General features: G+C 67.4%; 134 protein-coding genes, 4 tRNA genes, 1 other RNA gene, 2 pseudogenes and 1 riboswitch (1 of these 142 cut by a window edge). Of the genes and pseudogenes, 49 read left to right on the top strand and 92 right to left on the bottom strand.

Annotated features, from left to right (window positions below):
• Positions 1 to 187 precede the first annotated feature (187 nt).
• The gene (gene acnB, locus EER27_RS06755) at positions 188 to 2,788 is read right to left on the bottom strand and encodes a bifunctional aconitate hydratase 2/2-methylisocitrate dehydratase (protein ID WP_123087235.1); all 2,601 of its coding nucleotides are present in this window, start codon (positions 2,786 to 2,788) and stop codon (positions 188 to 190) included.
• A 706-nt stretch (positions 2,789 to 3,494) separates the two neighbouring features.
• Between acnB and acnA the strand changes: the two genes are divergently transcribed.
• Complete coding sequence (gene acnA, locus EER27_RS06750) at positions 3,495 to 6,257, top strand: aconitate hydratase AcnA (protein ID WP_123087234.1); 2,763 nt, start codon at positions 3,495 to 3,497, stop codon at positions 6,255 to 6,257.
• Between the two features lie 61 nt (positions 6,258 to 6,318).
• On the opposite strand, the gene EER27_RS06745 is transcribed toward acnA, so the two are convergent.
• Positions 6,319 to 6,759 (bottom strand): Cif family virulence factor, encoded by a 441-nt coding sequence (locus tag EER27_RS06745; protein ID WP_148040971.1) that lies wholly within the window; start codon positions 6,757 to 6,759, stop codon positions 6,319 to 6,321.
• 179 nt (positions 6,760 to 6,938) lie between these two features.
• Here EER27_RS06745 and EER27_RS06740 point away from each other — a divergent pair, with 179 nt between their 5' ends.
• The 3 genes from EER27_RS06740 (at position 6,939) to EER27_RS06730 (ending at position 10,704) form a co-directional block, all read left to right on the top strand.
• On the top strand, positions 6,939 to 8,621 hold the full coding sequence (locus EER27_RS06740) for a long-chain fatty acid--CoA ligase (RefSeq protein ID WP_123087232.1): 1,683 nt from the start codon (positions 6,939 to 6,941) through the stop codon (positions 8,619 to 8,621).
• A gap of 158 nt (positions 8,622 to 8,779) precedes the next feature.
• On the top strand, positions 8,780 to 9,649 hold the full coding sequence (locus EER27_RS06735) for a metal-dependent hydrolase (protein ID WP_190285677.1): 870 nt from the start codon (positions 8,780 to 8,782) through the stop codon (positions 9,647 to 9,649).
• A 185-nt stretch (positions 9,650 to 9,834) separates the two neighbouring features.
• A complete protein-coding gene (locus EER27_RS06730; protein WP_123087230.1) occupies positions 9,835 to 10,704 on the top strand; it encodes a crotonase/enoyl-CoA hydratase family protein in 870 nt (289 codons plus the stop codon).
• A gap of 17 nt (positions 10,705 to 10,721) precedes the next feature.
• On the opposite strand, the gene EER27_RS06725 is transcribed toward EER27_RS06730, so the two are convergent.
• The 16 genes and pseudogenes from EER27_RS06725 to EER27_RS06655 form a co-directional block, all read right to left on the bottom strand.
• A complete protein-coding gene (locus EER27_RS06725) occupies positions 10,722 to 12,929 on the bottom strand; it encodes an ATP-binding protein (RefSeq protein ID WP_123087229.1) in 2,208 nt (735 codons plus the stop codon).
• Between the two features lie 4 nt (positions 12,930 to 12,933).
• Positions 12,934 to 14,001 (bottom strand): annotated as a pseudogene (locus EER27_RS06720) (HD domain-containing phosphohydrolase); the annotation flags it as partial.
• A gap of 129 nt (positions 14,002 to 14,130) precedes the next feature.
• Positions 14,131 to 15,663, bottom strand: coding sequence for a lysine--tRNA ligase (lysS, locus tag EER27_RS06715; protein WP_123087227.1), 1,533 nt, complete (start codon positions 15,661 to 15,663; stop codon positions 14,131 to 14,133).
• Positions 15,664 to 15,793: 130 nt separating this feature from the next.
• Positions 15,794 to 16,922 (bottom strand): peptide chain release factor 2 gene (gene prfB / locus EER27_RS06710; protein WP_123087226.1). Its coding sequence is split into 2 segments (ribosomal slippage): positions 15,794 to 16,846 and positions 16,848 to 16,922, totalling 1,128 coding nucleotides; the frame shifts between segments, so codons are not numbered across the junction.
• Between the two features lie 442 nt (positions 16,923 to 17,364).
• Positions 17,365 to 20,331: a VIT domain-containing protein gene (locus tag EER27_RS06705; protein WP_223807202.1), complete on the bottom strand. Its 2,967-nt coding sequence runs from the start codon at positions 20,329 to 20,331 to the stop codon at positions 17,365 to 17,367.
• A gap of 364 nt (positions 20,332 to 20,695) precedes the next feature.
• Positions 20,696 to 21,622, bottom strand: a complete 927-nt coding sequence (locus tag EER27_RS06700; protein WP_123087225.1) for a hypothetical protein — start codon at positions 21,620 to 21,622, stop codon at positions 20,696 to 20,698.
• Between the two features lie 120 nt (positions 21,623 to 21,742).
• The gene (locus tag EER27_RS16910; RefSeq protein ID WP_148040970.1) at positions 21,743 to 22,135 is read right to left on the bottom strand and encodes a DUF7674 family protein; all 393 of its coding nucleotides are present in this window, start codon (positions 22,133 to 22,135) and stop codon (positions 21,743 to 21,745) included.
• Positions 22,136 to 22,148: 13 nt separating this feature from the next.
• A complete protein-coding gene (gene recJ / locus EER27_RS06695; RefSeq protein ID WP_123087224.1) occupies positions 22,149 to 23,870 on the bottom strand; it encodes a single-stranded-DNA-specific exonuclease RecJ in 1,722 nt (573 codons plus the stop codon).
• 7 nt (positions 23,871 to 23,877) lie between these two features.
• Positions 23,878 to 24,831, bottom strand: a complete 954-nt coding sequence (locus EER27_RS06690; RefSeq protein WP_123087223.1) for a phosphoglycerate mutase — start codon at positions 24,829 to 24,831, stop codon at positions 23,878 to 23,880.
• A 6-nt stretch (positions 24,832 to 24,837) separates the two neighbouring features.
• Positions 24,838 to 25,314 carry a transcription elongation factor GreA gene (gene greA, locus EER27_RS06685; RefSeq protein ID WP_123087222.1) on the bottom strand — a complete coding sequence of 159 codons (477 nt, stop codon included), beginning with the start codon at positions 25,312 to 25,314 and terminating at the stop codon, positions 24,838 to 24,840.
• A 163-nt stretch (positions 25,315 to 25,477) separates the two neighbouring features.
• Positions 25,478 to 28,729, bottom strand: a complete 3,252-nt coding sequence (gene carB, locus EER27_RS06680; RefSeq protein ID WP_123087221.1) for a carbamoyl-phosphate synthase large subunit — start codon at positions 28,727 to 28,729, stop codon at positions 25,478 to 25,480.
• 2 nt (positions 28,730 to 28,731) lie between these two features.
• Entirely contained in the window at positions 28,732 to 29,136 is a 405-nt protein-coding gene (locus tag EER27_RS06675) for a four helix bundle protein (protein ID WP_123087220.1), read from the bottom strand.
• The gene (carA, locus tag EER27_RS06670; protein WP_123087219.1) at positions 29,133 to 30,287 is read right to left on the bottom strand and encodes a glutamine-hydrolyzing carbamoyl-phosphate synthase small subunit; all 1,155 of its coding nucleotides are present in this window, start codon (positions 30,285 to 30,287) and stop codon (positions 29,133 to 29,135) included. The genes EER27_RS06675 and carA overlap by 4 nt, the downstream gene beginning before the upstream one ends.
• A 273-nt stretch (positions 30,288 to 30,560) precedes the next feature.
• Positions 30,561 to 31,283 (bottom strand): 4-hydroxy-tetrahydrodipicolinate reductase, encoded by a 723-nt coding sequence (gene dapB, locus EER27_RS06665; RefSeq protein WP_123087218.1) that lies wholly within the window; start codon positions 31,281 to 31,283, stop codon positions 30,561 to 30,563.
• 88 nt (positions 31,284 to 31,371) lie between these two features.
• Positions 31,372 to 31,740, bottom strand: coding sequence for a hypothetical protein (locus EER27_RS06660; RefSeq protein WP_123087217.1), 369 nt, complete (start codon positions 31,738 to 31,740; stop codon positions 31,372 to 31,374).
• A gap of 18 nt (positions 31,741 to 31,758) precedes the next feature.
• On the bottom strand, positions 31,759 to 33,246 hold the full coding sequence (locus EER27_RS06655) for a DUF3857 domain-containing transglutaminase family protein (protein ID WP_123087216.1): 1,488 nt from the start codon (positions 33,244 to 33,246) through the stop codon (positions 31,759 to 31,761).
• A 101-nt stretch (positions 33,247 to 33,347) separates the two neighbouring features.
• Between EER27_RS06655 and EER27_RS06650 the strand changes: the two genes are divergently transcribed.
• Positions 33,348 to 34,094 (top strand): glutathione S-transferase N-terminal domain-containing protein, encoded by a 747-nt coding sequence (locus EER27_RS06650; protein ID WP_123087215.1) that lies wholly within the window; start codon positions 33,348 to 33,350, stop codon positions 34,092 to 34,094.
• Positions 34,095 to 34,155: 61 nt separating this feature from the next.
• Here EER27_RS06650 and dnaJ read toward each other — a convergent pair whose 3' ends face one another.
• The 4 genes from dnaJ to hrcA all read right to left on the bottom strand — a co-directional run bounded on the left by dnaJ (position 34,156) and on the right by hrcA (position 39,570).
• On the bottom strand, positions 34,156 to 35,292 hold the full coding sequence (gene dnaJ, locus EER27_RS06645; protein ID WP_123087214.1) for a molecular chaperone DnaJ: 1,137 nt from the start codon (positions 35,290 to 35,292) through the stop codon (positions 34,156 to 34,158).
• Positions 35,293 to 35,782: 490 nt separating this feature from the next.
• A complete protein-coding gene (dnaK, locus tag EER27_RS06640) occupies positions 35,783 to 37,699 on the bottom strand; it encodes a molecular chaperone DnaK (RefSeq protein WP_123087213.1) in 1,917 nt (638 codons plus the stop codon).
• 122 nt (positions 37,700 to 37,821) lie between these two features.
• Positions 37,822 to 38,337 carry a nucleotide exchange factor GrpE gene (gene grpE, locus EER27_RS06635; RefSeq protein WP_123087212.1) on the bottom strand — a complete coding sequence of 172 codons (516 nt, stop codon included), beginning with the start codon at positions 38,335 to 38,337 and terminating at the stop codon, positions 37,822 to 37,824.
• Between the two features lie 159 nt (positions 38,338 to 38,496).
• The gene (hrcA, locus tag EER27_RS06630) at positions 38,497 to 39,570 is read right to left on the bottom strand and encodes a heat-inducible transcriptional repressor HrcA (RefSeq protein ID WP_123087211.1); all 1,074 of its coding nucleotides are present in this window, start codon (positions 39,568 to 39,570) and stop codon (positions 38,497 to 38,499) included.
• Positions 39,571 to 39,753: 183 nt separating this feature from the next.
• On the opposite strand from hrcA, the gene recN reads away from it, so the two are divergent.
• Positions 39,754 to 41,433 (top strand): DNA repair protein RecN, encoded by a 1,680-nt coding sequence (gene recN / locus EER27_RS06625; protein ID WP_123087210.1) that lies wholly within the window; start codon positions 39,754 to 39,756, stop codon positions 41,431 to 41,433.
• A gap of 139 nt (positions 41,434 to 41,572) precedes the next feature.
• Here the strand turns inward: recN and fur are convergent, their stop codons facing one another.
• A complete protein-coding gene (fur, locus tag EER27_RS06620) occupies positions 41,573 to 41,974 on the bottom strand; it encodes a ferric iron uptake transcriptional regulator (RefSeq protein ID WP_123087209.1) in 402 nt (133 codons plus the stop codon).
• 178 nt (positions 41,975 to 42,152) lie between these two features.
• Between fur and EER27_RS06615 the strand changes: the two genes are divergently transcribed.
• Positions 42,153 to 42,551, top strand: coding sequence for an outer membrane protein assembly factor BamE (locus EER27_RS06615; protein ID WP_123087208.1), 399 nt, complete (start codon positions 42,153 to 42,155; stop codon positions 42,549 to 42,551).
• Between the two features lie 103 nt (positions 42,552 to 42,654).
• Here the strand turns inward: EER27_RS06615 and EER27_RS06610 are convergent, their stop codons facing one another.
• Both EER27_RS06610 and EER27_RS06605 read right to left on the bottom strand, forming a co-directional pair.
• Positions 42,655 to 42,930, bottom strand: coding sequence for an RnfH family protein (locus tag EER27_RS06610; RefSeq protein ID WP_123087207.1), 276 nt, complete (start codon positions 42,928 to 42,930; stop codon positions 42,655 to 42,657).
• An 8-nt stretch (positions 42,931 to 42,938) separates the two neighbouring features.
• Positions 42,939 to 43,373 carry a type II toxin-antitoxin system RatA family toxin gene (locus EER27_RS06605; RefSeq protein WP_123087206.1) on the bottom strand — a complete coding sequence of 145 codons (435 nt, stop codon included), beginning with the start codon at positions 43,371 to 43,373 and terminating at the stop codon, positions 42,939 to 42,941.
• A 41-nt stretch (positions 43,374 to 43,414) separates the two neighbouring features.
• Here EER27_RS06605 and smpB point away from each other — a divergent pair, with 41 nt between their 5' ends.
• Positions 43,415 to 43,939 (top strand): SsrA-binding protein SmpB, encoded by a 525-nt coding sequence (smpB, locus tag EER27_RS06600; protein ID WP_123087205.1) that lies wholly within the window; start codon positions 43,415 to 43,417, stop codon positions 43,937 to 43,939.
• A gap of 62 nt (positions 43,940 to 44,001) precedes the next feature.
• Here smpB and EER27_RS06595 read toward each other — a convergent pair whose 3' ends face one another.
• Positions 44,002 to 46,176: a CHASE domain-containing protein gene (locus EER27_RS06595; protein WP_190285676.1), complete on the bottom strand. Its 2,175-nt coding sequence runs from the start codon at positions 46,174 to 46,176 to the stop codon at positions 44,002 to 44,004.
• Between the two features lie 116 nt (positions 46,177 to 46,292).
• On the opposite strand from EER27_RS06595, the gene ssrA reads away from it, so the two are divergent.
• Positions 46,293 to 46,646: a transfer-messenger RNA gene (gene ssrA, locus EER27_RS06590) on the top strand.
• Positions 46,647 to 46,794: 148 nt separating this feature from the next.
• Entirely contained in the window at positions 46,795 to 47,016 is a 222-nt protein-coding gene (locus EER27_RS06585; RefSeq protein WP_317843121.1) for an Arm DNA-binding domain-containing protein, read from the top strand.
• Between the two features lie 48 nt (positions 47,017 to 47,064).
• On the opposite strand, the gene EER27_RS17290 is transcribed toward EER27_RS06585, so the two are convergent.
• From EER27_RS17290 to EER27_RS06465, 25 genes are all read right to left on the bottom strand, one after another.
• Complete coding sequence (locus EER27_RS17290; RefSeq protein ID WP_123087202.1) at positions 47,065 to 47,307, bottom strand: hypothetical protein; 243 nt, start codon at positions 47,305 to 47,307, stop codon at positions 47,065 to 47,067.
• A gap of 39 nt (positions 47,308 to 47,346) precedes the next feature.
• Complete coding sequence (locus tag EER27_RS17565; RefSeq protein ID WP_123087201.1) at positions 47,347 to 47,784, bottom strand: SRPBCC family protein; 438 nt, start codon at positions 47,782 to 47,784, stop codon at positions 47,347 to 47,349.
• 218 nt (positions 47,785 to 48,002) lie between these two features.
• Complete coding sequence (locus EER27_RS16905) at positions 48,003 to 48,257, bottom strand: hypothetical protein (RefSeq protein ID WP_148040969.1); 255 nt, start codon at positions 48,255 to 48,257, stop codon at positions 48,003 to 48,005.
• A 686-nt stretch (positions 48,258 to 48,943) separates the two neighbouring features.
• On the bottom strand, positions 48,944 to 49,372 hold the full coding sequence (locus EER27_RS06565) for a hypothetical protein (protein WP_148040968.1): 429 nt from the start codon (positions 49,370 to 49,372) through the stop codon (positions 48,944 to 48,946).
• On the bottom strand, positions 49,362 to 49,721 hold the full coding sequence (locus tag EER27_RS17560) for a type II secretion system protein GspG (protein ID WP_190285675.1): 360 nt from the start codon (positions 49,719 to 49,721) through the stop codon (positions 49,362 to 49,364). The genes EER27_RS06565 and EER27_RS17560 overlap by 11 nt, the downstream gene beginning before the upstream one ends.
• 93 nt (positions 49,722 to 49,814) lie before the next feature.
• Positions 49,815 to 50,372 (bottom strand): DUF2059 domain-containing protein, encoded by a 558-nt coding sequence (locus tag EER27_RS06555; protein WP_148040967.1) that lies wholly within the window; start codon positions 50,370 to 50,372, stop codon positions 49,815 to 49,817.
• A gap of 47 nt (positions 50,373 to 50,419) precedes the next feature.
• Positions 50,420 to 50,866, bottom strand: a complete 447-nt coding sequence (locus tag EER27_RS06550) for a hypothetical protein (protein WP_148040966.1) — start codon at positions 50,864 to 50,866, stop codon at positions 50,420 to 50,422.
• A gap of 64 nt (positions 50,867 to 50,930) precedes the next feature.
• Entirely contained in the window at positions 50,931 to 51,458 is a 528-nt protein-coding gene (locus EER27_RS16900; RefSeq protein WP_148040965.1) for a hypothetical protein, read from the bottom strand.
• Between the two features lie 648 nt (positions 51,459 to 52,106).
• Positions 52,107 to 52,505, bottom strand: coding sequence for an Imm10 family immunity protein (locus tag EER27_RS06545; RefSeq protein WP_123087195.1), 399 nt, complete (start codon positions 52,503 to 52,505; stop codon positions 52,107 to 52,109).
• A 76-nt stretch (positions 52,506 to 52,581) separates the two neighbouring features.
• The gene (locus EER27_RS06540) at positions 52,582 to 52,824 is read right to left on the bottom strand and encodes a hypothetical protein (RefSeq protein WP_123087194.1); all 243 of its coding nucleotides are present in this window, start codon (positions 52,822 to 52,824) and stop codon (positions 52,582 to 52,584) included.
• Positions 52,825 to 53,098: 274 nt separating this feature from the next.
• Positions 53,099 to 55,732 (bottom strand): efflux RND transporter permease subunit, encoded by a 2,634-nt coding sequence (locus tag EER27_RS06535; RefSeq protein WP_123087193.1) that lies wholly within the window; start codon positions 55,730 to 55,732, stop codon positions 53,099 to 53,101.
• Positions 55,707 to 56,546 (bottom strand): outer membrane lipoprotein-sorting protein, encoded by an 840-nt coding sequence (locus EER27_RS06530; RefSeq protein ID WP_123087192.1) that lies wholly within the window; start codon positions 56,544 to 56,546, stop codon positions 55,707 to 55,709. The genes EER27_RS06535 and EER27_RS06530 overlap by 26 nt, the downstream gene beginning before the upstream one ends.
• A 43-nt stretch (positions 56,547 to 56,589) precedes the next feature.
• Positions 56,590 to 57,852, bottom strand: coding sequence for a DUF1302 family protein (locus tag EER27_RS06525; RefSeq protein WP_148040964.1), 1,263 nt, complete (start codon positions 57,850 to 57,852; stop codon positions 56,590 to 56,592).
• Positions 57,840 to 58,613: an SDR family NAD(P)-dependent oxidoreductase gene (locus EER27_RS06520; RefSeq protein WP_123087190.1), complete on the bottom strand. Its 774-nt coding sequence runs from the start codon at positions 58,611 to 58,613 to the stop codon at positions 57,840 to 57,842. Before EER27_RS06520 ends, EER27_RS06525 begins: the two co-directional genes overlap by 13 nt.
• Positions 58,610 to 59,410 carry a 3-oxoacyl-ACP reductase FabG gene (gene fabG / locus EER27_RS06515; protein ID WP_123087189.1) on the bottom strand — a complete coding sequence of 267 codons (801 nt, stop codon included), beginning with the start codon at positions 59,408 to 59,410 and terminating at the stop codon, positions 58,610 to 58,612. Before fabG ends, EER27_RS06520 begins: the two co-directional genes overlap by 4 nt.
• A gap of 11 nt (positions 59,411 to 59,421) precedes the next feature.
• Positions 59,422 to 62,325 carry an aminotransferase class III-fold pyridoxal phosphate-dependent enzyme gene (locus tag EER27_RS06510; RefSeq protein ID WP_223807201.1) on the bottom strand — a complete coding sequence of 968 codons (2,904 nt, stop codon included), beginning with the start codon at positions 62,323 to 62,325 and terminating at the stop codon, positions 59,422 to 59,424.
• 14 nt (positions 62,326 to 62,339) lie between these two features.
• Positions 62,340 to 63,632, bottom strand: a complete 1,293-nt coding sequence (locus tag EER27_RS06505; RefSeq protein WP_123087187.1) for a beta-ketoacyl synthase N-terminal-like domain-containing protein — start codon at positions 63,630 to 63,632, stop codon at positions 62,340 to 62,342.
• On the bottom strand, positions 63,622 to 64,929 hold the full coding sequence (locus EER27_RS06500) for a beta-ketoacyl-[acyl-carrier-protein] synthase family protein (RefSeq protein WP_123087186.1): 1,308 nt from the start codon (positions 64,927 to 64,929) through the stop codon (positions 63,622 to 63,624). Before EER27_RS06500 ends, EER27_RS06505 begins: the two co-directional genes overlap by 11 nt.
• Positions 64,926 to 66,056 (bottom strand): beta-ketoacyl-[acyl-carrier-protein] synthase family protein, encoded by a 1,131-nt coding sequence (locus tag EER27_RS06495; RefSeq protein ID WP_148040963.1) that lies wholly within the window; start codon positions 66,054 to 66,056, stop codon positions 64,926 to 64,928. Before EER27_RS06495 ends, EER27_RS06500 begins: the two co-directional genes overlap by 4 nt.
• Positions 66,056 to 67,369: a beta-ketoacyl-[acyl-carrier-protein] synthase family protein gene (locus EER27_RS06490; protein WP_123087184.1), complete on the bottom strand. Its 1,314-nt coding sequence runs from the start codon at positions 67,367 to 67,369 to the stop codon at positions 66,056 to 66,058. Before EER27_RS06490 ends, EER27_RS06495 begins: the two co-directional genes overlap by 1 nt.
• Positions 67,370 to 67,469: 100 nt before the next feature.
• Positions 67,470 to 68,045 carry a phosphopantetheine-binding protein gene (locus EER27_RS06485; protein ID WP_123087183.1) on the bottom strand — a complete coding sequence of 192 codons (576 nt, stop codon included), beginning with the start codon at positions 68,043 to 68,045 and terminating at the stop codon, positions 67,470 to 67,472.
• 406 nt (positions 68,046 to 68,451) lie between these two features.
• The gene (locus EER27_RS06480; protein WP_190285683.1) at positions 68,452 to 69,129 is read right to left on the bottom strand and encodes a M15 family metallopeptidase; all 678 of its coding nucleotides are present in this window, start codon (positions 69,127 to 69,129) and stop codon (positions 68,452 to 68,454) included.
• A gap of 85 nt (positions 69,130 to 69,214) precedes the next feature.
• A complete protein-coding gene (locus tag EER27_RS06475) occupies positions 69,215 to 70,795 on the bottom strand; it encodes a serine hydrolase (protein WP_123087181.1) in 1,581 nt (526 codons plus the stop codon).
• Positions 70,796 to 71,081: 286 nt separating this feature from the next.
• Positions 71,082 to 74,048 carry a TonB-dependent receptor gene (locus tag EER27_RS06470; protein WP_123087180.1) on the bottom strand — a complete coding sequence of 989 codons (2,967 nt, stop codon included), beginning with the start codon at positions 74,046 to 74,048 and terminating at the stop codon, positions 71,082 to 71,084.
• An 83-nt stretch (positions 74,049 to 74,131) separates the two neighbouring features.
• The gene (locus tag EER27_RS06465) at positions 74,132 to 75,547 is read right to left on the bottom strand and encodes a transglutaminase-like domain-containing protein (protein WP_425480820.1); all 1,416 of its coding nucleotides are present in this window, start codon (positions 75,545 to 75,547) and stop codon (positions 74,132 to 74,134) included.
• A gap of 343 nt (positions 75,548 to 75,890) precedes the next feature.
• Between EER27_RS06465 and EER27_RS06460 the strand changes: the two genes are divergently transcribed.
• The 10 genes and pseudogenes from EER27_RS06460 (at position 75,891) to EER27_RS06415 (ending at position 90,191) form a co-directional block, all read left to right on the top strand.
• Positions 75,891 to 77,300, top strand: coding sequence for a C40 family peptidase (locus tag EER27_RS06460; protein WP_123087179.1), 1,410 nt, complete (start codon positions 75,891 to 75,893; stop codon positions 77,298 to 77,300).
• A 21-nt stretch (positions 77,301 to 77,321) separates the two neighbouring features.
• The gene (locus tag EER27_RS06455; protein ID WP_123087178.1) at positions 77,322 to 78,419 is read left to right on the top strand and encodes a dipeptide epimerase; all 1,098 of its coding nucleotides are present in this window, start codon (positions 77,322 to 77,324) and stop codon (positions 78,417 to 78,419) included.
• A gap of 7 nt (positions 78,420 to 78,426) precedes the next feature.
• Complete coding sequence (locus EER27_RS06450; RefSeq protein ID WP_123087177.1) at positions 78,427 to 79,281, top strand: MurR/RpiR family transcriptional regulator; 855 nt, start codon at positions 78,427 to 78,429, stop codon at positions 79,279 to 79,281.
• 69 nt (positions 79,282 to 79,350) lie between these two features.
• The gene (locus EER27_RS06445; protein ID WP_425480816.1) at positions 79,351 to 80,166 is read left to right on the top strand and encodes a L,D-transpeptidase family protein; all 816 of its coding nucleotides are present in this window, start codon (positions 79,351 to 79,353) and stop codon (positions 80,164 to 80,166) included.
• 36 nt (positions 80,167 to 80,202) lie between these two features.
• A complete protein-coding gene (locus EER27_RS06440; protein ID WP_123087175.1) occupies positions 80,203 to 81,480 on the top strand; it encodes a dicarboxylate/amino acid:cation symporter in 1,278 nt (425 codons plus the stop codon).
• Positions 81,481 to 81,513: 33 nt separating this feature from the next.
• Complete coding sequence (locus EER27_RS06435) at positions 81,514 to 83,661, top strand: TonB-dependent receptor family protein (RefSeq protein ID WP_223807200.1); 2,148 nt, start codon at positions 81,514 to 81,516, stop codon at positions 83,659 to 83,661.
• Between the two features lie 318 nt (positions 83,662 to 83,979).
• Entirely contained in the window at positions 83,980 to 84,651 is a 672-nt protein-coding gene (gene lexA, locus EER27_RS06430; RefSeq protein ID WP_123087174.1) for a transcriptional repressor LexA, read from the top strand.
• Positions 84,651 to 85,391 (top strand): annotated as a pseudogene (locus EER27_RS06425) (hypothetical protein); the annotation flags it as partial. The gene lexA and the pseudogene EER27_RS06425, both read left to right, overlap by 1 nt.
• A 241-nt stretch (positions 85,392 to 85,632) precedes the next feature.
• Positions 85,633 to 87,039, top strand: a complete 1,407-nt coding sequence (locus tag EER27_RS17280) for a Y-family DNA polymerase (protein WP_223807199.1) — start codon at positions 85,633 to 85,635, stop codon at positions 87,037 to 87,039.
• Positions 87,036 to 90,191: an error-prone DNA polymerase gene (locus EER27_RS06415; RefSeq protein WP_223807198.1), complete on the top strand. Its 3,156-nt coding sequence runs from the start codon at positions 87,036 to 87,038 to the stop codon at positions 90,189 to 90,191. Before EER27_RS17280 ends, EER27_RS06415 begins: the two co-directional genes overlap by 4 nt.
• 224 nt (positions 90,192 to 90,415) lie before the next feature.
• On the opposite strand, the gene EER27_RS06410 is transcribed toward EER27_RS06415, so the two are convergent.
• The 8 genes from EER27_RS06410 to ppsR form a co-directional block, all read right to left on the bottom strand.
• Positions 90,416 to 90,718, bottom strand: coding sequence for a HigA family addiction module antitoxin (locus EER27_RS06410; protein ID WP_123087171.1), 303 nt, complete (start codon positions 90,716 to 90,718; stop codon positions 90,416 to 90,418).
• A gap of 14 nt (positions 90,719 to 90,732) precedes the next feature.
• A complete protein-coding gene (locus EER27_RS06405) occupies positions 90,733 to 91,011 on the bottom strand; it encodes a type II toxin-antitoxin system RelE/ParE family toxin (RefSeq protein WP_123087170.1) in 279 nt (92 codons plus the stop codon).
• Between the two features lie 340 nt (positions 91,012 to 91,351).
• Positions 91,352 to 91,427: transfer RNA gene (locus EER27_RS06400), tRNA-Glu, on the bottom strand.
• A 62-nt stretch (positions 91,428 to 91,489) separates the two neighbouring features.
• Positions 91,490 to 91,565: transfer RNA gene (locus EER27_RS06395), tRNA-Ala, on the bottom strand.
• A 61-nt stretch (positions 91,566 to 91,626) separates the two neighbouring features.
• Positions 91,627 to 91,702 (bottom strand) — tRNA-Glu (locus EER27_RS06390).
• Positions 91,703 to 91,739: 37 nt separating this feature from the next.
• Positions 91,740 to 91,815 (bottom strand) — tRNA-Ala (locus tag EER27_RS06385).
• A gap of 47 nt (positions 91,816 to 91,862) precedes the next feature.
• Positions 91,863 to 92,357, bottom strand: a complete 495-nt coding sequence (locus EER27_RS06380; RefSeq protein WP_123087169.1) for a DUF1249 domain-containing protein — start codon at positions 92,355 to 92,357, stop codon at positions 91,863 to 91,865.
• A gap of 177 nt (positions 92,358 to 92,534) precedes the next feature.
• Complete coding sequence (ppsR, locus tag EER27_RS06375; RefSeq protein ID WP_123087168.1) at positions 92,535 to 93,356, bottom strand: posphoenolpyruvate synthetase regulatory kinase/phosphorylase PpsR; 822 nt, start codon at positions 93,354 to 93,356, stop codon at positions 92,535 to 92,537.
• A 141-nt stretch (positions 93,357 to 93,497) separates the two neighbouring features.
• Here ppsR and ppsA point away from each other — a divergent pair, with 141 nt between their 5' ends.
• The gene (gene ppsA, locus EER27_RS06370; RefSeq protein ID WP_123087167.1) at positions 93,498 to 95,876 is read left to right on the top strand and encodes a phosphoenolpyruvate synthase; all 2,379 of its coding nucleotides are present in this window, start codon (positions 93,498 to 93,500) and stop codon (positions 95,874 to 95,876) included.
• Between the two features lie 5 nt (positions 95,877 to 95,881).
• Entirely contained in the window at positions 95,882 to 96,796 is a 915-nt protein-coding gene (locus EER27_RS06365) for a mechanosensitive ion channel family protein (RefSeq protein WP_123087166.1), read from the top strand.
• A gap of 157 nt (positions 96,797 to 96,953) precedes the next feature.
• Here EER27_RS06365 and orn read toward each other — a convergent pair whose 3' ends face one another.
• The gene (orn, locus tag EER27_RS06360) at positions 96,954 to 97,520 is read right to left on the bottom strand and encodes an oligoribonuclease (protein ID WP_123087165.1); all 567 of its coding nucleotides are present in this window, start codon (positions 97,518 to 97,520) and stop codon (positions 96,954 to 96,956) included.
• Positions 97,521 to 97,680: 160 nt separating this feature from the next.
• Here orn and EER27_RS06355 point away from each other — a divergent pair, with 160 nt between their 5' ends.
• The 4 genes from EER27_RS06355 to EER27_RS06340 all read left to right on the top strand — a co-directional run bounded on the left by EER27_RS06355 (position 97,681) and on the right by EER27_RS06340 (position 102,627).
• On the top strand, positions 97,681 to 98,130 hold the full coding sequence (locus EER27_RS06355; RefSeq protein WP_123087164.1) for a DUF2721 domain-containing protein: 450 nt from the start codon (positions 97,681 to 97,683) through the stop codon (positions 98,128 to 98,130).
• A gap of 266 nt (positions 98,131 to 98,396) precedes the next feature.
• Positions 98,397 to 99,122 (top strand): hypothetical protein, encoded by a 726-nt coding sequence (locus EER27_RS06350; RefSeq protein WP_148040962.1) that lies wholly within the window; start codon positions 98,397 to 98,399, stop codon positions 99,120 to 99,122.
• 92 nt (positions 99,123 to 99,214) lie between these two features.
• Positions 99,215 to 100,429, top strand: a complete 1,215-nt coding sequence (locus EER27_RS06345) for a hypothetical protein (RefSeq protein WP_123087162.1) — start codon at positions 99,215 to 99,217, stop codon at positions 100,427 to 100,429.
• On the top strand, positions 100,426 to 102,627 hold the full coding sequence (locus EER27_RS06340; protein ID WP_123087161.1) for a P-loop NTPase family protein: 2,202 nt from the start codon (positions 100,426 to 100,428) through the stop codon (positions 102,625 to 102,627). The genes EER27_RS06345 and EER27_RS06340 overlap by 4 nt, the downstream gene beginning before the upstream one ends.
• A gap of 72 nt (positions 102,628 to 102,699) precedes the next feature.
• Here the strand turns inward: EER27_RS06340 and tadA are convergent, their stop codons facing one another.
• The 5 genes from tadA to folD form a co-directional block, all read right to left on the bottom strand.
• Positions 102,700 to 103,188: a tRNA adenosine(34) deaminase TadA gene (gene tadA / locus EER27_RS06335; RefSeq protein ID WP_123087160.1), complete on the bottom strand. Its 489-nt coding sequence runs from the start codon at positions 103,186 to 103,188 to the stop codon at positions 102,700 to 102,702.
• Positions 103,185 to 103,685, bottom strand: a complete 501-nt coding sequence (locus EER27_RS06330; RefSeq protein ID WP_123087159.1) for a hypothetical protein — start codon at positions 103,683 to 103,685, stop codon at positions 103,185 to 103,187. The genes tadA and EER27_RS06330 overlap by 4 nt, the downstream gene beginning before the upstream one ends.
• Before the next feature lie 37 nt (positions 103,686 to 103,722).
• Positions 103,723 to 105,306 carry a glutamine-hydrolyzing GMP synthase gene (gene guaA / locus EER27_RS06325; RefSeq protein ID WP_123087158.1) on the bottom strand — a complete coding sequence of 528 codons (1,584 nt, stop codon included), beginning with the start codon at positions 105,304 to 105,306 and terminating at the stop codon, positions 103,723 to 103,725.
• 113 nt (positions 105,307 to 105,419) lie between these two features.
• Positions 105,420 to 106,877 (bottom strand): IMP dehydrogenase, encoded by a 1,458-nt coding sequence (gene guaB / locus EER27_RS06320; RefSeq protein WP_123087157.1) that lies wholly within the window; start codon positions 106,875 to 106,877, stop codon positions 105,420 to 105,422.
• A 309-nt stretch (positions 106,878 to 107,186) separates the two neighbouring features.
• Positions 107,187 to 108,062 (bottom strand): bifunctional methylenetetrahydrofolate dehydrogenase/methenyltetrahydrofolate cyclohydrolase FolD, encoded by an 876-nt coding sequence (folD, locus tag EER27_RS06315; RefSeq protein ID WP_123087156.1) that lies wholly within the window; start codon positions 108,060 to 108,062, stop codon positions 107,187 to 107,189.
• A gap of 249 nt (positions 108,063 to 108,311) precedes the next feature.
• Here folD and EER27_RS06310 point away from each other — a divergent pair, with 249 nt between their 5' ends.
• Together EER27_RS06310 and EER27_RS06305 are read left to right on the top strand one after the other, a co-directional pair.
• Positions 108,312 to 108,626, top strand: a complete 315-nt coding sequence (locus tag EER27_RS06310) for a DUF1244 domain-containing protein (RefSeq protein ID WP_123087155.1) — start codon at positions 108,312 to 108,314, stop codon at positions 108,624 to 108,626.
• 3 nt (positions 108,627 to 108,629) lie between these two features.
• Positions 108,630 to 109,412, top strand: coding sequence for an alpha/beta hydrolase (locus tag EER27_RS06305; protein ID WP_223807197.1), 783 nt, complete (start codon positions 108,630 to 108,632; stop codon positions 109,410 to 109,412).
• Positions 109,413 to 109,491: 79 nt separating this feature from the next.
• Here the strand turns inward: EER27_RS06305 and moeB are convergent, their stop codons facing one another.
• The 10 genes from moeB to ndk all read right to left on the bottom strand — a co-directional run bounded on the left by moeB (position 109,492) and on the right by ndk (position 119,547).
• A complete protein-coding gene (moeB, locus tag EER27_RS06300) occupies positions 109,492 to 110,634 on the bottom strand; it encodes a molybdopterin-synthase adenylyltransferase MoeB (protein WP_223807196.1) in 1,143 nt (380 codons plus the stop codon).
• A gap of 75 nt (positions 110,635 to 110,709) precedes the next feature.
• The gene (locus tag EER27_RS06295; protein WP_123087153.1) at positions 110,710 to 111,933 is read right to left on the bottom strand and encodes a molybdopterin molybdotransferase MoeA; all 1,224 of its coding nucleotides are present in this window, start codon (positions 111,931 to 111,933) and stop codon (positions 110,710 to 110,712) included.
• Positions 111,926 to 112,534 (bottom strand): molybdenum cofactor guanylyltransferase, encoded by a 609-nt coding sequence (gene mobA, locus EER27_RS06290; RefSeq protein ID WP_223807195.1) that lies wholly within the window; start codon positions 112,532 to 112,534, stop codon positions 111,926 to 111,928. The genes EER27_RS06295 and mobA overlap by 8 nt, the downstream gene beginning before the upstream one ends.
• Before the next feature lie 188 nt (positions 112,535 to 112,722).
• Complete coding sequence (der, locus tag EER27_RS06285; protein ID WP_123087152.1) at positions 112,723 to 114,123, bottom strand: ribosome biogenesis GTPase Der; 1,401 nt, start codon at positions 114,121 to 114,123, stop codon at positions 112,723 to 112,725.
• 135 nt (positions 114,124 to 114,258) lie between these two features.
• Entirely contained in the window at positions 114,259 to 115,419 is a 1,161-nt protein-coding gene (gene bamB / locus EER27_RS06280) for an outer membrane protein assembly factor BamB (RefSeq protein ID WP_223807209.1), read from the bottom strand.
• A gap of 62 nt (positions 115,420 to 115,481) precedes the next feature.
• Positions 115,482 to 116,111: a YfgM family protein gene (locus tag EER27_RS06275; protein ID WP_123087150.1), complete on the bottom strand. Its 630-nt coding sequence runs from the start codon at positions 116,109 to 116,111 to the stop codon at positions 115,482 to 115,484.
• Positions 116,112 to 116,215: 104 nt separating this feature from the next.
• On the bottom strand, positions 116,216 to 117,031 hold the full coding sequence (locus EER27_RS06270; RefSeq protein ID WP_123087149.1) for a helix-turn-helix domain-containing protein: 816 nt from the start codon (positions 117,029 to 117,031) through the stop codon (positions 116,216 to 116,218).
• Positions 117,028 to 117,867: a type IV pilus biogenesis/stability protein PilW gene (gene pilW, locus EER27_RS06265; RefSeq protein WP_123087148.1), complete on the bottom strand. Its 840-nt coding sequence runs from the start codon at positions 117,865 to 117,867 to the stop codon at positions 117,028 to 117,030. Before pilW ends, EER27_RS06270 begins: the two co-directional genes overlap by 4 nt.
• Entirely contained in the window at positions 117,854 to 119,107 is a 1,254-nt protein-coding gene (rlmN, locus tag EER27_RS06260) for a dual-specificity RNA methyltransferase RlmN (protein ID WP_123087147.1), read from the bottom strand. Before rlmN ends, pilW begins: the two co-directional genes overlap by 14 nt.
• A gap of 14 nt (positions 119,108 to 119,121) precedes the next feature.
• Positions 119,122 to 119,547, bottom strand: coding sequence for a nucleoside-diphosphate kinase (ndk, locus tag EER27_RS06255; RefSeq protein WP_123087146.1), 426 nt, complete (start codon positions 119,545 to 119,547; stop codon positions 119,122 to 119,124).
• A gap of 223 nt (positions 119,548 to 119,770) precedes the next feature.
• Here ndk and EER27_RS06250 point away from each other — a divergent pair, with 223 nt between their 5' ends.
• The 3 genes from EER27_RS06250 (at position 119,771) to EER27_RS06240 (ending at position 124,215) form a co-directional block, all read left to right on the top strand.
• The gene (locus EER27_RS06250) at positions 119,771 to 120,388 is read left to right on the top strand and encodes a TetR/AcrR family transcriptional regulator (RefSeq protein WP_123087145.1); all 618 of its coding nucleotides are present in this window, start codon (positions 119,771 to 119,773) and stop codon (positions 120,386 to 120,388) included.
• A gap of 109 nt (positions 120,389 to 120,497) precedes the next feature.
• Positions 120,498 to 122,873 carry a 3-hydroxyacyl-CoA dehydrogenase/enoyl-CoA hydratase family protein gene (locus EER27_RS06245; RefSeq protein WP_123087144.1) on the top strand — a complete coding sequence of 792 codons (2,376 nt, stop codon included), beginning with the start codon at positions 120,498 to 120,500 and terminating at the stop codon, positions 122,871 to 122,873.
• 133 nt (positions 122,874 to 123,006) lie between these two features.
• The gene (locus EER27_RS06240; RefSeq protein WP_123087143.1) at positions 123,007 to 124,215 is read left to right on the top strand and encodes an acetyl-CoA C-acyltransferase; all 1,209 of its coding nucleotides are present in this window, start codon (positions 123,007 to 123,009) and stop codon (positions 124,213 to 124,215) included.
• Between the two features lie 111 nt (positions 124,216 to 124,326).
• Here the strand turns inward: EER27_RS06240 and EER27_RS06235 are convergent, their stop codons facing one another.
• Positions 124,327 to 124,668: a tRNA-binding protein gene (locus EER27_RS06235; protein ID WP_123087142.1), complete on the bottom strand. Its 342-nt coding sequence runs from the start codon at positions 124,666 to 124,668 to the stop codon at positions 124,327 to 124,329.
• Entirely contained in the window at positions 124,665 to 125,966 is a 1,302-nt protein-coding gene (locus EER27_RS06230; protein ID WP_123087141.1) for an NAD(P)/FAD-dependent oxidoreductase, read from the bottom strand. The genes EER27_RS06235 and EER27_RS06230 overlap by 4 nt, the downstream gene beginning before the upstream one ends.
• A gap of 52 nt (positions 125,967 to 126,018) precedes the next feature.
• On the opposite strand from EER27_RS06230, the gene EER27_RS06225 reads away from it, so the two are divergent.
• A complete protein-coding gene (locus tag EER27_RS06225) occupies positions 126,019 to 126,273 on the top strand; it encodes a hypothetical protein (RefSeq protein ID WP_148040961.1) in 255 nt (84 codons plus the stop codon).
• Positions 126,274 to 126,779: 506 nt separating this feature from the next.
• Here EER27_RS06225 and galU read toward each other — a convergent pair.
• The 8 genes from galU to cmk form a co-directional block, all read right to left on the bottom strand.
• The gene (gene galU / locus EER27_RS06220; protein ID WP_123087139.1) at positions 126,780 to 127,706 is read right to left on the bottom strand and encodes a UTP--glucose-1-phosphate uridylyltransferase GalU; all 927 of its coding nucleotides are present in this window, start codon (positions 127,704 to 127,706) and stop codon (positions 126,780 to 126,782) included.
• Positions 127,706 to 129,619 carry a polysaccharide biosynthesis protein gene (locus EER27_RS06215; protein WP_123087138.1) on the bottom strand — a complete coding sequence of 638 codons (1,914 nt, stop codon included), beginning with the start codon at positions 129,617 to 129,619 and terminating at the stop codon, positions 127,706 to 127,708. Before EER27_RS06215 ends, galU begins: the two co-directional genes overlap by 1 nt.
• Complete coding sequence (locus tag EER27_RS06210; protein WP_123087137.1) at positions 129,616 to 130,662, bottom strand: MraY family glycosyltransferase; 1,047 nt, start codon at positions 130,660 to 130,662, stop codon at positions 129,616 to 129,618. Before EER27_RS06210 ends, EER27_RS06215 begins: the two co-directional genes overlap by 4 nt.
• 4 nt (positions 130,663 to 130,666) lie before the next feature.
• On the bottom strand, positions 130,667 to 131,845 hold the full coding sequence (gene lapB / locus EER27_RS06205; RefSeq protein ID WP_123087136.1) for a lipopolysaccharide assembly protein LapB: 1,179 nt from the start codon (positions 131,843 to 131,845) through the stop codon (positions 130,667 to 130,669).
• A 5-nt stretch (positions 131,846 to 131,850) separates the two neighbouring features.
• A complete protein-coding gene (locus EER27_RS06200) occupies positions 131,851 to 132,117 on the bottom strand; it encodes a lipopolysaccharide assembly protein LapA domain-containing protein (protein ID WP_123087135.1) in 267 nt (88 codons plus the stop codon).
• Between the two features lie 104 nt (positions 132,118 to 132,221).
• Complete coding sequence (locus EER27_RS06195; protein ID WP_123087134.1) at positions 132,222 to 132,524, bottom strand: integration host factor subunit beta; 303 nt, start codon at positions 132,522 to 132,524, stop codon at positions 132,222 to 132,224.
• Between the two features lie 108 nt (positions 132,525 to 132,632).
• Entirely contained in the window at positions 132,633 to 134,321 is a 1,689-nt protein-coding gene (gene rpsA, locus EER27_RS06190) for a 30S ribosomal protein S1 (protein ID WP_123087133.1), read from the bottom strand.
• Positions 134,322 to 134,578: 257 nt separating this feature from the next.
• Positions 134,579 to 135,265, bottom strand: a complete 687-nt coding sequence (gene cmk, locus EER27_RS06185; RefSeq protein WP_123087132.1) for a (d)CMP kinase — start codon at positions 135,263 to 135,265, stop codon at positions 134,579 to 134,581.
• Between the two features lie 158 nt (positions 135,266 to 135,423).
• Here cmk and ykgO point away from each other — a divergent pair, with 158 nt between their 5' ends.
• The 9 genes from ykgO to EER27_RS06140 all read left to right on the top strand — a co-directional run bounded on the left by ykgO (position 135,424) and on the right by EER27_RS06140 (position 143,671).
• Positions 135,424 to 135,549, top strand: coding sequence for a type B 50S ribosomal protein L36 (gene ykgO, locus EER27_RS06180; protein ID WP_010342887.1), 126 nt, complete (start codon positions 135,424 to 135,426; stop codon positions 135,547 to 135,549).
• 205 nt (positions 135,550 to 135,754) lie between these two features.
• Positions 135,755 to 136,084, top strand: coding sequence for a hypothetical protein (locus EER27_RS06175; protein WP_123087131.1), 330 nt, complete (start codon positions 135,755 to 135,757; stop codon positions 136,082 to 136,084).
• A 122-nt stretch (positions 136,085 to 136,206) separates the two neighbouring features.
• Positions 136,207 to 137,238 (top strand): agmatine deiminase family protein, encoded by a 1,032-nt coding sequence (locus tag EER27_RS06170; RefSeq protein WP_123087130.1) that lies wholly within the window; start codon positions 136,207 to 136,209, stop codon positions 137,236 to 137,238.
• Positions 137,239 to 137,417: 179 nt separating this feature from the next.
• Positions 137,418 to 138,308: a carbon-nitrogen hydrolase gene (locus EER27_RS06165; protein ID WP_123087129.1), complete on the top strand. Its 891-nt coding sequence runs from the start codon at positions 137,418 to 137,420 to the stop codon at positions 138,306 to 138,308.
• A gap of 373 nt (positions 138,309 to 138,681) precedes the next feature.
• Entirely contained in the window at positions 138,682 to 139,299 is a 618-nt protein-coding gene (locus tag EER27_RS06160) for a TetR/AcrR family transcriptional regulator (protein ID WP_123087128.1), read from the top strand.
• 90 nt (positions 139,300 to 139,389) lie between these two features.
• Entirely contained in the window at positions 139,390 to 140,265 is an 876-nt protein-coding gene (locus tag EER27_RS06155; RefSeq protein ID WP_223807193.1) for an alpha/beta hydrolase, read from the top strand.
• A 195-nt stretch (positions 140,266 to 140,460) separates the two neighbouring features.
• Complete coding sequence (locus EER27_RS06150) at positions 140,461 to 141,717, top strand: TraB/GumN family protein (protein ID WP_123087126.1); 1,257 nt, start codon at positions 140,461 to 140,463, stop codon at positions 141,715 to 141,717.
• 82 nt (positions 141,718 to 141,799) lie between these two features.
• Positions 141,800 to 142,486: a DUF2461 domain-containing protein gene (locus tag EER27_RS06145; RefSeq protein WP_123087125.1), complete on the top strand. Its 687-nt coding sequence runs from the start codon at positions 141,800 to 141,802 to the stop codon at positions 142,484 to 142,486.
• Positions 142,487 to 143,671 carry an MFS transporter gene (locus EER27_RS06140; protein ID WP_123087124.1) on the top strand — a complete coding sequence of 395 codons (1,185 nt, stop codon included), beginning with the start codon at positions 142,487 to 142,489 and terminating at the stop codon, positions 143,669 to 143,671.
• A gap of 50 nt (positions 143,672 to 143,721) precedes the next feature.
• On the opposite strand, the gene metE is transcribed toward EER27_RS06140, so the two are convergent.
• Positions 143,722 to 146,013 carry a 5-methyltetrahydropteroyltriglutamate--homocysteine S-methyltransferase gene (gene metE, locus EER27_RS06135; RefSeq protein ID WP_123087123.1) on the bottom strand — a complete coding sequence of 764 codons (2,292 nt, stop codon included), beginning with the start codon at positions 146,011 to 146,013 and terminating at the stop codon, positions 143,722 to 143,724.
• Positions 146,014 to 146,227: 214 nt separating this feature from the next.
• A riboswitch (cobalamin riboswitch) is annotated at positions 146,228 to 146,461 on the bottom strand.
• A 97-nt stretch (positions 146,462 to 146,558) separates the two neighbouring features.
• On the opposite strand from metE, the gene EER27_RS17645 reads away from it, so the two are divergent.
• Entirely contained in the window at positions 146,559 to 147,557 is a 999-nt protein-coding gene (locus tag EER27_RS17645; RefSeq protein WP_123087122.1) for a DUF4785 domain-containing protein, read from the top strand.
• Between the two features lie 153 nt (positions 147,558 to 147,710).
• The gene (locus EER27_RS06125; RefSeq protein ID WP_123087121.1) at positions 147,711 to 148,253 is read left to right on the top strand and encodes a DUF2939 domain-containing protein; all 543 of its coding nucleotides are present in this window, start codon (positions 147,711 to 147,713) and stop codon (positions 148,251 to 148,253) included.
• A 10-nt stretch (positions 148,254 to 148,263) separates the two neighbouring features.
• On the opposite strand, the gene EER27_RS06120 is transcribed toward EER27_RS06125, so the two are convergent.
• The 3 genes from EER27_RS06120 to EER27_RS06110 form a co-directional block, all read right to left on the bottom strand.
• Positions 148,264 to 148,962, bottom strand: coding sequence for a glutathione S-transferase N-terminal domain-containing protein (locus EER27_RS06120; RefSeq protein WP_123087289.1), 699 nt, complete (start codon positions 148,960 to 148,962; stop codon positions 148,264 to 148,266).
• Positions 148,963 to 149,039: 77 nt separating this feature from the next.
• A complete protein-coding gene (locus EER27_RS06115; protein ID WP_148040960.1) occupies positions 149,040 to 149,642 on the bottom strand; it encodes a hypothetical protein in 603 nt (200 codons plus the stop codon).
• 249 nt (positions 149,643 to 149,891) lie between these two features.
• Positions 149,892 to 150,800, bottom strand: coding sequence for a 5'-nucleotidase (locus EER27_RS06110; protein ID WP_123087288.1), 909 nt, complete (start codon positions 150,798 to 150,800; stop codon positions 149,892 to 149,894).
• A gap of 93 nt (positions 150,801 to 150,893) precedes the next feature.
• On the opposite strand from EER27_RS06110, the gene EER27_RS06105 reads away from it, so the two are divergent.
• On the top strand, positions 150,894 to 151,601 hold the full coding sequence (locus tag EER27_RS06105; protein ID WP_148040959.1) for a hypothetical protein: 708 nt from the start codon (positions 150,894 to 150,896) through the stop codon (positions 151,599 to 151,601).
• Between the two features lie 59 nt (positions 151,602 to 151,660).
• Positions 151,661 to 152,293 carry a hypothetical protein gene (locus EER27_RS06100; RefSeq protein ID WP_123087118.1) on the top strand — a complete coding sequence of 211 codons (633 nt, stop codon included), beginning with the start codon at positions 151,661 to 151,663 and terminating at the stop codon, positions 152,291 to 152,293.
• Positions 152,294 to 152,368: 75 nt separating this feature from the next.
• On the opposite strand, the gene EER27_RS06095 is transcribed toward EER27_RS06100, so the two are convergent.
• The 3 genes from EER27_RS06095 to EER27_RS06085 all read right to left on the bottom strand — a co-directional run bounded on the left by EER27_RS06095 (position 152,369) and on the right by EER27_RS06085 (position 159,775).
• Complete coding sequence (locus EER27_RS06095) at positions 152,369 to 153,142, bottom strand: NAD kinase (protein WP_123087117.1); 774 nt, start codon at positions 153,140 to 153,142, stop codon at positions 152,369 to 152,371.
• A 115-nt stretch (positions 153,143 to 153,257) separates the two neighbouring features.
• Positions 153,258 to 158,345, bottom strand: coding sequence for an NAD-glutamate dehydrogenase (locus EER27_RS06090; protein WP_123087116.1), 5,088 nt, complete (start codon positions 158,343 to 158,345; stop codon positions 153,258 to 153,260).
• 251 nt (positions 158,346 to 158,596) lie between these two features.
• Positions 158,597 to 159,775: an acyl-CoA dehydrogenase family protein gene (locus EER27_RS06085; protein ID WP_317843122.1), complete on the bottom strand. Its 1,179-nt coding sequence runs from the start codon at positions 159,773 to 159,775 to the stop codon at positions 158,597 to 158,599.
• A gap of 288 nt (positions 159,776 to 160,063) precedes the next feature.
• Between EER27_RS06085 and htpG the strand changes: the two genes are divergently transcribed.
• From htpG to metH, 4 genes are all read left to right on the top strand, one after another.
• Positions 160,064 to 161,977: a molecular chaperone HtpG gene (gene htpG, locus EER27_RS06080; protein WP_123087115.1), complete on the top strand. Its 1,914-nt coding sequence runs from the start codon at positions 160,064 to 160,066 to the stop codon at positions 161,975 to 161,977.
• A 267-nt stretch (positions 161,978 to 162,244) separates the two neighbouring features.
• A complete protein-coding gene (locus EER27_RS06075) occupies positions 162,245 to 163,204 on the top strand; it encodes an ArsR/SmtB family transcription factor (protein WP_123087114.1) in 960 nt (319 codons plus the stop codon).
• The gene (locus EER27_RS06070) at positions 163,201 to 164,322 is read left to right on the top strand and encodes a homocysteine S-methyltransferase family protein (protein WP_123087113.1); all 1,122 of its coding nucleotides are present in this window, start codon (positions 163,201 to 163,203) and stop codon (positions 164,320 to 164,322) included. Before EER27_RS06075 ends, EER27_RS06070 begins: the two co-directional genes overlap by 4 nt.
• 82 nt (positions 164,323 to 164,404) lie before the next feature.
• Positions 164,405 to 164,486, top strand: partial view of a methionine synthase gene (gene metH, locus EER27_RS06065; RefSeq protein WP_123087112.1) — the beginning only. Its footprint extends 2,603 nt past the window's final position; 82 of the gene's 2,685 nt are visible here — the first part of the coding sequence; it begins with the start codon at positions 164,405 to 164,407; the stop codon falls past the right edge of the window.

Below are 164,486 nucleotides of genomic sequence, written 5' to 3'. Positions count from 1 at the left end.
GCAGATCGGCGCCGCCATGCGCAAGCTGTTGCACCTGATCTTTGGCGTGGTGAAATCCGGCCGGCCGTTCGATCCAAACTACTTGCCCGGCAGTTGACGGCCAAGACGGTATCTACGAGATATGGGCGCCGCCCCATACGAAAAACCCCGGCATCGCCGGGGTTGTTCGTTGTCGCGGGTCGCAGGCTCAGCCAGCGGTTACCTTGTCGGCCACATCGCGGTATTCGGCGATCTGGTCGAAGTTCATGTAGCGGTAGATCGCCTCGCCATTGGCATCGAGCACGCCCATGTCGGCCATGTACTCGGCCTTGGTCGGAATGCGACCCAGGCGCGAGCAGATCGCCGCCAGCTCGGCCGAGCCGAGGTAGACGTTGGAGTTGCGACCCAGGCGGTTGGGGAAGTTGCGGGTGCTGGTGGAGAACACCGTCGCGCCCTCCTTCACCTGCGCCTGGTTGCCCATGCACAACGAGCAGCCCGGCATTTCCATGCGGGCACCGGCGGTGCCGAAGGTGCCGTAGTGGCCTTCCTTTGTCAGCTCGGCCGCGTCCATCTTGGTCGGCGGGGCGACCCACAGCTTGGTCGGGATGTCGCGCTTGCCTTCCAGCAGCTTGGACGCCGCGCGGAAATGGCCGATGTTGGTCATGCACGAGCCGATGAACACCTCGTCGATCACCGCACCGGAGACCTCCGACAGCGTCTTGACGTCGTCGGGGTCGTTCGGGCAGGCCAGGATCGGCTCGTGCACGTCGGCCAGGTCGATCTCGATGATCGCGGCGTACTCGGCATCGGCGTCGGCCTTGAGCAGCTGCGGGTCGGCCAGCCAGGCTTCCATCCCCTTGATGCGACGGGCCAGCGAGCGCGGGTCGGCGTAGCCCTCGGCGATCATCCACTTCAACAGCGTGATGTTGCTGTTGATGTACTCGATGATCGGCTCTTTGTTGAGGTGCACGGTGCAGCCGGCGGCGGAGCGCTCGGCGGAGGCATCGGACAGCTCGAACGCCTGCTCGACCTTCAGGTTCGGCAGGCCCTCGATCTCGAGGATGCGGCCGGAGAAGATGTTCTTCTTGCCCTGCTTGGCAACGGTGAGGAGGTCCTGCTTGATCGCATACAACGGGATGGCGTTGACCAGGTCACGCAGGGTGACGCCCGGCTGGAGCTCGCCCTTGAAGCGCACCAGCACCGACTCGGGCATGTCCAGCGGCATCACGCCGGTGGCCGCGGCGAACGCGACCAGGCCCGAACCGGCCGGGAACGAAATGCCCACCGGGAAGCGCGTGTGCGAGTCGCCGCCGGTGCCAACGGTGTCGGGCAGCAGCATGCGATTGAGCCAGCTGTGGATCACGCCGTCGCCCGGGCGCAGCGAGATGCCGCCACGGTTGCTGATGAAGGCCGGCAGTTCGTGGTGGGTCTTGACGTCGACCGGCTTGGGATAGGCCGCCGTGTGGCAGAACGACTGCATCACCAGGTCGGCGCTGAAGCCCAGGCAGGCCAGGTCTTTCAGCTCGTCGCGGGTCATCGGGCCGGTGGTGTCCTGCGAACCCACCGAGGTCATGCGCGGCTCGCAGTACGTGCCCGGGCGAATACCCGCCCGCACGCCCTCGACCTCGGGCAGGCCGCACGCACGGCCGACCATCTTCTGCGCCAGGGTGTAACCCTTGCCGGTGTCGGCCGGGTTCTGCGGCAGGCGGAACAAGGTGGAGACCGGCAGGCCGAGCGCCTCACGCGCCTTGGCCGTCAGGCCGCGACCGATGATCAGCGGAATGCGGCCACCGGCGCGCACTTCGTCGAACAGCACGTCGGACTTGACCTGGAATCGCGCGATGACCGCGCCGTCCTTCAGCGCCACGCCCTCGTACGGGCGCAGCTCGATCACGTCGCCCATGTTCATCTGCGACACGTCGAGCTCGATCGGCAGCGCGCCGGCGTCTTCCATCGTGTTGTAGAAGATGGGCGCGATCTTGGTGCCCAGGCACACGCCGCCGAAGCGCTTGTTCGGGATGAAGGGGATGTCCTCGCCGGTGAACCACAGCACCGAGTTGGTGGCGGACTTGCGGCTGGAGCCGGTGCCGACCACGTCGCCGACATAAGCCACCAGGTGGCCCTTGTCCTTCAGCGATTCGATGAACTTGATCGGGCCGCGCTTGCCGTCTTCCTCCGGCTCGATGCCGTCGCGACGGTTCTTGAGCATGGCCAGCGCGTGCAGCGGGATGTCCGGACGCGTGGTGGCGTCGGGTGCCGGCGACAGGTCGTCGGTGTTGGTTTCGCCGGTCACCTTGAACACGGTGATGGTCAGGCTTTCCGGCACTTCCGGACGGCCGGTGAACCATTCCGCGTCGGCCCAGCTCTGCAGCACGGCCTGGGCGTGGGCGTTGCCCTTGTCGGCCTTGTCCTTGACGTCGTGGAACGCGTCGAAGATCAGCAGGGTGTTCTTGAGCGCCTCGCCGGCGATCGCGCCGAGCTGAGCGTCATCGAGCAGTTCGACCAGCGGCAGGATGTTGTAGCCGCCCAGCATGGTGCCCAGCAGTTCGGTGGCGCGCTCGCGGCTGATCAGCGCGCAGCTCTCGCTTCCGTAGGCGATCGCGGCCAGGTACGAGGCCTTGACCTTGGCGGCATCGTCGACGCCAGCCGGCACGCGGTGAGTGATCAGGTCCAGCAGGAAGGATTCCTCGCCAGCCGGCGGAGCCTTGAGCAGCTCGATGACGTCGGCGGTCTGCTGCGCGGTCAACGGCAGCGGCGGAATGCCCAGCGCGGCGCGCTCGGCAACGTGTTGGCGATAGCTGGAAAGCATGCAGGGATCCCGTCGAAATGAAGCGGTGACACCGGACCTGCGCCCGGCGGCCACAAGAATCGCGGCGGGCGGGCGGGTTGGCGGGGATGGGAACGGGCCGAAAGGCCATTCCACAACCGCGTATTTTGCCTGCAAGCGACCTCCCGGGCAACGATGGCGGACCGCGGCAGCCAAGCGAGGCAAGGCTTTCATCGGCCGTTGCCGCCGCAGATGCAGCGCCGAAGCCTCCGCGGTTCCGCTCTCCCGGCTGAACACCGAGGGCGGGACCGGGCCGTCTGCGTGGGCCCAGGGCTCGGCGTCCTGGATTGCACTTCTTCGTATGGCCCGAACACCCGACGGGAGCGCCCGGTGGGAGCGCCCGCTGGAAACGCCTGATCGGAGCCGCTGGCTGCGACGCATCGTCGCGGCGCTTGCCAACAATTTCGCCCCGGGATGTCGCCGTGGAATTCTCTGCAGGAATGTCGCTCAGGAGCGCGTCCTGGCAGCGTCCATTTCGACATGTCGCTCCCGAGCGCCTTGGAACGCAGTGTCTTCGACCTTGGTCTTGTCCACACGCCGAGACAACCCAAATTGGCGATACTGGCCGCCGACCCGTCCGCGACTTTCAGAACCCGGTCTACCCCCGTCGCGCCGACCTTCGCGCGGTTCGCGCCAGCCACTGCGCCCCACGACGGGGCCTCGCCAGCAGCACAGGAGCCCCTACCCCATGTCCGACTCCTTCTCCACCCGCCGCCAGCTCGACGTCAACGGCCGCTCGTTCACGTACTTCAGCCTGCCGGCGCTGGGCGAGCGCTTCGATATCTCCAAGCTTCCCTATTCGATGAAGATCCTGCTGGAGAACCTGCTGCGCCACGAGGACGACGGCATGACCGTCGGCAGGCACCACATCGAAGCGATCGCGCAGTGGGACGCGGGCGCCGAGCCCGACACCGAGATCGCCTTCATGCCCGCGCGCGTGGTGCTGCAGGACTTCACCGGCGTGCCGTGCGTGGTCGACCTGGCGGCGATGCGCGATGCGGTGGCCCGGCTAGGCGGCAACGCCAGCCAGATCAATCCGTTGATCCCGTCGGAACTGGTGATCGACCATTCGGTGCAGGTCGACGTGTTCGGGCGCGCCGACGCGCTGGACCTCAACGGCAAGATCGAGTTTGAACGCAATCTCGAACGCTACAGCTTCCTGCGCTGGGGCCAGAAGGCCCTGCGCAACTTCAAGGTGGTTCCGCCCAACACCGGCATCGTCCATCAGGTGAATCTCGAGAACCTGGCCCGGGTGGTCTGCGAGCGCGAGGTGGAGGGCGAACTGCTGGCGTTCCCGGACACCGTGTTCGGCACCGACAGCCATACCACCATGATCAATGGCATCGGCGTGCTCGGCTGGGGCGTCGGCGGCATCGAGGCCGAAGCGGCGATGCTGGGCCAACCCTCGTCGATGCTCATTCCCCAGGTGGTCGGCTTCAAGCTCACCGGGCGGCTGCCCGAAGGCGCCACCGCCACCGACCTGGTGTTGACCGTCACCCAGATGCTGCGCAGCCACGGTGTCGTCGGGAAGTTCGTGGAGTTCTTCGGCGAGGGCCTCCAGCACCTGCCGCTGGCCGACCGCGCCACCATCGGCAACATGGCGCCCGAGTACGGCGCCACCTGCGGCATCTTCCCGATCGACGCCGAAGCGCTGACCTACCTGCGCCTGTCCGGCCGCAGCGAAGAGCAGATCGCACTGGTGGAGGCCTATGCCCGGGCGCAGGGGCTGTGGCACGAGCCCGGCCAGGCCGAGGCGCGCTACTCGGCCACCCTGCAGCTGGACATGAGCGAGGTGAAACCGTCGCTGGCCGGCCCCAAGCGCCCGCAGGACCGCGTGCTGCTGAGTGACATGAAAGCCAACTTCGCCGCCAACGTCGGCGGCATGACCAGCGGCCGCACCGCACGCGTGGGCAACGCGGTGTCCGACTTCAAGGAGGAAGGCGGCGCGCAGCCACAGGCCGAACACCTGGCCGCCAAGCCGATCTCCAGGATCCGAATCCACGACCAGGACGCCGAGCTGTGCGACGGCTCGGTGGTGATCGCAGCCATCACCTCCTGCACCAACACGTCCAACCCGGCGGTGATGCTCGGCGCCGGGCTGTTGGCCCGCAATGCCGCCGCACGTGGCCTCAAGGCCGCGCCGTGGGTCAAGACCTCGCTCGGACCGGGCTCGCTGGTGGTCACCGACTACCTCAAGAAGGCCGGCGTGATGGACGACCTGGAGAAGCTCGGGTTCTTCGTGGTCGGTTACGGCTGCACCACCTGCATCGGCAACTCCGGCCCGTTGCCTGACGCGGTGTCCAAAGGCATCGCCGCCAACGACCTGGCGGTGGCCGCGGTGTTGTCGGGCAACCGCAACTTCGAAGGCCGCATCCACGCCGAGGTCAAGATGAACTACCTCGCCTCGCCACCGCTCGTGGTGGCCTACGCGATCGCCGGCACGGTCGACATCGACCTGACCCGCGACCCGCTGGGCAAGGACCCGGAGGGCAACGAGGTGTACCTGCGCGACATCTGGCCGACCAACAAGGAGATCGGCGACGTCATCGCCGCGACCGTCGGACCGGAGCTTTTCGCACAGAACTACGCCGACGTGTTCAAGGGCGACACGCGCTGGAACACCATCGCCTCGCCCGACGGCGAGTCGTTCGCGTGGGATGCCACCTCGACCTACATCAAGAACCCGCCCTACTTCGACGGCATGACGATGACGGTCGGATCGATCGACGACGTCCTGGGCGCGCGCGTGATGGGCGTGTTCGGCGATTCGATCACCACCGACCACATCTCGCCGGCGGGCAACATCAAGAAGGATTCGCCGGCTGGCCGCTTCCTGCAGGCGCGCGGCGTGCAACCTGCGGACTTCAACAGCTACGGCTCGCGCCGCGGCAACGACGACGTGATGGTGCGCGGCACCTTCGCCAACATCCGCATCCGCAACCTGATGCTGGGCGGCGAAGAAGGCGGCAACACGCTGTACTTCAGCCCCGGCCTGGCGCCGGAGCGGCTGGCAATCTACGACGCCGCCATGAAGTACAAGGCCGACGGCATCCCGCTGGTGGTGTTTGCCGGCAAGGAATACGGCACCGGCTCATCGCGTGACTGGGCCGCCAAGGGCACCAACCTGCTGGGCGTCAAGGCGGTGGTGGCGGAAAGTTTCGAGCGCATTCACCGCTCCAACCTGGTCGGCATGGGCGTGCTGCCCCTGCAGTTCAAGGACGGCGAGAGTGCACGCAGCCATGGCCTGGACGGCTCGGAGTCCATCGACGTGACCGGCCTGAAGGACGGCGCGTCGAAGATCGCCACGATCGTCGCGCGCAAGCCCGACGGCACCGAGCATCGCTTCGATGTCCAGGTGCTGCTGCTGACGCCAAAGGAAGTGGAGTACTTCCGCCATGGCGGCATCCTCCACTACGTCCTTCGCCAACTGGCGGCCAGGCCGGCCGCCTGACAACGGCATGCGGAACGACCGGCCCTCGCGCGAGGCGCGGGGGCGGCCGCTGACCTCCACCTCACAGCACCGGCGTCCACTGCGCGCGGTAGAGGCGCCATTCGCCGGACTCCTCGCGCCAGCCGGTCTCGACGTCGTACGCGCCACCGGATCCCGACAGCAGTTCGCCACCACGCACGACGGCCGGAAAGCGGACGACGGCGTTGGCGCCTTTCAGTTCGATGTCGAGCGGCCCCAGGTTGGCGCCCACGTCGCCGTGGCGCAGGAACATCGCCGCGGCGAGGCGGCGGGCACCCTGGCGGTCCAGGCCTTCCGGGCCGATGAAGTCCGCGGCCAGAACGTCTTCCACCGCGTCACTGTCGCGTGCTTCGATCGCGGTCTGCAGCTCCTGGACGGCCGCCCGCAGCCGCTGCTCGGCCGGTTCGCGACGGCACGCCACAAGCGCCAGCGACGCCAACAGGACCACCATCGCAACCCGCACTTTCCCGAACTTCGCGGCCATGTGCACGTCCGGTGCCATCGCGCGGCGACGTTGCCGCTACCGTCACCCTAGCCGTGGACGCCGCGCGGCGCGAGCGCCTTGCCAGTCCCTAGTGCCTATGCTCCAATCGTGAACGAACACCGTACGGCCGCGCATACTGACAACGCCGGGGTGCAACGCGACACAGAGGGGAATCGTCGATGAGTTTCGAACGTCCTTGGCTGAGCCAGTATCCCGACGGCGTTCCCGCCCAGATCGACATGGACGAATTCCCGTCCGTCGTCTCGGTGCTCGAAAACGCGATCAGCAAGTACCGTGATCGGCCGGCGTTCTCGAACCTGGGCAAGGTCCTGACCTATGGCGAGGTCGACAAGCTCAGCATCCAGTTCGCCGCCTACCTGCTGGGCGAGTTGAAGCTCAAGAAGGGCGATCGCGTCGCGATCATGCTGCCCAACTGCCTGCAGTATCCCATCGCGACCTTCGGCGTCCTGCGAGCGGGCCTGACGGTGGTCAACACCAATCCGATGTACACCGCCCGCGAACTCAAGCACCAACTGGAAGACTCCGGCGCCAGCGCGATCCTGGTGCTCGACAACTTCGCCGGCACCGTGCAGGAAGTCGTTGCGGGCACGGCGATCAAGCAGGTGATCACCACCGGCCTTGGCGACATGCTCGGCTTCCCGAAGGGGCCCATCGTCAACTTCGTGCTCAAGCACGTGAAAAAGATGGTGCCCGACTACGACATCCCGGGCGCCATCCGCTTCCGCGACACGCTCACCCTGGGCCAGATGCACAGCCTGCCGGCGGTCGACATCAGCCAGGCAGACATCGCGTTCCTGCAGTACACCGGCGGCACCACCGGCGTGGCAAAGGGCGCGATGCTCACCCATCGCAACCTCGTGGCAAACATGCAGCAGGCCGCCGCGTGGATCGGCACCAACGCCAAGATGGGCCAGGAAGTCATCATCACGGCGCTGCCGCTGTACCACATCTTCGCGTTGACGGCCAACGGACTGGTCTTCATGAAGTTCGGCGGCCTCAACCACATGATCACCAACCCGCGCGACATGCCGGCGTTCGTGAAAGAACTCAAGAAGACACCGTTCACCGCGATCACCGGCGTCAACACGCTGTTCAACGGTCTGCTCAACACGCCTGGCTTCGACCAGGTCGATTTCTCGCGACTGCACCTCACCCTCGGTGGCGGCATGGCAGTGCAGCGTTCGGTCGCCGACCGCTGGAAGGAGGTCACCGGCGTGACCCTGGTCGAGGCCTACGGCCTGACCGAGACCTCGCCCGCGGCCTGCATCAACCCGATGGACATCCCGGCCTACAACGGCTCGATCGGCCTGCCGATCCCGTCCACCGACGCCTGCGTCAAGGACGACCAGGGCAACGAGCTGCCCATGGGTGAGGTTGGCGAGTTGTGCATCCGCGGCCCGCAGGTCATGAAGGGCTACTGGGAGCGCCCCGAGGAAACCGCCAACGTCATCGACGCCGACGGCTGGCTGCACACCGGCGACATGGCCAAGATGGACGAGAAGGGCTTCTTCTACATCGTCGATCGCAAGAAGGACATGATCCTGGTCTCGGGCTTCAACGTGTACCCGAACGAGATCGAAGACGTGATCGCGATGATGCCCGGCGTGCTCGAGGTGGCCGCGGTCGGCGTGGTCGACGAAAAATCCGGCGAAGCGGTCAAGGTCGTGATCGTCAAGAAGGACCCTGCATTGACTGCCGAAGACGTCAAGGCGCACGCCCGGGCCAACCTCACCGCCTACAAGCACCCGCGTTACGTCGAGTTCCGTACCGAGCTGCCCAAGACCAACGTGGGCAAGATCCTGCGCCGCGAGCTGCGCGACCCGCCGCCCGCCGCAGCCTGACCGGGTGCCGGCAGCCGCCGGCCCGAGCACTCCGAAAACCCCTCTTTCGAGGGGTTTTTTCGTTGCGGCCCGATTTGAGGAGTAGCATCCAGGCATGCCGCATGGTCGGTGGGGCACGGCCTACGGCGCACGGAAGCTTCCCTGAAGAGGGTCTTCGCATGGCCAGTCAAAGCCACACCTTCGTGGGCCCGCCGATCGAGGCGCGCCGTTTCCTCTCCCACTTCTCCGCCAGCACGCCACGCCACTGGTGCGGCGGCAACGCGATGCTCACCCACTTCCTCAATTCCTACACCCTGCTGGTGCCGGGCAACGAGGGGTACTACATCCGCACCCTCAAGCGCGTCATGCCCAGTCTGTCGGACCCGGCGATGCGCACGATGGTGGCGCAGTTCCTGTTGCAGGAAGGCCAGCACGGCGCCGGTCACCACCGGTGCTGGCGAATGCTCGAGTCGCAGGGCTACCGGATCAGCGGATTCCAGCGACGCGTGGACGGGTTCCTGTACAAGGTCCTGGAACCGATCACCCCGCTCCGCCTGCGGGTGGCGATGGTGGCGTGCGTCGAGCACGTCAATGCCTACCTGGGCCACGAGTTCCTCGCCCAGGACCTGTTGCGCGATGCCGACCCGGACCTGCGCGCGCTGTTCGAATGGCACTTCGCCGAGGAGATCGAGCACAAGCATGTCGTGTTCGATGTGCTGCACGTGCGCGGCGGCGGCTATCTGTTGAGGGTGTTTGCCACCTTGCTGGTGCTGCCGCTGTTCTACCTCCTGATGGGCCTGGGCGCGGCGATGCTGTTGCAGCAGGACAAGCTGCTGTGGAGACGGTCCACCTGGACCCAGCTGCGCCAACACCTGTTTTCGAAGGACCACATGGCGCGGCGGACCTTGGGGTACCTGTTCGATTACCTGCGGCCCGGCTTCCATCCCTGGCAGCTCGACGACCGGGAGCTGGCGCGGATGGTGATCGATCGGTACTCGACTCCCGAGGCGCCCGTGCTGGAGCCGTTACCGCGCTCGCAAGCCGCATAAACGCCACCCGAAGGCAGGCCCGGACCCGGACGACATGTCCGGGTACCGTGCCGTGCGCGGCGCCCCCCCTGCCGATGATCTTGCCTTTCGCATCGCGTCCGGGGGTGTAGCATCGAATCGTGGGCTCCATCGCGCCGCCCGCGCCCACCACAGTCTGCGGGCGACATCTCGCCGAGGACTGCAGGATGAACACCATCGAGAAGCTGCTCCGCACCCAAACCTATCCCACGCTTCAGGTCGAGTCCGACCCCGCGGGATCCTGTCACTGGATGTACATGCACGCCGACTCGCAACGTGGCGTGAGGGCATGTTTCCGGACCGAGTTGATGGACGACATGTGGAGCTTCCTGTCGTCGATCACTCTGCGCGACGAACAGCGGACCTTCGGTCGCCTGCGCCACGTGGTCCTGGCCTCGATGGCTCCGGCGTTCAACCTGGGTGGTGATCTGCAACTGTTCGCGCAGCTGATCCGCGACAACCGCCGCGAGCATCTGCTTGGTTATGCGCGCCGCTGCATCGATGGCGTGCACCACCTGCACACCGGGCTGGGCGGTGACGTGCGCACGATTGCCCTGGTGCAGGGCGACGCGCTGGGTGGCGGGCTCGAACTCGCGCTGTCGTGCCACCACATCGTTGCCGAAAAAGGTGTCGACATGGGACTGCCGGAGGTGCTGTTCGGGCTGTTCCCGGGCATGGGCGCGTACTCGTTCCTGTGCAAGCGCGTCAGCCCGCAGCTGGCCGAGAAGATCATCCTGGAAGGGCGGATCTACACCAGCGACGAGCTGTACGAGCTCGGCGTGGTGGACGTCCTGGCCCCGCGCGGTGAAGGCGAAGCGGCCGTACAGCAGTTGATCCGCGACCAGCAGCGGGCACCGCAGGCGCACCTAGCGATGAACCTGGCGCGCGGAATCGGCCAACCCGTCAGCCGCGAGGAACTGATGGCCATCACCGAGCTGTGGGTCGATGCCGCGCTTCGCCTTGGCGACAAGTCGCTGAAGATGATGGAACGCATCGTTCGGGCGCAGACGCGCCGCGCTGGCATGCAGGCAGCCTGATCGGAGACGGCCGACTCTTAGGGGGGACTCTCGCCATCGCGCGCGCCGTGCTTACGCTCGCGCGCTTCCAGCATCAACTTGCCCTGCGCCATCAGCTGGTTCAAACCAGCCAGCCGTTGGCGCCATTCCCTCGCGACCTGCCAATCCGGCAGGCGCATCATCTCGCCGCTGGCCGTCGCAACCTTTACCAGTCCCAGGTTACTGGCCACGCCCTTGAGCGCATGCGCCTGTTCGCGCACGAGCTCCCATTGCGTGCCGGAACCGGCTTCCTCCAGCGCCCCCAGGCAGGCATTGGCATCGCGCAGGCACTGGACGATGAACTCCCGCTCGAAACTCTCGCCCATGCCGAGCGAGGCCAGTTCGTCGAGCACGCCCGGATCGAAACCGTCGTCCCCGCCCGGTCCATTGCTGCGCAGCGTGGACAACGGCGCCTGCGGCGCATCCGCGCGTTCGCCCACACCCGCTGCGATTTCGGCCAGTGCGTCGAGCAGCCGTCCGGTCGACACCGGCTTGGCCAGGAACGCGCGCGCCCCGGCCTGTTCGCATGCTCGGATCGACTCGGGCGTGACGTCCGCGCTGAGCACCAGCACCGGGGTCCGCCTGCCACCGCCGGCTTCCATCACACGCAACTGCTTCAGCAGATCCAGGCCACTGATGCCGGGCATGTGCAGGTCAACCAGCACCGCGTCGTAGTCCGTGGTTTCCAGTGCGGCCAGCACCTGCTCGCCGCCCTCGACGGTGATCACGCGATGCCCCGCCTTCTGCAGCTGACGCTGGACGACCATGCGGTTGGCGGCATGGTCGTCGGCCACCAGGACCTGCAGGCTGCGCACGCGTGCGCGGTGGCGCAGGAACGGGTCGGCAAAGGCGATCACGTTCTCGGGATGTTCGTCCGACGCGCTGACCGGCTCGAGATGGGCAGGCGCGGGCTGGGCAACTGGCGCCGGCGCCGCTGCCGGCACGACCACGGCGCGGTCGAAAGGCAGTTCCACCCAGAACCGGCTGCCACGGCGTTCGGCGCTCTCGAAACCGATGCTGCCGCCCATCGCTTCGGTCAGGCCCTTGGCGATGGTGGTGCCCAACCCGGTACCGCCGTAGCGACGCGCCAAGCCGGCGTCGGCCTGTTCGAATGCCTCGAACAGGCGGCCGCGGACTTCCAGCGGAATGCCGATGCCGGTGTCGGTGACGGTGAAGCGCAGCCGGACCTGCGGGCCTTCGCCCGCCGTCAGGGTCACTTCCAGCCCCACCCTGCCCTGGTCGGTGAACTTGACCGCGTTGCCGGCCAGGTTGATGAGCACCTGCCGAAGGTGCACGACATCGCCGAGCACCGTTTCGGGCACGTCGGGCGCAACGATGGCTTCGTACTGCAGCTGCTTGGAGCGTGCCTGGGGCAGCAGGATCATGCCGACGCCGTCCACCAGCTCGCGCGGCGAGAACTCCACCAGGTTGAGCTTGAGCTTGCCGGCTTCGATGGCGGAGATGTCCAGCACGTCCTCGACCAGCGCCAGCAGGCTGCGGGTGGATGCCTGGATGGTGTTGACGCATTCGCGCTGCTCGGCGTCCAGCCGGGTGGTCGCCAGCACCTCGGTCATGCCGGCCAGCCCGTTCAGCGGGGTGCGGAACTCGTGGCTCATGTTGGCCAGGAACCGGCTCTTGGCCTGATTGGCGCGCCGAGCCTCCGAGGTGGCGTTGGTCAACGCGCGCAAGAGGCCCGACAGGTAGGACGGAATTGCCACCAGGCCCAGCAGTAGCCCGATGCCCAGGCTCCGGTGGGCGGCCCAGTACGGCGTCACCGCCAGCACGATGCCGAAGCACAACGCGGCCATCGCCATCGCCCCGAGCAGGTATCGCACGCCAAAGCGCAGGCCGTTGCCGATGGTGACCCACATCAGGATCACGTACACCCAGGCCATGGGCTCGCCCATCCGGGCCATCGCCAGGCCGATCAGGACGTAGTCGGACAGCATGCCCATCACGCGCCGCGGGTGCGAGGTGCCCGGGAACGCCAGCAGCCAGCCGATCAACCCCGCGCCAGCGAGGAACGCCAGGCCCACCAGGCCCAGCACGTAGAAGTACTCGCTGTCGGGCAGTTGTTCGTTCTTGCCGCGTACCAGCAGGTAGACCAGCACGACGGAAATCACGGCGATGCGGATCAGCGCCTGGGCATGCTCGCTGTCCGGTCGGTTGGACAACCGCTGATTGATCCAGCTCCACGCCGTGACCATGGGGCTACTCCACACCCGGCCGCACGAAACTTGCCGAGTAACGATTGCATATTTCATCCAGCTGCGGGCGGGAGCGCAACAGCGCATCCACGCAGCGGGGGTCGAACAAGTGGCCGCGCTGTGAGCGCAGGTAGGCCAGCGCGTCGTCCACGTCCCACGCTTCCTTGTACGGGCGAGGCGACAGGAGTGCGTCGAACACGTCGGCCACGGCCACGATGCGGGCTTCCAGCGGAATCTCCTCGCCCACCAGGCCATCGGGATAGCCGCTGCCGTCGTAGCGCTCGTGATGGCGCAGGGCGATCAGCGCACCCATCTGGATGAAGCGGTTCTGGCTGCCTCCCAGCAGCTCGTGACCGATCCGGGGGTGGCGGCGCATCACCGCCGTCTCGCTGTCGGTGAGCTGGCCGGGCTTGAGCAGCACGGAGTCCGGGATGGCGATCTTGCCGATGTCATGCAGCGGCGCCGCCAGCTCGATCATCCGGACATCGTCCTCGAACATGCCCAACTGCTCGGCGATCAGTCCCGCGATGTGGGCCATGCGTTCGAGGTAGGCACTGGTACCGGCGTCGCGGTACTCGATGGCGCGGGCCAGGCGCGACAGCGTCTCGCGCTCGCGCTCCTCGACCTCGTGCATGGTCGCCAGCAGTCGCTGCTCAAGCGACAGCGCCCGCTGCTTGATGTTTTCTGCCTGCTGGCGCAACAGCAACAGGTTGCGGCAGCGCGCGCGCAGTTCGCGCGGGCGCACCGGCTTGACCAGGAAGTCGATCACGCCCGCGTCCAGCGCCGCCTGCCGTACGGGCTCGTCGCCGACGACGGTCACCAGGATGATCGGGATGTCGCGGTGCAACGGCATCCGGCGGAAGCGCCGGGCGAACTCGAGCCCGTCGATGCCGGGCATCCGGTAGTCCAGAAGCAGCAGGTCGGGCTGGTTGGACTCGCACCACTCCAGCGCGACAGCGGGGTCACCGAAGTCGTGCACGCGGAGTTCGGAGGCGATGTCTTCGATGATGTGGCGCAGCATCGTGCGCGCTGAAGCTTGATCATCGACGATCACGACATCCATGCGCAGCTCCCGAGAAACAATGCGCCGCGACCCGTCGCGGCCATGCACGCAGCATAGCGTCTGTGGGCGCCAGTAACAGCTGTCCCGAAATCCTGTGCTGCTGTCAGAAATCCCCGCCTTTTGACGTTGTTACCTGCTTCAGCCCGCTTCCGGCCGCATGTAGGGGAACAGCAGCACGTCGCGGATCGAGGCCGAGCCGGTCATCATCATCACCAGCCGGTCGATGCCGATGCCCAGACCGCCGGTCGGCGCCAGGCCCACTTCGAGCGCGCGGATGTAATCGGCATCGAAGTGCATGGCCTCGTCATCGCCCCCTTCCTTGGCGTGGACCTGCGCCTGGAAACGCGCAGCCTGGTCCTCGGGATCGTTCAGCTCGGAGAAGCCGTTGGCCAGCTCCTTGCCGCCGATGAACAGCTCGAAGCGGTCGGTGATTTCCGGATCGCGGTCGGCGGCACGCGCCAGCGGGCTGACCTCGACCGGATGGTCGGTGATGAAGGTCGGCTGCACCAGGGTGTGCTCGACGGTCTTCTCGAAGATCTCCAGCAGCAGCTTGCCCCAGCCGTAACCGGCCTTGATCGGGAGCTTCAGACGGGCGCAATGGGCGCGCATCGCGTCCAGGTCGCGCAGTTCCTCGCGACGGATCTCCGGGTTGTGCTCCAGCACCGCGTCGGTCATCGACCAGCGACGGAACGCCGGCCCCAGATCGATCGTGTTGCCGTCCCAGTCCACCGTCGTGGTGCCCAGCACTTCGCTGGCGATGTCGCGGATCACGCCTTCGGTCAGGTCCATGATCTCGTTGTAGGTGGCGTAGGCCTCGTACAGCTCGAGCATCGTGAACTCGGGGTTGTGCCGGGTCGACACGCCCTCGTTGCGGAAGTTGCGGTTGATCTCGTAGACGCGCTCCATGCCGCCCACGACCAGGCGCTTGAGGTACAGCTCCGGCGCGACGCGCAGGTACAGCTCCAGATCGAGCGCGTTGTGGTGGGTGGCGAAGGGCTTGGCCGCGGCGCCACCGGGGATGTAATGCATCATCGGCGTCTCGACTTCGAGGAAGCGCCGCGCATCCAGCCACGCGCGCATCGCGCGGATGATCTTGCTGCGCTTGACGAACACCTCGCGCGCATCGGGCGACACGATCAGGTCGACGTAACGCTGGCGGTATCGCTGCTCGACGTCGGCCAGGCCGTGGAACTTGTCCGGCAGCGGACGCAGCGACTTGGTCAGCAGGCGCAGGCTGTCGGCGCGCACCGACAGTTCGCCGGTCTTGGTACGGGTCAGCAGGCCCTGGGCGCCAACGATATCGCCCACGTCCCATCCCTTGAACGCGTCGTAGGTTTCGCCCAGCGCGTTGGACTGCAGGAACAGCTGCACGCGGCCGGACTCGTCCTGGATCTGCACGAAGCTGGCCTTGCCCATCACGCGCTTGAGCAGGATGCGGCCGGCCACGGCGACGCGCTGCGCGTCCGCATCCAGCGCTTCCTGGGTCCAGCGGTCGGCGTCGGCGTACTGCGACTGCAGGTCGCCGGCGTAGTGCTCGCGGCGGAAATCGTTCGGGAACGCGATTCCCTGCCCGCGCAGGGCCGTGAGTTTGGCGCGACGTTCGGCGATCAGCCGGTTCTCGTCGTGCTGGGACTCGTCGGCGGGCGTGGGGGCGAGGGTCTGGTCGGTCATGGCGTCTGCGTTGCGAATGGGGGGCGTGGGGCGGGCCGGGAGCTGCGTCCTCCGCGATCGCCCTCCCACGGGGAAGGGTGACCACGGCGCGAGCCACGGCCACGGAGGGCGTCAGGCTGGCGGGTGAAACTTATACCGCGTCGAGGCGTTTGGAGCCGACCTCGAGGCCGGATTTCAGGCTGGCCTCGACGAATTCGTCGAGATCGCCGTCGAGGACCTTCTGCGTGTCGCTGCGCTCGATGCCGGTGCGCAGGTCCTTGATGCGGCTCTGGTCGAGCACGTAGTTGCGGATCTGGCTGCCCCAGCCGATATCGGACTTGGTGGCCTCGACCGCGTCACGCTCGGCGTTGCGCTTCTGGATCTCGAGCTCGTACAGCTTCGCGGCCAGCATCTTCATCGCGGTGTCGCGGTTCTGGTGCTGGCTTCGGCCGGTCTGGCAGGCCACGACAATGCCGCTGGGCACATGCGTGATGCGCACAGCCGATTCGGTCTTGTTGACGTGCTGGCCACCGGCGCCGGACGAACGGTAGACGTCGGTCCTGAGGTCGGCCGGGTTGATGGTGATGTCGATGTTGTCGTCGACTTCCGGTGACACGAACACCGACGTGAAGCTGGTGTGGCGGCGGTTGTCCGAGTCGAACGGCGACTTGCGCACCAGTCGGTGCACGCCGGTTTCGGTCTTCAGCCAGCCGTAGGCGAAGTCGCCCTCGACACGGAACGTTGCCGACTTGATGCCGGCAACGTCGCCGCCGCTGACTTCCATCAGTTCGGTCTTCCAGCCGCGCGATTCCGCCCAGCGCAGGTACATGCGCAGCAGGATCTCGGCCCAGTCCTGGGCCTCGGTGCCACCGGCACCGGCCTGGATGTCGACGAACGCGCAGGCCGCGTCCATCTTTCCGGAGAACATGCGCTGGAACTCGAGCTTCTCGACATCGCGCGAGTAGTTGTCGAGGTCGTCCACGACGGCCTGGGCGGTGGACTCGTCGTCCTCCATCTCGGCCAGTTCGAGCAGTTCTTCACCGCCGACCAGGCCTTCCTTCAGGGTGCGGATGCCCAGCACCACCTTCTCGAGCGCGGAGCGCTCGCGGCCCAGCGCCTGGGCGCGTTCGGCGTTGTTCCAGATATCGGGGCTCTCGAGCTCCCGGTTCACTTCTTCGAGACGTTCGACCTTGGCGTCGTAGTCAAAGATACCCCCTGAGCGCATCCAGCCGACCCTTGAGGTCGGCGATGCGCTGGCGGACGGGATTGAGTTCGATCATGTCCGATGAGTCTGGTGCGAATGGAAGTCGGCGATTCTAGCAGCCGGGGCCGCGTGGTATCCGCCCTGCATGAGAATGCCGACGGCAAGTACGGCCGCGACGGCATCGCTTTCCCGCATCAAGGTGCCTGCGGCGGCGGGGAGCTGCCCGTCGGGGGCCTTCGAATGCTCTCGCTGGTGCCAATCCGCTGCAGCAACCAGCGCCCTGCCCCGCCATCCGGCCCGCCGCCCGTTGGCCCGGGCGGCGGCGCTGACCGCGGTTTTTTCGCGCCCCGGACACCGGCTCGGGTGCGGCCATTGGTCCCGGCGTGCGCGGATGCGAGGTCTGCTGGCTGCCAACCGACACTGCCGGCCGGCAAACGACCGGGGCGCTGCGCCACATCGCGCCCGCACCCCGGCCAACCCATCTGTTCCGCCGAGCCCGTCCCGCCGCGCCGGATCGTTCAGCGCACCTCGAACTCGCCGACCACCACCGTCTCGCTGGCTTCCTTGAGTCGCAGCGTGACCTTGCGCTCGCTCGCCTTGGCGGTGCCGAAGCCGGTGATGAAGTGCAGCTGCAGCGAGGTGGCGCCGGTGACGAGTTGCTGGCGGTCGCCGTAGAAGTTCGCCTCGACCTTGTACGTGCCGGGCTTGGCATCGCGCAGCAGGAACTCCTCGGGGCCGTAGCCGCCGGTGAAGTCGTTGGACAGCCGGCCGCCCTGGTAGCTGCGGGGATTGCTGAAGTAGGTCTTCTCGCCGTTGGGATCGGTCACCCAAAGGTCCATGTCGCTGTTGTCGCTGTCCCAGGCCAGTACCACGCGCAGGTCCACCGGCAGGTTGCGCAGCAGGCGTGGGTCGATGGCGCTGGTGTCGAGCGGACGCGGGCTGTTGGCGATGATGGCGTTGAGCTCGCCCAGCGCGATCATGCCCACGCCGTTGAATCGATCGTCCCACTCGCGCGCCACCACCTCGTACAGATTGCCGATCGCCGCCTGGTGCGAGCCGACGGCGGCCTGGGCCAGACCGAGGTCGCGCCAGCTCTGCGGTTCTTCCTCCGACAGACGCAACACGCGCTGGAACATGGGCAGCGCAATCCCTGGCTGGTCCGCCTGCATCAGCCGGTAGCCGAGCACGCGCAGCAGGTGCCGGTTCTCGAGGTTCATCTCGGCCAGGTTGGACAGCACGCGCAGGGCGAGCTCGCGCTGGCCGCGTTCGAAGAGGATGTCGGCAACGTCGAGATAGAACGCCGGGCTGTCGGCGTGGCTGTCGCGCTCGTCGAGGTAGATCGCGTACACGTCGGCGGCGGCGGCATCACGCAGGCGGCGGGCGAACGGCGAATCGGGTTGCCAGGGCTGGATGGCGATGGCGATGCCCTCGCCGGCCTCACCGCCGTCCTCGCCTTCGCTCTCGGCGTTGGCCATGTCGGCCTCGCTGATGCGGCTACCGGTGACTTCGATCCGGTCCAACGAAACGCCCGTGTTGCCGGCCTGCGGTGCCACGGCGCGCGCCGTCACCGAGGGCGACGCGGGCGACGGCGTAGGCGGTGGCGGCGCCGCAGTCGTCATCGCGGCCGCCTCGGCATACGCCACCGGGGCAGGCTCGTCGGACTCGGTCTGCTTGGGTTGGCCCTTCGGCCAGCTCGTGCGCCACCACGTCAGCTTCTCGGCGAGCTCGGCGGCCACCTCGTCCAGACGAGTCTGCCGCGATTCCTTGCGCTCCTGGCCGCGTTGCGCCTGCAGCCGAGCGACCTCAACGCGGTACTCGGCCGGTGGGACGATGTCGTGCTGGGCGTAGTCGGCAAGCTCCTCCAGCACGATCAGCGACGTCTCGGCCGTGACCACGCCGAACTCGGAACCGATCCGCTGGATGCGCGCGCGGTGCAGCTCCGGCTCGGCGGCGAGCTCGCGCAGTGAGTAGCCGGCCCACAACGTGGCAACCAGGGCGCTGTCGGGCGCACTCGCGGTGACCGGCACTTCCACCACCCGCTCGGGGGACGCCTGGTCCGTCGGTCCACCGTCCTGCACGCGTAGGCGCAGCGTCGCGCTGGCGGCGTTGAGGCGTCCGGCGATGCGCAGTACGCCCGATTCGGGGAAATGCGACGCGACCACCAGGCCATCCGTCCCGAGGCCCTCGATTGCCAACAGTCGCGACTCGTCCTTCAGCAAGGTGTTGGTTGCAGCCGCCACCGTGCCCGGCGAGACGACAATCCGGCGACCGCCACGCGCCTCGGCCCAGGCCGTCAGGCGCGCCACGTCGGCGTTGGCGCCATTGGAATCGAGCGCGTACAGCCGTTGGCGCGGCGCCAGCGCCGGCATCGCCTGGCCGGTGCCGTAGTTGGACAGTCCATCGCTGACCAGCAGGTACTCGTCGACATCGGTCTGCGGTTGCCACTGGGTCAGCGCGCTGGCGCCGTCGTACTGCGTTGAACGCAGGGCGGCGCGCAACGCCGACCAGTTGCCGCCGCTGACGGTGAACGGCTCCACCGGTCCGGTGACATCGCGCAGTCGCTGCAAGCGCACGCGGGCATTGCCCACCGCGGCGAAGTAGCGATCGAGCACGGCCAGTTCGGCGTCGATGTCACGGTTGCGCGCCGAGGCGGAGCTGTCCCACAACAGGCCGACGACCTTCGGCAGCGGGCGCGAGAAGGCGCCGGCGCCTTCGAACGGCACTTCGGCATGGAAGTAACGCTGGCCATCGACCGTCTGCACGAACACCTGCGGCCGCGGCGCCGCGGCGAACCGCAGCGCCAGCCCACTGCGCGCGATGCGACGTCCGTCCAGCCGCGCCAGGTAGCCGTCGCCATCGCGCGCGAACGCGATATCGCCGAATCCGTCGATCACGCGCGGCGCGGCCTCATCACCGCGGGCGATCACTCGCAGCGGAAACTCGCCGACGCCACGCGCGAACGCCAGCGGCAGCTCGAACCGCCAGCCGCTGCGGTCAGCATCGCGCTGCAGGGCCTGGTCGATGCTGATGCGAACGCGGCGTTCGCCGTGGGCGGGAATCGGATAGACGCGCAGCTTGAACTGGTTGCCGGCGGTCTGTTCGAGCAGACCCGGGTCGACCCGACGGCGCGCGATCGATTCGAACACCTGCTGGCCCTTGGCCTTGCTTACCGGCACCGCCGGACGCATGCGGCCGTCGATGTCGAGCGCGAAGCCGCTGACGGTCTGCCCGGCCTGCAGCGGAAACTGCAGTTCGCCTTCCAGCTGGCGCCCGTTGGGATTGTGGAAACGCATCTCCACCGTGGTGCGCGCCAGGCCGCCATTGACCTCCGAGGTGACTTCGAGCGACGCCACGCGGATCGGTACTTCGGCCTCGGCGGCAACCAGCAACGGTGGCGCGATGAGGTTGCCCTGCGATTGCGCGGGTGCGGGTTGCCACGGCAGCACGGCGATCAGTGCGGCGGCGACGAGGAGTTGGAGTCTCACGCGAGAACCTCGGATCTGGATGGGCGACAGATGCCACAACGCATGGGCGACGCGGACGGGGTTGCCGCAACTCGATGGCGATGACGAAAGATGTGCTGCGAAGGCGCGACGGCGACGTTGAAACGGCAAACTCGAACCGCCGAGACCGGCGTTGGCGCAACAGTCAGCCGTCACCGCGTCGACACGTGTTGCGACAGGCATGCCTGCCATGCCTGCTTGCCACGCTGGCTGCGATGGCCTGCTGAGATCGCACCGCCTCGTCAGGCGTCGCGACGGTGCACCACAAGCTGCACGGCCAGGCACCCGCGCCAGTCGTCGGGCGCCAGGCGGAAGGCGATGTGGCCGCGCAGCGGCCTCGCCTACGCTACAGCTCGGTGTAGTCGCTGCAGTCCGGCCACGCTTGATCGGCCTGGTAGGCCCCATCGACGAAGCGCAGCACGCGCTGGAACGAGCAGGCTTCGTCGGTTTCGGTCACCAGGTCCTTCTTCTTCAGCGGGCCCATCGCCAGCGAATCGCCCTGGCGCGACACGCCGGCCGGGAAGCGGGTGGCGGTGCTGCGGTAACGCAGTACCGGCATGCCCTGCCCGTCCTGATCCAACCCCAGCACCACGCTGTAGTTGTATTCGTCGTGGCAGGCACCGGCCCGCTGCTGCATGTCTTGCTCGCCGAAGCAGGCCCGGATCATCGAATGACCATCGGCGGCCACGCTCAGCACCGGATCGATCTGGATGCCGTCGTCTTGGTGATAGATGCGGCTCAGGGTCAAGGTGGACGCGCTGGCGCCACCGCCGGAGTACCCGGTCTGCTGCGAAACGATGGCGCCCACCAGCACGTTCTGCAGCGCGGCCTGATCCGGATCGCGCGGGGGCTTCGGTGCGCCGATGCCCGACGCCATGCGAATGATGAACGGCCATGGCCGCACCATGGCCCCATCGGCATCGGCCAACGCGATGAAGCGGCTGCGCGGCTGCGCTTCACCGCGAACCTGCTGCTCGACTTCCAGCGTCGCCTCACCGTCGTCGGCACCGCGCGTGGTGCGCAGGCACCACTGCCCATCGGCCGTGCAGTAACGCGGCGAGGCATCACGCTCGGTCCCGTCCGCCGTCGGGCCCGTCGCGGCCGCTGCCGGCTCGAGCCGTTCGATCAGCGGCTCCAGCCGGTTGCCGGCGCGGTCCTGCGCCACGTCGGCGGCAACCACGCCGTCCGGGGAAGCGCCCGCCGCAGCGACCAGCCACGGGAGGGCCAGCGCAACGGCCAGGCAAATGCGGGATGTAACGGTGATGGCGGACATCGGTTTCGGCTTCCTGCGCACTGCGGCGCGTCCTTGCGTGGCCGCCGATGATAGCCCGGCGTCGTGGCCGTACCGCGTCGAGTGGAGTGTCGGCTCCAGTCAGCGCCGCGCGCCGTCCGATCAGGCTTCGGGAGCCCCCCACATGTCTTCGTACAGCGAGCGGACCGGGGCCGCAATAAAGTCCCAAGCCCAGCGCTTTTGTTCGTTGCTCGCGTTCCACATAAGTGGTTCCGCGTAGTACACATCCACTAGCTGACGGATTGCTTCCGGACCTCGCAGATACCAGTCTGCGATGAACGCAGTATGCGCGGACACGCTGGCTGAGTCCTTCGCGAAGATTGCTTCCGTAGTTCGGTCTGCGAACGATTCAAGGCATGCATAGGGGTTTTCATAGGGGCTTTCATAGCCGCGCTCTCGCACCCAGATGTCCGTGGCTTCCGCTTCGTTTGGAAAACGAGCACGGACGGCTTTGATCGGCTGCCATTCGTCACGATCGTCGACATTTGGTTCCATGGCTAGCTGCCTCTTAGACCGACTCCCGGTAGACGATGTTGAGCTGGATCGCGTCCCCGCCCCGGTAGTCGTCCGGCTCAAGTTTGAACACCACGAGGATGCGTCCGGCTGGTGGCACCCCATCCCAGCTGTTGAAGTGGATGGCGTTAAGGGGCTCCGCCCTCCCTTCCATTCGCAGCACCAGCTTCAGATGCTTCTCGCCCAGCACGCGAAAGCTCAGAACGTCGAAGGTGGCCTCATGAGCCGGCTCGGGAAACCCCTGGCCCCACGGTCCGGCATCGCGCAGCAGCTCGGCGTTGACGCGGCTGAACTCCTCGGCGCCCAGCTCGCCGTCGCTGGCGACATCGGCCTGCAGCAGCTCGGAGGTCAGCACGGTGCTGGCGTGGGCGGCGAACGCGCGCTCGAACTGCTCCAGTGCGTCGCGCTGGAGGGTCATGCCGGCCGCCATCGCGTGGCCACCGAATCGCTCGATCAACCCGGGGTGCTGCGCGGAAACAGCCGCCAGCGCATCGCGGATGTGGAAGCCCGGAATCGATCGCGCCGAGCCGCGCAGGCTCGCGCTGCCGGGCTCGGACGGCGCGAACGCCACCACCGGTCGGTGCAGGCGCTCCTTGATCTTGGACGCGACCAGCCCGACCACGCCGGGGTGCCATTGCGCGTCGAACAGGCAGATGGCGTCGGGCACGACGCCCTCATCGAGCGCAACACGTGCGAGCGCGGCATCGGCCTCGTCGGTCATCTGCTGCTGCACCGCGCGACGCTCGCCGTTGATCTGGTCCAGTGCCGTGGCAATCTGGCGCGCCTGTCCGCGGTCGTCGGTCAGCAGGCACTCGATGCCCACGGCCATGTCTTCCAGCCGGCCGGCGGCGTTGAGGCGCGGCGCCAGGGCGTAGCCGATGTCGCTGGCGGTGAGCCGCGACTCGTCGCGCTGGGCCACCTCGATCAGGGCACGCAGGCCGACACTGCCCTGCCCCGCGCGCAGCCGTCGCAGGCCCGCACCAACGAGCGCGCGGTTGTTGGCGTCCAGCGGCACCAGGTCGGCCACCGTGCCCACCGCGACCAGATCGAGCAGCACGCCCAGGTCCGGACCGTTGTCGGCCAGGCGTCCCTGCTCGCGCAGCTTGCGACGCAATGCGAGCAGCACGTAGAACATCACGCCCACGCCGGCGAGCACTTTGCTGGGGAAGCCGCAGCCGGGCTGGTTGGGGTCGACGATCGCATCGGCCGGCGGCAAGGTCTCGCCGGGCAGATGGTGGTCGGTGACCAGCACCTTCCAGCCACGCTCCCTGGCCGCGTGGATGCCGGCGTGGCAGGCGATGCCGTGATCCACGGTGACCAGCAGGTCCGGCTGGAGCGCGGCCAGTTCCTCAACCAGCCCCGGCGACAGGCCGTAACCGTGGATCATCCGGTTGGGCACGGCGTGGGAGACGCGCCGCGCGCCCAGCATGCGCAGGCCGCGCACGCCGACGGCGCAGGCCGTCGCGCCATCGCAGTCGAAATCGCCGACCACCAGGATGTGCCGGTCGTTGGCGATCGCCTCGGCCAGCAGGTCGGTGGCCAGGTTCAGGCCGAGCAATGTGTCCGGTGGCAGCAGGTTGGCAAGCCGCGGCTGCGCCTGGTCGATCGACGTGGCGCCGCGCGCGGCATACACGCGCTGCAGCAGCGGCGGGAGTTGCGGTGGCCACTGCCCGCCCTCGACGGGTTGGCGACGACGCAGCCGGGAGGCCGGCCTCATGGACGGCTCACGCCGGCAAAGCCCGCAACGCGCGACGCCAGAAGCGCCAGCGCTGACCGTGTTCGAGATCGAAGCGGCGGCCGCCGAAATCCAGGCTCACCCGCTGCAGGCGTCCGGCCGCGAGGTCGGTGAGCAGCGGCGCGCACCAGGCCGCATCGAGCACGGCCAGGTCGCGCAGGTGGCGCAGGTCGAACAGACGATCGCCCTCGCCGGCTTCACTCAGTGGTGCCCATGCCGGTGGCAGCGACTGCGCTTGCTTGCCCGCCAGCGATGCGAACGACTGCACGCCTTCGTCGTCACTGGCGATCGCATCGAACGGGCTACGCACGTGATCGGGCAACCGGCCGCTGCCCCAGAACCACAGCGAGTTGACCGGTGCCAGCCCGGCGGCGCTGCGCGCGGCGTTGTGCGGGTGGTTGTGAAGGACCACCTGCGCTTCGCTGAGCAGCGAACGGAAACGGCGCGCCTCGTTGCCGGCGTCGGCCTCCAGTCCGGGCAGGTGCTCGAACAGGTCTTCGCCCAGCGCCGCCTCGGGGGCGGTGAACACCGGCAGCTTTGCGCCCAGAGGCAGGCGCAGGTACCAGCGGTCGGGGCGCGGTGCGTCGATCAGGAAACCGGCGTCGCCGAACAGCGGCTTGAGCGCGGGCAGCAGCGCATCGGTGTCGGCGGCCGTCAGACCAAGCGCGCGGCCGTAGGCGAGCAGGCGCGCGCCGTTGATGTCGGGCCGCACGTAGGCGGGATCGGCACGCACCCAGGACGACATCGCGGCGTCGCCGACATCGAGCTGGCGACTTACCGCCGCGATTGGCCAGCCACGCGGCAGCACGTCGAACACGCGTGCCAGCGGTTCGCCATCGAACACCTGGCGGTCGGCCTTGCCCAGTCGCGCGGCCAGCGACTCGGGCAGGCGCTGCGCGCCGAAGCGCGCAGGCGCGGGCAACAGCAGCGTGACCGTGGCCATCGTCGGTCAGCCGTCGTAGGCGACGCTGACGATTTCGTACTCGCGGGTGCCGCCCGGGGCCTCGATGGTGACGCTGTCGCCCTCGTGCTTGCCGATCAGCGCGCGCGCGACCGGCGAGGAGATCGCGATCAGGCCCTGCTTGATGTCGGCTTCCAGGTCACCAACGATCTGGTAGCTGCGCTCTTCGTCGGTGTCGACGTCGGCCAGCTTCACCTGCGCGCCGAACACCACGCGCGAACCGGCGTTGAGCGCGGCCACGTCGATGATCTGCGCGTGCGAGAGATCGCCCTCGAGCTGCTTGATGCGGCCTTCGATGAAGCCCTGCTGCTCGCGCGCCGCGTGGTACTCGGCGTTCTCCTTGAGGTCGCCGTGGGCACGCGCCTCGGCGATCGCATGGATCACCGCCGGGCGCTTGACCGACTTGAGTTCATCGAGTTCCGCGCGCAAACGCTGCGCGCCCTTCATCGTGAGCGGTGCTCGCATTTCTATGGTTCCTTTCGCCGGCGATCCGCCGGCCCATGCCTGTTCGTTGGATGGATTGTGCCCGGAAGCCCGCCGATCGTCATGCCCGCGTGGTGCTCACGCGGGACATCGGTCGGAGGGCTCGGCGTCCGGCCACGACGGGCCGGACGCACGGGTGGCCGGCTTACGCGCCGGCCTTGATCTCGGCGTGCAGTTCCTGCAGCGACCAGACCGGGCCGGTGCCGCGGTAGTCGAGCGAGTGCACCAGCGCGCGCGCGCCCGACACGGTGGTCGAGTACGTGATGCGCTGCTGCAGCGCCTCGCGGCGGATCGAGAACGAGTCGGTGATCGCCTGGCGGCCTTCGGTGGTGTTGATGATGTAGACCAGCTCGCCGTTCTTGATCAGGTCGACCACGTGCGGACGGCCTTCGGTGACCTTGTTGATGGTCTCGCAGGCCAACCCTTCACCGCGCAGGAAGCTCGCCGTGCCGCTGGTGGCAACCAGCGTGTGGCCGCGCGCGATCAGGTCCTGGGCGACCGGCAGGACGCGCTGCTTGTCCGGGTCGCGCACCGAGATGAACACCTTGCCCGTGGCCGGCAGCGCCTTGATGCCACCGGCTTCCTGCGCACGTGCCATGGCCGCGCCGAAGTTGCGGCCCACGCCCATCACCTCGCCGGTGGAGCGCATCTCCGGCCCGAGGATCGGATCGACGCCCTGGAACTTGGCGAACGGGAAGATCGCTTCCTTCACCGAGTAGTAGTCCGGCACGATCTCCTTGGTGGCGCCTTGGGCGGCCAGCGTCTGGCCGACCATGCAGCGCGCGGCGATCTTCGCCAGCGGCATGCCGGTGGCCTTGGACACGAATGGCACGGTGCGCGAGGCGCGCGGGTTGACCTCGATCAGGAAGATCCGGTCGTTGCCGTTCTCGTCGGCCTGCACCGCGAACTGGGTGTTCATCAGGCCGACCACGTTCAGCGCCTTGGCCAGCTCGACGACCTGACGGCGCAGCTCGGCCTGGATGGCCGGCGACAGCGAGTACGGCGGCAGCGAGCAGGACGAGTCGCCCGAGTGCACGCCCGCTTCCTCGATGTGCTCCATGACGCCGCCGATCAGGACGTTGCCGTCCTTGTCGGCGATCACGTCCACGTCGACCTCGACAGCGTTGTCGAGGAAGCGGTCGAGCAGCACCGGAGAGTCGTTGGAGACCTTCACCGCATCGCGGATGTAGCGCGTGAGGTCGGCGTCGGAGTACACGATTTCCATCGCGCGGCCACCGAGCACGTAGCTCGGGCGCACCACCAGCGGGTAACCGATCTGCGAGGCCAGCAGCAACGCCTCCTCGGGATTGCGCGCGGTGCGGTTGAGCGGCTGGGCCAGGCCGAGCTTCTGCACGAGCTGCTGGAAGCGCTCGCGGTCCTCGGCCAGGTCGATCGAATCGGGCGAGGTGCCGACCACCGGCACGCCATTGGCTTCCAGCGCCTGGGCGAGCTTCAGCGGGGTCTGTCCGCCGTACTGCACGATGACGCCCTTGGGCTTTTCGAGATCGCAGATCTCCAGCACGTCTTCCAGCGTGAGCGGCTCGAAGTACAGGCGGTCGGAGGTGTCGTAGTCGGTCGACACGGTCTCCGGGTTGCAGTTGACCATGATGGTTTCGTAGCCGTCCTCGCGCAGGGCGAGCGCGGCGTGCACGCAGCAGTAGTCGAACTCGATGCCCTGGCCGATACGGTTGGGGCCACCGCCGAGCACGATGATCTTGTCGCGGTCGGTCGGCTGCGCCTCGCACTCGTCCTCGTAGGTCGAGTACATGTAGGCGGTGGTGGTGGCGAACTCCGCGGCGCAGGAGTCGACGCGCTTGTACACCGGACGCACGCCGAACGCGCGACGCAGGGTGCGCACCGCGGTCTCGTCAGTGCCGGTCAGCTGCGCCAGGCGCGCATCGGAGAAGCCCATGCGCTTGAGCGCGCGCATGCGCGCGGCGTCGAGGCTGGCCAGGCCGGCCGCGGCGACGTCCTTCTCGGTGGCGATCAATTCTTCGATCTGATCCAGGAACCACGGATCAACGAACGACAGCGCGTGCACGTCTTCCACGCTCATGCCGGCGCGGAACGCGTCGCCGATGTGGAACATGCGCTCCGGGCCCGGCTCCTTGAGCTCGCGCTTGAGCGTGGCCAGGCCTTCTTCGCTGGTCAGGTCCAGGCCGGTCGGGTCCAGGCCCACCTTGCCCGTCTCCAGGCCGCGCAGCGCCTTGAGCAGCGACTCCTGGAAGGTGCGACCCATCGCCATCACCTCGCCCACCGACTTCATCTGGGTGGTCAGGCGCGCGTCGGCCTGCGGGAACTTCTCGAACGCGAAGCGCGGGATCTTGGTGACGACGTAGTCGATGCTGGGCTCGAACGACGCCGGCGTGGCGCCGCCGGTGATCTCGTTGCGCAGTTCGTCCAGCGTGTAGCCCACGGCAAGCTTGGCGGCGATCTTGGCGATCGGGAAGCCGGTGGCCTTGGACGCCAGCGCCGAGGAGCGCGACACGCGCGGGTTCATCTCGATCACCACCACGCGACCGTTCTGCGCGTTGATGCCGAACTGCACGTTCGAGCCGCCGGTGTCGACGCCGATCTTGCGCAGCACCGCGATGGAGGCATCGCGCAGGCGCTGGTATTCCTTGTCGGTGAGTGTCTGAGCGGGGGCGACGGTGACCGAGTCGCCGGTGTGCACGCCCATCGCGTCGAAGTTCTCGATCGAGCACACGATGATGCAGTTGTCCGCGGTGTCGCGGACCACTTCCATCTCGAATTCCTTCCAGCCCAGCACCGACTCCTCCACCAGCACCTCGGTGGTCGGCGAGAGTTCCAGGCCGCGGGTCACGATGTCGACCAGTTCCTCGCGGTTGTAGGCGATGCCGCCGCCGCTGCCGCCCAGCGTGAAGCTCGGGCGGATGATGGTGGGATAGCCCACGCGCGTCTGGATGTCGAGCGCCTGTTCAAGGGTCTTGGCGACTTCGGCCTTCGGGCACTCCAGGCCGATCTCCTTCATGGCCACGCGGAACAGCTCGCGGTCCTCGGCCATGCGGATGGCGTCGCGCGAGGCGCCGATCAGCTCGACGCCGTACTTCTCCAGCACGCCGTTGTCGGCCAGATCGAGTGCGCAGTTAAGAGCGGTCTGGCCGCCCATGGTCGGCAGCAGGGCGTCGGGGCGTTCCTTGGCGATGATCTTCTCGACCGTCTGCCAGTTGATCGGCTCGATGTAGACCGCGTCGGCCATGTCCGGGTCGGTCATGATCGTGGCCGGGTTCGAATTGACCAGCACCACGCGGTAACCCTCGTCGCGAAGCGCCTTGCAGGCCTGCGCGCCGGAGTAGTCGAACTCGCAGGCCTGGCCGATCACGATCGGGCCCGCGCCGATGATCAGTACGGTCTTGATGTCGGTGCGCTTTGGCATGTTCAGCTCCGGGATTCGGGATTGGGGACTCGGGACTCGGAATCGAGCCTGCGAATCAGGGCCTGATGGAGGCGTTGCAGCATCTGCCCCACCCGATCACTTAGTTCGATGGCTTCGTCTCGCGCGGTTGCGTTACCCAACGAGAGCGAGGCGGAAAGGAGTAGTTGTGTCTGCAGTTCGGCGCTAGAGCCCAGGGCCATGGACACGAACCGCGCGTAGTCTCGCGTGCTTGCACGCGCGTTGCCCTCGGCGATGTTGGAGGGAATCGACACCGCCGAACGTTGCAACTGCGAACTCAGGCCGTATCGCTCTTCGCGCGGGAATTCAGCAGTCAATTCGTAGACCGACTTCGCAAGCCGCATTGCCAACTGCCACACATCCAACTCGCGGAAGTGCGAAGCCGTCACTGGCGGCCACCCGAATCCCGAACCCCGAATCCCGGGTCCCGCATCGAGGCGACGAAGCGGTCGAACAGCGGTGCCACGTCGTGCGGGCCGGGGCTGGCCTCCGGGTGACCCTGGAAGCTGAAGGCCGGCGCGTCCGTCAGGGCGATGCCCTGGTTGCTGCCGTCGAACAGCGAGCGGTGGGTCACGCGCACGTTGGCCGGCAGCGTGGCTTCGTCGACCGCAAAGCCGTGGTTCTGGCTGGTGATCATCACCCGGCCGCTGTCGAGGTCCTGCACCGGATGGTTGGCGCCGTGGTGGCCGTGCCCCATCTTGAGCGTCTGCGCACCGACCGCCAGGGCCAGCAGCTGGTGGCCCAGGCAGATGCCGAAGGTCGGCACCCGGGCCGCGACGAACTCGCGGATCGCCGCAATGGCGTAGTCGCACGGCGCCGGGTCGCCCGGGCCGTTGGACAGGAACACGCCGTCGGGCTGGAGCGCCATGACGTCGGCAGCGCTGGTCTGCGCCGGCACCACGGTCACCCGGCAACCGCGTTCGGCCAGCATGCGCAGGATGTTGTGCTTGACGCCGAAGTCGTAGGCCACGACGTGGTGCCTGGCTTCAGCCTGCACGAAGGTGTTGCTGTCGAGGTCGAGCTGGCCGTCGCGCCACTCGTAGGACGCAGGCGTGGTGACGACCTTCGCCAGGTCCATGCCCTTCAGGCCCGGGAAGGCGCGTGCGGCTTCGAGGGCTTTGGCGACATCGACGTCGCCGGCCATCAGCGCGCCGTTCTGCGCCCCGCTCTCGCGCAGCAGGCGGGTCAGCTTGCGGGTGTCGATGTCGGCAATAGCCACCACGCCGCGTGCGGCCAGCCACTGCGGGAGCGCGACCTGGTTGCGCCAGTTGCTGGGACGACGCGGCACGTTGCGCACGATCAGGCCCGACGCCCAGACCCGCGACGCTTCGTCGTCCTGGTCGGTGCAGCCGGTGTTGCCCACGTGCGGGTAGGTCAGCGTCACCAGTTGGCGCGCGTACGACGGATCGGTGAGGACTTCCTGATAGCCGGTGATCGCGGTGTTGAAGACCACTTCGCCGACGGAAAGGCCGGGCGCGCCTACGGAAACGCCCTCGAACACGGTGCCGTCTTCGAGAGCGAGGATTGCGGGTTGATTCACTGGGGTCGCCTTGGCTGCCTAGGGGTACTGACCCCGTCCGTCGCGCAGGCGCCGGTAAAACCGGCTTGCAGCAAAACACGGACGCGGTGCGGGACCGGTCCGGCGGATGGGGTTCAGGCGAGCGGGAATTCTAGCGGCGCAGACCGGCCAGCGCCAGCGCCGGAATCGAATTCAGCCGATTCGGCGCACCGTGGGCGTCACATTCGGGAGGTAGGGCCACGCCCCGCCACGTCCTGGCGCCGGCACAGGACGATGCCCTGCCCCACGTCTCGTTCAGCCGAGCAGGTCGCGAACCCGGTACAACCCGGCAGGGCGCCCGTGGAGACGCGCGGCCACGTGCAGCGCGCCGCGGGCGAAGATGTCGCGGTTGCTGGCGCGATGCACCAGCTCGATGCGTTCGCCCAGCGCGGTGAACTGAACAAGGTGTTCGCCCACGATGTCGCCCGCGCGCACGGAGGCGTAGCGCGGCGTGGCGCCGCCATGTTCGGCACTGGCGCCCAATGCCAGTGCGGTGCCCGAGGGCGCGTCCAGCTTGTGCGCGTGATGGGATTCGACGATGTCGCAATCCCAGCCCGGCAACGCCGCGGCGGCGCGCTCGACCAGCTCGGTGAGCACGGCCACGCCCAGGCTGAAGTTCGCCGCCCACAGCAGCGCGATGTTCTGCGACGCCGCCTGCAACGCCGCGCGCTGATGCGCCTCGATGCCGGTGGTGCCCGACACCAGTGCCGTGCCGCGCTGGAGGCAGGTCGACAGGATGCCGTCGAAGCCCTCGGGCAGGCTGAAATCGATGGCGACGTCGAAGTCGGGCACGGCGGACAGTTCGGAACCGGCGAAGTACGGCACCCCGTCGATGACCCTCTGCGCGGGTTGCGAACGCGCGACAGCGGCGACAACGACGATGTCGTCGCGCTCACCGGCCAGGCGCAGCAAAGACTGGCCCATGCGTCCGGAGGCGCCGTGGACGAGGATGCGGACGGGGGAAGTCGGTTCGTTCATGCGCGCAGGCTAAACGCTGCGCGGTCGCGCGGACAAGCGCCAGACGAGAAGCGGAGCGCGGCATGCCCGCGCCCCGCTCCGCCGATGCTTACTGGTAGACCACCTGCGCCTTGAGGTTGGCCAGCACCTTGAGCATGAACGCCTTGTAGTCGCGGTTGTACTGCGCCGCGCAGATCGGGCCGGGCGTGCGGTCGTCGAGCACGCGCTTGACCTTGATGGCGTTGCCATCGAGCTCGTAGCTGGCCTTGTAGCTGAACGCCTCGCCGGACAGATCCACGCTCGGCGGCACCGCCAACACCTTCGCCGGTGCGGCGAACTCGACCACGTACTCTTCCTGGGCGAAACCGTTGGTGCAGGTGGTCTCGCCGTCACCCACCTCGTCGTTGCCCTGCGGGGCGAAGCGCGACACCGGCGCCTCGCTGGGGAACATCGGCTGCAGGGTGAGCGCGCCCGGCATCGACAACACCTGGCCGGCCTAGAAACGCAGCGAATACCGGTAGCGGTCGGTCAGCGCCGTCGCGTCCTCCATCTCGATGCTGCCGCTACCCTCGGCGCCCATGCGCTGGAAATAACGGTTGACGTACTGCGTCGCCTGGTCATGGCTCACACCGCGGAATCCTGCCCGCGCCGAAACGGCGTATATGCCCTCGAGTTCGACCTCGGACTCGCCTTCGATGGAGCCGTCGGCCGCCACCTTGAGACGCGTGCGCACGATCTGGCGATTGCTGCCGGGCGCCATCGCCGGCGTCCGCGTGCCATCCCGGTAGCCGTCCACGAGGAACACGGGCTTGCCGATGTCGCCCGGGGGCAGCATGCCGAACGGGATGCCCTTGGCGGTCGCGTCCAGGTAGAGGCTCCACTGCGGCAGGTAGTTGATGACGTGGTTCACCATCGACACCGCCGGCGTGCCCGGCAGGCGGAAGAGGCCACCGGAGTTGATCAGCGCCTGCGTGCTGCCGATGCCCCTGGCGGTCAGCAGCGCCTGCAGCAGCGTCGCGTGGTCCTTGCAGTCGCCCATCTTGTTGTCGAGGATGAAATCGACGTCATGCGGCACCACGGCGCCCAGGCCGATGCAGTTGCCGGCATAGGTGATGTTGGTCGACACCCACTCGTACAGCGCACGGGCAACCTCGCGCGGCTCGCTGCGCTGTCCGGCGATCTCGTCGGCGAGCTTCTGGATGCGCGGCGTCACCGCGGCCTTGGGCGTGGCACGCTCACCGTAGACGCGCGCGATGTCGGCGTAGCTGGCGAAGGTGGAATACACCAGGCCTGGCTGGTGCTCGAACTGGAACAGCTCGGCGGCATCGCCCGGCCGCACCGGCTGCTTGTTGCTGAAGCGCCAGTGGCTGATGCGGCGACCGCCGACCGTCTCGTCGCGGACCTTCTGCATGTCCCAGGCTTCGTGCTTCACCGGCAGTTCGGCCGGGGCATCGAAACTGACGTCGACCTGCCCGTAATAGACCTGGCGCGAAAACGACTCGACATCGGAGAACTGCCGGTCGAACATCGGCTGCGAACCGACCAGCCGGTACTTGAACACGGTGGTGTCGCCGACCTCCAGCTCCGGGAAAACCACGGTCATCGAGGTCCGGTCGGAGAACACCGGGCCGCCGTCACCGTGGCCGCCGTTGGTCTGCACCTGGTAGTTCGACTTGGGCACGACGACCCGCTTGCCGTCGGGCTTGAGGGTGTACGCCTCCAGCACTTCCACCTTCTGGATGCTGGTGCTGTAGCCGACCGACGAATTCTTGAGCAATTCCAGCGCGTCGGACTTGAGCACCTTGATCGCCTGTTCGCGCGTCTCGGTGTACGAGCCGTCGACATTGATCTTGAAGGCGACGTCGAAACGCTCGATCTGCATCGGCCGTTCGTCTTCCGTCTGAAGTTCCGGCGCCGCCATCAACGGTGCGCAGGCCATCCCGCACGCGGCCACCAGGACGCGCGCATTCCATCGGTTCAACATTCTTCTTCCCTTGCTTGCGGTGAGTACCGCCCCTGTCGCCGATTTTACTGCAGGCAATCAAAGGTGATATTGCGTGTCCAGCTTGATCGCGGAGTCCGGTCATGAGCCGCACCACCCTTCCCCTGCTCGTGGGTGAAGCGTTTTCGCCATGGACGCAGAAGGCGCGCTGGGCGCTCGACCATTGCGGGGTCGCGTTTACCTATTGCGAGTACACGCCGACGGTGAGCGAGCCCTGGCTGCGCTGGCGCATGCGGCAATGGTCGGGGCCGATGTCGGTGCCGGTGCTGCTGGCCGGCGCGCAGGCCCTGCGCGGTTCCTGGGACATCGCCCGGCATGCGGCCCTGCAGGCCGGCGATGGGCGCCTCGGCGACGTCGAAGCGATCTCGCCCTGGAACGAACTCAGTGAAACCGCGCTGGCCGAAGCCAGGACGCGCGTGGTGCGCTGCGTGCTGTCCGATCCGGCGGCACTCGACGAGTCGGCCGCTGCGGTGCTGCCGGCGCCGCTGCGCGGCCCGCTGCGTTTGGTCACTCGGGATGCCGCGCGACGACTGGCACGTCGACTCGATGGCAAGTACCAGCATCTGCTGGTGCCCGGGTCATTGCGGCGGGCGCTGGAGCACACCCGCGCCGGCTTGCGAGCGGCCGGATCGGACCATCTGCTCGGGCATTTCAGCTACGCCGACATCGCCATGGCCGTGGTGCTGGAGGCCGTGGCCCCGGCGGCGAAGATCGAACCTCCGCTCGGACCGGCGACGCGCCGCTGCTGGAGCGACGACGCCCTGGCCCGCGAATTCGCCGACCTGGTGCAGTGGCGCGACCGCCTGCTGGCGTCGCGCGCAGGAAAATAGGAGCCAACCTCGCTGGCGACCGCTGCAACGGGTCGGCAGCCAGCGGGCTCCTACATGGGCATCACGAGGTCATCCGGTCCCAGAAGCCCTTCACGCCATCGAGGAAGGTCGAGGACCGCGGCGAGTGCTTGCGCGCTTCTTCGCCGACGAAGGTGGCCTCGAACTTCTCGAGCAGATCGCGCTGCTCGGCGGTGAGATTGATCGGGGTCTCGACCACGACACGGCAGTACAGGTCGCCGGGCTTGCGGCTGCGCACCGACTTCACGCCCTTGTCGCGCAGGCGGAACAACTTGCCGCTCTGGGTCTCGAACGGGATGCGCAGTTCGACCTCGCCGCCCAGCGTGGGCACGCGGATGGTGTCGCCCAGCGCGGCCTGGGAGATGCGGATCGGCACGTCGCAATGCAGGTCATCGCCGTCGCGCTGGAAGATCTCGTGCTCGCGGACACGCACGTCGACGTAGAGGTCGCCCGATGGCGAACCGGCCGGACCGGCCTCGCCCTCGCCCGCAAGGCGGATGCGGTCGCCGTTGTCGACACCTGCCGGAATCTTGACCTGCAGGGTCTTGGTGCGTTCGATACGCCCCTGGCCGTGGCAATCGCCGCAGGGGCTGGCGATGGTCTGGCCGCGACCGCCGCAATGCGGGCAGGCCTGCTGCATCGAGAAGATGCCGCGCTGGAAACGCACCTGGCCACGGCCCTGGCAGGTATCGCACTTCTCGAGCTTGCCGTCGGCCGAGCCGCTGCCGCTGCAGGTATCGCACTCGTCGAGCGTCGGGATTTCGATCTGCTTCTCGACGCCGCCAACGGCTTCCTCGAGCGAGAGCTCCATCACGTAGCCGACATCGGCGCCGCGTCGCGGGGCGCGCTGCCCGCCGCCGCCGCCGCCGCCGAAGATGTTGCCGAAGATGTCACCGAAGATGTCACCCATGTCGGCATAACCGCCGCCCGGCCCACCACCACCGCCCATGCCGTGCTCGAAAGCGGCATGGCCGTGCTGGTCGTAGGCGCGACGCTTGGACGCGTCGGACAGGACTTCGTACGCCTCCTTGCACTCCTTGAACGCAGCCTCGGCATGGGCATCGCCGGGGTTCCGGTCAGGGTGGTGCTTCATCGCACAACGACGGTAGGCCTTCTTGAGGTCCTCGTCGGAGGCGTTGCGGGCAACGCCCAAGGTTTCGTAGTAGTCGCTTTTTGACATGGTCAGTGATCGGTTCGGCCTGCGGCCAGGTGAGTCGGTGGCTAGGCCATCTGGAATGGTCGGGGTGAAACAACGAAGGCCAGGCAATGCCGCGGTGCGGTGAGCTCACCGGTGGCGAGCTGCGATCGCCCCCCCCTGCAAACGGCAGGCCCGACGCCCACAAGGGCGCCGAGCCTGTCAGCAGTACGGGTGCGTTCGCCCCGCGCCGGCAGCGAGCCTCCGGTGCGGGTCGGGATATGCATTGCCCCCTTCCGCGAACCGTGGGCGGCACCTTCGGCGATATCCGAAGGCGCGCTCACCGTGGGACGACGAATCCGTACCGTCACCCCACAACAACGTCCATCAAGGGGAAAGCCAGCCGCGGCCGGGTGGAATCGGACGACCGGCGCGGCCGCATCTTGCCAGACTCGCGGATGGTGGTGCGCACGCATGCCGTTCCCCGCTGGGAGCAGGCCGGCCGAAGCCGGGCCTGCTACGTCACCTTGGACGATCAACCGTTCTTGTCGTCCTTGACCTCGGTGAACTCCGCGTCAACCACGTCGTCGGACTTGCCGGCGCCGCCCTGGCTGCCGGCGTCGGCACCGGGCTGCTGCGACTGGGCGGCGGCAAACAGGGCCTGCGCAGCCTCCTCGAGCACCTTCGACTTGGCCTCGATCTGGCCCTTGTCGTCGCCCTTCATCGCCGTTTCCAGGTCAGCGATCGCGGCCTCGGCCGCACCGATCGAGGCGCCCGGCAACTTCTCGCCGTGTTCCTTGATCGCGCTGCGGGCGGTGTGGATCAGGCCGTCGGCCTGGTTGCGCGCCTGCACCAGGTCGTGGAACTTCTGGTCTTCCTCGCGGTTGGCTTCCGCGTCGGCGACCATCTTGGCGATCTCCTCGTCGGACAGGCCCGAGCCGGCCTTGATCTCGACCTTCTGCTCCTTGCCGGTCTTCTTGTCCTTGGCCGTCACGTGGACGATGCCGTTGGCGTCGATGTCGAACGACACCTCCACCTGCGGCATGCCGCGCGGCGCGGGCTCGATGCCCGACAGGTCGAAACGTGCCAGCGACTTGTTGAAACGGGCCTGCTCGCGCTCGCCCTGCAGCACGTGCACGGTCACCGCGGACTGGTTGTCCTCGGCGGTCGAGAACGTCTGGCTGGCCTTGGTCGGCACCGTGGTGTTCTTCTCGATGATCTTGGTGAACACGCCACCCAGGGTTTCGATGCCCAGGCTCAGCGGGGTCACGTCCAGCAGCAGCACGTCCTTGACGTCACCGGCCAGCACGCCGCCCTGGATGGCAGCGCCGATGGCGACCGCCTCGTCCGGATTGACGTCCTTGCGCGGTTCCTTGCCGAAGAAATCGGCGACGGCCTGGCCGACCTTGGGCATGCGGGTCTGACCGCCGACCAGGATCACCTCGCTGATGTCGCTGGCACGCAGGCCGGCGTCGTTCAGCGCAATGCGGCACGGCTCGATCGTCTTGCGGACCAGGTCCTCGACCAGCGACTCGAGCTTGGCGCGGGTCAGCTTGATGTTGAGGTGCTTCGGCCCGGAGGCGTCGGCGGTCACGTACGGCAGGTTGACCTCGGTCTGCTGCGCGGACGAGAGCTCGATCTTCGCGCGCTCGGCGGCGTCCTTGAGGCGCTGCAGGGCCAGCGGATCCTTGCGCAGGTCCAGCCCGGAATCCTTCAGGAACTCCTCGACGAGGTAGTCGATGACGCGCTTGTCGAAGTCTTCGCCACCCAGGAAGGTGTCGCCGTTGGTGGACAGCACCTCGACCTGCATCTCGCCGTCGACCGAGGCGATCTCGATGATCGACACGTCGAACGTGCCGCCACCCAGGTCGTACACGGCCACCTTGCGGTCGCCGCCCTTCTTGTCCATGCCGTAGGCCAGCGCGGCGGCGGTCGGCTCGTTGATGATGCGCTTGACGTCCAGGCCCGCGATGCGGCCGGCGTCCTTGGTGGCCTGGCGCTGGCTGTCGTTGAAGTACGCAGGCACGGTGATGACGGCCTCGGTGACCGTCTCGCCCAGGTAGGCCTCGGCGGTTTTCTTCATCTTGGCCAGCACTTCAGCGGAAATCTGCTGGGGTGCCATCTTCTTGGCGTCGAGGGTCTGCACCCAGGCGTCGCCGTTGTCGTGGGCGACGATGCCGTACGGCACCAGGCCGAGGTCCTTCTGCACTTCGGCGTCGGTGAACTTGCGGCCGATCAGGCGCTTGACGGCATAGAAGGTGTTCTTGGGGTTGGTGACCGCCTGGCGCTTGGCCGAGGCGCCGACGAGGATCTCGCCGTCCTTGGTGTACGCCACGATCGACGGTGTGGTGCGGTCGCCCTCGACGTTCTCGATGACCTTGGCCTTGCCGCCTTCCATGATCGCGACGCAGGAATTGGTGGTGCCAAGGTCGATGCCGATGATCTTGCCCATGCTGGTGCTCCCTCTCGAATCTTGTCTGTGTGGCGGACGCGCCGCCGATGTGCGTGATTTGGGGCCGTCGGAAAGCAGTTCAAGCGCCGACCGACCGGCCGCGATGGCGTTGGAGACGCGATTCAGCCTTCGCTGCTGACCACCACCAGCGCCGGGCGCAGCAAACGGTCGTTGAGCAGCCACCCCTTCTGGAACACCTGCACGACGTGGCCCGGAGCGTGCTCGTCGCTGTGCACCATGCTCATGGCCTGGTGCTGCTCGGGGTTGAACGCCTGCCCGGTCGGGTTGACCGCGGTCAGGCCGTTGTCACCGGCCACTTTCAGCAGCTGCCGCAAGGTGAGCTCCATGCCGTCGCGCAGCGCGCCGGTTCCGTCGGAGGCGACGGCAAGTCCGGCTTCGAGGCTGTCGATGACGGGCAGCAACTCGCCCAGCAGGCGCTCGTTGGCGAACTTGCGGGCCATGTCGCGCTCGCGCTCCAGGCGGCGGCGCTGGTTCTCGAGGTCGGCGCGTTCGCGCAGCGAATCCTCGCGCAGCTTGGCCAGTTCGGCCTGGGCGGCCTCGAGGGCAACGGCCAGTTCGTTGGTGTCGTCGGTGTCGGCGGCCTGGTCAGCCGTGTCCTGGATCGGTTCGGTGGTCATTGAGCTTGCTCGGTCCTTGCGCAGTGGCGCGCGTGGGAAGGCAGGGTTACGGCGGGTGAAGTCCCCGCGACAGGCCCAGCTATGGGGCCACGGGACGGGGATTCAAGCGGGGTCGGCCCCAATTGCCAGGCCAGGCGGGACAATCCCGCCTTTGTTGGCTCAACAATCGTGCAGGCCCGGGTCGGCGACGGGGCCGCCGAAGGCATCGCCCAGCGCATCGGCGGCCGCCTGCACCACCGGGATGACGCGGTCGTAGGCCATGCGGGTCGGGCCAATCACGCCGAGCACGCCCAGCACGCGCCCGGCGGCGCCGTAGGACGCGGTGACCAGCGACACGCCTTCCAGCGGCGCCAGGCCGGTTTCCTCGCCGATGAAGATGCGTACACCCGGCGCCTGCACGGTGCGCTCGAGCAGCTGCAGTATCTCGCGCTTGCGGGCGAACGCCTCGAACAGCTCGCGCAGGCGGTCGACATCGGCCAGCTCCTGCACGCCCATCAGACGGGTCTGGCCGGCCAGCACCATGTCGTCGTGCCCCGGCAACAGCACCTGCTCGGCCAGCTCGATCGACTGGCTCAGCAGCACCTGCATCTCGGCCTGGGCATTGCGAAGCTCGGCCAGCAGCGTGGCGCGGATATCGGCGACGGCACGACCGGCGAAATGGGCGTTCAAGTAGTTGCCGACCCGTTCCAGCTCGCCGGGCTCGAACGGACGCCGGGTCTGGATGATGCGGTTCTGGACCTCGTTGTCGGCGAACACCAGGATCGCCAGCACCCGCTGGGTGTCGAGCGGCACGAACTCGATGCGCCGGAACGCGAACTGCTCGCGTCGCGGCACGCTGACCACGCCGACGAAGTGGGTCATCGCCGACAGCAGCTCCGACGCGCTGCCAAGCAGCGCCTGGGTGCCGCCTCCGGCCGGAAGCTCTCCGCGCAGGCGGGCGATCTCGCCGTCCGGCAGCGGGCGAACCTGCAGCAGGGAGTCGACGAACAACCGGTAGCCCTGCGCGGTGGGGATGCGACCGGCCGAGGCATGCGGCGCGCTGAGCAGGCCGACTTCCTCGAGGTCGGCGAGGATGCTGCGGATGGTGGCTGGGCTGACATCCAGCCCGGCATGCCGCGCCAGGGTTTGCGAACCGACCGGCTCGCCGCTATGGATGTAGCGGCCGATCAGCGTGCGCAGCAGTTGGCGCGCACGCGGGTCGAGGCTGGGGTCGGGGCTGCAATGGCGGTTCATGCCCGTCGATATAGGTCCGCACCGGCCCCGGCGCAAGCCGTCGGCGTTGCGGGCGGTCGCGCCACTGCGGTCGCATCCCTTGCGACAGCCATCCCGTATTCATCCCCGTCCGCCATCCCCACCCGCCCCCCATCGACCCGCCGGCTTGGCCTTGTCATCGACCACCGGCACAATCGGCACCGCATGCTTACCCATCTCTCCCTGAAGCATTTCGCCGTGGTCGACGCCGCCGAGCTCACGTTCGGGCCCGGCCTGACCGTCATCTCCGGTGAGACCGGCGCCGGCAAGTCCCTGCTGGTCGATGCGCTTGGCCTGCTGTCGGGCCTGCGCGCCGACAGCGGCGTGGTCCGCCATGGCGCGCAGCGCGCCGAGCTCTCGGCCGGGTTCAGCCTCGACGATGCGCCGCTCGCCCTGGAGTGGTTGCGCGGCAACGAACTCGACGAGGACGACGGCAATTGCCAACTGCGCCGGGTGATCCGTGCCGACGGCGGCTCGCGGGCCTGGATCAACGGCCGGCCGGCAACCATCGGGCAGTTATCGGAACTGGCCGGCCTGCTGGTCGAGATCCACGGCCAGCACGAACAACAGGCGCTGCTGTCGCGTCCCAGCCAGCTGGCGTTGCTGGATGCGTTCGGGCGCACCGACGGCGAACGCGCCGTCGTCGCCAGCGCCGCGCAGTCCTGGTCGGCGTTGCTCCGGGAGCGAGACGCGCTGGTCGCGCAAGGCGATGTCAGTGACCGGATCGGCTGGCTCGAACACCAGTTCAACGAGCTGGACCGCGAAAACCTCGAGGCCGACGCGATCGCGCAGTTGCTGGCCGATCACCGTCGCCATGCGCACGCCACCGGCCTGATCGCCGCTTGCGACGCGGCATTCGCGCGCCTGGGCGATGACGAAGGCCCGTCGTTGTCGCGCTCGATGCAGCAGGTGCGCGGCGATCTGCAGCGCGTCAGCGAGCACGAGCCGCGGCTGGTCGAGGTGGACACGCTGCTCGACAACGCCGCGATCCAGCTCGACGAGGCCGTGGCGCTGCTCGATCGCGTGCGCAGCGACCTGGACCTGGACCCCGCCGTGTTCGAACAACTGGAGCGCCGCCTGGGCCGTCTCCACGAGCTCGGCCGCAAGCACCGCGTCACACCCGAGCAACTGTCGGACACGCGCGCTTCCATCGCCAACGAGCTCGATCAGCTGCGCGGTGCCGACGAGCGCCTGCAGGTGCTGGATCTGGAAATCGCCTCGTTCGCCGGCGCCTGGCGCGACGCCGCCGCGCAGCTCACCGCGGCGCGCCACAAGGCGGCGACCTCGTTGTCGGCCAGCACCACCGCGCTGATCGACGAGCTCGGCATGGGCGGCGGCCGGTTCGAGATCGTGCTCGAACCCGTCGACGGCGATCGCCCGGACCCGCAGGGCGCCGAACGCGTGGAGTTCATGGTGGCCGCCAATCCGGGCCAGCCGGCACGGCCGTTGCGCAAGGTCGCGTCGGGCGGCGAACTGTCGCGCATCTCGCTGGCCATCGAGGTGGCCGCGATCGGCCTGGATGCGGTGCCGACGATGGTGTTCGACGAGGTCGACTCTGGCATCGGTGGCGGGGTGGCCGAGGTTGTCGGCCAGAAGCTGCGCGCGCTGGGTCGCGAGCGACAGGTGCTGTGCGTGACCCACCTGCCGCAGGTCGCGGCGCAGGGTCATGCGCACTACCGCGTCAGCAAGGCCAAGAGCGAGGGCCTGACGCAAAGCGCCGTGCAGGCGCTCGACACGGCGGCACGCGAGCAGGAGCTGGCGCGCATGCTGGGCGGCGTGGAGGTGGGCAAGGAAGCGATTGCCGCCGCGCGCGCCTTCCTGCACAAGGCCGCCGCCGAACCGTAATGCCACGGGGCGTCATCGCGGCGGTGTCGTCGCGTGTCGCTTCGCAATGGACACGGGCTCGGATGTCGACGCGACACCCGGCCCGGCATCGCCGCGTCGCCGAGGCGCGCGGCAGGCGCGCTCGGCAGGTGCTCCGGGCTCAGCGCTTGCGACGGACGTACAGGACCAGCGAGTGCGCCTCGATCTCGTAGCCGTGCTCGGCAGCGATGCGGCTCTGCAGCCGTTCGATCTCGTCGCTTTCGAACTCGATGATCTTGCCGGTGTCGATATCGACCATGTGATCGTGGTGCTCGCCACGGTCGAGCTCGTAGACCGACTGCCCGGCCTCGAAGTTGTGCTTGAGTACCAGGCCTGCGGCTTCGAACTGCGTCAGCACGCGATAGACCGTGGCCAGGCCGATGTCCTCACCCTGATCCAGCAGCAGGCGGTAGATGTCCTCGGCGGTCATGTGCCGCGGCTTGGCCTGCTCGAGCAGCTGCAGCACCCGCATGCGCGGATGGGTGACCTTGAGTCCGACATTGCGCAAATCCTGCGATTCCATCTCGGCTCCGTGGGCGATGTGTGGGTTCGGAATGAAGTTGGGCGGCCGGCTGTGGGCCCCTGGCAGCCGGCCGGCTCGACGGTGCATCCGACTCGCGAATGAACGCGAAGGGCTCCGGGGCGATTGGCTGCGGCTTCAGTGTATCATCGGTCCGATATCCGACTGCCGCGAAAACCAGATGCGAAAGCTCGTGCTCGTCCTCTCCGTCGCCCTGCTCACTGCCGGTTGCGGCGTGGTCTACCGTCAGCCGATCTACCAGGGCAACCTGCTCGAGAAGACTTCGGTCGACCAGTTGCAGGCGGGCATGGCCAAGCAGCAGGTGCTGTTGCTGCTCGGCACACCGTCCATCGCCGATCCGAACCACCCCAATCGGTGGGACTACACGTCCAGTCAGCGCACCGGTCGCCTGGCGCACACCGAGGTCAAGAACCTCACCCTGTACTTCGACGGTGACACCCTGAGCCGTTGGGAAGGCGACTACTTCCCCGAGCAGGACAAGGAAATCGCCGACAGCTCGGTGCGCCAGTTCGGTCGCAACCTGGCCAAGGACAAGACCAAGGGCCGCGGCGGCCGCTGAGCCGCTCCGGCTGCGGGCGCCCTACCCCCGTCAGCGAATTCTCCGCAGGGCCCCCACGCGCGGGCCCACGCAACGCCTCGCTCGCCCGATCGCCCAGCCGCGTTCAACGCGGACGCGTGCCCTGCTGCGCGCGCCGGCGGCGCGCCTGCTTGGGATCGATGGTCAACGGTCGCAGGAGTTCGATGCGATCGCCGTCGTGCAGCACCGTGGTGCGCGATGCACGCTCGCCGAACACCGCACAGGCATCATCGGCGGCTGCGAATCCAGGCCGTTCACTGGCCGCGCGATCGAGCGCATCGCCGACATTGCCGCCCTCGACAAGCTCGACCCACAGCGACTCGAAGCGCTGGGGCCAGGCCTTGATGAGTTCCACTTTCACCGCGGGCCTCAGGCGTCCTCGCCGCTGTCGGCGACGCGGACGAAGTCATCGACCATCCGGTCGGCCAGGCTCTGGAAGCCGATCGCCATCGCCGGTCCGAGCAGTTTGACGCTCGGCTCGAACTCCAGTGTCAGCGTGACCTTGCACGCCGACTCGTCGAGCGCGTGGAACTCCCACCGCCCGCCCAGGCTGCGGAACGGCCCATCGACCAGCTTCAGCGTGATGTGGTGCGGCGGCGCCAGCGTGTTCTCGGTGGTGAACCAGGTCCGCAGCGCACCCAGGCCCAGGTCCAGGCGCGCGACCATGCGTTGCTCGTTCGACTCCAGCACGTGCGCGGTATCGCACCAGTCAAACCGGCGGGGATAGGCGGCGACGTTGTTGACCAACGCGAACATGCGCGCGGCGGAGTGCTCGACAAGGGCGGATCGACGAATGCTTGGCATGGAGGTATCGCAGCGGGGCCATCATCGGGGACAATGGCGGAATGGCTAAGGGTATTCCGACAAAAAGCACGAGCGGCAAGTCCGGCAAGGATAAAGGAAAGGCCGGCGGCGGCACGATCGCGCTCAACAAGCGCGCGCGCCACGACTATCACCTCGAGGAGTGCTTCGAAGCCGGCCTCGCGCTGCAGGGCTGGGAGCTCAAGGCGATCCGAGCCGGGCGCGCCAACATCACCGAAAGCTACGCGATGATCCGCGAAGGCGAGATGTTCCTGTACGGCGCCCAGATCACCCCGCTGATCTCGGCATCCACCCACGTGGTCCCGGAAGAGCGCCGCGCCCGCAAGATGCTGATGCACCGCAACGAGATCGACAACCTGATCGGCCGCATCCAGCGCGACGGTTACACGGTGGTGCTCACGTCGATGTACTGGAAGGGCAACAAGGTCAAGGCCGAGATCGCGCTGGCCAAGGGCAAGCAGGCCCACGACAAGCGTCAGGCCAGCAAGGATCGCGATTGGGCGCGCGAGAAGCAGCGCGTGATGCGCAAGCACAACAAGGACTCGTAATCGCCGACGAGCCGCGCGCTAGGCGCGGCTCACACGCAGCTCCTGCCCGGCCGACGCGCCCATCAGCCTGTCGGCAGCACGAAATAGAACGCGGCCCCCTCGCCCACCTGCCCCACGGCGCGGATCGTGCCGCCGTGCCGCTCGACGATCCGCTTGACCGTCGCCAGGCCGATGCCGTGACCGGTGAACTCCTCTTCGCCGTGCAGGCGCTGGAATGGGCGGAACAGCTTGTCGACGAACACCTGGTCGAAGCCCGCGCCGTTGTCGCGCACGAAGAACTCCCACCCGCCAGCGACCTGCTGCCGGCCGAACTCGATGCGCGCGTCGGACCGCCCACGCGTGAACTTCCAGGCGTTGCCGAGCAGGTTGCCGAGCAGGTTCCTCAGCAGCACGGCGTCGCCATCCACTCCCATTCCCGGCGCAATGACGACCTGCGGCTGGTGCTGCGGATCGCCTGCACGAAGCTCGTCGACAACTTCCTCCGCGAGACGGCTCATGTCGATGGACACCGGCTTGACGTCGCTGCGCGACACCCGCGTCATCTGCAGCAGCGCGTCGATCAGCTCGCCCATGCGCGCCGCCGCACGTCGCACACGGCCAAGGTAGCCGCGCCCGTCCTCGTCGATCCGGTCGGCGTAGCGTTCGGCCAGCACCCGGCTGAAGCCGTCGATCGCGCGCAGCGGCGCCCGCAGGTCGTGTGACACGCTGTAGGCGAACGTTTCAAGCTCGTAATTGGCCAGGCTCAACTCGCGCGTGCGTAGCGCCACGCGCGCCTCCAGCGTGCGATTGAGCGAGTGCACGCGAGCCTCCGCACGCAATCGCTCGGTGACATCTTCGACCTGCACCAGACCGGCGATGTCCTGGCCAATGTTGCCTGGCAACGGTGCGTAGGTCAGATGCGCGTCCCGCGGCTCGCCCCCACCGCGATGCAGCCGGCGCGTGGTTCGATGCACGCCGTTCTCATCGGTTTCGCCGCTGACGTTGTCGCCATCGCCGTGCTCGAACAAGGTCTCGAAGGGAACCCCCACCAGCGCCGAGGGCGACACGGCGACGATCGCGCCCAATGCCTGGTTGGCCTCGACGATGCACCCGTCACCGTCGAGCAGGGCCTTGCCGATGGCCGAGTACTGCATCGCCGTGCGGAAGCGCAGCTCGCTGCGACGGTAGTCCTCCGTGAGTCGCGTGGCGATCGCGAGCGCGCGCGCCTCGGTGCGCGCAAGCACCCAGGCGATGGCATACATCAACAGCGCCGCGAACAGTCCCAAGGCAAGTGTGTTCTGCAGCGACCGCAGGCGCGGTGCGGCGCGATCGAGAGGTGGCGAGGCGAAATCCATCCGCCAGCGGCGCCCGTACATCTCGATGACCTCGTGATGGAAGAACGCCGGGGACTCGCTCCGTCGCGCCCCGCTCGTCTCGTACACGGGCATCGTCACGCCATCGGTGACGTCGGTGATGCGGAACACCGGGGCCTGGTGGATACCGCGCAAGGCCATCCGGACGAAGGGCGTCATCTGCACGGGCACGTACACCCACCCCTGCATCGATTCGCGCCGCGCCGCCACGGTCATCGGGAGGTCGCCGGCACGGTAGATCGGCACGTACAGCAGCAGCGCCGGGGGCGCTGAGGCAGCGTTCTGGACCAGGCCCACCGGCGCGGTGAGGCGCGCCGTCCCGGTTTCCATCGCCGCTTCCATGGCCGCGCGTCGTGCAGGCTCGGCGTACATGTCGTAGCCGATCACCGCGGCGTTCCCCGACGTTCGCGGCTCCAGGTAGAGGATGGGTCCGTACACGGGGCGAAGCCCGCGCGGCCAGACTTCCAGCATGCCGTAGCCGGAATCGCGCCAGTCCAACTGCACGCCGGCCAGGCGGGATTGCGGCACATATGCGGCGAAGCCCAGGCCGACCATTCCGGGAAAGCGCAGCTCGATCTGCATGTTGGTGGCGTAAGCACGCCATTGCGTCGGCGTTGGCCTTGCCAGCGAAGCAAACAGCGAGCCGCCGCCGCGAGCCACCAGTTCGCAATTGAGCATCCGCTGCTGCAGGCGGCCGGCGATATCCTGGCTGGAGACCACGAACTCCGCCTGCGCTGCGACCAGCTCGCGGTCATAGGCGTTTCGCCACAGCGCCAGTACCAGCATCACGGTGCCCACCAGCACGGCCAGCGCGAGCACATGGCCACGCCACGAGCCGCGGTCTCCGGCAGATGAAGTTGGGTCAATCGGCTCGTCAGGCGACATTGACGCAGGATACTCGCCACCGTGGCGATGCGGTGCCATGAACCGTCGCGCACGGCGGGCTTGAGTCCGCGCGATACGTCCCTATACTGGCGTGGTCAGCGAACAAGACGTTCCCCGGGGGTGCACTGGCTTCGACGGGGGTTGCAAAGTCGCTTGGCGCATGCCGAGGGGGTAGCTTTCCTCGTTAATCCAGCTGCAAAACTCTAGTTGCCAACGACGACAACTACGCTCTCGCCGCTTAAGGCGTAAGCCCCGAAACTGCTTGTGTCCGTGCTCGCAGCGTAGGGTCATCATCACGGAATCGCCGGGAGTGGCTGCCTGTCAGCATCCGGTTAACCCAAAGCAGGCTGGCCCCCGGATGCGCTTTGCGCACCGTGCTGTTCGGGGGCGAGATCCAACGGTGAGCTAAGCATGTAGTGCCGGGGATGGAGTGCCTTCGGACGGGGGTTCAATTCCCCCCACCTCCACCATTTACGCAGTACCGCAAACAGATCAGGCCGGAACCCGCAGGGGCTCCGGCCTTTTTTGTGTCCGATGCTGTGCCATGCCATCCGAGGCAACCGGGGGCATCGTTGGGGCAAAGGGCATATGCGCCAGCGAAGTTGGCCCCGAAAGGCCTTGACCGACGCAGCCATCCGCAAGGTAAAGCCCACCGACAAGCCCCAGCGCCTTCTCGATGGCGGCGGCTTGTACCCGGAAGTGTCCCCGGCTGGGGGCAAGTGGTGGCGTTTGAAGTACCGCCACCTCGGCAAGGAAAAGCGCCTGTCGCTGGGCACCTATCCCGATACCAGCCTGGCCGACGCGCGCGGCAAGCGAGGCATAACCGGCGCGGGCGCCTAACGCCTGGATTAAGCCGAGCCGCTAAGCGGCTTCGGCTTGAATGAATTGTTAGGGCTCATTGCTGCGCTGCTTGGCAATGTAGGGCAGCGCGAACAAGTACAGTCCCGTAAGCAGCATGACTGCGAGTGGTGGCAGTGGCGAGTAGGTAATCCAAGGCGACGGCTCTGCGCCCCCTGTCTGCGCCCGAGCAACAAAGTTGGCAATGACCGTCAAAGTGAAAACGATGGACAACCAGCGGTGGGTCAGTCGAACAAGTCTGTTCCAGTTCAATGGGATCTCCGATGAAGGCATGCCGCTAGTAGTTTAGGTGGCGCCGGTTTGAACGAATTGTCAGGCGTCGCATTTTAGACACTCATGACGTTGCTCCGCATAGATTTTTAGTGACTGCATAGTTCGAGGAAGCCCCTGACGAACTTGCTTGGCAACGTTTGGGCCGAACAGGAAGGCAAGGAGACCACTGAACCACACGCGATGAGTTACTTCAGAACCAGTCGCAATTGGAATGACCGTGTGCTCGAAGTGCATTCGGAACAGGGGGATGTACCCCTCTACTGTGAAAGATCGACCCTCGGTTCGCTCCGTGACAACCATTGGCACTCCCATTCCTTTTCTGGGCACTATCCGGCCCTTTGCTCCAACTGCGAATGACCCACCGAGTTGGGCCTTCTTCGTGTCTGGATCCCAAAGATGCCATTGATCGACCTCGCTCCAAATTTGGTCAATGACGACAGGCGGGACTGCGATTTGAACGCGTTCTTCGATGTGCATAAGTGCAAAGGAAATGGGTGGGGATGAGTTGAGACGCCTAACGCCTGAACTAGGCCGACCCGCAACGCACGAACCGGGACCAACGACACATTTGAACCAAGTAACAAGGCGGGTTCGGCTTGAATGAATTGTTAGCGGCATTCTGACGCCCAAGCCGCGCCCTGGATAACGTCGCCAGAAATAGGATGGCAGGCGTTAGAAGGGAGAATGCGAGGAGGTCATTGACCCACGGTGACAGCAGCGTCTGTGCGCTGACAAGACCGCAGACTGAACCAAAGAGGGCTGATTGAAGCGGATGTTTTAGTGGTGGCCAGCCCGCAAGCTTTGCAACTGAGAGCTTCCGGCTGTTCCACCCCGCCATCGCCATCGGCCACACCGAACACAATCCGGTTGCCCACTTGCATGGCGCCCTGCCCTGCCATGACTTGTTTGGCGGCAACAAGCAGATCCGCTACTCGCAGATCTCTGGACATTGCTCTCCAGTGCCGCCCGGGCCGGAATAACAAGGGCCGCCAGGGCCCGCATAACAGGCACCGCCCGGCCCCGAGTAGGCAGCGCCACCGGGGGCGTCATAAGCAGGGCCGCCCGGGCCGTCATACCTAGGCCCACCAGGGCCGTTGTAACGCGGACCGCCCGGACCGTCATAAACAGCGCCACCGGGGCCGTTGTACTCACGACCGCCAGGACCGGCATAGCAGGCACCACCCGGGCCGCGATAAGCAGGCCCGCCCGGGCCGTCGTAAGCAGCGCCTCCGGGGCCCGCGTAGCACGGGCCGCCAGGGCCTGAATAGCCTTTGCAGTTGCAAACATCTCTTGGTGCGGCTGACTTGGACGGTGCACCAACTGCACCAACGTGACCGAACAACATCAGAACAACAAGCAGCTTCAAAGACTTCATCGCGAACTCTCCATTTTCCGCCTAATGCTTAACGCCCGACATTATGCCGAGCCGCAAACGCGGCTTCGGCTTGAATGAACGACCACGATGCGCTCGCTTGCAACCTTGAGCCCGAGGCCCACAATCTTCACTAGCGCCCTGACGCCCGAGTTAAGCCGAGCCGCGAGGGGCTTCGGCTTGAACGAATGGTTAGGTCCCAACCAGATCACCCGGCACCACGAAAGATGAGCCGAACGTTACGCCAGAGAGCCCAATGAGCTGTCAGGCCATATTTGCGATCTTTGGCAGGTAGAAGTATGCGACTAGCAAGGTCATTACACAGAAGAAGGCCAAGAAATAGTTTACGGCAGCGATCATGGTGACCGCGAACGTCTTGCTCTCTCGCGCACGGCGCGAACGCCAGAAGTACAGTCCAGCCGCGATTGAGATTGCTGCGGCGAGACCGAGGGCTGCAGGTGCCGAGCCGAGCCAGGCTGCGTGCGTGGTCGCGATGGTTGGGACTACCGGCCCAAAGCTCGCCAGATGCGCTTGCGGATAGACGGCAAGGACGCGGGAGATGAGGCCAGCAGTCGTCCCAATTGCGACCAAGCTGCTGATGTATATCCAGACGCTAAGAACGATTCGTATCATGGGGCAAAACGCCTGAATTTGAACCGGGCCGCGAAACGGCTTCTTGTTGTTATCTGCCATCCGCAAGGCCCTTGTATGCGACATCCCTCGCATCTTGACGACCGCCTAAGCGACCATCCGATCCGAGAGTAAACAAGACAAAGCCACTGCCATTGTTTAGAGGACGATAGTAGAAGGACGCGTTCCATGGATCCAACAAATCAGCAGACCGGGCGTAGGGCCCCATCTTGCCAGGCACGGTCAACTCACGCAGGTCATTGGGAACGGTGCCAGTGTGCTCGCGAAATTGTTCGATCTTGGCGCCAAGAATTTCAAGTTGTGCACGGGCGCGATGACTGAGATGGTTTGGGCTGTCATGAATAGATCCAACTACGCGTAGCGAGACCCATGCGACGATGGCCGCGATCACAACGGAGATTGCGAGGATCCTTCTAATGACAGCTATCCCCAGAAATCGAGCCAGCCGCGAGCAGGCTTCGAGATGAACGAACTGCCAGCCTGATCACCCTTGGCAATGCCCTTCACGTTCAAGTTTTGCATACGCATCTCGATCAATCTGATACAGATGCGAGCAAACGAGTCCGGAAAAGTAGTCGTCAAACACATCCATTGCTTCACTTCTGTTTGGCAGGTTTACCAGGACGCAGTTGCCAGACATGTAACTTACGATGACCCTTTGCTCGTTGGCATCAAGCGCCCTGAAGAATGTCCCCGAATCGCGCATGAACTCACTGGTTTTCACCGCGGCACTGAACTTCTGACCAAGAGGCGAATCAATGAAGCTGATGCACCGATCAACATCAGACTCCGCGACCTGTTTTTGGTAAACATCCGAAAGCCTAGCTGCCAAGTCATCGAAGTTGACCTGGCTGACAATCGATCTCATCTTTTGCTTCGTCGAGTCGCTTTGTTGCTGGTTGCGCTCAATGAAGCCTTCCATGATTCTTCTTGAATTAACCACTTCGAGTGAATATTTTATCACGCGCGTGGATTTTTCGTGCATGGATTGCGCGGAGACAGTGGCGGAGATGAGCGCGAGAGCCATGAAGACGGTTGCCAAGTTAAGTCTATTCACGAAATTCTTTCCAATTCAGCCAAACGCCCGAATCAAGTCGAGCCGCGAAGCGGCTTTGGCTTGAATGAATTCTTAGAGGGCATCTGCGTGTGCCAGCGGTTAACTTCATGCAATTTACCGATATAGCTTCGCTCACCTGTGACGATGGCGGACTGAACGAAGAAATCAAAGCAAACGATACGACCGCGGGCGGTAGGAAGCAGGTCAGTGCGGATCTTTGCTGTGACCGTTGCCGCGGCAATGGCTTGCAATGGAATTTGATGAACGCTGAGGCGATGAGCAAGCCAGCTCGCGAGCTCACCGGCAACGTAGAGCTGAAGGTCTCCCGCGATGTCGTGGGACGCGGACCCGGAGAGTGCGTCGATTGAGAGCGTTCCATCCGGAAGCACTGCCAACACCTCAAGGTCGTCGCCCATGCGCCAGCCGACAAGCATCTGGCAAAGAGTGTTGGCGAGGTCTTGGATGATTTTGCGACGCACCGTCTGGGTCCACCAACGCCTGAACTATGCCGAGCCGCGAAGCGGCTTTGGCTTGATTGAATTGTCAACGGTCAGTTCTGCACTGTCCCAATATGGCCACGAGAGCTGGACGCAGCTTCGAAGCCGTTTCGGCATTGGATTGCGAGGCGGCCGTTGTCAACGCATTACCTGCTTCTGAAGTGGAGAAGGAGTTTGCCTGCTCCACCTCTGATGCAGTGAGCTCAATTGGTGAGTCTGTCTTTTTGCCATTTACGAACAAAACTTGCTGTAGCGTGACTTGGTTGTACTTGGCAGCAAATGGCGTCGAATAGAAGCGATCCGCGTCTGCAAGCTGCTTTTCGGACAGCTGTTGGCGAAGCAGCTCCTCGAACATTCCGGAGAGGGCGTAGTCATCCAGCTGGAGAACACACTCTCGATCCCAGCCGGGGTCGCTGGATGTCCCGTGAACTACAGCAAGTTTGGCGCTGCCAATTGCGACAAAGGAGAGCGCCCGAGCCGCCGGACCTGGCGTCGCAGCACTTGGTTGTTGCTCCCTCGCAATCGAAACGAAGGAGAGGAGCGATAATGCAAAAGCACACATGAGGCGATACATTTTAGTGACCCCTAACGCCCGACCTGAACCGAGCCACGATGCGGCTTCGACTTGAATGACTTGTTAGGCCTCGCTGCCAAGCCCTAGCCTATGGGGCAGCAGATCGAGGCCGGGGTACTTGTGGCTAACGCGACCCACTGCTGCCGCCGGGGTTACATCTCTTAGCCATCTCTACAAACCATGGGATTTCGCCGGGTAGATTGCTAAAGAGGCCACAGCATTGCGAAATCCAGAGCACTGCAGGGTACACAACGTCAATTTCCTTGTCTGCCGCCACGTCAAGCAGCAACTCCGCGCCGATCTGACCACAGCTCATCGGCGAAAGCGTTTCGGCGAGACATATGCGCCAAGCCGTACTCTCATGTTTCCATGTCGTGTTTAACTTCCTCCAGTCTTCCTGGGAGAACTTCCCAATCAACTCGCAAGCGAGGTCGTGTCCGTCAATCCAGCAAAGATCGCGCGGTCTCGAGTTCGGGGATCAGGTCGCGAACGCGTGAGATCTCAAGGAGCCAATCTGCACCATGCGGGCGCTCCCACGAGCCCCGAATGTCGCTTCTCAGGAGAATTTCGTGCAGATCGGAAAGCATGCCGCGCCCTAATGCCTGGAATTAGGCCGAGCCGCGAAACGGCTTCGGATTGAATAGGCTGTCAGACGTCCGCCAGCTCCAGACAACCGCTGCCTTCAAAGACGTGGCTCAGCGCCTCCTGCAGTGCGAGGTGCTCGGCCGGACCTAGCTGGAAGGAAATGGAAAGCCGCTCCATGCCGCCCAAGGCTTCTGACGCCTCCGCGTCGAACGTGACCTCGGCACCGTCAGGCTTGAGCAAGAAACGCGTAATACCGCCGTAGCCGGAATTTTCCTGGCTGCACCACTCTACGTGAAACGTGTCCATGCCGAGCTCAACGTCCTGCTCGTCGTGCTCGAATGCGCGTTGGAGCATCAGATAGTGCTGGGTATCAAATTCCTGGTCAGCAAATCCGACCAGGTAGCACTCGCCGTCGGGATCTTCGACCGCCACGCACTTTGCATCAAACGCGAATGAGCTCATTCCGACGCCTGACGTCCAGATGGATCCGCGCCGCGAAGCGGCTTCGGCTTGAACGAATTGTCGTGCCGCACCGGGATTACTTGGCAGCGGCGCCTTCGGCGGGCTCGCTGGGCTTCTCGGGAGCAGGCTTCGCTTCCTCGGCGCCAATCGGCTTCACCTCCGCATATTTCATGTTGTCAAAGTGCTTGGCCTCCTCCTCCCGCTCGGCCTGTGCCTGAGCGGAGTTCAAGTCGAGGTCATTGCCGCCGCCGCAGGCGGAAAGCGTCACAGCCAGAACGACAGCACCCAGGACTGCGAGCGAATTTGCCTTGACCGACATGAACCAAGCTCCTGTTGTGTGAGATTGCCAACCCAAGTTTGCGCAGCCTAAGGCAACGTTGGGGGCAACTTCCAATGTTTTGAAAGCCGGCGCGAACCGGGCGTCTCCGGCCGGTGCCAGGTAGCCCTACCCCACCTCGCAGTTCCGCAAACAGATCAGGCCGGAGCCCGCAGGGGCTCCGGCCTGATCTAAGGCCGCGCGGGATTCGGGTGGACTCACCCGAGCCCCACTACGACCGATTGGCTGCCCCGTCATCGGGACAGCCAGACCCGGATCACGCCGCCGAAGATTCCGCCAGCGGCATCGGGTCGCGCCGACGACGCAGGAAGACCGGCGCCAGCAGCGTGATCAGGAACAGCGACATCGCGCCGCTCAGCGACAGAGCCATCGCCACCAGTGCGCCCAGGTGCACGATCGGGGTGAACTCCGACAGCAGCAAGGTCAGGAACCCCAGCGAGAACACCAGCACGTTGAACACGATCGACTGGCCGCTGTGGCGAACGGCATGCAGCAACGCGTCGTCGAGCGACAGGCCGAGCTCGTCGCGCGCGATGCCGATGCGGTGCAGGAAATGCACCGAGTAGTCGACGATGCCGACGATCAGGAACGAAATGATGGCGGTGCCGATGTTGAGATCGATCCCGAACAGCGCCATGAAGCCGTAGTAGCAGACCATCGTCGCAGCCAGTGGCAGCGTCGCCAGCACGCCCTGCGGCACCGAGCGCAGCCACAGCACCAGCACCAGCGCCACCGCCGCCAGCGCCAGCAACGCGCTGTTGAGCTGGCCCTTGATGATCTCGTGCAGCACGCCGGTCCAGATCACCGGGCTGCCGCCGATCTTGACCTCGACGCCGGCCGGCTTGTTCTTGGCGAGCCACCCGTGCAGCGCGTCCAGCAGTGCCTGGTAATCCGACGCGCGGGTGGTGTTCATCGTGAACATCGTGACCGCACGCGAGAAGTCGCGGTTGAGCACGTTGGTCAGGTCCGAACCGCCGCCGTTCTCGTACATCAGCACCGATTGCGCGACCAGGTCGTCTCCCTTGACCTGCTCGACCGTGGTCACGCCGGTGTCGGGGTCCGTGCTGGACACCGGCTCACTCGCCGCCGGGAGGCGGTCGTAGGCTGGGTCCATGTCGTGCATGACCAGGTTCATGCGCTTGATGTAGCGCGCCAGCGAGTAGCTGTAGGTCACGTTGGGCTGGCTGGCGAGGAACCGGTCGAGCCCGTCGATGAAGCGCACCTGCTCCAGCGTGAGCACGCCGCCGGGCTGGCCGGTGGCCACCTCGATCCACCCGGGACTGGTGCCGGCGATATGGCGATTGACGAAATCGTCGGCCTTGCGGAACGGGTTGTCGGCCGCAAAGTAGCCCGAACCGGCGTCCTCGACGTGCACCCGCGTGGTCATGAAACCGGCGCCCGCGATCAGCAGCGCAAACGCGACGCCGAACGCGGCGCGGTGGGCCACCACCTTGCGAAACACCGATTCGAGCGCGGTGCCCAGCCACTCGTGGCGCGCGCGACTGCCACCCGATGTCGCCTTCGCCTGCGCGATCTCGACACGCTTGCGCAGGCTTCGGTCACCGAACAGGTTGATCCACGCCGGCACCAGTAGCAATGCGATCAGCTGTGCGAACGCGAGCCCGCAGGCCATGTACAGGCCGAAGGAGCGGATGCTGGAGATGTTGGTCGAGGTGGAGAGCAGGAAACCGGCGGTGGTGGTCACCGTGGTCAGCAGCACCGGCGAGACCATCACCTGCATGGTCCGACGCGCCGCTTCGCGGGCCGTTCCGCCCTGCGCGCGCTGGGTGTAGTACTCGCTCATCATGTGGATGGCGTCGGCGCCGCAGATGGTGATCAGGAACACCGGCAACACGCTGGTGATCAGGTCCAGCGGTGCGTGGTTGATCGCCATCAGGCCCAGCGTCCAGAGCGCGGCGATGATCACATTGGCCAACGGCAGGATCACGCCAAGCGGGCGCCGGAAGAACAGCACCAGGATCGCCGCGACCACCAGGATCACCAACGGGAACAGTGTTCCCATGTCCCGGTCGACGAGCTTCTTCTGCTCGGCGATGAAAATCGGTACGCCGGCGATGTGGGTGTCGTTGGCGGCGGCGAACGTCGGGTGCTCGCGGCGGTAGTCGTCGACGATCTTCTCGAACGCCTGGTAGGCGCGCAGCTGACCCTCGGCGTCCTCCTGCTTGATGTACAGCTCGACCACCACCAACGCCACCTTGGCATCGGCCGAGACCGCGCCATTGATCATCATGGCGTTGCCCATCACCTCCTCGCGGATCAACGCCGGATCGGTGGTCTTGTCGGCCAGTGCGGTACGCACCACCAGCACGCCATCACGCGCGACCATGTTTTCGGTCGCGGCCATGCCGGCCAGTTCCTTGATCGGGTTGATCCGACGCGGGAAAAAGTCGACGAAACTGCGTTCGGCAGCGGACAACGGCAGCTTCGCGGCAAGCGCCGGCAGTTTGTCGGCCTCCGCGAAATCATTCTGGGTCAGGCCGTCGGCAAGGATCGCGTCGATGGTCGTGCGCCACTGCGGTGCGGCGGCACCATAGCGGTCACGCAGAGCTTCGAGCTGCGCCTTGTCGGCATCGTTGACCAGCAGCATCCGTCGCGACGACGCGGTCATGTCGTAGACCGCGTCGAGCGTGTCGCGGTTGAACACGCCGTCCTTGTTGTGGATGGCGATCAATGCCGCGTCATACGTGCCGGTGAACTCGTCCTGCATCTCCAGCAGGGTCTTGCGTGCCGGGTGGCTATCGGGCAACAGGTAGGGGTTGCTGTCGGCGGTGAGCTTGGGCAACTGCAGCACGAAGAACACCGTCACCACCAGCAACGCGGCCAGTATCCAGGCCGCGTAGCGTTCAACGAACCGCAGGTAGGTCTGCATCGCCGACTCCGGTCTTGAGAATGGATTGCGCGAACAGCTTGTCGGCCAGGCCGACGTCGTAGCGCACGTTGCTGAACACCAGGCTGGAGCGCTTGTTGCTGACGCGGTCGTGCATGTCGCTCTGCATCACCGTCCAGATGCCACCGACCTGCTCGACGCGTGCCACGTCCATCTGCTTGAACAGGATTCCCTTGGCGTCGTAGTAGGTCTGCTTCAGGACCACGTTGGTCGCCTTGTCCACCCACACGACCGTCTTGTGATAACCGGTTCGCGCGATCACCTCGTCGTTGACCGGCGTGCGTTCCACGGTCCAGCAGGCACGACCGAGCACGGTCGCCTCGCCGGTGGTGCGCTGGCGGTAGTCGGTGACACGCAGCTTCTCCAGATCGATGTAGGAGAACTCGCTGCCCATGAAGCTGCCGCGCTTGTCGGCCGAGGCGATGCGACGCACCTGGCGAAACGCCGGCAGGTAGATCCACTGGTCGTCGCTGCGCCCGGCGCGCTCGTCGTAGGTGAAGCTCTGGAAGCCCACGCCGCGCACGTCGTTGGGCGTGGTGAAGTACAGCGTCAGTTTTTCGTCGGCGCCGTAGTCCTTCTGCAGGTAGCGCAGCTCGCGCACCCGGCGGCCGCCGCGTTCGTCGACCAGCACCAGCTTGACGTCGGAGTACACATCCCGGCCGTCGTTTCGGGCACGGACCGCGCGCATCAGGGTGTCGGCGTTGGGAGCGGCCGCCGGCGGCGCGGTGCCGGCCGCCGCGGCGACGCCGGCGCCGGCCAACAGCGCGGCGGTCAGCAGGGTCTTGCGGATGTTCATCGTGGTTCTCCTTGTCTTCGCATGGGGTCGCGGCGGGCCGCGTTCAGAACTGGCGACGCAGCTCCAGGCGCAGACGATCGCGCTCCCGGAACTGACCAAAGAAGCCGGTGTCGGCGCCGTCGAGCAGGTCGAGATTGGCTTCGACCTGCCAGTGATCGTTGAACTGGTAGGCACTGCGCCATTGCAGCCACGCACCGTCGCCGGCCTGCGGCATCACGGTGTAGGCAAGGCGATGGCTCATCCGTCCGGCATGGCTGCTGCCGGTCGCCGACAGGCTGAGAACGGCGGCGCGCTCGGTCGTGGCCATCGCGGCATCCCACGACGCGATGTGCCGGTCGCTGGCCTGCGCGGACAGCACCCAGTCGCGCCACTGGTAGTCGAGCCCCACCAGCAGGTTTGTCGTTGCCGCGCGACGCGGCGACGTGCCACCGAGATCGGACACGGGCGCGTCTGGCGACCAGGTGGCCTCGCCACGCGCAACCCAGCCGCCATCGAATGCATAGGCGAGCCCGGCGCCCACGGTGGCGTGGCGACGAAACTGCCCGCGTACCGCGGGCTGCACCGGGTCGTCCAGTTCGAGCGCGTAGACCGGATCGTCGTTGTAGCCGGTGTAGCCCAACAGACTGATGTCGAGCGCGCCTCGCGTGGTCGACAGCTGCACGCCGGCCTCGCCCGCCGTACCGTCGCGGCGCGGTCGTCGCGCGTCGCGCGTCACCAGGCCGGTCGCGGCGAATCGCGCATCGATGCCCAGATCGTAGGCAGATCCGGTCGCGGCGTAGTCGTGCGGCGTGAAGTACGGCTGCCACAGTGCTTCCACCGTCCAGTCGCCTGCGGTGCCCAGCGCTCGCACCATCGGCGTCGCGATGCGGTACTCACCCAGATCGGGCAAGACGAAGTCGCGCAGGTCGAGCGGATTGACCAGGTCGAACACGCGCAGGTTGTCGGCCCTGCCCCACACCACCTGCTGCAGCCCGGCCGAAACCTGCCAGCTGCCGATGTCCCGCGACAGGTACAGCTCGCGCCAGTCAGCATCGCTGCGGTACGCGTCGCAGGTGGCGTCGCTCCAGCGGTCGTCGCAGGCGGCGGCGTTGTAGCGATAGCGACCTTCGGCGCGCAGTTGCACCCCACCACCGAGCGAGGCCTGGTGGGCGATCTTTACGGTGACGCCGCGCTCGTAGGCATCGCCACCGCGCCCCTGCGAGACGACGCCGCTGACCGAGCCGTTGAAGGCGTGCACCGGGAGCGCCACGGACGAGGCTCCCGCGACCATGCCGGCAAGCAATGCCAGCCGCGTCACATGCCGCACGTCGCACCCCCATCGACCACGAACCCCTGGGCCGTGACGCCCGCCGCAGCGGCGGTCGCCAGGTAGGTCACCATCGCGGCGACTTCTTCCTCGCGAACGAAGCGTTTGAGCGGCACCTGGCGACGCGCATTGCGCAGCACCTGCTCTGGCGCACTGCCCAGGTGCTGCGCCTGGGTTGCCAGCTCGCGGCGCAGCATCGGCGTGTCCACCCAGCCCGGCAACACGGCGTTGACGGTGATGCCACGCGCCGCCAGGTCGAGGGCCAGCGCCTTCGTGTAGCCCAGCAGGCCATGTTTCGACGCGCAGTAGGCGGTATTGCGCACCTTGCCCACGCGGCCCAGTACCGAGGCGATGTTGATGATCCGCGCGCCGCCGCCCATCCGCTCCAGGCACGCAGCGGTGAGCTGAACCGGCGCGTCGAGATTGATCGTCATCACCTGTCGCCAGGTGGCGTCATCGTCCGGCTCGTTCTCCGGGGCGATGCCGGCGTTGTTGACCAGCACGTCGATGCCACCCAGTGACTGCAACATCGGTCGCAGCTGGGCAAGCCACGCGTCGCCGGCGAAATCGACGACCAGGATCGTGACATCGGCACCGCGTTCGCGGCACTCCTGCGCCAGGCAGGCCAAGGCATCGGCCTCACGATCGAGCAGCAGCAGGCGTTGCCCCGGTCCCGCGAAGCCACGCGCGATGGCAGCGCCGATGCCCATTGCCGCCCCGGTGACCACGACGGTGCGGGCGCTGTCGGCAGGCGCGTTCATGCCATCTTCAAGCCACCGTCGAGATGCAGGATCTCGCCGGTGACGTATTGGTTGCGAGGGCTTGCGAGGTACAGCACCGCGTCGGCGACCTCCTCCGGCGTGGCGTAACGCTTGAGCAGCAGGCGCGAGAGGATCTCCTCCTCACCGTGCTCGCGAACACGCGCGGACATCTCGGTCTCGATTACGCCCGGCGCCACGGCATTGACCAGCACGCCACGCGGCGCCAGCTCGACGGCCAATGCCTTGGTGAACGCCTCCAGCCCGCCCTTGGCCGCGGCGTAGTTGGCCTGGCCGCGCCCGGGCTTGCTGGCCGCCGACGAGGAGATGTTGACGATGCGCCCGTAGCGACGGCGCAGCATGGTCATCGCCACCGCGCGGGTCAGCCGGATCGGTGCCAGCAGGTTGGTGTCGATCACCTCCGTTAGTTCGGCATCGCTCATCGCCAGCAGCAGGTTGTCGCGGGTTACGCCGGCGTTGTTGACCAGGATGTCGAGGCGTTCGAAATCGTTGTCGAATGCCTGGGCGAGCTGCTCGACCCCACCTTCGGCGGCCAGATCGGCGCGGTAGCAACAGACGCGCCGGCCCAGTGCACGGATGTGGTCGGCGACCTCGGCGGCCAACACTTCGTCGGAGCGGTAGTGCAGCGCGATGTCGGCGCCCTCGGCAGCAAACCGCAGCGCGATCGCACGACCAATGCCGCGGCTCGCGCCGGTGACCAGGGCCACCTGCCCTGCGAGGACACCCGAGGGAACCTCGGACCGAGCAACCCGAGTTGCGTCATCGAATTGGGCGTTCATGGCATGGGTGTTCACAGTGAACTGCCTCGCTTGAATTCGGCGAGCCGGAAGCCGTGCAGCTTCGCGAGCGCGGCGATCTCCCGAACCTGCTGCGGCGTGATGGCGCCGTATGAGTAATGGCCGCGATGGCCGCTGAGACCGAGCACCGCGGTCTCGGCCATGCACGCGTAGATCTGTCCGGCGCCAAGGAAGGCGCGCGCGCCAGGATCGAGGCTTTCGCCGTTGGGCGTGGCGACGATGCCGCCCTGCAGGTAGGTCACGTCCGGGCGGGCGGCGAGCGAAGCGGCACGAACGTTGTGCGGCACGGCCACGTCGCACACGATCGCGTCGCGGCCGAACACGTCGGCTTCGAGGAACGGCTCGGGCGCGTTGGCCGCGCACAGCACCGCATGGGCATCGCGAACCACTTCCGGTCCCGGCGCGACGACCACGTACGGATCGTGACCGTGTCGGGCCACCAGCGATTCGTGCAACAGGCGACCGCGCTCGCGTGGCGGCGCGCCATCACGCAGCCACTGCCGGGCCAGCGGCTCGTCGAGCAGCCGCGCGACGATGCCCTGCGGCTGCGACGTCCCGGACAACAGCGACTGCCAGGCAGACTCGTAGACCGCGTACACCGTGCGCAGTACGCGTTGCCGCGAACCATCGCGCCCACTGCCGACCAGGGTCAGGCGACCGACGCGCTCGGCAAGCATCGCCGCGTACGTCGAGGCGATGTTGCCGGCGGCACCGACGATCGCCAGGTCGATTTCGTTCCAGTTGCGGCCCTGTTCGGCGAGCGCATGCTCCAGCGCCTCCAGCGACATCGCCACCGTCAATGCATTGCCCGAGGTCAGTCCCATCTCCGGCACCGACAACGCGGTGCAGTTGTTGGTCACGATGGACGTGTACATGCCGAGGCCGGCGATCTCGCAGCCGTCCTCCTGCGCGGCGCGGATGCGATCATCGACGTCGTCGCGGATCTCGTCGAGCTCGCCGCGCGACAGCCATCCGCCCATCTGCTCGGACGCCACGCACAGCGGGTACAGCATGAAGTCCACCGCCGGACCCAGTGGCGAGCGGATGCGCACCGGGGCGTACGGCGCGCTCTTCTTGACCGCCGCCATGTTCAACACGAAGCGACGCAACTCGTCATCGGCCATGCCAGCGAGCGCGGGTTCGACCTGCCGCAACCAGTCCGGGCTGATCAGGTGATTGACGAACGCGACCTTGCGCGCCGGTCGGATCGGATCGGCATGCCGAAGCTGCCCAGCCGCATCCTCGCCCGGCACCGCCACGGGCTCGCCGCCGAACGCCTGGATGTCGCGGCGCGGTGCCTCGCGCTGCGGCGAGCTCAATGGAAACACCAGGTGCAGCGTGTCCTCGGCCTGCAGGATGCGGCAGACGCGCTCGAGCGCGGCGACCAGTCGCGCGATGTCGGCGTCGTCGATGTGCAGCGAGGGTTCGAGGCGAAGCACGTTCGGCGCGCTGCCAGTCGGCGCCACGCGAATGCCTTCGCTGCGCAGCAGATAGCCCGACAGGAAGTAGCCCAGTGATTCGGCGTACGCGGTGGTGCGCAGGATCTGCGAGGAGGCGTTGTCGCGTGGGTGGAACTCGACACCGAGGAACAGCCCGCGCCCGCGCACTTCGCGGATGACATCCGGAAAGCGCGCACGCAGCACTTCCAACGCCTGGCGAAGCGCGTCCCCGCGCGCTTCGGCCTGCTGGTACAGCGCCCCGTCGTTGGCTTCAAGCGCATCGAGAACGGCCAACGCCACGCCGGCGGAGAAGTCGTCCTCGGCGAATGTCGAACTGTGAATCAGGCCGAAGTCCTTCTGGTAGCGATCGCTGCGAACCAGCAGCGCGGACAGCTTGGCGATTCCGCCGCCGAGCGCCTTCGACAGCGTGTAGTAGTCGCCGCGCAGACCCACCTGGGCCGACGCAAGAAAGCGCCCGCTCCGGCCCATGCCGCTCTGGATCTCATCGATGACCAATGGACAGTCGTGCAGGTTGCAGAAGCGCCGCACCGCACGTGCAAACTCGGGACTGACCTCGTGGATGCCACCCTCGCCCTGGATCGGCTCGATCAGGAAGGCCGCGTACTGCGGCAACGTGCGACGCACCAGCGCCACCTGGCCGTCGACGATGTCCAGATCGAACAGTTCGCTCTCTTCCTCGCTGGTGATCCGGTCGAGCGCGTCGGCATCGTTCATGGCCACGAAGCGGGTCTTCAGGCCCAGAAACTGGAACGCGCGGCGGAAGTTCTTGTTCCACGTCAGCTGCACGCTGCTGGCCAGCTTGCCGTGGAACGACTTCTCCAGCGCGACGAAAATCGGCCGCCGGGCGAGCTCCCGGCTGTTGTGGTTGATCAGCGCGACGATCAGGTCGTCAAAGCTGCGCACGTCGAAGACCCACTCGCGCATGTCGGTGGCTTCGTACAGATCGTGCGGAATCTCCACCTCGCCGCGGCGAATCGCCTCGCGCACCCGCTCGATGTTCAGCGTGATCGCATCCAGCAGGCGATCGAGCTTGAGCACGCGCTCGAGCTCGGCGTGCTTGATCGCCGCTTCGATGGCCTCCGCGCCGGTGTTGGCGAAGGTGGTCACGAAGTCGACGTCCGATCCGCTGTCGCGAACCACGATCCGGCTGAGTGCCTCGGCGAGCTCACCGGAGCGGCCGCGCAGCGAGAACTGCGCATGCACCGGCACCTGCGCGTCGAGCATCGCACGGGCAGCGTCGAGGATCTGCGGTGGGTTGTGGCCAAGCAGCACCGCGCCGTATCCGCCGAGGAAATCGAGTACCTCGCGCTCCTGGCCGTGCTCGTCGCAGTAGTAGAGGTGATTGCCGACAGCGCGCTGGTAGTTGATGTCCAGGCCAATGGCGCGCAGCACTTTCGCCATCTGCGGTTTCACATACCGTTCGTAACGTTCAGTCATCGGATTCGTCTGGTTCATGCCGCACGGCTGACCGTGACGGCGGAGGAAAAGCCGGAGTAGCCCTGCTGCATGCAGAGCACGTGATCGAAGCGCTGAGCGCGCGCCGGGCCGGTGACCCAGTCGACGCGGCCGTCGGAAACCACCGGGTCGACCAATCCGCGGATCGGCGGCAGCAGGTCGTGGCCCAGCACCTGTGCGGCCATCGCGACATCGGCCAGCGCACCGGCCGCAGGCACCACGCCGGTGCTGGCGCGCAACGACGACACCGCAGTGCCCGTCGGAAGGTGCCGGGCAAGTTGGTTGGCCTCGCGGCTATCCAGCGCGACGTGGCCGCGGCCGTCGGCCAGCACCGCGCTAGTGCCTGCCAGCGTGGGCAGGTGTGCGAGCAAGGCCGCGTGGCCAGTGCCCTCGTCTGCGTCCGACACGCGTTCGGGACGCGGGTTGCGTGCTGCGTGGCCGCGCGCCGAATGCAACACCGCGCGAACGCGACCGCCACGTGCGTGCACGTCGTCCGTGCGCTCCAGCAACAGCGCCACGGCGCCCTCGCCCAGCACGCTGCCGCGCGCGCCGGCATCGAAGCCGGCCAGCACCTCGGGGACCGCGTCGGCATCGCCGAGCAGGCCGCGTTGCCACAGCTCGGCCAGCGTGATCGGCTCGGCGTAGCTGCCGCAGGCAATGACCAGCGCGGCATCGCAGCGGTGATGGGTCAGCTCGAACAACGCACGGCGCAGTGCGGCGATGCCGGCGGCCTCGTTCTGCACGAACGCGCATCCCACGCCGCGACAACGGTAGGTCAGGCTGGTCAACGCGAGCGCGTTGTTGGCCAGGGCCTTGATCGAAATGAACGGGTCGGCGCCACGGCGGTACAACGCCTGGCGCGCCAGGACGCGGTAGTCGAGCTTGCCGCCGGGCTGGCGCGCGGCCTGCACTGAGGCACGCAGCGAGCCGATGTCCGGATGGCTGTAATCGCCCTGCCCCGAGAACAGGCCGCGGCGATCCTCGGGCAGGTCGTCCCAGGCGATCGCGGCATCGGCGATTGCCTGGCCGGCCGCGTGCACGGCCCAGTGGCTGGGATCGGTACCGTAGCGACGCAACTTGAACGGCACGGCGTCGCGCGACGCCGCGCGCGCGTCCTCGGGCACGGCGCCATACGCGACGATGCGCGAGGTTCGCAGCAACGGGTGCGCGAAGCGGCCGAGCGTCGGCGGCGACTGCTGCCAGTCCGACCACAGCGCCTCGTGGCCCAGCCCGGACGGCAGCACGGCGCCGATTCCGGTCAGGGCGATGGCGGGCATCTCAGGACGCATGGGAGACTCCTTCAGCCAGGGGGTGCGCGCGGACGGCGATCGTCGCGTTTAGTCCGCCGAAACCAAACGAATTGCTGATCGCGGCACGCACGGTCTGCGCGCGCGCCACGTTTCCGGGGACGTAGTCGAGGTCGCACTGCGCGTCGGGGTTCGTGAGGTTCAGCGTTGGCGGCACGCGGCCCTGCGCGACGGCGAGCACGGTGGCGATGCACTCGGGCGCGCCAGCGGCGGCAATGAGGTGGCCGATCATCGACTTGTTGGACGAAACCGCCAGGCGCCGGTAGTGCCCATTGGCCGCAAACACACGCTTGATGGCCAGCGTCTCGGCCGGATCGTTGAGCGGTGTCGATGTGCCGTGCGCGTTCACGTGATCGATCGCGCTGGGGGACATCGAGGCGTCGCGCAGCGCCCGCTGCATCGCGAGCGCCGCGCCATCGCCCTGCGGGTGCGGGGCCGTGATCCGGTAGGCATCTAGGGCGCTGCCGAAGCCGGCGATCTCGGCGTAGACGCGCGCGCCGCGACGGCGCGCTGTCGACTCGCTTTCCAGCACCAGCAGCGCCGCGCCCTCGGCCGCGACGAAGCCGGAGCGATCGCGGTCGAACGGCCGTGACAGCGCCTCGCCGAACTGATCCGACACCGACGGGGCGCCAAGCAGGTGCAGGCCCACCATGGTCGACAGGTTGAGCACCGAATCGGCGCCGCCGACGATCATCGCGTCGACTTCGCCCCGGCGGATCATGCGGAAGCCGTGGCCGATCGCGTGCGCCGCACCGGCGCAAGCGGTCGAGAAGTGCACCACCGGCCCTTGCACCTGGAGGTGGCGCGCGGCCAGCACGGCGAGGTGGTCGTTGCTGTTGATCAGCCCGCTATCGGGGTTGAGTTCGGCAGCGCGCCGGTAGAGGTTGCTCCAGCACGGTCCCTTCTCGCCGACCGCAAGCAGCATGTCCGCCGGGTCGCGTTCGGGAACGCCCGAGCCAATGGCGATGCCGATACGGCTGGGCGCGTGGGACCGCAGCACTTCGCCGGCGTCGGCGACGGCCTCGTCGAGCGCGGCCATGCCGAATCGGCTGCGTCGCTCCATCGGCGTTTCCCACCACGAACTGCCGCGGTGCGCGTCGGCGAACGCCTCCCACGCCACCGGCGCGGCGAAGCGCACCGGAAACCCGTCCAGTCCGGGCGGACTCCACGGGCGTACCGCGCTTCGCCCGGCACACAGGCCGTCCCACAGCGTGCGCCAACCCAGTCCCAGCCCGGTGACCGCACCCAGGCCGGTCACCACAACACGTTGCGCGTTCATGCCTGCTCCTTGCCGATCACGATCACGCCGCATTGCCCGTGCGGCGCCATCGCGATCACCAGCACCGTCGGCTGCGTCAGGACACGCCGTTGGGATTCGTTGTCGGCGTGGCACTCACCGCGTTGCAGTGCATGCAAGGCCAGGCTTGCGGCGAGCGTGGTGGCCGCGGGGCCAATGCGCCCGAAGCTGCGTTCGATATCCAGCCGAGGCGGCAGCGCGGTGGGCCAGCACGCGGTCAAGGCGGCATCCAACGCGCGGCGCTGGCAATCCCGCCACGGCGCGGAGTGCACGATCCACCCCACCTGTCCGGCGTGGCGCTCAGCCATCGACAGCGCTTGGGCGATCAAGGCAGGAAGCGGTCCGCCATCGCCATTCCACGGCAGCGACGCATACCCGCGGGCGTAGCCCAGCAGACGCGCTTCGTCGGCATCATCGCCGGCCGGCGATGCCAGCAGGCTCGCGCAGGCCTCGCCCGCGGCAAGCGTCATCCCGGGCTCGCTCCAGCGCTGGTACTGCAACGGCAGCATCGGATCGATCTTCGGCGACACCGCGCCGATCAGTGCATCCGTGCACTCCCCGTCGGCAACGGCGCAGGCGCCATCGACCAGCGCGTTGAGTCCGGCATCGGCGAACGGCGAGTACACCGCAAGGCTGCCAGTCATGCGCAGGGTGGCGGCGATGTGGGCCGCCGCCGAGCTGTTGAGCATGCTCAACCCAGAGAACGGCGGTGTCTCGCGCTGCAGGTGCGCGCCGATGGGCTCGCGGCCGCGATCGGCATGCCAGTTCTCCAGTGCCACCATGCCCGGGATCGGTTCGTCGACGGTGGGCAGCCCGAGGTACAGGCCGCGCTCGGATCCGCGCCCGTCACTCTCGTCGGCCAGGCTCGTCGCGGCGGTCGCGAGCATCATCCGCGCCTGCTTCTCCATCGTCCGGGCAAGCTTGCGATCGATGCCGAGTTCCGCGAGCTGCGGCTCGCCCGCATACAGCGCCCGCATGCCATCCACGACACCGGGCATCGCCTCGGGCGCGGGAGGCGATGCCAAAGCCGCCCACACCGCGTCGGCATGGTCGCCGAGCGCGGAGCGGATTGCCGGGTTGCGCAACGCCACACGTAGAACGCCAGCCATCACGCTGCCTCCAGGATCAATGCGACGTTCGATCCGCCGAAGCCGAACGAATTGCTGAGCACGTGGCGCAGTGGCGCGTCGCGTAAGGTGGTGACGACGTCGAGTCCGGCGGTGGAGGCGTCGGGCTGCTGGTAGTTGAGCGTCGGCAGCAACACCTGGTGCTGAAGCGACAGCACCGAGAGCACCGCTTCCACCGCGCCGCTATTGGCCAGCGAGTGTCCCAATGCCGATTTGTTGGCCGTGATCGGCAGCTGCGCGACGCGCTCGCCAAAGACCTGCTTCAATGCCATCGCCTCGCAGGCATCGTTGGCGGGCGTGGACGTGCCGTGGGCGCTGACGTGGTCGATATCGGCAGGCTGCAGACCGGCGTCGGTCAGCGCCATGCGGATGCAGCGCGCGTACTCGCTTCCGTCGTGGTCGCTGGAGGTGATCTTGTGCGCCTCCAGCAAGCCGGCGAACCCGCGCACCCGTGCCAGCACCGTGGCACCGCGCCGGGCCGCATGCGCCGCCGATTCGAGCACGAGGAACGCGCTGCCCTCGCCCATCACGAAACCGCAACGCTCGCGATCGAACGGACGACTGATGGCCGCACCCTGCAGGGCCGCGCCGTCGGCCAGCGCACCGATGCTGTTGAAGGCGACCAGTGGCACGAAGTTGCACGGCGTCTCGGTGGCACCGGCCAGGGCGACGTCGATCAGGCCAGCGCGGATCTGCTGCATCGCCGCCCCGATTGCCATTGCACCGGCCGCGCAGGCTTCGCCGTGAGCGCCGTGGTGTTCCTGCAGGCCGAAGCGATCGGCCAACGCCAGCGTCGCCAGATCCTGCTGCTTGTGGAAGTAGCCCTCGCCGCCGGCGTCACTCGACGCGAGGCCATCCAGGTACGCGTCGAAATCGATCACGTCGCCATCGACGTCCATCGATTGCACCAGCGTCGCCAGCGCGCGCTCGTCGAACAACTGCCGATTGCTGGCCAGAAAGACACCGCCCAGCAACTCGTGTGATCCCTTCGGGAGGCCCGCCTGTTGCCAGGCCATGGTCGCCGCGGCCAGAGCCAGGCGCGTCTGCTCGCCCCAGTCGGCGTCGGCGCCACCATTGAGCGCGTCGGCGTCGGCGAATACCGCGCCGTTGACGTAGGCGCAGGCGGGATTGTCGAAGCCCAGCGCCTTCAGCGCAGGGTGCTCGGTGACCAGACTGTGGCCGCCGGAAAGGCGGTCGAACAGCGCCTGCGCGCCAAGTCCGCCGGGGCTGACAACACCCAAGCCAGTGACGACGACGTCCTGCGGCGCAGCCGCAGCGTGCCCGTTGATTGACATTCCTGGAGTCCTTTCCAATGCGAGCCGCGACTGCGCGAGCTCGCCGATGGCGCCGACGCCCGCCTGCGCGAGGCGGTGCGTCGGATGCTTGACGCGGTGGTTACGCCACCAGCTTCTGGCTTTCCCAGCCCGCCGCCGCTTCCTGCATCGAGAGCGCCATCGCCTCGTCGCCGGCGAGCGGCTTGACGACGCTACCGCAGGCAGCACAGGCGGGCTTTCCGGACGGCGCAATCACGGCGTGCTCATGGCCGCAATCCGGGCACTGCGCCGGCAAGCAATCGAGCACGCCCTTGAGCAGGCCAGCCCAGTTCGAAATCGTGGCTCCGGCCATCACCTCGTGCGTACCGGCACCGGCATGGGCAAGCTTCGAGGAGTACGCGAAGAAGCTGTTCTGCAACGCGTACGCACCGATCTCGCTGAGCTTTCCGCCCACGTACAACGCTTGCGGATCGCCGCTTGCGGCGCCGTAGTGATCCAGGACGCTGCGCTGCGGCAGCACGATGCCGAGTGTGCGCTCGAGGTTGTAGCGCAGCTCCACGAAATCCAGCGACTCGGCGCCAAGATCGTTGCCGATCGCGTGATCGGCCGTCAGTTCCGACCTGTCGCAACCGAGCACGCCGCAAAGCGTGTCCATCACCAGATCGATCAATGCCGCGTGGCTGTAGGGGCTTTCCATGTCCAGATCCTCTGTTCCGTGAGTATGTGATTCGCGTTGGTCGCTGCTGCGCGCCGGCAGTGTCGGCACGCACTGTTACCGAAGCATGTAGCGATGACGTCTTCACTCGCGTTGCCTTGCAAGTGCGGACGTAGGCCAATGAACGCTCGATGCACCGATTACAGGACACGCAGAACGAAAAAGTTTTGTTGCGCGATGCCTGGATGCCGGCGTTCACCCACCGCCGTGCGCCTCCGCACGGAACGCGTGCAGGCAACGAGTGCGATGGAAGGGAATCGTACGAACGCTCAGGCGGAATTCAGCTGCCGTCGCGGCGGCGCAGTATTCGCGAGGCCAAAAATCGTCACAACCTGCGTAAACCTGCAGCTTGACCAAGAACCCCGCCGCGACGCATCGCGCGCGACGTTCAGCGCACCGGAACGTCGTAGTACCGGCCCGGCGAGGGTTCGGGTTGCAACGTGTAGTGCCACCATTCCAGCGGGTAGTTCCGAAAGCCTTCGCGCTGCATCGCCGCGCGCAACCGGTCGCGGTTGCCGCGCTGGAGTGCGGTGACATCCGCGGCATCGGTGTTCGCACGCGAATCGAAAAAATCGAAGGGCGTGCCCATGTCGAGCGGCGCACACGTCGCGCCGTCGCAACGCTCCAGTGTCAGGTCAACCGTCGCGCCGCGGCTGTGGCCGGACGTCGGTGCGATGTAGTCGCCGAGCAATTCGCGCTTGTCCAGGCGCGGGTAGTAGATGGGCTTGCTGGCCTGATCCTCGAGGTCGGCTGCCCAGCGGACGAAGTGCCGCACCGCGCGCATCGGGCGATAGCAGTCGAACACACGAAGGCGCAATCCCTGTGTGCGCAGGTCGCGTTCCACCCGCGCCAGGGCCTGTGCGGCGGGGCGAAGCAGCAGACAGCGCGGGGCGTGATAGCCGTCGATCGGCGCGCCAACGAAGTTGTCGCTTCCGGCATAGCGGATGTCCAGCTGCAGGCCCGGTGCCAACGACTGCGCGTCGACCAGTCCGACGGACTCGGCGTTGTCGGCCGAGCCGACGGCGCGACTGTCGTTGCGTTCGATCGTCGCCTGTTGGGCCGTCACGGACGGCGCGAGCGAGGTGGAGGCACAGCCACCGGGCAGAAACGCGAAGGCGGCGACCAGTAGCGCAATGGCACGTAGCGCGCCGCTACTTTTGCGGTTGCGCGCCGCTTTGGCAATCGCGTACGCGCGAAAGCGAGAGGTCTTCGTAGTCGTAGCTGAAATCGGCATCGGGATCGACCTTGGCCATCGCCAGCGTGGCAGGACCATCATGCGCGCCCGGCGTGAACTCCAGCCAGGCTTCGGCGTCCACACTGTCGTCGTGCCAGTCGACCAGAAGACGTTCGCCGACTCGCATCAGGCGTCCGTCGAGCATCGGTGACTTGTGCGCGCGAAAGCGCATCTCTCCGGCCTCGGGGCACACGGACACGTCGCCAAACCACGCGTCGCGGTACACACCGGCCAAGGTGGGAATCGCATCGGACGCCAACGGCCGGCGCGCCGAGGTATCGGGCGCACGGCTGGCGCCCGGGGCGGATCGCTCGCTTTCGACTCGTTGTGCGTAGTGCGCGACGGTGTGCACTGACTGCGGGGCCGTATAGCGCTTGAGCAACGCCTGGCCGAGCACGCTGCGCGCATCTTCCGCATCGGCGTTGATGAGGATCACGAAGCCGACGCCGCGCTGCGGCAGCAACGTCACCGACGAGTACATGCCCGATAGCGTTCCGGTGTGTGCGACCTTGAACGTGCCGTCTGCGTCGGAAAGCCGCCAACCGTAGCCGTAGGCCGTATAGCGACTGCCTTCCCAGTCGCGCTGCCTGCGCGAGACCGGGATGGGGATCTGCGCCGACCACACCGCGTTGCGCTGCGATGGCGACAGCCAGGGATGCGACGGGGCGTCGGGGCGCAGCCACGCGCGCATCCAGGCCAACATGTCGTCGAGGCTGCAGCGGATGCCGCCGGCGGCGTCCATCGTGGCTGCGGCGACGGTTGCCCCGTCACGTCGGATCACGGCATTGTGGCCGTCGCGGCGCGTGTGCGGTTGCGCGACATCGCCGATATCGCCGGGTGACCACGCACCCACCTGGCAACGCGTCAGCCCCAGGGGCGCAAACACCTCGCGGCGCACCAGGTCTTCGTAGGGAACGCCGCCGGCCGCGGCAGCGACCTCGCCGGCGACGATGTACATGAGATTGTCGTAGTCGTAGCGCGAGCGAAAGCTGTGCACGGGCTTGAGATGCGCTAGACCGGCGATGACGTCGGCGCGCGTGAAATGGTTGGGCTCGGGCCAGAGCATCAAGTCGCCGGCACCCGCGCGCAGTCCGCTGTTGTGGATCAACAGGTCACGCACTTGCATCTCGCGTGTCACCCAGGGGTCGGACACGCGGAAGTGCGGCAGGTGGCGAACCACCGGGTCGTCCCAGCGCAACTTGCCCGCGTCGACCAGGCGCGCAAGCGTGGCGGTGGTCATTGCCTTGCTGTTGGACGCGATCTTGAACAGCGTCTGGGTGGTGATCGGCGCACCCTCACCCGCCACCAGCTCACCGGACGTGCGCCGATAGACAACCTGTCCGTTTTCGATGATGCCCACGGCCAGGCCCGGCAGCCCGTAACGCGCAATCGTCTCATCGATTGCCGCATCGACATCGCTCATGTCGGTATCGGCCGCGATGGCCAGCGCGCTGGCAAGAAAGAGACCCAAGCCAATCCACACCCGCTGCAGGCCCATTCGCACTCCGCTGTCCAAAACACCCATCCCGCGCGGACAGACATGCCCGGCGCGACCGTCGCATCACTCGCGCAGCCACCACCCGGGCGATGACCTCAACGCGCGTTGCGATGATGACGCGGCCCGTGACAAGCCGCGATCGCCTTGCTTGCAAAACCAGCGAAGCTCCCTGGCGCGCAATACACGCCAGGGAGCCCGAACGCAGAGGCCTGTCACCCCCACGCCGCCCCCCGCCTTCCTTGCAGGGTTACTGGCAGCCCCGCACCCTTGGCTGCCGAAAACGTGATCAGAAGTCGACCGACACCGTGAACTGCGCGTACCGCGGCGACTGATAGTCGGTGCCTTGCAGGTACTCCGGATTGCGAAAGCCGATATCGGCTTCCAGCTCGTCGTCGACCTCGGTCACCCGCTCCTGGTTCAGCAGGTTGTACACGGCGAGCTTGACCCGCAATCGGGTGTCACCGAACGAGCGCAGGTAGCTGATGTTGGCCCCCACGTCGTAGGTCCAGCCGAGGTTTCCGCCCGCGCCACGTCCGTAGTGCTGGTACACGCGTTCCGATGGGTTGGTTGCCGTGCAGTTCGACACGCAGATGTAGTAGCTGTGGTAGTTGGTACCGTCGAACGGATTGCCCGCGCCAAACGCGTTGACCGGGCGGCCCGACTGGGCCGTCAACGTGGCACCGACCTGCCAATGCTCGGAGAACGCATAGCCTCCACGGAACTTGAACTGATGGCGCCGGTCGTTGGGCAGGTATCCGTAGCCACCGAAGTTGACCCACGGGTCGTCGAAGTTCTCGGTGCGGCCCGTATCGGAGAAATCCGTATCGGAATTGATCGGCCCTTCCGCGTTTCCCTTGTTGAAGGCCAGCGTGTACGAGGCGTTGAATGACCACGTGTCGTCCCACGCACGGTCCAGGGTGAGCTCCAAGGCCTTGTAGTCGCGCCGCGGCTTGCTCCAGCCGCGTTCGCCCAGGTAGTTGCCGTCGTGGTCGTACAGCGCCCAGCCCGCCGTCGACGTGTCGATGGTGACGTAGCCGTCGCTTTCGCCGTCGCAGTTGGTATCGGTGTAGACGGTGACGTTCTCTCCCGGGTTGGCCATCACCCAGCCGATTTCGCTTGGCTCGCCGCCGCAGAGGATGCCGTTGGAGGTGATGAACATGTCGTCGATGGCGTTGTGCAGTTTGCGGTAGATGCCGCGCACGCCCCACGACCACTTCTCGTCGATCATCGACTGGTAGCCCAGGATCAGTTCGTCCTGGTAGACCGGGTCCATGTCCGAGTCGACCTCGGCGCGCAGGTCACCCACCGTGCCATCGCCCTGCGAGTTGTCGACCGGGCCGATCTGCGCACCCAGGATCGGACGCTGATAGATCTGGCCGTTGTACTCGAAGTCCTCGAATCCTTCGAAGACATAGAAGGTGCGCTCATCGAAGAAGCCGCCGGCCTGCTTGATGTTGATCACGTTGGCCACGGGCAGGAAGTAGCGGCCGAGGTTGCCGAACAGCTTGGTGCTGGCATTGCCCTTCAGGTCCCAGGAAAAGCCCAGGCGAGGCGCCAGCATGTCGTCCATCTTGATGTAGCTGCGGCCGTCCGAATCCTTGTTGTCGAACGCCTCCAGGCGCAGGCCCGCGTTGAGCACGAGGCCCGGGGTGACGGCCCAATTGTCTTCGATGTAGTAGGCCGTGTTGACGGACTCGAACTGGCCGTCCACCTCGTTGGTGCGGGTGCGCACGTAGGCGAACACATCGTCGGGAACGGTTCCGCCGTTATCCAGCGTCGTGCCCGGCTGCGTGTCACGGATCTCGTACAGAAGGCGGTTGCCGGGGTAGTACTGCTGATGGTGGGAGGTATTGACCTCACGGTCCATGCCGAAGCGCAGCAGGTGGCCCCCCAGCGCCCATTCGAAGTCCAGGCGCGCGGCCTCGCGCTCGTCGCCGCGTTCGATGACGCTGCTGATGTTGGTACAGCCGACATCTCTTTTGCTAATGCCGTCGCGAAGGTCGCGAACGCGGTTGCAGTCGATATCATTGAGGCTCTTCTGAGAAAACTGGCGCTCGTTCTCGCCGTACAGCGCCTTCATCGACAGTGCATCGGTCAGGTAACCGGTGTAGGTCAGCGACCAGTTCCTGCCACCATTGTCGAGGAACCGCGTGTTCTGGTAGCCGGTGCGACGTCCGCTTCCGAGGTCGAACCCGTGAACCTTGGTGACGGTCGCGTTCTGATCCGAGAATGCGAGAAGTTCGAGCTGGTGGCTGTCGCTGATCTGCCAGTCGAGCTTGCCTCCCCAGAACGCATCGTCGGAGTTGCCCAGTGACATCGAGTCGCCCAAATCGGTGGTGTTCTGCGGTTGGTAGTCGCGCAATTCGTACATCGCAAAGAAGAACAGCCGATCGCGGATGATCGGGCCAGACGCGTAGAAGTTGACGCTGCTGCGGTCGTACTCGTCGTGACTTGCGATGATCTCCGGATTGCCCTGCGCCCCGTAGTGGTCGCTCGCGCTGGTCTGCAGGAAGGCCGGCTCCCACGCCGCTTCGGCCCCGAATTCGAACGCGTTGCTGCCCGAGCGCGTCACGGCATTGATGACGCCGCCGGTGGTCCGGCCGAACTCGACGGAGTAGCCGCCCGTCTTGACCTGGAACTCCTTGTAGAACGCATACGGCACCGACGAGAAGCCCACGCGGTTGTAGAAGTCGGTGACGTTGAGTCCGTTGATGTAGACGGTGTTTTCGGCCACCGACGAACCACCGAACGACACGCCCCCGAACTCGCCCTTGGTCAGGCCGGGCGCCAGCAACGCGACAGCCAGCGGGTCGCGTTCGACCGGCAGCCTGGCCAACTCCTCGCGGGTGACGTTGGTTGCCGATTCCGTCGAACTCACGTCCACGGCGTTGACCACGCGCGAGCCGACCACCTCGACGCTGTCCAGCGTCGATACGCCGCCGGTCGCGGCGGCCGAGACATGCGTGGCGTTGCCCAGGCTGACGTTGATCTCGACCGGCTCACCGAGCGTCGCGCCGTCCTTGCGCACTTCCAGCACGTAGCTGCCGACCGGCAGGAACGGAAAGCGGTAGCTGCCGCTGGCGTCGGCTTGCACGATACGGGAGAAGCCCGTGGCCGGGTTGCGCACGGTCACTTCCGCGCCGGGGGCGGTGCGGCCCACCACGGAGCCGTCGCTGGCGACAGCCATCGGCGCCAGCGAAGCCAGGCACATTCCCAGTGCCAGACAGAGTGCGGACCTGCGCAAAGCCTTCATCTTCCTCGTCCCTGTGATCGATCGATGCTGTTGAATCGGTGCGTGCGTCAGCGCGGCGCACGTGCGCCGATGCGCCGTTGGCTTCAGTCGCGCGTCGGCGAAACCACCCGCGCTTCGAAGCTGTAGTCCCATTGGTCGAAGTAGAGGTTTCCCCCTTGCCATTCCACTTCGCCGCGTTGCGAGTCGACCGTGTCCGATCGAAAGTGATGCTTGGCCGGGAACAGATCGCTCGCGTAGTCGTCGTTGAAGGCGATGCGGTAGGCATCCAGGCCGCCGAGGTAGAACCACTCGATGCCCGGATCGGTGTCGTCCAGGCGCCCGGTCGTCACGTCCATCGGCACCCAGCCGTAGGGGGCGAGATACAGCTGGCCCCAGTCGTGCAGGTTGTCGTAGTCGCCATCGGAATAGACCATCCCCGACTGCCAGCGCGCCGGTATGCCGTTGAGCCGCAACAGCGCCATCAGCAGCAGGGTCTGCTGGCCGCAATCGGCGTGCCCGGCGTGCAACGCGTAGTCGCTGATGTTGGACAACGTGGCGTACTCGCGTGCGCCCGCCCACGGGATGCGATCGACCGCGGCGAACAGCTTCTGCGCGATCCGGTATGGGTTGCGCTCGTCGCCCACCGCCTCACGCGAGAACCGGCGCAGCGCATCGGTGTAGACGATGTGCGGCGAGCGCTCGACGAGGTATGGCGCCAGGTCCGGGCGCTCGCCCAGGGCGAGCACGCGGGACGGATCGATCTGGTGGTAGCGGCCAAGCACGGTGAGTTCGTACTGGATCGAAAACCGCGTCGGCGTGCCGGCGACTGCAGGCTGTTCCAGGTACACCGTACGTTGCTGCGCCGACTCCGATGCGACGAGTGCTTTGGAAGGTTCGCTGTCGAGCAGGCGGATGTCCTGCTGCTGTCCCGGCAGGTTGCGCGGGTACGGAACCCACGCGCGCACCAGCTCGCCGGCAGGCACTGCGCCGGCTTCGACGGTGAGCGTCTGGGTCACGCGCACCCGGCGCGGCGCGGCGCTGGCCTGGCCGCTGGCGATCGCCAGTTGCCGCACCTGGCGATGGTGCGGATGCGTGCGGGTGTGAGGGCCGTCCTGGGGCGGTGCCACCGGCGGCGTGCGTCGCGAAGCGGCGTCGGCACTGAGCAGAAAGAGGTTGGAAACGGAGCGATTGAAGTAGCGTCGCTTGCCGTCGATGCGCAGGCTTTCCAACAGTCCCGAGCGCGTCCAATCGTCGAACTCCGCGTCGCGCAGATCCGGTATCGAGCGGCGCACGCGTTGCCGGGCGGCTTCCTCATCGAGGCTGAAATCGATCAGGATGCGACGCATGCGCTCGCGTTCGAACTCGAGCGCCGTGCGTTGGGATTCGGGTATGCCAGGTTGCATCAGGGTGCTGTCGATCAGGGCATGCGCCTGGGCGAACTGGCCGTTGTCGATCCGTTCCACGACCGGTGCCACCGTGGTTGCCATCCCGGTCGCATCGGTCTGCGTCCCGGCGGCCATCGCCGGGCACAGCAGTACCACCAGCAGCACCACGGCTGCGACGGATCGTCGCGGCAGATTCGCCTGCAATGCCGATGGAAACGCCCTTGGAAGCCCCGAACCGTACATGCCGCTGTCGAACCCCAGATCGCCAGGTCGTGGCTGTGTAGCACGCCCGCGAACACCGGTCAATAAATTATTCCTTGAATTGGAATGACGAGAAATATGTATTCTCAACGCGTGCCGCACCGGCATGGCGCAGGAGGTCGTTGATGCTCGCGATGCCCCACCCGCAGTGCCACGCAACCCGTGCGTCCGCCATGGCGTTGACCATCGCTCACCGCGTCGCGACGGCCTGACGCCCATGCGCCTGCACGACATCGCGATCACCGTCGTCGCCGCGCTCGCCGGGCTGGCTGCCGCGTGCGCGTCGCCGTCTGCGTCGGCAAGGGACATGCCGGTCCCGCCGCATGCCGTCATCGGAGTGGAGGAAAGCCAGTTGAATGCCGATTATTGGATCCAGCGCCAACCGCACGCCGACCGGATCGTGCTCGACAGCACCGCCATCGCGGCCCAGAACGCCCGACTGACGGCGACCGATCCGTCCGTCCACGAACTCCAGGCGCTGCCGGCCACGCTGGACCGTACGCAGGTGCAGGCGTGGGTCGAATCGATGTCGGCGCGACCCGATGTCGAGCTGTTCGACGAACGGGGCGAACCGGTGCCGTCGGCGGCCATCGACGACTGGCTGGCCAGCACCCAGATCGAGGCGATCCCGTCCGAGCAAGCCACGCGCTACGGCTTGGTCACGCGGCGCGTCGACCTGCGCACGTTCCCCACCCGGCAGCGCGTGTTCGACGCACGCGGCGAGACCGACATCGATCGCTTCCAGGAAAGTGGCCTGTTTCCCGGCAGCCCGGTTGCGATCGTGCACGAAAGCCGCGATGGCAAGTGGTGGTTCGTGGTCAGCCCGCTGTACACGGCATGGGTCGAGAAGGACGGCATCGCACAGGGCAGCGCCGAGCAGGTGTTTGGCTATGTGGGCAAGGCACCGTACGTGGTTGTCACCGGTGCCAGCGCCCTCACGGTGTTTACGCCCGAGCAGCCGGCGGTGTCGCAATTGCAACTGGACATGGGCACGCGCGTGCCGCTGCTCGATCGCTGGCCAGCCGATCGCCCCGTGAACGGTCAGCACCCCTACACCGCGCACGTGATCGAACTGCCGCTGCGCAACGCCGACGGCTCATTGGGATTCACCCCGGCGCTGCTGCCGCGCAACGAGGACGCCACCGTCGGCTACCTTCCGCTGACCCGCGCCAACGTGATCCGCCAGGGCTTCAAGTTTCTCGGCGAGCGCTACGGCTGGGGGCATTCCTACAACGCCCGCGATTGCAGCGGCTTCGTGTCGGAGATCTACCGCAGCGTTGGCGTGCAACTGCCGCGCAACACCCGCGACCAGGCCACCAGCCCGGCGCTGAACCGGGTTGACCTGGACGACGTCGAGGATCGCGGCCGCCGCATGGCCGCGGTGCGCGAGCTGCAGGTCGGCGACCTCGTCTACATCCCGGGCCACGTGATGATGGTGATCGGCGAGATCGCCGGCGAGCCCTACGTGATCCACGACACCACCGGCATCAGTTACCGCGGCGCCGACGGCAGCGTGACCCGTGCGAAGTTGAACGGCGTGTCGGTATCGCCGCTGACGCCCCTGCTGTTCGACGACAGCCAGGATTACGTCGATCGCATCACCAGCATCCAGCGCATCCGCCCCTGATTCCCATACGGCCGACGACCCATGAAGATCACCTCCATCCGTTTCGGGATGCTGCGCGTACCGCTCAAGACGCCGTTCAAGACCGCGTTGCGCACGGTCGATACGGTCGAGGACATCGTGGTGTCGGTGCACACCGACACCGGCCACGTGGGCTACGGCGAAGCGCCCGCGACGGCGGTGATCACCGGCGACACGCACGGCTCGATCGTCGAGGCGATCCGCAAGTTCATCGCCCCTCGCCTGATCGGCCAGGAGATCGCCAACCTCAACCGCATCACCCAGCTGATCCAGACCGCGCTGGAAAAGAACACCAGCGCCAAGGCTGCCGTCGAGATCGCCGTGTACGACCTGTTCGGCCAGCTCTACAACGCGCCGTTGTACAAGATGCTCGGTGGTGGCGACCCGGTGATCACCACCGACATCACGATCAGCGTCGACTACATCGACAAGATGGTGGCCGACTCGATCGCCGCGGTGGACCGTGGATTCGAGTCGCTGAAGATCAAGGTCGGCAAGGACATCGGTGTCGACATCGAACGGGTCAAGGCGATCCACGCCGCCGTCGAGGGCCGTGCCCTGCTCCGCCTGGACGCCAACCAGGGCTGGACCGCCAAGCAAGCGGTGTACGCGCTGCAGGAACTGGAGGATGCCGGCGTGCGCCTGGAGCTGGTCGAGCAGCCGGTCAAGGCGCAGGACCTGGAGGGCCTGAAGTACGTCACCGACCGCGTGCACGCGCCGGTCATGGCCGACGAGAGCGTGTTCGGCCCCGCCGAGGTGATCGACCTGATCCGCATGCGCGCCGCCGACATCATCAACATCAAGCTGATGAAGACCGGCGGCATTTCCAAGGCCATCCAGATCGCCGACATCGCCGCGATGTACGGCGTGGAGTGCATGATTGGCTGCATGATCGAAACCAGCATCAGCGTCGCCGCGGCCGTGCACGTGGCGGTCGCGAAGTCCAACGTGATCACCAAGGTCGACCTCGACGGGCCGTCGCTTTGCGCGTTCAATCCGGTCGACGGCGGGGTGATCTTCAACGAGTCGGAGATCACCGTCACCGATGCGCCTGGCCTGGGGATCCGCGAGATCCGGGGCCTGGAACCGATCGACGATTGAGGTCGCCATGCAGCCGTTGCTGAAGATCCGCGCCGAGCGCGACCAGATGTCGGCGATCGAACGCCGCATCGCCGATTACATCCTCGAGAACTCGCACCTGCTGCGCGACTACTCCTCGCAGCAGTTGGCCAACGCGCTGGGCATCAGCCAGTCGAGCGTGGTGAAGTTCAGCCAGAAGCTGGGATTCAAGGGCTATCCCGACCTCAAGTACTCGGTTGGCGAAGCGATCGCACGCGGCACCGGCAACGGCGGCGATGATGCCGTCGGTGCAGGGCCAGGCCCCTCCGGCCCGCATGCCGCCATCGCCGAGAACCTGTGGCAAGGCAAGGCGCGCGCCGAAGAAGAAACCCGCCTGATCAATCCTCCGGCCAGCATCGATGCCATCGCCGCCGAGATCCATGGCGCACGCCGGATCTTCGTCATCGGCCTGGGCCAGGACGGCATCCCGGCGCGTGCGTTCGCGATGCGGCTCTCGTTGGCCGGCATCCTGGCCGTGCACCACGTCGATCCGGTGCTGATGGCCGCCAGCACCTCGACCGCCGACGCACGCGACCTGCTGCTGGCGTTCTCCGAGCACGGCCGGCAAGCCGCGCTGTGCCACGTCGCCCGACAGTTCCGCGAGCGCGGCGGCAAGGTGGTGTCGGTCACCCGGCACACGGCCAATCCGCTGCGCGCACAGGCCGGCGCCTCGCTGCTGGTGTCGGCGCACGACGAACGTGCGCACATCGAACCGCTGCTGTACCAGTCGGCCTTGCAACACCTGCTCGACCTGATCTTCGTGCTGGTGTGCGAGGCCGGCGCGGGCCGATTGGGCGAGTTGGCCGCAAACGTCGAACGCATCCAGGACATGCTCGACGACTAGGGTCAGACCCTCATCTGTCCGGCATAGTGCACGGCAGCCACCCTCGCCTTCGCCGCACGGAGTTCCGCCATGTCCGTCATCGCCTCGCCGTTGCGTCCTTCGTCGACAACCATTCGTTGGCCGATGGTTGCGATGGCGGTCGCGCTGGCGATGCTGGCCGGCGGCTGCCGCAGCCTGGCCGATGGCGATGCCGCCACCGGGCTGCCGTGGTCGCGATCGACGCAGCTGGTACTGGTGACCACCGCGGACTGGGACGCAAGCCGGGGCACACTGCAGGCGTTCGAACGCGACGGCGACCAATGGCGAGCGGCCTCCGCGCCGGCACCGGTGGTAATCGGACGCGCTGGATCGGCCTGGGGCAGCGGCCTGCACCCGGCGCAAGGCGGCCCGGCCAAACGCGAAGGCGACGGCCGCGCACCGGCCGGCGTGTTCCCGATCGGCAGCGCATTCGGCTACGCGTCGGGCGTCAGCACCGCGCTGCCGTACCGCGCGATGCGCGCGTCGGACTACTGCATCGATGTCAGCCAGTCGCCGCTGTACAACCGCATCGTCGACAGCGACCAGGTCGGTGCCGCGGCGGTGGCCGGATCCACCGAGCCGATGCGCCGCGACCTGCACGCCAACGGCGACCAGCGCTACAAGCTCGGCTTCGTGATCGGGCACAACGCTGCAGGTGCCGCCGACGCGGGCAGCTGCATCTTCGCCCACCTGTGGAAAGCCGCCGACGAGGCGACCGCTGGCTGCACGGCGATGGACGAGGCGACAATGCGCTCGCTGCTGGGCTGGCTGCGGCCGCAACACCAGCCCGTGTTCGTGTTGCTGCCAAAGCCCGAGTACCAGCGCCTGCGCTCCGGCTGGGCGCTGCCCTCGCCGACACCGCGCTGACACGCTCTCGCCCCCCTACAAGCAGGAAGCCCGACCGTGTCGATGACCACCCGCGTGTTGCTCGGATTGATCGGCGGGGCCGTGATCGGCCTCGCCCTGGCGATCGGAAATGCCGACCTTGCCGCCAGCGCCGCCGCGGTGGCCGAGCCCGTCGGCCGGCTGTGGTTGAACGCCTTGCAGATGACGGTGGTGCCGCTGGTCGCGGCGCTGGTGGTGGTGGGCGTCAACACGGCACAGGACGCCGCCGCATCCGGACGCACCGCGCGCCGCGCGATCGTCTGTTTCCTGGTGCTGCTGACGGCGGCATCGGCATTCGCCGCCGTGGTTGCACCGTTCCTGCTGTCGTTGCTGCCGCACGATCCGCAGCTGTCGCAAGCGCTTCAGGCCGCGACCGCAGCGCCCGCCGCCGCGGCCACGCCCACCACGCTCGGCGACTGGTTCACCGCGATCATCCCCAGCAACGCGATCGCCGCCGCCGCGCAGAGCGCCATGTTGCCGCTGGTGGTGTTTGCGCTGTTCTTCGGTTTCGCGCTCACGCGCGTCGATCCCGCCCGCCGCACGCGTCTGCTCGAGCTGGTGCAGGCCATCGCCGACGTGATGATCGTGATCGTGCGCTGGGTGCTGTGGGCCGCGCCGCTGGGCGTGTTCGCGCTGGTGCTGGTGGTCTGCGCGCGGGTGGGCACCGGCATGCTCGGTGCGTTCGGCTACTACATCGTCATGCAGTGCGCGCTGTACCTGGCGGTCACCGCAATGCTCTACGCCGTGGCGGTGCTGGCCGGGCGCGAGTCGCTGCGGCGCTTTGCCAGCAGCATCCTGCCGGCACAGACCATTGCCGCAAGCACGCAGTCCTCGCTGGCATCGCTTCCGGCGATGATCGAGAGCGCCAGCGCTCGGCTGGGTTATCCGCTGACCGTGACCTCGCTGGTGCTGCCGATGGCGGTGTCGCTGTTCCGCATCACCAGCCCGGTGCAGTACATCGGCGTCGCGGCCTTCATCGCCTGGGCCTACGGCATCGACCTGACCAGCGCGCAGCTGGCCGCCGGCGCCGCGTTGGCGGTGGTGATCAGCATGGGCTCGGTCGGGTTGCCGGGACAGGTCAGCTTCATGGCCACCAACATGCCCGTCACCCAGGCGATGGGCCTGCCGGTCGAACCGCTGGGGCTGCTGCTCGCGCTGGACACGATCCCCGACGTGTTCGCCACCGTCGGCAACGTCACCGCCGACCTGACGGCCACCAGCGTGGTCGCACGCGGACCGCGCGCGCAGCCGGGCACGGCGCCGGCGGCCGTCGTCGGCGATGCGGGCGCGGACTAGCCGATCGGGCGCCGCGATGAAGGCATCCAAACGATGAAGGCATCCCTCCGTCGCCTCGGCATGTGCACGCTGCTGTTGCCGACCGCCGCCGGCGCGCAGTCGGTAGGCGGCGATGCCGCGCCGCGCCCCGCCGTGCAACTGCCCGGCGTGGTGGTGACCGCGACGCGGCAACCCTCCGATGCCCTGCTGGTGCCGGCGGCCATCGACGCGATCGACGCGCGCGACATCCGCCGCGCCCAGCCCACCATCAACCTGTCCGAGTCGCTGCAACGCATTCCCGGGGTGGTCGCGCGCGATCGGCAGAACCACGCCCAGGACCTGCAGATATCGATCCGCGGCTTCGGGGCGCGATCCACCTTCGGAGTCCGCGGCGTGCGCCTGTACACCGATGGCATCCCCGCGACCATGCCCGATGGGCAAGGTCAGGTCTCGCACTTCGCGCTGTCCTCGGCCGAGCGCATCGAGGTGCTGCGCGGCCCGTTCTCGGCGCTGTACGGCAATGCCTCCGGCGGCGTCATCGAACTGTTCAGCGCGCCGCCACCGGCCGATCGCGAGCTGGAGGCCGGCGGCGTCGGCGGCAGCGATCGATTGCGTCGCACATGGCTGGGCCTGCGCGGACCGCTGGACGCAAGCGGCACGCACGGGTTTTCCCTGGACACTTCGCAGGTGGACGTCGACGGATACCGCGACCACAGCACGGCGCGGCGTCGCAACGCGCAGGCAATGGTCAAGGGCCAGGCCAGCGACGACACGCGCCACACCCTGCTGTTCAATGGCGTGGACATCGTCGCCGACGACCCGCAGGGCCTCACCGCGGCCGAGCTGGCCGGTGACCGGCGTGCGGCCAGCCCGAACTCGCTGCGTTTCGATGCCCGCAAGACCGTGCGCCAGCAGCAGGCCGGCGCACGCTTCGAGCACGCGCTGTCGCCCGCGCACACGCTGACGTTCACCGGCTACGCCGGCAATCGCCAGACCGCGCAGATGCTGACCGTGCCGGTCGCGGTGCAGGCACCGGCCAGCCACGGCGGCGGCGCGATTGATCTGGATCGCGACTACCACGGCGCCGACCTGCGCTGGAACTGGTCGACGCAATGGTTCGCGCGGCGGTTGTCCGTGGTTGCCGGGTTGCAGCAGGAAACCTCGCAGGAAGCGCGGCGCGGCTACGAGAACTTCGTGGGTAGCCAGCTCGGCGTGCGCGGCGCACTGCGGCGCGACGAACGCAACCGCGTCACCAGCGTCGATCAGTACCTGCAGGCGCAGTGGCAATGGCACGAGCGCTGGGGCCTCAACGTCGGCGCCCGCCACAGCCGCGTGCGCTTCCGTTCGCGTGACCACTACATCACCCCGGGCAACCCCGACGACAGCGGCTCGCTGTCGTACTCGCGCACCTCACCGGTGGCCGGCCTGCTGTTTCGCGCGACGCCATGGCTGAGCCTGTACGCCAATGCGGGCAATGGGTTCGAGACCCCGACGTTTGCCGAGCTGGCCTACCGCGCCGACGGTCGCACCGGCCTCAACGACGGCCTGCGCGCGGCGCGCAGCCGCAACCTCGAAGCCGGCCTGCGCGCGCGACGCGGCGATCTGGCGTACTCGGCCGCGCTGTTTCACACGCGCACCGATGACGAACTGGTGGTGCTGTCCAACCAGGGCGGGCGCAGCGTGTTCGGCAATGCCGGCCAGTCGCGCCGGCGCGGTGTCGAGTTGGCGGTGTCGCACCGGATCGCGCCGGCTTGGCAGTACGCCGGCGCCTACACCTTTCTCGACGCGCGCTATCTGGAGGACGTCGCCATCTGCGCCACGCCGCCGTGCGCGTCGGGCGACCGCCTGATCGAAGCCGGCCGACACCTCCCGGGCCTGTCGCGGCACACCGCATGGGGCGAATTGCGCTGGAGCCCGGACCCGCACCTGGACGTGCTGCTGGAGGGCCGCTTCGTCGATCGCGTGTTCGTCGACGACCGCAACAGCGCCCAGGCACCGGCCTACGCCACCCTGGATCTCGGCATCGAGCGGCGTTTCGAGGCGGTCGGCCTGCAATGGCGCGGCTTCGCCCGTCTCAACAACCTGTTCGACCGCCAGGTCATCGGCTCGGTCATCGTCAACGAAGCCAGCGGCCGTTACTTCGAGCCGGCGCCGGGTCGCAACTGGGTGCTGGGGCTGTCGGCAACACGGGCGTTCAAATAGCCCGGCGGGCGACGCTTTCCTCCTGGCGCGCGAACCTGCCCCGCCAGCGACAGCCCCCGCCCACTCCCTCGCGCCACGCCCCGTCCTCGCGCTCCGCCGGGCATCGCTTCGCTCGGCCCGATCCATGCAGACGTAGCCGCTGGGGGCCGGGGTGGTCCGCCCGGCCTGCGATCCAGACGACGGCACATCCGGCGTGGAATCGGCCGTCTCAGCCACTGCGACGACGCCCCGTCAGGCTGGCCGTGACGCGGCTGGCCGCCCCCGGCCCAACCGATTACCGGTACCTCGCCACGCCCGGAATTGACTAATATTAGTCACATGCCCTCACTTACCGCCAAACAGCACGCCATCCTGGCCTTCCTGCGCGAACGCATCGCCACCGACGGCGTGCCGCCGAGCCAGTGGGAGATCGCCGCGGCGTTCGGGTTCAAACAAAACGCGACGGCCAACTACCACCTGCGCGCGCTCGAACAGGCCGGCGCCATCGCCCGTACGCCGGGACAGGCGCGCAGCATCCGCGTGGTCGGCGCGCCGGTGGGTTCGCGGTCGTCGCGGGGGCCATCGCAGCGCAGCCTCGCCCCTGCCCGCACCGGGCAGCTCGACCTGGCCGTGCTCGGCCGGGTCGCGGCCGGTGCGCCGATCGGCAACGACACCAGCCCCATCGACGAAGGGGCCGTCGCCTGGGTGACGATCAGCCGCTCGATGTTCTCGCCGACGCCGGACTACCTGCTGCGGGTCGAGGGCGACTCGATGCGCGACGACGGCATCTTCGACGGCGACCTGGTGGCCGTGCGTCGCGCCAGCGAAGGCCACCACGGCCAGGTGGTGGTGGCGCGTATCGACGGCGAGGTCACCATCAAGCGCCTGCAGCTGACCGCCACCGGCATCCGCCTGCTGCCGCGCAATCCCGACTACGCCGCGATCGACGTGCCCGCCGATGCCGACTTCGCCATCGAAGGCATCTACTGCGGCCTGGTGCGCTCGGCCTGATGGACAGGGTGGCCGCTCTCGATGCGCTGATCGACGGTACGCCGTCCAACGGCCGGAAGATCTGGCGTGGGCATTCGCCGGCACCGGCCTCGACGGCCTTGCCCAGCGGCTGGCCGGAGCTGGACGCGGCACTGCCCGCCGGCGGCTGGCCGGAGGCGGCGCTGACCGAGCTGCTGCTGCCCGCCGATGGCGTCGGCGAGTTGGAACTGCTGTGGCCGTTGCTGGCGCGGCTGTCGCAGGACGGCGCCGCGCCAGGCAAGCGGGCGCTGGCCAACGCGGCGTCGATGGTCAGTGGGCTCACCCCGCAGCAGCCCACCGCGCCAGTCCGCGCCACGCGGGCGAAATCCCCGCCCGATGCCCGCCCGATCGTGCTGGTCGCCCCGCCCTGGCTGCCGTTCGCACCGGCCTGGCAACGTGCCGGGGTGCAGTTGTCGCGCCTGCAGGTAGTTACCGCCGACCCGCGCGATGCGCTGTGGGCCGCCGAGCAGTGCCTGCGCTCGGGCGCCTGCGCGGCGGTGCTGTGCTGGCCGGTGCAGGCCAACGATCGCGCCCTGCGCCGGCTGCAGGTGGCCGCCGAAACCGGTCAATGCCCGGGCTTCGCGCTGCGCCCGGCGAAGGCCGCGTTGAACCCGTCGCCGGCGGCGCTGCGCATTGCGATCGAACCCGCGCATGGCACGCAACCGCGCCAGCTGCGCGTGCTCAAGTGCCGCGGCGGAATGGCGCCGACACGGCCGGTGCCGTTCCCGCAGCGCGAACGTCCGCAGTCACCGCCCCCCGCCCCGCGTCCCGCCTGCGCACCGGTCATTGCCCTCCCCCGCACCTTCCTGGCAGCCACCGTCGGCCCGTTGCGCAGCGTCGCGCCATCCCATCCCACCGCGCCGCTTTCGGTCGTGCCGGTCACACCGGCCGCCTCGCGTGCTCCCGCGTCCGGCCTCCGGCATCCCGCACCGGCCGTGCGACCGGTGTCCTGAGGGCACGGCGATGCAATGGGCCTGCCTGCTGCTGCCGCAACTGGCGCTGGATGCGGTGCTGCGCCAGCACCCCGCGCCGGACCAGCCGCTGGTGCTGGTCACCGGCCCCATGCAGCGGCGCGTGCTGCATGCGGTCAATCCGGCCGCGCGGGCGCTGGGCCTGCGTCCTGGGCAGTCGATCGCGGCGGCGCAGGCACTGGGCGGCAACTTCGCCATGACCGAGTTCGATCCCGAAGCGGCCGCGCGCGCGCGGGCGTTGCTGGCGGCCTGGGCGTACCGCTTCAGCTCGCAGGTCAGCACCGATTTCGCCCACGCGCTCGTGCTCGAGGTGGGCCACAGCCGGAATCTGTTCGGACCGTGGCCCTGCCTGCAGCAGCGGCTGCACGACGAACTCGTCGAACTGGGCTTCCGCCACCGCATCGTGGCCGCGCCCAACCCGCATGCCGCCCGCGTGCTGGCCAATGTCCACGACGGCCTCGCGCTTGACGACAACACGCTGCTGGCCGGGCTGGGGGCTTTGCCGGTCGAACGTGCCGGGCTGGATCGCGACACCGCCGATGCGCTGGCGCGCATGGGTCTACGCCGGCTGCGACAGGTGTTCGCCCTGCCGCGGGACACCCTGGCGCGGCGCTTCCCGGAAAGCGTCCTGGCGCAGCTGGATGCGCTGCGCGGCCAACCGGCCCCGCCGCTGCGCTACTACCGGCCACCGGACCGGTTCGACCAGCGCATCGAGTTCGAACAGGAAATCGAATCCAGCCAGGCGCTGCTGTTCCCGTTGCGCCGGCTCAGCGCCGATCTGGCCGCGTTCCTCGCCGGCCGCGATGGCGGCGTGCAACGCTTCAGCCTGCTGCTGGAGCACGAACGATGCGCCGACAGCGAGGTCGTGGTCGGCCTGCTCGCTGCCCAGCGCGATCCGGCGATGCTGTTCGAACTCGGTCGCGGCCGGCTCGAACAAGCCAGCGTGCCGGCGCCGGTGCGTGGCTTGCGGCTGGTCGCCGAGGAGCTGCCCGCGTTCGTGCCGGCCGGGCGCGACCTGTTCGATCCACGCCCGCAACAGGCCGTGCCCTGGCAGCAACTGCGCGAACGCCTGCGCGCGCGGCTCGGCGACGAGGCGGTGCAGGGCCTGGCGCTGCATGGCGACCATCGACCCGAACTGGCCTGGCGCGCGCAGGCGGATGTCAGCCACGTCGACACCTCGCGTCCGCGACCGGGATGGCTGTTGCCGCACCCGGTGCCGTTGCGCGACCCGGCGCCGCGGGTGCTGGCAGGCCCCGAGCGCATCGAGTCGGGCTGGTGGGACGACAACGACGTGCGTCGCGACTACTACCTGGTCGAAACCGCCAACGGCCAACGCGCCTGGGCCTGGCGTCCGGTCGGCGGCCACGGCCCGTTCATGCTGCACGGCTGGTTCGCATGAACGACCGGCCGGACAACGGGTTTCCGGACAACGACTGGCCGGACTACGCCGAACTGCATTGCCTGTCGGCTTTCAGTTTCCAGCGCGGCGCGTCGATCGCCAGCGAGTTGTTCGCACGTGCGCGCGAACTGGGCTACCGGGCGCTGGCGATCACCGACGAATGCTCGCTGGCCGGGATCGTGCGTGCGCACGAAGCCGCGCGCGAAACCGGCGTGCGGCTCATCGTCGGCAGCGAAGTGCGCGTGGAAGACGGGCCCAAGCTGGTGCTGCTGGTCGCCGACCTGGCCGGCTATGCCACGCTGTGCCGGCTGATCACCCTGGCCCGCCGACGCGCCGGCAAGGGCGAGTACCGGCTGCTGCGCGAAGACTTCACCGACCTGCCCGACGGCCTGCTCGCCTTGTGGATCGCCGATGGCGATGGCGATGACAACGACGACGGCGACGACCGCGCCAACAACCGCCACGCGCGGTGGTTGAAGCCACTGTTCGCCGACCGGCTCTGGCTGGCGGTCGAGCTGCTGCGAGGCCCCGATGACGACGCCCAGCTGGCGGCGCTGCGTCGCCTGGGCGCGCGCCATGGGCTGCCACTGGTCGCCACCGGCGACGTGCACATGCACGTGCGCCGTCGCCGCGCCCTGCAGGACACGCTGACGGCCATCCGCCACCACACCACCATCGCCCAGGCGGGTCATCGCCTGTTCGCCAACGGCGAGCGCCACCTGCGCACACGCCAGGCGCTGGCAGCCATCTATCCGGCCCCGCTGTTGGCCGAATCGTTGCGCATCGCGGCGCGTTGCGATTTTGCGATGGACCAGATCCGGTACGAATACCCGCGCGAGCTGGTGCCGGCCGGGCAGACGCCCGCGTCGTGGCTGCGCACGCTGGTCGAGGACGGCGTCCGCTGGCGCTGGCCCGAAGGCCCCAGCGACAAGGCGCGCAAGCAGATCGAGGACGAGCTGGCGCTGATCGGCGAGCTGAACTACGAGTCCTACTTCCTGACCGTGCACGACATCGTCCGTCACGCACGCAGCCTCGGCATCCTCTGCCAGGGGCGCGGCTCGGCGGCAAACTCGACGGTCTGCTACGCGCTGGGCGTGACCGAGATCGACCCGTCGAAGATGGAGCTGCTGTTCGGGCGCTTCATCTCGCGCGAACGCGGCGAGCCGCCCGACATCGACATCGACTTCGAACACGAACGCCGCGAGGAAGTGCTGCAGTACGTGTTCGATCGCTACGGCCGCGAGCGTGCCGCGCTGACCGCGGTGGCCACCAGCTACCGCGGCCGCAGCGCGATCCGCGATGTCGCGCGGGCACTGGGCCTGCCTCCGGACCAGGTCAACGAGCTGGCCCAGACCATGGACCATTGGGGCGGGCACGCACCGATCCCGGCCTACCTGCGCGAGCGCGGCTTCGATCCGGACGCGCCGATCATGCAACGCGTGATCACGCTGACCGGCGAGTTGATCGACTTCCCGCGCCACCTCTCGCAGCATCCGGGCGGCTTCGTGATCTCCGAGCACCCGCTGCACACCCTGGTGCCGGTGGAAAACGCCGCGATGGCCGGGCGCACCGTCATCCAGTGGGACAAGGACGACCTCGACACCCTCGGGCTGCTCAAGGTCGACTGCCTGGCGCTGGGCATGTTGACCGCGGTGCGCAAGACACTGGAGATGTTGCGCCGCCACGGCCGCCGCGATTTCACCGGCATCGCCCAGCTGCCGGCCGAGGACACGGCGACGTACGAGATGATCGGTCGCGCCGACACGGTGGGCGTGTTCCAGATCGAATCGCGCGCGCAGATGGCGATGCTGCCGCGGCTGCGGCCCAAGAACTTCTACGACCTGGTGATCGAGGTCGCGATCGTGCGTCCCGGGCCGATCCAGGGCGACATGGTGCATCCGTACCTGCGTCGCCGGAACGGACTGGAGCCGGTCGAATACCCGCCGCAACTGGAAACCGTGTTCAAGCGCACGCTGGGCATCCCGCTGTTCCAGGAACAGGTGATGCAGCTGGCGATCGCCGCCGCCGGCTACAGTGCCGGCGAAGCCGACCAGCTGCGGCGTTCGATGGCCGCGTGGAAGCGCCGCGGCGGATTGGAGCCGCACCGCGAGCGGCTCACCCAGGGCATGCTCGAACGCGGCTACACGCGCGAGTACGCGCAGCGCCTGTTCGAACAGATCAAGGGGTTCGGCGACTACGGCTTTCCCGAATCGCACGCCGCCAGCTTTGCGCTGGTCACCTACGCCAGTTGCTGGCTCAAGTGCCACGAGCCAGCGGCGTTCACGTGCAGCCTGATCAATTCGATGCCGATGGGGTTCTACTCGCCGGACCAGTTGCTGCAGGACGCGCGGCGCCATGGCATCCGCGTGTTGCCGGTCGATGTGCGCCACAGCGATTGGGATTGCGCACTGGAGTGGCTGAATGGTGCCGGCAGCGATACCGCGCCCGCCATCCGGCTCGGGTTCCGCATGGTGCAGGGCTTCGATGAGGACGTGGCCGGACGCATCACGGCCGCGCGCACGCGGCGCAGCTTCGACGATGTCGCCGACCTGTGCATGCGCGCCCACCTCGATCGTCGCCACCAGGCCTTGCTGGCCGATGCCGCCGCGCTGAAGGCCTTGTCCGGCCATCGCCATCGGGCGCGCTGGGAGGTCGCCGGCGTCGAACCGCAACTGCCGTTGTTTGGTCCGGTGCACGCGGCAAAGGAAGCCAGCGTGCCGCTGCCGATGCCGAGCATCGACGAAGACATGCGTGCCGATTACGCGTTGACCGGCACCACCCTGGGCCGCCATCCGCTGTCGCTGCTGCGCAAGGCGCTGACCGGCCGGCGTTGCCAGCGTTCGTCGCACCTGGCGCAGGTGGCTGACGGCAGCCGGGTGCGCATGGCCGGGCTGGTCCGCCTGCGGCAGCGTCCACAGACCGCCAGTGGCGTGACCTTCCTGACCCTGGAAGACGAGGACGGCATGGTCAACGTGGTGGTCTGGCGGCAACTGGCCGAGCGCCAACGCCGCGTGCTGCTGGAATCGCGCCTATTGGCCATCGACGGGCGCATCGAACGCGAAGACGGCGTCCAGCACCTGATCGCGCAACGGCTGGAGAACCTCAACGACCTGCTGGGCACATTCGAGACGCCATCGCGGGATTTCCACTAGATCCACGCGCTCCCGCAACCGCTGTCGCCTGGCGGTGCCATCGAACAAACCTGGCCCGGCGTTGCGAACGCCTGGTGGCAGGAAACCGTTCCGTATCCTAAACAGTCACAGCCATCGCAAACCCCCGCCTGGCCGCGCGGGAAAACAACATCGCGACGGCGGATCGACGTTTGTGAGCAGCTTCGCGTCGACAGATTCTGAATGGGCTGTTGGGCGACAGTGCGTCAGGCTGCCTCGGTAACCCGGGCTGCTGCGGGAATAATCTTCTTTACCTTGATTCGGAAGGACTTTTTTGCTTCCGCCAGGTCTCTTTCAGCTTGCATCCTCACCCAGAAGCCCGGCGTCGTGCCTAGCGCCTGAGACAGGCGCAGATCCATCTCCGCGCTGATACCGGCGGAGCCATTGAGAATTCGGGATAGGGTGACGCGGGCTACGCCGAGCTTCTTGGCTGCCTCCGTCGTCGTATGACCTTCCAGCCAATCGCGCAGAACTTCTCCGGGATGCGGCGGGTTGTGCATGAGGCTCATGGCACTCTCCTAGTCTAGTGATAGTCCTGATAGTCGACCAAGACGGCATCGCCGTCTTCGAACTTGAAGGTTAGCCGCCAGTTGCCGTTGACCATGATCGACCACTGATCCTTCAACTTCCCCTGCAGGGAATGTAGGCGCCAGCCGGGGACGTTCATGTCTTGGGGACCTGCCGCACTGTTCAAAGCAGTCAGTTGACGCCTGAGCCGCTCCTTGTGGTCGGCTTGGATCCCACGGGTCGTCCCCGCGTTGAAGAAGGCCTCAATTCCTTTGTGGCGGAAGCTTCGGATCATGGCGGCATTGTATCGTGTAACGATACACGCACCAACCGGAGGACAGCCGTGCCCAAGAAGCCACCCAGACTGAAGATTCGTTCGATCAACAATCGCTCGGCCGAACTGGCAGCAAAGGCGCTCGTGCCATTGATCCTGGGAGGACTTCGCAAGGAGGCGAGGGCGCAAAGACAGGGCCCACTCACTGGACGGAAATGGGCCAAAAACAGAATTGGCGTCGGGGGACCGATTCGACCCCCCGAAAAAGGCCAAAGAACCCAAACATGGGAAACAACATAAAAACCAGGGGCCCCGTTTCCGGTGCCCCTGGCGGTCGCGAAAGTGTTGCCGCGAGTAAACGTGGCGTCCCCACGGGGATTCGAACCCCGGTGTCCACCGTGAAAGGGTGGTGTCCTAGGCCTCTAGACGATGGGGACACGAAGAAATCGTGGCCGGGCCTGTGCCGGCGGCGGTCCCGGATTCGGGTCGCTGCGGCGATTGGTGGAGCCAGGCGGGATCGAACCGCCGACCTCCTGCATGCCATGCAGGCGCTCTCCCAGCTGAGCTATGGCCCCACGCGCGAATCGTGGATCTGGGTGTCGAGATGCCTCTACTGCCGGCACCATCGAGGTAAAGTGGCGTCCCCACGGGGATTCGAACCCCGGTCGCTACCGTGAAAGGGTAATGTCCTAGGCCTCTAGACGATGGGGACGCAGTAAAGCTGGCCTGTTACTACTTCAACAGCGAATTGGTGGAGCCAGGCGGGATCGAACCGCCGACCTCCTGCATGCCATGCAGGCGCTCTCCCAGCTGAGCTATGGCCCCACGTGACGCTGGTGAGCCGCAAATCTTAGGGACGGCCCCCGAGGCCGTCAAGCACTCTTTGCGATTTTTTCGCCGACTGCGTTCACGAGCGTCAGCGTTCCGACGCCGTGCCCGCGTTCGCCCAGGTATTCGAGCCACTTCCCAAGGAAAGTGTTCATGCGCAGGCGGTGGCCAATCAGCGCCGCCGGCGGCGGGTACATGCCCAACACGTCCTGCCAGCGGCGACCGACGTAGCAGTGGGTCGCCTCGACCTGGTGGGTGTCGTGGTAGTGCCGCAGGAAGGCCGACGGATCGGGCTCGCCGGTCAGCGGATCGCGCAGCGCGTAGGTCAGGCGTAGCTCGGTCGTGTAGCGGTGCTGCTCGATCACGCTGATTTCGAGGTCGAGCCCGTCGCCGACGCTGGAAACGTACTGCCCGGTCCGCAGCCCGGCCGGCGCGAACAGGTGCGCCAGCCGCTCGTGATTCTCAGCGTACAGGCCCATCAACCAGCCAAAACGGCTCAGCGTCGGGATACGTCGCGCATGACTCAGCAGACTGCTCATGGGCCGATGCTACACGCGCCGGATGACACGGGGCAGCGTTGACGTGGCGCGCGTTGCGGCCTAGCGTGGGAAGCCCGCCCGTGACTTGCCGGCGCGGCGCAATCCCCTCCCCCGCAGCACCAGCTCTCGCAGCTCCAGCCAGCGCGCCCTGACGGCGCGCACTGGAACGCTGCCGCGTCAGAACATCTCGCGGTTGATGCCCAGCGTGGTCAGGACCTTGCCGGCGATTTCCTCGATCGAGGTGTGCGTGGTGCTCATCGTGGTGATGCGCTCGGCACGGAACATTGTCTCGGCCGCGGCGACTTCGCGCTTGCAGGTGTCGAATTGCGCGTAGCGCGAGTTTGGCCGGCGTTCCTGGCGGATCTGCTGTAGCCGGATGGGATCGATGGTGAGGCCGAACAGCTTGTTGCGGTACGGACGCAGGCGCGGCGGCAGGCGATCGTGCTCGAGGTCTTCCTCGGTCAGCGGATAGTTGGCCGCCCGGATGCCGTAATGCAGCGCCAGATAGACGCAGGTTGGCGTCTTGCCGGCGCGCGACACCGCCACGAGGATCACGTCGGCTTCGCCGTAATCGACGTTGGCACCGTCGTCGTGGGTCAGCGCGTAGTTCATCGCGTTGATGCGGCGATGGTAGGTCTCGAAATTGGCGATGCCGTGGGCCTGCCCGATGCGGCGTTCGCGGGCCTCGCCGAGCTCGCGCTCCAGCGGCACGATGAACGGCGCGAATACGTCGAGCATCAGCGCTCCGCTTTCGTTCAGCGCCGCGACCACGTCCGCATCGACGCAGGAATTGATCACGATCGGTCGCGCCCCATGCTGCTCGGCAACGTCGCGGATGCGCGCTGCGGCCGCCTGCGCGTGCTCGACACTGTCGACGAATGCGATGCGCTCACTGGCAAAACGGGTGCCGGTGAACTGGGTCAACAGGCAATGGCCAATGGTCTCGGCCGTGATCCCGGTGCCGTCGGAGATATAGAAAACCGGCCGAAGCCCCGTCATCGCCATGCCCTTGCCTCATCCCGCCAATACGAAAAAGCCCGTCGGATCAACCTTGTATGCACCCGACGCAGCGGCGATCATAGCCGCTTGGCTGCGCCCGGATGCGCCGGAGTGGCCAGAATCCCCACGGAGAAACCCGCCTTGAACGAGAACATCCTCTGGCTGCAGGCCCTGCGGCTTACCGACCTCGCCCGCGTCGGCGGCAAGAACTCCTCGCTCGGCGAGATGATCGGCAACCTCGCCAATCTCGGGGTTTCCGTGCCGGGAGGTTTCGCCACCACGGCCGAGGCGTTCAAGGATTTCATCGCGCACAACGATCTGCACCAACGCATTTTCGACCGCCTTGCCACGCTCGATGTCGAGGACGTGCCGGCACTGACCGCCGCCGGCGGCGAGATCCGCGGCTGGGTGATCGACGCCCCGCTGCAACCGCAGCTCGACCAGGACATCCGCACGGCCTACCGCCAGCTCGCCGATGAGAACGGTGGCGGCGACGTGGCCGTGGCCGTGCGCTCCTCGGCGACCGCCGAGGACCTGCCGGACGCCTCGTTTGCCGGCCAGCAGGAAACCTTCCTCAACGTGACCGGCGAGGACGACGTCGTCCGCAAGGTCAAGGAAGTGTTCGCCAGCCTCTACAACGATCGCGCCATCGCCTACCGCGTGCACCACGGCTTCAAGCACGAGGACGTGTTCCTGTCGGCCGGCGTGCAGCTGATGGTGCGTTCGAACGTCGGCTCGTCCGGCGTGCTGTTCACCCTGGACACCGAATCGGGCTTCCGCGACGTGGTGTTCATCACCTCCAGCTACGGCCTGGGCGAGATGGTCGTGCAGGGAGCGGTCAACCCCGACGAGTTCTTCGTCTACAAGCCCACGCTGGCCCAGGGCAAGCCCGCGATCCTGCGCCGCTCGATCGGCGCCAAGCAGCTGCGCATGGTCTATTCCGACCAGCCCGGCGAACGCGTTCGCACCGAGGACACCCCGGCCGAGCTGCGCAGCACCTTCTCCATCAGCGACGAAGACGTGCACGAGCTGGCCAAGCAGGCGCTGGTCATCGAGAAGCACTACGGCCGTCCGATGGACGTCGAGTGGGCGAAGGACGGCGTGAGCGGCAAGCTGTTCATCGTGCAGGCGCGTCCGGAAACGGTGAAGTCGCGCGCCAAGGCGACCCAGATCGAGCGTTACCAGCTGATGCAGCGTGGCCCGGTGGTGGCCGAGGGGCGAGCGATCGGCCAGAAGATCGGCAGCGGCACCGCACGCGTGGTGCGCAGCCTCGAGGACATGGCCCGCGTGCAGCCCGGCGACGTGCTGGTGGCCGACATGACCGACCCCGACTGGGAGCCGGTGATGAAGCGTTCGGCCGCGATCGTGACCAACCGCGGCGGCCGCACCTGCCATGCCGCGATCATCGCGCGCGAGCTGGGCGTGCCGGCGGTTGTCGGCACCGGCAATGGCCTGGAAGCGATCCGTGACGGCCAGGTGGTCACCATCAGCTGCGCCGAGGGCGATACCGGCTTCATCTACGACGGCGCCCTGCCGTTCGAGCGCAACGTTGCCGACCTGGAGCACATGCCGCCGGCGCCGCTCAAGGTGATGATGAACGTCGCCAACCCCGAGCGCGCCTTCGATTTCGCGATGCTGCCCAATGCCGGCGTCGGCCTGGCGCGTCTGGAGATGATCATCGCCAGCCACATCGGCATCCATCCCAAGGCATTGCTCGAGTACGACCTGCAGGACGCGGAAACCCGCAAGAAGATCGACGCCAAGATCGCCGGCTACGGCGACCCGGTGCAGTTCTATGTCGATCGCCTGGCCGAAGGCATCGCCACCATCACCGCATCGTTCGCACCCCACCCTGTCATCGTGCGCCTGTCGGACTTCAAGTCCAACGAGTACGCCAACCTGATCGGCGGCACGCGGTACGAGCCGCACGAAGAAAACCCGATGATCGGCTTCCGCGGCGCCAGCCGTTACGTCGACCCGAGCTTCACCGACGCCTTCGCGCTGGAGTGCCAGGCCGTGCTCAAGGTGCGCGAGCAGATGGGCCTGACCAACTGCTGGGTGATGATCCCGTTCGTGCGCACGCTGGACGAAGGCCGCAAGGTGGTCGAGGTGCTGCGCGCCAATGGTCTGGAACAGGGCAAGGACGGGCTCAAGATCATCATGATGTGCGAGGTCCCCTCGAACGCCCTGATGGCCGATGAGTTCCTCGACATCTTCGATGGCTTCTCGATCGGCTCCAACGACCTGACCCAGCTTACCCTCGGTCTGGATCGCGACTCGGCGATCGTGGCCAACCTGTTCGACGAACGCGATCCGGCGGTCAAGAAGTTGCTGTCGATGGCGATCTCCGCCGCGCGCGCCAAGGGCAAGTACGTCGGCATCTGCGGCCAGGGCCCCAGCGACCACCCGGACCTCGCGCTGTGGCTGATGGAACAGGGCATCGAATCCGTCTCGCTGAATCCCGATACGGTGGTCGATACCTGGCTCAAGCTGGCCAAGGCCAAGGCGCAGCAGGGCTGAAGCCGATGGTGCTGCAGGTTCCCGAAACCATCCGAAAGCTCGAGCACCTGGACGTTCTGCGCCTCGCTGAAACCTGGGGCCTGAAGCTGATCGGTGCGCTGCTGATCCTGGTGGCGGGCACATGGCTGGCCAAGCGGATCTCACGGACCATGGACCGTGCGTTCGTGCGCGCCAAGATGGAAGCCACGCTGAGCGGCTTCCTGCGCAACATCGCGTACGCGGCCATGGTGGTGGTGGTGGTGGTGGCGGCGCTGCAATCGCTGGGCGTTCCCACCACTTCGGTGATGGCGGTCCTCGGCGCGGCAGGCCTCGCGATCGGCCTGGCGCTGAAGGACTCGCTGTCCAACATCGCCTCGGGTGTGATGCTGATCGTGCAGCGGCCGTTCCATGTCGGCGACTTCGTGCAGGCCGCGGGCGTGGAAGGCACGATCGAGCAGGTGCGGGTGTTCCAGACCCGCATGCGCACGCCCGACAACCGCACGATCATCCTGCCCAACAGCCTGGTCACCACGGCGCCGATCATCAACTTCACGGCCAACCACCGACGCCGTGTCGACATCGCGGTGGGCGTGGGCTACGACGACGACCTCAAGGCCGCGCGCGAGGCGCTCATGTCGGTTGCCACCGCACACCCGCAGGTGCTGGATGACCCGGCTCCCGAGGTGTTCGTGGTCGCACTGGCCGACAGCAGCGTCAACCTGGAACTGCGCGCGTGGGTGAAGACGGTCGACTTCGCGATGGCCAAGAGCCAGCTGACCGAAGGCGTTCGCAACGAGGTCATCGGGCGCGGCCTGCACATTCCGTATCCGCAGCGCGACCTGCACGTCTACCACCACGACGCCGACGGCCGTCCGCTGATGGAGCTGCTGGCCCGATCGGTGACCGACGACGGGGACGTGGCGCCCGCCGTCGTCCGCTAGGCGCACGGTCGGCACGCCGTGCCGACATCCAGCGCCTGATTGGCGCCGGCATGATCTTTCGGTAGCCGCGCTTCGTTAGACCTTGGGCCGTTCGGGCCCGACCAGCGCAGCGTCCGTGTCAGGCCTGCCGCACTTACGCGGACAGGGGATTGCGTTACTACTCCAGCCCGCCCAACGCGCCCATCGCGCCGCGGTAGTGGCGCAACTCGGCGATCGAATCGCGCACGTCGCTCAGCGCGGTGTGCGCGGACTGCTTGTGCACACCGGCCAGAACTGTCGGCGCCCAGCGTCGTGCCAGCTCCTTGATCGTGCTGACATCGAGGTTGCGGTAGTGGAAATACTGCTCCAGGCGCGGCATCTGGCGATGCAGGAAGCGGCGGTCCTGGCAGATCGAGTTGCCGCAGATCGGCGATGTCTTGGCAGGCACCCAGTGCGCGAGGAAGTCGAGCGTGCGCTGCTCGGCCTCGGCCAGCGAAACGCCCTGCGCCAGTACCCGCTGCCATAACCCCGAGCGGCTGTGCTGGTTGCGGTTCCACTCGTCCATCGCCTCCAGCCGCGCGAGCGGGTGGGCGATGGCCAGTTCGGGGCCTTCGGCGAGCACGTCGAGGTTGGCGTCGGTGACCACGGTGGCGATCTCGAGGATCGAATCGTTGTCGGTATCGAGCCCGGTCATCTCCAGGTCGATCCAGATCAAACGGTGGTCGTTGCCGTTGCTCGCGGTCATCTCGTTCTTCCCTGCCTGGTGAGTCGTCGGGTTGCGTGACGTGGCGACACGCCGACATGCAGCGTTGTCGCGACGGTCCGGTGCAATCCCCTGCCTGGCGGCTCGCGATCGCGGGCGCGCGGCGGCATGATATCGCACGTCCCCCTCCCGCCCCGCCCGGATGCTGCCTGACTCCCACTACACCATCCTGACCTCGATGCTGGCGCCGGCGTTGCTGATGGCCGCCACCGCCTCGCTGCTGGTGTCGGCCAATGCACGACTGGCACGCGTGGTCGATCGACTGCGCGCGCTGATCGTGGCCTGGGAAAAGGACGCCCCGGATCGTGCCCAGCGCGACGTGCAGATCCTGCGTCACCGGCGTCGCGCACAGCTGGTGTTGCGTGCCTGCCAGATGCTGTACGCGGCGCTGGGCGGCTTCGTTGGCACCAGCCTTGGGCTGGCGGTCGATGCTTTCCTGGGCTTCCGTCTCGGCGTGGTGCCCACGGTACTGGCCGTGATCGGCGTCAGCTTCCTGTTTCTGGCCAGCCTGGCGATGGGACGTGAGGTCAGCCTGTCGGTGCGCAGTTTCGACGAAGAACTCGACCAGGAACTCGCCCGCCGCCTCGGCTGAGCGGGGCCCGCCGCGGGCCCGCGCGGCAACCGTGGACCCCATACCGGCACCTGCCAGCGATCCCGCCAACCATCCCGCGTGCGACGCCTGGGCACGCACACCCATCGCGCCGCTTGACGCATCGTCAACCGCGATCGGCCGTGGCGTGACGCTTTCACGATTCTCCCGATCCGGCGGCGCCCGGACACTGGCCGCCGTCGGGATGAGCCATCGCGACCGCGATCCGCCCGGCGCGTTCCCCGGTGCGACCAGGGGACGAGGCGATGATGCAGTACTGGCAGGACGGCAAGGGTGAGAAGACGCAACTGATCGTGGTGACCGACGAGGCGCTGTACGCGCACACGTTCGCAACCCCGGTGGCGCAGCAGCACGTAGACGAACTGGTTTCGGGCAAGTCGCCTGCCTTGCTGTTCGCCGTGGCGGATGCGACCTACGTGGCGTTCCGGTCGCTCGATCGCGCGCAGTGCAGCAGCAGCGACAACGACATCGATTTCGCGTTCAAGGAGGGCAAGGAGGACCAGTCGGTCTCGCTGTCCATCGAGGGCGAAGGCATCCGCGAGCAGGTGCTCGCCGCGCTGGAACACGCGCTGCACGGTCGATTCAAGCGCTACGAAGATCAGTACAGCCGCCCGCGCGCCGCGTTCGGCTCGGCGCTGTGGCTCAGCATCTTCGCCTTTGCCACCTGGGTGTTGGCCAATGCCGCGTCGGCGCTACAGGCGGCCGGGGACCACGAAATCACCGGGCGCCGGAAGGGCCTCAAGACACTGGTCGCCGGCACCCTGGAATGGTTGGGCCCCACCGGCGTGACCGTCATCGGCGGTCTGCTGTGCGCACTGGTGGCCTGGAACCTGGTCAACCGGGTCAAGGCGCCATCGCTCGTGCAGATCCTGCAGCCGGGGCCGTACAAGGCACAGGGCGCGGCCATCACCGTCATCAAGTACCTGGTGCTGGCGGTACTGTGGATCGGACTGCTGCCGATCGTGCTGCGCTGAAACTCCGGGCCATGGACGTCGCAGCGATCGCGATTGACTTCGCCCACGGGCCGGGTAGCGTGGAGGGCCATTTCCGCGCGCCCTCCCCTGCGATGCCCGTTTCCGAATTCCCGGCCGTGCTGAGCCAGCACATGCGCCGGATCCGCGCCAGCGCCGCCGGCGTCGCCAGCGAGATCGGCATGAGCCGGGAGGCAATCAACAATTGGCGTAACGGCGATTCGCTGCCCAGCCGCAAGCACCGCGACAAGGTGCTTGCGTGCGCGACCTACCTGCGCCTGACCGAGGCCGAGACCAACCGCCTGCTGGCGTCTGCGGGTTTCGAACCGGAATTCCCCGTCGAGCTCGCCAGTGCGCCCGGCCCCGGCCCCGGCCCAGTGCCGCCGGCGGTGCTGCAGGTGTTCGAACGCCTGCAGCAACTGCGGCCGTACCCGATCCTGATGCTGTTGAGCCAGGCCCACTGGGGCCAACCGCCCGAACGCGAGGCCATGCTGGCCCACGCGCGACACCACTACGGCGCGGATGCGGTGCTGCACATGCAACCGCCGTTCTGTCCCGGCGCCGACTCGGCGGTGTACTTCGCCGCGCTTGCCACGCAATGCGGTTTCGATGGCGTCGATTCCGATCATGCCTTCGAAGCCCGGCTGGCCCGGCGCCTGCGCGATGGCGGGCAACTGTTCTGCCTGGTCAGCCGTTTCGAGCAGGGCGATCCGGCGCAACGCGACGTGCTGGCCGGCATCCTGCGCAGCCTCAGCGAAATGCACAGCGGCAGGCTGCACCTGCTGATCTGCGGCGGCGCGGCGCTGGCCGACCTCAAGTACCAGGGCGGCGACCTGTCGCTGCTCAATATCGCCACCGCCGAGACCTGGCCCGAGCTCACCGCCACTGACCTGCAGGCCATGGCGCGCGCGCGGTGGGGCGAGCGACCGGTCGATGCTGCGCGCGTGCTGCGGCTGTCCGGCGGCCACCCGCTGCTGGCCGACGCTGCGCTGACGATGCTGGCCGACCACGGCATGCTCGACGACGAAGCGCTGACGGATGCGCTCGCCGGCCATCCGCCTCTCTGGCAAGGATTCCTGCCGCTGCTGACCGACCCGGCAAGCCGCGCGACCATCCTGCCGTGGCTGCGGCAGTCGCGTCTCGGCCCGGCACGTCCCTATCTGTTCGATCCGCTGCTGCGCGCCCTGTACTGGGCCAATCTGGTGACACCGCGCCGCGAAGACGATGGCACCTGGCTGCAATGGCGTTGCGAGGCGATCCGGCGCGCCGGCCTGATGATCGCCGAACAGACCGGCCCGACCTCGGCATGACGCCGCTCCTGTCCGTCGCCCCCCGGCGCCTGCGCTGGTTGCGCTTTGCCGTGGTGGCGATCGTCACCTGGCTGGTCGGCAGCGTTCTGTTCGCGCCCTGGCTCAACCCGTTCGTCACCCGGCCCAGCGCCAGCGACGTCACCACGCACGTGCTGCTGCAGATGAGCGAGCACGAGATGATGTTCGCGCGGGAAGACGTCGAATCGTTCTACGCCCGACACCGGGAGTGGCCCGAGTACCTGGATGTCAGCAACGACAACCCGACGATGACCTTCGACCTGCCGACGAGGCTGGTGCTGCGCGGGACGTTCACCAGCCGCTACCCGGCCGAATCCGGAGTGGCTGGCACGCGCGTCGAGCTGCGGTTCGACCCCACCGTGAAGCAATGGCACTGCCAGGCCACGCAGCCCGCGCCACCTCCGGGTCGATTGCCGCGCGGTTGCGAGCCGCCACCCGCCGCACCGTGGTCGATCGTCGATTTCCTGGGCACGTTGCTCACGGGCAGCGCGGTGGTGCTGGCCGTGCTTGCGGCGGTAACCGCGCTGGTGCTGCTGCTGGGCAACCCCGAGATCAACCAGCTGCGCAACCAGCCGCGCAAACTGCGCCGACACCCGGTGCAGGAGCTCGTTCGCCTGGACCGGCAATTGCGCTGGCGACGTCAGCGAGCGTCGCTGCTGGTCGCGGCCGAGGTGGCCGCCGAGGACTGGCACGAAGCCGTGGATTACGCCGCGGCCGATGCCCATGCGCGTGCACAACTGCTGGCATTGCGGATGTCGGCACGGGCCACCGCCAGTGTGGGGTGGTCGTTGCCGGGCGTCGTCTACGAATGGCAGTTGCCTTCGACGCTTCCGGTAGCCCTCGAACGCCTGCTGCTGTACGTGCCCGCACCCGGCCTGCCCGTGCGCGACCTGGTGCGCCATTTGCGCGGCCTGCCGACCGGGCAGGACGTGATGCTGGTGGTCAGTCCCGACCGCGCCAGCGACGCGGCATTGAACGCGTTCGCCAGCGATCCGGCCAACCTGTGCGCCTGCCTCGACCAGGCCACCCAGACCGAGTGGCTGCTGCATCCCGCGCCGCAGGACGTGCTGGTCGGCCTGCTCGCACGCCAGCTGCGCGTCACCCGCATTTCCCCGTACCAGACCCGCGGCGGCGTCACGCGGCCATCGGTGTTCTTCGGCCGCGAGCAGTTGCTGGCGCGCGTGCTCAATCGCGAGCCGGGCAACTACCTGCTGGTCGGTGGACGCCAGCTGGGCAAGACCAGCCTGATGAAGGCAATCGAACGCCGCTTCGTCGACCACCCGCACGTGCATTGCCACTATCTTTCGTTGCGCGATCACCGCCTCGCCGCGCGTCTGGCGGCCGAGCTGTCACTGCCGGCCGACACGCCCATCGAAGCGCTGGTGGCGGTGCTGGCCGATCGCGCCGGTGGGCGCCGGCTGTTGCTGCTGATCGACGAAACCGACCTGTTCCTGCGCGACGAGGCACGCAGCGGCTACCTGCAACTGGCCGCCCTGCGCAGCCTCAGCGAGGAGGGCCACTGCCACTTCATGCTGGCCGGCTTCTGGGATCTGTACGAGGCGATCACGCTCGACTACGCCTCGCCGATCCGCAACTTTGGCGAGGTCATCAACCTGGGGGCGCTGGAGCACGACGCCTGCATCGCACTGGCCACCGAGCCGTTGTCGCGGCTGGGCATCGCCTTTGCCGAGCCGGCGCTGGTGGAACGAATGGTGACGGCCTGTGGCAATCGCGCAAACCTCGTCGCCATCCTTTGCCAGCACGGCCTGGAACAGCTCGAACGCGGCGAGCGCGTGCTTGGTGCGGCGCACGTGCGCGCGGCGATGGCGTCGGATGCGCTGAACGATGCGCTGGCCGGCTGGGCACGACTGAGCCCGGACCCGCAGGCCTGCGTGCTCGATCGCGTCATCGTTTACCGCCTGGCGCAGTTGCGCGGCCAGGGCGCCGTGGCAGAGGCGACGCTCACCATGTCGCAGCTGCTGCAGGAGTTCAGCCAGGCCGGCATTGCCGCCGGCGCGGAAGCCACGCGCCGCGCGTTCGCCCGGCTGCAACTGGCCTACGTGCTCAAGCGCGAGGGGGACGGCTACGACTTCGCCGTACCGTTGTTCGCCCGCCAGTTCCATGCCGGCGAGGTGGATGCGCTGCTTCAGCGCGAGCTGGAATCGCTGCGGGCTGCGTGAGGGCGCCGGTGGTGGACGCGGTGCTGTCGGCGATGGCGTGAGCCCTGCCACAGGCATCGGCCGGGCGATGACCTACAACGGGGGTTTGCCGCGCTTGCGCCGGAAGTAGTTGCTCAGGCGCGTGCCCGCTTCCTGCGCCAGCACGCCACCCAGCACCTCCACGCGGTGGTTGTGGCGCGGATCGCCGAGCAGGTCGAACACGCTGCCGGCAGCGCCGGTTTTCGGGTCGAATGCGCCAAACACCACCCGCGCGATGCGTGCGTGCACCATCGCCATCGCGCACATCGCGCACGGCTCCAGCGTCACGTACAGGGTGCTGCCCAGAAGCCGGTGGTTGGCAATGCGCGCACCGGCCGCACGCATCGCAACGATCTCCGCGTGGGCGCTGGGATCGTTGTCGCCGATGTTGCGGTTCCAGCCTTCGCCGATCGCCTCGCCTTCGGCCGACACCAGCACCGCACCCACGGGAATCTCGTCGGCCTCGTGCTCGGCACGCTCGGCCAACGACAGCGCGTGGCGCATCCATTGCAGGTCGGTCTGGCTGGTGGTGCGCTGGCTCATTGCGGGAGGTAGGCCCAGGTCCGGGATTCGCCGCCGCGACTCAGCACGCGGCCGGTGCGACGAATCAGGTGGTCGATCGCGCGGGTGCGCATCACCGGGCGTCCGGCCATGCGCATCGTGCTGACGCTCTGCACCGTCGCCGACTTGCGATCGGGCGACAGTTCGATCGACTGGATCTCGACGTCGATCTCAGGGACGAGGCTGCCGCCGCTCAGCGCGCCAAGGCGACCGAATATCGCGATGGCCTCGTGTGTCTTGCGGCAGGCTTCATCGCGTCCCATCTCCGATCTTACCGTCCCGTCCTGCCCGACCGTCACGTCAACGATGCGGTAATCGGGCGTCATGCGCAGGCACAGCAGTTCGGGCTGGCCCTTGTGGAAGGCCTCGATGTGCTCGTCGTAGGCGGCGCGGACGGTGTCCTGGCTGAGCTTGCGGCTGGCGTCGAAGTACCACAGCGCCAACGCCGCCAGCACCAGCAGCAATCCGAATGTCTTCATGCCCGCCTCGCCGCCCAGCCCGCCGGTTACGCCGCGATCACTCCCACTCGATCGTCGCCGGCGGCTTGCCGGAAATGTCGTAGACCACGCGCGAGACGCCGCGCAGCTCGTTGATGATGCGGTTGGAGACCGTGCCGAGGAAGTCGTACGGCAGGTGCGCCCAGTGAGCGGTCATGAAGTCGATGGTCTCGACCGCACGCAATGCGATCACCCACTCGTAAGCGCGCGCGTCGCCAACCACACCCACCGACTTGACCGGCAGGAACACCGCGAACGCCTGGCTGGTCTTGTCGTACAGGCCCGCCTTGCGCAGTTCGTCGATGAAGATCTGATCGGCCATCGCCAGCAGTCGCGCGTACTCGGGCTTGACCTCACCCAGGATGCGCACGCCCAGGCCCGGGCCCGGGAACGGGTGGCGATAGACCATCTCGCGCGGCAGGCCGAGTTCGACACCGAGGCGGCGGACTTCGTCCTTGAACAGCTCGCGCAGCGGCTCGACCAGCCCCAGCTTCATGTTTTCCGGCAGGCCGCCCACGTTGTGGTGGCTCTTGATGACGTGCGCCTTGCCGGTCTTGCTGCCGGCCGATTCGATCACGTCCGGATAGATCGTGCCCTGCGCCAGCCACTTGGCGTTGGCGAGTTTGGCCGACTCTTCGTCGAAGATCTCGATGAACAGGTTGCCGATGATCTTGCGCTTGGCTTCCGGATCGCTGACGCCTTCGAGCGCCTTGAAGTAGCGGTCCGCGGCGTTGACGCGGACCACCTTGATGCCCATGCCACCCTTCTCGGCCTCGCTGGCGAACATCGCCATGACCTGGTCGCCTTCCTTCCAGCGCAGCAGGCCGGTGTCGACGAACACGCAGGTGAGCTGGTCGCCGATCGCGCGATGCAGCAGCGCGGCCACCACCGACGAGTCCACGCCACCGGACAGGCCGAGGATGACCTCGTCGCTGCCGACCTGTTCGCGCACGCGGGCGACCTGGTCGTCGATGATGTGCGCGGCCGTCCAGAGCGTCTGGCAGCCGCAGATGTCGACCACGAACCGGCTCAGTAGCGCCTGGCCCTGCTTGGTGTGGGTGACTTCAGGGTGGAACTGCACGCCGTACCAGCGACGCGCGTCATCGGCGAACGCGGCAATCGGAATGCGGTCGGTCCTGGCGGTGACCACAAAGCCTTCCGGCGCCACCGACACGTGGTCACCATGGCTCATCCACACGTCCAGGCGCGGCGGCGAGCCCGGATGGTCCTTCAGCCCCTCGAACAGACGGTCCTGCGCGACCAGCGACACTTCGGCATGGCCGAACTCGCGCTGGTCGGCCGCCTCGGTGTCGCCACCGAGCTGCTTGGCCATCGTCTGCATGCCGTAGCAGATGCCCAGGATCGGCAGGCCCGAATCGAACACCTGCTGCGGGGCCGCCGGACACCCGTCGAGCGTGGTCGACTCGGGGCCGCCAGACAGGATGATGCCTTTCGCGCCGAACTTGACGATCTCGTCCGGATCGTGGTCCCAGGCCCAGATTTCGCAGTACACGCCGATCTCGCGGATGCGTCGTGCAATCAGCTGCGTGTACTGCGCGCCGAAGTCGAGGATCAGGATCTTGTCGCTATGGATGTCGGTCATCGGGCGTTCGAAAAGTGGAGTTCGAGGAGTGGAAAGCGAGGGAAAAGCACCTGCTGGATTCGGGAGCAGCCACCTGACGCAGTGCTCACGCCCCCGCCCTGTTTCCTGGTGGATCAGCCGGCGCGGTAGTTCGGCGGTTCCTTGGTGATCTGTACGTCGTGCACGTGGCTCTCGCGTGCACCGGCGTTGGTCACGCGCACGAAGCTGGGCTTCTTGCGCATTTCCTCGATGGTCGCGCAGCCCACGTAGCCCATCGTGGCGCGCAGGCCACCGGCGAGCTGGTGCACCACGCCCCCGAGCGGTCCGCGATACGGCACGCGGCCCTCGATGCCTTCGGGCACCAGCTTGTCGGCGTCGCTGGAATCCTGGAAGTAGCGATCCTTGGAGCCCAGCTCCATGGCGCCCAGCGACCCCATGCCGCGGTAGCTCTTGTAGCTGCGGCCCTGGAACAGCTCGACCTCGCCCGGGGCTTCCTCGGTGCCGGCGAACAAACCGCCGACCATGACCGTGGAGGCGCCTGCAACGATGGCCTTGCCGATGTCGCCCGAGTAGCGGATGCCACCGTCGGCGATCAGCGGGATGCGATCCTGCAGCGCCTCGGCCACCATCGCGACCGCGGTGATCTGCGGCACGCCGACGCCGGCCACGATGCGGGTGGTGCAGATCGAGCCGGGACCGACGCCGACCTTGACCGCGTCGGCACCGTGGTCCATCAACGCCAGCGCGGCGTCGCCGGTGACGATGTTGCCGCCGATCACCTGCAGCTGCGGGAAGGTCTTCTTGACCCACTTCACGCGATCGAGCACGCCCTGCGAGTGGCCGTGCGCGGTGTCGACCACCACCACGTCCACGCCCGCCGCGGCCAATGCCTCGATACGCGCCTCGGTGTCGCCGCCGACGCCGACCGCCGCGCCAACCAGCAGACGCTCACTGGCGTCGTAGGCGGCGTTGGGGTTGTCGCGCTTCTTCTGGATGTCCTTGACGGTGATCAGGCCGCGCAGCTCGTAGCCGTCGTTGATCACCAGCACCTTCTCGATGCGGTGCCTGTGCAGCAACTGCAGCACTTCGTCGTCGGAAGCGCCCTCGTGCACGGTAACCAGGCGATCCTTCTTGGTCATGATGTGGCGGACCGGATCGTCGAGCTTCTTCTCGAAGCGCATGTCGCGGCTGGTGACGATGCCGACCAGCTGGCCGCCGTCGACCACCGGCACGCCGGAGATGTTGCGCGCGCGGGTGAGCTTGAGCACCTCGGCGATGGTGGTCTCGGGGCCGACGGTGAACGGCTCCTTGATCACGCCCGCCTCGAACTTCTTGACCGAGGCGATCTGCGCCGCCTGGGCGTCCAGGCTCATGTTCTTGTGGATGATGCTGATGCCGCCCAGCTGCGCCATCGCAATGGCGAGACGGGCTTCGCTGACGGTGTCCATCGCCGCCGAGACAATCGGCAGGCGGATCGACAGGTCGCGGGTCAGGCGGGAGGTGAGCTTGACGTCCTTTGGCAGGACGGTGGAATGCGCAGGGACGAGCGAAACGTCGTCGTAGGTCAGCGCTTCAGCCTGGATGCGCAGCATGGGCGGTCCCGGGGAGGATGAAGCGCGCCATTGTAACGCGGGAAGCCGCCCGCTGCGCGGACCGGGAAACTGCCCGGGCTATCGGCCCCTTCCCCCCCCGCAGGGATGGCTATACCCGGCGCGCGCGCCTCCAGTCGCGGCGCCTGCCGCCGTTACCTCGCGGCACCTGAACGCGAACGATCGCCACGAGGGACTGGCCTTGGCCGAGAACGTGGGCGTCGGGGCGTCCAGACCGCGGTGGTTGCCACTTGGGTCAATCCATCCTGCGGTTCTACGGCCCGGGCGGCCTGTGCGATGGGGTTCTTGGGCTTACCCCGCCGCTTCGGCGGCTTCGAGGGTGTTCTGCATCAGGGTGGCCACGGTCATCGGACCGACGCCGCCGGGCACCGGGGTGATCCAGCTGGCGCGCTGTGCTGCGGCGTCGAAGCCGACATCGCCAACCAGGCGGCCGTCGTCAAGCCGGTTGATGCCCACGTCGATGACGACGGCGCCGGGCTTCACCCATTCCCCCGGAACGATGCCGGGTCGGCCGACCGCCACCACCAGGATGTCGGCGTTGCGGACCGACGCCTCCAGCACCTCGGGCGGGGTGAACTTGTGGCAGCACGTGGTGGTGCAGCCGGCGATCAGCAACTCCAGCGCCATCGGCCGGCCGACGTGGTTGGACACGCCCACGATGGTCGCGCTGGCGCCCCGCACCGGGCGATCGGTGTAGGCCAGCAAGGTGGTGATGCCGCGCGGCGTGCACGGGCGCAGGCCGAATTCGCGCAACGCCAGGTGGCCGACGTTTTCGGGATGGAAGCCGTCAACGTCCTTGCGCGGGTCGATGCGGTGGATCAGCTGGCTGGCGTCGCGACGGTCCGGCAGCGGCAACTGCACCAGGATGCCGTGGACGTCGGGGTTGGCGTTGAGGCGATCCACCAGCGCCAGCAGCTCGGCATCGCTGGTGTCGGCCGGCAGGTCGTAATCGATGGCGCGGATGCCCACCTTGTTGGCGGCGCGCCGCTTGTTGCGCACGTACACGCTGGAGGCCGGATCGGCCCCGACCAGCACAACCGCCAGGCCCGGTCGCGCCTTGCCGGCGGCGACCCGGGCATCGACCCTCGCCTTGAGGTTGTCGAGCAGGTCGTCGGCGATGCGCTTGCCGTCGAGGATGCGGGCTTGGCTGTGCGGGTTAGCCGTCATGCGGGGCCTGGGCGATGGGGTCAGCGTGGGGCCGCGCATTATCGCGCAAGCGGGCCGGCCGCCCTAATGCGTTCTACCTGGATGGGTGCGATCGGGCGCGTCCGACGGGTGCCATTGCGCACTGGCGGGGGTGCCAGGGGCATGCCGAAATGGCGTGAACGGCAATGCCGGCAGGCGTAACGTCGCGGCATTGCCACGGCCAGCCGTGCGCTCCGCCTCACCTCCCTCCCCCATCGATACCGTGCCGCCATGACCGAATCCGATTCCGAAACCACCGCGATCGAGGCCGCCGCATTCCGCCGCCTGCTTCAGCACCTGATGCACGAACGCCCCGACGTGCAGAACATCGACTTGATGATCCTGGCCGGCTTTTGCCGGAATTGCCTTTCGGATTGGTATCGGGACGCTGCCGAGGCACGGGGCATCACCATGACCCGCGACGAGGCCCGCGAAGCCGTTTACGGCATGCCATTCGCGCAATGGAAAGCTCAGCACCAGAAGGACGCGACCCCGGAACAGCTGGCGGCATTTGCCGCCGTGCAGAAGCCGCCTTCGGAGAGCTGAGCCATGGCCAAGTCCCGCAAGCTGATGATGCTGCTGGCCGCAGTGCCGCTGGCGTACGCCGGCGCCTGCGCCTGGATCCACCACTCCCAGCGCGAGCTGCTGTACTTCCCGCAGGTCACGCGCACGCCGGCCACGGCCACGGACTGGGCATTGCAGCGCGAGGACGTGACGTTGCGCGGCTGGCGGCTCGAGCCGTCAGCGCCGCGGCCGATACTCTATTTCGGCGGCAACGCCGAGTCGATCGAGAACAACCGCGACATCTTCGCCCACTGGTTTCCCGGGCGCAGCGTCTACCTGATGGCGTATCGCGGCTACGGCGCCAGCGAGGGCACGCCCAGCGAGCAGGCGCTGTTCGGCGATGCGCTGGCGGTTTACGACCACATCGCCGCCGAGCACCCGGGGCAACCGGTCACGGTGATCGGCAGCAGCCTGGGCAGTGGCGTGGCGGCGTACCTGGCGTCGCAGCGGCTGGTCGAACGCCTGGTGCTGGTGACGCCGTACGACAGCATGGCCAACGTCGCACGCGCCCACTACCCCGCACTGCCGGTGCACTGGCTGTTGCAGGATCGTTTCGAGTCGATGCGCCATCTGGACGGCTACCGCGGCCAGGTGCTGGTGTTGCGTGCCGGTCGCGACGCGGTGATTCCTGCTGCATGCACCGCCCGGCTGGTGGCCGTGCTGTCGTTGTCGCAGCCGCCGACCGTGGTCGACCTGCCCGAGGCCGCGCACAACACGGTGCGCGACGAACCGCGATTTGGCGAGGCCCTGTTGGCGTTCCTGCGCTAGGCGCCGTGGGTGTCGCCCCACCGCCGGCCGACGCACTTGCCGGCCGCGGGATGCCTGCGCGTGCGAGGCCTTCACCGCATCAGTGGGCGGCGCAGAACTGCTGGTAGTCGATGTAGCCCGGGAACGCGCGCCCGGCGGCGCAGACCACGCAATCGGGATCGGCCGACAATCGTGTTTCACGAAAGCGCATCGACAGTGCGTCGAAATGCAGCAACCGTCCTGACAGCGGCTCGCCCAGTTCGAGGATCAGCTTGATCGCCTCGGTCGCCTGCAGCAGCCCAATCACGCCCGGCAGCACGCCCAGCACCCCGGCTTCGGCGCAGTTGGGCGCGGCCTCCGGGGGCGGCGGTTCCGGGAACAGGCAGCGATAGCACGGCGCCTGTCCACGCCGGCGACCGGCATCGAAGACGCTGGTCTGGCCCTCGAAACGGTGCACGGCGCCGTACACCAGCGGCTTGGCCAGTTTCACGCAGGCGTCGTTGAGCAGGTAACGCACGGGGAAGTTGTCGGCGCCGTCGATCACCACGTCGGCGGTGCCGATCAGGCGTTCGACGTTGTCGGCGGTGATGCGCTCGGGGAACGCCTCGATGACGACCTGCGGGTTCAAGGCGGTCAGCGCGATCCGCGCCGATTCGACCTTTGCCATGCCGATCCGCGCGTCGGTATGCAACACCTGGCGCTGCAGGTTGCTGCGGTCCACCACGTCGTCATCGGCCAGCACGATCGTGCCGACACCGGCTGCCGCCAGGTAGTAGGCCGCGGGCGAACCCAACCCACCGGCGCCCACCATCGCCACGCGCGCGGCCTGCAGACGGCGTTGTCCGGCTTCGCCAACCTCGGGCAGACGCATGTGCCGCGAATAGCGGTCGTAGAACTCCGCTTGCACCGGATCGCGCGCAAGCGGCAGGCCCTCGGCGATCCAGCGCGTGGTGCCGCCCTCGACCGATGCCACGTGCTGGTAGCCGGCAGCGAGCAGCGCCTGCGCGGCCTTCAGCGATCGCGCACCGCCCTGGCACAGCAGCAACACATCGGCGTCGCGGTCCGGCAGCGTTGCGTCCGGATCGGACTCGAGCTCGCCGCGGGCAACACCCAGCGCCCCTTCGGCATGTCCGGCAGCGCGTTCGTGCGACTCGCGCACATCGACGAGCACACCACCCGCGCGCTGACGGCGCAGGGCTTCGGCGGGAGAGATCAGTTCGACGTCCATGGTCGGATTATCCACCCGAGCGCGGGCGTGTGCCCGTGCACGGTTTTGACAGCAGGCCGCGAGGCGAGCGCCAGGCGAGAATCCTCGCCGCTAGCCCACCGCGAACGGCAGCACCTGCACCACGTCGCCCTGCGCCAGTCGCTGCGGCCCCTCGACCACCACGATCAGTGCGTCACTGTCGGCGGCCGCGCGCAGGCGGTGCGAACCGGTGGCGGCGTTGGGCTCGACCAGCAGGCTGCCGTCGTCACCAGCTTGCAGACGGGCGCGGATGAACTCGCGGCGAGGGTGGGTCTTGTCGATCGGCGCGGTGAGGCGTGCCCGCCACACGGTACGCGGCTCGCTGCGACCCTGCAGGCCATCGACGAGGGCGCGCCCGAGGGTGAGCCACGTCGCCAGCACCGACACCGGGTTGCCGGGCAGGCCCAGCAGGCGGGCCTGATCGAGGCTGCCCAGCAGCAGCGGCATCCCGGGCTTCATGCGCACCTTCCAGAAGTGCGTCTGGCCGAACTGGGCAAGCACGGCCGGGATGTGGTCCTTCTCGCCCGCCGACACGCCGCCGCAGGTGATGATCAGATCGAACGCGCAGCCGGCATCGCGCAGGGCGATCTCCACCTGGCGCGGATCGTCGGGCAGGCGCGGCCACGCGGTGGGCTCCAGGCCCTCGGCGCGCAGCAGCCCCATCAGCAACTCGCGGTTGCTGTCGAAGATCTGCCCGGGCTGCGGCGTCATGCCGGGCTCGACGAGTTCGTCGCCGGTGGTGAACACCGCGACCGTGGGACGACGCGACACCTGCAATGACGACAACCCGAGCGAGGCGGCCAGCGACACGCGCGCCGGCGTCAAGCGTTGGCCACTGCGCAGCACGTGGTCGCCAACCCGCACGTCTTCGCCGGCGCGGCGCACGTTGGCGCCGGCGGCCGTGTCGCCGGGCAGGCTGACCAGATCGCCGCTCAGCGAGGCGTTTTCCTTGATCACCACGCTGTCCGCTCCGGCCGGCAACGGCGCACCGGTGGTGATGCGCACGCATTCGCCAATGCCCAGCACCAGGCCAAGCGCATTGCCGGCGAACTGTTCGCCGGCCAGACGCAGCGTCGCCCGTTCGCCTTGCAAATCGGCGTGGCGGAACGCGAAGCCGTCCATCGCGCTGTTGTCGAACGATGGCAACGCGATCGGCGCGTGCACGTCCTGCGCCAGCACGCGGCCGTGGCAGCGACCCAGCGCCAGCGATTCGGACGCGAGGCGGTGGGCGCTGGCTACCTGGGTAACGATCGCCAGCGCGTCGTCGAACAGCAGGCCGGTGGGAAATTCACTCATCGTGGTGACGGTCCGTGGCCGCAACGCCGGCAGCGGCCAGGTCGTCGGGTGTGTTGAGGTTGCCCAAGCGTACCCCGGCGAAATGGACCACCGGCAGCCGCAGGCTGGCCTGCAGCAGGTGCACGGCGGAGCTGCGGGTGGCGATTGCGGACGCCAGCGCATCGCGCAGCGCCGCCACGCGCCACAGCGCCACCAGCGGTTGCGGGCCGTCGTCGTCGCTGGCCGCGGCACCGTCGTCGGTGGCGCCGGCCACCAGATGGGACAGCAGGCCATCGGGGACGCCCACCAGATCGACCGGGACCGTCAGCAACCAGGGGCTGGTGCAGGCCGATGCCAGCGCGTCCAGGCCGGCGATCGGGCCGAGATCCAGGCCGGCCCGGTCGGTCACGGCCCGAAGGCCTGCGAGGCGGTACCGGTCGAGATCACGATTGGCGCTGACCAGCACGGCGCCGGTCTCGTCGGCGAAGCGTCGCGGCCAGCGCAGCACCTGCGGCATGCCTTCGCGCACCAGCCAGGCCTTGTCGATCCCGCCCAGGCGACTGGCGCGACCGCCGGCGAGGATGCCCAGGGTGATCGCGGCAGCGGGCAATGGCTCGATCAAGACGGGGCTCCGACAACGGGATGGCGAACGTTGCTGGGTCGTGCGGATTGGGCCTGCAGGCGTCACACGCGATAACCGACAGGCGACGCGCGCCGAGGGCACCACCGGGGGCACGCGTGGCGCCGCTCGAAACGGTGCGACCGGGTCCTGGTGCCGACGCCGGCGCAAAGCGCCGACGTCGCGTCAACTCACTTGCCGCGCTTTACGTGGCGGATCAGGCGCTTCTTCTTGGCGACCTGGCGCTCGCTGAGCACGTTCTTCTTGCCTTCGTACGGGTTGCTGCCTTCGCGGAAGATGAACTTCACGGGCGTGCCCACCAGCTTGAAGCGCTTGCGGAAGAAGTTCTCGAGGTAGCGCTTGTAGCTGTCGCTGAGCGTGCGCAGGCGGTTGCCGTGCACCACGAAGGTGGGCGGATTGCTGGCCGCCGGGTGCGCGTAGCGCAGCTTGGCGACATGGCCGCGCACGACCGGCGGCGGATTGGTCTCGTAGGCGATCTCGATCGCCTTGGTGACTTCACTCGTGCCGAACTCGCGCGTTGCCGAGGAATGCGCGCGGTGGATGGCCTTGAACAGCTCGGCCAGTCCGGAGCCGTGCTTGGCACTGATGCGCACCGCCTCGGCCCAGTCGACGAAACCGAGCTTGCGCACCAGCAGGCCTTCCGCCTGCTGCCGCTGGTAGTCGGTCTGGCCGTCCCACTTGTTGACCGCCACCACCAGCGCACGACCGGCATCGAGCGCATACCCCAGCACGCTGGCGTCCTGGTCGGTCACGCCTTCGCCGGCGTCGAGCATCACCACCGCGACCTGGCACTGCTCGATCGCCTGCAGGGTCTTGATGATGGAGAACTTCTCGACGGCCTCGTCGACCTTGGACTTGCGGCGCAGGCCGGCGGTGTCGATCAGGCGATAGCGCTTGCCGTCGCGCTCCATGTCGATGGCGACCGAATCGCGCGTGGTGCCCGGCACCTCGGAGGCGATCATGCGCTCCTCGCCCAGCAGGCGGTTCACCAGCGTGGACTTGCCGACGTTGGGACGGCCGATGAAGGCGATGCGGACGCGATCGGGATCGGTGTCCAGTTCGCTCGTGTTGCCCTCTTCGGGCAGCTTGGCCAGCACGTCCTCGATCAGTTCGTCGATGCCTTGGCGATGCGCCGAGGACACCGCGACCACGTCACTGAAACCGTAGCGGGCGAAATCGTTGAGCGCGGCCTGGCTGTCGATGCCGTCGGTCTTGTTGACCACCAGCATGGTGGGACGCGCGGTCTTGCGCAGCCACTTCAGGATGTCGTCGTCGAGTGCGGACGCGCCTTCACGGCCATCGACGATGAACAGCACCAGGTCGGCCTCTTCGGCCGCGGCTCGCGCCTGGCGTGCGGTGGCACCGACCAGGCCCTCGTCCTCGCCGGCGATGCCGCCGGTGTCGACGATCGCGAACGGCCGCAGGCCTTCTGGCCGGCACACGCCGTAATGGCGATCGCGCGTTACGCCCGGCTGGTCGTGCACCAGGGCGTCGCGGCTGCGGGTGAGCGCGTTGAAAAGCGTGGATTTGCCGACGTTGGGACGTCCGACGAGTGCGACGAGCGGAAGCATGGATGGGCAGCCGGAAAGGTAGGGAATTCGGGAGAATCTAAAGCTGCGGCAATGAGCGCCGGTGGGATCGGGAACGGCTGGGGCGGAGGCTTCCGCCGGTAGTCCGTTCCCTGCTCCCGACTCCCTGCCCCGGCGTTACTGCCCGAGGCGGTATGCGTTCAGTTCGCCGTCGACGTCCTGTGCCACGAGGACCCCATCGACGACCACCGGCGCGGCACGCAGCGCCTTGCGGCTGGCGCGGGTACGCGCGGCAAATTCGCCGTTGTCGAGCTTGAGCCAGTGCAGGTAGCCGTCGAAGTCGCCGACCACCGCGTAGTCGCCCTGCACCGCCGCGCCGGTCAGGTTGCGACGGGCCAGGCCCGCCTGCTGCCAGAGCGTGCCGCCGCTGGACTTCTGCAGGCCGAACACGCCGCCCTGGCGATCGACCACCACCAGGCGGTCGCTGCCGACACCGATGCGACCGGAGCCGCCGTGCTCGCCCGACCACATCGGCCGACCACTCGGTGCATCGATCGCGAGCGTGCGCCCTTTGTAGCTGGTCGCGAACAACGTAGTGTCTTCGAGTACCGGCGTGCCATCGATATCGGCCATGCGGTCCAGCTCGCTGCGGCCTTCCTGCTGCGCCACGGCCTGCTCCCACAACGGGCGACCGTCGTTGGCGGCCAATGCCTGCACGGTACCGTCGTCGTTGCCCACGAACACGAAGCCCGGGCCAAGCACCGGTGCATCGTTGCCGCGCACGGACAACAGGGGAACATCGCGGGTCCAGAACCAGCGGCGCTCGCCGCTGGCGGCATCCAGCGCGGTCAGGCGACCATCGTTGGAGCGCACGAACACCATGCCCAGACCGACCACGGGCGTGGCGATGATCTCGGCATTGACCTTCGACTGCCACTTCTCGGCGCCGGTACCGGCATCGAGAGCGATAACGTGGCCATCCAGCCCACCGGCAACCACGAGGCCGTCACCGGCACCGGGGCCGCCGGACAGTAGCAGGTCGCTTTCGTAGTGCCAGACCGGCTTGCCGGTCTGCAGGTCGAACGCGCGAACGCCGCCTTCGACCGCCGCCGCGTAGACGCGACCGTCGGCGATCGCCGGACCCTGGCGTGCGCCCAAACGGTCTTCGCCCTTGCCGGCCTGGGCCGACCACAGCTTGCTGATCGTGGCCGTCGGTGCGAACTCGACCAGTTCGGTCGGTTCGTTCGGCTTGCCGTCCTTCTTGCTGCCGAACCAGCCCTTGACGGTCGTGCAGCCGCCCAGCGCGAACACGCACAGCACTGCCGCGGAAACGTGCAACAGGCGCGGCGCGCGCGACGCGCCAGCGGCGCTACGAACGGAATCGATCGATGCGGACTTCATCAAGACTTGACCTCGGTGCTGGCGGGCTTGCCGCCGACTTCAATGAGCTTGAGTTCGAGCAGGCGACGACGCGGCGAACCGACGTCGAGCTTGCCCAGCGCTTGCTGGTAGGAGGTACGGGCCTGTTCGCGCTGGCCGAGCGCGTACTGCGCATCGCCGCGGGTTTCGAGCTCGCCGACGGAGCTTGCCGTGGCAAGCAGCTTGATCGCCGCATCTGCCTGCTTTGCGTCGATCAGCAGACTGGCAAGCCGCTCATTGACCACAGAGGTCGTGGCGACGTCGTCGGACTTGATCGCGCGCAGCGTCGCGATCGCCGCGTCGCGCTGGCCGGCCTCGACCTGCGACTTCGCCAGTTCGAGTGCCGCCAGGTTGCCGTAGGTGCCGGCGCCGAGCGCCTTGACCTTGTCTGCGGCGGCCTTGTCCTTGGATTCGATGGCGCTGAGGGCGACCTGATAGCGGTCCGCCTGCCCGGCCTTCAGTTGCAGGTCGCGGCTTTCCCACCACTTCCAGCCACCGATCGCGGCCAAGCCGAGCACGATGCCGCCAATCAATCCTGCGCCATTGCTGCGCAGCCAGGCCAGAACCCGTTCACTTTGTTCGTGTTCGTCGAGCAGATCGTCTATCGCCATTCGAAGGCTGCCATGCTGTCACGTCCCGCCAGGTGGCCGGCCGCGAATAGATGTGGAAACCGGCCCGATACAGGCCAGTGCGATTACGCAGCTCCGCGACGCAATCAGTTTGCGGGCGGTGCGAGCGAGCCGTCAGAGGATAGCGTAAAGCGCGCCACATTCGCTCGGCTGAAGGGCGCCAGGTCCACCGGACGCCCGGCGTGCAACACCTGGACCGCGGCGGAATTGCCGAGCACCACGCGCCCCACCTGGCCGGCGGCATAGCTGCGCTGCTGCCCGGCAGCGAGCAGACCCTGCTCGATCGAGGTGCCATCGACGGCGAAAACCTGCACCCAGCTGTCGCCACTGAACGCCAGCGACAGCGTGGCGCCGGTCGCCGCGGGCGGTTGCAGCGACGCCATCGATGCGGCCACCGGCGTTCGCGGTGCGGGCGCGTCGGAACCGGCGGCTACCGGCGACGCGCCGCCACCGGCGGGCGTTTCGGGCAGGTCGAGCGATTGCAGCGCCACCGTGTTGGCAACGTGCGGGCGGGTGGCGATCCAGACCGGCACGGCGATGGCCGCGGTCATGACGATGTAGATCGCCCGCCGGGTGACCTGCTCGAAAACCCGCTGGTACGTTGGCGTGTGGCTATGGCTGACCAACGTAGCCGGAGCGATTGCCGCCGCCGGCGCGCGGTCAAGTTCGGCCTCGATGTCGACGCCGAGCAGCCGCGCGTAGCTGCGAAGTTGCCCGCGGGCGAACACCGGAGCGCCCAACTGGCTCCAGTCGCCGGCCTCGAGGGCGCGGACCACGCGCGTAGGCATGCGAAGTCGCGAGGCAACGTCGTCGATCGCCAGGTTTGCGGCTTCACGCGCCAGTCGCAGGCGTTCGCCACAGCCGGCGCCGTGACCAGATCCAGTTTCGTTCGACTGCATCATCGCTTGCTGCCATCCCCTGTTTCGGAACCCGCCGCGCCCGGGAATTCCGCTCTTAGTCGCTGAACGTAGCTGGCGGCCGCGTCCTTGTCGCCGAGCTTTTCCTCGATCTGTGACGCCAATAACAACGACTGGGCGTCCGCCGGTGCTGCCGCGAGGCGGCGCTGCGAAAATGCCCGCGCCTCGAATGCCCTGCCTGCACGAAATTCGCTCTCGGCAAGGGCTGCCAGCGCAACCGGGCTGTCCGGATCCAGCGACAGCGCGTCACGCAGGTAGCGTCCGCCACGCTCGGCAAGCCCGGCCTGGGTGGCGCAGTGGCCGGCATTTGCCAGCGCCGAAGCAGGCGTCGAATAACTGCTGTCCTGCAATGCCTGGTCGAACCAGTCCAGCGACTCGGCGGCGCGGCCATTGCCGCACAGCCAGGTCCCGTAATTGTTGAGCATCGCGCCGCGGGTGGGGTCCAGTTCCGCCGCACGCAGGTAGTGCTGGCCGGCCACGGCCGAGTTGCCCAGCTGATCCAGGGACACCGCCATCAGCGTGTGTGCCGGAGCGGACTTCTCGTTGATCTGCAGGGCCTTGGCGGCCAGGTCGCGCGCGCCGGCCGGGTCGCCGGCGGCGAGCTTCTGCCGGCCGTTGTACAGCTGCACGTCAAGCGTGCCGCTGTTGCCACGACGGCTGCCGTTGATCGGCACACGGCTCTCGTAGATGTCCGACAACTGGCTGTCGATGCTGGGACGCAGGAACTCGGGGCGACTGCACGACGCGCTGCACAGCACGACCACCGCAAGCACCGTCGCCGTCAGCGCCCGACCCGGCAGGGGGCGCTCAGGCCGCCGCATCACCGGCCTCCTGCTGGGCAAGGTGCTTGCGGAACTCGGCTTGGCGCCGCGTCCGGTCCATGACCTGGCCCTTCAGCTGGCCACAGGCTGCATCGATGTCATCGCCGCGCGTGCGGCGCACCATCGTCAGCACATGCGAGTCGAGCAGAAGTTTCTGGAAGGCGCGGATGTCGGATTCCTCGGAGCGTTCGAAACGTGTCCCCGGGAAAGGATTGAACGGGATCAGGTTGACCTTCGCCGCGTCCTTCATCTGCACAGCGTTGTCGAACTGGCGCATCAGGCGCGCCAGCTGGCGGGCGTGTGTCGGCTGGTCGTTGACGCCCTTCATCAGGGTGTACTCGAACGTGATCGACGAGCGCGGCTTGCGGCGGACGTAGCGCTCGCAGGCAGCCATCAGCTCGGCGATGGGGTATTTCTTGTTGAGCGGCACCAACTCGGTGCGCAGCTCGTCATTGGGTGCGTGCAGCGACACCGCCAGCGACACGTCGCTGACCTCGCCCAGCTTGTCGATCATCGGCACCATGCCGGCGGTCGACAGCGTGACGCGCTTGTTGGCCAGGCCATAGCCCAGGTCGTCGCGCATGATGCTCATCGCGCGCACGACGTTGTCGAAGTTCGCCAAAGGCTCGCCCATGCCCATCATCACCACGTTGGTGAGCTTGCGCTGGATGTGCGGAACATTGCCCAGGTGGCGGGCGGCAACCCAGACCTGACCGATGATCTCGGCGGTCGACAGGTTGCGGTTGAAGCCCTGGGTGGCGGTCGAGCAGAACTGGCAGTTCAGCGCGCAGCCGACCTGCGAGGACACGCACAGCGTGCCGCGGCCCTTGTCGGGGATGAACACCGCCTCGATCGCGTTCTTCGGGTCCATGCCGAGCAGCCACTTGTGGGTGCCGTCGGTGGAGGGCTTGTCGAAGATGACCATCGGCGCGCGCACCTGGGCGTGCTGCTCGAGCTTGCCGCGCAAGGCCTTGCCCAGGTCGGTCATGTCGTTGAAGTCGGTGACGTAGCGGTGGTGGATCCACTTCATCACCTGGTGCGCCCGGTAGCGCTTCTCGCCCAGAACTTCCTCGAAGAAGTCCTCGAGCTGGACGCGATCGAGGTCGAACAGGTTTTTCCTGTCCGACCCCGCCGCGGTATTGCCGGCCGATGCCGCGGCAACGCGCTCAGCCGACCCCGGTGCCGTGGTGTTGCCTGTCTCGGCGAGCTGGATGTCGATGCTGTCGCGTTGCGTGGTCATGGCTTTGTCCCAGCTCAGCGAGCGTAGACGTCGGTGCTCGGGAAGAAGTACGCGATCTCGACCGCGGCATTCTCCAGGCTGTCCGAACCGTGCACGGCGTTGGCGTCGATGCTGTCGGCGAAGTCCGCGCGGATGGTGCCCGGGGCCGCGTCCTTCGGATTGGTGGCGCCCATCAGGTCACGGTGCTTGAGCACCGCGTTGTCGCCCTGCAGCGCCTGGATCATCACCGGACCGGAGATCATGAACTCGACCAGCGCGTTGAAGAACGGACGCTCGCGGTGCACGGCGTAGAAACCTTCGGCTTCCTGCTTCGAGAGCTGCTTCATCTTGGCGGCGACGACTTTCAGGCCGGCCTTTTCGAAACGGGCATAGATTTCACCGACGACGTTCTTGGCAACGGCATCGGGCTTGATGATGGAAAGGGTGCGCTCCAGCGCCATGGAAAGTCTCCGGGTAGGCGGGCCGCAGAACCGAAGGTTCGCGCCCGAGAATAACAGAAAAAACCCGCGTAGCGACGCGGGTTTAGCCGATATGGCTGCGGTAATTCTAGCGGATTGACAGGCCGTTTGCAGGCACCTGGGCAGGCGCCCTTCGAAGGAAGGCGGTTGACGTTCATCGCCGCCCGGGCATAGCATCAAACAAGCGTTTGATTCAGGACCCGAAATGGCTTCCGCCCACTTTTCCACCAAGGACCGCATTCTCGGCGCCGCCGAGGAGCTGTTCGCCCTGCACGGCTTCAGCGGAACCTCGCTGCGCCAGGTCACCAGCCGCGCCGATGTCAACATCGCGGCGGTCAACTACCACTTCGGCAGCAAGGAAAACCTCGTCAACGAGGTGTTCCGGCGGCGCATGGACGACATGAGCGCCCAGCGCATAGCGGCCCTGAAGGCCGCGACGGCCCAGCACCCCGGCGAGCTCGAGCCGATCCTGGCGGCGTTCGTGCAACCCGCCCTGGCGATGGCCCAGGACCGTCATGGCGGTGGCGCGTTCGTTCGCGTGGTCGCGCGTGCGTACGCAGAAAAGAACGACGGCCTGCGAAAGTTTCTTTCGGACCACTACGGCCACGTGCTGCGCGAGTTTGCCAAGGCCATTGCCGTGGCGGTCCCGGCACTGAGCAAGGAAGAGCTTTACTGGCGCCTGGACTTCCTGGCCGGCTCGCTGACCTATGCGATGGCCGACTTCGGCCTGATCAAGCGCCCCTCGGGCGTCAGCGAAGCGGCCCATCGGGAACGCGCCGCCCGCGAGCTGATCCGCTTCGCGGCCGCCGGATTCAAGAGTTGACCCCCATCGGCGTGGATTGATCCGGACCGCAACGAGGGTCACCTCGCCGGGCCCGGAAGCGCCCTGTTCATTCTCAAGAAATACAATTACCAACAAGGACTTGCAGAAAATGTCTAACAAGCTACTTGTCCGCCGCGCAGCCGTGCTCGGCGCCGGTGTCATGGGCGCGCAGATTGCCGCCCACCTGACCAACGCGGGCGTCGACACCGTCCTGTTCGACCTGCCTGCCAAGGAAGGCGACCCCAACGGCGTGGTCACCAAGGCCATCGCCAACCTGGCCAAGCTCAGCCCCGCCCCGCTCGCGGACAAGGCGCTGGCCGACCGGATCGTCCCGGCCAACTACGAGACCGGGCTCGAGCTGCTGCAGGGCTGCGACCTGATCATCGAGGCGATTGCCGAACGGATGGACTGGAAACAGGACCTCTACAAGAAGATCGCGCCGTTCGTGCCGGCACACACCGTGCTGGCCAGCAACACCTCGGGGCTCGGCATCAATACCCTGGCCGAAGTGCTGCCCGAGGAGCTGCGCCACCGTTTCTGCGGCGTGCACTTCTTCAACCCGCCGCGCTACATGCACCTGGCCGAGCTGATTCCCGCCCGCACCACCGACGCCTCGGTGCTGGAAGGCCTCGAAACCTTCCTGGTCACCACCCTGGGCAAGGGCGTGGTCATCGCCAAGGACACCCCGAACTTCATTGGCAACCGCATCGGCGTGTTCTCGATGCTGGCCGGCATGCACCACACCGAACAGTTCGGCCTGGGCTTTGACACCGTCGACGCCCTGACCGGCCCGGCGATCGGTCGCCCGAAGTCGGCGACGTACCGCACCGCGGACGTGGTCGGCCTGGACACCATGGCCCACGTCATCAAGACCATGGCCGACACCCTGCCCGACGACCCGTGGCACAGCTACTTCAAGGCCCCGGCATGGCTGTCGGCGCTGATCGGCAAGGGCGCCCTGGGCCAGAAGACCGGCGCTGGCGTCTACACCAAGCGCGGCAAGGACATCCTGGTGCTCGACCTGAAGGCGCAGGACTACCGCGTCTCGGCCGGCGAACTGGACGCCGACGTCGCGGCCCTGCTCAAGGAGCGCGACCCCGCGAAGAAGTTCGCGGCACTGCGGGCCAGTGAAAACCCGCAGGCGAAGTTCCTGTGGGCCTGCTTCCGCGACACCTTCCACTACAGCGCCTACCACCTCGAAAGCATCGCCGACACCGCCCGCGACGTGGATTTCGCGATGCGCTGGGGCTACGGCTGGTCGCTGGGTCCGTTCGAGACCTGGCAGGCCGCTGGCTGGAAGCAGGTCGCCGACTGGATCGCCGAGGACATCGTCGCCGGCCTGGCGATGAGCAACGCGCCGCTCCCGAACTGGGTATTCGATGGTCGCGAGGGTGTCCATGACGCCAGCGGCAGCTACAGCCCGGGTCGCAACAGCACGGTGCCGCGCTCGTCCAACCCGGTGTACGCGCGCCAGCGCTTCCCGGACGCGCTGCTCGGCGAGAAGTTCTCGCAGGGCCGCACCGTCTACGAGAACGACGGCGTGCGCATGTGGGCCGACGACGGCGACGACATCGCCGTGGTCAGCTTCAAGACCAAGATGAACACCGTTTCCGATCACGTACTCAACGGCCTGCAAGAAGCGATCGGCATCGCCGAGCGCGACTTCGCCGGCCTGGTCATCTGGCAGCAGAAGGAACCGTTCTCGGCCGGTGCCGACCTCGCCGGTGCACTGGGAGCGCTGAAGGCGGGCCAGTTGGCCGAATTCGAGGCGATGGTCGCCAACTTCCAGGCCACCAGCCAGCGCATCAAGTACGCGCAGGTGCCGGTGGTTGCGGCGGTGCGCGGTCTGGCCCTGGGCGGCGGCTGCGAATTCCAGATGCACGCGGCACGTACGGTGTTCTCGCTGGAAAGCTATGTCGGCCTGGTGGAAGCCGGCGTCGGCCTGCTGCCGGCCGGTGGTGGCCTGAAGGAATTCGCCGTTCGTGCTTCCGACAAAGCGGGCCCTGGCGGCGATGTGTTCGCCGAACTCAAGACCGCGTTCGAGAGCGTGGCGATAGGCAAGGTCTCGGCCTCGGCCGTGGACGCCCGCAACCTGAAGCTGGCTCGCGACACCGACGTGATCGTCTACAACGCGTTCGAGCTGCTGCACGTCGCCCGCCAGCAGGCGCGCGCCCTGGCCGAAAGCGGCTATCGCCCGCCGCTGCCCGCGCGCCGCATCCAGGTTGCCGGCGACGTGGGCATCGCGACGTTCAAGATGCTGCTGGTCAACATGCTGGAAGGCCGTTTCATCTCGCCGCACGACTTCGAGATCGCCAGCCGCATCGCCACGGTGGTCTGCGGTGGCGCCGTGGACCGCGGATCGCTGGTCGATGAGGAATGGCTGTTGAAGCTGGAGCGCGAACATTTCGTCGCGCTGGCGCAGATGCCCAAGTCGCAGGAACGCATCGCGCACATGCTCACCACCGGCAAGCCGCTGCGGAACTGATGAGGGAGCGCGGCGCGCCTCGTGCGCGCTGACGCAGGCCAAGCGCCTGCCGACAACGTGCTTCTTTGCGCCCTCGCCTCCCCGTGGCGGTGAGGGCAACCAACCCTAGATTCGCGACATCAAGGAATTCCAAATGTCGAAGCAGATCCAAGACGCCTACATCGTCGCCGCCACCCGTACCCCGGTCGGCAAGGCCCCGCGCGGCGCATTCCGCAACACCCGTCCCGACGACATGCTGGCGCACGTATTGCGCAGCGTGGTCGCGCAGGCACCCGGCATCGACGTCAACCGCATCGACGACGCCATCATCGGCTGCGCCATGCCCGAGGGCGAGCAAGGCATGAACGTGGCGCGCATCGGCCTGCTGTTGGCCGGCCTGCCCAACACCATCGCCGCGCAGACCATCAACCGCTTCTGTTCGTCCGGCCTGCAGGCCGTCGCAATGGCGGCCGACCAGATCCGCCTGGGCAATGCCGACCTGATGCTGGCCGGCGGCACCGAGTCGATGTCGATGGTGCCGATGATGGGCAACAAGGTCGCCCTCAGCCCGAGCGTCTTCTCCAACGACGAAAACGTCGCCATCGCCTACGGCATGGGCATCACGGCCGAGAAGGTCGCCGAGGAATGGAAGATCTCGCGCGAAGACCAGGACGCGTTCGCGCTGGCCTCGCACCAGAAGGCCATCGCCGCGATCCAGGCCGGCCACTTCAAGGACGAGATCAGCCCGTACGAGATCGTCTCCCACCTGCCCGACCTTGCCGGCAATGCCATCCGCCTGAAGAAGTCGCTGGTGGAGATCGACGAAGGCCCGCGCGCGGACTCCTCGATCGAAGGCCTTGCCCGCCTCAAGCCGGTGTTCCGCAACGGCCAGTTCGGCGGCAGCGTCACCGCCGGCAACAGCTCGCAGATGAGCGATGGCGCGGGCGCGGTGCTGCTGGCCTCCGAACAGGCGGTCAAGGATTACGGCCTGACCCCGCTCGCCCGCTTCGTCAGCTTCTCCGTGGCCGGCGTGCGACCGGAGGTGATGGGCATCGGCCCGATCGCCGCAATCCCGAAGGCACTGAAGCAGGCCGGGCTCACCCGCGATCAGCTCGACTGGATCGAGCTCAACGAGGCATTCGCCGCACAGGCGCTGGCGGTGATGCGCGATTGCGAGCTGGATCCGTCGAAGGTCAATCCGCTCGGCGGCGCGATCGCGCTGGGCCATCCGCTCGGCGCCACCGGCGCGGTGCGCACGGCAACGATCGTGCACGGCCTGCGTCGTCGCCAGCAGAAGTACGGCATGGTGACGATGTGCATCGGCACCGGCATGGGCGCGGCGGGCATCTTCGAAGCGCTCTGAACCCGCCACTCGTTGCAACGACAACGGCGCCCGCGTGGCGCCGTTGTCGTATCCGGACTTCCGACCGGGCCGCCCACCCGGACGCCAAGCGCCGGCAGAGGGCCGATCGCCTTACGCCATGCGCGAGCCGTTGGGCACCGGGCGTTCGAGCGTGGTGATGACCACGCCCTCGTCGGTGTGGAATCCGGTCAGCAGGAACTCGGACACGAACGGCCCGACCTGCTTCGGCGGAAAATTCAGCACGCCCACGATCTGCCGACCGATCAGGGCATCGGAGGAGTACAACGCCTGCACCTGGGCGCTGGTCTTGCGAACGCCGCGCGGTCCGAAGTCGACCCACAGCTTCCAGGCCGGCTTGCGCGCCTCCGGAAACGCCTCCACGCGCAGCACCGTGCCCGCGCACAACTCCACCTTCTCGAAGTCGCTCCAGGCGATCGTCGCGTCGTCGCTCATCGCGGGGCTCCGTGTTCGCGCCAGTCCTTCCACGCGTCCTTGAAGCCTGCCCACCAGTAGCTCAGCTGCGCGCCGACATAGCCGGCCGGCTTCAGCGCCGACACCAGGCCGTAGTCGGCAAACTCGCGCCAGCGCGGGTCACCGCTGGCGATTGCCGACGCGACCACTTCGCCAGCGAACGTCGTCGGGGCCACGCCGTGCCCGCCGAATGCCTGCGCCAGCCACAGCCCCTCGTCGATCTGGCCGATCTGCGGCATCTGGTGCCGGGCATAGCTCATCAATCCCGACCACGCGTGCTCGATCCGCACGCCCTCGAGCTGCGGAAACACCTTCAGCAGGTCGCGTCGCAGCAGACGCTCCACCGCATGGGCCGAACGATCCAGCACCGAGATGCGCCCGCCCCACAGCAGACGCGTGTCGGGGAGCGGTCGGTAGTAATCGAAGGCGAAGCGCGTGTCGTAGACCGCCGCGCGCGTGGCCATCGCCTGATCGAGGCGCGAACCCAGCGGCTCGGTGACCATCACGTAGGTCGCGATCGGCATCACGCCGGCATCCACGCGTCGATCGAGTCCGGCCAGGTAGCCGCCGCAGGCCAGCACCACCTGTGCGGCGTCGACGTGACCGTCGGGCGTGCGCACGCGCCAACCAGCGCCACGACGTTCCAGCGAGACGGCCGGACTCGCTTCGTGCAGCCGCAGGCCCTGCGCGATCGCGGCATCGGCAATTCCGCGGGCGTACTTCAGTGGGTGGAAGTGGAACGCCTGCGGCTCGAACAGGCCATCGTGATAGCGATCGCTGCGGACCAGCTCGCGCAGCCGCTCGCGCGGCAGCCATTGCCAGTCGACGCCGTAGTGCCTGGCCAGCAGTTGCTGGCGCGAGCGCAGCACCTGCGGGTCGCGAAACCAGTTGGCCCAGATCACGCCGGCCTGCACCGTGTCGCAATCGATCGCGTACTGGGCGATTCGTTGGCGGATCAGTTCCACCGCGTCGGTGCTGCCGGTGTACAGCGCCTTCGCGCGCTGCGGCCCGAGCTCCTTCAGCAACGCCTCCTCGCCGCGCGAGAAACCGCCGAACACGAACCCGCCGTTGCGACCCGACGCGCCGAACCCGACATCGTTGGCCTCGACCAGCACCACGTCGCGCTCACCGCGCTCGACCAGGCCCAGCGCGGTGTTGAGACCGGCGAAGCCACCGCCCACCACGCACGTCGTCGCCTCCGTTGCACCCCGCAACGGACCCTGCCCGCGCTGGGCATCGGCTGCGTCGCGTCGGTAGTAGCTGGACGACACACTGGACATGGTTGGCACCCGGCGGTTTGATATCGACCCGACACAGGGCCAGAACGTGGACATGCATCACGCCGACAAAGCCTATCGCAGACGCTGCCTGGCGATGCTGTTGCTGTTCGCCGTCATCTGCACGGCGGCCCTGTGGTGGCTGCACGACTGGCTGGGGACGGTGGTCGCGGGGCTCGGCGACCTGCCCTCGCACCAGCAGCACGCGTGGCTGCGCTGGCTGATCGGCGGCTTCGGGATCGCGTTCGCGCTGCCACTGGCGACACTGGGGGAAACCCTGCGTCGTTTCGCCCGCGCGGCACGCCAGTAGCAACGCTACCCACTAGGGCCTGTTAGCGCTATGGGCGCACGCCGCGCCGGGCCTGAGGTCGTGCGAGGCAAGGAAGAGAGAGGGCGCGTATGTCCATACGCAACCGAGCGATGACGCCGCGTCGCGCGGCCTCAGGCCCGGCCCTCCGGGTGGCTTCTCAGCGGCCCCCAGCCGGCGCCGCGCTGCTTGACCTTGCAGGCAGCAAGGCGCGGCGCAGCACAACACCAGCTGGAGGCCACTGATAAGCCACGCGGCATGCGCCCATAGCGTTAACAGGCCCTCGCCAATGGCGCACGTTGCGCACGGTCCGCGTGCTCACCGGACCGGTCGCGTTGTTCTGGGCTGCACGCGTGGCACGTGCCGCGTCCTGGGCGTTTGCGACGGCGATCGCGTTCGCCGGTTTGGCCGCATGGGCTTGGTGGCGCTTCCAGGCAAACTGATCGCGCGGGCCATGCCGGCGCCCCGCCGCGGTGGCGGCAGGACGTCGTTTGGGCGCGCTGCGCGGCTTACTTGAGTTCTTCGACGCCCAGTTCGTCCAGCGCGTTCTGCATCAGGCGTCGCGCGGAGTCGCTGAGTTTCTCGTGATCGAGCGCATAGCGGATCGTGGCCTCGATCAGGCCCAGGTGCGTGCCGCAATCGAATCGCGTGCCGCGAAAACGGTAGGCACTGACGGTTTCTTCGCGCAGCAGCGCCGAGATGGCGTCGGTCAGCTGGATCTCGCCGCCGGCGCCGGGCGTGGTGGCCTCCAGCAGGTCGAAGATGCGCGGGGTCAGCACATAACGACCCACCACCGCCAGGGTGCTCGGGGCCTGGTCGGGCTTGGGCTTCTCGACGATCTCGGTGATCCGACCCTGGCGGTCCTGGAAGGCTTCGGTCGCCACGATGCCGTAGCTGCCGGTCTGCTCTCGCGGCACGTCCTGCACGGCAACCACGCTGGCCCCGGACGCCTGCGCGGCATCGGCCATCTGGCTCAAGGCGCCGGGTCCGCGGTTCCAGATCAGGTCGTCGGGCAACAGCACCGCAAAGGGTTCGTTGCCGATCACCGGCTTGGCGCACAGCACCGCGTGCCCGAGGCCCAGCGCCTCGGCCTGGGTCACGAACACCGCGCGCACGCCCTTGGGCAGGACGTTGCGGATCAACTCGAGCTGCTCGTGCTTGCCGGCCTGCTCGAGCTTCTGTTCGAGCTCGTACGCCTTGTCGAAGTAATCGGCGACCGAATGCTTGTAACGGTTGGTCACGAATACGAGGGTGTCGCAGCCCGCTTCGACCGCTTCGTCGACCGCGTACTGGATCAGCGGCCGGTCGATGATCGGCAGCATCTCCTTGGGAACGGTCTTGGTGGCCGGCAGGAAACGGGTGCCCAGGCCGGCAACCGGAAAGACGGCCTTGCGGATCCGCCCGGGGGCGGGAGAAGAGCTGGAGCTGTCGGACATCAAATTTTCCTGGCGGTGCGAGCGGGAAACGCGACCACGGTCGCGGTCTCAGGTATGGCCGGGCGATCCTGCGCCAACGGCTGGAAATCCGGGACGGTGCTGCGCAGCAGGCGCGCCAGCGCCTCCTGGTCGTACTCGGCGCTGGCCGCACGCAACGCGTGCAGCGCCACCTCGATGTTGGCCGCCGCGACCGCACGGGGCTCGGCCTGGAGGATCTTGGAGTGCGAGGTCGCGCGATAGCGTTCGTCGGCGTGGAACAGCGTCTCGTGCAGCTTTTCGCCCGGACGCAGGCCGGTGTAGACCACCGCGATGTCGCGTCCGGGTTGCTTGCCGGCCAGCCGGATCATCTGTTCGGCCAGCACACGAATCGCGACGGGCTCGCCCATGTCGAGCGTGTAGACGGCTTCGTGCGTGCCGATGGCGGAGGCCTGCAGGATCAGCTGGCAGGCTTCCGGGATCGTCATGAAGAAGCGCGTGACTTCCGGATCGGTGACGGTGACCGGCCCGCCCAGGCGGATCTGTTCGCGGAACAACGGCACCACGCTGCCCGCCGAATCGAGCACGTTGCCAAAGCGCACGGTCACGAAGCGCGTCGAGCGCTGGTCGGCCAGCGCCTGGCAGGTCATCTCGGCCAGTCGCTTGGTGGCACCCAGCACGTTGGCCGGATCGACGGCCTTGTCGGTCGAGATCAGCACGAACGTGCCCACACCGATGTCGCGGCACGCACGCGCCACGGTTTCGGTCGCCAGCACGTTGTTGCGGACCGCTTCGCGCAACTGGGTTTCCAGCAGCGGCACCTGCTTGTAGGCCGCGGCATGGAACACCGCTTCGGGCTGAGCCAGTCCGAGTGCATGGCGGATCACGGCCGGATCGCCACAGTCGCCCAGCACCTGGACGAACTCGAGGTTCGGGAAGTCACGGCGCAACGAGGCCTCGACCGTGGTCAGCGCGAGCTCGTCGATCTCCACCAGGGTGATCCGGCGCGCACCGTGGCGCGCGCACTGTCGGCAGAGTTCGGAACCGATCGAGCCGCCCGCCCCGGTCACCAGCACCGAGCGCGCACCCAGCCAGTCGCGAATGGCTTTCCAGTCGGGCATGACCGGCTTGCGGCCAAGCAGGTCCTCGATCGCGACTTCCTTGAGTTCGCCCGGCAGCGAGCGCCCCTCCAGTACGTCCTGCAGTCGCGGCACCATCCGGAACGGCAATCCGGTGCGCTCGCAGACCACCACCACGCGCTGGATCGCATCGGCATCGGCCGATGGCATGGCGATGACGAGCAGGCGCGCCGCGGTTTCGCGGGCGATCTCGTCGACGTCCTTGACCTGGCCGAGCACCGGAACGCCCTGCACCTTGGTGCCGCGCATGCGCGCGGCATCGTCGAGAAAACCGACCGGCTGGTAGGTGCCGAAACGTCGGAGATCGCGAACCAGCGCCTCGCCTGCGTGGCCGGCGCCGAGGATGAGGATGCGCACCGACCCGGCATGGCCGCGCTCGTTGCGGCTGTCCTTCCACGCCCGGTACAGCAAGCGGGGGGCGCCCAGCAGCGCCATCAGCACCAGCGGATAGAGCACCAGCACGGTGCGCGAGACCATGTCCAGCCGGTTGTAGAGGAACAACCCCAGCACGATCGCAAACAGGCCCAATGCGCAGGCCTTGAAGATGTTCCAAAGGTCCGGGACGCTGGCGAAGCGCCACAGCCCCCGGTACAGGCCCACCTGCCAGAAGACCAGGCCCTGCGCGATCAGCACCAGGACCACTTCCGGCGACCACAACGGCAGTTGCGGCGGGTTGGCCATCACGCCAAACCGCAGCCAGTGCAGCGTATGCCAAACCACCCAGACCATCGCAAGGTCATGGGTCACCACCGCCATCCGCGGCAGCCAGTTACTCCAGCGATCACGCCATGAACTCATTCCCCATCCTTCTGCGGCTGGCGCTTTCCCGCGCTCTTGTTTGGATCCAGAGCCTGCAACACCCCCCATGCCACGGCCGCGGTGGTATACCACGCCACCGTTATCTTTAAGATGAAAGTCTGCGACGCGTTTCCCAGCGACGCCGCCAAAGCCACCGCCGCCAGGGTCCACGCTGCGTAGGCAACGGTAACCCACGCGTGCCCCGAACGGCGCGCCCAGACCTGATAGGCATGCTGCGCGTGCGCCGTCCACCAGCGTTCGCCGCGCACTGCGCGACGCAACAGGGTCAGGCCGGCATCCACCAGGAACGCGGACAACGGCAGGAGCAACAACAAGTCCGCACCGCTGTCGGGAAGGCGGATCACCAGCGCCAGCAGGCCCGCGAGCGCGAAACCGATCGCACCGCTACCCACGTCGCCAAGGAATATCCGGGCCCTGGGGAAGTTGAACGGCAAGAAGCCCAGGCACGCGGCCACGAGCGCCAGCGCCAGCGCGCTCCAGGCGCCGGCCTGCCAACCGGCCAGCAGCCCGGCGACCAGCGCGGCCTGGCTTGCGGCGATGCCGTTAATGCCATCCATGAAGTTCCAGACGTTGGTCAACGCCATCGCCAGGGCAAACGCAAACAGTCCCGCCAGGGGCGACTGCGCACTGTCGGCAATCGCCAGCCCGAGCAGCGTGGCGGCAACGGCGTGCACCGACAGGCGCAACCAGGGAGAGAGCGGCCGATGGTCGTCGATCATGCCGATGCCCGCGACCATCGCCAGCCCGATCGCCATCGCCAGGAGCGCGGCGACCTGCGGGGTTCCGCGCAATGCCAGCACGAACATCGCGACCATCAACGCAGCAACGATCGACACGCCGCCACCGCGCGGGGTGGGCGTGGAATGGCTGCGCCGTTCGCCGGGGAGGTCGACCAGGTTGCGGTGTCTTGCGTAGCCACGCGCGACGGCGGTGCCGGCCGCGCCCAGCGCGAAGAAGAACGCGAACCAGATCATCCCGCTGCCGGCGGTGACGCCGTCCAGGACAATGCCCTCCAGCCGCATCCGATCAGACCACCGCGTAGTTCAGCAGCGGCTTCACCGAGCCCCATTCCTTGCAGCTTGGGCACTGCCAATGGTGGCTGCGGGCGCCAAAGCCACAACGGTTGCAGCGATAGCTGGGATTGCGGACCAGCAGTTGGTCGGTGATGTGCTTGAGGTCGTGGAGGGTCGCCATGGGATCGGCGCCCTCGGCCAGCGTCAGGTCGATCAGAGCCGCTTCGCCACGCACGGACGGGCGGTCCTTGAGCTGCTGCGCGAGGTAGGCACGCGCCGCGGGCACGCCCTCGTCGGCCTCGACCATCCGCGCGAGCGCCAGCACGGGCGCGATGCCGCGGTAGTGCTCGCACATCTCGGCCAGGAAGGCGCGCGCGCCCGGCACGTCGCCCACCTGCTCGTAACTGGCCAACAATCCGGGCATGACTTCGGGGAGGTAATCCGGGTCGCTGCGGGCGACGCGCTCGAACGCCCGGATCGCCGCGGCATCGTTGCCCGCCTCGACTTCGATGCGTCCTTCGATCATGCCCGCGCGCACCGTGTTGGCGTCGGCTTCGTAAGCGCGCGACACGGCCAGACGCGCGGCGTCGATGTCGCCAGCGGCACGGGCGCGATCGGCCAGTTCGCACTCGAACTGCGCGATCTGCTTGCCCATCGGTTCGCCTGTCGCGGCCTCGTAACGCTGGGCGTTTTCGATCGCCTTGTCCCAATCGCGCTCGGACTGGTAAATGCCGATCAGATGGCGCAACGCCAGCGGTGCGCGCATGTCGAGCGCGACCAGGTCGCTGAACACGGTTTCGGCGCGGTCGAGCAGGCCCGAGCGCATGTAGTCCTCGCCCAGGGCCAGCAGGGCCTGGACCTTCTGCTGGTCGCTGAGCCCCGGGCGTTGGACCAGGGCCTGGTGCAGACGGATCGCACGATCCACTTCGCCGCGACGCCGGAACAGATGGCCCAGGGCGACCTGGGTCTCGAAGGTGTCCTTGTCGAGCTCGGCGATATGCAGGAACAGCTCGATCGCCTTGTCGGGCTGCTCGTTGAGCAGGTAGTTGAGGCCGCGGAAATAGGTCGTCGACAGGCGGCTGACCTGGGTGTCGCTATGGCGTTCGCCGCCACGTCGACCGATGACCCAGCCACTGACGGCGGCGATCGGCAACAGCAGGAAGAACCAGAACCATTCGTTGATGAACGCCATGCGTCTCAGCTCTCCGGGGTTCGGGACGGTGCCGCATCGACGGTACGCTGCGCACGCGCGAGACGCCGTTGCAGCGGCAGCACCAGGCTCGCGGTAATGGCAAGACCGCCAAGGAGCACGCCCAGCAGCAGCGCTGCGATCAGCGCCACCCCCAGAGTGGTAGGCACCGAGACCGGGCCGAAATCGATCTGGACCGGTCCCCGGTTGAGGGCTCCGACGATGGCGCCCGCCAACAGGCAGGCAAGGGCAACGAGAAATCGGATCACACGCATGGCGGCCTCCGGTCGACCTCCGTTGTCGGCATCAGGCGGCTAGCTTAGCCGAGCCGGCCTGCGGCCACAGCCACGCGGCTAGGTGAAATGAAGCGTGGGGAAACTCAGGCGTCCTCGCCCAACGGCATCACGCCGCTGACGCGCTCACGCAGTTCCTTGCCAGGCTTGAAGTGCGGCACATGCTTGCCGGGCAACGCGACCGATTCGCCGGTCTTCGGATTGCGCCCAAGGCGAGGCGGCCGGTAATGCAGGGAAAAACTGCCGAAGCCGCGGATCTCGATCCGCTCACCGCCCGACAGCGAACCGCCCATCATCTCCAGCAACGACTTCACCGCCAGATCCACGTCATCGCCCTTCAGGTGGGCCTGTCGTTGCGAAAGGATCTCGATCAGTTCGGATTTGGTCATGGGCGAAGCGGTACTCGTTTGATGCACACCACGGGGGTGCAGACGGAAAGCGACCCGGCCGGAGCCGGGCCGCTTCCGCGGTACTACAGGGACTGCAAGCCGGGGCGATTACTCGCCCTTGTTGCCCAGCTGCTCGCGCAGCAGCGCGCCCAGCTTGGTGGTGCCGCTGGAGGCTTCCGCCGCCGCACGGTTGTAGTCCGACAGCGTTTCCTGGATCTCGGCTTCGTCCTTGGCCTTGATCGAGAGCTGCATGGTGCGGCCCTTGCGATCCATGCCGATGAACTTGGCTTCGACTTCGTCGCCGACCTTCAGGTACTGGGTCGCGTCGTCGACGCGCTCCTTGGCGATGTCGCGCGCGGCGACGTAGCCTTCGATGCCATCGGCCAGCTCGATCGTCGCGCCCTTGGCGTCGACTTCCTTCACCGTGCCCTTGACGATCGAACCCTTGGTGTTCGACGCCATGTACTGGCCGAACGGGTCCTGCTCGAGCTGCTTGACGCCCAGGCTGATGCGCTCGCGCTCCGGGTCCACGGCAAGAACGACGGCTTCCAGCGTGTCGCCCTTCTTGTAGTTGCGGACCACGTCTTCGCCGGTGGTGTTCCAGCTGATGTCGGACAGGTGCACCAGACCGTCGATGCCGCCGTCCAGGCCGATGAAGATGCCGAAGTCGGTGATCGACTTGATCTGGCCTTCGACCTTGTCACCCTTCTTGTGGATCGCCGCGAAGGTTTCCCACGGGTTGCTGGTGACCTGCTTCATGCCCAGCGAGATGCGGCGACGCTCCTCATCGACGTCGAGGACCATGACCTGGACCTCGTCACCGACCTGGACGATCTTGCCCGGGTTGACGTTCTTGTTGGTCCAATCCATCTCGGACACGTGCACCAGGCCTTCGACGCCCGGCTCGATCTCGACGAACGCGCCGTAATCGGTGACGTTGGAGACCTTGCCGAACACGCGGGTGTCGGCCGGGTAACGGCGCGCGATGTTGTCCCACGGATCCTCGCCCAGCTGCTTGAGGCCGAGGCTGACGCGGTTGCGCTCGCGGTCGTACTTGAGCACGCGGACGTCGAGCTCGGCGCCCACTTCCACGACTTCGGACGGATGGCGCACGCGCTTCCAAGCCATGTCGGTGATGTGCAGCAGGCCGTCGATGCCGCCCAGGTCCACGAACGCGCCGTAGTCGGTGAGGTTCTTGACCACACCCTTGAGGATCGCGCCCTCGACCAGCTTCTCCATCAGCTGCTCGCGCTCTTCCGAGTGCTCGCTCTCAACCACCGCGCGGCGGGAGACGACGATGTTGTTGCGCTTGCGGTCCAGCTTGATGAGCTTGAACTCGAGTTCCTTGCCTTCCAGGTAGGTCGAGTCGCGCACCGGGCGCACGTCGACCAGCGAACCCGGCAGGAAGCCGCGAACATCCTTGATGTCGACGGTGAAGCCGCCCTTGACCTTGCCGCTGATGCGGCCGGTGATGGTCTCGTTCTTCTCGAGGGCTTCCTCGAGTTCGTCCCACACCATGGCGCGCTTGGCCTTCTCGCGCGACAGGACGGTCTCGCCAAAGCCATTCTCGATGGAGTCGAGCGCGACCTTCACCTGGTCGCCCACACCCACGTCGATCTCGCCGGCGTCGTTACGGAACTGTTCGATCGGCACGATGCCTTCGGACTTCAGGCCGGCGTTGATCACGACCACGTCGCCACGGACCTCGACAACGGTACCGACGACGATCGCGCCCGGCTTCAGCTTGGCCAGGTACTGCTGGCTCTCTTCGAACAGTTCGGCAAATGATTCGGTCATTGGAGTAATACTCGCTTGAACACACGGGCCGCACCGGCTGGCAATGCCATCGGGATGATGGCCAAGGCAGCACGTGGTCGACCCACCCGTTATGTGGTGCGATACCGCTGCACCATGTGTCGTTAGGTTGAACCGCCGCGGGATTGCGACGGGGCTTTCTGCTGCGCAAGCCGGCCGTGAGAGGGCTGGCCCACGTCGCCCCGGAGGGCGGAATGGCCGGCGAACCGGCCATCCAAGACGCGACTACGACATCGCGACTATTCGTGCACCAACGCCAACACGCGCTCGACGACCGCCTCGATGCCCAGGCCGGTGGTGTCGATGCGAACGGCGTCTTCGGCCGGCCGCAAGGGCGCCACCGCGCGTTGGGCATCACGCGCATCGCGCGCAAGGATCTCGCGCAGCAGACCAGGTAAGGTAACGGAAACCCCCTTGTCGTTCAACTGCTTATAGCGTCTTTGCGCCCGCTCGTCGGCGCTGGCCGTCAAAAACACCTTGTAGGCAGCCCCGGGGAAGATCACCGTGCCCATGTCGCGGCCATCGGCCACCAGGCCTGGCGGCTGGCGGAACGCACGCTGCCGATCCTTCAGGGCTTCGCGCACTTCGGGAATCGCCGCAATCGCCGACGCCGCCGCGCCCGCGGTCTCGGTGCGCAGCTCGTCGGTGGCATCGGTGCCGTTGACCAGCACCCGCAGCTCGCCCGAGTCGTCCTCGCGGAAACCGATCTCGGTATCAAAGGTGCAGCGCACCAATGCCGCCGGGTCGGCCAGATCGAGGTCGCCCCAGCCGGCCGCCACGCCGACCGCGCGGTACAGCGCACCGGAGTCCAGGTAGTGCCAGCCCAGGCGCTGCGCAACGAGGCGGCTGATGGTTCCTTTGCCCGATCCGGACGGGCCATCGATGGTGAGTACAGGGATTTCAGGGTTCAGGTTGGAATCGCTCATGCGGTGCATTATGCGCGGCCGTACGGGCTTGCCGGAAACCCCAAACCACGGGGTCATAGGCGACTCGCTAACGCAATTTCCGCAAGCACTTGATTCGCGGAAGGAATACCCGCTAGAATTGTGGGCTGAATTTTCTATCCCCGTTGCCGAGGTCTGTCATGAAGGTCCTGTCCTCCCTGAAGTCGGCGAAGGCCCGTCACCGCGACTGCAAAGTCGTCCGCCGTCGTGGCAAGGTCTTCGTGATCTGCAAGTCCAACCCGCGTTTCAAGGCGCGTCAGCGCTGAGATTGCGGGCGTCCTGGCTCAGCCCTCACGGGCGGCCTGGACTGCACCAGCCGGAAGCCGCCTCAGGGCGGCTTTCTGCGTTTGCGGGCGCCTTGGCGTCGGCCATCCGGAAGCACCGGATGTTCGAATCCGTGACGACGGCGTGCTGCCGCCGGATCGGGCCATGTGCGTACAATCCGACGGTCCATTGCGAGGCCATACCATCATGAATTCCCGCATTGCTGCATTGCCGCTGTTCGCCCTGCTTGCCCTTGCCGGCACGGCTGGTGCCGAAACCCTGCTGATCGAGCGCGTCCAGGAAGAAAACCGCACCGCCATGCCCGCCCGCGGGCAGACGATGGCCCAGGTCGAAGCCCGCTACGGCGCGCCGACCCAGAGGCTGGATCCCCGCGGTGGCCAGAAGCGCCAGTGGCCCGCCATCAATCGCTGGGTGTATCCACAGTTCACGGTGTACTTCGAGCGCAGCCGCGTCATCGACGTGGTGGCCAACCAGGCCGACGCCACCGAAGTCGGCCCGAAGCCGCCGATCCGCTGATCGCACCACCGAAGCCAGGCCCCGCCCGGCTTCGGCAGCGCGGGCCTGCGACACGCGCGCCCGCGTCCTGATTCTTCCGGCTGCGCCTTGGCGCGCAGCCCGACACACCGGGCCGTCGCCACATGACCAACGCTTCATTGCGCCTTCCCGCGGAATGGGAACCCCAGTCCGCCGTCCTGATTGCATGGCCGAATGCCGACACCGATTGGGCCGATCGCCTGGGCGATGTCGAGGAAACCTACATCGCCCTGGTTGCCGCCATCACGCGGTTCCAGCCGGCGCTGATCATCGTCTCCGACGACGACGTGCAAGCCTACGCCCGCGCCCGCCTGTCGTCGGCACGCATCGACATGGACCGCGTCAGGTTTGTCGACGCGCCGTACGACGACACCTGGCTGCGCGATTCCGGCCCGATCACGCTGGCCGACGCGGACGGTTTCCGCCTGCTCGACTTCCGTTTCACCGGCTGGGGCGGCAAGTTCGACGCGAGCCAGGACGACCTGCTGGTCGAGCGCCTGCACGAAGCTGGAACTTTTCTTAAGAGTTCGCGACAAAGCATTGATTTTGCCTTGGAAGGCGGCGCCATCGATGTCGACGGCGCCGGCACGCTGCTGACCACATGGCAGTGCCTGCACGAGCGCCACCCGGACGCGAGCCGCGAAGATCTGTCGGCAAAACTGGCCAACTGGCTGCGGCAGGACCGCGTGCTGTGGCTCGACCACGGCTACCTGGAAGGCGACGACACCGACGCCCACGTCGACACCCTCGTCCGCTTCGCCGCGCAGGACGCCATCGTCTACCAGGGCTGCGACGACCCAAGCGACTCCCACTACGCCGAGCTGCAGGCGATGGCCGCCGAGCTGGCCGCGCTGCGCACGCGCGACGGTCAGCCGTATCGCCTGTTCGCGCTGCCGTGGGCCAAGCCCATCGTCGATGACGGGCGACGGCTTGCCGCCAGCTACGCCAACTTCCTGATCGTCAATGGCGCCGTGCTGATGCCCAGCTATGGCGATCCCGTCGACCCCCAGGCGGTGGCCGTGCTGCAGGAGGCGTTCCCGGATCGCGAGATCGTTTCGGTACCGTGCCGCCCGCTGATCTGGCAAAACGGCAGCCTGCATTGCATCACCATGCAGTTGCCGGCCGGGCTGGTGTAAAGACCCACCTTCCGATACCGGCTGGCGCGCGCCTCCGGTCGGTATCGCAGGACTAGCAACAGGCGCCGCGGCCACGGCCAGCGGCACGCCCGGCAACGATCGCCTGCGATGATGACCTTGTTGGCACCGTGGACCGACGCCCTCCCGCCGACCACCCGCCCCCGTTTCGGAGACACCCCATGGCCAAGCACAGCACCCTGCCCGTCGCGTTGATCCAGGACCGCGACCACGGCAGTCGCGAGGCGAACCTCGCCAACATCGAGGCGCGCGTCGCCGATGCCGCCGCGTCGGGTGCGAAGCTGGTCCTGTTGCAGGAGCTGCACAACGGCCCGTACTTCTGCCAGCACGAGTCCGTCGACGAGTTCGACCTGGCCGAGCCGATTCCGGGCCCCAGCACCGAGCGCCTTGGCCAGTTGGCCCGGCAACACGGCGTGGTGCTGGTCAGCTCGTTGTTCGAACGCCGCGCGGCCGGGCTTTACCACAACACCGCGGTGGTGTTCGACGCCGACGGCAGCACGGCCGGCAAGTACCGCAAGATGCACATCCCCGACGACCCGGGCTTCTACGAGAAGTTCTACTTCACTCCGGGCGACATCGGTTTTGAACCGATCGACACCTCGGTCGGTCGCCTCGGCGTGCTGGTGTGCTGGGACCAGTGGTATCCGGAAGCGGCGCGACTGATGGCGCTGGCCGGTGCCGAGATCCTGCTGTACCCGACCGCGATCGGCTGGGATCCGAGTGACGAACAGGCCGAAAAGGACCGCCAGCGCAACGCCTGGATCCTCAGCCACCGTGGCCATGCAGTCGCCAACGGCCTGCCGGTGCTGAGCTGCAACCGCATCGGCCACGAGCAGTCGCCGCTGGACGCGGCCGGCATCGATTTCTGGGGCAACAGCCACGTGCTGGGTCCGCAGGGCGAGTTCCTGGCCGAGGCCGGCAACCACGACGCCCAGGTGCTGTTGGCCGAGGTGGACATGCGGCGCAGCGAGCACGTCCGGCGCATCTGGCCGTTCCTGCGCGACCGTCGCATCGACGCCTACGGCGATCTGCTCAAGCGATACCGCGACTGAGCCCCCCGCGGACGACGTCGACGACCGCCCGCATCGTCGTACGCGACGCGATCGCCGGAGACATTCCGGCGATCACCGCGCTGTATGCCGACGAGGTGGTGCACCGCGTCGCCACCTACGAACTCACCGCGCCGGACGCGACGGAAATGGCACGACGCTGGCGCGCGATCGTCGACACGGGATACCCGTACCTGGTGGCCGGACTATGGCCTGCTAACGCTATGGGCGCGGTCGAGTGATGCCGGACCGGAGATTCCACGTCCGGCCCACCCAACGCCCCCGCGGTCAGCGCAGCCGACCGACGACGCATCACGAAATCGAGCCGACCAACGGCACTTGACGAAAACACGAACGGTCGTGCTATTTTCGCGGCATGGCATCGACTGCAACCATCGGCAAAGGCGCCGCCACCCGTGAGGCGATCATCGATCGCGCCTACGCGATGGCGTGCTCCTCCGGCCTGGAGGGGCTGTCGATCGGCACGCTGGCGCAGGCGGTCGGCATGTCCAAGAGCGGTGTGTTCGCGCACTTCGGTTCGCGAGAGGACCTGCAACTGGCGGTCCTGGACAGTGCGGCCGACCGCTTCCTGGCGTACGTGTTCACCCCGGCGATGAAAGCCCCTCGCGGCCTCGCCCGCCTGGCGACGATGGTCGACGACTGGTTCGACTGGAGTCGCCACACCAACGGTGGATGCCTGTTGCTGGCCGCGGTCAGCGAGTACGACGACCGCCCCGGCCCGTTGCGCGATCGCGTGGTGAAGCAGCAGGCCGACTGGCGCAAGCAGATCGCCCATGCCGTGCAGCTGGCGATCGACACCGGCGAGGTCGACCCGGCCTGCGAGCCGCAACAGATGAGTTTCGAGATCTACAGCCTGGCGCTGGGTGTCCATCACGACGCCGGCCTGTCAGGTCACCCGCAGGCGCTTGCCCGCGGCCAGCGCGCGTATCGCCGCCTGATCGATTCCTACCGCACCACCCGCAACAACACCTGACCCCACCGATCCCCTGGCATCGAGCCCCGGAGGCCCGCCATGACATCGTCGCAGACCAAAATAAGCACGACCGTTCGCACTTCTTTGAAAGTGAAGGGAATTCGCCTGCTGTTCGCGGTGGGCGGCCGACTCGCACCGGCCGGTACCGAGCGCCGGGCGGCCGCCCTGTTCACGAAGCCGTTCGCCTCCTCCCGCACCCGAGCGCGGGACGCCGCGCTTGCTGGCGCCACCAAGCAGACCTTGCGGATTGGAGATTGCGACATCGCTACCTACGCCTGGGGCGATCCGGCCAGCGAGCCCTACGTGCTGTTCGCGCACGGCTGGTCCAGCCACGGCACCCGCGTGGTTCCGTGGGTGGCACCGCTGCGCGCGGCCGGTTACGCCGTGGTCGCATTCGACCACCGCGCACACGGCAACAGCAGCGGCAGCGACGCCAACCTGGTGGCCTTTACCGAGTTGCTGCTGGAAATCGGCCGCCGCCACGGACCGGCCGCGGCGGTGATCGGCCACTCCCTGGGCGGCGCTGCCACGGCGTTGGCGTTATCGCGTGGACTTGCCGCCGAGCGCGCGATCCTCATCGCCCCGGCCGCAGACCCGGTCGACGCCGCACGCCGATTCGCGCGGCTGATCGGCATGGCCGAGTACCTGTGCGCGCGGATGGTCGCCGGCTTTGAACGGCGCGTCGGCATCAGCTTCGAGCAGTTGCAGGCCCATCGCGCGGCGCCGCAGATCGGGCGCCCCGCGCTGATCGTGCACGACCTGGACGATCGTGAGGTGCCGTGGTCGGAAGGCGAGCGATACGCCCGCTACTGGCCGCAGGCCCGTTTGATCAGCACGCGCGGGCTGGGCCACAAGCGGATTGTCGACGATTCGTCGGTGATCGCGGCGGGCCTGCGCTTTCTGCGCGGCGAAGACGTCGGCGAGCGTGTGGTCTCCTCGCCGAACCTCCCCTATGGCTTTGCCTGAACAACCGCGCGGGCAGGTTTGCCGGGCCCGCGCCCAGCCACTAAGCTCTGCCAGCCTATCGCCGGCCCCTCACGGGCCGGCCCATCCGCCAACGGCGCCGCTGGCGCCGTTTTGCCGTGAGCGACTCCCCCGACATGCCCGTCCTTCGTTCCGATCGTCCGCACGCCCCTGCCCTGGTCATCGCGGAGTGCGCGCATGGTTGAGTCGACCGTCGTGAACTCCACGCCTCAGCCGGCGCGTTCGATCGCGCAGGTGCTTCTCGACCAGCCGCACGAGATCGTCGAGCGCGACGGCGTGCGCTACACCCTGCTGGGCACCGCCCACGTGTCCCAGGCCAGCGTCGACGCCGTGCGCGACGCCATCGGCACGGGCACCTTCGACGCCGTCGCCGTCGAGCTGGACGCGCAGCGCCTGCAAGCGCTGGCCGAACCCGACCAGCTGGCCAAGCTGGACCTCGTGCAGGTGATCCGCACCGGCAGGACCGCGCTGTTTGCGGCAAACCTGGCGCTGGCCGCGTACCAGCGCCGCCTGGCGGAACAGCTCGGCGTCGAACCCGGTGCCGAACTGCGCCGCGCGGTGTTCGAAGCGCGCGAACGCGACCTGCCCGTGCAACTGATCGATCGCGAGGTCGGGCTGACCTTCAAACGCGCCTCGGCCCGGCTGGGCTGGTGGGATCGCGCCAAGCTCGGCAGCGGCATCGTCGCCGCGCTGTTCGTCGACGAGGAAGTCGGCGAGGACGAGATCGAAAAGCTCAAGCAGGGCGACATGCTCGAATCGAGCTTTGGCGAGTTCGCCAGCGACAGCCCGGTGCTGTACGAAACCGTCATCGCCGAACGCGACCGCTACATGGCCGCGCGCCTGCGCGAAGTGCGCAACGGCGAAGGCGCCGGCGAGGTGCGCGAAGTGCTCGCCGTGGTCGGCGCCGGCCACTTGAAGGGCCTGGCCAGCCACCTGCGCGAGGAAACCCGCGCACCGGCGGCGATCGTCGAAGAGCTGGTCGCGATCAAACCCAAGAGCAGCATCCCGTGGTTCACGATCGTGCTGACCAGCTTCGTGCTGGGCGGCTTCGCCTGGGGATTCTGGCGCGGCGGACTCGATGTCGGTGCCGACCTCATGCTGCAGTGGGTGCTCGCCACCGGCGTGCTGGGCGCGATCGGCTGCGCGATCGCTGGCGGCCACCCGCTGAGCATCCTCGTGGCATTCGTCGCCTCGCCGATCACGCCGCTCCATCCGGCGCTGGCGTCGGGCACGTTGAGTGCACTGACCGAAGCCTGGGTGCGCAAGCCCACCTATGCCGACTTCATGGCACTGCGCGACGACGTGCAGACCGTCCGCGGCTGGTGGCGCAATCGCGTCTCGCGCGTGCTGCTGAACTTCTTCCTGACCAGCCTGGGCACCGCGATCGGCGTGTGGACCGGTGGCCTGCGCATGATCGGAAAGCTGTTCGGCTGAGGACTGTCCGGCAGCGCGCCGTTCGCCCCGGGGATGCCCGGGCCGGCGGCGCACACCACCTCATCGAAACGGAGCGCCATCCGTGGCCCAGTACTTCAGCGATGCCAGCTTCAAGTTCCTGAAAGGCCTGGCACGGAACAACTCGCGCGAATGGTTCCACGCGCACAAGGCCGACTACGACGAGCAGGTGCGTGCGCCGTTCCAGCGACTGCTGACCGACCTGCAACCGGTGTTGGCCACCATCAGCCCGCACTACCGGGCCGATCCCAGGACCGTGGGCGGTTCGCTGTTCCGGATCCAGCGCGACACGCGCTTTGCCAGCGACAAGACACCGTACAAGTCCTGGCAAGGTGCGCGCCTGTTCCACGAGCGCGGGCGCCAGATCGAGGCACCGTCGTTCTACCTGCACCTGCAACCCGGCGGCAGCTTCATCGGCAGCGGGTTGTGGCACCCGCAGCCGGACACGCTGCGACGCATGCGTCATTTCATTCTCGACAACCCCGGCAGCTGGCAGGCCGCCGCGCATGGTGCGAAGTTCCGCAAACGATTCGAACTGGACGACAGCGAGATGCTGGTGCGCATGCCGCGCGGTTTTCCCGATGATGCGGCGCACGCCGACGACCTGCGTCGCAAGAACTACGTCGCGTGGCGCGCACTCGACGACGCCACCATGACCGGGCCGCGACTGCTGAAGACGCTCGAGACCGACCTGGCCGGCATCGCGCCCTTCACCGACTACCTCTGCGCCGCACTCGACCTAGAGTTCTGAATGACGCCCGCCGTGTTCCGACGTTACGCGCTGTTCTACCTTGGGTACTACGGCACGCTGGGCGCCTACACCCCCTACATCGGCCGGTGGGTGGCATCTCTGGGCTATGGCGGCTACGTGGTCGGCGCGATGCTGGCGCTTTGGTACGGCAGCCGCATCTTTGGACCGCCGCTGTGGTCGCGCCTGACATCGCGCAGCGCGGTACCCGGTCGCTGGCTGGTGATCGGCTGCCTGTTGGCGGCGCTGGGATTTTCGTTGTTTGCCGGTGTCGCCAACCGCGGGCCGATGTTCGCAGTCATGGCCTGGTTCGGGCTGTGCTTCAACTCGGTGATGCCGCAGTTCGAGGCGATGACGCTGTCGGCCCTGGGATCGCGCAGCGACGAGTACGGACGCATCCGTGTCTGGGGCTCGATCGGATTCCTGGTGGTCGCCGGCAGCTACGGCTGGCTGCTCGACCGCCTCGGCGAGGCGATGTTCGTCTGGCTCACCCTGCCCTGGCTGCTGCTGACGATTGCGGCCGCCTGGCTGCATCGCCGCGACGGCGCCGACAGCATCACCGTCGCGCCCACCACGCCGCTGGACGACAACCAGCTGGACAGCGCGCCGGTGCTGCAGCGCCCCGGCATGGCTCGCCTGCTGGCCACGACCCTGCTGATGCAGCTGGGCTTCGGCCCGTTCTACGTGTTCTACACCTTGCACCTGCAGGCACAAGGTCACGACGGCATTGCCGTCGGCGTGCTGTGGGCGGTGGGCGTGCTGTGCGAGATCATCATGTTCTGGCAGGCACCTGCCCTGGTGCGCAGGTTCGGCGCGCAACGCCTGATCGGCGCCTGCCTGGCGGTGACCGCGCTGCGCTGGTGGCTGGTGGCAATGGCGGGCGGTTCGCTGGGCTGGATGGCGTTGGCGCAGACCAGCCATGCCCTGAGTTTCGCGGTGTTCCACGCGGCCTGCATGCGGCGCATGGCCGAGTTGTTCCCGCAGCGTCGCCACATGGTGACCGCGCAAGGCCTGTTGTCCGCGATCAGCGGGGGAACCGGTGGCGTGCTCGGCGCGGGGCTGGCCGCCGTCGCCTGGCAACACGGTGGCGGAAATCTGGCGTTCTCGGCCGGCGCGATCGCGGCGCTGGCAGGACTCTCGCTGCATCTGGCAACTGCCGCCCGGGCCAAGGCCCTGCCGGCGTCCTGATACCGCCGGAAACGTCGCCGCCCGCATGGGGGCGGCGACGTCCGTTTCGATCAGGCCGCCTCGACGTTGGCCGCGCGCAGCCTGCGGGCTGCCTCGACCATCGCTTCCAGTGCCGCCTGCGTCTCCGGCCAGCCGCGCGTCTTCAGGCCGCAGTCCGGATTGACCCACACCTGCGCCGGATCGAGCACGGCCACCGCCTTGTGCAGCAAGGTGGTCATCTCGTTGGCGTCGGGTACGCGCGGCGAGTGGATGTCGTACACGCCGGGGCCGATCTGGTTGGGATAGCGGAACTTCACGAACGCATCCAGAAGCTCCATCCGCGATCGCGACGTCTCGATCGAGATCACGTCGGCATCCATTGCCGCCACCGATTCGATGATGTCGTTGAACTCGGAGTAGCACATGTGGGTGTGGATCTGGGTGGCGTCGGCAACGCCCGCCGCCGCGATGCGGAAGCACTCCACCGCCCAGTCGAGGTAGGCCTGCCAGTCGCTGCGCTGCAGTGGCAGCCCTTCGCGCAGCGCCGGCTCGTCGATCTGGATCACGCCGATGCCGGCCGCTTCCAGGTCGAGCACCTCGTCGCGCAGCGCCAGCGCGATCTGCCGGCAGGTCTGCGCGCGCGGCTGGTCGTCGCGCACGAACGACCACTGCAGCACCGTCACCGGGCCGGTCAGCATGCCCTTCATCGGCTTGTGCGTCAGCGACTGCGCATAGGTCGACCAATACACCGTCATCGGCGCCGGGCGCTGCACGTCGCCGAAGATGATCGGCGGCTTGACGCAACGCGAGCCGTAGCTCTGCACCCAGCCGTTGCGCGTGAACGCGAAGCCGTCGAGCTGCTCGCCGAAGTACTCGACCATGTCGTTGCGTTCGAACTCGCCGTGCACCAGCACGTCGATGCCGATCGCTTCCTGCAGACGCACGCACTTGGTGGTTTCGGCCGCGAGGAAGTCGTCGTAGGCCGCCTGTGACAGCTTGCTGGCCTTGTTGCGCGCGCGCGCTTCACGTACGTCACGGGTCTGCGGGAACGAGCCGATCGTGGTCGTCGGGAACACCGGCAGGTTCAGGCGTTGCGCCTGCACCACGCTGCGCTGCGGGTAGGCCGAAGCCCGTGTCGCGGTGGCGGCATCGATCGCGGCAACACGCGCGGCCACCTGCGGCCGGTGCACCTTGTCGGACTGGCGACGCGTCTGCAGTCGCGCGCGTGCCTGATCGAGTGCCGCCGGTGCGTCCGGCGCGCCATCCAGCGCGTCAGCAAGCACGCGCAGTTCCTCGATCTTCTGCCGCGCGAACGCCAGCCAGCTCTGCAGCTTGCCCGGCAGCGCCTTCTCGGTCGAGGCGTCCACCGGTACGTGCAGCAGCGAGCACGATGGCGCGAGCTGCAGCGAGCCGCTGCCGCGTCGCTCCGCCGCGCGCGTCGCCAGCGCCAACGCACGATCGAGATCGCCTCGCCAGACGTTGCGGCCGTCGACCACGCCCAGCGACAGCGTCCGGCCTTCCGGCAGTGCATCGAGTACGTCGTCGAGCTGGTCCGGCGCTCGCACGAGGTCGACGTGCAGGCCATCGACCGGCAGCTCCGCGGCCAAGGCCAGGTTGCCGCCCAACGCCCCGAAGTAGCTCGCCAGCAGCACCTGTGGCCGCGCGACCTGCGCCAATGCGGCGTAAGCCTTGCGGTAGGCCGCGTGGTCGTCGTCGTCCAGGTCGAGCACCAGGCACGGCTCGTCGATCTGCACCCATTGCGCGCCGGCCACCTTCAGCGTTTCCAGCAGTTCGGCATAGACCGGCAGCAGCCGGTCGAGCAGCGCCAACCGGTCGCTGCCATCGACCGCCTTGGACAGCAGCAGGAAGCTCACCGGTCCCAGCAGCACCGGGCGCGTCTCGACGCCCAGGGCCCGCGCTTCCAGATACTCACGCAAGGGCTTGTGGTCACGCAGGCGGAACGCCTGGTCGCGCTGCAGCTCGGGCACCAGGTAGTGGTAGTTGGTGTCGAACCACTTGGTCATTTCCAGCGCGTGCAGGTCGAAGCCGTTGTTCTGCACGCCGCGTGCCAGCGCGAAGTAGCCGGCCAGCGGATCGGCGTCGGCCAGTGCGCGATAGCGATCGGGAATGGCGTCGACGGCGAACGCGGTGTCGAGCACCTGGTCGTACAGCGAGAAGTCGTTGCTGGGCACGACATCCGCGCCGGCCGCGCGTTGCAGCTGCCAGTGCTGACTGCGCAACTCGCGCGCAGTGGACTGAAGTTGTTCGGACGTTTCCTCTCCGCTCCAGAAGGCTTCCAGTGCGCGCTTGAGCTCGCGCCGGGCACCGATCCGCGGGAAGCCGAGATTTCCAACGATGGACATGATTGCGTTTCCTCGATTCGTGATGAATGAGGAACGAAGGAACCGCGCGTTGATACCTCCGCGACATCGCGGACGAATCCTCACCACGCGAGTGACCTTCGCCCCCTCGGGCGAACCGGAACCACGTCGAGGAAGCACAGGAGGACGCATGCGCTGCACGGGCAGCACGCACGGGCTCCGGCCACTTCCCCTCGGAAGCTCCAGGTCAGGCAGGGATTGCTCCCTGGTCGAGGCAGGTCTTCGGGCTCGTGGACATGGGACGTCGGGACGCCCCGCCTACTGTTCGCCGCTTCCCGGCCCCGAGAGGCCAGTGCCATTGGCGAAGGTCGTTTCCACACACCGCTGCGGGGCAGCGCCGGAATTGGCCGTCAGGCCGTACCGGCTTCCCTTTTAATTCCATCGCAACATCCGCATGAAGCGATGGACACCGTCAACGGTGCGCAAGGTACGCGCTTGCGACGCGATGCGTCAAGCAACGGTTGATGCGCGCCAACACCGGCGGCTGACGCGAACTCCCGCACCGGCCCTCGGCATCGCAGTGCGTCGTGCCCGGTGCCGCTGGCCTGCTGGCCCCGCCTGCCCCCTTGCTCGCGCAAAGCCGCGAGTTCTGGCAGACGGTCGATGCCGCGCAGCTGCGTGCCGGCGTCGACATCGGCCTGTCGTCTCCGGGTGCGCTGATCCGTCTGAGCCCCGCGCGCGGCGCTGCCGCGTTGACCAGCCGTGAGCTCAAACTGCATGCCAACGGCAAGCCCGTGGCCCTGCAAGCCACCGCCAGCGACGTGCAGTTGCAGGCGGCCGGCATGGACGTGGCACCCGGCACCGCAATGGCGCGCGTGGCGCCAGGCAACGGTCCCGGCCGCTACCGGCTCACCGCCGCGGCCGCGAACGGACGCTACGTGATGCACGTGTTCGAACCCGACAGCAACGTGGTGCTGCGTGCGCGCGCGGATCGCAATCATGCCGTCGCGGGCAACACCGTCAGCGTCACCGTGGACTTGAGCCACGACGGCCGCGCCGTCCCGATGAAGGCCGAGGCGCTGCTGGTCGCACCCGATGGCAGCTCGCAAACGGCAACGGTCGTGCGCGGCCGCGATGGCAGCATTCGAGCGAGCGCGCGCATGCCGTCCAGCAATGGCACCACGCCGGGGCTGTGGGAGCTGCAGGTGTTCGCCACCGGCGACGGCGTGCAGCGCGACGCCCGCACCGCGTTTGCCGTCGCCCAGCCGACGGCGCGCTTCAGCGGCGTCCAGTCGGTCAATGCCGCGGCGTTGCGTATCGCGTTGCCGGTGCAGGCCGGGTCGCCGGGTCGCTACGAAGCGCGCGGCACGCTGTATGCGACCGGTCCGGACCACGTTCTGAGGCCGGTGGCCCAAGGCCACAGCGCTACCTGGATGCAGCCGGGCACCCACACGTTGGTGCTGTCGTTCGATCGCAAGCATCTGCCCACCGGCTACGGCGCGCCGTTCGAGGTACGCCAGCTGGAACTGCACGACCAGACGCGGATCGCGCCGCTGGAAGTGCGGGCTCGCGGACTGCGGTTCTGACGCGACACGGTGGCGGCATATGAGGTTGGGGGCGCTGCCGGCGCGGACGCGTTCCGTTTGCGCCGGCACCGCGCGGGACGCCGCACGGCCGTCGATAGCGGCCTCCCTCGGTCCAAAGGCTAAGCTGTCGCTCCCGATCACGGAACGCGTCCGATGAAGAAGCTGCTCGCCCTGGTTGTGGTCATCGTGTTGGCGCTGGCGGGCTATGTCGCTGCCGGTCCGTTCTTGACCGTCCATGCGATCCGCGAGGCGGTCAAGGCGCAGGACACCGCCGCGCTGGCGCGCCACGTCGATTTCCCGGCCTTGCGCGGCAACCTGCGCGCGCAAGCCGAGGATTACATCGCGCGCCAGGCCGGTGCCGACCTGCAATCCCACCCGCTGGGTGCCATCGCGATGGGCGTGGCCAGCAGCATGGCCGGAGTTGGCATCGACGCCATGGCCACGCCCGCCGGCATTGGCGCCCTGCTCGAAGGCCGCAACTTCATCGACCGCGTGAGCGGCCGCCGCGACAGCGACAGCACCGCAACCCCGGCGCCACCGCGCGACCCGCTCAAGGGGGCGACGTACGGCTTCGAATCCACCTCGCGCTTCACCGCCACCGTTGTCGATGGCGACGGCCGCCCGGTGGTGGTCGTGTTCACGCGCGACGGACTGACGTGGAAGCTGAGCGACATCCGCCTGCCGCTGCAGGACTGATCGACCTCGCTCAGGGCACCACGGCGGCACCCTGGCTGAACAGGATCTGCCGCTCTTCCTCGCTCAGCGCCTGGGTAGGCGCATAGGTGTTGCGGATGCCGTCATAGGCACGCAGGGTTGCCGGGCGCGTCGCGATCGCGTCGTACCAGCGACGCAGGTTGGGGAAATCGGCAAGATCCTGACCGTGCGCCTCGTGCGGCACGATCCACGGGTAGGTGGCGATGTCGGCGATCGAGTACTCGCCGGCGAGGTATTCGACATCGGCCAGGCGCCGGTCGATCACGCCATACAGGCGCGCGGTCTCGCGGGTGTACCGATCGATGCCGTACGGCACCGGTTCGGGCGCATAGACACGGAAATGACCGGCCTGCCCCGCCATCGGGCCGAGCCCGCCCACCTGCCAGAACAACCACTGCAGTGCCTGCGCGCGATCACGCGGAGCGGCCGGCAGCAGGCGCCCGGACTTGTCCGCCAGGTACAGCAGGATGGCGCCGGACTCGAACACCGCCAACGGCGCGCCGCCATCGGCAGGCGCGTGGTCGACGATCGCGGGAATCTTGTTGTTGGGTGAAATCGCGAGGAACTCGGGCGCGAATTGCTCACCCTTGCCGATGTTCACCGGCCTGATGCGGTAATCCAGCCCGGCCTCCTCGAGGAACAGACGGATCTTGAGTCCATTCGGCGTGCCCCAGTAGTGCAGGTCGATCATCACTTCAGCTTCCATCGGAGGAAGTCGGTGATGTGGTGACGTACCCCTACCGGTTCAACGGCCATCGACCATCGCGATTACCACGTGCCTGGCGGCGACGGCGTCGTTGTCGGCGGAGGCGGCGGCGGGATGCGCGTCGTGCGCCGGGGCGGCAGCTTAGGCACCGGCGCCGCTGCAACCGGCACCGCCGGCACAGGCACCTGCGCCACGACAGGCGCGGCGGCCTGTGCGGCACGCATCACCGCGTTCCAGACCTGCAGAAACCGCGCCTTCTCCGGGCCCGGATGCCGCGAGCCCGGCGCCTCAAGCACGACGGTACGACGCCAGCCCCCGTGCACCAGGGTCAACTGGTAACTGTTGGGACGCGCGCCCGACAGCGCCGGATGGATGCCCCTGGGCAGTGCGTCGAACCGCGACGCACGCAGGGCACGGCAGATCGAATCCGGAAACGCGCCAAGCTCGTGCAGATCCGCCAGGCGGTTCTGGTAGCCGCGGTACTCCCGCCGGGTGACCTGGCCGCTGGTCGAGATGCGCACCTCGTCCGCATGCGGACTCGGCCGGGGCGCAAACAGCTCTTCGCGGGCGATGATTTCGTAGCGGCACGCGGCGCTTGCCGCCGTCGTTCCCGCGGTGCCCAGCAACACCGCCGCCAGGACAGCACGCCCTAATCTGCTGTACACGATCGACCTCCTGGGTTCTTGGAGGAACTCCTTGCAAGCATCGTGCCGAGGCATGCGACACGGCCGGGTGAGTGTCTGCGAGTATGCGCCCGGGATTGGCCGTCGACCGCCCCGCCGTCGGCCGCCGAGCGTCAGATGCAGGCGCTGCGGGTCACCGTGCGCACCCGGATGCCGGCAGGCCCGAGGCGGCGTCGCGTACGTTGCTGGCGGCGGCGCTTACGTCGCCGGGGACGAGCGCCGAGGCCACGCTCAACCGCGGTTGGCGACCCCGTGCGGCACGTGGCCGGCCGCGACGTGATCCCGCGCCGAGGCGATGTTGTGCTCGGAGTCGTCGAAGAAGATGTCGGCGCCGAAGGCTTCCAGGAACGGTCCCTTGGCCCGTCCGCCCAGGAACAGCGCTTCGTCGAGGCGGATGCCCCACTCGCGCAACGTCCGGATCACCCGCTCGTGCGCGGGCACCGAACGGGCGGTGACCAGCGCCGTCCGGATGGGTGCGTCCTGGCCGCCCGGAAACGCCTCCTGCAGGCGATGCAATGCGTCGAGGAAGCCGCGGAACGGTCCGCCCGACAGCGGCTCTCCCGCGTGCTCGCGTTCGTGCGCGGCAAACGCCGCCAGCCCGCCCTCGCGCGATACCCGCTCGCCCTCGTCGTCGAAGATCACCGCGTCTCCGTCGAACGCGATTCGCAGCTGGTCGTGGCGCTGTAGTGCGGCGCGTGCCGGCAGGAGCGTCGCCGCCGCCACGCCGGCGGCCAGCGCGTTGCGGACGTCTTCGGCATGCGTGGACAGGAACAGGTCCGCACCGAACGGCCGGATGTAGGGAAACGGCGGTGCGCCATTGCTGAACGCCGCCCGCTTGATCGACAGCCCATGGTGGGCGATCGAGTTGAAGATCCGCAGGCCGGTGTCGGCCGAGTTGCGCGAGATCAGGATCACCTCGACGCGCGGCGCGTCGGGCGGTGCGCCCTCGTTGAGCCCAAGCAGCTTGCGCACCAGGGGGAATGCGACGCCCGGGGCGAGCAGTTCGTCCTCGCGGCTGCGCTGGAATTGCGCATAGGCATCGATGCCCTCGCGCTCGAACAGCGCGTGGCTTTCTTCCATGTCGAACAGGGTTCGCGAGGAGATCGCGACGATCAACGGGTTGGCATCACGGTCGGGCATGAGGCCATTGTGCCGGTTGCCGTCGCAAATGGCGCGACGGGGTTGGCAGCCCGACGATTCCATCGCATCGCCCTGGTTGCGCACACGAGGGCAATGCGCGGCCAACTGCGGCAGCGGGACGGCTCGACGGCAAAAACGTGCGATGCAGGACAGACGCGCATCGCGTGGGCGGTTGGCCTTTTTGCCACTCATGCGCCGTTGATCCGGGGGTGCCTGCCCGCAACCATTCCCCGCAGGGTGGCGCCAACCTCCAACTCCCATGCGGGGACACATGGAGAAATCGCAATGAACGGAAATGCCCGGAACAACCTGTTGACCAGCATCGCCGGCCTGGTGGTGCTGCTGGGGATGAGCGTCGATGCGACCGCGCTCGATCGGCTCCGCACTCCGATGCAGAACGCTGGCGGCCTGTGCGGCGCCGTGAACCCCGCCGACGAAGCCGGACTGCGCCGCTACGCCACCGGCATCCGCAACACCGGCGCCACCAACGTGCAGATCGCCTGTTCATTGGCTGGCGATGACTACGGTCTCGGCATGACGCAGATATTCGTGTACTTCAAGAACAACGCACCGCGCAATCACGATGTCACCTGCACCGCCGCGGCCGGCACGCAGTTCTACGGCTTCACCTACAGCACCAAGACGATGACGCTCGGACCAGGCGGGTACAACTTCCTCTCCTGGGTTCCGCCGACCGATTTCCCGGCCAACAAGCGAGTCGCCAACGTGACCTGCACGCTGGAACCCTCCGTGACCATCCATGAAGTCGCCGAACGCCACAACGAGAACGTCGGTGAGTGAGCGTCACCCGTGCCGCCCCTGCACCGTCGACTTGCCTCCCACGGGGCGATGACGCCAGCATGAGCGCACGAAACACCCCCGTGTTGCTGACCGCCATCGCGGCAGCCGCGCTGGCCGGTTACGGGGTTCGCAGCATGATGGCTGCGTCCCCGTCATCGGCCGATATCGCCGCCCTCGAGGCCCGTATCCAAGTGCTGGAACAACACCAGACGGGCACCGGCGGCACGGCGACCAACAGCGCACACGGCGTGGCGCGCAGCGATCCGCTGCCGGGTGGTCCGTCGCCGACCAGCTCGGCGACGCGGCCCGGCGGTGGCTTGCGAATGGGCGAGCAGACTGTCTCCCCACAGGAAATGGCGCGGATGCAGGCAGTGCGCGCTGCCCAGCTGGACGCCGCGTTTCGTCGCGAACCGCTCGACGCCTCCTGGGCGATGCAGGCGGAGAACGCGTTGCAGGCAGCGGCCAGGTCCGATGCACTGATCGCCACCGGCATCACGCCCACCGCGGTCGATACGCAATGCCGGTCGCGGCAGTGCCGGGTCCTGGCGCGGTTCAAGCCGGGCGACGACATAGAAGGCTGGATGTCGTCGTACGCGTTGTCGACGGCGACCTCGATGGCCAGGGCAGAAACCGTGGTGCGGCAACTGCCGGACGGAAGCTCCGAACTGGTGATCGTGGGCACGCGACCGTAGCCGGTCGGCCGTGGGCCAAACACGGCCACGACATCGAGACAGACACGCGATCGACCTGCGCAGCGAAGCGGGCTCTCAGCCGCTGGTGAACTGCTCGGCGAGCATGCGCTCTTCGAGGTTGTGCTCGGGATCGAACAGCAAGGTCACGCTGCGGTCGCGGGATTCGCGGATCAACACCTCGACCACGTCGCGGACCTCGTGCGAATCGGCCGTTGCGCTGACCGGTCGCTTGTACGGATCCAGCACCCGGAAGCGCACCTCGGTGCCCGCCTTGAGCACCGCGCCACGCCAGCGCCGCGGACGAAACGCGGCAATCGGCGTCAGCGCGATCACGTTTGCCCCCAGGGGCAGGATCGGTCCGTGCGCGGAAAAGTTGTAGGCGGTGCTGCCGGCTGGCGTCGCCACCAGCACGCCGTCGCAGATCATCTCGTCCAGACGCAGCTTGCCGTTGAGTTCGATCGAGACGTGCGCGGCCTGGCGCGTCTGGCGCAGCAGCGACACCTCGTTGTAGGCCAGCGAACCGACCGTCGCACCCGACTCGGTCTGCGCCACCATCTCCAGCGGATGAAGCACCGCAGGCTCGGCCGCAGCAAGCCGCTCGATCAATGCGTCTTCACGGTGCTGGTTCATCAGGAAGCCGATCGTGCCCAGCTTCATGCCGTACACCGGCTTGCCGTGTCCGCCATGACGATGGAGGGTCTGCAACATGAACCCATCGCCGCCCAACGCGACCAGCACGTCTGCGGCTTCGGGCGGATGTTCGCCGTGGCGTTGAATGAGCACGTTGCGTGCTGATTGCGCCTCTTCGGCGGGACTGGCGAGGAAGGCGATGCGTGGCGTCGCGGTCATCGGCGGCTCCGTTGGAATGCGCCGAGGATAACCCGTCAAAGGCGACAACGAAGTGTGGTAGCGGACCGAGGTGAAACAACCCGGGGCCGGCGTTTGCCGGCCCCGGGCAAAGGCATCACGCTCCGGCGGACGCCACCAGTGCCAGGCGACGCACGGCCACCGACAAGGTCGGGTAGTCCAGCGTCTTCTGGTTGAGCAGGTCGGTCAGCATCGACAGGGTGAAGCGCAGCGACGAATCGTCTCGCTGCAGCCACGCCTCGACCTTCTCCTCGACCGCCTTCTTGCCCGGCATCGCGAGGATCTGGTTGACCAGCGCGCGCTGCTGGATCGCCAGCTCGTCGCGCAGCGCGCCACGGGCCAGTGCCTGCCAGCGGCCATCGACCGTCAGCGCGTCCACCTGCTCGTACAGCCACGGCAGGTGCAGCGCGGAACCCAGCGCGAAGTAGGCGCGAGCGACTTCCGCCGGCGGCATCTTGCGGGCATGGCCGATCTCGACGATGTCGCAGCCGAACTCGAGCAGCGGCAGCGCCGCCAGCTGCGTTGCCAGCGTGGCCGGCACGCCCTTGGCCTTCCATTCCACCAGGCGCGCGTCGTACGCCGTCTTGCGCACCTGCGAGAGCGCGCCCGGCAGCGCGTCGCGCACGGCCTTGATGCCGTCACCGTAACGCGCGACGGCGGTGGCGATTTCCGGCATGGCACCCGGACGCGCCAGCAGCCAGCGCGACATCGAACGCATCAGGTGCCAGATACCCTGCAGCGCGTCGATCTGCACCGATTCGTGCACCTTGCCGTCGAGCGCATCGATCTGCGCCCACAGCTCGCGCGCGTCGATCGCCTCGCGGCTGATCGTGTACGCCTCGGCGACCTCGGACGGACTGCGGCCAGTGTCTTCCTGCATGCGCAGGGTGAACGTCGCGCCCATCCGATTGACCATCGAGTTGGTCACCGCCGTGGCGATGATCTCGCGCTTCAGGCGATGGCCTTCCATCGACTTGGCGTACTTGGTCTGCAGCGGTTGCGGGAAGTAGCGCACCAGCTCCTTGGACAGGAACGGGTCTTCCGGCACGTCCGACTCGAGCAACTGCTGGAAGATCACCAGCTTGCTGTACGACAACAGCACGGCCAGCTCGGCGCGGGTCAGGCCCTGGCCGCGCACCTTGCGCTCGGAAAGCTCCGCGTCGGATGGCAGGAACTCGATCTGGCGATCGAGCAGGCCCTGCTGCTCCAGCGTGCGGATGAAGTGCTGCTTCGAGCCCAATCGCGTCAGGCTCATGCGCTCCATCAGGCTGATTGCCTGGTTCTGGCGGTAGTTGTCGGTGAGCACGAGGTCGGCGACCTCGTCGGTCATCGACGCCAGCAGCTTGTTACGCGCCGGCACCGTCAGGTTGCCGGCCTGCACCTCGCCGTTGAGCAGGATCTTGATGTTGACCTCGTGGTCGGAGGTATCAACGCCAGCGGAATTGTCGATGAAGTCGGTGTTGAGCAGCACGCCGTGCTGCGCCGCTTCGATGCGACCCAGCTGGGTCATGCCCAGGTTGCCACCCTCGCCCACCACCTTGCAGCGCAGTTCGCGGCCATCGACGCGCAGCGCGTTGTTGGCGCGATCACCGACGTCGCCGTGACTTTCGCTGCTGGCCTTGACGTAGGTGCCGATGCCGCCGTTCCAGAGCAGGTCGACCGGCGACTTGAGGATGGCGCTGAGCAGTTCCACCGGGCTCATCGCCGCGATCGCGGCATCGATGCCGAGTGCTTCCTTGATTTCCGGCGACAGTGCAATCGACTTGGCCGAACGCGGGAACACACCGCCACCCTTGCTGATCAGCGACTGGTCGTAGTCGTCCCAGCTCGAACGCGGCAGCTTGAACATGCGCTGGCGTTCCTTGAACGTCACCGCCGCGTCCGGATTCGGATCCAGGAAGATGTGGCGGTGGTCGAACGCGGCCAGCAGGCGGATGTGCTTGCTCAGCAGCATGCCGTTGCCAAACACGTCGCCGGACATGTCACCCACGCCGACCGCGGTGAAGTCCTGCTTCTGGCTGTCACGGCCCATCGCCCGGAAGTGGCGCTTGACCGACTCCCACGCGCCCTTGGCGGTGATGCCCATGCCCTTGTGGTCGTAGCCGACCGAGCCACCCGAGGCGAACGCATCGTCGAGCCAGAAACCGTGCTCGCGGGCGATGCCGTTGGCGATATCGGAGAACGTCGCGGTGCCCTTGTCGGCGGCGACGACCAGGTACGGATCGTCCTGGTCGTGGCGCACGACATCCAGCGGCGCGACGATACGGCCGTCGACGATGTTGTCGGTGATGTCGAGCAGGCCGTTGATGAACATCTTGTAGCAGGCGATGCCCTCGGCCAGCACGGCGTCGCGGTCACCGTTGGCCGGCGAACGCTTGGCGAAGAAGCCGCCCTTCGAGCCGACCGGCACGATCACGGTGTTCTTGACCATCTGCGCCTTCACCAGGCCCAGCACCTCCGTGCGGAAGTCCTCGCGACGGTCCGACCAGCGCAGGCCACCGCGCGCCACCGGGCCGAAGCGCAGGTGGACGCCCTCGACGCGCGGGCCGTACACGAAGATCTCACGGTACGGCCGCGGCTTGGGCAAATCCGGCACGTGGGCCGAATCGAACTTGTAGCTGACGTAGCCGCGTTCGCTGCCATCAGCGGGCTGCTGGTAGTAGCTGGTGCGCAGCGTGGCCATGATCACGCCGATGAAGCTGCGCAGGATGCGGTCCTCGTCGAGGCTGGACACGCGATCGAGCAGGCCCTTGAACGCGGCGCGGGTCGCATCGACCTGCACATCACGCTTGCCGGCGCGTGCCGCGATCACCGGCTCCAGCGCGGTCAGCGCCGCGGCATCGCCACCGGCCAATGCCGCCAGCTGGGCGCGGAAACGCTCCATGCCGGCCTTGATCTCGGCCTTGCTTTCGCTGCCCGTCGACGGATCGAAGCGGGCTTCGAACAGCTCGACCAGCAGGCGCGCAAGCAGCGGATAGCGCGCAAACGTGCCTTCGACATAGGCCTGCGAGAACGGCACGCCCACCTGCAACAGGTACTTGCAGTACGCGCGCAGCATCGCGACCTGGCGCCAGGACAGGCCGGCGCCGAGGATCAGGCGGTTGAAGCCGTCGTTCTCGGCATCGCCGCGCCAGATCCGCGCGAACGCCTGCTCGAACAGCTGGTCGAGCGTGCTGATGTCGATCTCGTCCTGGCCGACGGTGATCTCGACCTCGAAGTCCTGGATGTAGGACGTCCGGCCATCGACGATCACGCGGTGCGGATGCTCGGAGAGCACGCGCAGCCCCATGTTCTCCATCATCGGCAACGCGTCCGACAGCGGGATGTCGTCGTTCTGGCGATACAACTTGAAGCGCAGCCCACCTTCGCCGGCATGCGCGCGGTACAGGCTCAGGCGCAGGTCGTCGGCGCCCTCGAGCGCGGCGAGGTGTTCGACGTCGTCAGCAGCCACCGCGACGCCGGCGGTCTCGATGTAGCCCATCGGCAGCGCACGGCCGAAGGTGGCGGCGAGCCCGAGGCCGCGTTCCTCGCCCTGGCGCGCGGTCAGTGCTTCGCGCAGGTCGTCCTGCCAATTGCGCACGATCTCGGCCAGTTCGGCCTCGATCGCGGCGTTGTCGACTTCGATCGTCTGGCCCGACTTCGGGCGCACGATCAGGTGCAGCTGGGCCAGCGGCGATTCGCCGAGCATTACCGACGAGTCGATGTGCTCGCCGTGCAGCACGCGCTTGAGCATCGCCTCGATGCGCAGGCGCACGTCGGTGTTGAAGCGGTCACGCGGGATGTAGACCAGGCCGGAGAAGAAGCGGCCGTAGCGGTCGCGGCGCAGGAACAGCTTGCTGCGCACGCGTTCCTGCAGGCCCAGGATCCCGGAGCTGGTCCGCAGCAGTTCTTCCTCGCTGGACTGGAACAGCTCGTCGCGCGGCAGGGTTTCCAGGATGTGGCGCAACGCCTTGCCGCTGTGGCTGTCGCTGGCCAGGCCGGAGTTGTGCATCACGAACTCGTGGCGTTGGCGCACCAGCGGGATGTCCCACGGGCGACGGTTGTAGGCACTGGAGGTGTACAGGCCGAGGAAGCGCTCCTCGCGCACCGGCTTGCCATCCTTGTCGAAGCTGAGCACACCGATGTAGTCCATGTAGCCGGGACGGTGCACGGTGGCGCGGGCATTGGTCTTGGTGAGGATCAGCGCGTCGACCGAACCGGACTGCGGCATGTAGTGCGCCGCCAGCGACGACAGCGGACGCGGCTTGCCCTGGTCTTCGCCGCGCAGCAGGCCCAGGCCACTGCCTTCGACCGCGCGCAGCACTTCCTCGCCCTTGACCTTGGCGACTTCGTACTCGCGGTAACCCAGGAACGTGAAGTGGTCGTTGGCTGCCCAGCGCAGGAACTCCTGCGCCTCGTGGCGGCCTTCATCGCTGACCGGCAGCTCGCGCGATCCCAGCTGCTGCGCCACCTCGAGCATCTTGCCGTGCATGCCCGACCAGTCGCGCACCATCGAGCGCACGTCGGCAAGCACGCCGTGCAGCGCCTTTTCGATCCTGGGCATCACCTCGACCGGCTGGCGATCGATCTCCAGGTGCATCAGCGACTCGCGCTCGCCCTCGCCCACTGCGACCAGCTTGCCCGCCTTGTCACGCTTGAACGGCACCACCGGGTGGCCCAGCACGTGCACGCCGATGCCCTGCTCGGCCAGCGCCATCGTCACCGAGTCGACCAGGAACGGCATGTCGTCATTGGCGATCTGCAGCACGGTGTGCGGCGATTCCCAGCCCTGCGCCTTGATCGTCGGGTTGAACAGGCGGACACGGGCGGCGCCGGCCTTGCGGCTGCGCGCGAAATCGAGGAAGTCGCTGGCCAGCGCGGCCCAGCCGTCTGCGCTGTGCAGCGGCAACTCGTCCTCGGTCATGCGCCGGTAGAACGACTTGGCGAACGCCTCGGCCTCGACGTGCTGGCTCTTGGGCAGGCGCTTGCGGATCGCGGCCAGGATCGGCTCGAGCGAGACGCGCTCGATGCGCGCTTCGGCCGGGACCACCGCCTGGGCGACGGCGGGCTTCTTCGCGGCGGGCGTCTTGGCAGCGGGCTTTTTGGTGGCCGCCTTCTTCGCGACGGGCGCACTCACGGACTTGCCGGCAGCGGCTTTGGTGGCGGCGGGTTTGTCGGCGGCAGCGGGTTTACGTTTGGTGCTCATGGCAACGGGAGGTCCGATGGAATGAGGCCCACGCTTGCGCGCGGGCCGGAATAGTCAGTGCGAGGAAGGAGTCTGGCGCGGGCGACGGGCACGGGCATTGCGACCATCGGTGACGCCTTGCGCGTCGGGGATGGGCTCGCATGCGCGGCCGGCGATCCAGGAAACGCGGGGATCGCGACCGCGATCCCCGGGGCAGGCAGTGACTCGTGAAATGCGTTGGCGTTTCATCTTCTGTCAGCGCGGCCGAAGCCTTACCGCAGGCCGGTCTCGTTGCGGGCGATCACCAGGCGCTGGATCTCGCTGGTGCCCTCGTAGATTTCGGTGATCTTGGCGTCGCGGAAATAGCGCTCCAGCGGCATCTCCTTGGAATAGCCCATGCCGCCGTGGATCTGCACGGCCTGGTGACTGATCCACATCGCCGCCTCGGAGGCGGTGAGCTTGGCGATCGCCGCCTCGGTGCTGAAGCGCGCGCCGCCCTTCTCGAACTCGCCCTTCTGCCAGGCCGCACGCAGCGTGAGCAGCAGCGACGCATCGAGCTTGCACTTCATGTCGGCGATCTTGGCCTGGGTCATCTGGAACGTGCCGATCGGCGCACCGAAGGCCTTGCGCTCCTTGACGTAGGCCAGCGTGGCCTCGTAGGCGGCGCGGGCGATGCCGATGGCCTGGCTGGCAATGCCGATGCGGCCGGCGTCGAGCACGCTCATCGCGATCTTGAAGCCGTGGCCTTCGTCACCGAGCACGTCGTCGGCACTGGCGACGTAGTCGGTGAACTCGACCTCGCACGTGGCCGAGGCACGGATGCCGAGCTTGGGCTCGGTCTTGCCGCGGTGGAAGCCGGGTTTTGCGGTGTCGACCATGAACGCGGTGATGCCGCGCGCGCCCTTATCCGGATCGGTCATCGCGAACAGCACCATGTAACGGGCGACCGGGCCGGACGTGATCCAGCTCTTCTTGCCGTTGATCACGAAGCTACCGTCGGCCTGCTTGGTGGCCTTGCAACGCATTGCCGTGGCGTCGGAGCCCGACTGCGGCTCGGTCAGCGCGAACGCGCCGATTTCGCGGCCCTCGGCGATCGCGCGCACGTAGAGCTGCTTCTGCGCCTCGCTGCCGAACTTCAGGATGCCGTTGCAGAACAGCGAGTTGTTGACCGACACGATGGTCGAATGCGCGGCGTCGGCCGCGGCGATCTCGACCATGGCCAGCACGTAGCTGATCGGATCCATGCCGGCGCCGCCGTACTCGGTCGGCACCTCGATGCCCATCAGGCCGTTCTCACCGAGGGTGCGGATGTTGGCCAGCGGGAACTCACCGGTCTGGTCGTGGTGCTCGGCGCTGGGCGCGATCTTTTCCTGCGCAATCCGACGCGCCACGTCCTGGATCATCAACTGCTCTTCGGTGAAGCGGAAATCCACGTTGGCACCTCGGTCGATTACGGAAGGGTCGCCCGGGCGCCACGGGAGCTGCGCCGCCACGGGAACGCGGATTGTAGCCGCGACCGCGTCAGAACCCTACCCGCGCGACCGGCCCCCTTCCCCGTCCGGCACGCCAACCCTTCCCCGCGCACGCCACCGGTCGCGCCTGTGGGCGGACCTGGCCACGCCGGCCATCCCAGCAAACCGTCGCGCCAACCTTGGCAACGCTTGAAATCCGCGCGAGTGCCCCGACCCTTTCCGCATCGGCCGACCGTGCCGCGCAATCGACTGGGAGCCTGGATACGCATGAGTGTGGAAGTTCAAAAGGAAACCCTGGGTTTCCAGACCGAGGTGAAGCAGCTGCTGCACCTGATGATCCATTCGCTGTATTCCAATAAGGAGATCTTCCTTCGCGAACTGGTCTCCAACGCCGCCGACGCCACCGACAAGCTCCGTTTCGAGGCCCTGGCGCGTCCGGAACTGCTGGAGGGCGACGCCGAGCCGCGGATCCGCATCGACTTCGATGCGCAGGCCGGCACCATCACCGTCGAAGACAATGGCATTGGCATGAGCCGGGCCGAAGCGGTCTCGCACCTGGGCACCATCGCGCGCTCGGGCACGGCCGACTTCCTGCACAACCTTTCGGGTGACCAGAAAAAGGACGCTCAGCTGATCGGCCAGTTCGGCGTCGGCTTCTACTCGGCGTTCATCGTTGCCGACCGCGTCGAGGTATTCACCCGTCGCGCCGGCCTGCCGGCCAGCGAGGGCGTGCATTGGGCATCGCGCGGCGAAGGCGAGTTCGATGTCGCCACCGTCGATCTGGGCCAGCGCGGCACACGCATCGTGCTGCACCTCAAGGACGCGGAAAAGTCCTTCGCCGACGGCTGGCGCCTGCGCGGCATCGTCAAGAAGTACGCCGACCACATCGGCGTGCCGATCGAGCTGCCCGTGCAATCACAGGGCAATGACGAAGGCGACGACGCCAGCACCGCCGCGCCCGCTTGGGAAACCGTCAATCGCGCAAGCGCGCTGTGGACGCGCCCGCGTGCCGAGATCAAGGACGAGGAGTACCAGGCGTTCTACCAGCACGTCGCGCACGACTTCGAAAACCCGCTCGCATGGAGCCACAACAAGGTCGAGGGCAAGCTCGAGTACACCTCGCTGCTGTACGTCCCAGGTCGCGCCGCGTTCGACCTGTACCAGCGCGACGTGCCGCACGGCCTGAAGCTGTACGTGCAGCGCGTGTTCATCCTCGACCAGGCCGACGAGTTCCTGCCGCTGTACCTGCGCTTCGTCCGCGGCGTGGTGGATTCGGCCGACCTGTCGCTGAACGTGTCGCGCGAGATCCTGCAGAAAGACCCAGTGATCGGCTCCATGAAGACCGCGCTGACCAAGCGTGCCCTGGACATGCTCGAAAAGCTGGCTGCCGGCGACGCCGAGCAGTACCGCACGTTCTGGAAGCACTTCGGCCAGGTGCTGAAGGAAGGCCCGGCGGAAGACTTCGCCAACCGCGAGAAGATCGCCGGCCTGCTGCGCTTCGCCTCCACCCAGGGCGACAGCGGCGAGCAGGTGGTGTCGCTGGCCGACTACATCGCCCGCATGCAACCCGGCCAGGACAAGATCTACTACCTGGTGGGCGAGAGCCACGCGCAGGTGCGCAACAGCCCCCACCTGGAGGTGTTCCGCAAGAAGGGCATCGAAGTGCTGCTGCTTACCGACCGGGTCGACCCGTGGCTGGTCGGCTACCTCGACACGTTCGACGGCAAGTCGCTGGTCGACGTGACCCGCGGCGACCTGGACCTGGGCGCGCTCGACTCCGAGCTCGATCGCCAGACCCGCGAGCAGGCCGCGCAGGCCAGCGAAGGCCTGGGCGCGCGCCTGAAGCTGGCGCTGGGCGAGAAGGTCGCGGACGTGCGGGTGTCGCATCGACTGACCGAGTCGCCGGCGATCCTGGCCGTGGGCGAACAGGACATCGCCCCGCAGCTGCGACAGATCCTCGAAGCCAGCGGGCAGACGTTGCCCGAGTCCAAGCCGGTCTTCGAGTTCAACCCCGAGCACCCGTTGGTCGCCCGGCTCGGTGCCGAGCCCGACGAGAGCCGTTTCAACGAACTCTCGCACATCCTGTTCGACCAGGCCTCCCTGGCCGCCGGCGACAGCCTCGATGATCCGGCCGCCTACGTGCGACGGCTCAACAAGCTGCTGGTCGAACTGGCGGGCTGAGCACACCCCGGCCCGGCTGGCCTCGGCTGGCCTCGGCTGGCCCGGCCAACGCTGTCCGACCGGGGCCGGGTACGGCCCCGAACGGCAAGGATGCACCTGCGCCCGCGGCCCACAGCCGCGGGCGTTCTGCTTCTGCGACCCGGCCGGCGAAGCGAGCCGCCGGTTCTGACGACCCCGTCGCGTCCGACGACGTCCGGACTTGACCGCACAGGCCCCGCCCGACCAAACTTATCTCTGTATCGCGATGCATTGATAAAGGAAGGCTGCATGGATCTGGAAGGCTGGTCGTCCCGGCTCAAGGTTTTCGCCGACGCCACGCGCGTGCGGCTGTTGGCGCTGCTCGAGAACGAAGAGCTGACGGTCGCCGAGCTGTCGGCCATCACCCGGCTGGCGCAACCGCGGGTGTCCACGCACCTGGCCAAGCTCAAGGAAGCCGGGCTGGTGCGCGATCGACGCGCCGGCGTGTCGGCCTACTACCGCTTCGACGAACCGGCGCTCGACAGCGCCCAGCGCGCGCTCTGGCAAACCCTGCGCGAAGGCAGCGACGACCCGCTGCTGCGCCAGGACCGCGAACGGGTGTCGGGCGTGCTGGCAATGCGCGCGGCCGACCAGAACTGGGCGGATTCGGTGGCTGGCGACATGGAGCGCCATTACTCCCCGGGACGCACCTGGGAAGCATTGGCGCGCTCGGCGCTGCCGCTGCTTGAGCCCGGCGACGTGCTGGACATCGCCTCCGGTGACGGGGTTCTGGCCGAACTGCTGGCCCCGCATTCCAACCGCTACGTGTGCCTGGACTCCAGCACCAAGGTCGTGCTCGCCGCGTCCGAGCGGTTGCGCCGGCTGCGCAACGTCGAAGTCCGCGAGGGCGACATGCACGCGCTGCCGTTCGCCGACGCGCATTTCGACCTGGTGGTGCTGATGCACGCGTTGACCTACGCCGACCAGCCCGCCCAGGCGGTCGCCGAGGCCGCGCGCGTGCTGCGTCCGGGCGGCCGGCTGCTGCTGACCAGCCTGGCCCGCCACGAGCACCGCGCCGCCGTGGAGGCCTATGGCCACGTCAACCTGGGCTTCGCCGAGAAGGACCTGCAGAAGTTCACCAGCAAGGCCGGCCTGGAGATCACCAGCTGCGAGACGGTCACCCGCGAACGCCGCCCGCCGCACTTCGAGGTGATTGCCCTGATCGCGCGCAAGCCCGCCGCGGCCCGCAAGCAGGACAAGCGCGCATGAGCAGCCCTGCCCTTCCCTGGCTGAACCCCGAGCGCGCGCAGACGCTGCAACGCCTGCTGCGTGAGCGCATCCTGGTGATCGACGGCGCCATGGGCACGATGATCCAGCAGTACGAGCTGGCCGAGGACGACTACCGCGGCGAGCGCTTCGCGCACGGCTACGACAGCCTGTACACCGTTGCAGAAAACGCGCACGCCCACGGCGACGGCTGCGGCTGCGCGCGGGACCAGCGCGGCAACAACGACCTGCTGAGCCTCACGCGCCCGGACATCATCGGCTCCATCCACGCGCAATACCTGGCCGCCGGCGCCGACCTGGTCGAGACCAACACCTTCAACTCGACCACGATTTCGCTCGCCGACTACGGCCTGGAGCACCTCGCCCGCGAGCTCAACGAGACCGGCGCACGTCTCGCCCGCGTGGCCTGCGACGAAGCCGAAGCGGCCGATCCGTCCCGACCGCGGTTCGTGATCGGCGTACTCGGCCCCACCAGCCGCACGGCGTCGTTGAGCCCGGACGTGAATCGCCCTGGCTTCCGCGCGATCAGCTTCGACGAGTTGCGCGTCGCCTACCGCGAGGCCACCGACGGACTGATCGACGGTGGCGCCGACGTGATCATGGTCGAGACGGTGTTCGACACCCTCAACGCCAAGGCCGCGCTGTTCGCCATCGAGGAAGCCTTCGACGCGCGCGGCACACGCCTGCCGGTGATGATCTCCGGCACGATCACCGACGCTTCCGGTCGCACCCTGTCGGGGCAGACGGCCGAGGCGTTCTGGTACTCGCTGCGCCATTCGCAGCCGCTCGCGATCGGCCTCAACTGCGCGCTCGGGGCAAAGGACCTGCGACCGCATGTCGATGTGCTGTCGCGCATCGCCGACGCCTACGTCAGCACCCATCCCAATGCCGGACTGCCCAATGCCTTCGGTGGCTACGACGAGACACCCGAAGACATGGCCGACGTGCTGCGCGAGTTCGCCCAATCCGGAATGTTGAACCTGGTCGGCGGCTGCTGCGGCACCACGCCTGCGCACATCGCCGCGATTGTCGAGGCCGTGCGCGGTGTCACGCCGCGCCAGCCGCTGGCGTCGCACGCAACGCACGTGCAATCGGCATGAGCGCTTCGATGAACGGCGATTCTTCCTTCCTGCCCCACGAAAGCCGGCGCAAGCGCCCGCGCACGCCAGACACCACCACCCCATGAGCAAAGCAAACCGCACTGCGCTGTCCGGCCTCGAGCCGCTGCTGATCACGCCGGAAAGCAACTTCATCAACGTTGGCG

The sequence above is a fragment of the Montanilutibacter psychrotolerans genome (assembly GCF_003719825.1).
GTDB classification, from domain to species: domain Bacteria; phylum Pseudomonadota; class Gammaproteobacteria; order Xanthomonadales; family Xanthomonadaceae; genus Montanilutibacter; species Montanilutibacter psychrotolerans.
Note: the sequence above shows the minus strand (reverse complement) of the source record. Positions and strands in the feature narration are given on the sequence as shown.

Coding starts and splice junctions, on each gene's coding strand:
- EER27_RS06415 (WP_223807198.1), top strand. CDS start 87,036: ATGAACGACCGGCCGGACAACGGGTTTCCGGACAACGACTGGCCGGAC.
- EER27_RS06075 (WP_123087114.1), top strand. CDS start 162,245: ATGGATCTGGAAGGCTGGTCGTCCCGGCTCAAGGTTTTCGCCGACGCC.
- EER27_RS06595 (WP_190285676.1), bottom strand. CDS start 46,176: ATGTCGCCTGACGAGCCGATTGACCCAACTTCATCTGCCGGAGACCGC.
- htpG (WP_123087115.1), top strand. CDS start 160,064: ATGAGTGTGGAAGTTCAAAAGGAAACCCTGGGTTTCCAGACCGAGGTG.
- EER27_RS06250 (WP_123087145.1), top strand. CDS start 119,771: ATGGCTTCCGCCCACTTTTCCACCAAGGACCGCATTCTCGGCGCCGCC.
- EER27_RS06530 (WP_123087192.1), bottom strand. CDS start 56,546: ATGAACATCCGCAAGACCCTGCTGACCGCCGCGCTGTTGGCCGGCGCC.
- EER27_RS06505 (WP_123087187.1), bottom strand. CDS start 63,632: ATGCGTCCTGAGATGCCCGCCATCGCCCTGACCGGAATCGGCGCCGTG.
- EER27_RS06150 (WP_123087126.1), top strand. CDS start 140,461: ATGGTTGAGTCGACCGTCGTGAACTCCACGCCTCAGCCGGCGCGTTCG.
- lysS (WP_123087227.1), bottom strand. CDS start 15,663: ATGACCGACCAGACCCTCGCCCCCACGCCCGCCGACGAGTCCCAGCAC.
- grpE (WP_123087212.1), bottom strand. CDS start 38,337: ATGACCACCGAACCGATCCAGGACACGGCTGACCAGGCCGCCGACACC.
- greA (WP_123087222.1), bottom strand. CDS start 25,314: ATGCGAGCACCGCTCACGATGAAGGGCGCGCAGCGTTTGCGCGCGGAA.
- EER27_RS06210 (WP_123087137.1), bottom strand. CDS start 130,662: ATGCGGCTGGAGGGCATTGTCCTGGACGGCGTCACCGCCGGCAGCGGG.
- EER27_RS17565 (WP_123087201.1), bottom strand. CDS start 47,784: ATGCACATCGAAGAACGCGTTCAAATCGCAGTCCCGCCTGTCGTCATT.
- pilW (WP_123087148.1), bottom strand. CDS start 117,867: ATGCGGCGGCCTGAGCGCCCCCTGCCGGGTCGGGCGCTGACGGCGACG.
- EER27_RS16905 (WP_148040969.1), bottom strand. CDS start 48,257: ATGTCCAGAGATCTGCGAGTAGCGGATCTGCTTGTTGCCGCCAAACAA.
- galU (WP_123087139.1), bottom strand. CDS start 127,706: ATGTCCGACAGCTCCAGCTCTTCTCCCGCCCCCGGGCGGATCCGCAAG.
- EER27_RS06110 (WP_123087288.1), bottom strand. CDS start 150,800: ATGCCCGACCGTGATGCCAACCCGTTGATCGTCGCGATCTCCTCGCGA.
- EER27_RS06240 (WP_123087143.1), top strand. CDS start 123,007: ATGTCGAAGCAGATCCAAGACGCCTACATCGTCGCCGCCACCCGTACC.
- carB (WP_123087221.1), bottom strand. CDS start 28,729: ATGCCAAAGCGCACCGACATCAAGACCGTACTGATCATCGGCGCGGGC.
- EER27_RS06200 (WP_123087135.1), bottom strand. CDS start 132,117: ATGCGTGTGATCCGATTTCTCGTTGCCCTTGCCTGCCTGTTGGCGGGC.
- EER27_RS06655 (WP_123087216.1), bottom strand. CDS start 33,246: ATGTTGAACCGATGGAATGCGCGCGTCCTGGTGGCCGCGTGCGGGATG.
- EER27_RS06310 (WP_123087155.1), top strand. CDS start 108,312: ATGACCGAATCCGATTCCGAAACCACCGCGATCGAGGCCGCCGCATTC.
- EER27_RS06445 (WP_425480816.1), top strand. CDS start 79,351: ATGTCCGTCATCGCCTCGCCGTTGCGTCCTTCGTCGACAACCATTCGT.
- fabG (WP_123087189.1), bottom strand. CDS start 59,410: ATGAACGCCCAATTCGATGACGCAACTCGGGTTGCTCGGTCCGAGGTT.
- EER27_RS06500 (WP_123087186.1), bottom strand. CDS start 64,929: ATGAACGCGCAACGTGTTGTGGTGACCGGCCTGGGTGCGGTCACCGGG.
- EER27_RS06725 (WP_123087229.1), bottom strand. CDS start 12,929: ATGGTCACGGCGTGGAGCTGGATCAATCAGCGGTTGTCCAACCGACCG.
- lapB (WP_123087136.1), bottom strand. CDS start 131,845: ATGGCGTTCATCAACGAATGGTTCTGGTTCTTCCTGCTGTTGCCGATC.
- EER27_RS06175 (WP_123087131.1), top strand. CDS start 135,755: ATGAATTCCCGCATTGCTGCATTGCCGCTGTTCGCCCTGCTTGCCCTT.
- EER27_RS06070 (WP_123087113.1), top strand. CDS start 163,201: ATGAGCAGCCCTGCCCTTCCCTGGCTGAACCCCGAGCGCGCGCAGACG.
- folD (WP_123087156.1), bottom strand. CDS start 108,062: ATGACGGCTAACCCGCACAGCCAAGCCCGCATCCTCGACGGCAAGCGC.
- EER27_RS06545 (WP_123087195.1), bottom strand. CDS start 52,505: ATGAGCTCATTCGCGTTTGATGCAAAGTGCGTGGCGGTCGAAGATCCC.
- EER27_RS06485 (WP_123087183.1), bottom strand. CDS start 68,045: ATGGAAAGCCCCTACAGCCACGCGGCATTGATCGATCTGGTGATGGAC.
- EER27_RS06215 (WP_123087138.1), bottom strand. CDS start 129,619: ATGAGTTCATGGCGTGATCGCTGGAGTAACTGGCTGCCGCGGATGGCG.
- EER27_RS06450 (WP_123087177.1), top strand. CDS start 78,427: ATGCAGCCGTTGCTGAAGATCCGCGCCGAGCGCGACCAGATGTCGGCG.
- EER27_RS06475 (WP_123087181.1), bottom strand. CDS start 70,795: ATGGGCCTGCAGCGGGTGTGGATTGGCTTGGGTCTCTTTCTTGCCAGC.
- acnA (WP_123087234.1), top strand. CDS start 3,495: ATGTCCGACTCCTTCTCCACCCGCCGCCAGCTCGACGTCAACGGCCGC.
- EER27_RS06660 (WP_123087217.1), bottom strand. CDS start 31,740: ATGCCGGGCGCGCTCACCCTGCAGCCGATGTTCCCCAGCGAGGCGCCG.
- EER27_RS06350 (WP_148040962.1), top strand. CDS start 98,397: ATGCAGTACTGGCAGGACGGCAAGGGTGAGAAGACGCAACTGATCGTG.
- EER27_RS06435 (WP_223807200.1), top strand. CDS start 81,514: ATGAAGGCATCCCTCCGTCGCCTCGGCATGTGCACGCTGCTGTTGCCG.
- dnaK (WP_123087213.1), bottom strand. CDS start 37,699: ATGGGCAAGATCATCGGCATCGACCTTGGCACCACCAATTCCTGCGTC.
- EER27_RS06700 (WP_123087225.1), bottom strand. CDS start 21,622: ATGTCCGCCATCACCGTTACATCCCGCATTTGCCTGGCCGTTGCGCTG.
- EER27_RS06405 (WP_123087170.1), bottom strand. CDS start 91,011: ATGATCCGAAGCTTCCGCCACAAAGGAATTGAGGCCTTCTTCAACGCG.
- EER27_RS06305 (WP_223807197.1), top strand. CDS start 108,630: ATGGCCAAGTCCCGCAAGCTGATGATGCTGCTGGCCGCAGTGCCGCTG.
- EER27_RS06340 (WP_123087161.1), top strand. CDS start 100,426: ATGACGCCGCTCCTGTCCGTCGCCCCCCGGCGCCTGCGCTGGTTGCGC.
- EER27_RS06330 (WP_123087159.1), bottom strand. CDS start 103,685: ATGAAGACATTCGGATTGCTGCTGGTGCTGGCGGCGTTGGCGCTGTGG.
- hrcA (WP_123087211.1), bottom strand. CDS start 39,570: ATGAACCGCCATTGCAGCCCCGACCCCAGCCTCGACCCGCGTGCGCGC.
- rpsA (WP_123087133.1), bottom strand. CDS start 134,321: ATGACCGAATCATTTGCCGAACTGTTCGAAGAGAGCCAGCAGTACCTG.
- EER27_RS06650 (WP_123087215.1), top strand. CDS start 33,348: ATGAGCCGCACCACCCTTCCCCTGCTCGTGGGTGAAGCGTTTTCGCCA.
- EER27_RS06465 (WP_425480820.1), bottom strand. CDS start 75,547: ATGGCCGCCGGGACGCAGACCGATGCGACCGGGATGGCAACCACGGTG.
- EER27_RS06275 (WP_123087150.1), bottom strand. CDS start 116,111: ATGGCGATAGACGATCTGCTCGACGAACACGAACAAAGTGAACGGGTT.
- tadA (WP_123087160.1), bottom strand. CDS start 103,188: ATGAGCCAGCGCACCACCAGCCAGACCGACCTGCAATGGATGCGCCAC.
- EER27_RS06295 (WP_123087153.1), bottom strand. CDS start 111,933: ATGAGTGAATTTCCCACCGGCCTGCTGTTCGACGACGCGCTGGCGATC.
- recJ (WP_123087224.1), bottom strand. CDS start 23,870: ATGAGGCCGGCCTCCCGGCTGCGTCGTCGCCAACCCGTCGAGGGCGGG.
- acnB (WP_123087235.1), bottom strand. CDS start 2,788: ATGCTTTCCAGCTATCGCCAACACGTTGCCGAGCGCGCCGCGCTGGGC.
- EER27_RS06615 (WP_123087208.1), top strand. CDS start 42,153: ATGCGAAAGCTCGTGCTCGTCCTCTCCGTCGCCCTGCTCACTGCCGGT.
- EER27_RS06270 (WP_123087149.1), bottom strand. CDS start 117,031: ATGATGCAGTCGAACGAAACTGGATCTGGTCACGGCGCCGGCTGTGGC.
- EER27_RS06100 (WP_123087118.1), top strand. CDS start 151,661: ATGAGCGCACGAAACACCCCCGTGTTGCTGACCGCCATCGCGGCAGCC.
- EER27_RS17280 (WP_223807199.1), top strand. CDS start 85,633: ATGCAATGGGCCTGCCTGCTGCTGCCGCAACTGGCGCTGGATGCGGTG.
- EER27_RS06090 (WP_123087116.1), bottom strand. CDS start 158,345: ATGAGCACCAAACGTAAACCCGCTGCCGCCGACAAACCCGCCGCCACC.
- EER27_RS06495 (WP_148040963.1), bottom strand. CDS start 66,056: ATGGCTGGCGTTCTACGTGTGGCGTTGCGCAACCCGGCAATCCGCTCC.
- orn (WP_123087165.1), bottom strand. CDS start 97,520: ATGACCGCGAGCAACGGCAACGACCACCGTTTGATCTGGATCGACCTG.
- metE (WP_123087123.1), bottom strand. CDS start 146,013: ATGTCCATCGTTGGAAATCTCGGCTTCCCGCGGATCGGTGCCCGGCGC.
- ndk (WP_123087146.1), bottom strand. CDS start 119,547: ATGGCGCTGGAGCGCACCCTTTCCATCATCAAGCCCGATGCCGTTGCC.
- EER27_RS06740 (WP_123087232.1), top strand. CDS start 6,939: ATGAGTTTCGAACGTCCTTGGCTGAGCCAGTATCCCGACGGCGTTCCC.
- lexA (WP_123087174.1), top strand. CDS start 83,980: ATGCCCTCACTTACCGCCAAACAGCACGCCATCCTGGCCTTCCTGCGC.
- EER27_RS06730 (WP_123087230.1), top strand. CDS start 9,835: ATGAACACCATCGAGAAGCTGCTCCGCACCCAAACCTATCCCACGCTT.
- EER27_RS06160 (WP_123087128.1), top strand. CDS start 138,682: ATGGCATCGACTGCAACCATCGGCAAAGGCGCCGCCACCCGTGAGGCG.
- EER27_RS06140 (WP_123087124.1), top strand. CDS start 142,487: ATGACGCCCGCCGTGTTCCGACGTTACGCGCTGTTCTACCTTGGGTAC.
- EER27_RS06470 (WP_123087180.1), bottom strand. CDS start 74,048: ATGAAGGCTTTGCGCAGGTCCGCACTCTGTCTGGCACTGGGAATGTGC.
- EER27_RS06410 (WP_123087171.1), bottom strand. CDS start 90,718: ATGAGCCTCATGCACAACCCGCCGCATCCCGGAGAAGTTCTGCGCGAT.
- ykgO (WP_010342887.1), top strand. CDS start 135,424: ATGAAGGTCCTGTCCTCCCTGAAGTCGGCGAAGGCCCGTCACCGCGAC.
- EER27_RS06120 (WP_123087289.1), bottom strand. CDS start 148,962: ATGATCGACCTGCACTACTGGGGCACGCCGAATGGACTCAAGATCCGT.
- EER27_RS06345 (WP_123087162.1), top strand. CDS start 99,215: ATGCCCGTTTCCGAATTCCCGGCCGTGCTGAGCCAGCACATGCGCCGG.
- EER27_RS16900 (WP_148040965.1), bottom strand. CDS start 51,458: ATGTATCGCCTCATGTGTGCTTTTGCATTATCGCTCCTCTCCTTCGTT.
- EER27_RS17290 (WP_123087202.1), bottom strand. CDS start 47,307: ATGCCTTCATCGGAGATCCCATTGAACTGGAACAGACTTGTTCGACTG.
- EER27_RS06510 (WP_223807201.1), bottom strand. CDS start 62,325: ATGACTGAACGTTACGAACGGTATGTGAAACCGCAGATGGCGAAAGTG.
- EER27_RS06540 (WP_123087194.1), bottom strand. CDS start 52,824: ATGTCGGTCAAGGCAAATTCGCTCGCAGTCCTGGGTGCTGTCGTTCTG.
- fur (WP_123087209.1), bottom strand. CDS start 41,974: ATGGAATCGCAGGATTTGCGCAATGTCGGACTCAAGGTCACCCATCCG.
- recN (WP_123087210.1), top strand. CDS start 39,754: ATGCTTACCCATCTCTCCCTGAAGCATTTCGCCGTGGTCGACGCCGCC.
- EER27_RS06165 (WP_123087129.1), top strand. CDS start 137,418: ATGGCCAAGCACAGCACCCTGCCCGTCGCGTTGATCCAGGACCGCGAC.
- EER27_RS06605 (WP_123087206.1), bottom strand. CDS start 43,373: ATGCCAAGCATTCGTCGATCCGCCCTTGTCGAGCACTCCGCCGCGCGC.
- EER27_RS06105 (WP_148040959.1), top strand. CDS start 150,894: ATGCGCGGCCAACTGCGGCAGCGGGACGGCTCGACGGCAAAAACGTGC.
- EER27_RS06355 (WP_123087164.1), top strand. CDS start 97,681: ATGCTGCCTGACTCCCACTACACCATCCTGACCTCGATGCTGGCGCCG.
- rlmN (WP_123087147.1), bottom strand. CDS start 119,107: ATGACCACGCAACGCGACAGCATCGACATCCAGCTCGCCGAGACAGGC.
- EER27_RS06225 (WP_148040961.1), top strand. CDS start 126,019: ATGCATCACGCCGACAAAGCCTATCGCAGACGCTGCCTGGCGATGCTG.
- EER27_RS06460 (WP_123087179.1), top strand. CDS start 75,891: ATGCGCCTGCACGACATCGCGATCACCGTCGTCGCCGCGCTCGCCGGG.
- EER27_RS06095 (WP_123087117.1), bottom strand. CDS start 153,142: ATGACCGCGACGCCACGCATCGCCTTCCTCGCCAGTCCCGCCGAAGAG.
- EER27_RS06490 (WP_123087184.1), bottom strand. CDS start 67,369: ATGTCAATCAACGGGCACGCTGCGGCTGCGCCGCAGGACGTCGTCGTC.
- cmk (WP_123087132.1), bottom strand. CDS start 135,265: ATGAGCGATTCCAACCTGAACCCTGAAATCCCTGTACTCACCATCGAT.
- ppsR (WP_123087168.1), bottom strand. CDS start 93,356: ATGACGGGGCTTCGGCCGGTTTTCTATATCTCCGACGGCACCGGGATC.
- EER27_RS16910 (WP_148040970.1), bottom strand. CDS start 22,135: ATGGAACCAAATGTCGACGATCGTGACGAATGGCAGCCGATCAAAGCC.
- dnaJ (WP_123087214.1), bottom strand. CDS start 35,292: ATGTCAAAAAGCGACTACTACGAAACCTTGGGCGTTGCCCGCAACGCC.
- EER27_RS06745 (WP_148040971.1), bottom strand. CDS start 6,759: ATGGCCGCGAAGTTCGGGAAAGTGCGGGTTGCGATGGTGGTCCTGTTG.
- dapB (WP_123087218.1), bottom strand. CDS start 31,283: ATGAACGAACCGACTTCCCCCGTCCGCATCCTCGTCCACGGCGCCTCC.
- EER27_RS06520 (WP_123087190.1), bottom strand. CDS start 58,613: ATGAACGCGCCTGCCGACAGCGCCCGCACCGTCGTGGTCACCGGGGCG.
- EER27_RS06690 (WP_123087223.1), bottom strand. CDS start 24,831: ATGGCCACGGTCACGCTGCTGTTGCCCGCGCCTGCGCGCTTCGGCGCG.
- guaB (WP_123087157.1), bottom strand. CDS start 106,877: ATGCTGCGCATCCAGGCTGAAGCGCTGACCTACGACGACGTTTCGCTC.
- EER27_RS06455 (WP_123087178.1), top strand. CDS start 77,322: ATGAAGATCACCTCCATCCGTTTCGGGATGCTGCGCGTACCGCTCAAG.
- guaA (WP_123087158.1), bottom strand. CDS start 105,306: ATGACCGACATCCATAGCGACAAGATCCTGATCCTCGACTTCGGCGCG.
- EER27_RS06235 (WP_123087142.1), bottom strand. CDS start 124,668: ATGAGCGACGACGCGACGATCGCCTGGAGCGACTTCGAGAAGGTGGAG.
- der (WP_123087152.1), bottom strand. CDS start 114,123: ATGCTTCCGCTCGTCGCACTCGTCGGACGTCCCAACGTCGGCAAATCC.
- EER27_RS06245 (WP_123087144.1), top strand. CDS start 120,498: ATGTCTAACAAGCTACTTGTCCGCCGCGCAGCCGTGCTCGGCGCCGGT.
- EER27_RS06230 (WP_123087141.1), bottom strand. CDS start 125,966: ATGTCCAGTGTGTCGTCCAGCTACTACCGACGCGACGCAGCCGATGCC.
- EER27_RS06735 (WP_190285677.1), top strand. CDS start 8,780: ATGGCCAGTCAAAGCCACACCTTCGTGGGCCCGCCGATCGAGGCGCGC.
- EER27_RS06170 (WP_123087130.1), top strand. CDS start 136,207: ATGACCAACGCTTCATTGCGCCTTCCCGCGGAATGGGAACCCCAGTCC.
- EER27_RS06380 (WP_123087169.1), bottom strand. CDS start 92,357: ATGAGCAGTCTGCTGAGTCATGCGCGACGTATCCCGACGCTGAGCCGT.
- EER27_RS06565 (WP_148040968.1), bottom strand. CDS start 49,372: ATGGCAGATAACAACAAGAAGCCGTTTCGCGGCCCGGTTCAAATTCAG.
- EER27_RS06365 (WP_123087166.1), top strand. CDS start 95,882: ATGGTGCTGCAGGTTCCCGAAACCATCCGAAAGCTCGAGCACCTGGAC.
- smpB (WP_123087205.1), top strand. CDS start 43,415: ATGGCTAAGGGTATTCCGACAAAAAGCACGAGCGGCAAGTCCGGCAAG.
- EER27_RS06535 (WP_123087193.1), bottom strand. CDS start 55,732: ATGCAGACCTACCTGCGGTTCGTTGAACGCTACGCGGCCTGGATACTG.
- EER27_RS06195 (WP_123087134.1), bottom strand. CDS start 132,524: ATGACCAAATCCGAACTGATCGAGATCCTTTCGCAACGACAGGCCCAC.
- EER27_RS06125 (WP_123087121.1), top strand. CDS start 147,711: ATGAAGAAGCTGCTCGCCCTGGTTGTGGTCATCGTGTTGGCGCTGGCG.